Raw genomic sequence first — 230,686 nt, forward strand, 5'->3', positions numbered from 1 at the left:
GTAGGCAAGTGCACCAATCCATATGATTCCGCCATAAATGTATGGATACGGCGGCATAATGCCTCTGAATTCAAAAATACCGAAAACGAAATTCCAAACCTGAACCAGAATGGCAATCACAATTAACAGACTGATAATTTTTTGCTGCTGAGGCGCAACAGCTTTTTTCCCCAGCTGATGGAGCATCCAGATAATAAAGAAAGAAAGCGTCAGCCCGCCAACCATTGTCGCGATGTATGCCGCATTGAATTGAGGGTAGATGAAGAGTCCTTCACGCTCAAAAACTGAACTGTTAGTGATATTAGTTTGGAAAACAAAAGTCAGTGGAATGGGAATGGCGGGAATATAAAGTACCCATGGATAAAGGAAAGACGGCATTTTTTCATTTACATGCGTGATTTTAATAATAAAATGCATGGATAAACACAGGATCAATAATCCCGCATTTCCAAAAACGTATGTGATTAATACGGGGCTGTAGGAGAGTTCAACCTGCTGACGCACGAATTCCGTTGTGAATAGGATACCGTAACAGGCGATATAGGCGCTTAATAATAAATGCTCAGTTCTTCTCCAGTTTCTCAACAATACGTCTGCTGCCATATAAAACATCATCAAAGCAGGAAGCAGGTAGAGAGCCATATAAATCAGCAATTCCCTCATCACATCACACCCCTTGTGTGAAATAGGGCTAAGTGCCCTTTTTATACATATAAGTATCTCATAATCATCTGCATTCAGCACGTAAATGTTGTCTAAAAGTTTTTAAAAACTTGTCTATATGTGTTGGTTCATGAGATTTTATCTGATGTTCTGGATATACCCTTTAATGTTCAGTAAATAACAGTGAAGTTTCCGGAAATGATGCTGTTGGTTCATGAGATAGGGTATAAACACCTATATCCTTATCATAAAAAAAGCTGTCCAGATCCCTATCTGAACAGCGCTCAGTTTATAAGAGTATAAAGCCAATAATCCCGGCCATTATCACATAAAACATCATCGGCACGAGCGTCATCCGGATAATGGTACCTTCTTTACCGGTCAGATTGACAACAGATGCAGCAGCGACCACATTTAACACACAGATCATATTACCGGCATTCGCACCGAGTACCTGAAGGGCAAGTACAACCTGCGGATCAGCGCCAATCTGGTCAGCCACGCTGAATTGAAACAGTGAGAACATCATGCTGCTGAACGTTGCACTGCCTGAAATGAAAGAACCAAGTGCGCCGATTACTGGAGCAACGAGCGGCCAATTTGTACCTGCAGCCGCGGAGACGAAGTCCGCAAGCTCAAGCGGCATGCTGAGCAGGTCTGCGCTGTTCACCCCTGAATTAATAAAAATACGAACCATTGGCACAGCCGTACCAAGCGCAATGGCCGTGCCAACCATCGTTTTGGCAGATTGACCAAATACGGAAGCGACTTCTTTTGCACGGATATGATGAATGATCGCAGTCAATAGGACCGCCACTAAAAAGACAGTACCCGGCAGGTAAAACGGCTCGAAATAAGTGGTGATCCCGGTATCTAAAATATTGCTCCAGCCAACCTGGACCTCACGCAGCCATCCTTTTAGCGGAAGTGCATCGATACGGGTCAGTACGAGCAGTGAAGTGACGATCAGGTAAGGCAGCCATGCTTTCCAGAGCGGCATCGTGCCAGGTGTAACAGCTTCAGTTTTCACCTGATCTGCTGCACCGAAATCCCACGCTTTTTTCGGCAAAAGGAATCCTTTTTTAGCAGCGGGCACAACGATCATCAGTCCGACGAGTCCACCAATAATAGACGGGAATTCAGGTCCGAGAAGCGTCGCGACGGTGAAAGCGGGAACTGTAAATGCGAGCCCTGCAAAAATCGCAAACGGGGAGATCTGAAAGCCTTCTTTCCATGAGCGGTTTTCACCGAAAAAGCGGGTCAGCATTATGACGAGAATGAGCGGGATAAACGTTCCGATAAACAAATCAATAAAGACGGCTGTGCTGGCTACTTCCTGCAAATAAGGTCCAATCGCCGCGCCGCCAAGCTCTTCCTGAACAACCGGCGCAAGTGAGCTTCCTTCGTTCAGTCCCTGATTCACACCGACAATAATCGGCGTACCGACTGCCCCAAATGATACCGCAGAGCTGTCAGCAATCAGTGCGAGTGCAACCGCCGCTAAAGGAGGGAAGCCAAGCGCGACCAGAAGAGGTGCCGCAATTGCTGCAGGCGTTCCAAACCCCGCTGCTCCTTCGATAAATGAGCCAAACAGCCAGGCAATAATAATCAATTGAACGCGCCGGTCAGCTGTGATCTGCGTAAAACCATTACGGATCGAATCAAGCGCACCACTTTTTTTCAGCGTATTGAGCAGAAGAATGGCTCCAAATACAATCCAAAGAATCGATACAGCAATAATCAGTCCTTCAATGATCGCAGCAGAAATCTGTACAGCAGGCACCTGCCAGATGAAAAATGCAAGCAGCGCTGTGACGCCAAGACTAATCGGCATCGCTTTTGCAGCAGGTAATTTGAGAATAACGAGAAATAAAAACACGGCTAACACTGGGGTTAGTGCAGTCAGCATTTGCAAAAACGTCATCAGAATCATCCTTATCGGGTTGTTTGATACTTAGATTATAACAGGTTTTATGGGGGATGAATGATCCGCTTGTGAATTTTTTCACAAATGTTTTTGGAGGTTTGGCGGTGTGTGGTTCGGAGAATAAACGTGCATGTTCAGAGAATAACAGGGCATGTTCGGAGAATAACACGTATGGTTCATAGAAAAACGAGGCACGTTCAGAGAAAAAACACCAAGGTTCGTGGAATAGTGTAAAAAGACCTACACCCAAAACCACACTGCACACCAAAAAATCCGGAGGCATCACCCCCGGATTTCACTTCATCACATACAAAAACCGCTCCTTATTCCGCTCCACTGACTCAAACAAATCAACAACCGGCGCCGGATAATGCCGCCCGATCACAGCGCCAGCAGCCTGCTGTCCTTCATAGTTCATTTCATAAGGTGCAAATATTCTTGCCCCCGGCACCCTGCGTAGCTCCGGCAGCCACGTCCGCAAATACGCGCCATCCGGATCATAATCCCGCGCCTGCTTCACCACGTTGAACGCCCTGAACTGTACCGCATCATTTCCGACACCTGCCAGATACAGCCAATTCCCGTAATTACTGGACACGTCATAATCAATGAGCAGTGACTCAAACCAGGCAGCGCCAATCCGCCAGTCGAGCCCAAGGTTTTTTGTTAAAAAGCTCGCCACATTCTGCCGCGCGCGGTTCGACATAAACCCTGTCGCAGAAAGCTCCCGCATCGCAGCATCCACCAGCGGATATCCAGTCTTACCGTTCATCCAGGCTGACTCAAGCTGCTCGTCACGATCCCACGGCGGCGTCCGGTCACGCAAGCCGGATGCCGCAAACAAATCATCCCCGTAACGCCTGTGCACCAGGTGAAAATAATCACGCCACAGTAATTCAAAATACAGCCAGTACGTCGAACTGTTTTTCACCCGCTCATCCTCATAGCGCCGCACTTCATCCATCACCATTCGCGGCGACAAACACCCATGCGCGAGCCACGGGGAAAGCTTTGAAGAATCATTCTCTTCTAGCATACCGTTACGCGTTTCTTTATAAATGCGGAGCTGATCCGTGTCAAAAAAGTAGTGAGCCATGCGTTTCAGTCCTTCAGTCATCCCACCGCAGAAACGAAGTGGCTCGTCCAGCTCATCAAATCCGAGCGCTGATAAAGACGGAATTTCTCCTTCATCCACCTCCACACTTTTCGCGGCGGCTGAAGGCTTTGAAAGTGAAGGTCGCATCAGCAGCACATCATTCTTTTCAATACGCTTTCTGAACTGAGAAAAGGTATCCGGCACGCTGTAAGAGTCAAACGGTAAATCCACCGGGTCATACAGGTTGTGTCCGTGATCAATCGACACTTTTGCCTGAAGCGCCTGCCGTACCCGCTGCTCAACTGCTTTCTCCTCGCTCCCGATTTCCTCATGCAGATACAGACACTTCACGAAATACTGCTCGTTCAGCTCCGTAAAAACCTCCGCTGGATCCCCGGTGCGCACGAAAAGTGGGATGCTAAGCTCTTTCAATTCACTACGCAGATCCTCAACACTCTGCTTAATAAATGCAGCGCGGAACTTCTCCATTTTCTTAAATCCATAGTCAGTCTCCCGCATCATCTCCGGGTCAAACACATACACACCAACTACCGGTAGTCCGCTTGCCACTGCACGCCGGAGCGGCTGATGGTCAATCGTCCGCAGATCATTTCTGAACCAGACAGCTGCAATCTCCATTGGGTTCGCTCCTTTTGTAAATGTGTTAGGGATATTGTAAAAGAATAGGGGGGGTGGAAGAAAGTTTTGGTCGGCTTGGCGGAGGTGTTCGTAGAAAAAAGGTGAATGTTCAAAGAACTGACTGGGATGTTCAAAGAAAATAATGCTCTGTTCTTAGAATAAACATGGAGGTTCTTAGAAAAACAAACGTGGTTCGTAGAAAAGTGTAATTGGGCCTATGTATTTCAACTGAAATCTCCCATGCAAGTACACAAACAATCCTAGAAATCGCTATCCACCCCTCAAATCCACACAAAAAAGCCCGGGATCCCAAATCCCGGACTCATTGTCTATTCCACAATCTCAAACGTTCCTGACCCTTCCAGCGACTCCACCAGCCCCGAGCCAAACAGTCCGGCCGGCGTAAAGCTTCCTGATGGGAGATCGCGTCCGAGCATCCGTCGTACGACTTCGAGTGACCCAAGTGCAGTCAGCGTATAGGCATTCGTTGTTTTCAGCCGCACTGTGATTGTCCGGCCGTCAGCTGCTTTTGCTTCACCGGTAATGTAAGAAGGTGCGTTTTCGCGTGCACGTTCATCCGGTCCTTTGACGGAGCGGTCGACCCATTTCAACAGCTGCTTCTGGACAGGCTTTGTGCCGAGCACGGGTGCGAAAAGTGACATTACACGTGCGCCGCGGATCTGACGCTCAGGCAGCGGGATCCATGTTGTGATATTTGGAATCTTCGTCGTATAGTACGCCGTTGACACGTCGCCCCAGGGAATCGCGGTGACTGTCTGCTGACCTTTGCCAAAATCCATTGTCCGTTTTTTAGAACCCATTGGAAATGAAATAATCTTACCGTCTTTCCGCTCAGCGCTTCCCCCGGAAAGTCCTTCAATCATCGTTTTCGTTGTGCCTGGCGACATGCCTGCGAGGAAGGAAAATGCGAGTGACAGCTCAACAGCATTTGGCATCAGTTCCTTTAATTTGTGCGCCGTGCAGTCTGTCGGAATCACATCAAAACCAACGCCTGGACAGAGCACAATTCCTTTATCAGCAGCGCGCTTTGACATGTCAGGGTTATGAATTATTTCAAACACACCGATCTCACCGGTAATGTCGAGGTAGTGTGCACCTGCAGCAAGGCAGCCTTCAACCATTTGACGGCTTGTCTTTGAAAAAGGTCCGGCACAGTGGAGGACAAGTTCCATTCCTTCGAGTTTTTCAGCAACCGTTCCCGGATCATCAAGTGAGAATACGCTCAACTCCAGTCCAAGCTCACCCGCAAGCTTCCTGATCGCTTCTTCATTTCGTCCGGCAAGTACCGGAGTCATGCCGTCTTTTACTGCCTGGCGCGCAATGAGCTCGCCTGTATAACCGTTTGCTCCATAGATCATCCATTTTGACATCGTGGTCATCCTCTCAGCATCGTAATTGTTCATCAGTATAACAGTGTGAAGAAAAAATTTCCTTTTAAAAGAAGTCACAAAACTAGTTGAAATATGCAACTAAATCGCTTTTTACCATTGAAATGGCTTACAATAGAGGCACAACAAGTATTACTGGAGGTTCATATGATCAAAATAATGGCTGATTCGACATGCGATCTATCGAATGAAGTGCTTGAGAAATACGATATCAGTACGGCCCCACTGAAGATTAATATTGACGGCAAATCCTATAAAGATAAAGTTGAAATCAATCCGGAAACATTTTTTAACATGCTTGAGAATCTCTCAGATTTCCCTACCACCGGTGCGCCGAGTCCTGCTGAGTACCTGGCGATTATGGATGAAGCGGTTGAATCGGGCCACACACATATTCTGTGTATCTGTATGTCTAGCGGGACGAGCGGCTCGTATCAGTCTGCTGAAATTGCCAGAGATTACTTTTACGAGGAGCATCCGACTTCACCTGTGCATATTCAGATCATCGATTCTAAATGTATGAGTCACGGGAGCGGCTGGCTTCTAATTAAAAGTGCGCTGCTTCGTGAAAGAGGCGCCTCTTTTGAAGAAATCGTTGGCTTCAATGAACAATATAAAACAAATGTGAAGCACTTTTTGTCAGTTGATGACCTGAACCACCTGATTAAAAGCGGGCGGATCTCAAATGCGAGCGCAATGATCGGTAAACTGCTGATGCTGAAGCCTGTTATGACGATGAAGGACGGTAAAGGGTCTGTTGTCGCAAAAGAACGCGGTCGTAAAAAAGTGCTGAAGCATTACGTCGAGGAATTTAAAAAGCGTAACGACCCTGAGCAGACCGAATTTGTCATCATCGGCTACACAACAGATGCTTCCGTTGCAGAAAGCCTGAAGGTGAAAATGCAGGAAGAAACTGATTTTGCAGGAGACATCTACGTCATGCAAATGGGTGTCTCGGTTGGGACTCACGTTGGACCGGGCGGCATCTCCATGTTCTTTATGGAAAAGTAACAGTCAGAATGTTGGAAAAATATGAAACCTCCGGGCGTCTTTATTCGTAAAACGAAGTAGACGAACCCCCGGAGGTTATTTTTATGCTGAGTAAAATACGCAACTTAGATGCAGATACGGTTATGCCATATATCTCAACCACAGCCATTTTATTAATCTTAACCGCATTTTTCTTACCTGGCATCTTCGTCATGTTCATTCAGGATATGCTCTTCTACTCCCGCGACCACTGGTCATTCCTGCGCCCGTCAGAAGCGTATATGGGCTTTGGCGCAGCGATGATCTGGGTGGCAGTTGTGCTGCTGTCATTCCTGTTTACAAAAAGCTTTTCAGAGCGAAAGAATACGCCTTATAAACTCGCAGGCCTTCACGTTTTACTGATGGCGTTCGCACCTCTTTTGTTTGCATTATCCATTTACCACTACGCTTATTTAGACGAAAACGGTGTAACCGGTAATTCATTCTGGACATTTTCAGAAGAATATATCGCCTGGGATGAGGTGGAGGAAGTGACACGGCTTGTAGATGAAAGTAATTCAGCTGTTCTCTCCTATACATTTTCAGATGGCGAGAAGTCGATTACCGTTCCTTACAATTCACGCGAGTATGAAACAAGACGTGCGCTGCTGAGCGTGGTCCAGATGTATGAGTGGGAAGTGACGGATGTATTTGAGGATGCCGGGTCAGTGCCGATTACGTTTTGATGGTTGGTGGCGGGAGGGGGGTTCGACGTATGTCCCGGGTGTTTCGCGTTTTGTGAGTTAGGGTTCAGCGTTCAACCAGTGGTGTTCGCGCTTCAAACGCGCTGGTTCGACGTTCAACACGCCACGTTCGCCACTTTGGGTACAAATACCCATGGGGCCGAGCCCATCAAAAAAACGCCCGGGAACCACTCCCGGGGCGTCATCTATCTCAAATCTTATCCTTAAACAACTTCTTCACAGCCCGCACCACATACTTCTCCGGCCATTCCCCAAGCATGCCAAAAACCGCCGTTTCATGAAGTCCGAGCGTCCGTACCTTATTCGTCGGCTCCCCCATCAAGGTTTGCGCGAGTAAATGCAGCGTCAGCGTAAGCTCGGTTTCATCTAAAAAAGCCTCAACACGCTCAACCTCAGCACGCGTCATCTGATAGCCTTCCACCTCAACCATCACATCATCCGGCTTCGGCTGGTTCGCCTCAAGCAGTACTGTCCATTCAGCAATCAGCTCATCAAGCGCCGCCTCATACACCTCAAGCGTCTTCCATTGCTGCACCGCCTTCAGCACCTTCGTATCAGGCAGCATAACCTCAGACAAACTCATCAGCGTCGGCTCCACACGCTCCTCAGGTAGCCGGACCGCCTTCAGCTGCTCGTAGCACCCAACCACTTCAGGTGCCTCCAAACCGAGCTCATCTTTCAGTTCAATCAGCTGTTCAAGCTTCCCGCTAAAAGTCTCCAGCCGAAGCTTCACATCCTGCACATCACGCAGCGCCCCCACGACATTCATACTCTGCGCCGCAATCTCATTCAGTTGGCGTTCAATCGTTGCGATCCGCTTCACTGTGCGCTCCATAATCGGCTCTTCACGCAGCTCAATGCGTTCCTCGTTCACGTGATACTTCACGGCATACTCACACACCGGACACGTGCACACAAGCGCCTCGCCATCTACGGCAAGCTCTTTTTCATGCGTACACATCTCCCAGCGCCACTCAGCCGGAATATCACGGTAAGGACGCATCACAATCTCCACGCGGTGCCGCCAGTATGCGATGTCCTCAGGATATTTCAACACAGCTAAAAGAGAAGATCTGTTCATCTTCTCAACAGCTTCCACCACATGATTCTTTTCTTTTGCAAGCTTTATAAAAGGATGGCGGCTGTACGCATCATAGATCTGATCCAGCCAGTACTCACGCTTCATCCGGTGCAGCTTCGCACAGAACGCATAATCCTTCAGCACATACGACACATGATGGTGCAGTCCCTCAGCTGACAGCCGGCTATAGATCTTCCCGTAAAAATAACTCTCATCAATCGGCAAGCCTCTTTGCGCCGAATGCTCCTGCCATAAAAACATCTCAGGCCGCATCAGCTGCGGATACAGCTCCTCCTCACGCGTCACCGGAACCGGCATCCGCCAGCAGTCCGCATGCAAAAATTCCTTTATATCCTTAAGCTCTCTATAGGAAAACTGAGGCAGCGCACGATGAACCGCCTGCTGAAGACGGGACAGCACGGCACGCTCCTCCTTATGCCCAATCGAGCGGATATTCGCATACCTGCGCCCAACCGGCATAAACAATAATTTATCATAAGGTTCAATCTTAACCCCTGGCATCATAATAAAACACTCCTTACTTCTAACCCCTCAATTCATTATAAAGCCCATCAGGCCCTTACTCTAATTTGGATAGTCTCGGAAGTTCCAGCGCAGCCCATTCATGTTAAACTAATACCATCACAACACCCGGAGGACCATTATGAAAATACAAATCATCACAGTCGGCAAACTCAAAGAAAAATACCTCAAACAGGGTATCGCCGAATACACCAAACGCCTCGGCGCCTACTGTAACATCGAAGAAATCGAAGTCCCTGACGAAAAAGCACCAGAGAACCTGAGCGAAGCCGACATGCAAATCGTCAAGCAGAAAGAAGGCGAGCGCATTCTATCTAAAATTGCAGCCGACACTCACGTCATCACACTCGAAATCAACGGCAAACAGCTCACATCAGAGCAGCTGGCAAAAGAAATAGATAAGCTTGCGACCTATGGGAAAAGTAAAATTGCTTTTGTCATTGGGGGATCACTTGGATTAAGTGATGAAGTGTTGAAGAGAAGTGATTTTGGGCTGTCATTTTCGAAAATGACGTTTCCTCATCAGTTGATGAAGCTGGTTTTGGTGGAGCAGGTTTATCGGAGTTTCAGAATAAACAGGAATGAGCCTTATCATAAATAACAAGTTTAAATTTTAACAAAGTAACTTAGAAATGTATTGGAGGGATAAAATGAATGTTTATTTCAGTAATGTGTATGATCATTCTTCTATAAATAGCTTCAATGATTTGAAGAAAAAAGATTACTTCGATAACACTGTATTGTACCTAGATACAAATCTTTGTGTATACCTTCGAGATTTTTATGATACTCCATCTTTATTCCAAAGGTCTCACAATGAAAGGGTAGTTACAGAAGTGAAATCTTTTCTGAGAAATGTTATTGAAAATAATGTGAGAATAAATTATGAATTTGGAGTAGAAGAATCTTGTAGAAACAAACAAACTTTTCAGGTTAATTATGATAAAGCATTTCAAATGATTGATAGTCTTAAAAATGTCTTATCGATGAATTATTACCAGATTGTAGAACATAGTAAGCTAATAAAACCCAATAATCAAATAAAGGATATAAGTGAGTTGCAAACCTCTAAAATAGATAACCTTGAGGTCGATAGTTCTTTTAAGGATTTAGTAACGATTATGTATGCTTCACTATTAAAATTATATTTGATAGAAAAAAATTCGGTAAATCGTAAAAGGCACGAATTATTGATGCAGTATTTAAACTTTTTAGATAAAGAACTTGATATGTATAGTGCTTCATATATTTTATTAGGTCATTATTTTTTTAGTGAGACACCAAAAATGAAAAAAATGATACACCCAAAGAAAAAAGACATCTCCCACACTTTTCAAGCAATTTGGAATGCTTCCATCGATTTATGTTTAACAGTGTTAGTTCCAAGCAAAATAAATAATAGTAATGGTGTTCCGATATTTGTTACCGCAGATGAAAAATTACATAAAATTATTGATAGTTTAAAAATCAAAGCTATGTTTGATAATGGCAGTAATTATATGTACCCACCTGTGGTTGAGATTAACTTAGAAAAAGTAAAATGGAATGATCAAGAGTTGCAGATATTAAATGATTTTGAAAATGGAATTGCTAAAAGAAGGCAACAAGATATTATACTTATGGCTAAATATGAAAAATCATATAAAAGCAAGCTAATAGAAAATGCTAGAGTATTAATAATGGAGCTAGAGAAAGAGATTATTGAATTGTTATCAGGAAAATGATTTGATTCATCGTTCACATGATTTTTCGACTCCGTCTGATCATAAAATTATGAGGTGACATAATTTCACCTCACAAGATAATAATTCACTATCCCAATCTTCAAGCCGATTAGTAACCTCTGCAGTTTTAGAAAAGCCAAACACGTCACATAACTTTTCTGCACCGGGTTTGAGCAACGTCGGTTTAGAGAAGCCATTGATGAGGCCATAATCTACGCCTTTAACCATTACATCCTCAACAAAAGTGTTTAACTGTTCAATGCGCTTCTGTGACTCTGTTGAAGATGATGTGATATTCGGCAGTGACTTGATATCATCATTTGCACCATCTATGAAACGAACTATGTTGTCTTGAATTCTCTTCATGTCTTTTAACCTCCTTTCAATGGATTAATGTTTGTTAGTGAGTTTCGTTGCTAATGCGCTCATACCTTTTGCAGTGTATTGCATAGTAGATTTACTCATACGCTGCTGCAGATTGTTTCCTTTAGAAATCAGACTGTGAGACCAAACAACAGTGCTGGATAAAGCTCGGTGCGATCCCTTATTCAGCATATCTACCGCCTCATGCCATGCATCAACCCACTCGTCTCCTTTTATGGAAGTCACGTTTGCAGTACCCTTTAAGATTTCATGAACTCTTTTTGTGAGTCCGTGAGTGCTCTTTTCTTCACAAGCGTCTTCAACAACCGCTTTTAAATCGTAAATCCTCTTCCGTTTGTTTATTAACTGAGTTAGTAGCACATGGTCGTTCTTCTCAATGGTTAGCAGTATCTTGCTATCAACCTCATTCAACTGTTGCTGTAGTGATTCAATAAGTTCACGAATCTCCTTTTTAGATAAGTCTCTTCCATCTTCGATTCTTTTATTAAATGAGTTAAACATCTTCATTCTCCTCTCATATTTTCTTGCATGAAAACACGGTATCCCTTCAATGTAAGCTTTAAAGCCTTGTGACCCTCAAAATGGTTAGAAATAAGAAGTAACCCTTCATCTTCTAACCGTTGAAGATCCATTTTGTTTAAGCCGTACTTCTTTAAATCTTTAGCAAAAACCCATTTGTTTCGTTTTTAAGCCTCTACTAAAATCGTTACTAGTACTGAATTCATAATTGTCACCTCCTTTCAGTTGCGCTTCTCTCACCGCGCTAGTAATCTCTGTCAAACACAAAAAAGCCGTCATCTATCCGATTGGATTAATAACGACTTGTATAAAAGGGGTGGGGCATGAAACGGTGGGGTACCCCATTGCATTTATAAAACTGGGTACAGAGTAAAATTATATACAATTTTTTCTTGTATAATCTCGTGCTTTAAGTATTTTTAGTGACAAGTATTGTTATTATATAGATAATGCATTTGTAAATCGGAATATAAAAATTTCAATAAGTAGAATAGTGAACATTACATCTAATGGGGGTCTTACTTAATGTTAGAGGACAAATTTATATATCATTTAAGAACTGGGGATAATCTATTAAAAGGATTAAGTTTTAAGGATCAAAAGGGTAGAATAAAAAAAGTATTGAATGACTGTCTTATGAGTAAAAATTTAAATATCCTTATTGGTTCAGGTTGTTCTGTTCCTGCTGTTCCACTTATGGGTTCTACTTTCAAAAAAATTAAACAGGATTATCCTGATTTACAATTTGGAAATTATGATGGAGATTCTGCAGACATAGAGGGGTACTTAAATTGGTTAAATACAGGCATGAAATTTTTAGAAGATCTTCCAGGAGGTCTTGAAAGTTCAAAGGAATTAGAGGCGTATGAAGAATCATTTGAAACTACAAAAAGAAATTTATTAGCATCTATACCTAGAGATTACGAAGAAATTAATCAGAAGCAAGCGAATGTCAAAGAAAACTACATAAACTTTTATAATAAGATTCTGTCTACCAGGGGTATAAAAAATTACTCACCACCAAACATATTTACTACTAATTATGATTTGTTTAATGAAGTTGCATTTGAGGCGTTATCAATACACTATACAAATGGATTTAGAGGGAATGTTAACAAAGTATTCGACCCAACAGTATTTCAATTACGTCTAGTAGATGATCAACATCGATATAAAGAAAAATGGAGTGTTATAAGGAATTATATAAAGCTTTATAAGGTTCATGGTTCGATTGATTGGTACTTTAAAGGTGTGGACGTAGTACAAAAAAGCTCACGTGGAAGTATTGAGAATGTAGTAATTTATCCCACTATAAATAAGCACACAGAAACCCAACAAACTCCGTACTCCGAGTTATTCCGAGCATTAACGATTAGTTTGCAGAAACCAGATTCTACATTGCTAGTTTTAGGTTATGGTTTTCCAGACCATCATATTAATCAATTAATTTCACAAGCTTTATCTAATCAAGATTTCACTTTAATTATTTTTGGTAATAAAGAAGAGGATAACGCAGAAGAATTTTTATGTAGTCATCAACATAATAAAAATTTGCATTTTATAGGAGGTACAGTGGATAGTGAAGGCGATGGACACCACTTTTCGAATGTAATCGATTATATGATAGGTGAATTTAATGAATAAAAAATGGATTGGACATATTACTAAGGTTTTCTTTAATAAGATGGTTTTTGAAGTACCTGACCTTGAAAATTTACGTCATAATTATTTAGGTGATTTTTATATAGGTAGAGGGTTGAATGACTATATTACAATCTTTAACGAGATGGATAAGCGTTATATATTTCAGGTGATCGGATTATATGAAAATGAAAAACCTTACTTAGCAGAAGAAGAGTCAAAATTTAAAGAGAAAGCTTATTTTGAGGCAATACCAATTGGTGAAATAACAACTAATGGATTTGAATATGGACTTGCTTCCTTTCCGATGATAAATGAGGACGTATTTTTGACATCTACGGAGGACTTGGAGAAAATATTTCATTCAGATAGTGAAGCTCTAACTATAGCTTTAGGTGAGCTTTCAACCAATGATTACCTGCCAAAAATCAATATAAATAAATTATTAACAAATCATTTAAGTGTTTTAGGAAATACGGGTTCAGGAAAATCCACAACTATTAGAAAGCTTTTATCAGAGTTATTAGAACTAAGGGAAAGAGTAGTTGATATCAACCAAATGAATTTTTTAATATTTGATATACACAATGAATATCAAATATTTCCTAATGAATATTCGAATCAACTTTCAATAGATGAAATATCTATTCCTACTGAAACGATTACGACAGAAGACTGGATTAATCTCATTCAACCATCTTCAGCAGCTCAATTACCAATATTAATGAACGGCTTACGCATGGCTAGTTTATTGAAAGATGGTTCTTCACATAGTTCATGGATTAGAGCTTATAGTGCTCTTGAACTTTATAACAATCAACAAACAGATGCTGTAACCAAAAGAGCTAAAATTATAGGCTTATTAGAAAAAGTGCCATCTGAAGAGATAGCCAGAGCAATTTCGTCTTATAGTGCTCAATATGGAAATTTTTCGAATGAAGCAGAAAAACAGTTTAAGCAAAAAATTAGAGATTATGTATTACAATGCTCAGGATATCAATACGATGAATGCCAAGAACAATTAATTAGATTGTTAACTGAAGAAGAAGTTGAAATCCAATCAATTAATGATCTATGGATAGGTATTGAACTAGTAATTTTACTTGAAGAAGCAAAAGGAAATGCTCAAATTAGATCATATTGTTCTACATTGATAACTCGTATTGAGAATATTATCTACACTTACTCTAAAACCTTATTTGATCAATCTGATTCTAAAAAGCAAAAGTTTGAGGAATTCGTGGAGTTTAAAAAAGGATTTACAGTAATTGATTGTTCTACTATGGAGGATACAGATTTATTATTCTTTACTGGGTACATGCTTAAAGAAGTTTTTAATAGACAAAAATCAATTCGGAATGAAAAGTCTCATGTAGACAGCGTATTTCATTTTATTTTAGATGAAGCTCATCGGTATTTGTCCGAAGCTAATACTGAAGATTCTTTAAAATCTCTTAAAATCTTCGAGAGAATATCTAAAGAAGGTAGGAAGTTTGGATTGTTTTTAATTTTAGCAAGCCAACGTCCAGGTGAACTATCAAAAACTGTATTATCGCAATGTAATAACTTTATTCTTCATAGGATTCGAAATAATATAGATTTAGAACAAATGAGAAAGAGTATTCCATATATAAATGATATGCAGTTATTTAGATTATCTTATCTAAGAACAGGTACTGTATTGACTGTTGGAGAAGCTTTTTCTATTCCGATGGAACTTAATATACATGGTGAAACGTTTGGCGTTTATTCAGAAACTGTAGATCTAAATAAATTGTGGTCAAAACATTAAATTAATAAAATATTTGCTTTTTAGAAATATTTATATTTAAGAGTATAATAATAAAAAGAGGACAAAATATGACAAAAAAACTAAAGAACAGTAATCCTAATCATCTTTTTACCAAATCGTTGATTAATTATTTTGGTCATAAAAATGTTGCATTTGTTGAAGAGTACGATAATAAAAAAGTGAAACATATTTACTTTAGAATAAATAAAAAATCATACAGAAATGTAACATTTGTATTTGATTGTACTGATAAAAATATAAATGATCCTATCAATTTAGAGTTAATATACTTTTTTGCTGACTATGTAGATACTTATGAGGATTGGAGTTCTGATGAGATTAACTACGTTTTTGGAGGAATAATTAAACCAGTTCTTCCAAAACCCGATAAAAATTAATGAACTTATAACGTCGACTTATCTGTTATCGAGAAGTAACTATCGTTAACTTGAAGATCTAATGAATAATTAAGAAAAAGTAATACATAGTTTCTTAAAATATATTGTGATAAGCCTAGTATAACTTTTACTTAGCATAAACGGAACGTAAATACTCAAGTTAATTGAAGTATTAAATATAGAGAATATTATGGTACCCTATTAATAAAATAGATTAAATTGAGTAGGTATTATCAAAATTATTTTAATTAAAGGAGAATAAAATGCCATTAACTGAATATGAAAATTCTTGGTATATAAATAACATAAAGAATATCGATAAAAATAAAAATATAATAATAGACGAAAAAGGAAAGCTCATTAATTATTCGAACCGTCTAAGGTCTGATGAGAATTTATCAAAACCTCAAGATCCAGAAGAGTGCGTACATGCACTTGCTATAGCTATGCTATGTAGTGAAAAATACAAGTATAAAATAGAAAATTTATATCATGAACAGTATTTTGCACATGGAAGTTCCGGTTCTCTATCAGATGAGGTAGATCTTATGATTTATGATGAAGATAACCTTCCTTATGCTCTTTGGGAATTTAAATCTGCACAAGAGTTCAAGACTAAAGAAGATTCAACTATTAAGTATCAGTTATTCGGAACTGCTCCATTAACTAGCGGGCCAAAACTTTTAGTCTATGCAACGATTGAGCCTAAAGGAAATAATCCTGAAATTAATTTAAAGTGCATTGATTATACAAAATATAAATCATATGAAAGTTGGGTCGAAGACGGTAAACCGCATTCTACTGATTTCCCAGTAGACTATAGAGATATTGACTATAAACCAATTATAGCTGGCAGTGATAGAGATCTAAAATTGGACTGTACACAAGCCGACTTTAGAGCAGTGGCTGTAAGTTTCCATAATGAATTTTTCGGCGAACACCCAGACAATTCATTGTTTATAAATTTAGTTAAATGTCTTTTGGCAAAAATTTATGACGAAAGAACAATAAGAAGTGGGGAAAACTATAAGTTTCAAGTCCATTATCGAAATGGAAAACCAGAAAATGCAGAACAAGTATTTTATCAAGTTAATGAATTATATAAACAAGCATATTTAAGGTATATTGAACCAAGTGCGACTCTGGCTGATGAAATTGACCCAAAGGAATTTTCTAAAGAAAAAGTTAAATCTGTAGTAAAAACTTTAGAGGCAATGTCATTAACAAGGGGAGCAGCTCTTCATGGTGATATTATTGGTGCTTTTTTTGAGGAAATACTGAGAGTAGGATTTAAGCAAGATAAAGGTATGTATTTTACTCATTCAAACATTGTGAAATTTATGTTGAGAGCATTGGACTTAGAAGGTTTAACCAAAAGTACCTGGGAGAAAGCTACACATCCAGATCATAGGCTGCCATATATTATTGATCCAGCATGTGGTTCAGGTACATTTTTATTGCACGCTATGAATGTTATAACTAAGGCAATTAAAAATAATGAGGGTGATCTAGTCGATGATTTTGAGTCGAAACAATTTTATGATGCTAGGATGTCTGATGCGACACCAAACTATTGGGCAGAGAACTTCATATATGGTTTTGACCCTAAGTTCGTAATGGCTATAACAGCAAAAGTAAATATGGTTTTACATGGAGATGGGGCAGCGCATATTCTAAAAGAAGATGCTTTTTCAACTTTATCAAAATATACTGATCCCAAACTCCGTGCTGCTGGTGAAAATGTTAGAAGCATAAGTAAGGCTCGTTATAATTATGATATTAGCGAAACTTTTGATGTAGTAATTTCTAATCCGCCATTTGGCGTGTCATTATCTTCTGAAGTTATTAGAGGACTACATAAAGCATTTTATTTATCTGAATCAATGCCAAGTGAAGGTCTTTTCATAGAAAGATGTTTTCATTTATTAAAACCTAAAGGTAGATTAGGCCTTGTTTTGCCAGAGTCTATTTTTAATGCTGTAGATTTGTCTCCCGTAAGAATATTTTTGTATCGTATGTTTAATATTAAATCTATTGTTGCTTTACCTAGAAATGTTTTCATAGATACTCCAACCCTAACTAGTTTATTATTTGCCCAGAAAAAAAGCCCACAAGAAATTGAAGATTGGGATAAAGAGTGGGATGAACACCTGGAATTCGCACAGAATAAAATTAAGAGGGCAAAAACATTTATACAAAAAAATAATATTAAAAATTTTGCTAGTCCTAATGCGCTTATAGACGCAATTGTAGAAGAATTGAGTTTAATCATCGATCAAAAAGAATGGATTTTAAAAAAAGGTAAGAATGCGGAAGTAATTCCTTTTAAATATGAGGGTGATCTAAATTTTGAAAGTATCAGAGAATATTACAAGACCCTTTTAAATTCAAGTAGCATTGATAAGCACATAACTAGATATACATTTAGCAAAGTCGCTGAACGTTTTAATTATGAGTATCCAACTTTTTCTGTAGACGAAGTTGGTTATAAATTAAGTAAACGAAAAGAGAAAAGTAAGCCAAATCAACTGTGCACATTTAAAGGTGTGAGTAGTGGTGAAGTTATCAATAACTTACATTTATGTTCAGAAGAATATGAATTAATTATCAATAAAACGAATCCGACAACAGTTTTGGATTATCTTGTAAATGAAGTGGAGTGGGAATAGTGTTTGAAAGAGAAAACTACCCTATATTCAATAAAGGAAATTTAGTTAAAATTGCAACATCCCATTCTCTAAGGTGTGACTCAAAACAATTTGAACAACGGTTTGATGAACTAAATTCATTCCTTGAAGAAGAAGATTTTTTCTATTTAGGTGAGCTATTACCAAACCCAATTATAAAGGGTTCTCAACCAAAATACATCGAAGGATCCGAGGGAATCCCAGTAATAAATACGTTAACAATTCAAAAAATGGAAATAAATATTGAAAATTGTAGATATATTTCTGAAGAAGATTTTTATAATCTTTCGGATAATAGAAAAGTTAAAGAAAATGATGTATTACTCACTATGGATGGTGGTACTTCAATAGGAAAACCAGTGTTGTTTGAGCTAAATGGAGATTATACTGTCGATAGCCACGTAGCAATATTAAGACCGCATGGAATTTCTCCGAAAGCCTTAGTCTATTTATTAGCTTCTCCAGCTGGACAATTGCAATTTCAAAAAGCTGAATCAGGAGCAAGTGGACAGACTTCGGTTACTGAAGAGGATCTAAGGAGATTTAGATTCCCATCAAAAATGCTTGATAAAATTGACGATATTGTAAACGCGCTTGATAAAAAAAGGCTTCAAATTACAAGAATAAAAAACAGGTTAAATAAAAGAGAAAATAAAATTTGGGAGGAATTTACTATTAATGCTCTAAAAGGAGATTATTAAAACGATACTTATTCGTAAACTGTATAGTCATTAACATTAATGAAAAGTCCCTCTATTAATTTTTTGAGGGGCTTTTTTGACAAAAAAATTATATCACTACTGCAGGAATTATTTTTAATAGAATAATTCCTATTTAATATTTATGTGAAAATAATGTTCTAATTGAAACTTCTCAAACTGTTTATGACCTGTCTAATCCCTCTACTAAGATGATGTTTGGTTTTTAGAGTGTTATAGCTGAGGCTGAAATGGACAATATCAGAGATAGATTAGCTAGAGTTAAAATAGACAGTATAAATAAAAAAACATCCCCCATAGGGGGATCAATGGTATAGAACAATGGCATGGCGTGGACAGAAAATCCAGATAATAATTTTTATTCAAAGGTGCTTTTATATAGCTGTCTCCTGTCCACTAGCTGCTTGTCTAGAAGTATCAAACTGTTGTTGCAATAAAAGCAAGCTAGCTTCAAGGTAAGTACAAAGTTCCTTTGAAAATCTATTTAAATAACTTGCATAATCCGCTATTTCCTTATGAGTAATATTGGGAGTTTCATCCTGATGACTGATTTTGTTTCTTTGATTTGTAATATTATTTATTATGCCTCTTAAATCAATTATTTCTCCTCCACTAATCATAGAATCATTTTGATCAGTATAGAGTTTAATTGTTTCAAACACATTTTCAATTTCAATATTTTTAAATAATTTTTCCATTTCTTTAGAACCATGTTTACCATAATTGAATTTATTAGGAATATTTAAGGAATCAAAATTTTCAGCTTTACTTGACCAAAGCTTAGCAATTTCTTTAAACACTTCCATTCTTTGTTCTTCTTTATTTGGATGTTCAATTATATCCAATATTTCCTTAATTCTTGTAACAGAATGTTTCATTTTTAATTGGTCAGAAATCAATAGATTAGTGAGATTCATTAAATTTATTTCTTCTATATATTCTCTCACAACATCCTCCACAAACACTTCAAACTTAGCAGTCAAAAGTAATAATGCACTTTTGTTTAATGCTGCATATTCAAGAGGGTTTTTTTCGAAATCATTAGCAAATTTAATTAATAATCCTACCTCAGCCAATGCATTGTCAAAGTTATGAAAGCTACTTAAGTGGTTTTCCATATCTTAAACCATCATTAACTTTTCAAGGTCATTAATCCAACTTTTTAATCTTAACTCTAATACCTTAGTATCTGATGTTCCTTGAGTTACTGCTAAATTAAATTTAGAATCACTTATTAATTTTTGCTTATACAACTCTAATATATCTTCTTTTTTTGCTTTAATCTGGTCATATGTGTACTGTTCAAAGCTTAACATTATTACATCCATTATTGATTTGTTGATTTTAGTTTCAAATCCATCCTCATTTAATTTTCTAAATGCTTTATCACCAAATACCTCATAGACAGCATCTATTACAGAATCAAACTTATGATGCATATCTTTAATTTTATGTATTTCTAAATTTTGATTTTCTGCAAAGAATATATTTAAGTATGGCTTTATAGCACCTTTATAATTCTTAATAGTTTTCTGTTCTCCATCATAGTTTTCAGAAAAAGCAAGATATCTAAGTACCATTTCACAATCTACCATTCTTTTATGTGGTTTCTCTAATCCAAGAATATCTAAAAATTTTTTATTTTTAACAAACTGTTTTAAAGCATTATTCAAAGATCCTCTGTAAAGACAATTTCTGAGTTCTTGCTCATTTAATTTTACTGAGCCTGAATTTAACCTCATAAATATTTCATATTTTATTTCTTGATGAGAGTCATTAAAAATTAATATGACTCTTAAGTTTCCATTACTTAATACTCTTTTTGCTTTGGGGTTAAGACCCTCGTATTTAAGTCCATTTAACTCACTCAATACTCCAAGTCCACTTAATTTAAAGTTGTTCTCAAAGAATCTCTTTAGTGCAGTTAACCTTTGCAATCCATCTACAATATTCCAACTGCTATCTTTTTCTTCTGAGGCATAGATTACTGGTATTGGGATGTTCAACAAAATGGATTCAACAAGTAGAGAAGCTTTTTTGTTATCCCACACATAATTTCTTTGGTACTCAGGATTAAGTATTATATCCCCTTCTCTAACCATTCTCACTAAATCACTAACACTTTTGTCATATGCCTGTACTCTTAATTTTCTAAGCTCAGTAGGTATTTCGTTAACTTCCTCATCATCTTGTATTGTTATATCTAAAACTTTATCATCATAATCTTCTGAGTCATCAATATCTACACCATAATATAATGCGTCTTTCATAAATACACCTCATCCAACTAAATTATTTAAATTTGTTTATCTTAAGAATATTTTACCAAATAATAAGTAAATTATAAATGTATTTCTTCAAAGGTTGAATTTTTTGACATTCACTGTTACGTATCTGATCGAACAGGTGGTTGTGATTCGTGCGAAGGGTGAGGGTTTTGGGTCGTGAGAGAAGCCCCTGATTAAGAAACGTTATTTAGTGGATGACCGGGTGTACGGAGTGGTGCTTAATGTGGTTAGTTCGATGTATAATAAAGGGTCATTTTGAGAAGTTGAATCTATCTGGACCGAATAAGTTGGATTAGTGACTGGGGATCTACAATTCCTTTATTTCTTACTATAACGAATAAATTTAACCTCTTTCATCTTATATAAAAGTCTTAGTCCTCATTATTAGATACTACATTAACGGCTATTTTTATAATTAAACTCCAAATAATTGAGCCCAATAATAGATTTTGAACGTATATCCTACTAAGTAAAAAGTTTTTAAAGTTAAACTTAATAGGAGGATGGCTAATTAATATGAATAGCATAGTAAAGTTAATAGAATTTCTAAACAATAATACAGGGGCACTTACGGTCATTGTAAATATTACGCTGGTTATAGTCACGGTAATATACGTAGTTTTAACTGGACGTCTTTCAAGAACCTCAGATAAAACAATTGATCATACTCTTAATGAAGTTCACGAGAAAAGACAGCGAGAAGAAACTGTGAAGAAGAATTTGATATACCTCATCAACAGTGAAATCTATATGAATTCATTTATTTATGTTTTTTCTCAATATTACTTGCTTAATGCTAAAGAAATTAACCTAAAAGAGAAACTAAGGCACTATATCAGCAGCGGGGGAGCTACAATTGATAGGACTTCTAAAGGACATATAGTTGTTCATACTAAATTCGATACATGGAAAGAAATCAACGTGAAATGTGCAAAGTATTTTTCTAATAATCTAATGCAGGAATTAACTGGTTACTATACTGGGGTAGAACACGCTAAAATTTATTCAATTAATGGTATGCCTTCAGAGAATTTTGTAGAAGTGTGTAAAACTCAACTAGTATCAACTTTAAAGTGTATAGAGTTATTAAAAGAAGAAGATCCAAAATTAAGAACTAATTTAGAGTATGACATTGATGGAAAGCGATTAACAATAGATGAAAGTAAAGGGACTATAATTGAAATTAATAAAAATTAGATTCAAGCAAAATCAAAAATAAAATGTTTATAAGTAGTGATCAAGATTATTAATAAGAAATATATCCTTGTCACATGTCAGGCACAATTCTTACACAATTAATATGGCTCCTCACTCTATAAATTTTGCATTATGAAAAGAGTAAAAAATAAGCATGTAACCTCTTTTAAAAAGACTATTATCTCTATGATAGTCCCTTTTTATTTTTAAAAACCTACTACTTCAGACAGCAGTGTTTTCCAAATTATTGTATGATTGCCTATGATACATAGGAGTAGGGATAATATCTAAGTCGCTACTTGTTAATAGAAAGACTGATGTGCTGTTGAAAGAAATGTTGAATTAATTAGGTGAATTCTGGATTTCAATAGTAGAACCATATTTGGAGGAAAAATATTGAATACTAAATTAAGAGAAAAGTTCCTAAATATAATGAATAACTATCCAAATGCTAGAACTCAAAGCTTTGGAGGGCACCACCTAGGTACATTTGTAAGAAATGAAGTGACTAGAGAGCTAAAAAAGCTACCATTTCTAAGTGATCAATATGTAGTAACTGGATCTGTTGGTCAAGGTAACTGGGCAGGTGTACCTTGGATTGCCTTAATGAATAATCAGATTACCACGAGTACTCAACGAGGCTATTACATTGTTTATCTTTTTAGTGAGGATATGCAGGAGCTATATTTGACATTAGCACAAGGTGTGACAGAGACGTCAAGGGAAGAGATGCTAAGAATAAAAAATTCAATTAGAAGTGAACTTGACATAGATGCCAGATTTCATAAAGATGATGATATTTATCTTGGGCCATCACATCGTGCAAGAGGTTATGCTGCTTCAACAGCTCTATATGTGAAATATAGGCTTGAAAATTTCCCGTCAGAAGACCAGATTGTAGAAGACCTAGAAAAAATAGTGGGCTATTATGAAGACTTTATTAGTCAAAATGAAGGGAATGAATCTAAATCCCATGAACCGCCTATAGTTGTGGCGGATCCATCGGCAGATTATATGAGTAATAAAACAGTTATAGATCATATATATCAGTACATAAAAAATAAAGGGTTTTTTTACGAAAGGGAAGAAATTAAAAACCTTTTTCTATCTATCAAAACAAAGCCGTTCGTAATCATCTCCGGCATTTCTGGTACAGGGAAAACGATGGTGATTAAGTGGTTTGCAGAAAGTCTAGGTGCTACAAAGGAAAATGGACAGTTTGAGTTAATTCCTGTACGACCGGATTGGAGCGATAGCTCGGATTTAATTGGCTATACAGATATTAAAGGTGATTTTATAGAAGGTCCTTTGACGAAGGTTATGCAAAAGGCGTTAGATAACCCCCAAAAGCCATATTTTGTTTTATTAGATGAAATGAATCTTGCCCGAGTGGAGTATTATTTTAGTGACCTTCTGAGTGTCATGGAAAGTAGAGACTGGAAGAATAATGAGATTGTAACCTCTGAAATTCTAGATGAATCGATGACGGGACGTTCAATTGCCTTTCCTGAAAATATGTACATCATTGGAACTGTTAACATGGATGAAACCACACATCCCTTTAGCAAAAAGGTATTAGATCGCGCGAATACAATTGAATTTAATAGAGTAAAGCTAGATTATTTCGACTTTCTTCAAGAGACAAATGAAGCTTTGGCGTCAAAACAAATTAACAATGATATCCTCCGCTCCGATTATTTGTACTTAAAGGATCTTACGGAAAAACATATGGACCTGATTAAAGAAGTTTCTTATACATTAGTTGGTATCAACGAAGCGTTAAAGCCTCTAGGTGCACAGGTAGGCTATCGCGTTCGTGATGAAATTTGTATGTATCTTTCTTATAACAGAGAGGGAGAAATGTTTTCATATGAAGCTGCATTAGATTACTGTATTGTACAAAAGATTTTACCTAGAATATCTGGTAGTGATAGCAGAGTAGATCAGACACTAAAGGAATTATTTAAGCTCATTACTAATCAGGAGCTACGTGAAGATCAAGAGGATTATACAGATTATATAAAGGTTTCGAAATACCCTCGAAGCACTGAAAAGCTTTTAGAGATGTATAGGAGGTTATCGCACGATGGCTTCACCTCTTTCTGGATTAGCTAAAGGAGACGTCGAATTAGTTAAAATTGAGACTAGTGACTTTTCCTTTGTGATAAAAGGAAAGCCTTATCATGAGAAGTATGCAGGGCTTCAACAGTATCGCACGATGGATTTCCATGATGAAATGCAATTCAGGGTTGTGGGTGACCATGCTGAGATAAAGGTATTTGACGTAGAAGCGTTAGAACTCGTCGATCTTCAAACCCATCGACCGATCTTCTTCGAAAACGGTATATATACTGTAATGGTCTCTCCAAAAACAGATAAGGAATTAACGTTTTATCATGAGCACCCGATTTTCAGGAATGCAATTGACCGCATAGCGCTTGGTGAATCATATGTACTGTTAGGAAACCTCCACTTTCAGAATGAAATCGGTTATTCTACCTTTGTAATTAAAGAAGGAAAACGTACTTTACTCGAGGTCACGATCGAGATTTTCCCTACTAAGCTTAATTATAAAGAAGATTACCAGAAGATTTTGGATGAGGTAAATGATGAAATTTACAATCTAGCTTTTCATTTTTTAAAGAAAACCTATTTAAGTGCGCAAACAAAGCTAGAAGGGTCGCCTTCTCCTACTGAATTTTTTCGTCTTATCACATTTTACTTTGAAACGTTCATAAAGGCGATCGAGCAAATAGAGCGTCAGCCTCATCACAAGCTAGTAAAAACGCATGAAATGGTAAGAGGTGATCGTATCAAATCTCTTGATGGAAGAGGGCGGAACTATTTAAAGAAGAATAGTCACCTTTTTCAAGAGGTAGACAGCGGTATACCAATTAGTCATAGACAATACATGCCAATTAAAGGGATAAACACCAATAAGCAAATCACCTTTCACACCAATGAAAATCGTTTTACTAAATGGATGATCACCCGCCTTGCTAGTAAGCTTGAAGATTTACTTAACAGGATCCAGAATAATCGCTGGTTAAAAGTTGATCAAGACGTGGAGTTGTTACGTTCTATTGAAGGTATGAAACGTACGCTAACAAGAAAACTCAACACGCCTTTTTATAGAGAGCTCGCACTCCCAGATCGAACAGTCCAGAGTCTAGTGATGCAGTTAGCGCCTGGTTATCGCGATGCCTACCAAATATACTTAACCGTCTCAAAAGGACTAGCACTACAAAACAGTATGTACAAAATGTCTGTCAAAGACATAGCAACCCTATACGAATATTGGACCTATCTGAAACTTGGACAAATTCTAAACAAAAATTATGAAATGATTAGCCAGGATATTATTAAGGTTAATCGCAAAGGTCTGCACGTAAATATGGATGCTAATCATCACGCAACACGTGTTTACAGGCATCCTGTTACGAAAGAAAAGATCACCCTTAAGTATCAGAAATACGAAGGCAATCTCCCCACGATCGCTCAAGTACCAGATACAATGCTAAGTATCGAGAAAAAAGGGGAAAGCTATACCTTCAACTATGTCTTTGATGCAAAATACAGAATAGATTTCGCGCTCGATGGTAGTTACTATAGCAATAAATACAACTTACCAGGCCCAATGGAAGAAGATATCAATACGATGCATCGTTATCGTGACTCCATTGTTTCCGAACAAAATGGACCTTATGAACGCACAGCGGTTGGTGCCTATGTATTGTTCCCGTGGAACGAAGAACAACTCTATCAGGAGCACCATTTCTACAAAAGCATAGGGAAGGTCAATATTGGAGCACTACCCTTCCTGCCCAATGCCACAGACCTAGTGGAACGCTTTATTGAAAACCTGATCGACAAGAGTCCTGAAGAAATCCAAAGCGAAGGCATCCTCCCAAGGGGTTCACTGCAAACGTGGCAGAAGAGCATGGAGGAGAAGGTGCTAGTAGGGGTGATCTCATCGGAGGACCGATATAGAGAAAGTATAGGGTCGGCTCATTACCAGATTCCAGTCACTATCTTAAAAAGAGGATGGCAGGAAGCGCAGTACGTGGCCCTCTACCTCACAAAGGAAGTTGAAATAGACAACGGGGTTGTCTGTTATGGAAAAATAAAAGATGTTGAGGTGAAAGGAGACAGGGTGACATTTAAAGTCGATTACTGGAAACATTTAAACACTGTTATTGCGCCGGTCGGCTATGGTATTGCTCAATATATGGTGACTACTCTGAGAAGTCTAGAAAACTCAACTGAGCTACCAGAGCTGTTTATGAAATCTGAAGATGAAAAGGTTGTTTGGCAAATGTTAAAGAGGGTGTCGGATCAGATAAATATAGGCTTGGATAACCAGAGGATGGATGAGGCTGAGCGGGTAGTGAAGTATGATATTAAGGGTACAACAGTTATTTTTAACAGAGAATTAGAGACTTTAGAGATTATGAAGGAAGATACAGTTCAAAGAATAAGTTTTAATGAGTTTAGGAGGGACCGAGTGAGAGTATTTCGGAAGCTAGTCGACTGATTAATAGGGAATAAAGCACTTTAGTGTAAATATTCATAAATGTTTAGCGGACAGTGATCAACCCCCATGTTCCCGCTTCTCGCACATAAACAACTGAGAGGTAGGAATTTGATTAAGCAATCATTTATTTATGCATTTACACACTCATCAAGTTCTATTGCCGTGCTGCTGTTATGGGTTGCTGCAGGTACAGCGGTTTATGTGATGCCTGCATTGCTACTTGTGATTATTGTGCCGGTGAGTATGGCGATATTTAAGTTTTATTTGAAGCTCGGAGATTCACTTCTGCAATAAGCGGAGTGGTTCAGGGCTTTTTATTTATTATGAGCGAAGTCTGTGTCTGTCCCAGCCTACATGAGTTATGGAGCCGTAGCATACATTTATGGAGCCTAACTTTTTTCAACACAAATAATATGATAGGGAGTGGTTTGGACTGGAATGCTCATTGTGGTAGGGCATAATACTGTAAAGGAGCATGCTATGTATAATTATTACGCCAGGACGAATATGAACCCTCCGAATGTAGTGTCGTTTGCACGGGGAGATGTAACTGGGGACAGAGTACCTGATCATGTCTATTTAACCGGCATAATGACGCCAGGTAGTCCATTTATTCAACAGATCACGCTGGTCGTTCAGGATGGAAGATCCGGCGTGTTAACAAGTGTCCCGCTTCGTGAAAATGCAGGCTACAATCCTGTTGTATTCCTGGGGGATTTTACTGGGAATGGAGTAGATGACATATTAATCAGTATTACGACAGGTGGTAGTAGTGGAATAATGTACCATTATATTTATTCCTTTGTAGATAATACTCCACAATTATTATTTGATTTTAATGTATATAATGAGCAGTATCAATATGAGGTTACTTATCAGGATGATTACAAAGTAGAAGTTGTCAGCATTATCAATAATTTAAAGTACATTATCGTTATCTCAACAAAAGGCAGCGAATATTTAAATGAAATATATGATGAAAATGGCAAACTGAAGAGTCCTATTACTGGATTTGTCAATCCTCTTAGCGGGTTATATCCTGTAGATTTTGATTCAAATAATCGGTATGAGCTATTGGCTTATCAGAAAATTGCCGGGAGATATAATGCTGATTCTTTAGGGTATGTTTTGAATACGTTAGCATGGTCGGATAACAGGTTTGTTTTGCAAAATCAGTATGTTGCTATTTTTGGATATTAGGATATTTAAGTTCTATTTAAAGCCCGGGAACCCACTTCCGCAATAAGCGGAGTGGTCCCGGGCTTTTTATTTGTATAAGCGAAGTCTGGGTCTGTCCCAGCCTGCATCTAATCTGACACTTTTTTGAAATGAATGGTATAATAAAGCTAATATTCTAAAGATTAGAAAAGCGAGTGGAACGTATGAAGATAACGCCTAACCATCATTTAATCAATGTGGAAGAACAGATCAATGAAGGATACAGAACGGAACCCGAAAAAGCGGCAGAACAACATCTTTTTGATGCAGATGGACCTGTCATGATCGTTGGTGATACAGCGATCCCGTTTACGAAGCGGCATACGTGGCCGCTGGTTGTGGTGTTGGAGGATGTACTAAGCTGTGAGGAATGTGATCAGCTGATTCAATTATCGATGGATAGAATGAAGCGTTCGAAAATTAGTAGTGATCGTGTGGTCAATCAGATGAGAACAAGCAGCGGCATGTTCTTTGAGGAGTCAGAAAATGATCTGGTCAATACCATTGAAAAGCGTCTTGCGAAGATAATGAATATCCCTGTCGAACACGCAGAGGGATTGCAAATCCTGAAATATACGCCTGGGCAGGAGTACAAAGCGCACCATGATTACTTTCTGCCAACCAGTAAAGCAGCTTCAAATAATCGCATCAGCACAATGGTCGTTTATTTTAATGAGGTGGAAGAGGGAGGAGAAACCTACTTTCCTGCATTAAATATCTCTATCACGCCTCAAAAGGGCTCAGCCGTCTACTTCGAATACTTTTACAACGATGAAGAACTGAACAATCAAACGCTTCATGGTGGCGCACCTGTTATAAAAGGAGAAAAGTGGGTTGCAACACAGTGGATGAGGAGAAAAAGTGTACGATAACTGTATAATGAAAAATATTCCCTGTCCTATACACAATGTCCATACAACCCATTTATGTTAAATGATCTGAAAAAGTATATAAAACAGTGATAGATTGAAATTTCTGCTTCATCCGCTCACAGGATGCTCATATAAAATTTATTTAAAGCCCGGGAACCTATTTCCACATGAAGTGGAGTGGTCCCGGGCTTTTTAAGTTATTTGTGTTTCATCATCAGCTTTACAATCATCCCTCCACTAAAAACTGCTTCCCCTTCCCAAACACAGCCTTTATAGGTTTCCTCCTCGCAATCGCTTCAGCACTGCAAACCGCATCCACAAGCATAAAGGAAGCAGCATCACCATGCTTCGGCCATTGCTGCTGACCTTCTGATGATAAAGGATTGACCCCGCCAGTTGCATACTTCAATAACTGATTTAACCCGACTTCCCCGCTGATCCCGAAGCGTTCTCCGAGCGTGGCGAGCTTGTCGATTGTATTGCCGGTGCCAAAAGGTGACCAGTGATCTGTGATGCTGTCGTGGCCCACTGAGACTGGAATCCCTGTTTCCCATAAGGCCGGGATTGGAATCGTGGGACGGTTGATTGGGACGGTGGTCGTCACATCGATTTTTGCGTCGTTCAGGATGCCGGTCAGCTGCTGCAGCCGCTTCTCCTTCAGGTCGCCAAGCGCCAATGCGTGACTGATGGTGACGCGTCCCTCATAACTATTCTTTTTGACTAAGTCAGCGATTTGTTCCATTTCAAAAGCGCCGAGCGAATCGGGATCATGCAGGTGAATATCAATATCTTTCTGATAATCCAGTGCAATCGCAAACATCGTTTCAAGGGACTTATTAATATCGCGGTCCACTGTTGCAGGGTCCACGCCTCCTACATGAGTGGCGCCGTGTTCCATCGCCTGACGGACAAGAGACTCAGCGTTACTTCTTAAGAGCCCGTGCTGCGGGAAAGCGACAATTTCATATGTCAGGTAATCTTCATACGCTTTGAGTGCACGGACTGTGGCTTTTAGGTTTTCAATCCCTGTAACCGGATCAATATTGCAGTGCGTGCGGATATGGGTATGACCATTTTGCAAAAGCAGCTCAATCATCTTCTTCGCACGTTCCTCTGCTACAGGGAGCTGTTCCTTCAGGATGGTCTGTTCTTCTTCAATCCTCGTGAAGATGCCGTTAACAGCGGGCTCCACAGCTTTCCAGGGTCCTGAGTAATACGTCTTATCAATATGAATATGCATCTCCCGGAACGCAGGCAGCAACAGTGCCCCTTCTGCATCAATCACGGGAAGGTTGGTTTGAGCAGGGTAAGTGGATGTCACTTCAGTGATGGTCTCATGCTCAATTTTCAGATGTGCTGTTTCAGTAGTAGTTCTAGTCACTCGGCTCTCATGGTTAAATCCGGTCTCAATCGTTGCATTCACAATCCAATAAGCATTCATATTCTGCCTCCAGTACGCTCAACGTTTTCTATTATTGTAAAAGCTAGCTTGTGATAAATACAATATTCACTTGCGTAATGTTCCATTGTTTAAGGTGCTACAAGCCTTTCAGCTATGCTACTGCTCTATATCGTGATCATGAGTGCATTTGTCTCACCTAAAGCTGTGGAACCGCACGAATTTGTTGAGTTTCCACTCGCTGAAAGTGATAAACGGGCAACGCCGAAAATACTGGAAAACTGGCTTGTGTGGATCGGCATCGCATTCGTATTAATCATCATCGCATACGCAATCCCGATCGCCCAGATGATCCAGCATGCACCTCCAGGATCACGAGAATTTATTACATGGTAGGAGTTGAGTGAAATGGTTTTAACACTGATTTTCTTTTTCCAGGTCATCATTTTAACCACTGGTATGTATGTGGAATTATCAACAGAAGAGGAGTAAAGGAATCCCGCTGCTTTCAGTCAGGCAGCGGGATTTGCATATGGAGAAACTTACATCAAGTAATGGCAAATCAATCATATTTAATATCTGAAATAAGCCCGTGCGGCATATATATGTTAAGGGTTCTTGAACCGGGAATTTCTTCATTAATCTAAAACAAAAAGAATCACATATGTTAGCAATAAACTAAGAACGTTACAGAAGGAGGGGGTCTGTCTGGATCAATCATTACTCGATTCCCTGAGAAAAGGAGGATATATACTCTATGCAAGACACGGGGAAGCAACTGTGGGCAGTGATTTACCCGGTTTCAGCTTTCAAAGCTGTCTCACTCAGAGAAATCTTTCAGAAACCGGACGCTGGCAGGCTGTTTCCTATGGAGATATTCTTCGATCCTTACGCATACCGGTTCAATACCCTATTGTCTCAAGTCCATTTTGCAGGAACATTGAAACCGCACAGCTGGCATTCGGGACTGTAAGTGTGGGTGTTGATCCCTTTTTGTTTGAGGTGTATAGGTTGAGCGGAAATTTACCGGATGAAGAAAGAAATAGAATACTGAATGGTCTTCAGTCAAGGCTGAAGACAGCACCGGATCAGGGATGGAATCAGGTGATCATTGGTCATAGCTTTCCTGCACAAACAGGGTTAGGTGAGATACCAAATATGGGCACAGTGATTGTAAAACCCGGAGGTGCCGGCAATGGTTATCAGGTCGTCAGACGGTTATCTTTATCAGAATTACGTGCTATAGGAAATTAGCGTTTGTTAAAGTGCAATCACAATTCAATGTTTGATCACTGGAACATTCACATTCTTTTCATCCTTTAAAGAAACATGTAACTCAAGTTCCCGATTCATTGAAGCAAAAAAGACATCCCTTATATCAACAATGCCTTTCTCAGATAACTGATGTTGCAGCCAGGCTTCATTCAGATTAAAATCCTTCAAGACACTTGAGTAAATGGTTCCTTCTACAATCAAGGGAAAGGAAATAGCGGATGTTGTTTTTGCCATTTTCATATCTTCTAAAGTAACTGAATTTTTCTGTGGAATTTTTAAAACGCTCAAAGAACCATTCGCTTCGATAATGGCTGTTTCAACCTCACTAATATCAAAAATGCTTTTTTCCCTTAGCATTTGAAGGATATTATCAATCGAATAACGGATTTTCTTCATATTTTTATTAAGGAATTTGCCATTTTGAATAATCACAGTCGGTTCAAATGTCAGCAGTCTACCGATTTTCCGGTTAGAAATTTTCCACTTGGCAACAACCTTCTGGAGAATGCCGAGCGCAATGACTGCTGCTGCAGTCGGAAGGTGATCAATATTGGGGTCTGCAATATCGGCTCCAACAACTGCCCCCAGGGTGAGGATAATTAAAAAATCAAATATCGGTAATTCCCCGATTGCGCGTTTTCCCATGAATAGGGTGACAACGAGCAGGAGGGGTAAAATCGTAATGATCCTCCCAAAAACCAGCAGTATATCTTTTATAGATTCAAGCATTTTTACACCCCTATCACTAACTTCATAGAAATATGTATTAGCTCCAGTGTTTAATCCCCCGGATCATCTTTACTTTTATACCCCGTTAAAGTTGGCTGTTGATCTCCACTTCGGGCGGATGTTTGACTGGGCCGGGCGTTGAGCCCGCAGGCTTTGACGTGCCAGATCTCATCTGTCCCTTCCTGCTGTAGGAGTTAGGGCCCTACGCTCCAAACATCAGCTGTGCAAAGGCACCAATAGCATTTCACATAAATTACTTTAGAAAGTACAGTCCCATCTTTTACATGAACCAATCGGAAAATACATTTTTATCAAAAAACGCTCGTAATCATCAGTTCAAAGTGAGTTCGTAACGGCATAAAAAAGTGGGGAAACACCCCCCACTTTATACTCGCTTCAACAACGGCCGCTCCTGCACATACATCGCGAGATCCGGACTGCTCCCCTTCACAATCTCTTCCGCAATTAGCCTCGCCAATGCCTGCCCATACACCATTCCGTTATCTCCAAACGCAAAGACAAAATAGCATCCCGGGAATTCTTCATATTTCCCGACCACAGGCACGCCATCCACAATTCCACCATAAGATGAAGCCAGGTAATACTCAGGTTCAACATGAATATCAGGAAACAGCTTATTAAATTCCTCAATTAGCTGATATTTTTTATGAGTTAATTTACTATTTCTGTCTCTTTCTTCATCTGTATTTTCATCAAGCCCGCCGATAATCACCCGGTTATCTTTCGTTGTCCGGCAATATAAATACGGACGGGCAGTTTCCCAGAGAAGTGTCCGGTTGTACCATGCAGACAAGTCATCAACCGGGTTCGTGGTAATCGTGAATGTACTTTCAAAAGAAGCTTTCTTTTCTTTTTTGATATCCATGCCTTCATACCCTGCAGCGAAAATGACATGCCGGGCCTCTATCGAATAGCCTTTCTTTGTTGTGACAATCGTTGTCCCACGCTCCTGATCAAAGTGCTGTCCATTCATTTCAGTCTGTTCATATACACGTACACCTTGAGCGACCGCCTCTTCAAATAGCGCATGCGTATATTTGAAAGGATTTACTTCTCCATCATGATACGAATAAATCGCTGCTTCCCGGCTGAAAGGATACTTTGCTTCAATCTCATCTTTTTCTAAAAAGTCGACCTCACAATCATGCTGCTTTAAATAGTTATATTCCTTTTTCAGCTTGTCCACGTCTTCAGGGCAGCTGGCGGAATAGAGGGTGTCTCTTCTGTTGAATTCACAGTCGATTGAACTGCTTTTGGAAGCTCCTTCAATTTCATCAATCGCCTGCTTCAGTAGCTGCAAATGTCTTGCGACATAGTCTTCTCCAAATGTATTCACTAGACTGGTGAACATTTTTTCACCGGAGTATTGCAGAATCGCTGTATTTGTCACAGTACTTCCGCTCGCGATAGTCGATTTTTCGATGACCACTGCATTTAAGTCATGGTCAGCAAGATAATAAGCACACTGAGCACCTGAGCTCCCACCACCGATAATCAATACATCACAGGACAGGTCTGTTTCTAATGGCGGATAGGACGGTGCATCAGGAAAAGTGGTTGGCCAGTAATAGGTGCCGGTTTGACGTTTCATTTGGATCCTCCCCAAAAAGTAAATGAGATAAAATTACTATGTCCAGATTTAGGCTGTATATGCTGAATATTTATATAAGAAGGGAAGAATTAGGAGTTTGATGAGTAGAATTTTTAATAATAGAAATAGAGTATTTATATAAAATGGTATAATGTGGTTTAAAGTTCATTTAGAGAGCTTAAAAAACTCAACTTATGGCTAGCCCTCTCTCAAATGCTGCTAAATGGTTGATGGAGGCATTCCGCAGCTGCATAAAGACGATCCTTAGATCATTCGGGATGTTCAGTGATAAGAACCTGTCGTACATCGCTATATTTTCTATTTCTCCTTGAACGCCTTCTGCATATGCGGTCTTCAGCCTTTCGGGAGTTGAAATGAAATTCTGGGATTCATCCATTGGCAACGGTACCTGATATCGCTCGAAAAGTGGCAGCAGTGCCATGATATGTCTCATTTCTGCAGCTCTGATCTGGACAAACGTTCTAATCTCACCAAAGTTTGCGATCACGTTATTGTATCTTCCCTGCGCTAAATACTCATCTTGAAGGGCATAGGTTAACATTTGAGGTAAGGACAATGAAGGCGTGTTTAAAGCGCCTTTAGCGCCATAGTTTTCGATTTGTCTATGCATAGGAGTCACCTTTTTCTGTATCGGTAAATGTGACAGTATTCATGTGAAAATGGATATTACATAATTGATCTGAATACATGATTGTCCTCCTTCTTTTCACTTCAAATTATTTTATGCATACTAATCAATCGGGTGCGCAAAGCTGGACTGCCGTGTAAGATGGGAAGTAGCGATTAAAGGATAATTAATTGAGAGGTGAATCAAATGGAAACCATATATTTCGCAGGCGGCTGTCTCTGGGGCGTTCAGGCATTTATCAAAACTTTACCAGGTGTGACATTTACAGAAGCGGGCAGAGCGAATGGATCGAGCAGCACTCTTGATGGGGATTACGACGGATTTGCGGAATGCGTGAAGACCGAGTTTGATCCTAATGTCGTGACGATGGATCAGCTGATGGCTTATTTCTTTGAGATTATTGATCCTTACAGTGTGAACAAGCAGGGAATTGATGCCGGGGAGAAGTATCGAACGGGCGTATATAGCGAAGATCCTCAGCATTTAGAGGAGGCGCGGGCGTTTATTCAGAAGAGAAGTGATGCCGAACGTATTGTGGTTGAAGTATTGCCGCTTGTGAATTATGTGCGGAGTGCAGAGGAGCATCAGGACCGGCTGGATAAGTGTCCGGATGATTATTGCCATATTTCAGAGGAGCTGTTGAATAAATATCAGGAAAAGTAAAAGGGGGAAAGCCGATGAACGGTCTTAAATGGCTAAGCATGGCTGCATTTTTGCTCGGTATCATTTTTATGACATACAGCTGGACGCAGACCTGGGATTTTCAGGCGTCTTTTGAAGAATACGGGACAGTGCTCATTCAAAGGACTGTCAGATCAAGTGTGTTTCTGGTTGGAGGGGTAATTTTATTAGTGATGGGTATGTCGTTACATATGGTAAAAGCTTATTTCCATAAGGTTGAGAATGATTTATATGAGATGGAGCGGCGAAGTAAGTGAGCCTGTTTTAAATATAGGGTTTGTAATAGCCCAATGTTGTTTTTGCACCGCAGATGATTGGAGCGGAAGGGGGCGACTCCTGTGGCAGGAAGGGACAGATGAGACAGTCACGGCGAAGCACAGCCACGGAAAGCGTCCCCCTGAAGCGGAAATCATCTGCCAACTTGAAGAGAGCTTAAATATAATGAAATGAGGAATCCTTTATGAAGCAACGAAGCTTAGGAAATACAGGGATCCAGGTGTCAGAGGTCGGGTTTGGCGCATGGCAGCTAGGTAATGAGAAAGACTGGGGCAGGATGGCAGATCGTGAAGCAATTGATTTGGTGAGTGAGGCGATGGATGCCGGATGTAACTTTTTTGATACGGCTCCTAACTATGGAGCTGGCAAAAGTGAAGAGCTTCTTGGACAAGCTTTTAAAGGTAAAAGAGATCAGGTGGTCATCAGCAGTAAATGTGGCCACCTTTCGAATGGGGAACAAAGCTTTGAACCTGAAAAATTGATCGAATCAGTGGAAGGCAGCCTGCGACGGTTGCAGACTGATTATCTCGATAGTCTGCTTCTTCATAATCCGCCTTTTTCAAGTTTGAATGGCAACAGCCCGCAGTTTGAAGTGCTTGAAAATTTAAAAGAACAGGGAAAAATCAGGGCGTATGGCGCTTCGGTTGATAGTGGGAAAGAGATGGATGAACTGTTACATAAAACGGATAGTCAGGTCATTGAAGTGATGTTCAATATTTTTCATCAGGAACCTGCAGCCGCAATACAGTCAGCTGAGCGTCAGGGAGTAGGCGTGATTACTAAGGTGCCGCTGGATTCAGGTTGGCTGACTGGAAAGTACGATATCAACAGTCGATTCAACGGGATCAGAAGCAGGTGGAGTATTGATGACATTGAACAAAGAGGCAGGTTAGTAGAAAAAGTCCGTCGTATTTTGGGAAATGATGTGCCTATGTCGCAGGCAGCATTGCAGTTTATTCTTTCTTATTCCGAAGTGTCTACGATGATCCCGGGTGCAAAAGATATTCAGCAGTTTAACCAGAATCGTGCAGCAGCTGAAGGCAGTTTATCTCCGGAAATGATCAGTGAGTTGAAGAATTTATGGAGAGAAGAAATAAAGGATATCACTCTGCCCTGGTAGCTATATTAGTTGTATAAAACCTGAAACCGCCTTATGCTGAATGATAGAAGGTGTCTTTACGACATCTCTATGATAAAGGAGGATGCTCAATGTTCAAAAAGATCATAAAAGGCATTTCCAAAGAATTGAAGAAGCGTGGCAGCAGCAGTGGCAGAAGAAAGCATTACCGTCGCGGTTCAAGCAGCGGGAAGAGGCGCGGATATCGTGGCGGAAGCAGTAGTGACCGCCGGGGACGCAACCCGTATGGGGGCTCAGGCCGTTACAAAAACAAAAGACATTATTCCAGCAGCTGATTGCAATGAAAATCGAAAAGACGCCGCTGAACCGGACAATGGTTCAGCGGCGTTTTTTAATGTGCGTGAAAGCTGCCAATCGCCTTCCTGATATCCGTGAGAATGTCTGCGCACTGCTGATAGGGCTTAGTAATACCAAGTAGCCGTTTGAGCAGCAGCGTTGTCTGCGGTTTGAGATGAAGCTCTTCTGTCCAGGATCTTCCCTTTTTGATATCCCCGTCATAAGAAGAGTACAGGAGAAATAACAGGAAGTCTCCCAGATCAAAGAAATCATCCTGGGCGAGCTGTTCCCGCTGCGTTTTTAATCCGCTTTCTGCCCCCAGATTGCTTGCCAGACCAAAGTCGATCAGGTGAATCTTCCCATTGTGAAGAAGAACATTTGGAATTCTGATATCCCCGTGGAATACACCCTGGTCATGGATGTAGCAGACAATAAAAGTCAGCTGTTCAATGATTGGCAGACATTCCTTTTCTGTATACTGCTGTCCGGTTGCAAATAACGTATCCTCCACATTTTTTCCTTCAACAAAGGCCATCGAAAAGAACTGTTCACCCTCATATGAAAAGGTGTCGATCAGCGATGGAATCCCGGGGTGGTCCAGCAGCTTCAGAATTGCTGTCTCCTGAAGATAATTTTCAGCGTTTTCTTTTCTCTTACTTTTACGCATCTGCTTGACCACACATGTTTGACCGGTACTCAAATCCTGACATAAATAAATGATCCCGTAACTCCCGTTTTGCAGCACTTTTTCAATCTGATAGCGTCCATTGATAATTTCACCGGCAGGATATTCACGGTCCATGATCTTCTGACGTGCTTTTTTGATCATCCAGTGTACTGCTTCCATAGGCACCTCTGTGTTTTTGTTTGTCTTAATCATATCAGATGGTGTGAAAAGTGTTAAAACTCTTCACTGCTAAATAAACCAAGTTGTATAAATCATAAGGACTATGAAATTAAATGGATATAAATAGAGATAAATAATCATTTTTAACAGTTGTGTGAGGTGGTTGTGTTGTTGCTAAAGTGGTTCGGATAGGCAGCTCGACACTAGTGCCAGTAGGAGTGAGAACCATGTTGATTGCAGGCGCAAAGATTTGAAAATAAATTGATCAGCTATCATATTACTCATTCATTATTGTAAAAAAATGTTGTAATCAATCATCAGAAGTTTATAGTTATAATCAAATGTCCCACGTAGGACAAAAAAGACGATGCTTACAGAATCGTCTTTTTTAACAGCAGGAAATGAAAGCGCTCGCAGAAAAGAGAGTCAGTGATCATCTGAAGCATCAACTGGTTAACAGGTGATGCGATCAGTTCAGTCATAGGTCAGTATCTAAAATCAATGTTGTGAAAAGGAGGTTTGTCTGAAGAGAAAGATCCGCTTTTAGAAGCAGACGTTTGTCATGTGAAGGTTTACTGGTAAAAAAACAGACAGGAGATGAGTACATATTGAAAAAGGCGAAAAGAATGAAAATGCTGAGTCTCGTTTTAGTGACGAATATGCTGATGTTCACTTTTGCAGATGTGAATGTAAGCAGTGTGAAAGCAGAGGAAGCAGATCAGAGTGAGGCGGCTTCACAAACCATTACAACAATCGCTGCAGCCGGACCTACTTCACTTCAGGTAGGATTTGACGGGGGTGTCGGATTTGAATTTCCGAACTTTAATAATGGCGCCGGGTTTGACGCTGTAGAGGATGATGTTGATCTTCTTGTGAAGCAGGATGGCGAATGGGTTTCGATCGTCAACAATGCTGCGAGCGGATGGATCTATGATGTGAACTTCGGTAACTGGTGGGAAGGTCCAGGTGGTTACTGGTTCAACCCGGTAGAAGAAACGACACAGGTCAGAGTCGCTTCACAGACGAATCCTGATGTGTATGTTGAGTACACGTTAAATGTCACGCCGGCAGACACGCAGGTCATTACATCAATGGCGCCAGCAGGTCCGACGACATTTGATGTATCGCCTTCCGGTGGGACAGGGTTCGAATTCCCGAGGTTCAATAGTGGCGCAACATTTAACGATGTTCGGGATGATATCGCCCTTTTCGTAAAACAGGGTGATGAATGGGTTTCAATTGATAACAATGCAGACAGCGGCTGGATTTATGATAATAACTTCGGTAACTGGTGGGAAGGTCCGGGTGGATACTGGTTTGACCCGGTAGAAGAAACGACACAGGTGAGAGTGGCTTCGATTACGAATCCTGATGTGTATGTTGACTATACGTTGGTCGTTACACTTCCTGTGAGAAATTCTCACGTCATTTCAAACTTTGATGGCAACGCAACCTTTGAAGCGGATAAGAGCGGTGCAATCGGTATGCCGATCCCGAGAATTGACGGGGGTTACGCGACAAAGAGTGAAATTGATAACTTTGTCTACGAAGTAAAGGTAGATGGTGAGTGGGTCAACATTTTAGAATCCAACATAACTGGCTTCAGTTACTCGGCAAATGGTTACAATAACGCGTCATCTGCTACGCAGTGGGGATTCTGGACGGATTATATTTTCGGTCTATGGTTTCAGCCTTTACAGGAAGATGTAGCGCTTAGAATCGGTTACCCACTGGACGGTGAAAAAGGCGGCGACATTGGTAACAACTATGTTGAGTATCAATTGATCGGCAACCCGGATGCTTTTCGCCCGGATGATGTCGTGGGTGAAGATATTGAGCTTGGTACATCTGAAGATTCAGCGATTGAAGGATGGGAATTAGTCTTTAATGATGAGTTCGATGGGTCAGAACTTGATGAAAGTAAGTGGAATTATGACACTGGCTACTATTTAAATGACGACCCGGGTACATGGGGCTGGGGTAATAACGAGCTTCAGCATTATACGGACAGTGAAGATAATATATTTGTAGAAGATGGTAAGTTAAATATCACGGCACTTGACGATCCGGCATCATTCGAGCAGGATCCGGACCGTGTGGCACCTTATTCATCAGGAAAAATCACGACGCAGGATAAATTCAAATTTACTTACGGACGAGTGGACTTCAGTGCGAAGCTTCCTGCAGTATCAGGCGCTTGGCCGGCACTTTGGATGATGCCAAATGATGAAGTGTATGGAAGTTGGGCATCTTCTGGTGAGATTGATGTCATGGAAGCAAGAGGACGTGTACCTGGCACAACAAGCGGTGCGATCCACTTTGGCGGTGAATGGCCTTCTAATACGTACCTTTCAGGTGAACAGCACTTTGAAGAGGGGGGCAGAATTGATACAGATTTCCACACGTACAGTGTGGTTTGGGAAGAAGATTCAATTAACTGGTATGTAGACGGACAGTTCTTTTACAGAGTAACAAAAGAGCAGTGGTTCTCAGCAGCAGTCCAGGACAATCCAAATGCACCATTTGACCAGGATTTCTATCTGATCATGAACCTTGCAATGGGCGGCTGGTTTGACGGCGGCGTTGAGCCTGATGTTGATGATTTCCCTGTTTCAATGGAAGTGGATTATGTCCGCGTATATAAAGACCTTGAACCAGAAGAAGAGGAAATCCCTGAGGTTCCGGTTACAGGCGTAACACTGAACAAATCTGAAGTTGAATTAACAAAAGAAGGCCAGACAACAAGACTTTCAGCAGCAGTTGCTCCGGCAAATGCAACAAACAAGAAGGTGTCATGGTCTACAAGCGATGAAAGTGTTGCAAAAGTAAGCGCAACAGGCGTTGTGACAGCAGTCGCAAACGGAATGACTGAGATTACAGTCACAACAGAAGACGGCGCACAAACAGCTAAAGCAACTGTCACTGTCGATATTATTCCGCAAATGACGCAGGAGCAGTTGTTCCCGCTAAAGAACGGTTCATTCAGCGATGGGCTTACTGAATGGTCAGCGTGGAGCTGGAATAACGAAAACTTTATTAATGAAGTAGAAGTGGAAAATGGTAAAGCACAAATCAGCGTTCCTGCATTTGATGCAGAAGGCACGGGTGCTGAAAAGTGGGCTGTCCAGTTCAAGCAGACAGACCTTCAGCTTTACGCAGATAAAGAATACCTGGTTTCATTTGATGCGAGCTCAACAATACCACGCGATTTGGAATTAGTCTTGCAAAACAATGATTTTGAGCGCGTGTTTGAAAAGGAAATCTCATTAACTGAGGAAACTGAACGATTCACGTATTCATTTACAGTAACAGAAGAAGAGGCAGTTGAACTGAACTTCCTTTTAGGTAAATATGCTGAAACGGATGCGCATAGCGTAACGATTGATAATGTCGTGCTTGAAATGAAGAACCCGGGTGTGAATCAGGTGAAGAATCCTTCATTCGCAGATGGAAACACATCGTGGGATCTATGGTCTGATACAGGTGCAACGTCAACGATCACAGACGGTCAGAACCAGTTGACGATTCCATCGATCGGCAATGAGTTCTGGAGCATTCAATTCAGTCAGACTGGACAATTACTGGAGAAATCAAAATCATACCGTCTAGTATTTGATATGGCTTCATCAACGCCTAGAAAAATTGATGCGATTTTAGAAAATGCAGGCTTTGACAAGCATATCTGGGAAACGGTTGAGATCAATGAAGAATTAAAAACATATGCAATTGAATTTACCTATGAAAAGGACACGGATGCTGCGAAGCTTCTATTCGCTTTAGGTAGGGTTGAAGGACAGGAAGCAATTGGCGAACACACAGTCACAATCGATAACGTCCATCTGTATGAAATACCAGCTTTACCAGCAGAAGGTCCTGAAAATCCGGAAGAACCATCACCGGAAAGAGAAGGATACGGCGTTGGGACAATCAAGGAAAATTCAGTTGAGTTTTATGTGAACGATGCGCCATGGGCGATCCTTCATTATATTAAGAATGGCACAACGCAGCAGAACATCATGATGAATAAAGCTGGGGAGAACTACAATGTCTTTACGTTAGATGTGAATGAAGGCGATGAGATTAAATACGGATTCACTTATGGACTGGCTGAAGGCGGGCAGGATGAATATGCTGAGCAAACGTATATTCATGAGTTTTCAACAGCGCCTGAAGCACCAACAGCTAACGAGGTATCTGACCAGTCGACAGAAGTAACTGGTGAAGCAGCGGCCGGAACAGTTGTAACAGTGTCGAATGAGACAGAATCATTTACTGGAACAGCTGATGCTGACGGTGCGTATTCAGTGTCAATTCCAAAGCAGGAAGCAGGAACTGTACTTACAGTGACGGCAACTGATGCAGATGGAAATGTCAGTGAAGCACTCAGCATTACAGTCACTGATAAAACAGCACCTGAAGCGCCAACGGCAAATGAAGTATCAGATCAGTCGACAGAAGTAACGGGTGAAGCAGAAGCCGGTTCAACTGTCACGATCTCAAATGGAACAGACACATTTACAGCAACAGCAGATGAGAACGGTGAATTCGCTGTTGAAATTCCAACGCAGGAAGCAGGTACCGTGCTTGTGATTACAGCAACGGATGAAGCTGGAAATGTGAGTGACGAGTTAAGTGTGACTGTAACAAGCACGTTTACAGTAGAAGAAGTAACGGTTCAGTCTAAAGAAGTAACTGGCCAGACAGAAGCCGGAGCAGTTGTCACTGTGAATCTGAATGGTAAAAATAATAAGCGTACTGTAACGGCAAATGAAGACGGTGAATTTACAGTCAAGATTCCTAAGCAACACGCAGGTACAATCCTTACCATTACAGCAGAAGATGCGGATGGCAATGTGATTGACACTAAGACAGTAAGTGTTAATGATGGTAAAGCACCTTCCGCACCAAACGTACAGAAAAATGTAAAGATTTCCTCTACATCTGTCTCAGGTAAAACAGAGGCGAATGCTGAAGTGACGGTGAAAGCTGGCGAAGAAGTCATCGGAACTGCCAAGGCAGATGATAAAGGAAAGTTTGAAGTGACAATTGAGAAGCAAAAGCAATCAACTGTTCTTAGCATCACTGCGACAGATGCAGAAGGCAAGACCAGTAAAGCAGCAAAGGTAACAGTTAAGAAGTAAGCAGCGCAACCCCCTTTCCGGGAATGGAGAGGGGGTTGTTTTTATGTGCAGGGGCTTACTCTATGGGATTTTACAGGGGTACAATAAACAGAGCCAGCTGTCCTCAACCGCATTTATGCGTCTACTGACAACGAATTCTGACCTTTTTCTAGCTCCCCGCTTTCCCCCCACGCCTGTAAAAGCCTTTTATCAAGCTTTCCCACGGCCGTCTTTGGCAGTTCCGGTAAGATATAAATCTGTGACGGACACTTGTACTTAGTCAGGTGAGCCTGGCAGTGCGTACGAATTTGGCTGATAGTTAAGTGAAGATCAGACAAAGTGACGAATGCTACCGGCACTTCTCCCCATTGGTCGTCGGGGCAGCTGACAACAGCCTGATCGCGAATCCCCGGAAGCATGTTAATGACGGTTTCAATTTCCTGGGGATAGATGTTTTCCCCTCCGGAGATAATCATTTCTTTTATGCGTCCTTTGATGGTATAGTTCCCCTTGTTATCAAGCTCTGCAAGGTCACCTGTCTTGAACCAGCCATTGTGAAAGGCGGATTTGGTTTCGCCTGGAAGCCGCCAGTAACCGGAGAAGAGGTGAGGGCCTTTGATCCGGATTTCACCTGGTGTGTGCGATGCCTGGATTTCATTATTTTCTTCATCAAATAGTCTGATTTCTGCATAGATCATCGGTTTTCCGACGGAGCCTTTATAACGCTGAGCGTAATCAAGCGGCATCATAAAGTTGTTCGGTCCGGCTTCTGATAATCCATATCCCTGCTTAAAGGGCAGCTTGTGCTGTTCGAAGTATTGATAGATCGACATTGGACAAGGTGCACCTCCTGAGAGAAATGTTTTCATGGAAGGGAAAGCCCGATTCCCGAGTTTACCGGTATTGATCATCATTTGATACATCGTTGGAACAAAAAGAGCGATCGTAATTCTGAAGTGATTCAGTTCGTTCACCACTTTTTCAGGCTGAAATTTGTTGCCAATGACTACCTGGCCGCCTGCCATCAAAATCGGAATGGCGAGTGCGTTCAGTCCTCCTGTATGAAAAAGAGGCATATAGGTTAGGGTCCGGTCGTCTTCAGTCAGTCCCCATGAGACGATCGTATTAATCGCATTCCATTCAATGGCGCGATTTGAAAGCATGACGCCTTTTGGCGCGCCGGTGGTACCGCCTGTATAGATCATAACTGAGGTGGCTTCAGTCTCTGCTTCACAGGTCACGATTGTTTTATCCAGATTTTCCTGCAGGGCGTCAGTAAGCAGGACCACATTGCCTGTGCTTTGCTCTGCGCGGCTTTTCATTTCTTCATCTGTGACGACAAGGGCAGGCCCGGCATCTTGGAGTATCGCTTTTATTTCAGCCGGATGCAGCCGGGTGTTAAGTGGCGTAAAGATCAATCCCATATAGCTGCAGGCAAAAAGCAGCGGAAAGATCTCGATGGTGTTGGCACCGAGAAATGCGATTCTTTCTCCCTTATTCATTTCGAAACGGGAGAGATAGGCCTGCCAAAAGCCGATCTGTTTGCCGAGCTCTTTATAAGTCCAGGTATCCTGCGTGTCAGCGTCCACGAGCGCAGAAGCCTCTGGTGTCATACTGATGCGTTTTTGAAGCCAATGAGTAGTTGCGCTCATGAGAGTCATCCTTTCTACATCATTATGCCGCCATCTACATGCAGCACGTGTCCATGTACATAATCTGCCTCATTGGAAGCGAGAAACAAATAGGCATTTGCGATATCGCGTGGTTCAGCGAGGCGCTGAAGTGCGACGACGGATGTCATCTGATCAATTATTTTTTCAGGCATTTTTGCTACCATGGGTGTTGCAGTGAATCCTGGTGCAACGGCGTTGACCTGAATGCCTTTGCGGCCAAGCTCTTTTGCCCATGATTTTGTCATGCCGATTACTGCAGCTTTAGACGCAGCATAATTGGTCTGCCCGACATTTCCGTAGACGCCGCTCACAGAAGACGTATTAATAATTTTTCCAAAGCCCTGTTCAATCAGGTGGGGAAGGGCTGCGTGTGTCATATGAAAAACACCTTTTACATTAATGTCCATAACCTGATCAAACTGATCCTCAGACATTTTGGCAAACATGGCATCAAGTGTAATGCCGGCATTATTGACGAGTATGTCAAGACGGCCGAATTTTTCGAGCGTAAAGGCTACAGCTGCTTTTGCCTGTGCTTCCTTTGACACATCTGTCTGGCAGAAGGCCACCCTATCTTGATGATCTGTAAGTTCCCCGGTCAGCAGCTCACCCTGTTCCTGATTATAATCAGCTATCACCACGCGGGCTCCTTCTTCAAGGAAGCGTTCAGTGGCGGCTTTCCCGATGCCGCTTGCTCCGCCTGTGATGATGGCTACTTTATCCTGAAGACGCATCATCTCTCCTCCTTTATAAATTCATCTATTACGCGCACAAGTTCATCAAGCTGATCCACAAGCGGTGAATGACCGGCATCAGTGAGCTGAACATGCCTCGCGTGCCCTTTTAAATCAGTGATTAATTCATCCGTCATTTGTTGCGGGACGATCATATCCCGGTCTCCGCTGATCACAAGCACCGGTGCTTTGATTGATTCAATAGCGCCTGTTCCTTTTGCTGCTTCATTGGAAACTGTGCTGATGTTAAATGTATTAAGTGCCGTATAGACGTCTGCAAGATTCCGCTGGGTGAGCATGTCATCAACGTAAGCTTCATATCTCTCGTCATCCGGCTTTTTATGCGTATAGATGCCTGCATTCCATACAGCTTTCAGGCCTTCACGATCTTTATTGTCATACAGCCCCTGAATATGCTGAGTGCGGAGCGGGTCCTGTTCAATTTCCTCCTTTGTCGTCAGCCGCCTTACCTTTGTTAAATCATCAGGGTCCAGGTACTGCACGAAAGGATATCCTCTTGAGGAAGCGGATGCGAGAAGGATGAGTGCCGCAACCGCTTCCGGGTGATCAATGGTATATTGCATCACAACTGCACCGCCAAGTGACCAGCCGGCGAGGTGGAAGTGTGTCAGTCCAATTTGGTCGATCCACGCTGCAAGATCCTCAGAAAAGCTTTTGATAGAGGTGATGGGCTCATTGTAGCTCGAGCCCCCGAACCCGCGAAGATCGGGGGCATAAATCGTATAGTCTGAGGGGAGGGCTTCGATGAGAAGATCCCAGTGCATGGATGATGTCATATTGCCGTGTACGAGTACAATCACTTCTTCGCCGCCGGGACGCATGCGGTAGGTGATGTTTTCGCCGTTTTTAAGGTGTACAGTTTTCAATGTCATTCGGTTTCCCTCCATTTAATCACCTGCGCTCCCCAGGCGTAGCCGATTCCGGCGCTGACCAGAACGACGACTGAACCGGGATTGATTTTCTTTTCTTCAAGCGCGAGCTCTAACGAAATAATCTGGTCAAACTGACCGATATGGCCGTAATCTGATAAATAAATTGATTGATCATCATGCAATCCGAGCTGCTGTAATACATATTGATGGGCAGAGCGCTTCATATGAAGAATGCTCAGGTAGTCGATATCCGCCTGAGTATAGCCGCTTTTTTCAAGTGCATCACGGATGACAAACAGGAAGTTTTGCATGGATTTTGCTTCAAGGCGCGCTTTCATACCCTGTGGATCAGGCACATCAAGTTTATAACGGTTTGCGGCCAGATCGTCAGCTGTAAGCGGTGCTTTTGTTCCGCCGACAGGGACAATGACATCCTCAGAAAAGGAGCCGTCAGTGACGATTGAATTGCCGAGCAGCTCGTTATCTGCCATTTCCCTTGATAGCACGAGGGCACCGCCTCCTGATGCAAGGTTGAACATAAAGCGTGTGCGCTCATTTTGATAGTCAATAAAATCCTCATTACGATATCCGCCGGCAAGTAACACGTAGCGGACTGACGGATCTGCTGTCATCATATCTTTTGCAAGCTTCATCGCCATCATGGCGGTACCGCAGCGGAGTGCGGCATCGAATCCCCAGGCACGTGTGGCACCAAGCCGCTGCTGCATATAGATGGCGGCTGTCCAGAGCGGGTATTCCTTATGCTCCTCACCGATATAAATGATCAGATCCAGCTGTTTGGCACTGATACCGGCATGTTTAAGCGCACGCTCGGCGGCATGTATGCCCATTTCAACAGTGTGGTCATCAGGACCTGCAACCGGCTTTTTTGTAATGCCCATTTTTTCGCGGATCACCGTCTCCGGAAGACCTGACAGCTCAGACAGCTGGCCAGCGGTCATATAGTGATCCGGAAGATAGCTTCCGATCCCTGCGATGCCGGTCATGATTTCACCACACTCTTTTTCATCGGACCTGCGACTTTTACCTTTTTGCCTGTAAGCCTTGCATAGATACTCTGAATACCGCCGACAATGCCACGCGGGAAGAAGATCACAGCCACAATATAGAGAATGCCAAACAAAATGATCCAGCGTTCAAAAATTGGATAATCACGCGCAAGTCCTGACAGATAATGCTGGGCAAGTTCGATCACCCCTGCACCGAGAATTGGACCGACCAGTGTGCCAACGCCACCGATAATCGTCATTAAAAGGGCATCCAGTGTAATGTCCATCGTCATGACGCTCGTGTTAACAAAACGGAGTGAAACCGCATAAAGTGAACCGGCAAGTGATGCGAAGACACCTGCGACAACAGACGCAATGACTTTATAATGAAGCGTTTTAAAGCCAAGAGAGGCTGTACGGTTTTCATTTTCTCTGACTGAAATCAGCACATGACCCATTGGAGACGAAACAAAGCGCTTTAAAAAAATAAATACGGCAATCAGACAGCCGAGTGACAGCAGATAAAAGACTAACCGGTCCTGAAAGATTTCAGGTGCACGGAAGGTGAAGCCGTCATTTCCAAACGTCAGTGAACGCCATTTTTCGGCTGCTACGAGAAACAGACCGGATAAGGCGAGCGTCAGCATGGCAAAGTAATGGCTTTTTAACCGCAGTGTTAAAATGCCGACAAAGAAGCTCACAACCGCTGCAAGAATGAACCCTATTGCAATGGAAAGGACAAAAAAGAGTAATGTGGGTCCGAATGTATCCAATACAATCCCTGTGCTGTATGCGCCGATTCCGAAGAACATCGCATGCCCAAATGACACAATACCGGTATAGCCGAGCAGCAGGTCATAGCTCATCGCAAGGATCGCAAAAATGAAAATCTGAGTCAGCAGGATTGTCCAGGTCCTGGAATCTGATACGAACGGAAAAATCAGCAGTGCGAGTGCAATAATCAAATAGATGCTTTTATTCAATGATAATACCTTAGACATACTTTCACCCCTTTGCCGCAAATAAGCCCTGCGGTCTGAAAATCAGTACGAGTGCCATCAGGATCATGTTAACGGCGAGAGATAAAGCGGGAACATAATAGGCCATAAAGCTTCCGGCCAGGCCGACCAGAATCGCAGCCATCAGCGAGCCGGGCAGTGAGCCCATTCCGCCTATCACTACAACGATAAAAGCCAGTATGCCGAACTCAAGGCCCATCTCTGCATAGACCACACCGGAATAAGGTGCCATCAGTGCGCCGCCAAGTGCCGCAAGGGCTGCTCCTGCAATAAAGGTAAACAGAAACACCTGCTTAATATTGTTCCCGAGCGCCTGAACCATCTCTTTATTCAACACACCAGCCCGGACAATTAAGCCGATCTTTGTACGCTTCAGAATGAACTGAATGATGCCAAATACAACAAATCCAATTAAGATAATAAACATCCGGTATTTAATCAGAATGACATCGCCAACCTCCCAGCTGCCAGCCAGATAAGGAGGCACCTTAGCCGCAAGCTGGTTAGGCCCAAATACGACTTTAATCATCTCTGTCAGCACCAGCATAAAGCCGAGTGTGATCAGAATCTGCTGAACGTGATTGCCGTAAACAGGTGTAATAATCAGCTTTTCTGTGACGAATCCGAGTATAACGCCGGTTACAACCGCGCCGAGAATTGCGAGGATAAAGCTGCCTGTTGTGGCGTACATCCACACTGCTGCGAATGCGCCCCATACAAACAGTCCACCATGCGCAAAGTTCAGCACACTCATCAGCCCGAAAATCAGTGTAAGCCCGGCTGCGAGTAAAAAGATCAGCATACCTGTTGCCAGGCCGTTAATAAGTAAATTAATGAGCAATTCCATCGTTTTCCCTCCTTAACCAATCCCGAGGTATTTGCGTTTCATTTCTTCATTTTCGACCAGATAGCCCATTTCACCGGTGTGGACTGTGCGGCCATCATCAATCAGCGTAAAGGTATCGCCAACCAGGGAAGCCATCCGGAAGTTCTGTTCTACAAGAACGATCGTCGACTGTTTTTTCAGTTCGTGGATCGCTTCGATTACTTTCCCGATAACCACTGGCGCAAGCCCCTTGGATGGTTCATCAATGAGCAGCAGGCGGCTGTCCTGTACGAATGCTCTGGCCATAGACAGCATCTGCTTTTGTCCGCCTGACAGGTTGCCACCGTCTTTTTTCCAGAACTTTTTCAGGTCGGGAAACAGCTTCAGGACGTAATCAACCCTCTCAGCTGTAGCCTCTGACTGATCACGCATGGCGACGCGGATATTTTCCTCCACTGTCAGTGTGGCGAAAATGCCCTGATCCTCAGGTACATAGCCGAGGCCGCTCTGAGCAATTTTGTGTGTAGGCAGCTTTTCAATCGGATTTCCCTCAAATAAAATAGATCCGCTTTTTGACGGATGAAGACCCATAATGGTTTTCAGCGTTGTCGTCTTACCGGCCCCGTTACGTCCAAGCAGTACGCTGACCTGGCCTTTGGGTGCAGTGAAATTCACGCCCTGTAAAATGTGATATTCGCCTATATAGGTATGCACGTCACGCATTTCTAACAGATCTGTCATCCTCATACCCTCCCAAATAAGCTTGCTGCACGGTTTCGTTTTGCATAATGTCCTCAGGTGAACCGTCTGCCAGCAGCTGCCCGTTGAAAAGCACCATAATGGAGTCAGAAAGGTCAAGAATCATATCCATCTTATGTTCAATCAGCAGAATGGTTTTGTCGCCCTGTTCCTTAATAGAGCGGATCACATTTAAAATCGCAGGCACTTCCTCGAGTGACATGCCGGCAGTCGGTTCATCCAGGAGCAGAACCTCCGTATCCAGCGCCAGGAGCATGGCAATCTCAAGCTTCCGTTTCTCTCCGTGGGAAAGCTGGGAAGCGATCATCTGAGCCTTGTTATCAAGTAATACCTGCTTCAATAATTCGTGTGCTTCCTCTGTCAGCCGGTGATAGGAGCGAGCGCTTTTCCAAAAGGTGTAGCGCACCTTTTCCCGCGACTGAACCGCGAGTCTGACATTTTCAAATACAGTCAGGCTCGGAAATACATTCGTAATCTGAAAGGACCGGCCGATCCCGATGCGTGTTCTGTCTACGGCACTGACGCCGTTCAGGGATTTCCCTTTATAAAAAACTTCACCCGCTGTAGGCTTCAGTTCACCGCTTAACAGGTTAAAGAATGTCGTTTTCCCGGCGCCGTTTGGGCCAATAACTGATTTGAATTGTTTTTCAGGCAATGAAAAGGTGACATCATCCACTGCTGTATGTCCGCCGAACTGAATTGTCAGGTTTTTCGTTTCCAGTAAAGCCATTTGTTTTCCTCCTTTTCTGTCCATATGCCGAAAGACGAAAATCATGTTCTTTCGGCATATGGACAGACGACTGTTGTCGTCTGCCCTCAAGCTTTATTCCGGGTTGTTCATAATTGGCGGCTCTGTATCTTCAGGTGACAGCTCTTCAACCAAAACCGGCACAGGATATGGCACGCCTTCCTGTTCTTCAAGCGTGATCGAATACATTGGCTGAAGCGCCTGGTGATCTTCAGGACGGAATGTCATCGTGCCTTTAGGCGTTTCAAATGACATGCCTTCCATGATCCCGATCAGTTCATCAGCATCCACAGAGCCTTCAGATTTCTCCAGTGCTTCCACAATCGCAATGGCAGCAGTCATCCCACCCGGTGTGAACAAATCAGGTACTTCACCGTCATAACGGGCTTTATGCTCTTCAACAAGCCAATCATTAATTTCATTATCCGGCAGCGTATGGTAATACACGCTGAACCCTTCCATTCCAACGAGCGGTTCCATAATGCTAAGAGCCGGAATATCAGGGGCACCGGTTGAAATCTTAATCCCTTTTTCCTGAAGCTTCATATCAGCAATCTGGTTCCATGGAGAGTTTGCTCCCGCCCAGACGATGAATAGATAATCCGGATCTGCTTCAATGACCTTTTGTAGATTTGAGGTGAAATCAGTGGCTGCAGGGTCAGCGAATTCTTCCAGTACAATTTCAGCACCAAGGTTTTCTGCGGCTTCTTTAAATGCTGCTACGCCGTCCCAGCCGAATGAATAGTCAGGTGCAAAAGTGGCAATCTTTACACCTTCACCGGCAATGGCAGCGGCACCTGCTACTGCATCCTGGGAAGAGTTACGCGCTGTGCGGAAAATGTATTTATTAAATTCTGAGCCAGTAATACTGTCAGCAACAGCCGGTTCAACGAGCATGATCTTTTCATATTCCTCAGCGAGTGGAAGTACAGCAAGTGTATCCCCTGAGCTTGAGGAACCGACAAGGAAATCAACGTCATCTTCTTCCAGTAATTTAGTGGCTTTTTGAACCGCAACCTCCGGCTTTGTTTCTGTGTCTTCAAATACAACTTCAATCTTTTTGCCCGCGACTTCCATTGTTCCGTCAGTAGCATATTCAAGACCAAGCTCAAACCCGCGCTGCGTCTGCTTTCCATAAGACTCAAGCGCCCCTGTTAATGAAGCCAGTACACCGACCTTGACTGTGTCTTCGTCTCCCGCATTACCATCAGCCTGACTTCCGCAGCCAGCCAGCAGCAAAGCAGAGGACAGTACAAGCGTGGAACCCCATTTTCTAATCATCGTATTTCCCCTTCCTGTATTCTTTTGAAAGCGTTTTCTTTCTTCTTTGCAAGTGTATGCGGCAGGAGTTACAAATGAGTTACAACATAAAAACGCCTCTGAAGCAAACGTTCAGAGACGAATCAGATCATACATATTTTCAGTCGTTTCCATTGGCGGTACACCAAGCTCCTCACGAAGAATACGTTCACAGGAGGAATAGAGCTCCATTGCACGCCGGCGATTTTTCTTTTGATAATAAGCGAACATCAGCAGGCGGTAGGCTTCTTCCCAGGTGAGATCCTCAGCAAGAATTTTCTCAGCCCAGTAAATGACTTTATTATAATCCTGCAAGCGTGTATACAGTTGGGCGATCCGCTCCATTACCTCTAAGTAGCTCTGATGAAAAAGCTCCTGTTCGCGTCGGATCAATTTGCTGTCGGGCACGCGCTCACCAAACAGCTCCCCCTGGTAATAGCTGATACCCTTTTTCAAATAACGCAGCTGAAGCCTGGGGTCCTTTATCTCTGACGATTCTTCAATCTCAGCCTGCCACTGTTCCGTATCAATCTGGATCCTGGTCTCGGGTCGTATCCTGTAAAGCAGTCCCTTGCGTTCGATAAAATAGGACTCTCTCCTGGCTTCCCGCTCCGGTTCTATCGCCTTCAGCATCGCATTATAAGTTACTTTGAAATCACGTTCTGCCTGCTCGGGTCCGACTTCAGGCCATAATTCATCGTAAATCTCCTGCTTATTCAGATAACGATTCCGATTGAGCACAAATAGCGCAAACAGCTCCTTTGCCTTCTCCCGTCGCCATTCTTTTTCATGTATGGTGGTCTGTCCTCTTGTCACATGGAATGCACCGAGCAGCCTGACATGCAGCGTGTAGGAAGGTGGCCGTATTTCCTCTGCCAGCCCGAGCCGTTTATAAACCTTTTGCCTTTTTTCCTGTGTCAGCTTTTTAGCTGCCTCGTACCAGAAAGGGAGTGCCTGTGCCGGGTCGACCGGTCCAAACAGTGAATGTTGCTTGAACAGAAAATCAAACGACTCAGTGAGAAAAAGGTCTGTCAGTTTTTCGAGCTCATTTATATTAAAGGTACCGCTTTGTTTAAAATGTTGAGCCTGAAGATAATAGCGTGTAACGAACTCACCAAACCGGTCACCACACCGGATGAAGCTCTCAAGCGCTTCCCGAAAATCATGAATCGCCTCTTCTGTGCGGTTTTGATGGCACCTTACATGGCCTCTGCCAACCAGCAGATAAGCAGACAGCCAGTTATCCTGAACCTTCTCTGTTTCACGAATCGCGGCATCATAGGCTTCGGCAGACTGCTCTGTAAGTCCCTGCATAGCAAGCACAGTTGCAAGGCCCATCAGCGGTTCTGCCTTTGCACGATTTAAATCGTACAGCGTCAGCAATTCAATCGACTTCCGATAACAGCTGTGCGCCTCATCAAGCTCCCGCACAGGAGAAATCAGATGCGCATGACCTTTCCGGACATAGCCGACCGCTTCAATATAGATGGACTTCTCATCACGCCCATGTTCAACACCGCGTTCTGCGAGTGTCAGTGCTTCCTCTGCCTGTCCAAGCATTGAACTGATAAATGACGCAAGAATTGTCCCTTCGCGAAACATTTCCGGCAGCGCAGCCGTTTGCTGCTTCTTACTCAGAACCGTCGCGCGTGCTTCCTGAAGACGGCCTCTCCTAAGATGCAGACGCACATCAGTATTATGAGCTGGAAGGTCTTCAATCCGCATATTAAAACGCTGCATCAGATGCTCAGCTTCCTCTGCCTGTCCCAGATTGACCAGATTTTCAATCCGAAGACATTTCCACTCTTCAATCATCGCAGGATCAAAGTCTGAAACTGAACCGGCAAGCCTCAGGGCACTGTCTAGGTAAGGCTCGGCATAGAGCGGCTGGATCGTATCAATATAAATAGATGCGATCCCAATCATACATTTGGCTTCTGTATAAATATCCTTTTTCTCCCCGGATCGTTCAGCACATTCAAGGTAAGCGGATTTTGCCTTTTCATAATAGGCTTTATAGCGGTGAACTTCTCCTTCAAGGTGGTACAGCGGATAATGAATGTCCTTCAGCGTGGCTGGAATCTGATGAAGCAGATCCTCAAGATAATCGAATTGTCCGCGCGCAATCAATTGCGGACCAAACTCACTTACCTGTTCAGCCATTTGCTGCTGATTATTCACAATCCGGTAATGGTTCATCGCCTGAATCACATTGTTATGATCCGCATAATATTCTGCAAGCTGCTGGTGCTGCTGAAGCCAGGATTCCGGCATTTCCGTCTGGAAGGTATCCTGTAAAAACTGGTGAAAGAGTGCATGGAACCGGTAATGCGATGCCCCGATCTGATGCACAAACATGTGAGCATACATCAGCTCCTTTAGTAAGCGCTTTCCTTTTTCGCCATAAAAATGATCAATCGCCTGCAGATCAAACGACTCCATCAGACTGAGCCGGTAAAGCATATGCTGCTCCTCAGAAGAACGCTTGCCAACAACCTCCTGTGCCAAAAATTGAAAAAGCTCATCAGTCGGGAGGTCCGGAAAGGAAAAATGAGACTCGCCTGACCCAGCAAGATAACTGCCGATCAGCTGAACTGCAATCGCCCAGCCCTCGGTTACACGATAAATATCTGCGATCGTATCATCAGTCAGCTGAAGCCGATATGTATCCTCATAAAAATATCTGATTTCATCAGCTTTAAACTGAAGATCATCAGAAGAAATTTCCACCAGCTGTCCTGAGCTGCGCAGCTTTAAAAGGTTAGACCAGCGCGGCTTCTGACGGCTGCAGAGTACAATATGCACCGTATCCGGCAGCAGCGCGATCACTTTCTCCATGAAAAAATTAATGCTGAACACATGATCAATCGTATGATAGTCATCTATCACAATCACAAACTCTTCATCAATCGGCGATAAAGCTTCAATAAACGAAGTCACCCAACCCTGCAGATCTGAAGGTTTAGGGTAGTGAAGAAGCGTGCGCTTTTCTCTGAAATCACTATCAACACCAGGCAAAACCCGCTCAATACTTGCCATTAAGTAAAGCAGAAACGGCTGAATATCATCATCTTCCTCCTGAGCTGTATACCAGCTGTAAAGCTTCTTTTCATCCTGAAGCACATGTGAAAGCAAAGAAGTCTTACCATAGCCTGCCCCGCTGTGAATGAGCGTCAAAGGAGACTGGTAAAGCTGCTTTAACTTCACACTGACCGCCGCACGTCTTAAATAACGCGCATACGCAGTCGGTGCTTTAATCTTTGATTCAAGAATCGGTGTATTCATTCAATCACCTCCAGTACTCTAACAAACTGATCACAAACCAGCGAAATAGAAATTGTTCACTTATTTACTATTTTTAGTATATCAAAACAAATTGGATAGGGGGTATAGGTGTAGTGAACTAAAGGGGACGAATCTTGCTGCTCTATACTGGGGTCTTGCATCTATTAAACCACCAACTTCATTCATACTAATATATGTCGTCTGTGTCAGAGATAGTTTTAATTTTTAGTGACCAATTCGCAATAGAGGGGGGAGAGGGCTCTTGCTTCTGTATTAAACATTACTTTTACACAATTTCTAATCATGATATAAAGAAGTTAAATTGTTGGGCATGGAACATTTTTTCATCTCAAACGTACATTTGTTAAACCACCTTTGAGTAGTGGGCAAATGAATAAAGATAACTTTAAATGTAAGATGTCTTTGAAATGAAAATTGAGAATACGAACAGGTTTTAAATCATTTTAACAGGAGGTGTGTTGATATGGACTTACTGCTATGGTTTACGATTGTTTTTGTTGTGATTGGATTTATTGTGCTGATAGTACTTAGTAAATCAATGAAAGACCGTGTGAAGTTTTTGAAAAGTAACCCTGATGGTGAAGGTAGTGAAAAGGAAGCTAAAACGGTCATCCGGTTTATCTGGACAGCGGTTGCATTCGGTGTGGTTAGTATGGCGCTTGTTGTGACGTGGTTTTCAGGGAATGCTTAAAAGTCAGGCAGCGGGTGTTACAAATTAGAAAATGCTTTAGGGAATTAACGATTAAAACTTTTAGGGAGTCTACTTATGTTCGTTTTCAATATCCTCGTATCTATTGTCGGAATGACCATATTAATAGGAATATCAGGTTTTATGATCATCAAAATCCTCCAAAGTAAAAAGAATATCTACTCGTGGATGATTTTATTTTCCCTCATTTTTTTCCTTATTCTTGTCCTGGATCAGGCAACGAAATTTTTCATTTTTCATAAGTAAGCCTATCCAAAATATCTCAAATGTAACGAGTCAGATTCACTTTTTTGCAACAAAAAAACCGCAGAAAACGCTCTGCGGTTTAAGCCTATGAATGCTTCCTGATCTTATTATGATGCCTGCCAATCGGCACTACAAAAGGGGAGCCTGAAATCGGATCCTTCATGACTGAGCATTTCAGGCCGAAAATTTCTTCAATCAGCGGGCTTGTAATGATACTTGACGGATCACCTTCTGCGATCAGTTTTCCTTTACGCAGGGCAAAGATATGATCTGCATAGCGGGCTGATAGATTGATATCATGCAGTACCATTACGATCGTTGTTCCGTGCTTACGGTTCAAATCTGTTAACAGATCCAGGATTTCAACCTGGTAGGTGATGTCGAGGTAGGTGGTTGGTTCGTCAAGGAAGAGAATATCCGTCTGCTGCGCAAGTGCCATCGCGATCCAGACACGCTGTCTCTGACCGCCTGACAGCTCATCAATATGACGGTCGGCGAATTCTGTGATATTCATCATATCCATTGCATCGCTCACAGCCTCATAATCCTTTTGGCTCCAGCCTTTCATAAATGACTGGTGCGGGAAGCGGCCCCGTCCGACTAGATCGGTCACAGTAATGCCTTCAGGTACAATCGGTGTCTGAGGCAGCAGTCCAAGCACGCGTGCCAGTTTCTTTGGCGGAATCTTCTGGATCGGTGTTCCGCCGATTGTGACTTCACCGGCTGTCGGTTTGATCAGTCTGGCCATGGTTTTCAAAAGGGTAGACTTTCCGCAGCCATTGGCACCAATGATGATGCTGATTTCGTTACTCGGAATCGTGACATCAATGTTATGAAGAATAGGTGTTTCATCATATCCGGCAATCAGGCTGTCAGCTCGGAAAGTATGTGTCTGTTTCATTATAAATCTCCTTTTTGATTCATTCTGATCAGCAGGTAAATCAGGTAAGGTGCACCAAGTATACCTGTGATGACGCCTACAGGATACCGTGCAGTAAAGGCGAACTGACCGATCAGATCAGATGCCAGCACCAGAATAATCCCGACAAGGCCTGCTGGAATCGTTCCTGAGAATCCTGCACCGACAAGTCTTTTAGCGATCGGTCCGGATAAAAACGCGATAAAGGCAATTGGACCAGTAGCAGCTGTCGCTAAAGCAATAATCATGACAGAACTGACAACGAGTAAAAACCTCGTCTGACTCGTATTAATGCCCAGTGACGTTGCAGCCTGTTCACCAAGCTCGAGCATATCAAGCCGTCTGCCGAGAGCGAGAATGATCGGTGAAAAGATAAGAACTGTCACAATCAACGGGTACAAACCTTCTGTTGTTGCACCGTTCAGACTTCCTGTTAACCATCTCATCGCAGTCGGAATATCATTCTCCTGTCCGATCAGCAGCAGGTAGGAGACGACTGCATTGAGCATCGCCTGAATCCCGATTCCAACGAGAATTAATCTCCCAATAGAAAATGACGTGCTTTTAGAAAGCGTGAAAATCACCAGTACCGTGACCAGTCCGCCAATAATGGACGATACAGATACAAATGTACTGCTCGCCTGCAGCACGATGATACTGAATACAGCAGCAGCGCTTGAGCCTGCAGTAATGCCGATGACATTTGGATTCGCAAGCGGGTTCCTCAGCATCGTCTGGAACACGTGACCGGCAACACCGAACGCAAATCCTGCAAATGCGCCTGCAATCATTCTCGGCAAACGGATGGTGCCAACTGCAAAGGACGCACCGCTGACTTCTTCACCCATCAGCACGCCGATGACGTCTCTTACCGGGTAGATTGTATTGCCAAGCATCAGCATGGTGCAGCTGAGTGCAAATGCAAGAACAGCAAGGATCGTCGTTACAGTTAAAAATCTGCGTCTTCTTTTTATTCTTCCTGACTTTATAGGATAAATCAGTTCGTTCATCATAATGCACGCATTTTCGCTTTCATTGTAATTAAAATTAATACAGGTGCTCCGACAAATGCTGTAACGACCCCAACTTCAAGCTCACCTGGACTTCCAAGCACGCGTCCGGCAACATCAGAAATGCTTAAAATAATCGCACCTGAGATGGCAGACATCGGAATCATAAAGCGCAGGTCCGGTCCGATCATCAGACGGATCAGATGAGGAGCGAGGAGACCGATAAATCCAATCGGTCCGGCAAGTGCGGTTGTCACACCGCATAACATGACGCCGCCAAGCGCAGCGATCACTCTGAGCGTCCCTGTCTTCACGCCAAGACCTTTGGCTGCTTCATCACCTAAGGCAAGCGCATTCAGCGCAGGTGCTGTGACGACAGCAATAATCAGACCAATGACAAGAAAAGGAATAAAAATTTTCACTGAATCCCATGTGCCGGCACCGACACTGCCTACCTGCCAGAATCTGAACTGGTCCATTACGCTCGAACGGGGGATCATGACGGCCATCACAAGTGATGATAATGCAGCACTTGTTGCAGCACCCGCTAAAACGAGCTTAAGGGGCGTGGCACCGCCACGACCCATTGCACCAATTCCGTATACAAAAATAGCAGTCAGTATGGCACCTGCAAGGGCAAACACAATAAACTGCGCTGAACTGTTAATGTTGAAAAAGGCAATCCCGCAAACGACAAACAGTGCAGCCCCGGTATTGACACCGAGTATACTCGGGTCAGCAATCGGGTTCCGGGTCACTGATTGTAATAAGGCCCCGGATACCCCAAGTGCTGCGCCGCACATGAAGCCGAATATGGTTCTTGCAATTCTCTGCCGTACAACATTTGCCTCGTGGGTCTGAACATCAGCATTGAACAGACCTGAAATGATATCGTTCATTGCCAGTGCCCGTGACCCGAATGCAAGAGAAGCAAATATACATACCGCTAACAGTACAACAGATATCACCAGCAGCTTGATAAAGTTTTTGGGCAGATGCCACTGCTTCTGTGCTGTAACGGAAAGTTGATTCATCTTATTGCTCTAGCTTGCTTACAGCTTCTGACATAAGTGTGAGGTACTCATCAATCGTATACTCAATTGACAGTGTACTTGGTGTCCCTGATGCTGCAAGCGGTGTGTTATCCCCGATGATCACAACAGATCCTCTTTCGATTGCCGGAACCTGACCAAGAATCGGGTCATTCTGTAATGCTTCCAATGTATTCTCATCACCGTATGAAACAAGGACATCAGCATCATTCAGCATATCAGCGTTTTCCGTACTCGCTTCGATGTAAAATGCATTTGGATCAGTGAATTCATCTAACAGGCTATCCGGATATTCCATGCCGATCTCTCCAAGGAAAGCACCACGCGGGTCTTCAGGTGAATAAACAAAGAATGATGAAAGGTCAGCAGCGTTAACACTTAAGAATGCAGCCGTTTTTCCTTCGAATTCAGGGTATTCTGCCACTTTATCAGCAATCAGCTGCTCAGTATCAGCAATCAGCTGTTCGCCTTCTTCTGCCATACCCATTGCCATTGAGTTATATGTAACCTGGTCGCGCCATGAAGAAACCCAAGGTGCTTCCTGATAAGCGACAACTGGTGCAATCTGGCTTAGCGTATCGTACTCTTCCTGCGTCAGTCCTGAGTATGCTGCAAGAATCACATCAGGGTTTACATCTGCTACTGCTTCAAAGTCAATGCCATCAGTATCCTGGAAAAGAACTGGCTCTTCTCCATCGAGCTCTTCAATTGCTTCAGCAGTCCAAGGAAGGATTCCGCTGTCATCCTGCACGCCGTAGTTTGCAGCTGATAATCCAACTGGCATCACGCCAAGTGCAAGTGGTACATCATGATTTGACCACGCAATGGCTGCAACACGTTCAGGTTTTTCTTCAATTGTTGTTTCCCCGAGCGCATGTTCAATTACGATTGGATATTCAGTTGAAGATGCGTCAGTATCAGTTGTTTCAGTGCTTTCTGTATTCGTATCTTCCGTTGTTCCTGTTTCTTCTTCAGAAGATGAATCATCTGAACACCCAGCCAGTGCAAACATCAGCAGTGCTGACATTGATAATGTAAATAGTGGAGACTTTCCTTTAAACGTCATAATATCTTTTCCTACCTTCTTTTAAGTTAATTGATAACAATTATCATTATCATCACTTTAGACTGTATTTTGTAATCTGTCAAATATATTTTTGAAATGGTTGCAATATTTTAAGAAGTCTGGGACAGACCCAAACTTCTTAAAGAGAGGTATGAAAAACCCTCTCTGAAACATTCATGTACTAGTCACATAATCCATTTCCCCTCATACCTATAAGTACCAGACCTTTTCTAAAGAAGGAGCATGTAACGATGGGTATCTCAACAGGGGAGCAGTACATTAACCGGATCAATCAATTGAAAACGGATATATTGCTGGATGGAAACCGCATAACCGGAAAAATTTCAGATCATCCGGCATTTAAAGGCGTGATAAAGAGCCAGGCGAAGCTGTATGATCTTCAGCATCAGCCTGAATTAAAAGAGCTAATGACGTTTGTCTCCGGAACATCAGGAAACCGTATAGGGACTTCTTTTCTAGAGCCGAAAACAAAAGAGGATTTAGAGAAAAGAAGACGCATGGTTCAGACATGGGCGAAGAGTAATGCCGGCATGATGGGCAGATCCCCGGATTATATGAATACGATTCTGATGGTGTTAAATGCATCAGCTGAGCTTTTTGCTGCTGAGGATGAAAAGTGTGTGGAAAATATAAAGAACTACTATGAATATATAAAAGAGAAGGATTTATCTTTAACCCACGTATTTGTCAGCCCGCAAAAAGACCGCTCAAAAAAAGAAGGCAGTGAAGATATTGCAGCGCGAATGGTGAAGAAAACGAAAGACGGGATTATCATTAATGGTTCACGGATTCTGGCAACCCAGTCAGGCATGACGGATGAAATTCTTGTCTATCCTGTACCTTCTAATATAAATGACGAAGCTTTTAACTACGCCTTTGCGATTCCCTGTGACACACCTGGACTAACGTTCATCTGTCGTGAATCCTTTGCTTATAAGGACGCTCATTATGATCATCCGCTCGGCTCCAGATTTGATGAAATGGACGCGATTGTCCTTTTTGACAATGTGCTTGTTCCATGGGACCGGGTGTTTTTGCATGGCAGTTCAATTGTCAAAAGTCTGTTATACAGCAGGAGTCATATGTTTGAACATACTGCACATCAGGTTGTATCAAAAAATGTGATTAAAACAGAATTTATAATGGGAACCGTTCAATTGATCATTGATAGCATCAATATCAGTGAATACCAGCATATACGCGAGAAGTTTTCTGAAGTGGCAATTGCGCTTGAAGCGATGAAGGGCTTTTTATATGAGGCAGAGAGAAATGCAAAACTCAATCAGTGGGGCACAATGACGCCGGACCCGAATCCATTACTTGCGGCAGTGAATTACTATCCAAGGATCTATCCGCGCTTTATCGAAATCATTCAGCTGATCAGCGCGAGTGGACTTGTTGCGATTCCGACTGAAAAGGACTTCGGAACAGATCGTAAGGATGTATTAAATCATCATTTACAGTCTGCCAATCAGGATGGCTTTGAGAGGGTGAAATTATTCCGTTTAGCATGGGATGTGTCGATGAGTGCCTTTGGTTCCAGGCAGAAGTTATATGAAAGATTCTTTTTCGGTGACCCTGTCCGGCTGGCAGATCAGTTGTATGGCAACTATGACAGAAAAGGTTCAGTTGAGATGGTGAAGGATTTTCTTGGGGGGACCTAAATGGAGTTCATTAAAAAAAGAGAAAAGCCAAATCAGCTTTTCTCTCACAGCGTGAAGGCTGGGACAGGCCCAGCCTTCGCTCATACTTATTTAGAAACCGAAAAACCCTGCTCTTCCTGCACGCCATTTTCTGCTCTAAATTCATTCAGCAAATCACGCACTTCATCAGTCGTTTCCGTCTCCATCAGACGATTTCTCAGCTCACTTGCACCACGGAATCCGCGTACATAGATTTTGAAAAAGCGGCGGAGCGGTTTGAATGGACGCGGCTCGAGTTCTTCTGAATACTTGTCATGCAGATCCAGCTGCAGACGAAGGAGGTCGAGCAGTTCTTCACTCGTGTGCTCTTTCTTTTCCTTTTCAAATGCGAACGGGTTATGGAAAATGCCCCGCCCAATCATGACACCGTCAATCCCATACTTTTCAGCAAGCTCAAGGCCCATCTGACGGTCCTCGATATCGCCATTAATTGTAAGAAGTGTATCCGGTGCAATCTCATCGCGAAGCTTTTTGATCTCAGGGATCAGCTCCCAGTGAGCAGGCACGCTACTCATCTCTTTTTTCGTACGCAGGTGGATCGACAGGTTGGCAATATCCTGTTGAAGAATATGCTTCAGCCAGTCATGCCACTCATCCAGATTCGTGTAGCCAAGACGCGTCTTCACGCTGACAGGGAGTCCTCCTGCTTTTGCTGCCTGGATAATCTCAGCCGCAGTCTCAGGATGTCGGATCAGCCCTGATCCTTTTCCGTTCGCTGCAACGTTCTGCACAGGACAGCCCATATTAATATCCACACCGCGATAGCCCATTTCAGCCATCCCAATACTCATCTGACGGAAATATTCAGGCTTGTCTCCCCAAATATGCGCAACAATCGGCTGCTCATCTTCTGTAAAAGTCAGTCGCCCTTTGACGCTGTCTTTACCTCTTGGGTGACAATAGCTTTCCGAATTCGTAAACTCAGTAAAAAACACATCAGGTCGCGCTGCTTCACTCACAACATGACGAAACACGACATCAGTTACCGCTTCCATCGGCGCAAGCACAAAAAACGGCCGCGGCAACTCCTGCCAGAAATTATCTTTCATATCTATCTGAACCCTTTCTATAGAGGAAACATGTTCCCAAAAATATTATATAAAATCATCAATGACTGGTTTCACTTGATTTTGGTCTGTATATACTTTAATAGGATTTTGGGGAAAGTGCAAGGGGAGGAGGTTCACATAGTAAAGGAAATGTTGGAACCGTGCTCTTTATTGTATAATGGTAAAAAATGTTTGGGAGAGAAGTGACATGACAAATCCTTTCATATTAACGTGGGATTCTTTCAGTGAGTGCCGGGATACGATCAAGCATATCCTGTGGATGTATCATGATATGACCAAAATGTATGGCGGTTTTGGTCACAACATTGACTTTGAACCAATTGATTATAAGCGCTTTCTATTCACAGAAATAGGTGAAGGGAGCATCTTTCTTCATGGAAAAGAGGCGGAAATCCTGAGACAGGGGGCACTTGTAGCACTTGGCTGTGATGTTGATAATCTGCTTGATGAGGCACAGAGACATCCTGGAGTTTACAGTTTCATTACAAATGTCTTATCCAACCCTTCTTTGAAAGGCAGGTCTTTTGAAAAAGAAGTACTTACAGCGATGAAAAAGGCACTGGACGAAGAACCGGATGTTGCATGGGAATCACTGGAGTACGGTTCTAAATTAGAAGCTAAGCTTGCTGAAGTGTATGAAAGGTATGTGATGGGTTATTACAGGAGGATGCTGGATGAGAGTGAGCGGGGGAAGCGGTCGTGGGGGAAGTAAGGCGTGTACATGGTGGGGACGGAGGTTAGAGTGTCATGAGATGACACTCTAACCTCCGTCCCGGCAGTGCATATTCAGTTAAATCCCCTTAAAAGTCCCCATGGCCTTCTCAATATAATCGCCAAAACCAAGCTTCACCTCAAGCCCTTGCTCCTGCAGCTGCTGCCAAATTGCGCGATCAACCGAAAAAGGTGCTGTTTGCTGAAGTGTTGCCCATTCTTCAGCGCTCAATGTTGCCGTGTAACGTTTCTCATTTTGTAATACCACGATTCGGTAATCATCAGACGTATTTACAAGCAACTCATAATCCGGATTCCACTGTTTTAACTGTTTTTCCATCGTCGTTGTCACATGATTAAAGAAAGCGTCATTCGGCATTGCTTTTGAAGCATAACCCCTCAACATTCCTGAAGCATTCATCTTCATCTCTCCTTCAAATTTTTTAAATAAGAATCAAGAGAAACGAAAAAGTCCCTGCTGCATTGAATACAACAGGGACCACGGTCCGTTCGTTATCATCCAAAGCCTGAGCTTTGCTGGTTGAAGCACCTTACCTTGTGGGGCAGGTTGCTGTGAAGTCGTTGAGCCAGTACTCTCGTTCACTCTTGATAACCTTATTTAATTGATTGTATTATACCATTTTGTGGTGAATTGTCTTTAGACGGTTATCACCATCACACCACCACAATGCGAAACCTCATAAAACTCACATGCACACACGCCATCCAATGCAGTGTTCAACTCGTCAGCGACAAAATAAAACTCATCGTCATCCCAGGATTTAAGATGCGTTTCACGACACGCTTCCAACTGCTCTCTTTTTCCAAAAGCAATATCACCAATCAGCAGCTGACCTCCTGTTTTTAAATGAGATAACAGTTCACGGATAAATACGATCTTTTCTTCATCATTCAGATGATGCAGCGCATACGTGCTGACAATAAAATCGTATTTTTTCTCCTGAAGTGCAGCGGGAAGTCCGTTTACAATATCCCACTCCATCAGATTTGCTGCAGGCATCTTCACCTCCGCGATTGAAATCATTTGAGCTGAAAAATCAACGCCATCGATTAGGTGTCCGTTTTCATAAAGTTTATTCGTTAAAACGCCTGTGCCAAATCCAATATCAAGCACGTCAGTATCTTTCTTTTCCATTACTATATTGAAAATCTGATTCAGTATTTCTTTATAACCGGCAAAAGGATATAAGTTGTTTTCTTCACTCACCTTTACCGATTCATCGTAATTGTCTGCCCATAAATCAAATCCAGTATTATTTAGCAAAAATGCTCCTCCTGTATGTTACAAAATGACGGGTATACATAAGAATTTTCCGTCTTAACGTCCGATAACCTCTGCTTCAGCGTTTTTCATATGTAACCACACCTTCCAGTTATTTGTATTAATTATAGCATGTGCACTGTGGGGACGGAGGATAAAATGTCATGAGATGACACTTTAACCTCCGTCCCCACAGTGTACACTCCATAAAAAACACGCCCCATCAATCAGGACGTGCGTTTCCCCCCGCAAGCCTGCTCATCACAAAAAGCACCGCAGCAATCAACACGATACTGAAAACAATCGCAAGTGGATTTCCTTCTCCAAACATTACTGTTAACACAACATCAAACGAAGGAACACCCATTGCAGCAAGCGGTGGAAGGATCAAAGTAGCAGTCAGGATACCTCCAACAAAATACAATATGTTTTTCTTTTTGGTACTCAACGAACCGCCTCCTTACAATTATGATATCATAAAATAAGGAAATAACTATTTTTTCTGATATTTCATTGGAGTTGAAGATGAATGACGAACATTTATTTAGTCCGGCATGCCCATTCTGTTTATACAACGGATGAACACAGCCGCCCTTTATCTGAAAAAGGCCTTGGCGATGCTGCTGAAGTAACAAAAATATTAAAGTCAGAGAATATACATGTCGTCATATCAAGTCCATATAAACGTGCGATACAGACGGTTGAAGGAATTGCTGCATACATAGAAAAAGAAGTTGAGATCGTGGAGGATTTCAGGGAACGGGCATTGACTGATGAACCTGCAGAAGATTTTACAAAAGCCATTACACGAGTCTGGGAGGATTTCAACTTCTCTTGGGATGGCGGAGAATCTAATGTAGCTGCTCAGGAAAGAGGTGTTCAGGCGCTATTTGATGTTCTTGAGCGATTTGAGGGACAGAACATTGTAATCGGGGCACATGGAAACATCATGGTATTGATCATGAATTACTTTGATCAGGTGTATGATTTCGCATTCTGGAAGGAGCTTGCAATGCCGGATATTCATAAACTGAGCTTTGAAGAGAGAGCGTTGAAGTGGGTTGAGCGGATAGGAGGATTCGAATGAATATCAGAATTGAGCCATTACAAGCGTCAGATGATGAAAATCTGTTGGCATTTGAAACTGAAAATCGATCGTACTTCACCAGCATGATACCGGATCGCGGAGATGACTACTATTTGCCGGAGATATTTGCTCAAAGACATCAGGCATTATTGGATGAACAGGCAGAAGGACTATCATATTTCTATCTGATTAAAGATGAAGCAGACCGGATTATTGGCAGGGTGAATGTGACTGATATTAATCAATCTGAGCAATCCGGCAGTATTGGATACAGAGTTGGTGAGTCATTTACGGGAAGGGGAATTGCCAAAAGAGCTTTACGGCTATTAATCATTGAAGTTCAAAAGAAAGGTATTAAAAAACTGACTGCTCAAACGACACGGAATCATATTGCGTCTCAGAAAGTCCTTTTAAAAAATAGCTTTAAGACAGTTGAAGGTGAAGACGAGGAAGTTTTTCTGAATGATCAGAAACTGCAGCTGATTAGTTTCGTATGGAATAGCACAAACCATGAAAAGTAGTAATTACATAACAGTTTGAACCCTCATTTTTCAATTGTTCCACGTGAAACAAAGCTAAGCGTATAAAACATTTATTGTTCAAATAAGGAGGCGGGTTTATTGAAGACTTGAAGTCGAGATAACTGCAAGTTTGAAACAAAAACAGGAAGTCATCGCTAATGTCACTTGGAGGTGCTGTATGATTCACAGAAAATTATTTTGGTTAGGCTTCTTAATGTTTTTATCTGGTGGTCTAGCTTTAGCTATTATGGAAAATGAATTAAATGGTAGTAATATTTTTTCTTATATTATTGCTACTATTGGGTTGCTTCTTACGGGTGTATCTAAAATAGTAGGAAGTAAATACTCATCCAAGTAGTTAATAATGAATTACAGTATTGAAGAATTGGATGCCATTTCTTAACAAGAGCAGTCGCTTATTTCGCTAAAGGGGCAGTTTTCTTTAATAGAAATAGTAATTAGAAAAGACGTTGAATTTTTCCTTATTAGGAGGTGTAGTAGTGGAGAGAATCTGTTCTAAATGTGAGTCAGTTATGGTTGAGGCTAGGTTAGATAGTCATCCAATTAGAGTTTATAAAGCAGATGTAAAACCCAACGCAAAAACATTGAGTAACATAAACCCCTGTTATGTTTGTTCAAATTGTGGTTTTCTTGATTTTTATGTAGATGAACCAGAAAAATTCAGGTAAAGCTAATCACCTAAAAGTGTAACTACTTTTATGAAGTATTGTACTTAAAGTAATGGGTGTATTAGTTAAAGAAGCAATAAACAATATTGAGTTTTAATAAAGCCAAGCGTTTGAAGACTGGCTGAATTTGAAGGAGTAATTAAATGACAGCAAATAATTTTGAAGAATACGATGATCCAATCCTTTATGATAAAGAAAATGGAAGCTATATTTCTGAGGTACCATTTTTATTTAAATGGGCATCAGTAAAGCCCGGACCTATCATTGACCTGGCCTGTGGCACTGGCAGAGTAACAATTCCTTTGGCAGAAAAGGGTTTGCAGGTTACAGGAGTGGATGTACATAAAGGTATGCTGAATGAAGCGCGTAAGAAATCAGCTTCTGCCGGTTTTAAGGTGGAGTGGCTTGAACAGGATGCTACAAAACTAAGCCTGGGTATGAAGAGTTCATTGATCTATTCAGTCGGAAACTCTTTTCAGCATTTCCTGACCAATGAAGAGCAGGACGGATTACTTTCTTCTGTGAACAGGCATTTAGAAGACGAAGGTATATTTATTTTCAATACCAGATTTCCTAGTGCTGAAGAGTTGCTGCAGCCTGCGACAGAGGAATATTGGAGGAGCTACAAAGACGGCGAACATAAAGTGGACGTATCGACGATTAGCCACTATGATGCGCTTCAGCAAATCCAGCATTACACCACGATCAGAAAATATAAAAATACCCATGATGAGATGGTTGATGAAAAGCGAACCAACATCAGTTTGAGATATGTATTTCCGAAAGAAATGGAAAGGCTGCTGGATTCACATGGTCTTGAAATCGTACATATTTATCAGGACTGGAAAGAGACGCCGCTGACGAATGAGAGTGATGAGATGGTTTATGTATGCAGGAAAATAAGTTAAAAATTTTACTAGATGCTTAAAAGTGACTGCATGCGTGCGCAGTCACTTTTAATGTTTTAGTTGATTTTCTGAATCATCTCAACCCTGTTCCCAAAAGGGTCCCGGAACTCAAAGCGCTCAAATCCCGGTATAGGAATCCCCTCGAGAATCTCAATTCCCTCTTCTTCAAGAATGCGTCTCCAGTAGCTCAGGTCCGTTACTTCATAAGCAAGATGCGCTTTAGTTGCAGTTCGATCAAAACCCTCTTCCGTTCCGACATGAACCTCAGTGTTTCCAGCTTTCAGCCAGAAACCACCACGTCCTTTTAGCGATACAGGCTTTTCTTTTTCAACAAATCCAAGAATCTCACAGTAAAATTTTCTCCCTTGCTCTTCAGTCCCTTTTGGAATTGTGATTTGTGCATGGTGTAAGCCAACAATCATGTATGTCGCCTCCTGTTGTAAAAAATATGTATAGATAGATTATCTCCTTCATTTACAGGAAAAGAAAGGAATTTCCTTCATTTAAATAGAAGTGAAGCTATGGAGGTGTATCAATGAATCATATTGAAGTGATTAATATGGTGCCGAAATTTCTGCGTTTTTATGAAGAAGCAAGTAAGACTGGGATAGATGCTGATGTAAGGTGGAGGCTCTGGCAGGAGCATTACAACTTTGCAGCTGTTCCTCCTGGCGAAGAGGGTCAGAAGATGGCGAGGGAGCTGCTTGATCAGGCCTTTTCAAAGTATGCTGAACATGTTCAAGACTTAAAAGACTGGAACCCTGAGACAAGTAAACTGGAACGCACACTAAAAGCTATAAAAGAAATAATGGGATATCATCAGCCTGTAAATCTTACAGTTATTTATTTTGTCGGCGGATTTGAGAAAAACCCTTTTGTTGCGCCATATGGTGAAGGGGTGGCTGTGTGTCTGCCGGTTGAAGGTGGGGAATCGGATATCTTTCTTGCTCATGAACTGACTCATATCGTTCATGCGCAGACAGCCGGTTTAACGCCATCATGGGAGCGCACAATCGGTTCCACGGTAATGCAGGAGGGACTTGCTACGCGTATAAGTGAATATTATGTACCCGGAGAACCTGAGGGAAAGTATATTGAGCATCAGGACGGCTGGCTTGAAGCCTGCAGAGAAAGACATTCAGACATATTAAATGGCATCATTCCTTTCCTTGACGACCAGTCAGCAGACACGGTTTCGAGGTTTATATTCGGTACTGGCACAACCGGTCTCCGGAGGGAAGCGTATTATGCAGGCTGGGACATCGTCGGGAAACTTTTAGAGCACGGCGTTACGTTTGAAGAACTGGCACATATAGCAGAAGAGAAAATTCCGGTTTATATCAAGTGTGTAATTTCTGATTGATAACGTGGAACTCAGATCTTCTTGAAAGGAGCACGCCATGACAACGAACTATACCTATATTAAAAAGCTGAAAAATATGCATTTTAAAGGTCTGTATTCAGAACGACTGCTGGTTTACAAAACGCATAAAGGTGAGTTTCAAATGCATTTGTCTACATCACTTCTCGGTTTCAGACCCAAAGAAGAAAATGCTGCGGAAAAATTCTGGCATATGAAATGGAACGAACTTCTTCCCTCTGGTCATGATGTACTGTTGATCCGTGAACAAAATACGCCTGAACCGCTTCAGTATGAGGAAATCAATTCACCGTATCAGACATATGTGGTTTCAGCATCAAACTATTCAACAGCATTTAACACGATCAATAACGCTTGGGCTTACGGCTATCCGGAGGAAGAAGATATTCAGCTGCATACAGTCATTCTGGAGCTTGAGGAATCATTTATGAATATTAGCGCAACCCCTGGAGGAGTGACAATCACATTGACAGAAGAATTTCCAGCGCCGAGTGAATATGATGTCATTCTTGCATCAACTGAAAACAGAAAGGAATTAAACAGGGATGAAGGTTCGTAAGTGCGAGAGTAAGCTTACACTCAGAGATCTGTCATTAAATGATGTTGAAGCGGTTCTTGAATGGAGCCGTGACCTCACTTTTTGTCAGGCAAACGGATGGCCGATTGAGAGAAATCCAGAAGAGCTTCGGCACTGGTGGATCAGCAATGTCAATCAGCCGCCAGAAAACTTCGTCCGATTAGGTATCGTGTTAGATGGTGAATTAATCGGTTATGCAGACTTAGCATCGATCAGTGAGCAGTCGGCTGAGATTGGTATTGCGATAGGAAAAAGTGGATTGTGGGGGAATGGGATTGGCGCTCAGGCGGCAGTTCTTATGATGAAATATGGTGTAGAGGAGTTGAACCTGACCGTATTTTACGCAGAAACACACGAAGCTAATATCCGGTCGCGGAGAATGCTTGAAAAATTAGGCTTTCAAGAAGTCAGCAGGGTCGGGTTAGAAGAATATGAGGGTAAGAGAAGCCGGTTAATACAATATGATCTGCATAAGTAGTGGTGAATGGGAATGAGAAGGTATTTAACGATGCTGAAATGGCATGAATATATGCACTGTGGGGACGGAGGTTAAAGTGTCATTTCATGACACTTTAACCTCCGTCCCCACAGTGCTCATGTCACATTAATTCAAAACAAACTTCTCTACCAAACGATTCAATGAAGAAGCCATTTCCTGAAGCTCTTTGTTCTTATCCTGAAGTAGCAGGATCGTTGCATTCTGCTGCTGGGAAGAGGCTGAAATTTCTTCAATGGTTGCTACGCCTTCTTCTGAAATCGCTGCGATCTCGTGAATTGATTCTACAGAGCGGTTGGATGTGCGTGTGACTTCGTCAATTCCATCTACAATCGAATCTACTTGTTTTGACAGTTCATTAACAGAATCAAATATCTGGTTAAATAACTCACCACTGCTTTGAATCAAGCTGACCCCTTTGTTGATCTCTAAAAGATCCTGGGTGTTTGATTTCATCATCATGTCGCATTGTCCCGTCAGTTCCTTCAAGGTAGCTGAGATTGTCACAACAGTATCTTCTGTTTGACTCGATAACTTCTGAACCTCCTGTGCAACAACAGAAAACCCTTTTCCGGCTTCTCCTGCTCTGGCTGCTTCGATTGACGCATTTAATGATAATAAGTTCGTTTGATCGGCCACAGCTTTAATGAGTTTAATATCTTCATTGATATGACCAATGTTCTTACCTAAATGGCTGATTCTTTCCTGACTGATATCACCGTTTTTTTGTATTTGTGTGATTTGAGCTGTGATTTCCTGAACTTGAACGACACCTTTTTCAGCAATGCCACCTGCATTTTTTGTAATATGATCGATCTCTTTTGCCTGGTGATTCACTTCCTGAATTTTATCAGACATAACCGTAAATCCTGTTGCAATGTTTTCAATGTGTGAAGATCTGGTTTCTGATGCTTTTGCTTCTTCGCTCGTTCCTACAGCGATCTGAGTAGAGGCTTCTGAGAGTTCATCAAACGATTTCACTAACTCCTCGCTTGTGTGATTTACCTGACCGGAGTTCACTTTTACACTTTGAATAACCGTGAAAAGACTGCTTCTCATTTCTTCAAAGCTCTTCGCAAGCAGTCCGATTTCGTCCTGACGATTTACCTTGATTTCTTCTGTTAAATCACCGTGACTGATTTTATTAACAGATGAAAGGAGAAGCTTGATCGGTTTCGTTAAGCGCTGACCGAATAAATAAGCAAATGCTGCTCCTACTATGATGGAGATCACTAAAAAGATGATTTGAAAGAGAACGATCTGCTGTTGCAAATCCTCTACAAATTGTGTGCTCATATCCACACCGATCATTGCATCTGTGTCAGGCAATGGAATAAAGTAAGATTTATGACTGCCCCATTCGTCTTCGTAAATCTCTGTAGAGACCACTCTGTTTTCTGTCAGTGATTCTTCCTGCTCTGCGGTTAAAGGAGATTCAATCATCGTTTCTTCACTTCCATTTAAAGCAACGATGTAATCTGTGTTATTCTGTCTTGTTAACACGTACACGTATTCAATTCCTTCTTTTCCATCCATAAATGAGGTTAGAAATTGAACTAAGCTTTGACCTGCTTCTTCTGAATTATTCATTGTTTCTGACACTGCGTCTTGGTCAATCGACTCTGCCAGGTCATCACCATGGATTTGTAAAATTTGTTCGAATTGAGGAAGTACATGGTCCTCGATGATATAGTCTGTTAAATATTTCACGAAACCGAACATGAGTAAGGCTAATAGAACAAACGGAATAATAAACATGATGAAAAGCTGGGAACGCAATGATTTTTTTGGATTAAATTTATTCATTATAATTTAATTGTCTCCTTCAGTGGCTTTAATTGAATGTATTGTGATAAGTCGATATTAAGCAGTCGCTTTATTTCCGTCATAGACTCTGTTTTAAAGAAAATCACTGCAAAGGTACGATCATTTGCTGCATTGATTTCCCGGTACTCCAAAATATGACTGAACTCTTCTTTTAACCTTGTATGGTCGATCATTTGAATGAGCTCTTTTTTGATTTGTAAAGGAATTTCGGCACAAAAAAAGCCGTAAATAAACGGATCATGTTGATTCATGATTGTTTCCCACTGCGGTTCTTCATCTAAAAAGTAAGCTTCAGCACCATTTACACCAAAAGCGTAATGGCTTAAATCTGTCGTGCCGGCGCCTGCAAATCGCAAGGGGTTTAACTCAATTGGAATGATTCCGTGTTGACTAAGCCTTACCTCGATATGAAATGGATAATTTTTTACTTGCAGCTGGTCATTTAAACCATACAGGTAGCTCAGGATCTGGTCTTTAACTTCTTCAATGACCATAGAAGATGTAAAATAAATACGGTCGGATGTATCGTGTTCACTTGTGAAAATCCGCTTAAGAACATTGAGAATAACGGGCTTTCCGTGTTCATTCATGTAACAGTCAACGGCATACTCCTCACCGTCAATCCACTGTTCAATGATGATCTCTTCTCCATCAATCACAGAGTCTGCGTATACCCCTTTTGTTAACAGCAGATCTGCCTGCAGGCTTATGACAGCGCTCTCCCATTCTTCTTCCTGTTTCACAATGTACACGCCAACACTGGAATATCCCTTATTCGGTTTAATCACCACAGGGTATGGTACCGTCTCCTTATCCATTTGCAACAGGTTTTCAAGAGTCACCAGTGAAAAATAATACGCTGGATTTACAGATGAAATCAGTTTTCGAAAGGCTGCTTTATTTTTCACTATTTTTGATGAAACCGTATGTGCATGGGTACGATTACTTTTATCCAAAATAGATAGACAGCTTTCAGAGTTTGTTAGCAGCTTTGCTTGTGGCGGTAACACCAAATCGCGTTGATCGTTGTGATAATAGATTGGTATGCTGTGTTTTAATGCACTTTGAATGAGAAGAGGTGAGATAATATGGTTATCTACGATTAACATTCAGTACACCTCCTCGGTTGATTTATGTGATACTAAAGTACTTTATTTTAAGTATTTAATGGGATTTTTAATATTTTAAAATAATGATGTCTAGGCACATAGAAATGATTATACCATTAAAATTTCATAATAAAAGGGTTAAATGAGAAAAAAGTCCTTTATAAAAATGGTTCTTTAAAACTATAATATTATTTAGATAAATCAGAAAAAACAATATATGTATTCGTTGCTGAATGAAATCAAAAAAACCCCGATTCTTTTAAAAGAACCGGGGTTTATCTATGGTGTGATTGAAACGAGATGTATCATCGATTTTCTTCACTTCTTCTTATTTATTTAAATTGTACTGGTATCAATGACAAAACGGTATTTTACATCGGAATCCAACACACGTTTATACGCCTCATCAATTTCATCAGCAGAGATCACTTCAATGCTCGGTGTAATATCATGCTCTGCACAGAAATCAAGCATTTCCTGTGTTTCACGAATGCCGCCAATCATTGATCCCGCAAATGAACGTCTTTGAGGAATGAGTGAAAATGCATGGACCTCAAGCGGTTCAGCAGGTGCTCCGACATTTACGAGCGTGCCGTTCAATGTAAGCAGTGAAAGGTACGCATTCATATCGAGTTTCGCGCTGACTGTATTAATAATCAGGTCGAATGTGCCTGCGAGCTCTTCAAATGTCTGATCATCACTTGTCGCGTAGTAGCTGCTTGCACCAAATGCCAAACCATCTTCTTTTTTATTCAGCGTACGGGAAAGGACAGTCACTTCAGCACCCATCGCATGAGCAATTTTAACTGCCATATGACCAAGTCCGCCCATACCGACAACGGCCACTTTTTTACCAGGTCCTGCATGCCAGTGGTTCAGCGGAGAAAAGGTTGTAATGCCTGCACAAAGCAGGGGTGCAGCTTTATCAAGTTCAATATTATCAGGAATTCGGAGAACAAAATCCTCAACGACTACGATATGTGTGGAATATCCGCCCTGTGTTGTTTCCCCGTATTTATCTACGCCTGCATAGGTCGGAACGTTCCCTTTCAGACAGTATTGCTCCTCGCCAGCCTGACAATTTTCACATTTACCGCAAGAGTCAACCATACAGCCGACACCTACGCGGTCCCCGACTTTATATTTTGTCACGTTTTCACCAACATCAGTGACAACGCCTGCAATTTCATGACCAGGCACAAGAGGATATTTTACTTCGCCCCAATCGCCGTGGGCAGTGTGAAGATCTGAGTGACAAATACCTGCAAATTTAATCTCAATCAATACATCATTTGTATCCAGTTCACGTCGCGTAATTTCAGCTTCACGAAACGACTTATCTGGACCATCAACAGCTCTGGCTTTAGCAGTTACCATATATAAAACCTCCAGTAGATTATTTAAAACAGGTGGCAGGCGCTTTTATTTTTGCAAACCATCTTAATCTATATAGTTCACACTCAGTCAAAAATTAAACATTTATTATACGAAACTCATACATTAGTGTGCTGATCATGAAAAATTTTCAAGGAGTCTGTTGCACACAGAAACAAACCATTTTTCAACGCGCCTCACCTCCTAACCTCCTTCTCTTGACTTCCAAACCGTTCCGTACTAACATAAGCAACGAAAACTCCATAGACATTAAAGACTTTCTAGGGTTCCGTCATTATTGGGTCTGGTCCGAGAGAAAGAGCAGGGAGCAATCCTTGTACACGGAGGGAAAAAAGCCCGGGAGATATCACTTACGAGTGTTATGTCCCGGGTTTTTTTATTTTTCAGAGAGAAGGAGCGATTTTATGTGGTGGTTTGTCGTAGCAGTTGCGGCATTGTTTGAAATCGGCTGGGCAACCGGCTTGAAATATGCGAATGATGGGCTGACGTGGACGTTGACAGTGGGAGCGATTGTGGTCAGTTTTGTTGGGTTACTGATGGCTTCAACACGCCTTCCGACTGCAACGGTCTATGCCGTGTTCGTTGGACTTGGTACATTAGGTACTGTCATCGTTGATATGATCTTTTTTGATGCCGCGGTCAGCACAGGCGTAATCTTCTTTGTGATCATGCTGCTTGTTGGTGTCGTTGGCTTGAAATTTGTCACGGATGAAAAAGGGAAGGAGGCGCAGGAATCATGAGTTGGATTGCATTAATTGTTGCGGGATTTTGTGAAGTACTCGGTGTAAATGGCATGCAGCGAATTGCAACAGGCAAAAAATTAAGTGGATTTACATTTCTGATCGGTGGATTTCTGGCAAGCCTTACCCTTCTTTCAATTGCCATGACGACCATTCCGCTTGGCGTCGCTTATGCAGTATGGACAGGTATGGGCACAATCGGCGGCGTGGTTGTGGGGATGGTTTTCTACGGAGATCCTGCAGATCGCAAACGTATTTTCTTTTTGACGCTGATTGTGGTGGCTGTTGTTGGGTTGAGGGTTGTGACGAATTAAATGATGTGCACAGTGGGGACGGAGTTAAGTGATCCACTTTTAGAATGATTCTAAAATTGCATCAGCAACCTTCGAACTCCAATATGCCGACTTCAAAAAACATCAACAACATATTACTCAAAAATTTATTTCTCCGCATCCTGTGCAGGTTACACAGGGTGCGGATTTTTTGCGTAAAAGAGTCAGTAACATTCGTCCCCAGTGGTCCAAATTTTTATCAATCCCATCTTGTGTTTCGTTTTAAAATGTGTAAATATATGTACATAACAGATGTAAAGACACCTGTTAATATAGGAGGTCTTCACGATGGAAATAGAAGATGTTCTGATTATCGGAAGCGGTGTCGCGGCATTGCAGCTCGCTTCTAAGTTAGGTACGGATTTTAATGTGAAAGTCCTCACAAAATCGACTGTGAGGCACGGTAATTCTTTGTTAGCACAAGGAGGGGTTGCTGCTGCGGTCGGATTAAATGATGGTCCTGAAAAGCATGTGGCCGATACGCTAGAGGCGGGCAGGTTTCACAATGATGAAAGTGTAGTACGTGAAATTGTCCATGATGGGCCGGGGTTGATTAATACCTTCTTTGAGATCTTTGATAAAAATCAAGAGGGACGTCTGCAGCTCGGTTTAGAAGGTGCGCACAGTGAGCCCCGGATCATTCACAGCGGCGGTGATACAACTGGAAAGAATATGATGGAGCATCTGATTGGACGAATGCCGCGCAATGTCCAAGTGGAAGAGGATATGTTTACCTATGAGCTCATTATGGATCAAAGTCAGAATCGCTGTATTGGTGTAAAGTCAAAGGATCAGCAAGGCGTCCTTCACTGCTTTTACGGGCGTCATATCGTGCTGGCAACGGGCGGCTGCGGACAGCTGTATTCTTTTACATCTAATGCTCAGACAGCGACAGGAGACGGAATTGCGATGGCCTATTTAGCAGGAGCTGAAGTGGCAGATATGGAATTCATCCAATTTCATCCGACACTTTTACATATTAATGGCGCAACAAAGGGACTGATATCTGAAGCTGTTCGGGGAGAAGGCGCTGTCCTTGTGACTGAGGATGGAAAACCGGTTATGGAGAATGTTCACGAGTTAAAGGATCTTGCACCACGCCATATCGTGTCCCAGAAAATTTTTGATTGTCTTAAAAGCGGACAGAGGGTTTTTCTCGATATCAGTGGGATCAGCCAGTTTAGTCAGCGTTTCCCATCCATTACGGCAATGTGTGAGCAAAATGGTGTTCGCCTCTCGGAAGGTAGAATTCCAGTTGCACCAGGCAGCCACTTTTTAATGGGCGGCATCAAAACAGATCTTACCGGACGGACGTCGATTGACGGGCTTTATGCAATTGGGGAGGTGGCATGCACAGGCTTCCACGGTGCAAATCGCCTGGCGAGTAATTCGTTACTTGAAGGGCTTTATCAGGGGAAACGTCTTGCGCACTGGATCCGTGCTAATAAAGGAACGGACCCGTTGGCACAGTGGTCAGTGATGGATCCAATTAATCTACATAAGAAAGTAAAGTTTCCGGAGGTTCAAATGCTGAAGGAGCGGATGATGACACATGTTGGTATAGTCCGGTCAAAAGCGCTTCTGGAAGAGCAGAAACAGTGGCTGGATCAGTTCCGGATGAATGAAATCAGAGGTCTCGATACCTATTCAGTACGGGAGCTGACAACCATATTTATGGGCATCACAGCTTCTCTGATGACAGAAGCAGCATTAAATAGAACGGAAAGCCGCGGCGGCCACTTCAGAAGTGATTTTCCTTTTGAAGATGATCAGAAGTGGTCTGAAAAAACCATCATTCACAAGTACAAAGGGGAAGTGGGAGAGACACATGAACACGTTAAAGCTTCGCTCGTGCATTGAGCAATTTTTGATTGAAGACATAGGCGAACAGGATGTTACGACAGATTTGATTTTTTCAGATGACACTAATGGAGAAATTGTGTTTATTGCAAAAGAGGACGGTGTTTTCTGCGGGCAGGACGTCATCCGGACGGGATTTCCCCTATTAGATCCTAATACAGACATCAGTCTTTTTGTAAAAGACGGTGATTCAATTGAAGCGGGACAGCGGCTGGGCGTGGTCTCGGGCCAGATCTCGGCGCTGCTGAAAGGGGAAAGAGTCGTCCTGAATCTCGTGCAGCGAATGAGCGGGATTGCGACGCTGACGCGAAATGCAGTGGAGACGCTTGGCAGCACTGATACGAGAATCTGTGATACGAGAAAAACAACACCTGGTCTTCGAATGTTTGAAAAATACGCGGTGCGCTGCGGCGGCGGTTATAATCACCGCTACGGTTTGTATGACGGGGTCATGGTGAAGGATAATCATATTGCTTTCGCGGGCTCTATCAGTAAGGCGGTAGAGGTAATCCGTGAACGCCTCGGTCACATGGTGAAAATTGAAGTGGAAACTGAAACGAAGGAACAGGTTAGTGAAGCAGTTGAAGCAGGTGCAGATGTGATTATGTTTGATAATCGTACGCCAGAAGAGATCAGTCAGCTGAAAATGCTTGTCCCTGACCATATCATCACAGAAGCGTCAGGAGGCATCACGCTTGATAACCTGGCAGACTACCAGAACTGCGGCGTGCATTACATTTCGCTTGGATTTTTGACCCATTCTTATAAAGCACTTGATATCAGTGTAAAAGTATCAGCTGACGCAGGTGCGCTTTCCCATCATTTATCACAGAAAGGAACATTGATATGATAACGACTGACACAAAAAACCGTCTGATTGAAGACATTCAAGTATGGAAGGAAAAGCGTAATGCCATTATCCTCGCCCATAATTATGAAATTCCGGAAGTACAGGATATTGCAGACGTGCTAGGTGATTCACTGATGCTTGCGCGTGCTGCAGCAGAGACAACTGCGGATGTGATTGTATTTTGCGGCGTCCACTTTATGGCTGAAACGGCTGCGATCCTGAACCCGGAAAAGACGGTGCTGCTGCCGGATCTTGAAGCGGGCTGCTCACTCGCGGATTCTATTACAGCGGATCAGCTTCGCGAATGGAAAGCGGAACACCCTGAAGCCGTTGTCGTGGCGTACGTGAACACAACAGCGGAAGTAAAAGCGTTAAGCGATTACTGCTGCACGTCTTCAAACGCAGTAGACATCGTCAATTCAATTCCGGCAGAACGGGAGATTCTATTTTTACCTGATATGTTTCTAGGTTCATTTGTACAAAAGGAAACAGGCCGTGACAACATGCATATCTGGATGGGTGAATGCCATGTACACGCAGGTATCCAGCCTGATCAGGTTGACAACGTGATGACGAAACACCCGGATGCTGACCTGCTGGTTCACCCTGAATGCGGCTGCTCCACATCCAGCATGTACCTGATGTCAGAAGGGGTCCTGCCAAAAGAAAAAACGCATATCCTCTCAACAGGGAATATGCTGAAACACTCAAAAAACGCACAGGCAACTGAATTCGTCATCGCAACAGAAGTCGGTATCATCCATCAGATGCAAAAGCAAAACCCGGATAAAACCTTCATTGCCGCGAATGAGCAGGCGATCTGTCCATTCATGAAAATGATCACGCTTGAAAAAGTGCTGGCGGCATTAAAGGAAAATCGACACATCATTACTGTAGAAAAAGAAACTGCAGATCAGGCTAAGCTGGCGATTGAGCGGATGATTTCGATCGGTTAGGTTGTCGGGGTGAGTCTTTGTGACCGGCACAGGGGGGACGGAGTTAAGTGTGCTAATTTTAGAATGATTCTATTTTTGGCACGGTAAACTCCGTCCCCAGTGTGTCGCCTAAATCATCAGCATTTCCCACCCTTAACCTCCAGCTTACAAGCCAATTCATCTAACATCTCTTTATATCGCGCATATTCTTCTTCATCGAGGCCGAGTACTTCGGTAATTTTCGCCGGGATTTCTTTTGCTTGCTGTTGGAGTTGCTGTCCGCTTTCTGTCAGCTTAATGACGAGCTGGCGTTCATCTTCAGGATTACGTGTTTTTTCGATGTAGCCTGTGCTGATCAGTTTGTTGACCAGCGGTGTGAGTGTGCCTGAGTCGAGCTGCAGACGTTCACCGATAGATTTTAGCGTGACAAAGTCCTTTTCCCACAGCACAAGCATGACCAGATATTGCGGGTAGGTCAGGTTCAGCGGTGCCAAAAGCGGGCGATAGCGCTTAATGATTTCTTTTGATATAGCATAAAAAGGAAAGCATAATTGACTGGATAAATGTAATGGATTCAAAAAAATCTCCTCCTGAGAGAATCATATGATTTGCAAAAATATTTAAATTGTATAAAATTAAATTGTGCACAACTTAAATATATCACATTTAACAGGAGGAATCATTCATGAAAAAGCTATTTACATCAACAGCAACAGCAATCGGCGGACGTGAAGGACGCGTAACATCAGAAAGCGGCTCATTCGATCTTGGACTTGCAATGCCAATGCCAGGTGCAGACACTGCAGGAAAAAGTAATCCTGAAGAACTTTTCGCAGCAGGATACGCAGCATGCTTCGATTCAGCTATGAACATCGTTGCATCACAAAAAGGCATCAAGCACGACGGTTCTGAAATCAAAGCAGACGTATCACTAAACAAAGGTGACACAGGCTATGAGCTTTCAGTTGAAATGGACGTCCTGATCAAAGGCGTAGACGAAGAAACAGCCCGCCAGCTAGTAGAAGAAGGCCACCAGGTATGCCCTTACTCAAACGCAACGCGTGGAAATATTGATGTAAGTTTTAATGTGCGTACTGCTTAATAGAATTGAGACCCCGAAGATGCATGACATCTTCGGGTTTTTTTGTTGTGAGGCATGTGCACTTTGGGGACGGAGGTTAGAATGTCATGAAATGTACAGAGGGGGGACAGAGTTCAGCCTGGGCTCCTCGAAAAAGCCCGGCTGGTCAGCTGACTAAGCCGGGCTTTTTGTATGAATATTGAGTAGGACTATTTACACTATTCTTTGAAGGTTGGAAGATAAACGGCGAACCACCCAGGTTGTTCTTCGAAGGTGGCCAGCAATTCTCCGAACCAGACCGGTTTTTCTCTGAACATCAAGAAATATTCCACTCATCCACCATGACACTTTAACCTCCGTCCCCAACATGCACATAGACTCCCTTCATTACTAAGCAACCATTGTCCCATTTTACACTTTATTACGAAATAACTTGTTTTATTACTAACTAATATGTAATAATAAAATAAATTCGAAATGGATACGCTTTCAATTATGAGAATTTTCTCTTTTAAAACATAAAATGACGTAATAAAAAGGTGTGAATGAAATGTTGGACAATACGCAAATGTTAAAGAAAAGCAGCAGTCAGTCAATAGATTATCCCCGTCCGCAGTTTAAGCGGAGTGAATGGATCGACTTAAACGGTTCATGGAAGTTTCAATTCGATGATGACGATATGGGAGAAAAAAATGGATGGTTCAAAGGTGACATTTTACAAGAAAACATCCAGGTTCCTTACGCTTATCAGAGTAAACTTTCCGGAGTGAACGATCAGAGTGACCACAATGTTGTCTGGTATGAGAAGTCGTTTGAGTGGAAGGTAACGGATAAAGAAGCGTACCTCCACTTTGAGGCAGTCGATTATTATTCAAAAGTATGGGTGAACGGACAGTTTGCCGGAGAGCACGAGGGAGGGCATACGCCCTTCAGTTTTTTGATCGGCTCAATGCTTCAAGAGGGAGAAAATACGATCGTCATAAGAGTGATGGATGATCACAGTGTGGAACAGCCACTTGGAAAGCAGTCCTGGAAATCAGAAAACTTTCTTTGCTGGTATACGAAAACAACAGGTATTTGGCAATCTGTCTGGCTGGAAGAGGTTTCACAAACGCACATTGAAGAGATCAAAATGACGCCGAAAATTGAAAACGCTTCACTTGAAGTGGTGGCAAATATATCAGCGCATGAAAATCCGGTGTATTTGGAAGCGGAAGTTTACTTTAAAGACGAGTGGATTCACGCTTCAGGTGTTTGGATTAAAGCGAATGCAAAATCTGCTGAGTTAACGCTTGATGTTCAGTCGGATGAGGCGGACTTCAGGGTTTTCTACTGGTCACCGGACCGGCCGGATCTTTATGATATTCGTTTTACATTAAAAGATCGTAAGCATGTATACGATGAGGTTGAGAGTTATTTTGGAATGAGAAGTATTGAAGTGAAGGGTGATCGGATTTTGTTAAATCGCGAAACCTTTTATCAGAAGCTGATACTGGATCAGGGATACTATCAGGATTCACTCATGACAGCGACTTATGATCAGATGGAAAGCGATTTGAAGAAAGTAAAAGAGATGGGATTTAACGGTGTGAGACGTCACCAGACAATTGCGGATCGTCGTTATATGTATTTATGTGACCAGTTGGGCCTGGTCATGTGGGCTGAAATGCCGAGCAGCTTTCATTTTTCAAATACCGCCATGATACGCACGATGAATGAAGCGAGACAATTGGTCAACAAACATTTTAATCATCCTTCCGTCATTATTTACACGTTAATGAATGAATCCTGGGGTGTGAACGAAATTTTTCACAGGAAAGATCAGCAAAATTTTGTAAACGCTTTATATTTTCAGACGAAAGCACTCGATCCGACCAGATTAGTAGTGGGGAACGATGGATGGGAGCATACGCTTACAGATCTTTTAACTGTACATGATTACAATTCAGACGATGTTTCAATGAAAAATAATTATAGATGTAAAGATGATTTTGTGAATGGCAGTCCATCCATGACAAGCCTGAAACAGAATTATGCGCAAGGTTATCAATACCAGGGTGAGCCGGTACTGGTGAGTGAATATGGAGGTATTGCATATGGATCTCAAAGTAAAAATGACTGGGGTTACGGCTCAAGACCCGAATCGTCAGAAGAAGTGCTTTTACGACTGAAACAGCTGACGACCGTGATTACAGAAACTGCATTCATTCAGGGGTATTGTTATACGCAATTGACAGACGTGGAGCAGGAAGTCAACGGATTGCTGGATCACAATCACGAATACAAGTTCGATCCAAAGAAAATTAAAGAAATTGTTTCTCAGAAGTCCAGTGGCTTTTTGTTTGAATAACAATGGGGAGGTAGGCAGCAATGGAAACGATAAAACCTGCAGTACAGAAGGAAATAAATAAGAATGAATTGATTAAAAACAAAGAAATTGCCTCTTATTTCGGTTATGGATTTGGTCAGTGTATTAGCTTTGGATTGGTAGGTTCATATATTTTATTCTTCTATACTGACATTCTCGGTATTTCAGCGGCTGCAGCAAGTATTATTTTTCTGGTTGCACGTACATGGGATGCAATTAATGATCCAATGATGGCTTCTATTATGGATACGAAGCACTCGAAACACGGGAAATTCCGTCCTTATTTAAAATATATGCCATTCTTTATAGCGGCAATTACAATCCTGTGTTTTCTTCCGCTAACCGGTCTGAGTGATACGTCCAAGATTATTTTCGCAGGAAGTACGTATATTTTATGGGGCATGATTTATACTGTTTCGGACGTTCCGTACTGGTCTCTTTCGACGGTGATGAGTCAGGATACGCAACAGCGGACAAAGCTGATTACCTTTGCAAATATGGGCGTATTTGCCGGCATTGGTTTATCACCGGTTTTGTTCATTCCGCTGACTGAATTGCTGGGACAGGGTGACCAGGGACGGGGGTACTTCTTAGCCACAGTTGTGTTGATGGTAATTGCAGTGCCAATTATGTTAAATGGGTTTAAGAATACGAAAGAAAGAGTAGAACCGCCTAAAACGAAAGTGAAAATATCAGATGCATTCAGAGCGATTAAAGCAAATAAGCCTATGTTTGCCATACTGGTTGTATTCTTCTGTAACGTATTTATGAATATTACGCAGGCGTTAAATGTTTTCTTTTTTACTTATAATATGGGAAATGCGTCACTCATGTCGATATTCGGTATTATCAGTCTCGCAAGTTGTATTGGATTCTTTGTTATTCCAAAGCTTACACGCAGATTTAAGAAGAAGCATCTATTGATGGCGATCGTTGCTGCAGACATCCTGATCAGATTTGTATGGTTCTCTGTGGGCTACTCGAGCGTGGCAGTAACATTCACGTTTATTACGATTACGATGATTTTGTATACAGCTACCGGTCCACTAATTTCATCTATGCTGGCTGAAACGATTGAATATACAGAATTGAAAACAGGTAAGCGAAGTGAAGCCATTACTTTTTCCGGGCAAACCTTTACTGGTAAATTGTCCATTGCAATTGCAGGGGGTCTGACTGGGGTGATTTTGACAATCATTAACTACGCTCCAAATCAGGCTCAGACGACAAGTACGATGGACGCATTATTTTTTGTCATCGTTTTATTACCGGCACTCGGTTCACTGATTCGTCTGATTGTGATGTACTTTTATTCATATACAGAGGATGAGTATAATCAGATTGTCATAAAGCTTGAAGAACGTAAGCTAAAGGAAAACGCAGCACATTAATTTATTACGCCCCCATTCCATACAGGATGGGGGTTTTCATATAGAAAGCATAGCCACTCTGCTATAATAAAGGAATATCAGAAGGATGTTCAGGTGGTGGAAAAGTGAAAAGTTTACAATTAACATTTGATAATATGCTGTCAATCAGTAAAGCGTTAGCGAATCAAACGCGGGTGGAAATATTAAAAATCTTAAGCGAAAAACCACACAATGTGAATGAACTCAAAACAAAATTAAATTTACCATTTTCAACAACAGCCTCTCATGTAAATAAACTCGAAGAAGTCGGTTTGATTGTGACAGAACTTGTGCCGGGAAGAGGGACTCAGAAAATAAGTGCGATTAATTATGATCAAATCGTGATGGACCTGTTCTGGGATCACTCAACTGCAGAACAGCAGGAAATCAACTTTGAGATGCCAATCGGCGATTACCTGGATTGCTATGTAGTACCCAATTGCGGGCTGGTAGCTGAAGATGGATATATCGGCGCACAGGACGATCCAAGGTCTTTTTATGAACCTGATAGAAAAAAAGCACAACTGCTTTTTTTCAGGGACGGGTATGTGGAATATCGTTTTCCAAACCGCCTGCCTGATGGATCTCAGGCGAGTGAAATTGAATTCAGTGCCGAAGTTTGCTCGGAAGCGCCCAATTATAAACTAGACTGGCCGTCAGATATCACGGTCTGGGTCAATGAAAAAGAAATCGGGACATGGACCTCTCCAAGTGATTTTGGTGGAGAAAGAGGCCTCCAGACGCCTGAATGGTGGCGCACAAACTACACGCAATACGGCCTGCTGAAACAATGGAAAATCACTAAAGAAGGCTGCTTTATAGACAACATACAAGTAGAAACTGACCTGACATTGACTGACCTGATGCTGGAAGACAAACCCTACATCTCATTCAAAATCGGACTCAAAGAAGATGCTGTCAACGTAGGCGGCATGAACCTATTTGGTCCTAAGTTTGGAAACCACGAACAGGGGATCAACATGCATATGAAATACCAAGAAAAGAAATAAGATTGGAATCCGGGGATGCGGTGCATTTTCGGGTTTTTTTGGGTGTGAGGCATGTGCACTTTGGGGACGGAGGTTAGAATGTCATGAAATGTACAGAGGGGGACAGAGTTCTGGCCGCTTGCGGTTGGTCAGCTGGGCAGCCGCGCTGTTGCATAAATAATGAGTAGAACTATTTACACTATTCTTCGAAGGTTGGAAGATAAACGGCGAACCACCCGGATCATTCTTCGAAGATGGCGTTCTATTCTCCGAACCAGACCGGTTTTTCTCCGAACATCAGCAAATATTTCACGAATCCACCGTGATTCCGACCCCACTGTGCCACTAAAAAAAGCGGCTGGTGACGTACACCAGCCGCTTTTTTCACTTATCCACCCTGAACAGTTCCCCATTCATGCATGGCTTCTAGTATTGGTTTTAAGGTAAGTCCTCGTTCTGAGATAGAATACTCTACTTTTGGCGGCATTTCATTATACTGCGTCCTAATGATCAGCCCTTCCTGTTCCAGTTCTTTTAGCTGCTGGCTGAGCATTTTGTGTGTGATTCCGGGGAGGAGTCTTCTCAGCTCGTTGTAGCGCTGTGTTCCATCAAATGTGATATGCCAGAGAATGACGAGCTTCCATTTCCCGCCGACTTTATTTAACGTATATTCAATTGAGCATTTCAGCTTGCCGTTGTCATCGACTTGAATCTCTTCAGTCATTGTAATCCCTCCAATACTACCTTTTTGGGTAGTATCTTCCCAAAAAGTGCATTCTATTGTTTAGAAGAATACCCATTTATAATAGGGGTGTCAATCCAATAGAGGAGGTATTGTTAATATGACAACTTATCCAAGAAATTTTTCTCATATCGGACTTTCAGTTCCGGATTTAGATGCAGCAGTGAAATTTTATACAGAGGTGTTTGGATGGTACACGATGATGGAACCGTCCCCTGTCTATAACGATGACACACCAATCGGGCAAATGTGCCGTGACGTATTCGGAAACGACTGGGAGGAATTTCGTATTGCTCATCTTTCAACAGGTGATAAAATAGGGATCGAATTGTTCGAATTCCCTCAAAATGAGCAGCCGGATAACAACTTTGAATACTGGAAAACAGGTATTTTCCACTTCTGTATCCAGGACCCCGACATTGAAGGACTTGTGGAGAAAATCATTGCGCACGGCGGTAAACAGCGCATGCCAATCCGTGAATACTATCCGGATGATAAGCCATATAAAATGGTATATGTAGAAGATCCGTTCGGCAATATTTTTGAGATTTATACGCATAGTTATGAGATGACTTATTCGGCGGGTGCTTATTAAATCGTTGGAAACTATAAGAAAAGCGGCTGGCTTGTGCGCCTGCCGCTTTTTGCATTTATATGAGGTAGGTCAAATGGCATGAAGTGTCGAAGGTGGGCGGCTGAGCGTCGAACGGCTTGGGCTTTCCGTCGAACACCACATGTTTTCCCTCGAACATATTGCAGCATTCTACGAACCTTCACGAACCACCCAAACTCAATAAACCTTATCCCCATTAAAAATCGAATTCTTCACCACAACATAATCCACATGCTTAATGGATTCAAGAGAGTTCCCGCCTGCATAGGAAATGGCGGACTGCAGATCCTGTTCCATTTCTGTCAGTGTGTCCTGCAGGGAGCCTTTGTGCTCGACGAACATTTTTTTGCCTTCGACGTTTTTCTTTTCGCCTTTTTGAAATTCAGAAGCTGAGCCGAAGTATTCTTTGACGCGCTTGCCTTCAATTTCAGTTGTTTCACCTGGTGACTCATCGTGTCCTGCAAATAGTGAACCGATCATGACCATAGACGCGCCGAATCGTACTGATTTTGCGATATCACCGTGTGTGCGAATGCCGCCGTCTGCGATGATGGGCTTACTTGCGGCTTTTGCGCACCAGCGAAGCGCAGCGAGCTGCCAGCCGCCTGTGCCGAAGCCGGTTTTGATCTTAGTGATACACACTTTACCAGGTCCAATGCCCACTTTTGTTGCGTCCGCACCGGCATGCTCAAGCTCTCTGACTGCTTCAGGTGTACCAACATTTCCTGCGATCACGAAGCTTTCAGGTAAATGCGTTTTAATATGCTGAATCATCCGGATCACTGCATTGGAATGACCGTGGGCAATATCAATCGTGATATAGTCAGGCACAAGCTTTTCAGCTGCCAATTCTTCGATAAATCCGTATTCCTCTTCCTTTACGCCAACACTGATCGAAGCAATGAAGCCTTTTGCATGCATATCTTTGATAAATGCAATACGCGTTTCGGGCTCAAAGCGGTGCATGATATAGAAGTAACCGTTTTCAGCTAAATACGCAGCAATCTTTTCATCTATAATTGTCTGCATATTCGCAGGTACAACAGGTAATTTAAATGTATGCGTGCCAAATTTCACAGAAGTATCACACTCAGAACGACTATCTACCACACATTTTGCGGGAATTAATTGAATATCCTCGTAATCAAATACATTATCCATATGAAACACTCCTAAAAGCGAATATTTTAATTAATTTATTATAAAATTGTTCGTACATTTAGTAATTTACCGTGTTTTGGATGAGATGTCAATTTAGTCGCGAAACAATTGATTGAATAAGCGGCGCGTTATTCGCCACTCATCATTTTCATTGGTCCGTTTAAGTTGATTTTGACAACCAGCAGAGCCATTTCTTCAGGCGGTATTTTTCTTCCGTTAGCAAGCCAGTGCTGCAACATACCAACGATGGCACTTGTGACGTAGGCCATGACATAGTCAACATGAAAAGACACAGGTTCTTCTGCAGGGTGGCTGAGTCTCTCCATGTTTTTTTGAATGAGTCCTTTCAGTCGATTATGAAACGATGGGTCCACCGTATTGACTAGCAGCATATAAAATAAGTCAGCTTCCTGATCCAGATAATGAAAAAGTTCTGTTGCGAATATTTTCAATGTATCCGGTTTTTCTGTCAGAACATTGATCTTCTCTGTCATTCTGGTCGTGACAATCATCCATAAATGATCCAGCAGCTCCTGCTGTATTTTTTCAAGCAGGTCAAACTTGTCTGTGTAATGAAGGTAAAAAGTGCCCCGGTTGATTTCAGCTTCATCACAAATATCACTGACGCTGATCCGCGCAAATGTTTTTTTATCTACAAGTCTGAGTAGTGCATGCCGGATGGCTTTTTTCGTTTTCTTCACACGTAAATCCTGCTTCATCGTTTTCCCCCTCTGAAAAAGTATAACGATAATAGACAATCAGCCTGCAATTGTTAATTAATCAACAAATACATAGAAAATAACGATTGTAATATCTCCTCAATTTAATATGATTATAATCAACACAGTGTTCATTAAGCAATGATTTGTCTAATAGAAAGGAGCATTTATATGCATGCAGTGGAGGTATCAGGCATATCGAAATCTTTTGGGAAAACAGAGGTTTTAAAAGATATTTCTTTTTCGGTCAGTAAGGGAGAAATTGTCGGGCTCATCGGGCCATCAGGTTCAGGGAAAACGACCGTGGTCAAAACGATTATTGGCATGGAGAAAGCGGATGAAGGCAAGGTGACCGTTCAGAATCAACGCATGCCAAACCGCCTGTTGTTAAATCAGATTGGCTATATGGCCCAGTCTGACGCGCTGTATATGGAGCTGAGTGCTGAGCAGCAGCTGGTTTTCTTTTCAAAGCTGTATGGCGTACCTAAAAACAAAAGGAAGCAGCGTATCAGTGAATGTATGGGTCTTGTTGATTTAGAAAAGGACTTATCAAAAAAGGTGATGATTTATTCTGGTGGAATGAAAAGGCGGTTATCTTTAGCGCTGGCTCTGCTGCATGAGCCGGACATTCTTGTATTGGATGAACCGACAGTTGGAATTGATCCAAGACTGAGAAAACAGATCTGGGAGAAGCTTCAGTTACTGAAGGAGCAGGGTGGCTCTATTCTGGTAACGACACATGTAATGGATGAAGCAGAACGCTGTGACAGGCTGGTACTTTTACTCGAAGGCTCAGTTTTAGCAGTCGGAACGCCTCAGGAGCTGAAAAATCAATTTAACACAGATTCGATTGAATCAATCTTTCTATTAAAGAAAGCTGGTGAATCAGCATGAGGATGCTTGCAGTAGCTGAACGGATTATTCAGCAGATTTTTAAAGACCGCAGAACACTCGCGTTAATGCTTGTTGCACCATTACTGATTCTGACACTTGTTTATTTCCTCTTTCAGACTGATCAGGAGAGCATTGCACGCATTGGTGAAACAGGCTTAACGGATCCGATGGGTGATCAGCTTGAAGAGGCGGATGTTGATCTTGTCTCTGTAGAACCGAATGAATCCTTAAAAGAACTTTTGCTTAATGAAGATCTGGATGCTTATTTTCTTTTGGAGGATGACCTGCTTCAAGTCACTTACAATGCGAGTTCTACTACCACGATTGGCAGTGTAAAGGCACAGATTGCCGGACTTCGCCAGCAGCATTTCGCTTTGCAGGTAGAGGAAGTAATGATGAAGGCAGCTGAAAGCGGGCTGATTCAGCCGGATGAAGCGCCAGGGTTTCTCAATATAGAGGAAACATACGAGTTTGGATCAGACGAAACAACATTTTTTGATACAATCAGTCCATTTTTAATCGGGTTCTTCGTTTTCTTTTTTGTATTTCTGATTTCCGGGATTTCGCTTTTGCGTGAAAGGACAACGGGCACGCTTGACCGGTTGCTTGCAACACCTGTGAAGCGTTCTGATATTGTATTTGGCTATCTGATTGGGTATGGCATATTTGCTGTCATTCAGACCATCATTGTCGTCTTTTACAGTACGTATATTCTGGACATTCAGATTGCAGGAAGCATTTGGTATGTGCTGCTGATTAACAGTCTGATTGCTTTTGTAGCGCTGGCGTTTGGACTGTTACTATCCACTTTTGCCAATTCTGAGCTTCAGATGGTTCAGTTCATTCCGATTGTCGTCATTCCGCAGATCTTTTTCGCCGGCCTCCTACCAGTAGACTCACTGCAGGAATGGCTTCAGGTAATTGCGAAAATCATGCCGCTTTATTATGGTGGTGATGCTTTAAAAGCTGTGATGATCTTCGGTCGGGGGATAGATGACATTCTGCTTGATCTTTTCATTCTGTTCGGCATTGCGATTGTGTTTACATTCATAAACATTCAAGCATTAAAAAAATACAGAAAGATATAACTTTAACACAAGAATGTCTTTGCCATTATAAACTGATGGAGACACTTTTTTGTATTCAAAAAAAGTGGGGATGGAGGTCTCGCTACTAATTTATCTTCGTAGCGTGATCTCCATCCCCATTTTATAAAATCAAACTGCTATGCCCTTTGTCTTCTCGTCATCACATCAAAAATAACCGCCAGTGCGAGAACACCGCCCCGAATCATATATTGCGATGCGATTCCGACGCCTAGCAAGTTCATCCCGTTAACGAGTGTCGCCATTACAACTGCACCAATGACGGCACCTGTTACTTTACCGACACCACCGGCTGCTGAAACACCACCTACAAAAGCAGCTGCGATAGCATCCAGCTCAAAAAGTGTACCGGCTGTTGTGGTGGCAGACTGCAGGCGGGAAGTAAACAGAATACCTGATAGAGCGGACAGCATTCCCATTGAGCCAAAAACAATGAACGTAATTTTGCTGACATTGATACCTGAAAGATGGGCTGCTTCAGGATTACTGCCGACTGCATAAATGTGACGCCCAAGGACTGTTTTTGTTGTGATGAAATGATACACCACTAAAACAATTAAAATAATAATCATCGTCCATGAGAATCCGTTATAACCTGCGAGAATCCATGTTACGTAACCAATTAAAGAAGATACAAGTACAAGTTGAATGATAAAAAGCGGATTGGAAACTACGTCAAAGCTGTATTTGATTTTGTTTTTTCGGTTTTTTATCATTGAATAAATATAATAAAGAATGGCAGCTGCACCAATCATTAATGACAGCAGGTGGAGGCCGCCGACTTGTGAAATGGAGGGAATATAGCCATTCCCAATCGCATTAAACGCCTCATTATTTACATTAATCGTTCCGGATCTTTCAGTTGCCTGCAGTAAGGCTCCCCGGTAAATAAGCCAACCGGCAAGTGTAGCTACAAAGGCTGGTATACCAACTTTTGCAACAAGAAACCCTGTTACTGAACCAGCTAGCATTCCCAAAATCAAAATAATCGGGATGACCAGAAAAACCGGCAGATTAAACTGTACCAGTAATATCGCAGCGATTGCGCCGAGAAATCCTGCAAGAAATCCAATTGATAAATCAATATGTCTGATGACAATGACCAACATGACCCCAACAGCTAAAACAGCAATATAGCCTGAAGAATCTATTAAGTTACTTATATTTCTTGATGACATAAAAAGGCCATCTGTTAAAATTGTAAAGATTAACATGATGACGAGAAGGGCAATATACATGCCATAATCCCGGATATTATGTTTTAGTAATGCTTTTGCCTCTTTAAGTAATTTCATCTTCTTCACTCCTATTGTGTTGCAAGTTCCATGATCTTTTCCTGACTTGCTTCATTTGAAGACAGTTCTCCTTTAATCTCACCTTTGGCCATGACATAGACCCGATCACTCATACCAAGTACTTCACCAAGCTCTGATGAAATCATGATAATACTCATGCCGCTTTCAATTAACTTATTCATGACTGTGTAAATCTCAAGTTTTGCACCTACATCAATGCCGCGCGTAGGTTCATCCAGAATCAGGAGTTTTGGTCCAACAAAAAGCCACTTTCCAATTGATACTTTTTGCTGATTTCCACCGCTCAGGTTACCGACCTTTTGTTCGATGGAAGGTGTTTTAATGCCGAGTGATTTTCTATATTCTTCAGCAGTACGGATTTCTTCGTTGTCGTTGACGACCCCGTATGCCGACAGATCTTTCAGATTTGAGATCGAAATATTATTTTTAATGTCCTGCAGTAAAAATAATCCGTCTCCTTTTCGATCTTCAGTTACGTATGCGATACCGGATTTAATGGCATCACTCGTATGCTTTAATTGGATGGGCTGACCGTCTACAAACAACTCACCTGACGTTTTATATTTTTTTGAATTACCAAAAATACTGAGAGCCAGTTCAGTTCTTCCGGCACCCATTAACCCGGCTATCCCAACGATTTCTCCATAATTCACATGAAGATCAATGTGTTCTGCTACATTTCTCCCGAGGTGCCCGTCATAAGCTGACCAGTTCTTTAATTCGAGCAGTCTGTGGTCAGTTACTGGATGATTTCTCTTTGGGTAAATATCTTCGATTTCACGGCCGACCATGTTTTTAATAATAGCTGCTTCTGTAATCTCTCCACGCGTTGCATCCAGCGTACAAATGGTTTCACCATCCCGCAGTACAGTCGCTTTATCTGCAATAGCAATTACCTCGTTAAGCTTATGAGAAATCATAATAGAAGTAATTCCTTGTTTTTTCAGCTCTTTTAACAGGTTTAACAGGTTCGCGCTGTCTGTATCATTCAACGCGGCAGTGGGTTCATCAAGAATTAGAAGTTTTACCCGTTTACTCAGCGCTTTTGCAATTTCAACTAATTGCTGTTTGCCGACCCCGATTTCTTTTATTAATGTTTCGGGATTAATGTGAAGGTTTACTTTTTCCAAAAGTTCCTTAGATTTTGTGATGGCTTCATTCCAGTTCAGCACGCCTTTGCGCTGCAGTTCGTTACCGATAAAAATATTTTCATAGATAGAAAGGTCGGGAAATAATGCTAACTCCTGATAAATGATGACAATGCCGATATCAACGCTGTCACTGATCTTATTGAATTGTTGAACTTGTCCATCAAAATAAATATCTCCTGAATACTCTCCATAAGGGTAAACACCACTTAAAACTTTCATCAGTGTGGATTTACCTGCTCCGTTCTCGCCTACCAGACAATGAATTTCTCCTCTTTCAACTTGGAAATTAACATTAGAGAGCGCCTTTACGCCGGTAAACTCTTTGGATATGCCTTTCATCTCTAGAATTGTATCGTTCATTTTATGCCTCCTAAGCACTTGTCTTTAATTAAAATACAGAGCAATCGTGCCAGGGGAGGTATGCTGACACGATTACTCTTGTAATCAAAACGGTTATTCTAACCCCTCGAATTCACTTGCTTCATAGTATTCTGAGTCGATTAATTCTGCTTGTACATTATCCTGGTCAACGACGATTACGTCTGTCTGCTTTGCATTTACTTCAATACTGTTATTGTCATAAGTAGCAGTTGTTTCAGGATCATTGCCGTCCAACACGTCAACTGCCATGCCCATAGCATCTTCTACAAGTGTGCGCACATCTTTGAAAACGGTCATAGATTGCTTGCCGTCAATGATGTATTGGATAGAAGCTTTTTCAGCATCCTGACCTGTGATCGTGTAATTCGTAATCGCGCCATCAGTAGCGAAAACGTCAGCGATTGAACGGGCAGTTCCATCATTTGGTGCAAGAATAGAAACATCACCCTTCATATCAGCACCTGCGGAAGTTAAGTGTGTTTCAGCTTTGTTCTTCGCTTCACTTGGATCCCAGTTTGTTGTTACCTGTCCAAGGATGCTTCCAAGCTCATCACGGCTTAACTCGGCTTTATCTTTTAATGCTTCAGCTTCACTGGAGTTCGCAATCACGAATGTGCCGTCAGCAATTTTCGGCTGAAGTACATTCCATGCACCTTCAAAGAATAGGAATGCATTGTTATCAGATGCAGCACCAGCATACAGGTAGAGCGGGATGCCTGAACCTTCGGCCTGATCTACTAAATACTGTCCCTGTGCTTCTCCAACGGCTACGCTGTCGAACGTAACATAGTAGTCTACTGCTTCTGTATCAGTGATCAGGCGGTCATAAGATATAACCGTAATACCTTCCTCTTGAGCAGCTTCTACTGCAGATCCTGCCGCTGTTCCATCATGCGGAGCGATGATTAAGACATCCATTCCTTTACTGATTAATGTTTCAACGTTTTCTTTTTCTTTTGCTGAAGATCCCTGACTGAATAAAATTTCAGTTGTGTAATCTGAATCTGCCAGTGCATCCTCGAATCTTGTTTCATCCTGAACCCATCTCGGCTCATCTTTAGTAGGTAAAACAATTCCTACATCGAGACCGCTTCCGGATCCGGAACCCCCTTCACTGCCGCATCCTGCCAAACCGAATGTTAAGACTGCAGCTGAAAGTAATCCCAGTGCCTTTGATTTTTTCCCCATTGTTGTAAGACCCCTTTCAAAATGTGTTTTGTTCTTTACAAGATAAATGTAGCATCGGAAACACAATTGAAAACGCTTTCTTATAGCAGTAAATTATCATCATGCTGTATTTTATTAATATTCAGATAAATCAGCGATCAAAATAAAAAGCTGCGATCCAATTGGACCGCAGCTGATTACTTTATTGGTTATAGACGTCATCCTCCTGATGGAATCCGTCTGCAATGACTGTTTCTCTGATATTCGTCTGGTCGACAGGAACCGGAGGCAGCAGGATAGAGGGGACATTGATTTTCCCGTTATTAATCGTCCGGTCTTCCTGTATGTCTTCTCCTAATGCGAGCTTAATCGCCAGTTCCACTGCGCGTTCTGATAGATCATTAATACTTTTGTACATTGTCAGATTTTGTGTTCCCGCTACAATTCTTTGAACACCTGCCAAATCTGCATCTTGCCCGGCTACAGGAATACTTCCCGCGAGGTTGTAAGCTTCAAGTGCTTCTATCGCAGCACCCGCCGTCGCGTCATTTCCTGCAATGACCGCATTAATTTTCTGATGATTTACTTCAAGTGCTGTTTCCATGTTCTTTTTTGCCACGTCTGGAATCCAGTCTTTTGTCCACTGGTCGAAGACAACTGTGATATCACCTTTTTCAATGTAAGGTTTTAAAACTTTAAAAACACCCTGCTTCATCAGGTGAGCATTGTAATCAGTATCTGCTCCTCCAAGGTAGACATAATTTCCTTTTGGCACCATTTCAGTCATAGCAGTCGCCTGCAGGATGCCTACTTGTTCATTATCATAGGATAAATATAAGTCCACTTCCGCATTCCTTACGAGCCGGTCGTATGACAATACTTTAATGCCTGCATCATGGGCTCTTTCCACAATGGCTGCCATGGATTCTGCGTTGTGAGGAACGACAACCAGTACATCAATACCTTCACTGATCATTTTTTCTGTCTGCCAGATTTGTTTGACGTCATCCCCATTTGCAACCGTGACTTCGACTTCTACGCCTGCAGCTTTGGCAGTTTTTAAAAATAGATCACGATCCTTGAACCATCGGTCTTCCTGAAGCGTATCCATTGAGAAGCCGATTTTGATATCTTTCGGACTCTTTTGTTCAACCGCTTCCGGCGCCGGTTCAACTTCTGTGGCTTTATCTTCAGTTGAGCAGGCAACCAGCAGAATGGTCATGATACAGGTCAACATAAGTGTTAAGTGTTTTTTCACAAACTTACATCCCTTCATGATCAGTCATTACGTGATAAATGTTTTACTTCGGTAAGCTGTAGGAGAGAGATGAAAAGCTTTTTTAAATACCTTACTGAAATAATTCGGATCGTGATAGCCTATTTCTATCGCAATTTCCTTCATACTTTTCTCAGAGTCTCGCATTAATTTCTTTGCTTTCTCAAGCCGGCAATCAGTCAGAAAGCTGATGTAATTAATGCCTAGCTTTTCTTTAAAAAGCTTACTGACATAAATTGGACTCAGTCCTGCTTCTTTACTGATAATTTCTAAAGATAAATCTTCATGAGCATGTTCGATAATATAATGCTTAATTTGTTCTATCATGTCCCCATCTGTATTTTGGTTATGTTTTTGATGTGCAAATTTCATCCGGTCGAGCATATAACCAGTTTCAGCCCTCAGCTGCTTATATCCATTTACCTGCACAGAATATACAGGAAATTCAACCTCTACACCCATATCTGACAGGACAGATGATATGAGCCAGAGGATTTCAGCTAAGTTTTTTTGTGTCTGAATCACGTCTTTATTTTCTCTTTCGAATTGATCAGTCCTGTCTTTAACCTCTTGAATTAATTCCTCCCACTTGTTTTGACGGAGGAGTTCATAAAATTTCTGTTCATATGCCTTATAAGACTGTGAGTAAAAATCTAGTGTTAACATCGGCATATCTGAATAAAACTGATATTTAACAGGCTGCTGGTAGTTCCTTGTTGCAATAAGAGATTCCTGATAAGACTGTTTAATCCGGTCAATTGGTTCATACACATCACCAATTCCGATAAACCAACCATCCTGATCCATTTTTCTCAGTGATAGAATTTGCTTAGCCATTGTAATGGCCTGATGACGGAAGGACTCTCCACTGTTACGAAAGACAATAATCGGAACCTGTCTGCCATTCATTGCACCTGTCCAGCCGCTTCCGGTTCTTCTGACCACGTCTTTTACAGCGGAGTATGAGCTTTTCGCATCTTCAGGAATGAGGAGGTTCATCACAAATTTATCCCTCGTGATTGGAATATTTAGCAGATCAACAAGCTGGTTTAAGTGAACTTCATGGACATGATCAAACAGCAGCTGTGTCACGACATCCGTTTCAAAAACTGCCATTGCTTTCTCAATGGTGCTTCGATAGCGTTTACTTTCTTCTGTGGATTTTTTTTCTGCATATATTTTATTCAGTACACCTTCTGCCGTTTTGATGATTTCACTTACTTTACTCGGCTTTAGGATATAATCGTGTACACCGAGTTTCATTGCCTGCTGTGCATATTCAAACTTGGCATAAGCAGTTACAAGAATGAACTTTGTGTCTGGGTAGGTCTGATGCAACTGCTCAATGGCTTCAAGTCCTGAAATGCCGGGCATTTGAATATCCATAAAAACCAGGTCCGGCTTAAAGTGACTACACATTTCAATCGCGATTCTGCCATTTCTCGCTTGCTTAATATCGAGTTCAAGATGTCTTTTCAGAATAATTTCGAGCCCATCACGTTCCATCTGTTCATCATCCACTATAAGAACTTTGATCATAACCCATCTCACTCCTTTCTTTTAAAATAAACAGGGATATCTTTGTCCCTTTTCCTGAGATACTCTGTATATCCACCACATGATCACTTGAATTGAATAGCTTTAATCGCTGGACTACATTTTTAAAGCCGATGCCTGTCCCTTTTTCACTGTTTACCGCACGCGCACTCATTAAAGCGTCTATTTTTTCTTCAGTCATACCTGGACCATCGTCTTCAACTTCTATTACAACATGGTTCAGTGCATTCTTTATCCTAAACATAATGGTTCCGCCATCCTCGCTTGGTTCTACTGCATGTATAATCGCATTTTCAACAATTGGCTGAAGAGTCAGACCGGGTATCTGAACATCGAGACACGCCTCATCAATTTCAGTCACAAACGTCAGCCGATCAGTATATCTTGCTTTTTGAATCTGGATGTATTGGTTTAGAACATACAGTTCTTCATGTAAAGCAGTCGGTTTGTCCATGTGCCTCAAGTTATAACGCATCAGATCTGCAATACTGACTAACAGATCACTGGTTTCTTCAGACCCTTCAAGATAAGCCTTTTTTGAGAGTGTATTAAGCGTGTTAAACAAAAAGTGGGGATTAATCTGACTCTGCAGGCTGAGCAGCTGACTTTCCTTCAGCAGATATTTACTTTCCTGGAGCTCAGCTTCAAGCTTTGCTTTTTGTGTTGTTTCTATAAACAAATTGTTAATATTAATTCGCATTTGCTCGAACGTTTTGGCTAAAATCGCTGTTTCATCTTTTGAGTCTGCTTCAATTTCTCTGTCGAATTGACCTTTTGACAGTCGCTTTGCTGATTCTGTCAACTTCTCGAGCGGTTTCGTAATACGCAGTGAAAACCAGTAAGTGAAAAATAGTAGCATTAATATAATTGTAACTAGAAGCCATACACCAAGCTCTGTCAGTTTTTCAGAGCGCTCGATCATTTCTCTGTAAAAGATGTCATAGGTCCTTAATTCTTTATCAATAACAGAGAGCCTCATCTCTGATACATAATCAGCAATATGGATTGCTTCATTCAGTGCTGCTTTGGCAGTATCAGTTTCATCTGATATTTGAAAATTCACTGAGCGCTCAGTCATTTCAATTAAACTTGCTGTAAGATTTGTATAATTGGTCAGCTCAGATTCATTGTCCGTGTTCCTAAATGCAGTGACCTGATCATATAACTGACCCACCCTGTTTTTACGGCGTTCAATCGTTCTGAAGTTTGCATCAGAAGGGTCGAGCAGATAGGCATTCAGTGACGTGACCATTTCCTGACTGACCATATTCAGCTCATTTATAATCAGATATCGTTCAAGAATCTGATTATACTGATCCTGCATTTTCTGATTGTAGTAGGTGAGAGAAATCCAAATAATGACCATAATGATCAATACAACGATTGCCAGCAGCCATATTTTCTTTTGTAAATGTTTCATTGGCCGCTCAAATCCTTCACAATCTGAATGTCAGTAAAATAACCTTCAATATCAAGCGGCAGGCTGTCTTTTTGCAGCCACTCTGACATTAGTTCCACACTTAACCGGCCCATTTCTTTAGGAGACTGTTCCACTATGCCATCGATTTTTCCATCCTCAAGCAGCGCATAAGCTCCGCGTTCCTCATCAAATGTGTATATGTAATAAGGCTCTACCTTCCTTCTTGTTTCAATCTCTTTAACAAGCTCTTCTGTATAAGAGGCGTTCACCGCAACAAATGATGCCGCCTGAGGAAAATGATTGAGCAGGTCGTTCACAGAAGAAAGCCCCTGGTCACTTTCTGCGCCAATCTTTGCTTCTATCACACTGATGTCTGGATAATCAGCCAGATAATGTTCAATACCTTCGAGACGCTGACGCTGAAAATACGCCTGTTCACTATCAATCATCAGAATGACTTCACCAGCCTTACCCATATCTTTGAGTAGTTGTTCGGCAAGCAGTTCACCAGCTTCAAACTGGTCAGACCCAACATAGGTCTTACGAAGACTTTCTTCTTTCGGTACATCATGAGCAACAGTCAGAACAGGAATCCCATATGAAGCCGCTTTCAATTTTGTCAATTCTTTAAATTTTTCATGGTCGAGCCCCTGCACAATAATTCCGTCTACCTTTGAATAAATCGCAATTTCAATTTTTCTAAGAAAATCATCCGTATTATTGCCGTAGATGCCGCTCACATCCAGGTCAATGTCCATCTCCACTGCTTTTTCTTCAGCACCAGACGTTACACCTCTCCAAAAAGGGTGGTCTATTTCATTCATAATCAGCACAATGCGCGGCACACCTTCATCCTGTTCGCTGGAATTCGGTAAGTCCCAGTCTGTATAAAAGACAGCCGCAGCTGCCTGAAATGTAAAATAGAATAGAAAAATACCGACAACCGCAACCATAAGTGTAAAAAGCTTTCGCATAACAGGAAAGCATCTCCTTTTTAAAGTGAATTAATATTCAGTAAATTATAACAAAAGCCTGATGGTGAGTATATGTCTGTTTTTCCTGCAGAATTTGGATTTGAACACTCATTAATGGATGAAGTCTGTTATGGTACAGTCGAACGAGAGACTTACTGAGGAAAGTGAAGCGTGTGTATTCCTGTGGTGGCGTAACATCTGTCTGGAAAAAGACAGACGCTATTTTTTATTGTCAAAACAGTTTTCGCATATAAATACAGCTTCATTTCGTAAATATGCTTTGATCTCTGTGAATCCTTTTCTTTTTGGATAACGGAGCTTTGCATAGACCTGTTCATTCTTTTCAATTTCCTTGTCGCAATTTATACACTTTGGGGGATCCCATAACATTTCTAAACCCTCCTGTTCTTTCCGTTTTTTGTAAGGTAAAATAAGTGTAGCTTAAACTCAGCTATCTTACAATTCATTGGGGAACAGGGAGGGGAAATGAAGATGATTCAACAAATAGGACAAATTGGTGTGCCAGTCAAAGATGTGAAGCGTGCAACATTATTCTACCGTGAAAGGCTCGGACTGCAGCAATTGTTTGAAACTGAAAACATGGCATTTTTTGAGTGCGAAGGAATTCGTATCATGTTAACGCTTCCTGAAAATGAAGCTTTTGATCATCCTGGCTCTGTTATCTATTTTAATGTGCCGGATATTGAAGAAGCCTATCAGCAATTCGAAGACAAGGGTGTTTCATTTCTTGATCAGCCGCATGTGGTGGCAAAGATGGAACAAACAGAGACGTGGATGACGTTTTTTAATGATACTGAGGGAAATACGCACGCATTGATGAGTGAAGTGCGGGTGTAAGAAAGTTATAAAATCTGCACACTATTATAAAAAAGAACTTCCCGTGCATCACTTATAGCATGATGCGCGGGAAGCGAGTGTTAAAATGAGTAAGATTCCCCGTCCTCAGGAACATGCAACTGTCCTGCAAAACTTTTTTCCTCAGCAAAAACCCTCAGATCCTCACGTGATAACGCCCAATGGTTGACCGCTTCCATATGAACTGCCATAATTTCAGCTTTTGGCGCAGCTTTAGCAGTTTCATATACATCTTCTTTTCCCATCACGAGTGAACCGCCTTCAAGGAATTGATTATCACCGGCATTTACCACGATGATATCTGGCTCATGCTGGCTGATTTCATTTTCAACACCTTCATACCAGACCGTATCACCGGCCACATATAGTGTTTTTTCATTTTCGTGTTTAAAAACGACACCTGAAACGAGTCCAAGTATCTTCAGGATTTCGCCTCTTCCGTGCTCGCCGGCCGTTTTGATCAGCTCAGTTCCTTTAAAAACAGTTTTCTCTGTCAGTACTTCAACATTTTCAAAACCGTCTTCCATTACTTTCATTGCATCTTCATCATTTTGAACAAATATCTTGATGTCTTTAGGTAATGCTTCTTTTGCCGCATCATCGTAGTGATCAAGGTGCAGGTGTGTTAAAATCACCGCATTCACATCCTGAATCAATTCATTTAATGACACCGGCAATTCAACAAGCGGATTGTTCTGATCCTGCCTCGCCGCGTTTTGAAGGGGTGGATAAGCACCCTTTTCAGCTAGAAACGGATCAACGAGAAACTTTTGACCTGCATAGTGGACAACGAGTGTAGCATTTCGGATTAATTGTATTTTCATTACGAATCAGCTCCTGTTTTTTAAAAGGTTATCTTTATGACTTGAAACAAAAGATTACCGGTGCTGATCAATTAAAATCGGATTGCCATCCGGATCTTCAAGCGTAATACTCGCGGGTCCGGAACCGGTTTCATCTGCTTCGCTTATTAACGGAACACCAGCAGCTTTCAGTTTTTGCTGAAGCTCACGCACATCTGTAAATGATTCAATTTCCTGCGCATCCTGATCCCATCCAGGATTAAATGTTAATAGGTTTTTTTCGAACATTCCCTGAAACAATCCAATCACTGTTTCTCCATTCTTTAAAATCAGCCAGTTCTGATCAATATCGCCGCCAAATGTTTCAAAGCCTAACTTTTCGTAAAAGGCTTTTGAGACATGAATATCTTTTACATTTAAACTGATTGAAAAAGCGCCTAGTTTCATATGATTGCCTCCAATTCATTTTGGGTTTAGATTCTACTTTAGTAATTCAACTTTGGCCTTGAGGAATCCTGCATGAATTCTGGCATAATAAGATTAGCATCATGAACGGAAAATGAGATCATGCTGAGTGCAAATTCAAGCGATCGCTTCACCCCTTATAAAATGAAAAGGACTGATCTAAATGGCGATCAACGTTAGACAATGCCCTTCATGCAGAGCAAAGAAAACAATTAATATTTCGTACGGTGAGCCGACATATGAAACTGTTCTGAAGGCTGATGAGGGTTTAATTAAGCTGGGAGGATGCGTTGTTTTACCTGACGCTCCCGTTTATCACTGTAAAAAGTGTGGTCACGAATGGACAAAAGAGCAGGCGATAGAGGCTTCATATAAACGGATTAAAGGGTTAAAAGCTTCTGTTGGTGGCTTCTTTGATGGTTTTTATGAAGTCGAAATTGACTTTGATTCCTACAAAGTCATTTGGAAGCATTCAGGGTCTGGGCAAGAGGAAGTAGTCGAGAAGAGCATCAGTAAGGCTGAATTAAGCGACCTCATCGAAAAATTGAAAATGACAGCCTTGCTCAACTGGCGGGCAAATTATGCGATGCCTGGAGTGCTTGATGGCACGAGCTGGGGCGTGGAGGTAGTCAGGGAAGGCAGGAATATTCACAAGTCTGGCAGTAACCTGTTTCCGGATGAATGGGAGGCGTTTTGTGAAGTGATGAGGGTTATTTCAAATCGGAATTTTTCGTAAATATTTTTAGGACAGCGTTCACAATAGGTTGTGCAAACTCCGTCACGGGTGTCCGGAATGAGAGTTAAATTTTATAAAATGGAAATAATTTCTCCTCTTGACACGCTTCTTAACCCATTATAGAATACGTGTAACCGGTTACATAAGATCCTTAAAAAAGTAACCGGTTTTCTAAAACTAAAATATGTAACCGATTACATTAATTGCAAGGTGTGGTGAAATGGCAACGATTAAGCAGGTAGCTCAGCATGCAGGTGTATCAGTGGCGACCGTTTCAAGAGTGTTGAATGATAAGGGATATGTGCATGAAGACACGCGTAAGTCTGTATTGAAGGCAATTGAAGAACTTCAATATAATCCGAACAGTGTGGCAAGGAGTCTTTTCAAGAAATCTTCCAATACGATTGGACTTTTGATTCCGGATATTACTAACCCTTTCTTTCCTCAGCTGGTCAGGGCGGTTGAAGATGTGATGTATCCAAAAGGGTATACAACCATCCTATTTAACAGCGATGAAAATATTCAGCATGAGCTTGATTATCTGAAAGGGATGACGTCAAAGTACATTGATGGTGTCATCGTTGTTTCTAACACACTTAAGTGGGAGCACCTTGAACGGCTTACTACGCCAGTCATCGCACTTGATCGCCATATAGATGACAGAATCGCTTCTGTCACGATTGATAACTATGAAAGTAGTTTGAAAGCACTTGAATTTCTGGTTGAAAGAGGCTGCAAGAGAATCGCTCATCTGGCAGGTCCTTCACATGTATTTACTTCAAATGAGAGGCTCAGAGCATATAAAGACTTTACCAGGAAAAATGGTCTTGAAGAAATCATTCAGGAAGGGTCTTATGAGCTTCAAAGCGGGATGCTGAATACGATGCAGTTGTTAACTAAATACCAACATATAGATGCAATATTTGCAGGTAACGATGTCATGGCAATTGGTGCTTTAAAGGCCGCTGCCAAGCTTGGAATAGACGTACCAAAAGAGCTTTCAGTGATGGGCTTTGACGGTGTGGAATGGGGTACAGCTGTTACACCGGAGCTTACAACGATGCAGCAGCCGATTTATCAGATAGGTAAGAAAGCAGCTGAGATGCTGCTGAAGCGGCTTGAAAATCCAGGACTTGCGCCGGAGCATGTCAGGCTGAATGCAGAACTTACAGTCAGACAGTCAACGAAATAAGGAGTGATCGCATGATTACAGTAGCAGGCAGTTTGAATATAGACCTTGTCACTGAAGCAGAGAGATTTCCTCTTCCGGGAGAGACCATTTTAGGTACCGGTTTCTCCACCGTTTTTGGTGGGAAAGGGGCAAACCAGGCAGTTGCAGCAGCAAGGCTTGGAGGAAAAGTGAAAATGGTCGGTAAGGTTGGAAATGACCTTTATGGCGAGAGTTATCTTGAGCATTTAAAGAAGGAAGCAGTTGATGTGTCCAATGTGAAACCGGTTACACATTTGCCGACTGGGACCGCATCAATTGTTGTGGCTGAACAGGATAATCAGATTATTGTTGTTGCAGGGGCAAATGGAAACGTTGATCGCGCTTATATGAAAGAAACGCTCGACCAAATGAAAAAAGGTGTCCTGCTCGTTCAGCTGGAGATTCCGGATGAAGCGGTTGAAGAAGCAATGCAGGCAGCGAAAGCAAATGGAAGTATCGTGATTTTAAATCCTGCACCTTTCAAGCCGCTCCCTGCTGAGTGGTGGGAGCTGGCAGACTATGTGACGCCGAACGAACATGAGGCGGCTGCACTTAAGAAGGACAGCACCTTTAATGAAGCCTACAGAGAAAAACTGATCGTGACACGGGGAAGTGAAGGGGCAAGCTTTTTCGAAAATGGTGAGGAAGTTCTCGTACCGGCGCCAAAGGTAACACCGATTGATACGACAGGAGCAGGCGATACGTTTAACGGAGCGCTCGCAGCCTTTCTGGATCAGGGGTTTGAGTTAAGAACGGCTGTTGAAAAAGCTGTTAAAGCAGCCAGCATGTCGATTACAGCACTTGGCGCACAAAGCGCAATGCCCACTCTTCAACAGCTTGAAGGAGGAGAAGGTCATGCGTAAAAGCCATTTTTTAAACAGTGAAATTACGAAGGTGTTCGCTGACCTTGGTCACACCGATACAGTTGTCATTGCAGACTGCGGGCTTCCGATTCCGGATCATGTGAAAAAAATTGATCTGTCCCTCACGCTTGGCATTCCGGACATAGAAACAGTTTTAAAAGCGGTTATCAACGAGATGGAAGTAGAGTCAGTAACAGTTGCAGAAGAAGCAGACACACAAAATCAAACGTTCAGCAGTCTGGTGACTGAACAATTCAATTTAATTGAGAAAGTGTCACATGAACAATTCAAGCAGCAGACATCTACAGCCAAAGCAGTCATCCGGACAGGAGAACATACGCCATATGCAAACATTATACTGCACGCGGGGGTGATCTTTTGAGTAAGCCAATCATTGAAATGACGGACATTCACAAATCTTTTGGACAGGTTCAGGTGCTCACCGGCGTATCCTTCGACTTAAAGCCTGGCGAGATTCATGCACTGATGGGTGAAAATGGGGCCGGGAAGTCAACGCTGATGAAAATCCTCACTGGCATACATGCAAAGGACCAGGGAGAAATCATCTATAAAGGTAAGACAACCACATTTAAAAGCCCAAAAGAAGCTGAAAAAGCCGGTATCAGTGTGATTCATCAGGAGCTGAATATCATTCCTGAGCTGACAGTTGCCGAAAACTTCTTCTTAGGAAAAGAAAAAACGGCCGGTAAGACAGGCATTCTAAAAAATAAAGAAATGAACGAAGAAGCAAAAGCGTGGCTGATGGAGCTTGGCATCAAGCTGGATCCGAAAAAGTCTGCTGCTGAATGCTCCGTCGGACAGCAGCAGATGATCGAAATTGCCAGAGCGGTTTCTGCTAACAGTGAAGTACTGATTATGGATGAGCCCACAGCGGCACTGACGAAAAAGGAAATTGATGTACTGTTCAATGTAATGAATGGGCTGAAAAAGAAAAATGTAGCGATCGTTTATATTTCTCACCGGATGGAAGAGATCTTCAGTATGTGCGACCGGATTACTGTACTGAGAGATGGTGCTTCAGTTGGTACAAGAGTGATCAAAGAAACCAACTTTCAGGAAGTTGTAAAAATGATGGTTGGACGCGAGCTTGGTGAACAGTTTCCTGAAAGAAAGGTGACACCGGGCAAAGTGAGGCTGACGGTTGAAAAACTGTCTTCATCCACTGGAGTAAAATCCGCATCATTTGATTTAAAAGAAGGAGAGATTCTTGGCGTTGCCGGACTGATGGGCGCAGGCAGAACAGAGCTGATGAGAGCGCTGTTCGGGGCAGATAAAAGTTCAGGTGTGATTCAGATTGAAGGGAAAACACTCAAAAAGCCAACACCCAAAAAGTCGATTCGAGCAGGGATGGCATTTGTCACTGAAGACAGAAAAGGAGAAGGGCTGATCCTGAACCAGACAGTCAGAGAAAATCTTTCAACTGCTCAGTTCAACAACATTTCTAAATGGAGCCTGATGAACTCAAAAAAAGAACAGGCAACAGCTGTTGAACTGATCGAACGGCTGAGAATCAAGACATCAGGGCCGGAGCAGGAAGCGAAGTCGCTCAGTGGAGGGAATCAACAGAAGATCGTCATTGGGAAATGGCTTGCGACAAATCCTTCCGTACTGATTCTTGATGAACCGACAAGGGGCGTTGATGTCGGGGCGAAGAAAGAGATTTATCAAATTATGAATGATCTGACTGCAAGAGGTGTGTCCATCATTATGGTGTCATCAGAGCTTCCTGAAATCCTCGGTATGTCAGACCGGATCCTCGTGATGCATGAAGGTAAAGTGACTGCCATCATGAACCGGGCTGATGCGGATCAGGAGAAAATTATGACAGCAGCAACAGGAGGAGAGTAAATTGAAAAACTCAGGTATTATCCAAAAAATCGGTCCTTTCCTTGGATTGTTACTAATCGTTGTCGTGCTATCTATTGTGAGTCCGAATTTTCTTGATCTCAATAACATCCTGAATATTTTACGACAGGTATCGATTAACGCATTAATTGCATTTGGTATGACATTCGTTATTTTAACAGGCGGAATTGATCTGTCAGTCGGCTCAATGCTGGCACTTGGTGCAGCACTGACTGCTGGTGCAATGACATCAGGGTTCGATCCGATTCTGGCAATTTTAATTGGTTTACTGATTGGTGCAGCAATGGGGGCGTTCAACGGCCTCATTATTACGAAAGGTAAGGTTGCACCGTTTATTGCGACACTGGCGACGATGACGATTTACCGTGGTTTGACACTGGTGTATACAGAAGGTCGTCCTGTAACGGGACTTTCAGATGCATTTTCTTTTCAGATGATTGGTAAAGGATATATCTTAGGCATTCCATTCCCGGTCGTTACAATGTTTTTAGCATTCGGTGTATTGTGGTTCATCCTGAAGAAGACGACGTTTGGACGTGGTGTCTATTCAGTCGGTGGTAATGAAGAGGCTTCGAGACTTGCCGGGTTAAATGTGGATCGAATTAAAATTGGTGTCTACACATTAACAGGTATGCTGAGTGTGCTTGCAGGAATTATCCTCACATCACGTCTGAACTCAGCTCAGCCAACTGCCGGTACTGCATATGAGCTTGATGCGATCGCAGCCGTTGTATTAGGCGGCACAAGCCTGACAGGCGGACGCGGATGGATTGTTGGAACGTTAATCGGTGCGCTTATTATTGGAGTGCTGAATAACGGATTAAATTTAATGAACGTATCTTCTTTTTATCAACAGGTGGTAAAAGGCGGCGTGATTCTGCTGGCAGTTCTGCTGGATCGGAAGAAAGCTGCTTAATTATAAAAACTAATTTAAAAGGAGTGTTCGAAAATGAAGAAAAGATTATTTTTAACGTTGATGCTGATGATGTCACTGGTTTTAGCTGCATGTTCTCTAGATTCTCCAGGATCTGAAAGTGAAGAGTCAGGTAGTGATGAAGGTAACGGCGGCAGTGAAGAGGCTGGCACAATTGGTTTCTCTATTTCCACTCTAAATAACCCGTTCTTTGTGACATTGGCAGAAGGTGCTGAGGCGCAGGCTGAAGAAGCTGGTATGGATATTACAGTGGTCGATGCCCAGGATGACCCTGCAAAACAGATCAGTGATATTGAAGATTTGATTCAACAGGGAGTAGACTTAATTCTTGTGAACCCAACTGATTCTGCAGCAATTGCTTCTGCAATCGAATCAGCAAACAGCTCAGATATTCCGGTTATTACAGTAGATAGAAGTGCTGAAGGCGGAGAAGTTGTCACACATATCGCATCTGATAACGTTGAAGGCGGACGTCTTGCCGGCGACTTTATTATTGAAGAGCTTGGTGGATCAGGCAATGTTGTAGAACTTGAAGGGATTTCAGGATCTTCAGCAGCTCGTGAGCGTGGAGAAGGATTCAATGAAGTGATTAGTGAAAGTGATATTGAAGTAGTCGCGAACCAGACAGCAAACTTTGACCGTGCAGAAGGACTTTCTGTAATGGAAAACATCATTCAGAGCGGTGCAGAATTTGATGCAGTATTTGCCCACAATGATGAAATGGCACTTGGTGCTGTAGAAGCACTTGAAGCAGCAGGTATGTCAGATGTGATGGTTGTCGGCTTTGACGCAACGAATGATGCAGTAGCAGCAGTAGAAGAAGGAACAATGGCAGCAACAGTAGCGCAGAAACCGGATGAAATCGGTGTAAGTGCGATTGATACAGCACAGGCTGTGCTTGATGGCGAATCAGTGGAAGAGTTTGTTCCGGTTGAGCTTGAGCTTGTGACACAGTAATATTTTGGCCCCTTACATCTTTTTGGGTGTGAGGGGTTTTTGCGATACAGTTGGGCGGAGGTTACTTTGATCAATGTGGTTATTTTTTCAGTATTCATTGATTAATCTCAGAATTAGCTATTGTATTTCTCTACCTAATGGCTATAATAGGTAAAAACAAACGTCAATGACAAAGAGAGTAGCTTGCTGTGAATGTGAAGCGAGCCGGGGGTGGTGGGAGCCCGGTTGTGAAGCAGGGAGTGAAGCGCACTTTGGAGATGCAGGTCTGAAACATGAGTAGGAACTGCCGGGGAGAACCCCGTTATCAATTTTGAGTGGTTGTGAAAACAATGAGAGTGGTACCGCGGACGAATCTGACGCCCGTCTCTTTTCCTGTATGGAGAAGAGACGGGCGTTTTTTATTTTGAGGAGGGATTTGATGGAATATCAATTATTATTTGCAGAAGTGTTGTACAAGGAATTGAAGGATGAGCTGGATCTGGAAAAGATCTTCAAGCTGATTGAAAAACCAAAACATAGTGAGATGGGTGATTTTGCATTTCCATGTTTTGAGCTGGCTAAGATTTTTCGGAAGGCACCTAACCAGATTGCACTTGAACTGGCTGAACAGCTTGAAATGCCGCCTCTTTTTGAAAAAGTGCAAGCGGTCAGTGGTTATGTGAATGTCTTTTTAGCTCAGGAGGAAGTGTCGGCTTCAGTGGTTGCAGATGTGATTCAAAGCAAAGCGCATTACGGCAAGCAGGATCATGGTAACGGAGAAGTCATCACAATCGATTTCTCCTCACCAAATATCGCAAAGCCTTTTTCCATGGGGCACCTGCGTTCGACTGTCATTGGACATTCACTTGCGCGGATTTCTGAAAAAAACGGCTTTGAGGTTGTACGGATTAATCATCTTGGGGACTGGGGTACACAATTTGGGAAGCTGATTGCGGCTTACAAGCTTTGGGGAGATGAAGAGAAGATCCGTGAAAACCCGATTAAGGAGCTGCTGACACTTTATGTGAAATTTCATGATGAAGCGGAGCATGATGAGTCTCTGATTGATGAGGGGCGGCTGTGGTTTAAGCGGCTTGAAGACGGCGATCAGGAAGCGCGCGATTTATGGGAATGGTTCAGGGATGAGTCGCTTAAAAAGTTTAACAGTATTTATGAGCTGCTAGGCGTCTCGTTTGATTCAACGCAGGGGGAAGCATTTTATAATGACAAAATGGAGCGGGTTGTTCAACTGCTTGAGAAGAAACAGCTTCTGAAGGAATCTGATGGTGCGCTTGTGGTGGAGACGGTTGAAGGGATGCCGCCATGTCTGATTAAAAAGAAGGATGGCACGACACTTTATGCGACACGTGATCTGGCAGCGGCGCTCTACCGTCACGAGACTTACGGGTCTGAGCGGTCACTATATGTCGTCGGCAATGAGCAGACGCTGCATTTTAAACAGCTGTTTGATGTGCTTGAAAAGATGGGCTATGAATGGAGCCGGGGGCTGAAGCATGTTCCGTTTGGCATGATGCTGAAGGATGGCAGGAAGATGTCTACGCGAAAGGGGAAAGTTGTGCTGCTTGAGGAAGTACTGAAGGAAGCAGTGAGTCTGGCGCGGCAAAATATAGCGGATAAGAATCCATCTCTTGCTGAAAAGGAGCAGGTTGCTTATCAAGTGGGAACAGGCGCTGTGATTTTTCATGATTTAAAAAATCATCGTTTAAATGATGTGGAGTTCTCGCTTGATACAATGCTGAAATTTGAAGGAGAGACGGGGCCTTATGTCCAATATACGCATGCCCGGGCATCCTCTATTTTGAGAAAAGGATCGTATCACGAGAATGTTGATCAATTGTCGTTTTCTGATGTTCAATCGTGGCCTGTGGTCAAGTCTCTGATGGATTTCCCGGATGCAGTTAAGCGTGCTTTTGAAGGGAACGATCCTTCTCAGGTAGCCAAATATGTACTTGATCTGGCAAAAACGTTTAATCAGTATTACGGTAACGTGCGGATTCTGGATGCTGTCGAAGGAAGACAGACAAAACTGTCTCTTGTGCACGCTGTTCAGGTTGTGTTGAAGGAAGGTTTGCATTTGCTTGGGGTTGAGGCGCCTGAGGAGATGTAGACGAAAGTAAGGACGGAGCCAACCAGGTTCCGTCCCCACACTTACTCTTCCGTCTCAATTACATCGTTAAACAAATTCTCTCCACCTGTCTGAACAATCTTATGACGGTCGGTGTCTTTTACAAAAATACTTTTATATTGAACTTCACCACCATCTTCTTTCAAAAGAATCACACGTTCCTCCGGATCATCCTTGTCAATTTCGGTCTCAAAGCTTTCTACGTCTACATGTCTATCCAGATTCTCGAACTCAGGAAAAGCATCCAGATTCCCCTCACCGACGGTTGCGTTACAGCCTGCTAACACTACTAAGCTGGACATGACTGCCAACATCATTTTTCTCATTGTAGCCCTCCTCTTTTAACCTTCTTACTGTGTGTATTTCTCATTTGATAAAAGGTTAAACTTGGAAAAAGGCAAGAATTTATAAGAAAGTATGATTGCTTATCGTGTGTAAGTATAATAGTCCTGAGCATGATAAGCCTCAAACCCGCACGATTCATAAAGCTTCAATGGTCCTCTGTTCTCGACTTCTACCTCAAGATGAACTTCACGTCCATGCCCCTGCAGCTGATGAAGCACGCTCAAAAGTGCATTCCTGCCAATCCCTTTTCCTCTTAATTCTTCAGATACAACAAACCCGTAAATCCAATACTGATTGTTCATCAAGTGAACTCTAAGCTTACCGGCAGATTGATCTTCCCAATTAATGATATAAGAAGTTGTCGTTTCGTCTTCAGCTTCTGCATCAAAAAACTGCTCTACTTCTTCACGTGGGATTGAAAACCCGGCAGCGTCCAGGTCAATCTGGAATGCCCGGTCCGCTGGCTTTGCTTTGCGCAGAGTGAGCTCTTCAGAAGGGGCAGGCACATCATTGTGATTCCATTTCATCTGGTATTCCGTCATTTTGTAGATAGCACCAGTCTTTTGAATAAACGTTTTTCCTGAACTTGATGAGGCGGGTGAATTCATTAAAACAGTCTGGTATCCTGCTTCATTCATGAACACGAGCGCTTCTTTAAAAAGTGCTGTGAAAATCCCCTGCCTTCTGAAATCAGGGTGAACCATCCCGCAAACTTCGGCAGTGGCACCAAAATCGTATACGCCAAGGTAGCCGATCAGCTGGTCATCTTTAATATGTTGAAAAATCTTTACACCATGTCCGCTTTCAATCGTATTTTCATTGAGCTTTAGCTGGACCTGGTCGTATTGCTCACATAATTTTTTGAGGGCAGTGATTTTTTTAAGTGTTTCTGACATTAGATCACTTCTTTTCTTTAGTAGGTATTGTATCAATTTATTTTATAATAATTTCATTATTGGTGGTGTGTTTTTGTAAAGATAATCGAATTAATGCTAAAATAAGGTAATACATGATCGATGCTGAAGGAGAGGTTCCAATGAAACTGGCAGAAGCACTGATTACGCGTGCAGATTATCAAAAGCGAATTGAGCAATTAAGACACCGTCTTGTTCAAAATGCAAGAGTTCAGGAGGGTGAGGAGCCGAATGAAGATCCGAAAGAGCTGCAAAAAGAGCTTGAGCAGATTCTAAGTCAGCTGAAAACGCTGATACAGGACATCAACCGGACCAATCTAAAGACACCCTTTGACGATAAACGTTCACTGGCGGATGTGTTAACAGAGCGTGAGCTAATTGGTCAGGAGCGTCGTATTTACAGTGAGCTTGCTGAGCAGGCTGCGGTGCGTCATGACCGGTATTCACGTACTGAGATCAAATCTGTATCCACGGTTAATGTGAAAGAAACCCAGAAGCGGGTAGATGAACTTTCTCAGCAATACAGACAGCTTGATACAAAAATTCAGGAATTAAACTGGCTGACAAACGTAATCGAATAGCGTAAGCAGGTAGCGATTGAAAAGGCGAGTACCAACCCACCAATGGGGAAATTGGAAGCTATTATAATGGTACGGGTTCAGGGGCAGCCCTAATGGTTCGAGTCCTGACTTACAAGTTAAGCCCAGTACAAATCACATGATGACATTTCACATGTTACAAATAACTACCAGGTACTGATTTTCATATCGTGAGGGTGGGTATGGGGCATTAAACTTCCGGCATAAGTCGGGAGTTTTTTTATGTTAAAAAGACTTTTTTTAGCGCTTGGCACATATCTGCCCATCAGTTATGATTAGAAAGTATGATCGTTTGCTGAAAAATCAAACAATTCACACTGGGGGTATAGGGATGGGAAGACTTGTACATTTTGAAATTCACGTTGAGGACATGGAAAGAGCGAAGAAGTTTTACGGAGAAGTTTTTGGCTGGACGTATCAGGACTGGAGTGAGTTTGCGGGCATGCCTTACTTTGGCGCTGTCACTGGCGATGATAGTGAACCGGGGGTAAATGGTGCACTCATGCAGCGGCAGGGTCCTGCACCGGAACCAACTCAACCGGTAAACGGATTTTCGTGCACAATGGGCGTAGCGGATTTTGATACCACAGAGCAAAAAATACTTGATAACGGCGGCACAGTCGCTCTTGCTAAGCACGCCCTTCCGGGAATGGCCTGGCAGGGTTATTATAAAGATACTGAAGGCAATATTTTTGGTGTTCACCAGCCTGACGAGCAGGCGAAATAAAATGAGGGGACTGTCTTTGAGCAATCAAAGATGGTCCCTGATTTATTTTAATAAACAGTAATTTTGAGTATGAGTATAGATGAGAAAAAGTTTTCGTGTTACCACCTGTTTATTTTTCCATATTTTTATATAATTAAGTGTATGTCATATAATCCTGAGAGGTAATATCAATGAGAAAAGCTTATATACTTTATGAATTATTTATGTTTCTACTCGTTCTCATTTCGATATTTTTGATATTCAATGGTGAAGAGTCATACATATTTTACGACCGAATTATTTGGGTTGTTTTCGTGATCGATTATTTCTTTAAATTTTTTCGTTCGAAAAATAAATGGCATTACGTTAAAAAACATCCATTAGAATTGATAGCGATTATCCCTTTTGATGCTTTGTTTAAAGCGGCAAGAATAGTAAGGATCTTTCGTATAATAAGGCTTTTGAGTATTGGTGCCCATTTCTTTAAACCATTCTATGGATTATTAAAGACTAATGGTTTGGACCGCGTAATAATAATGGCAATCGTTTTGTTATTTATCATTCCAATTCCAATTATTATTTTTGAGCCATCAATCAACACTTTCCAGGACGCACTTTGGTGGGCGATCGTTACAACTACTACAGTAGGTTATGGGGACATTTCTCCTGAAACCCCAATCGGCAGACTTTTAGCTGTTGTTTTAATGTTGACTGGTATAGGTATTATAGGAGCTTTAACTTCTTCAATCACAAGTTATTTTTCTAGCGAAAACAATTCCAATAAACCAACTGAAGACAGAGTTTTTGAGATTATAAAGTTAATTGAAGAGACAGATGATTTAAAAGAAGAAGATGCAGAGTTGATCAGAAACCATTTGGAAAGAAAAAGAATTAGATATGCTGTTAACCAAAAAACTTAACCTTAAGCAGGTTAAGTTTTTATTACTTAGTGTTAAGAATATCCTTTCAGTATAAACATGCTAGATGATGCCTAAATTTCATCATTATCATTAAATTTAGAGACCGTACAGAAGTGTAAAAGGTTCAAAGGAATTGGGCCTGGTCCATCACACCATTAACTCCCAGTCCATACCTGATATAATGGACACAATGATTTCGCCAGCAAAGGAGCCAACACATGAAAAGTCTAATTTCCTATTTCAAACAAAGAAAATTCCGCAACGACTTTATCAACACTTTATATGAATTTCACGGATTATTACTTGCAAATATAAATGAAAAAAAGATTAAAAAAGCGCAGAAGCAGAAACAGCCGATTGAGCCGCATTTTTTGACGATGATCAGGGCCGCGCGGATTGTATCAAAGGTGCAGAAAATTTCCGGATCAAGGGATGGAGCAGAGCTGCTTGCAAATCTGCTGTATTCTGAAACGATTCTGATGAGGCAGGTGCTAAAGGCTAAAAAGGATGGGCTTTCGATCAGGAATGAAACAATTCAGGAGTCGATTGAGGAAATTGCTATTGGATTTGAGAAAACCGTTGATCATTTCTATGAGCTTCGAACTGAGGGCATGAGAGAGGAAATGATGATCAGCAGGGAACTGAGGGCGCAGAGGGAACGAATGACAGCGCATAAAAGAATTGATCATAAATGAAGGGTGTAAGGTCTGCAACCGGCCTTCCACCCTTTGTTATTTCGTAAAACTAAACCAGTTGTTTTTTCATAATGAGGTCAAACTGCTCCTCATCCCCCATGAAAAATGAGTGGACGCCTGTTTCCAAAAATCCCATTCTTCTATAAAAAAAGATGGCTCCTTCATTTTTCTCCCAGACACCGAGCCAGATCATTGTTTTCTCATGATCCTTAGCGGTTTTTATCGCATGATTCAGCAGGTATTTACCCAGTCCGTTTTTTTGCCAGTCTTTACGGATATAAATCCTTTCAATTTCAAGCGATTCAGGTCCCATTTCTTCAGACTGTGCATCTTCAATATTTACCTTCAAATAGCCGGCAATCTCCCCATCTGCATATATAAAGAATAAGGTAGAAAGAGGGTTGTTCAATTCACCTTCTAACTGTTCCAGGGTAAATGCTTTATCCAGATAGGCTTTCATGTTTTCAGGACTGTTTTGATCTTTAAAAGTATCATTAAATGTTTCATAGCTGACTGTCTTTAGTGTTGAGAGATCTTTAAGAGTGCAGGCTTTAATTTGTAAGTCCATTGATCTTCACTCCTTTACAGTTAATACACACGTTTATGACCTTTTTTAACTGACTCCCAGTCTTTTTCAATATTATTTCTTACTTTTTCCAGCGCTACAGCAAGTATCTCAGCCTCTTGATCAGAGAGTCCCTGTAATGCAATCTGATTCGAGTATTCATGTTCTTTTATAATAAAAGGATAAATCTCTGATCCTTTGTCAGTCGGGAAAATCCGTCTGATTTTTTTATTATCCGGGTCAGCTTCTTTTACAATAAAATTATTCTTCTCAAGCTTTTCAACTGCACGTGCGGCAGAAGTGCGATCAACCTTAATCATCTCAGCTAATTTTTCCTGAATGATGCCTGGATTCTCACATATGCGTACAAGGTATAAATATTGACCTTTTGTTAAATCATGTGCTTTGAACTCAATATTACTAATTGAATCCAGTGCTCTGGCAATCATACCGATCTCCCTCAGAATATCTTTCATTTTTCGCTCCTTTTCTTTTTGTTGTAAATGCAATATAATCTCATAAAACTAATCTATCATATTTTGTTGTAATTGCAACAAAAATTTAAAGGAGTGAAGGAATGATTCATCATGTAGAACTCTATGTATCTGATTTGAAAAAATCCATCGACTTTTGGGGCTGGCTGCTTGAGGAGCTGGGCTATGAACCGTTTCAAAAGTGGGAGAGCGGTAGGAGCTGGAAGTACGACAGGACGTATCTGGTGTTTGTGCAGACGGAAGAAGCATATCTGGACGTTCCTTATCACCGGAAACGAACAGGATTAAATCACCTGGCGTTTCACGCAGATTCCCGTAACCAGGTGGATGAGCTGACTGAGAAATTAAGGAGTAAAGGCGTGCCGATATTATATGAAGACCGGCATCCTTTTGCGGGCGGGGAGGACTATTACGCGGTATTTGTAGAAGATCCTGACCGGATGAAGGTTGAGATCGTGGCACCTTAATTTATATGAATGATTAGAGCCCCTGTTCTTTTTGGACAGGGGCTTTCAGAATGTTTAATTGAATACCTCTTAAAGCCACTCAAGCACACGCTTAATCTTTATATCCCAGTAAGCCCAATTGTGATCCCCGAACTCCTCTTCATACGTCAAATCCAAACCGTATTCTTCAGCAATCTTTTTAAAGCGAAGATTATCCTCATAAAGAAAATCTTCTGTCCCGCAGGCCTGAAACAGTCTTGGCAGCTGATCCTCTGACGTTTTGACTAAATGCAACAAATCATTCTCTGTCCCATCAAGCTCTGGATGATCACCAAAAGCATTGTCGAATTTCCTGTCTTGCCGCACGCGGTCGGCCATATCAAGCGCACCTGAAAGAGAAGCTGCCGCTGCAAACTTCTCAGGCTTCAGCAGTGCAAGCTTAAATGCACCATATCCACCCATTGAGAGCCCTGCTGCAAATGTGTCTTCTCTTTTAGTGGAAACAGGAAACGTCGCTTCAATAAAAGCAGGCAGCTCTTCACTGATATATGTCCAGTAATCGTGACCATGCTTCATATTTGTATAAGCGCTAAGGTCTGCACTCGGCATCACTACAACAATTCCCTTTTCATTGGCATATCTTTCAATCGACGACCAGCGCATCCAGCAGGAATAATCATCTGAAGCACCGTGCAGCAGATAAAGCACCGGAAATTTCCGACTGCCATATGAATATGTATGTTCCTCTGATAACGCTTTCTGGTCAACGCTGATTGGCAGGACAACGTTCAAAGCTGTCTGAATGCCAAGTGCCGTAGAAGAAAGGTTGATTTCAAATAAAGGCATATAAATCGCTCCAGTCTGTTTAAATGTATAAAGCTATTTCTTAACCGGATACTTGATTCCGTTTTTCTTAATCTTTTCCCTTATAATCTCCTCAACGTCCAGCTCCAGCACGCTGCTCAGGGTAAGCGCATAGATCATCACGTCTGCAATCTCATCTTTTATATTGTCGATGTTTTGCTCAATCGCCTGCTCACTGCTTTTCCACTGAAAGTCCTCTAACAGTTCAGAAGCCTCGATTGACAAAGAGATGGCTAAGTCCTTGGGGTTGTGGGCTGCACCCCAATTTCTTTCTTCACGGAAGTCATTGATAGATTGAATGATTTCATCAATTTGATTCACTTTTGTCAGTCCTTTTGTTTTCTTTTCATACTATCATATAGGCGTGTGAATAGGAGATTTAACCAGTTGAACTGAAAAAAGCGCATGTCTCCATACGCCTTTCAAGTACTCTCTTTATTTAATATTAAAATACTCCTTCAAAAACAAAAACAATCCTTCTTCCTTATAGCTATGATCTGTCACTTCATCCACTGCGCTTTTCACCAGTCCTTCTGCATTTTTCATCGCAACTGAATGTCCCGCAAGCTCAAGCATCGGCAGGTCGTTCTCACCGTCACCAATCGCCATCAGTTCAGAAGGGGAAAAGCCATATTCTTTAAGCAGGCTGCTTACGCCGGTTGCTTTTGAAATACCGTGCTTCATGATTTCCACGTTATGCATAGAGGATGAGGAGGTTGAAAACTGATATTCTGACGTTTTCTGTTGAAGATTTTCTTTCCAGGATTCAATTTCATGTATGCTCATGCTGAAAAAATAGATTTTCACGTTTCCGTCATAGCGAGGCTCTGACGTCCAGTGAATCAACTGATTTACTGCTTCTTTTCTTGAATGAAGCTCATTTTCCATTAAGCTCTCAGGTTTGTTTGTATCCAGCATTTTCTTAAAGTATGCCTGATCTTCTTTAAGTGCAAAACGCTCTCCGTGCAAGGGGTGTGCTTCGTAATAGATTCCTTTATCACGTGCATCCTCAATTGTGCTTTGCACGAGTTCAGGATTAAGCGTATATTCTTCTAAAGTGTTGTTCTCTATATAACTTCCCATCCCGTTAGCCGACACAATCCCATCCGGTATCAGCCCGGCCGGCAGCACGTCTTGGATCTCCTGTTTTGTTCTGCCTGATGCGATGAATACGCGTATTTCTTCCTTTTGCTGGAGATGCTGAAGGAGTGTTACTAAGTTCTTTGCAACTTCATTTTCCTCATTTAACAATGTGCCGTCCATATCGAGTGCAATTGCTTTTGGTCTCATTGTAAAAGCCTCCTTTGTTGATGAAACGATCGCTTGATTAGTTTAAGTATAATGTCGTGATGAAAAGTGTTCAAAGAAATGATGAGCCCAATTTGTGTAGAAAGCGGATACAGCATTTGGGCTTGAATCTTGTTGTGACAATGATGTAAGCGCTTTATAATAAAATTAAGAAACGGAGGGACTTCCTTTGCTGGATCAGAAATCTTATGAGTTTCTTGAAAGACTTACACAATATCAGCAGATTACGAAGCCTGAGATGATGATGGAGCTGAATTTAACGGAGCGACAGTTTGATTATTTAGTAGAGAAGGCCAACAGTACGCTCAGTATGATGAAGCTGCCGACAGTCAAAATGAATAACCAAGTGTTAATCGTTGATGACACAGTCAAACAATTTATTAAAAATGAAGCGTCCCTGACAGTGAAGGAGAATGACCTGATCGTTTCTGAAGAAGATCGTCCATTTATGATTTATCTGTACACGTTCATTAAGCAGGAAGTGATCTCAAGCTACCATTATCAGCTTTTGTTAAACGTCAGTAAAAATACAGCGCTGACAGATGTGAAGAAGACAAGAGAAATGAGTGGGAAATGGAATGTTCAGCTTGAATATCAAAGGATGAATGGATACTTCATTAAGGGAAGTGAAATGGATCAACGCAGATTTGCGATTTACTGCATTAACACGTTACTCTCAAAGCCGCTCGGGAAAGAAATCCTGATCACGACACTAAAAGGATGGGATAGAGATCACGATTTGCTTGAGACTCAAAATGAAGTAGAAACATTCCTGCAAAGTAATCCCATTCAGCTTGTAAAAAGCAGAAAAGTAGAGATGATGTACCACCTCATTTTTATCAAAGTACGAAATGAGATTGAAAGTCTTCATTTTGAAGATGATGAGAGAGCGCTGTTGGAAGAGCAGGAAATATTGCCATATGCAGCTGGTCTGGCAGAAGTATTGTTTCCAGGCCATGCTGAAAATGAAAAGTATTTTATTGCGATTCAATTGCTCACTTGCCAGGAGGAATTAAATCCTCAGTATCATTTGCCACTTCTAAAGCTTGCTGAAGAAATTATTGATGAGTTCGAGAGAAATACACTTTTACCGATTCGGCATAAAGCGTACCTGGTGAAAAGCTTATTTAATCATCTCGTTCCCACTTATTTTCGTATTACGTTCAGCATTCCATTAATTAATCCGATGACGGAAAAAATTAAAGAAGACTATTACGAGCTATTTCAATTTGTTGAGAGATCACTCCATCCGCTTGAGGTGTGGACAGGCAAGAGGATCAGTGAATCAGAAATTGGTTATTTTACACTTCACTTTGGTGGATACCTTGAGAAATATAATGAAGGAGAAACTGAGCGGGTCAGGGCATTAATCGTTTGTTCAAACGGAGTCAGTTCCTCGGTGATGCTTAAATCTCAGTTGAGTGAACTTTTCCCTGGCATTGATTTTTCAAGTATCTATACATCGGATTATATAGAAAATATTTCTCCTGCCAGCTATGATCTTATTTTTTCGACTGTACCTGTTAGTTCAGCAAATCCTGTATATCAGGTAAAACCTTTACTATCGATTGTTGAGAAAACGCATCTCATTCATGCTGTATCATCAGCATTTCCGCAACTGAGTGAAAACAGTATATCAGTTGAGCAGATTATGGAGATTGTCAGAAGAAATACAGATATAAAAAACGAAAAAAAACTCATTTCAGAATTAGTAGAACTCATGTATATGAAAAACACAGACAAAAGGTGGGAAAAACCTATGCTTTCAGAATTATTAACTGAAAATAATATTCACTTTACAGACGAACCGATTGATTGGAGAACAGCTATTAAAAAGGCTGCAGAACCATTAGTGGAAACAGATGCAGTAGAGCCGAGGTATGTTGATGCAATGATCGGTAATGTAGAGAAATCAGGTGCCTACATTCATATCGGAAAGGGGATTGCGATTCCACATGCAAGACCTGATGCCGGTGTTAACAAGGTAGGAATGTCTTTCTTAAGAACGAGAGAGCCTGTACGTTTGCTTGATCAGGAAGAACATCAGATTGATATATTCGTTTGTCTTGCAGCAATTGACAATGAAGCACATTTAAAAGCGTTAGCTCATTTAACAAAGCTTCTCGGAAACAATGAAACACTTCAGGCGATTAAGGATGCTGATTCTGCGGAAAAGGTAATCAATATTATTAAAGAGGGGGAAGAATAAAATGAAAATTTTAGCGGTATGCAGTTCAGGACTTGGTACAAGCTTCATGGTGGAAATGAATATTAATCAGGTGTTAGGTGAGCTTGGTGTCACAGGAGTAGAAGTATCTCATTCTGATTTAAGTTCAGCATCACCCGGAGATGCTGATGTCTATTTCTTGGCGAAAGATATTGCTGAGGGTGGCGCGCACCTTGGAGAAGTGATTGTTCTCGATAACATTATTGATATGGATGAACTGAGAGAAAAGGTACGTAAGATGGCCGAAGAGAGAGACTTAATATAGAGACAGATTAAAACGAGAGGGTGAAAGCGAATGAATGGTGTATTGACGACCTTAGTGGATATTCTTAGTCAACCGGCAATTCTTGTTGCGATGATCGCCTTAATCGGTTTAATTGCGCAGAGAAAAAATCTGTCTGACACAATGAAAGGTACAACAAAAACGTTCGTCGGATTCCTTGTCATTGCAGCAGGTGCAGGAATACTTGAAGTCTCCCTGATACCTTTTGGGACCATGTTTCAGGAAGCTTTCAATGTAGCTGGAGTTGTACCAAACAACGAGGCAATTGTTGCGCTGGCGTTAAATGAGTATGGCTCGAGTACAGCGCTCATTATGTTTTTCGGAATGATTGTAAATGTGATCATCGCCCGTTTCACCCGGTTTAAATATATTTTCTTAACCGGTCACCATGCACTGTATATGGCATGTATGCTTGCAGTGATTATGGCTGTGGCTGGCTTCACAACGATTCCGCAAATTGCAGCAGGTGCTATTGCATTAGGAATCATTATGACACTGTCTCCAGCTATTGTTCAGCCGTTTATGCGAAAGCTGACAGGTAACGATAACGTGGCATTAGGTCATTTCAGTGCAGTTGGTTATGCTTTAAGCGGTCTAGTGGGTAAAGCAGTCGGTGGAAAAGAACCGACATCAACTGAGGAGATTAATTTTCCAAAAGGACTTGGCTTCCTGCGCGATAGTACAGTGAGTATTGCGCTGACAATGGTCGTGATGTACTTCGTTGTCGCGATTGCAGCAGGACCGACTTTTATCGAAGCAGAGCTAAGTGACGGAACAAACTTCCTTGTCTTCTCTTTAATCCAGGCTGGTAACTTTGCAGCAGGTGTATTCGTCATCTTAGCGGGTGTACGTCTTGTGCTGGCAGAAATTGTCCCTGCATTCAAGGGAATCTCAACGAAGCTTGTGCCGAACGCAAAGCCTGCGCTTGATGTACCGATTGTCTTCACATTCGCACCAAACGCAGTATTGATCGGATTCTTCTCAAGCTTTGCCGGTGGATTATTCAGTATGATCTTCATGGCGCTTGCAGGCAGTACCATCATTCTGCCGGGCGTTGTACCGCACTTCTTCACAGGTGCTGCAGCCGGGGTGTTCGGAAATGCAACAGGAGGCGTTAAAGGAGCGGTTGCCGGTTCCTTTGTAAACGGGATCATTATCTCATTCCTGCCAGTCTTCCTGCTGCCGGTACTCGGAGACCTTGGATTTGCCAACACAACATTCTCTGATGCAGACTTTGGTGTAAGTGGTATCTTCTTCGGTTCACTTGCTAACTTTGCCGGACCAATTGCAATCGTAATCAGTCTGATCGTGATTCTGGTGCTGATGGCAATTCCGTTCAAAAAGAAAGAGAAAACAGCTTAATTAATTATAAAACCGGCTGACGGGGTTCATTTCGAATCCCGTCAGCCGGTTTTTAGTTATTTTACATCGATCTCCTTAATGACTCTCGCAGGATTGCCACCGACCACAACATTAGCCGGTACATCCTTTGTCACGATAGCACCGGAAGCAATGACGGCGTTATTTCCAACTGTAATCCCGGGATTAATGACAGCATTGCCACCAATCCAGACATTATCCCCAAACGTAATTGGCTTTGCGAATTCTTTGCCCGAATTACGTTCAGTCGGATCAAGCGGGTGGGTAGCCGTATAAATTTGTACACCGGGTGCCAGCATACAATTATCACCGAATCTGACCTCGCATACATCCAAAATCGTACAGTCAAAGTTCGCGAAGAAATTTTCTCCTACGTGCGTATTGTAGCCATAATCAAACCGGATATTTGGCTCCATGTAGACATTATCTCCGGTAGAGCCAAGCAATTTTTTCAGCATCTCCACCCGTCTTTCAACTTCAGTTTCCAGTGTTCCATTAAAAACTCTGACCTTTCGGCGTGCTTCTTCACGCTCCCACAGCAATGTTGAATCAGTCGGATCATACATCTCTCCTGCAAGCATTTTTTCTTTTTCGGTTTTCATGTGGTTCCCCTTTTCCGGATGGATTTTGTTATTAGCTTCTCATTTTTAGGGTGGGATGGCTAGTGTGTGCACTGTGGGGACGGAGGTTAAAGTGTCATCTCATGACACTTTAACCTCCGTCCCCACAGTGCACATTAAAGGTTAATATTTCGTTTTACTAAATAAAAAGGTATAATATACCTTAACCAGTACAAAGGAGGAGTTAACATGCAGCAGCTTTTAGAACAATTAACTGCCTTGCACGGACCATGCGGCCATGAGCAGCCGGTCAGTAAATGGGTAAGAGACACGGTGAAACCTTTAGTGGATGAGGTAAAGGTGGATTCACTGGGAAATGTGTTTGCGACGAAAAAGGGGAATCAGCCCGGTCCTGTGATGGTCATGACTGCGCATATGGATGAAGTCGGTTTTATCGTGAAAAAAATTGAGGAAAACGGTCTGCTTCCATTTGAAAAGCTGGGTGGAAATGATGACCGTCTGCTTTTAACGCAAAAGGTTCAGCTCCGTACGAAAAATGGACTTCTGACTGGCGTGATTGGCAGCATTTCTGCTCACTACGCTAAGTTCGATGATCCAGGGAAGGTACGCAATCACCGTCAGCTGTACATAGATATTGGTGCGAAAAATAAAGCACATGCAATTGAACTTGGTGTGGAAATAGGGACACCGGTTACCTGGAAGCCCGATATGGAGTATTTGGGGAATGAAACAACAGGCCGTTTTGTCGGAAAGGGCTTTGATGATCGGGCAGGATGTGCGGTGTTAATCCAAACGCTTCAAGAGCTAAACGATCATGATTTTGCGGGAACCTTAACGGCTATTTTTACCGTGCAGGAAGAGGTTGGTCTTCGTGGAGCGCAAGTAGCTGCACGCCAGGTGAACGCAGATGTTGCGATTGCCCTTGATACAACAGCGGTCAGCGATACACCTGAAGAAACGATGGATGCCTCACTTGCGATTGGTGCCGGAACAGGGATTAAAGTGCTCGATTTCAGTTTGATCTCACACCCTGCTGTAAAAGAGAAGCTGATCCAACTCGCAAATCACAAAAAGATTTCTTATCAGCTTGAGATATTTCCCGGGATCGGTACAGATGGAGGGGCAATGAGCCTTGCCAATCACGGCATTCCAACAGGCGTTCTGTCTATTCCTTCGCGTTATGCGCACTCACCGGTTGAAGTGATTGATATGGAGGATTTAACTGCAACGAAGGAGCTGCTGAAGGCATTTATTTTGGATTTGAGTGAAGAGAGCACGTTTGATTTTATTGATTGATTAATGGTTTTTATTAGGCAGCACACTGGGGACGGAGGTTAAAGTGCCATATCATAGCACTTTAACCTCCGTCCCCAGCGTGTACATATACGCAAGTATTTCAACGTATTTTAAAGAAAAACTGAACTGAACATACGCTCAGTGTTATTAATCTCAGATGTTCATACGAAAATGATGGAATATCGAAATTTACTGAAAATTCTCTTTAAGGTATAATTTTATTATTCCTAGAAAAAATTATCACTATTTTAAGATAATAGTTATGTGAAAAGGAGTGGTTGGTTGGAAACCGATATCAATAATCATATTAAAAAACCATCATTTATGTATGCGCTACTCATGCTGGCAGCTGCCGTGGCAGTTGTTTCAGTAGGAATTCTTGTATTTGATGCACCTATTCAAATTCTGATGTTTATCAGTATACTTGTGGTCATGCCATTTATGCTGAAGCTTGGCTTTACATATAAGCAAATTGAAGAGTCGATGTTTGAGTCGATGGGGAAAGCGCTTCAGCCTGTGCTGATTCTATTAACCGTCGGAATTTTAATTGGTGCATGGATTGCCTCCGGTACTGTACCAACGCTGATCTATTTCGGTGTTGAAGCTATTTCGCCACAATATTTTCTGGTAACTACATTATTGTTTTGTTCGCTCGTGGCAGTGGCCACCGGCACGTCGTGGGGTACGATTGGTACTGCGGGAATTGCGATGATGGGTGTAGGAACAGCGCTTGGTATTCCGGCTGGCATTACAGCTGGTGCGATCGTCAGTGGTGCGTATTTCGGGGATAAAATGTCACCGCTATCAGATACAACAAACCTTGCTCCCGCTGTAACCGGTGGAGATCTGTTTTCTCACATCAGACACATGCTATGGACGACCGTTCCTGCATATTTGATTACAGCAATTATTTTTACGGTTATTGGGCTTCAGTATAACGGTTCTGTAAATGCTGATTCAGTTGCTCGAATGACGACTTACCTAAACGAAAACTTCAGTCTTGGTCTTGTGCCAATGATTCCAGTAGTCGTTTTGATTACATTATTAATGATGAAAAAACCTGCAATCCCATCCATATTTATTGGTGCAGCAACAGGTGGTGTAGTTGCTATTTTTGCACAGGGCTTCACTTTTGGTGAAACAGTAGGTATTTTTTATAATGGATACACGGTAGAGTCAGGCATAGAGATTGTAGACAGCCTGTTAATTCGTGGTGGACTTGTCAGTATGCTGGCACTTGTTGCACTATTCCTTTTTGCGCTCGGTCTGGGTGGTATGCTCGCAGAAGCAGGCGTGTTAGAAGCAATGATTGCATCATTTGCAAACAATATTAAACACACGGGTGTCCTTGTTGCGGTTACGAGTGTGGTCAGTTACTTCACGCTGGCAATTGGCGGATCAGTCTACTTCTCAACAGTAATGGGCGGTACGCTGATGCAGCCAATATTCGAACGTCTGAATCTCAAACCTGAGAACCTGTCCCGCGTACTCGAAGACACCGGTACACAAAGTGCCGCACTACTCCCATGGACAGGAAGTGGACTTTACACCGCAGGAGCTCTAGGTGTAGCAACGGTCGCATACCTGCCATTCTGTTTCCTGGCATTCATAACACCAATCGTGTCAATCTTTTATGGCATAACAGGATTAACGATGACAGAGTATGAGAACGATGATGAAAAACTCGAAAATGCTAAAACTGCATAATCTAATAAAGTGAGAACCGTCCTTTTTTTGAAGGGCGGTTTTTTTCGGCGCACTGGGGTCAGAGTTTAATGGTTTATTTTTGTCATGATTCTAAATGTGGAACATTCAACTTCGACCCCGCTGAGCCTCTGCCAAAACACCCCCGCACATCCACAGCACCTCCAGCCATCTCACTTTCATCCAACCCCTTTTATAATAAAGTCAAAACTTCAATACGAGAGGACGAGGAACATGCTGGTGTATGATAACAGGTTGTCGGGTGTTCGGGTGCATGCGTTTTCGACTGGTCAGGTTGCTGTGAAGAAGCCGTATCGTCAGTGGAGAGGGGTGGAGGCGCTGCGGATTCCTGCGCTTGTTGCTTCTCCTTCGTGGACGGATTGGCTGCCGGTTTGGAGTTATCTCGTGGAACTGCCTGATATGAAGGTGCTGATTGATACTGGTGAGACGCCGCGTGTGAATGAGGATGACTGGTTCAAGGATCATACGAAAAATGAGTGGCTGTTAAAAAGGCTGATACGATTTAATATTGAACCCTCACAGGGCATTGGTGCTCAGCTTCAGCGGGCAGGAATTGACCCGACAGAGATTGATTATACAATTTTGACGCATTCTCATACTGATCACGCGGGAGGTCTCAGTGATCTGCCGGGTACACAGGTCATTATGTCGAGAAAAGAATTTGATCAGTCACAGCGTTTCTTGCTTGGAGCTGTATCAGAAAAGTGGCCGTCACGTATTGAGTTCAAACTGACAGACTTTCCTGATTCAGACGCTTTATTCAAAGGGGCAGATCATTCGATGCACCCTCAGCTTTCTCTTGTATCAACGCCTGGACATACAGATGGACATTTATCTGTGATTCTTCGTGATGGCGATCTGTCACTATTCTTCGCAGGTGATGTGACATTCAACCAATCACAGTTAGCTGGTAAACGAATTCCTGGTATCTCTGCATCGTTTGAGCACGCTTATGCAACAATGGGCGCAATTCGCTCATATGCACTTTATCATCCAACCATTTATTTGCCATCACATGACCCGGATATTGTTACGAGGCTCGATCAGCGTAAAACACTGACAAGAAGCGAAGTCGTTACGTATACCGGGCAAAGGCCCGTTTAATATAGATGAGACCATGTGTAAGTTGCATGGTCTTTTTGTATGAAACCGCATTGTATTTTTCTTTCTATAAGTAAAATTAATCAAAAAGAATAAAAATTATCGATTTTACTTATAAAAAAACTCCTTTTACAATTAATACGAGAGGAGTGATCGGTATGGAATTACTATTCATCTTTTTCACGGGTATTGTCGCGACAACGCTTGGCACGCTTGCAGGTGGTGGCGGTCTTATAAGTCTGCCGGTCATGCTTTTACTCGGCTTGCCGGTACATAGTGCGATCGGGGCAAATAAGGTATCAAATACGGTCAGCTCATTCTCAGCATTTTTCTATTTATTGCGTCACAAAAGCATTAATTTTAAAGAATCACTCTGGATCATTCCTTTTAGTTTAGCGGGGGGTATAACGGGAGGGCTCATTGCGTCTGCACTTCCTGCCGAAAACCTGACAATTGCGGCTGTGGTCCTGTTAATATTTGCCCTGGCTACTTCATTTTTAAATAAAAGCAGTTTCGATCATAATCAACCCCTGAAGAAAAGCGGTTTTGGTGCCGCAGGGCTTTATGGAATCGGTATGTATGACGGTTTGTTTGGACCGGGACAGGGCACGCTAATGCTGTATTTGTTCAGCTGGCTGAAGGTTTCTTATATAAAAGCGGTCGGGCTCGTGCGGCTGGCTACATTCTCAAGCTGCTTCGGGGCTGCAGTCACTTATATTGCAGCCGGTCATATTATCTGGTCCCTCACGCTGGCTTTACTGACGGGCTCGGTTCTCGGGGCACAAGCAGGTGTCAGGCTTGCACAGAAGATGAAGACGTCGCAGGTTAAACCGCTGCTGAGAATTGTTACTGCAATCCTGATCATCCAGCTGATTATCGAGCAACTCTGACGCTATGAAGTCAGAATATTTTGATATAATAGAAGGTAGAAATCATATTTTAAAGGAGGAATTCTCTATGAACATGTTACCCCGCCCACCCAGTTAAACAGTAGCACGTGACCCGCCGGATTGCCTTTCTCATTATTTAAAGAGAGGGGCGACTGAGCGATGAACGCAAAACGGAATATAAAGGTCTTATATGTGATCAGTTTTTTCTTTTCATTAATCCCTGCATATGTGATTGAACGATTGTTCTGGGAAATGCGCGGGATGTCAGTGCTGGATGTTGTACTGACAGAAATGATTTTTGGTGCAGTAATGCTGTTGATGGAAGTTCCGTCAGGCGTTTTGGCTGATCGGATCGGAAGAAAACCGTTAATAGTTACAGGTGTTTTATTCGAAGCGCTGATGTTTGCCATCCTGTTAACAGCTGATTCATTCTGGCAATTCGGGCTGGCGATTGCTTTTGCTGTAGCGGGAGCCGCTTTTCTGAGTGGTGCTGAAAATGCATTGTTATATGATTCCCTGGCTGTCCTTAGTAAAGAAGGAAGCTTTGATTGGCACTTAGGCAGGCTGCAGACAGTCAAAATGATCTCATTATTCATTGCTGCGATATCAGGGAGCTTTTTAGCTGTGCATGTTCCGTTTGAAATCAACTACTGGCTTTCACTGACCAATACGATGGCTGCTTTTATCCTGACATTTTTATTAAAAGGTGTGGACAGGCCGGCTGGTGAAATGGAGTACTCAATGTCTGTTCAGGTCACTGAAGCACTCAGTTTTTTTAAGAAACAGCCAGCTTTAGTGTACATTCTCTTTATAGGCATTGCGGTTGGACTTGCTGCAGGATTTGTTGAAGAATTTTGGCAACTATACCTTGTAGATGCAAAAATCAAGATTTCATTTTTCGGATTATTTTACGGGGTCATCCTGGTGGTTCAAATTCCAGGTGCGCTGGCCGCTCATTCTTTGAGAAAAAGGTTTAAGCGTGAAAGCCTTCTCACGGGAGTCATTCTTTCTGGTGCAGCAGCTCTGATCATTTCTTCAATTCAGGTAAATTGGATTGGTGCGGCAGCCATTATTCTCTTTTTGCTTGCTGCCGGCATGACAGAGCCACTGATCTTAGGGGCACTTCACGAAAAAGCAGACAGCCGAATCAGAGCAACCCTTGAATCCTTTCAATCATTGGTTTTTAATGCAGTACTAATTGGAGCGGGAACGGGCTTTGGTTATATTGCGACTACATTCACTCTTGCAACAGGCTTTATGTTTCTTGCGGTTTTCAGTGTGGTTCCGTTGGTGGTCAGACCGTTCATTAAATTGAATCGTTAATTGAGAAAGCAGTCTTCGGGCTGCTTTTTTTAATGTGCACAGTGGGGACGGAGGTTAAAGTGTCATGGGATGACACTTTAACCTCCGTCCCCACTGTGTTGGTAAGAGTAATTGAAATTAATTCTCAATTACCTATTGATAATCGTTTTCATTTATAATACAATCATATTGCAAATGAAAATCATTATCATTAAAAGGAGATTACGAGGATGAATAAAAAATTATTACTTTTTATCGTTGCATGTCTGGTTTCTGCGCTTGTGCTTGCAGCTTGCGGCGGCAGTGAGGAAGAATCTACAGATGCGACTGAATCAAATAGCGGGTCTTCTGCAGAGGAAACCGAGTCTGCTGAAGACGGCACAATTGAAGTAGAACACGCAATGGGAACGACTACTTTAGAAGAAAAGCCTGAACGTGTTGTATCACTTTATCAGGGAGCGACTGATACTGTGCTTGAATTTGATGTAACACCGGTTGGCGTAGTTGAGTCATGGGTAGAGGTGCCGATGTATGATTACATAAAAGATGATCTGCAGGAAGTTACTTATGTGGGCCAGGAAACACAGCCTAATCTTGAAGAGATTGCGGCTTTAGATCCTGATGTGATTTTTGCTTCTCAGATTCGTCATGAAGAGATTTATGAGCAGCTTTCTGAAATTGCACCAACGATTGTAAATGAGACGATTTATGATTTTAAAGAAACAACAAACCTGATTGGTCAGGCACTTGGTGAAGAAGAGAAAGCTGAAACACTTATAGCTGACTGGGAAAGCCGTATTGCTGACTTCAAGGAAAAGATTGTTTCTAATGAAAACTGGCCGATGAGTGCTGCGGTACTGAATTACCGTGCAGACCACGCCCGCATTTATGTAACAGGATTTGCAGGTTCTATTCTGCAGGAAGCTGGTTTTGAAGAGCCAATCGAGCTTCAGGGTCAAAATGAAGAGATTGTGATGTTAAATGACAAAGAAGCGATTCCCCAAATGAACGCGGATGTATTCTTCCAGTTCATGGAGGATACGCCTGATGTTCAAAAGAATTTTGAAGAATGGACTGCTCACCCGCTTTACGAGAACCTTGAAGCTGTTCAGAACGATAACGTATTTACAGTAGATGAGGTTGCGTGGAATATGGCGGGCGGTTTGCAGGCTGCGAACCTGATGCTTGATGATATGTACGAATATTTTGAGCTTGAACAATAAGATTTGAGCAGGGGGGAGGCATATTGCGTCCCCTTTTTCTCATGAAAGAAGAGGCGTTATGATGTTACGTTCACCTATGTTAAAACTCATTGGTCTGATCAGCTTAATCGCGGCTGTAATTTTTCTGTTTCTGACGAGTCTGGCAGTTGGACAGACATCCATTCCTCTGTCTGAAACGTGGGAAGCGATCATTAGCTATGACCCTAATAATACAAACCATCTCATTATCGGTACTTCGCGTCTTTCAAGGGGGCTTATTTCTTTAGTCATTGGGATGAACCTTGCACTCGCGGGGGTTTTTGTGCAGGCGTTGACGAGAAATCCGTTGGCTGCACCTGATCTTTTAGGCATCAATGCAGGTGCGATTTTCTTTATCGTCTTTGCGATTACATGGCTAGAGGTGTCTTCACTTTCAGGTTATATGTGGTTTGCGTTTCTCGGTGCTGCGATTGCAGGGGGAACTGTCTTTTTCCTTGGAAGTCTCGGGCGTGATGGTTTAACACCCATTAAAGTGATCCTTGCTGGTGTTGCCTTATCTGCTTTGTTTGTCTCGTTCACGCAGGGGATGCTTGTCCTTGATGAACAGTCGATTCAAACCGTTCTTTTCTGGATCTCGGGATCGGTTGCAGGCCGTGATCTCGAAATGCTGATGTCCGTACTGCCGTTTCTGCTTAGTGCGCTGGTTATCAGCCTCTTTATGGCACGTCCAATGGGTGTTTTCTCGTCAGGTGATGATGTGGCAAAAGGACTTGGACAAAAGGTTTGGCTGACGAAACTTGTGATGGGCATGCTGGTCATTGTGCTTGCGGGCGGATCTGTTGCTGTTGTCGGCTCGGTCGGTTTTATCGGTCTGATCGTTCCTCATATGGCGAAAAGTCTGGTAGGCAATGATTACGGGTGGATCTTACCCTATAGCGGTCTTTTGGGTGCAGCAGTCTTACTGGCAGCAGATATTATTGCCCGGGTAATCATCGCACCTCAGGAAGTCCCAATTGGTGTGATGACAGCATTCATTGGCGGGCCATTCTTTATTTACCTTGCTAAAAAAGGAGTGTCGAAAAGATGAAGCAATGGACATTCCGTCTGTTCAACGACCGTATTTCCATCCAGCTTTCAGCACGCTGGCTGGTCATTACAGGTATCTGGCTATTTGCTGTAGCAGCAGTCTTTTTATTAAGCCTGTCATCAGGAAGTAACTGGATTCCGCTCACAGAAGTGTTTATGCAGATCACCGGCCGGATTGACCAGCATTCGTTTGTCGTGGAAACACTCCGCTTACCGCGTGCATTAATGGCAATTTTAGTCGGAGCTGCACTTGGTGTGGCAGGGCTGATTCTCCAAAGTCTGGTGAGAAATCCGCTTGCTTCACCTGACATTATCGGGATTACAAGCGGTGCCTCCCTTGGTGCTGTTACGTTTATTTCTTTTGGTGCAGGCGTGATCAGTATGCAGTATCTGCCGCTTTCAGCAATTGCAGGGGGGCTGCTGGCTGCGTTGTTGATTTATTTAATTTCATGGAATAAAGGCGTAACCCCGATCAGACTTGTATTGATAGGTGTTGGGTTATCAGCAATGATGAAAGCATGTGTGACTTTCATGCTTGTTATGAGTGAAACGGCAACCACCACAAAGTCTTACATATGGCTGACGGGTAGTATCTATGCTGCCTCCTGGAGTGATGTCACATCTATGATCTGGTGGCTGCTCATTCCAATCCCATTTTTGCTGGTGTTTGGCAGAGGGTTGAATGTGACAGAGCTAGGTGAGGATTTTTCAGTCAGTGTGGGAATCCGTGTGCAGCTCCAGCAGTTTATCTTTCTCATGTGCAGCGTCATGCTCGCAGGAACCGCAGCTGCTTATGCTGGCGGAATTGAGTTTGTCGGACTGATGGCGCCTCATATCGCAAGACGTCTTGTGCACCGCTCATTCCCCGGGCTGGCGGTTCTGACGGCGCTGATTGGCGCATTTCTCGTGCTCATCGCGGATCTTGTGGCACGGACTGTGTTCCTGCCGCTTGATATTCCTGCGGGTGTATTTACAGCAGCTATTGGCGCACCGTTCTTCCTGTATCTGCTGTTTCGCTATCGGAACCAGTGATGTGATGACTATACGTTTTTAAAAGGAGACTGATCATGAACTTAGAACAATATCGGATTGAAAAGCAACACGGCAGAGAAGGTGTTCCGATTAAACAGCTCGAGAATCCGGATGTGATCGCAGAAGTTGTCGGCCGCTACGCCCGTGTCAGCGATATAAAACTTGAATCAACCGCAGCTTCTCTCGTGATGAAAAGGTATGCCGTCATGACTGCCGCAGCAGCGCTTGAATACTATGGACTCTGTAAAGGGAAAGAAAACTGGCTCAAAGATGCAGCGTTTCACTTTGATCACTTTGTCTTACTGGAAGGTGACCAGGTTCATAACATGGATCAGGACTGGAAAACACTTGTATTTGCTGAACACCTGACACCTATGGTTCAGCAATTTTCTAAAGTGTGTAAAATCCCCCAAAAGATCTTATGGGAAAATATTGCTGTGCGTATGCAATCTGTATTCCGTAAGAAAGCTGACGAATACCCTCAAGACCAGCTGCAAACTTTATTTAACGAAATGACTGATCCAAATGCTGCATGGACTGGAGTTGAAAAAAATCCTTTTACAAAATACCTTCAGCGGCCGGAAAGCTGGGATGTCATTCCTGTAAGAGAAACATGCTGCAGGCTGTATCAGATTAAGGAAGGTCAGGAGCAGCCGTATTGCGGGAATTGTCCGTTAAGGTGAATGAAGTGAATGATGTGCATGGTGGGGACGGAGGTTAAAGTGTCATGGGATGACACTTTAACCTCCGTCCCCACTGTGTACATGAACTTCATCCCTTCCTAATCTTTGATATAATAGCCTAAAATCCTGCATTTAGGTCAGGGAGGTATATCATGTTCGAAAATATCAAGAAAAGCATGGAAGACCAGCGTTTCCGGTCAACGTTTGTCCAGACACTGCAGACTTTTGAAAAGTCGTTAAGGAATGGTGTCGGGGAAACGAAAGTAAAAAAGATTATAAAGAAGAAAATCAGTCCTGATGCGATGACGGGCATGATTGTCCGTACGATCGAGATGGCAGCAGAGATTAAAGGGATGTCTGTAAATAAAGATTCAATTGAGACGTATGCCAACCTTTTATACGCTGAAACCATTTTAATGCAAAAAGTAAACAAAGCATCTCAGCAGGACAAGATTCCAATTACACACCCGACTTTGATACAAGCCATTGATGAAGTAAACAGAGGGTTTGAGAAAGCGATGGGTCAGTATCTTAAGCTGAAAACATCTGATGTGCAGGATGAGCTGGTGATTACGCGTGAGCTGAGAGGTCAGCGGGAGAAGTTGAAGAAGGAAATAGAGCGGCAAAGAGATGCAGGAGGTAATCGGTTAGAATGAGTTTTGCAGCTGAAGGGAATGTGCATCTTGGGGACGGAGGTTAGAGTGCTATGGAATGGCACTCTAACCTCCGTCCCCAAAGTGTTACCAGCAAATAAAGATTTGAAACAATCCCCCGTAATGATACAATATTAATATGTAGAAATAGTTCGAAAAAGGGCATTTTCGCTTTTAATTCAAATCTTAGTATACAAAAGGACGGTAAAAATGAGTAACAAACATATTAAATCAGACGTTATTTTAATTGGCGCCGGTATTATGAGTGCGACTTTGGGGTCTTTGCTGAAGGAACTGGCACCGGACTGGAATATTAAAGCTTTTGAACGCCTTGGCAGTGCTGGTGAAGAAAGTTCAAATGAATGGAATAATGCTGGAACAGGGCATTCTTCTTTATGTGAGCTGAACTATACGAATGAATTGCCGGACGGTACGATTGATGTTACAAAAGCGAATAAGGTAAATGAAGAATTCCAGATCTCTAAGCAGTTCTGGGCACATTTGGTGAACAGCGGACTGATTAGGAATCCGAAAGAGTTTATTATGGGACTTCCTCACATGAGCCTGGTTCATGGCGAGAAAGACGTTACTTTTTTAAAAAACAGATATAAAGCGCTTTCAGAAAATCCGTTGTTTGAGGGTATGGAATTTTCGGATGACCCTGAAAAGTTAAAAGAGTGGATTCCGCTCATCATGGAAAATCGTCAGGTCAATCAGCCGATTGCGGCAACGAAAATTGATGCAGGCACTGACGTGAATTTTGGGGCATTAACGCGTAAGTTGTTCGCTCATTTAGCAGAAGAAGGCGTTTCAGTAAACTACAAGCATCAGGTAGATGATATGAAACGCACGGAAGACGGTGGATGGGAGCTGAAAATCCGTGACCTTGAAAACGATCGTCTGGAATACCATCAGGCGAAGTTTGTCTTCATCGGCGCAGGCGGGGGAAGCATTCACCTTCTTCAGAAATCAGGCATCCCTGAAAGTAAGAATGTTGGCGGCTTCCCGGTGAGTGGTCTGTTTATGGTCTGTAAAAAGCCTGAAATCGTTGAAAAGCATCATGCGAAAGTATACGGAAAAGCACCGGTTGGCGCACCGCCAATGTCAGTGCCGCACCTTGATACCCGTCTGATTGAAGGAGAAGAGTCATTGTTTTTTGGACCATTCGCAGGATTTTCTCCAAAGTTCCTGAAAACAGGATCTAATATGGATCTGATTACTTCTGTGAAAAAGGACAACCTCACTACAATGGTCGCAGCCGGTATGAAAAATATGCCTCTGACAAAGTACCTGATTGAGCAGGTACTGCAGTCAAAAGAGAAGCGTATGGAAGCGCTGCGGGAATTCGTTCCAAATGCAAAAAGTGAAGATTGGGAGCTTGTTGTGGCTGGTCAGCGTGTTCAGGTAATTAAAGATACTGAAGAAGTTGGTAAAGGAACGCTGCAGTTTGGTACAGAAGTCATCAGCGGCGCAAACGGAACCATTGCCGCACTTCTTGGTGCTTCACCTGGTGCTTCAACTTCAGTACCTGTCATGCTTGATGTTCTGGATCGCTGCTTCCCTGATAAAATGAAGGAGTGGGAGCCGAAAATTAAGGAAATGATTCCTTCTTACGGTAAACATCTGCTTGACCACCCGGACTTAATAAAAGAAATTAATGAAACAACTTCAAATGCACTTGGTCTGACAAATGCTGATGCAGCACTTGCAGAAGATCCGATAAAAGCTGAAACAAGAGTTTAACTTTCAAAGCCCCGCTGACAAATGTGTCAGCGGGGCTTTTTTGGACAGGACGGTTCATGTTTCGGAGAACAGTCAAGGTGCTTCTCAGAATAAATGTATATGTTCTTAGAAAAAATTTGTGGGTTCTCAGAAAAAAGATCATGTTCACAGAAACTCATGGATACTTCGCAGAAAAGTGTAAAACGACCTGCTCATCAATTAGAAAAAAACTGCCTGAAGCAGCGGAATGCTTCAGGCAGAAATCAAATTACTTTTTATTCACTGAAGCATCATAGATCGTATCAATCGCATCTTTCAGCCCTGCATCAAACTGTTGCTGCGTCTGCCCGTGTCGCAGATCAGAAGCGAGCGCGCGGGAGAAGCTGGCAATCAGTCCTTCATTCTCTTTCAACTTTTCATTCGCTTCATCACGTGAATAACCGCCCGATAGTGCCACGACACGTACAACGCGCGGATGTTCAACCAGCTTTTTGAAGAAGTTAGCTTTTGTCGGAATTGACAGCTTCAGCATTACATTTTGATCTTCAGATAAATGGTTCAGATGCTTAAGAATCTCATCGTGCATAATCGCTTCACATTGTTCTTTGTCTTTACTGTGTATGTTTACTTCCGGTTCAATGATTGGGACAAGTCCCGCATCAATAATCTGTTTGCCGACTTCAAACTGCTGATCAATCACTTCTGTTATGCCGCTTTCGTTAGGTTCGTTAATGACAGAGCGCATTTTTGTACCAAAAATATTTCTTTCACTGGCTCTGCGAAGTGTTTCATCCAGTTCAGGATTTGGCTTCATGAGCTGGACACCATCTTTTTCATCAGCCAGTCCTTTATCAACTTTTAAAAATGGCACGACGCCTTTTTCTTCCCAAAGGTAGTCACCAGTATATTTTCCTTCAATTTCACGGTCCATTGTCTGTTCAAATAGAATGGCACCGAGTATTTTTTCTGATGTAAAGGCAGGGGAAGTAATGATTCGTGTGCGCATTTCATGGACCATGTCGAACATTTCATCTTCATTTGAATAAGCACTTTCTTCTACACCGTAAGCTTTCAGCGCCTTAGGCGTGCTGCCCCCGCTTTGATCGAGTGCTGCGATAAAACCATTTCCGTTCTTGACCTTGTCAAATTGCTCTTGATTCATTTCCTTCACTCCTTTGATATGTAATTTTTAGCTCCACCTATACTCTTCCCTTTTGAACTGACTATCTAACATGTAATGTGAGAAATATTTTATAGGATTCTTTGAAAAAACCAGAGACATAGTGGAAGTCTCTGGTCTTGTAAAAGTATTAATATTCTTCATATTCCCGCGGATCCTGGTCTGCCATTCTTCCGTTTTCGCGTGTCAGGCCATTAATTTTCTGCATTTCTTCCTCTGACAGTTCGAAATTAAATATGTTCAGGTTCTCTCGTTGACGGTGTGTGTTTGATGATCTTGGAAGTGAAATTGTATCCAGCTGAAAGATCCATCTCAGGATAACCTGACCGACTGATTGATTGTGCTGATTTGCAATGTTCTGCAGTGTTTCGTCATCAAGTACACTGCCTGCGCGTTCAAGTGGGCTCCATGCCTGGGTGATGATGTCGTGCGCTTGATTATATGCACGCTGTTCCTCTTGAGAAAAATAAGGGTGCAGCTCTATCTGGTTAATAACGGGCTTTACGCCAGTTTCTTCTTCTAGGCGCTCAAGGTGCTCCGGCATAAAATTACATACACCGATTGAGCGGATCCAGCCGTTCTTCTGTGCCTGAATCAGTGCTTTCCAGGCTTCCACATATTGATCCTGCTTCGGATTTGGCCAGTGCAGTAAATAGAGGTCCCAGTAATTCAGGTTTGCTCTGTACAGGGATTCCTGAATCATTTCAAGGGCACGGTCGTAATCATAATATTGTGCACGCAGCTTAGACGTTAAAAATAAATCTTCTCTGGCAATCCCTGCCCGTTTCACTGCTTCGCCAAGTGTTCCCTCATTATCATATCGAATCGCCGAATCGAACAGGCGATATCCATTTTTGATGGCAGCGCTGATCGATTCCACGCCCTGTTCTCCTTTTAAAGTATAAGTACCAAGGCCGGTAGCGGGAATGTTATATCCATCGTGCATCTTCCATTCAGGTATATTTGTCATCATAATCTCCTTCACAACAATTTTCTTTGGGTTTTCCCTTTAGAAATAACTGTAAACCTGAAAGCGGCACAAGACTAACTGTATTTATAGATGAAAGCCTTTAAAAAATAAAAGCTTTTATATTAACTTTTATACATATATAATGATAAATAGGTCTTTAGTTTATAATTCTAAAGTAACGAGAACAGACGGAGAGTATATAAATTAATAAAGGAGCTTAATTAATGAATGCATTGAAACCTGCGAATGAAACAAGCATAAATAAATTGGAAGCGTTTTTACAAGTGATTCCAACGATTCATGCGATGCTGCCGGATATTGGAATTGGATTAGTCGATACGGAAAAATGGCTTACTTATTATCCGGGAACCAAGATCGATATTGGTGCGAGAGCCGGCCGGAAAATCGATCCCGGTGAACCGCTTGCCGAATGTATTCGTGAACAGAAAGAAATTAAACAGGAAGTGCCCGAAGAATTTTTCGGCATTTCATTTACAGGACTTGCGGCGCCAATCATGGAAGGTGATGAAATTGTCGGTGCCATCGCTATTCAGATTCAGGAACAAAACGAAAAAGCGTTAAGAAGTATTTCTGATCAAATCTTTGAGTCAATTAATCATGCGAATGAGCGTATTACGTCTATTCACAGCGGATCAGAGGGGCTGGCTGCATATAGCTCATCTTTATTACAGCAGTCAACTGAAGCATCAGATGCGATGAAAAATACAGATGATGTAATCAATGTGATTAAAAAAATCGCGAGTCAGACGAATATTCTTGGCCTAAATGCTTCAATTGAAGCTGCCAGAGCCGGTGAACATGGCAGAGGGTTTAATATCGTAGCCAAAGAAATTCGCAAGCTATCAAATGATACGCTTGAGTCCACACAACAGATCAGTTCAACGCTGAAAAAAATGCAGACGTCGATTCATGAGATTCAGTCTATGGTTGAAAATGTAGTGACTGTTGGACGTGAACAAGCTTCTGCCACTGAAGAGGTTTCATCATTTATTGATGAGATTGAAGAAATGAGTATCAAACTGAAGAAGTATGCATCTGAATTATAATAATGTTACTGAAAAGCTTCCGACTCTTTAGGGGGCTTTTTTTTTTCAAATGTATGTTCGGTGTATATTTATACAATAATAATCGAAATATTTTAAAAATAATAGCGTTATGAATTGAGCGCTTGTATAATAGAGAGGGGATATAGAAGAAATACTATCGGAGAAGATATTATTTCGAAAAAAGATTAGAGTAGGTGCTTTGCGACTATTAGGACGGGAGATGTTACGGGATGAAAAAATTAACGACGATGTTGTTTTCACTTGTTTTACTATTAAGTATGGCAACACCCGCTTTTGCGTCAGGAGATTCATCGATTTCTGAAGCAGTAGATAAAGTTGATCAGGCGAATGAGGAGATTTATTCTGAAATTGATCATGGGGTAGCTGAAACTGATGCTTTGAAAGAAAAATATTTTAATGAAATTAACAAGATTGAAGAAGTTTCACATATTTTAAAGTTAAAGCAGGAAAAGACTGCAATTTTGGTTGCACTTGAACCATCTGGACAGGAAGATGAAGCATTAAATGCTGCACTAGCTGATAAAGAAGCGGAACTAGAGGCAGCACACGCAGCATTATTATCAAATGCAGAGGAATTGAAACAGCAGGCAGAGCGTTTTGCTGAAAATGCAGGGAAAGACGACGGGAATGGTCAGGCAGTTCTTCAGGGGAAATCTGACGAAGCTCAAGCAGCTTATGACCGTATTCAAACATATTTCTCATTAACTAATACTTATGAAGCTGAACGTGACGCGATCATTCAATATGTATATGAAGTAACATTAGCGCTTACTGATCAGGGAATCCAGGAAGCAGCTGAGCTTGGACTGCTTGCAGAATGCAGTTGGGTACATGTGCGCTTCGGTGATACGAGAGAGTGGATTGATCCGATTGAGATTGTTGGCGGCGTTAAATAATATTATATAAATAGAACGAGTTCATCGGAACTCGTTCTATTTAAATGTAAGGAGGTTAGGTTCCATCATGAAGGGATTTAGCATCAACAAGGCAGGCCATTCTCTTGAACAGGTGAATAATGACATTACGAAAATCGATTTACTTGTTAATAGTTCAGGGATGGAGATTATGCATCAGTTTATTGATAAAGATAAAATGTTTTATATTTATCCGAGTGCTCATCCAGGCGTGATGGAGTTTTATTATATTTTATCTGGTAAAATCAGATGTGAAGATTACGATGGGGAAAAAATTGAAGTTGGATCCGGTGATTATATTTGTTCCCAGGGTCTTGAGGAAGCAATACATTTTAAAACCCTCGAGGAAGTAACGTTACTAATAATTTCGAATGAAGAATCATTTTTTCATATCAGTGAGAAGTTAAACTCATTAAGAAATGTAACGGACACCGTTGAGGCTAAGGATCGCTATACTGCTAAACATAGTCAGAGAGTGGCAGAATATTCAGTAGGCATCGCAAGGAAACTGAAATTGAACACTGACCATTTAAAAATGCTAACACGGGCAGCTTTTTTACACGATATTGGAAAAATCAACGTTCCTGAAGAAATCCTGAATAAACCAGGAAAATTAACTGACGAAGAATATGAAATTATGAAAAGACACCCTGTTGATGGGGCTGAGATGGTTGAGCAGACTTATTATAAAGACTTGGCACCTATCATTCACCAGCATCATGAACGGATCAATGGCTCCGGATATCCGGATGGGCTTAAAGGTGACGAGATTCTGATCGAGGCGAAAATCATTGCGGTCAGTGATACGTTTGATGCGCTGACGGAAGACAGAGTTTACCGGAAAGCGTGGACACCTCAGAGTGCGCTTGAGGAAATTAAGGCGCATAAGGGTGACTTATATGACGAAACAGTTGTTGATTTGTTTGAGCAGGTTCTGCGTGAAGAAGGAAAAATAGATTGACACTGCAACTTGGATCACGTAAAGTAAACGTTGCGATGAGTTGCTTTGCATAAGTCGTTCGGATGTTATCACGTTGTGGAGCGTGGTCCGGCGCCGCAAATTTGAGGAACCCCCTGGTCTTAGGATCAGGGGGTTTTATTTATATTTCGGGAGGAAAGACGAGCATGCATTTAAAAACTGTACCGTTTGAACAGCGGAATGATTATATAGATTGGCTGCTTTTAGCAGACGACAGCAAAAATGCCGTACTCTCCTATTTAGAAGACGGTGATCTTTATGCAGTACATACTCAGGGAATGATTGTTGGCGTAGTGCTGTTGATTCTGCTTAGTAAAAGTACAGTGGAATTGAAAAATATCGCAGTAGCTGCAGATTTTCGCGGGAAAGGCATTGGCAAAGCAGTGATAGAGGAAGTTGTTCAGATGAATGCAGAAAAAGGTTTTACGAGTATGGTCGTGGGAACGGCTAATTCGAGCATTGAAAATCTGGTGTTTTATCAAAAAGCAGGTTTTCGGATGATGTCTATTAAAAAAGACTTCTTTGCAGACTATGAACCACCAGTTTACGAGAATGGTATTCGCGCATTTGATATGGTGATGTTTGAGAGAAAACTATAAAGGATTTATTACAAAAAAACCGGCGGGGAGCGATCCCCGGCCGGTCTTAAGAACCCTTCAGTGCCTCTTTTTTCTGTAAAGCCCGTTTGCGGTTTCGCTTCATGGCTTTTGTGATGTATCCACCTTTAAAGTTACGCGGTTCATACGAAACGATAAAGGCATTTGGTTCATGGAGGCTGACAATTTGAATAAATTCCCGCTCGCGATCCCGTCGTGCTGTGCAGTCAAGGCGGTAGCGGCGCGCTTCATTCATTCCCTCCACTTCAGAGGTTGAAACACTGAATCCTTCGTTACGTAGGTTCTGGATCAATTCTTCATTTTTAGTCGTGATATTTACTTCTATTGAGACGAAACCGATTGCCAGACGCTGCTCAAGAAGCTGGCCAAGATAAACCCCGAGACCGAAACCAAGTGCATAGGCAACCATATTCAAATAGTTTGATAGATCGCTAAAAACAATTCCAAGGGCAATGACGTAAATGAAACCTTCCAGCGTACCAAGAGCTGAAGCTTTACCTTTCATTCCTTTTACCATCATGATTGTACGAAGGGTCAGAACAGGGACAAAAATTAACTGTGCAACAAAAATGATTAAAGCTTGGATCACACGTGACACCTTCTTCCTAAAACTTTCCGTTAAGTGTAACAAGCGATGCTTCTTGAGAGCAAGTGACACAATTATGACAGTGAAAGTTTTTGAAAGAGTATACGCTCCATATTTTCCGGGAAGTCCTCTATACTGGAGAAAGAATAGATTAAGAGGAGGCGTCGAAGAATGAGTAAATTCATGAAAAGAGCAGTAGAGCTTGCAGCTGATAATGTCCGGGAAGGAGGACATCCTTTTGGGGCAGTGATTGTGAAGGATGATCAGATTGTAGCGGAAGGTGTGAATGAGTTACATATTCACTTCGATGTGAGCGGTCACGCAGAATTGCTGGCGATACGCCGCCTTCAGGAGGAAATTCAATCTCATGACCTTGCGGAATATACAATGTACGCGAGCGGAGAGCCTTGCCCAATGTGTTTTACAGCGATGGCTTTCGCAGGCATGAAGGAAGTCTATTATTGTGCTTCACTTGAAGATGCGATAGATGCTGGTCTTGGTAAATCTGCTGAGGTCTACGAAGATTTGAAGAAGCCTAATCAGGATCGCACGCTTAGTATGACTCGGCTAAACTTAGAATCCGGTCAGGAAAATCCCATGCAAATGTGGAAAGAAAAACAATAGTTTATCAACGTGTTTCCCTTAAAAGGGTATAGGAATTTTTAAAAAGATATTGTTTCTGCGAATGTGAAGCTCAGTCGGATGGCTGAGCTTTTTATATATTTCCGAACAGTAAATATAGTCCTGTGAAAACTAAGATGATATACGTGACAAAGCGAAACTGCTGCTGATTAATGATATGGTATAGCTTTTGTCCGGCCCACAGTCCTGCAAAAACAAGTGGTAGTCCGTAAAGGCTGAGAATCCATGTTTCAGTTGTTGTGCCGACAGTTGCAATTTGGACAGCAAGACTGATGCTATAGATTAAGAGATAAAAAGCGAGTGTGGTACTACGGAGTTTCGCTTTATCCGTGTCTGTTCCTGATAAATAGAGTAAAAGTGGCGGTCCAGGCATGCCGATACTACTTGTGAGCGCACCGGACATGCCACCGGCTGTAATATCTCTTTTAGCTGTCCGGGTAATTCTTAGACGGATTACTAACATGAAAGTCAGGGAGAGTACAAGCAGTCCTATACCGATTTTGAGGCTATCCATATCGATAAAAAGGAGCACCAGTATCCCTATAGGAAGTCCGGCTATACTTCCAAGAGAAAAACGTTTTAGTAAGTTGTGGTCAATGTCTCTATGCACCGCTCTGATCATCGCAAGGGAAATCACAATCGATAAAATTAAGTTAATCCGAATTGCTTCTATCGGGTTAAACAGCAGGAGCAGAAATGGTGTGGCCATAATAGAAAATCCGAATCCGGTGCTTGTCTGCAGGATTGAAGCAAATAAAATAATGAAAACAAATAATACAATATCCATATCTGACCCTTTCTATTAGATGTCCTTTGACTATAACTTATCAATCTTTCAGACCTAAAGAAAGCACCCTCATTGATAAGAGGGTGCTACGTTTATAGTAAGGTTATTTAACAGCCGGCTTTCCAAACTTCCCGGCCTGAAAGTCGCGCATGGCTTCACGAATCTCTTCCGCGTTGCTCATTACAAATGGCCCGTGGGCAACGTATTCTTCTTTAATAGGTACGCCTGAATACAGCAACAGACGTGCGCGTGTTTTTGCACGGATTGTTAATTCACTTTCAGCGTCAGTTCCGTCCTCTTTATAAGTCAGCAAGCCGACATCCGTTTTCGCTAGCGAAACAGCCGATTCTCCTGCTTCAATTTCGCCCGCAGTCACATAAAAGAATCCGTTATGATTTTCAGGAATGATATGCTTGTATTCCGCACCTTCCTTCAGGCGGATTTCTGTCATCGTAATCGGTACGAGGCTCTCCATTGGGCCTTTCACACCGGCAACTTCCCCTGAGTAAACTCGTACACTGCCACCTTCAACTTCAGTAACAGGTGCGTCTTCTATATATACATTCTGATAGGAGGTCGTAGTCGTGCGTAATGCATGAGGAAGATTGAGCCATAGCTGGAACGTGTGAATCAGATCATCATCAACCGCTTCCTCACCGTGACGGGCAGCCCAGCCGGCGTTCATATACTGAACGTCTCCCGCATCAAGCACAGAGTGCCCACCGTGATTATCAATATGCTCCAGTCGTCCATCCACTACATACGTAATGGTCTGGAATCCGCGGTGCGGGTGGTCTGAAAATGTACCGCGCTTAAACCAGTCATCGGCCATCAGTATAAATGGATCGAACTCTTTCATACGCTCGGGTGGAAGAATCCAGCCCTGCTGTACATGAGGGTATCCATTTTGATTATAAGAAACTCTCCAATGATCTTTTATATCTCTTTTAAAGCGATTTTCTTCAGTCATTTGAATCACTCCTTCACCTATTACTGAACCATATTTCACCCCTGAAAACCAATCATCCATTCGGCTGAAGTTTTTTCGCTAAATGGTAAATGATGATAAATCTGGTTTTGCAGATACGCGATCGGGTACTGTAAAAACAACGCATGAAAGAGGTGAAGAGGATGAGTGATCAAAAACAGCATGTATGGTCCGGTATCCTGTTTGGAATCGGGCTGATGGTTGTCATAGATGAAGTGATATTTCACCAGCTGCTGCAGTGGCACCATTTATATGATCAGTCCACTACCAGCGTCGGCATTATAGCAGACGGTCTGTTAACGTCTTTTGGTTTTTTTGCAGCGGTTTTCGGATTGTTTATGTTTGCGGATTTAAGAAAGAAATCTGCCACGAGATGGAAGAGGTGGATCGGCAGTGTGTGTCTTGGTGCCGGAGGGTTTCAGCTGTTTGACGGAATTATCAGTCATAAGCTGCTGCAAATTCATCAGATTCGCTATGGTGTAGACATCTTGCCGTACGATATTGCCTGGAATCTCTTTGCGCTTGCCCTGATTATTGTGGGTGCAGTAATTGTGAAGAGAACCCCTTTCAATAGGGAGGCGTGATAGGTGGATCATATGCATCATGAGGTTTCTCTCCCGGGAACAGGTTTTGAAGTCACCGTTATATTGATTGGTTTGACATTACTGATCACTTATTTTGCTGCGTACCGAAAACACACGCACTGGCCTGTATACCGACTGTTGCTGTGGGGTGCCGGTGTCTTACTTGCTGTGGTCAGTCTGGCAGGACCGTTAGCCGGGAGTGCTCACGGGGACTTTACTTTACATATGGTTGTGCACTTGTTTCTGGGTATGCTCGCGCCTTTATTGTTCGTGCTTTCGAAGCCGATTGAATTAATATTAAAAACGCTTCCTGTTCTGAAAGCCAGAAAATTATCTGCTTTTATGAAGAACAGCCGTTATCTTCATGTGCTTCATATCCCGGCAACCGGAGCAATATTAAATATTGGTGGATTATTTCTGCTTTACATGACAGGTTTGTTTAACCAGATGCATTCATCACTGGTCATTTTTATCCTCGTCCACCTGCACGTTTTTCTCGCAGGATACTTGTTTACGCATGTCATATTGGAAATGGATTTTACCGTGCGCCGCTATTCATTTTACCATCGTGCAACGGTGCTGGTTCTTGCGTTGGCAGGTCACAAGATCCTTTCAAAAATGATTTATGCCACTCCGCCTGAAGGAGTCAGCCGGGCAGCGGGGGAAAGCGGTGCTGAGCTGATGTATTATGGCGGAGATCTCATCGATGTGGCATTGATTGTTCTGATCTGTTACCAGTGGTATCTCCACCGTCAAAGGAAATATGCAATTCAACCCGAGCCCTTAAATGTGATATGAGGGCCAAGAGGGTTCATTTGAAACGAAAAAAGACTGCTTAGGAAGGCTTCACAGCACCCGGCAGTCCTTTTTTCATTGATCTCCATACGTTTCACTATACGCCTGCTCCCCAAACGAATCAGGGAAGCCGTCAAAGATGACTTCCCCGTCTTTTAGCGCGATCACGCGATCTGCATACTTTTTAGCAAGCTGAAGGTCATGCACGTTGATAATCGTCAGCAGTCCAAGGTTATCATGCATATTGCGAATCAGTGTGAAAATCTGGTTAGCTGTTCCGGGATCCAGAGAGGCAACCGGTTCATCACCAAGCAGGACTGAAGGCTGTTGCACCAGTGCCCTTGCAATGCCGACGCGCTGCTTTTGACCTCCCGAAAGCAGTTCGACACGACGGTTTTCAAACCCCGTTAACCCAACATTTTTAATCGCAGCAGAAGCAGCACTTTTTTCTTCATTCGTAAAAAGACCGGTCAGATTTCTAAAAGAAGAGCGTCTGCCGAATAAGCCTGTCAGCACGTTCTGCATTACAGACAACCGCGGTATCAGGTTAAAATGTTGAAAAATCATACCAGTGTGCTGGCGGATCTGACGAAGTTCGGGTTCACTCATAGAAGTAAGTGTCTGTTTCTCCACTTTTACTTCTCCTTCAGTAGGCACCTGCAATCCGTTCAAACAGCGGATAAATGTTGATTTTCCAGCACCACTTTTACCAAGCACGCAGACAAACTCCCCTTTATTAAATGTCAGGTTGAGTGCGTGAAGCGCTTTTGAGTCAGATTCAGGATAGGTTACTGAAACATTATTTAATTCAATCATCTTCAGTCCCCCTTAAATCACACGGTTTCTAATATAGCTTGTAAGGAAATCGATCACGATGACCATCACCATAATAATCAGTACATCAAGTGCAACTGCACTGTACTGAAACGTTTTAAAATCATTGAACAATCGCTGGCCAATACCGCCCCCGCCAATGAATCCAAGTATGAGAGAGGTCCGGATTGCCACTTCGAACCGGTAGAAAAAGTGTGACAGTACATTCGGCCAGATCTGCGGCAAAATACTGAACAGATGTGCGATCCAGCGCTTGGCACCAACTGCGCGCATCGCTTCCTGAGGTCCTGGGTCAGCAGCTTCAATCAGTTCTGAAATCAGTTTTCCAAGCACACCAATATTATGAATCATAATGGCGATGACGGCTGGAAACGGACCTAGTCCAAGCATAGTCAGTAAAATCAGTCCGATGACGATTTCAGGGACTGAGCGTATAAAGCTCAGTCCTGTTCTTAATAGATAGAAAAAGCCTATAGGTGCTGTATTTTTTGCGGCTAAAAAGCTGACGGGAAGAGCAATAATCAATGCCAGAAAGCTTCCGAGAAACGCCATGGCAAGCGTTTCTCCCGCATCCTCAAGCATCAGCGGCAGCTTTGAGGTATCCATTGGAAACCATTGTCCCAAAAATTCAATCATATTGCCGAAGTCGCGAAACTTTGAAAGGTCGAACTCTGTTGCCCGCATACTGACAAAAATAAAAGCGGCTAAAATAACGGCAATGACAAGGTGCTTTTTCTTAAACCACAAAGAAATCATCTCTATTCATCAGATAAAATGCCTTGTTTTTCTGCGGCTTCTAAAATGCTGTTATAGTCCTCCGGTGTCGCTTCCGTAAACCCGGATGCTCCGAACGCGTCCAGAATTTCAGTATCTTCAATTGCAAGAAATGCTTCTTTTAAATTGGCAATCGTTTCATCATCAGTTCCTGCAGTCACTGCCCAAGGGTATTGGAAAAGCGGATCTGAAGTCCAGATTACTTTAAGCTGACTATCATCAATCTTGCCGGACTCAATCAGCTGGTTGTAAATCGCACTGTCAATTGCACCAGCATCAACCTGTCCATTTTGCACAGCAAGCGCTGTCGCGTCGTGAGAGCCGGTAAACCTGACAGAGTTAAATTCATAATTGTCTTCTGATTCGTATACACCGCGGTCCTGAAGTTCAATTGTAGGGATAAGAGAACCTGATGTAGAGTTCGGATCGCCAAAAGCGAAGTCAATTTCAGATGGATCGCTCAAAAGGTCTTCGATTGACTCAAACTGCTCATCATTGTGTGTAATGATATATGAATGATAAAACGGTTCACCATTTACCAACTGGGTAATAATCGCCTTGGCGTCACTTCTTTCCTGCGCAATGACATAGGTAAGCGGCCCGAGATATGCCATGTCAATCTGGTCAAAATTCATGGCTTCAACGACACCGTTATAATCAGGATAAACATCAATTTCAGTTTCACGGCCAAGTGCTTCTGTAAGCACGCCCTGTAGCTTATCCATTGCGCCTTCCATTTCACCTTCCGTCTGGGCTGGAATGACACCGATTGTAAATGTCTCTTCATCAGATTCTGGTTGGTCTGCGTCCTCGTTTTCTTCAGCATTCCCACATGCAGCGAGTACTAGCGCAGTTGAAAGCGCAGCGGCTGATAACGTAAATTTTTTCATTTTAATGTTCCTCTTTTCGTTAAAATTTTGCACAATAATTAAATTCTATTCTTATTTTGGGGAGGTGTAAAGAATTTGTAGGAAGGCAGATGTCGGGGGTTGGTAGAATAGACGGTCATGTTCACTGAATAAGTGGGGATGTTCTGAGAACAACGTATAGTATTCTCAGAAAAATCCTGGACGTTCCAAGAAAAAACGCGATGGTTCATAGAAAAGTGTCATTAGACCCAGACGCCATTACGCAGTTCTCATCCATCCACCAGATCCTGCTCGTCAAAAAACAGCTGGCCGGGACCAGCTGTTCATGATAAAAAGCCTGCTGCCATACTGCCTATAAGCAGTATCAAAAACAAAACAGCACCCGCCGCATCAGCGCGACTAACAGAGATTTTCCGGTAGAAATCCCGTTTACCCTCACCTGTAAAGCCGCGTGCTTCCATGGCGAAAGCGGTCCGCTCAGCTTTTCGCACCGCACCTGCGAGCATTGGAATTAAGACGTGCCGCATTGCCAGCACTCTTTTAACGGGAGGTTTAGGCACTTCAACGCCACGCAGTTGCTGAGCCTGCTGAATTTGAAAGAACTCGTCTTTTAACACTGGAAGAAACTGATAGCCCACGAGAATGCTGTAGGCTATTTTGGGTGAGAGCTTCAGCTGCTGCATCAGGCTCATAATGAAATCGACCGGTTTTGTCGTGAAAACGAACAGCAGCGATAGGCTGGAAAAAGCGAGTACCCGGAAGCTGAGAGACAGCGCGGTGCCGATCGTGCTGTCTTCATTGCCGAAAACGAGCGTGGTCCAGAAATAGCCGATTGCTCCGAGTAAAAACGGCAGCATCATCAGGCTCCACGTTTTCCAAGCAATTTTTGCAAAAGCAATCTGCATGAAAATCACGCCTGTAAAAAATACGAGTGGTGTCCATGGGTTAAAAAAGAATGCCATCGCAATCATCGACACGGTGATGAATACGAATTTAACCGAAGGATTCATGCGGTGAAGCAAAGCGTACACCTCCTGACGGTGCACATAACCGGTGAGCATTCAACAGCTGTGCATTTTGCCAGACTGCTGATGGTTTGAATTGACCGCTTAACTGCCCATTTTTTAGTAGCAATAGTGTCTCAGCAGTCCGGTGTGCGAAATTCATATCATGAGTCACAATTAAAAATGTCACACCTTCGTTTGCCCGAGCTTTAATCAGGTTTTCCAGCTCAGTCAAAGCAGCTGCATCCTGACCGGCAGTCGGTTCATCCATGACAATTACCGGACGTCCGTCACACAACATGGCCCCGATTGCCACCCGTCTTTTTTGCCCGTGGCTGACGGCGAAGGGGTGTGCTTCACTCACAGGTTTTAAATATAAGCGTTCAATCATCTCGTCTACCTGATCTCCACCGCCAAAAGCGAGCTCATCGCGTACACTCTTCGTTAAAAATAAAAACTCAGGAGACTGGGGAACATAGCCGATCCGTTTCGGTTCAACGCTCCCACCAGTAGACTTCAGTCCGCATAATGCTTTTAATAATGTAGATTTCCCGCTGCCGTTTGGACCTGCCAGCACAGCGATTTCACCCTGATGAAGTGAAAACGAAATAGGTGACAGAATGGGCGAAACAGCTAAAGCTTTAGCAGACAGCGCAATTTTCCCGGCGTGAACCGGCTCGCGTTTTACAATACGGCTGCTTACTTTTGCAGGAGCCATCTGCCATTCCCGATCGAAAAATCCGTCCCATAGTTCAACCTGATGATCGATTGCAATCACAGTCAAATCCCGGGTTTGATGCAATTCGCGTAGCCATGCCACGAATTCTTTTGCTGTGACAGGGTCTAAATGGGTGAGCGGTTCATCAAGCAACAGCACCTCAGGCTCAAGAACCCATGCACATGCAGTGGCCACACGCTGTTTTTGACCGCCAGAGAGTGTCTGTATCACTGAATGTCTGAAGTCTTCCAGTCCTGTTTCCTGAAGGACCCTCGTGATGCGCTCATCGATTTTTCCGACAGGAACTTTGACGTTTTCAAGTGTAAACGCCAGTTCTTCCTCTACAGTCTGCATGCAAAACTGGCTGTCAGGGTCCTGAAACACAGTCGCAATTCGCTGATTGATTTCGCCCGGTGCGTATTCAGCGGCCGCTTTTTTAAACAGCTCAACCTTACCCGAAACGATCCCGTCACAGTTTTCAGGATACAGCCTGTTTAACAAATAGAGCAGTGATGATTTCCCGCAGCCGCTCGGACCGGTGATCACGATCCGCTCGCCTGCTGAGACGTTCAAATCAACTTTTTCAAAAACTGGCAGTTCATCTTCAGGGAATCTGAACGAAACTTTTTCTAAAGAAATGACATTATGCATGCGCATCACGCTTTGTAATCGCGTAGCCTCTCAGTGAACCGGTTGCAAGAAGGGCATCAACAAGATACTTCCCACCGATACCTGCAATGATCGCGCCACTCATCACGCGGATCACGAACATGAGCAGCACATACTCAGTACTGAGCGCGGCGAAACCGCCTAACAAGTAGCCATAGACAAAGCTGAACACTGCAGCGCCAGCGCCAGCCAACATATAGATTCCCACGTTAAAATGACGATATCTTGTCGCTGCAAACACAGCTTCAGCACCCAGACCCTGAATGACACCGGCTAAAATCAGGCGGGGGCCGACTGCATTTCCCAGCATCACTTCAATCGCAGCCGCCATCGTTTCAGGAATCACTGCAGCGCCCGGTTTTCTAAGTATCGCCATAACGATGATTGACACGATAAACCAGATGCCGAATATCCATTCATAGGCAATCGGTCCAATGAGCGATGCCCAGATATTTCCGACATGCAAAAACAGCAAATAAATGATGCCAAACACTACAGCGAAAAGTGACATTAAGACAACTTCTTTCAACTTCCAGCTTTTAAGCATGATGATTACCTTTATGAGATGGACTGTTGATGCTCATCGACATCGTCATCACTAAGTGACGGTGCTCGTCATTGCGGGCCTTGCCAAACGTTTCTTCATAAAAGCCAAACACGTCATGAATATCTCCGTGAATCCCGCTCGCATAATGCATTGAATCATTGAATACACCGCGCTCTTTCGCACGGTCCACTTCACGGTAGATGACGCTCATGTAATCCGGATTATTCATCGGGTACAAGGCGAACTGTGAAGAAACGTATTGTTTTGTCTCATCATGATTATGCACTTCAGGCGCCACTTCCATATAAGAATCCCCTGCAGTGTCACCGGGACATCCGGCTGAAAAAGTTGCATTGATTGCAACGTGTTCACCTGTTTTTGCAGCATGCAGTGTAATTGCCTTGATCACGTTAAACACGTGCTGTTCCTGACCCCTAATGACAGTTGATACGTCATCTGTATGCTTCCAGACGCCTGTCAGATCCGTTGCCTCCAACGCGCCTTTAATCACCGAAATAAAATCTCCAGTCATTGGGTGCAGTGAAAAACGGCACCCCACAATTTTGCTTGTTCCACATTCCATTTGTAATTCCTCCCAGAGCAGTTTTTGCACAAAAAAGACCACATCCGCGAAAGATGTAGCCACTGCTCCTAGTATAAAAGAGAAGTCACTACACTTCCTCACGCAGGTATTATCCTGATCGAGTCATAAGGGATCGGAGCCATGGCTCACATCTCAGCTAAATCGCACCCCTAGTGCAGATAACGGTATGTAGTTTTTGTATGCACGACAACTATATCACCAGAGAATGGAATGTGCAACACTCTATTAATCTAGTTATAACCATTATTTTGAATTTTATTAAAAAAACTCTGTTGAGTTGGCTGTTGGTTTCTGCTTCAGGCGGATGCTTTCCGCGGCCGGGCGCAGGAGTCGCCGCCTTCCACTACGCTCAATGCTGAGCATCAGATATAAGTATTTTTATCACATAGCGCGTATACATTTAACATGACTCATGAGAAATCATCTGGGTTCAAAAATCAACACGCCAATAATGGCGATGACTAGGCTTAACACAACTGAATAAAACCAGTGGCGGCCCTGTGTGGTGTGATTCAATATATTCATCAGTGCACTAATGCAGAACGTAACAAAAAACACAAAAAGGATCAGAATGATGGTCATCATATGAGGCATCTCCTTTAACTGTTTTTAAACACACCGTTTCCACCGATTTCTTTCAGCTGACGGATCGTTTTCGGACCAACGCCATGCAGTGCAAGAAGCTCTTTTTCAGTATACTTGCGGATGTCAGTCATTGTCCTGATTCCTTCCGTTGCGAATGCGCGCTGAGCGGGTCTGCTCAAGTTGGATGGCAGATTGACGTTCATGTTCACCTCTCCTTTTAAAACAGCATGGTTGTCAGTTCTTCAAGGCGCTGGTCTGTGCTGCGCGTGATTTTCAGGGAATGGCCTGGCTTGGTATGCGCGCTGCCCCGTACAGTCAACGTTCTTTTACGATCAGTCATTTCAATTGTCAGCCATTTTCGTCCCGTTTCTGAGGTCTTAATACATTCTGATACTTCGCTTTCAGTCAGGATCATAATTTCAGTGTTCTGAAGATCTTCTTCACCGCAAATGAATGCAAACAGGTAACGATTGTGATTTGGGCTATTGAGCGTCTTTTCCATTTCCGTATCGTAAAAGGAGAAGGTCCAGATACGTGCTTCCTTTTTAGGGCGAGGTGTAAAAGAGTATTTTGCATAAATAAGATAGCTGTCGACATCGTTTTTAAGCGCGTAGATTCTCCGGTCTTGCCCGCCTTCTTTTATAACTGGTGAAAACCCCCGGTTAACCAGCTGCGACAACAGCGCGCCGAAGTAAAAATCCACTTTTGGGATACTCATATCAGTCCCACTCCTTTCTTTAAGGCTATGTTAAAGTTGGCTGTTGATTTGCGTTTCAGGCGGATGCTTTCCGCGGCTGTGCTTCGCCGTGATCGTCTCAACTGTCCCTTCCTGCCGCAGGAGTCACCGCCTTACACTCCAGTCAACATCAGTGCATAAAAAACAATGATATTTAACAAAGCTTTCCTTATAAGTATGTACATATTATTATGAAGCACTTTTAGAATAAATTAAATTGTAAACACCTGACCAATCATAATTCTTGCATTCGCCTGTAAATCGTTAGATGCTATGAATATGAAAAATGCACCAGAGGAGGTTCAATACATTGTCTATTAAAGAGTTAAAAGGGATCCATCACGTTACTGCGATCACAAGCAGTGCAGAAAAGAACTATGAATTTTTTACTTATGTACTTGGCATGAGGCTTGTGAAAAAGACAGTGAATCAGGATGATATTCAGACCTATCATCTGTTTTTCGCGGATGACACCGGCAGTCCGGGTACTGATATGACGTTTTTCGATTTTCCGGGTATTCCAAAAGGGAGCCATGGCACGAATGAGATTTCTAAAACTTCATTCCGTGTTCCGGACGATGCCGCGATTGAGTACTGGGAAAAGCGGTTTGACCGTCTGAACATCAAGCATAAAGGGATTCAGGAGCAGTTTGGCAAAAAGACGATTTCTTTTGTGGATTTTGATGATCAGCAGTATCAGCTGATTTCAGACGAAAATAATCAGGGTGTAGAACCAGGTACACCGTGGCAAAATGGTCCTGTTCCGCTTGAATATGCAATCACTGGTCTTGGACCGTTATTTGTCCGCATTGACCGTTTCGATTATTTTAAAGAAATGCTTGAAAAAGTGCTGCTTTTCAAAGAAACTGCGCAGGAAAAATCATTTCACTTATTTGAAGTGGGTGAAGGTGGTAACGGTGCGAGCGTGATTGTGGAACACAACACATTTTTGCCACAGGCTCAGCAGGGCTTTGGAACCGTTCACCACGCAGCATTCAGACTTGAAGACCGCGAAATGCTTGATCAGTGGGATGAGCGTATGAAGAGCTTCGGTATCCCGACTTCCGGGTTTGTTGACCGTTTCTTCTTCAAGTCACTTTATTCAAGAGTTGCGCCACAGATTTTGTTTGAATTCGCGACGGACGGCCCCGGCTTTATGGGAGATGAACCATATGAGACGCTGGGTGAAAAGCTGTCACTGCCGCCATTTCTTGAGCCGAAACGAGAAGAAATCGAGAAAATGGTTCGCCCGATTGATACGGTTAGAAGTACGAAGAAAATCGAAAAAGAATAGCTTAATGAAAGCCGGACATCGCCTGAGATGCCCGGCTTTTTTTATGCAGTTGGGAAATTGTCTTTTAGTTTCTTGAGCGCATCAAGAGGATGTGGTGCAGTAACTTTGCTGTTGGACAGGACATCAGAAATGCCTGATTGCTACCGCTCAGGCCTGTGATTGCTACCGCTCAGGCCTGTGATTGCTACAAGTTCCCAGATGTATCGCTACCGGAATCGCACAGATTGCTAAGAATCCGAAACTCATTGCGACAACCTGACTTCCGCGGCCGTTTTGTTCAATGTATGACTCCTGTTACGCGAACACACACTATCAACAGGAAACGATTTGACCATACAGGATTTCTAAAGTGGCCAGGTTTCGGGGTTTTCAGGTGAACCTTGTAAAGGAGAGAGTTCGATGAGGTATACACTATCCATGATTTTTATTGTTGTACTGCTTCTTTTCATGCCTTATGACGGATTTGCCGTACAGTTTAAAACGCCTGGACAATCGCTTGTTCCCGGAACGATCAGCATTGGGAAGCACCCATCTTACATAGATCCTGATAAGCCGGCAATTGTTTTTGTGCAGGGACTGACAAACAATTCGACTGTATGGTACGTGGGAAACGATATGTATGACCGTGCTTTACAGGCTGGTTACCAGACAGCTTTTGTAGAGTTGAATGATTCTGGAGGTACCCCGAAGAGTTATTGGGAGAATGGTGCCATGCTTGCAGAACAGCTTGAAGAGATTTCTGCTCATTTTGGCGGTAAAAAGCTCGTCATTGTGGCTTTTAGTAAAGGAGGCGTTGATACACAGGTCGCGCTCATTCATGAAAACAAATATCCTCTGGTCTCCAACGTCATTACGCTCAGTTCTCCTCATTATGGAAGTGAGCTTGCTGATCTTGCGAATAGTATGTCACTCGGATGGCTGACCGGTTTGATCGGAAGAAATAGTGAAGGTACAAAAAGTCTTCAGACAGGGGTGATGAATTACTTCCGCTCTATCACAGACAATCGTTATGAAGCTTCGCAAAACCGTTATTTTACGCTTTCAGGAACGCGTAACGCTCCGATTTCAAGCAGTTACTGGTTTGGCAGCAACTTTATTTCAGGACCGAATGATGGTGTCGTTTCAGTCGCAAGCTCACAGCTGCCATACAGCACAACCCTTGCCATTGGGGACTGGAATCACAGTGAAATCAATAAGGGCTACAATACATTTTCTATTTTCCAGCCTTATTTAACAACACAGAAAGCTGCTGTTTCCTCTGGCGTAATGGAACCGCGGAGAGTTAAAAGTAAACCGCTTGATTCACTTGTTAGAGGCGGAAAGCAAAAAGGTAAAGCATCAGAGAGCTTCTATGTGGAACGGGAAGCGGAGCACCTTGTGATCAACTGGATGAGCGCAACGCCGCATGATAGGGTGACGATAAAATCTCCGGACGGATCTGACCGGGAATATCGGGTAACAGCAGTAGAAGATCACACGTTGTTTTTTGAAGGGGCGTATCACCACACGATCGACATCAGTGAACCTGCAGCAGGGAAATGGACTGCGGAAACCGTTACGGACGAAGAATCTGCCTATGCACTGATGGTGACGTTTGATTCATCGTTAAATGAACAGCTCGTACTTGAGGATGTCGACAATAAAAAGAATTGGATGCTCAACACAAATTTTGAGGTCAGATCAAAAGCCAAACGACATGCCGACATTGATATGTCCACGGAAATCAGTTTTACACCTGGCGATGGAAGAGAAGACCAGCGTCAGGGGCAGCAGCGCAATTTTAAACAGAGTGGAAAAGCTGTGAATCTTCCTTCAGAAGAGGGAACCTATCATATGACAGTAGAGGTGGAAGGGACAACGCCTTCAGGTCAGAAGTTCCAGCGCACGGTGGTGGAAACCATATTTATAGATGATGAAGGGATGGCGTACTAAGGCAAACGGTACGTCATGAAGACCAGCAGGCTCGTGATCACGAAATAAATCATTGAAAATACAGGCATCACGAATTGCCACTCCTGTATAGGGAGGCCGCACAGCGCAGGGTTTAAGAGGACTTCTCCAAGCATCACTCCCATTGCACTCCCTAGACTTCCATTCATTGCGCCTGAAACTGAGGCAGAAGTGTGCCCGGATAACGTGCCACACACATACCCTGACAGCGTTGAGATCCCAAAAACGATCCACAGCAGCTCTTCTTTAAAAATGAGCGCGCCTGATAGTGACAAGGTTAAACCTGCTCCTCCCGCAATGGCTGCAATGACGGTATTTGCATAGCGTTCTGTTAAGGTGAATCTCTTTTTAAATAATAGAACAGTATGAAAGACCAAGAGTAAAATCGCAGACAGAAAGATGATTTCAGGCACAAAGTTCACATCCTTTAAGATTTCGGCACAGCCGTTAAAGCCAGGAAGGCCATAAAAATAAATGCAATCTCCAGTATGACTGTCAGCATTGAAAACCCTGCAGCAGCCCCAATCATTGGCCCCATTAACCCCATCATAAAACCATTCGCCAGACCGGTCAGTGCCGTCTGACTATCATAAAAAAGTCCTGTAACAACCCCTGTGACAGCTCCCGCAACAGCAGAAATCATCGTAATAAATACAAAGTAAAACGGAAAATAATCGATCAGGATGATGCCTGTCAGCAGCCCCGTAAAAGCCCCTGTCATCATGGCAATGTTCATGCCAAGATGAAAACCTGTTTGGTCCCGCAACGTAAAAAACCGTTTTAAACAGACTGCGGTAATCACAATATGCAGATAAAGCATGAATACCATCAGCATGTGCCCCCTTCGAAAGCATCTTTTATTGTATGGCCTGCTCCGTTTACTCGTGATACCCACTCCAATGATCCTGACTGTGCATAAAATAATAGTAAATTGTATAGAAAGGAGGATCACAGTGTATTCAGATCTGGATGTTGAGAACTGGATCGCAGCAGCCCCTTCAAAAAAAAAAGAATCCTATCCTTCGCCCCCGGGGAACGGGACTTCAGAAGAAATTCTGCTTCAAAAGCGCTATCTGGCATTAGCTAATGTGTTTTTGCAGCTAAAATACAATGCTGAAAAAGGAAAAATTTTATTGCTTCAGGCTTTTTTAAATGAAAAGCGGAATCAGGCTGTAGAAGTGATCTACAAAAATGATCAAACCGGTAAAGGCAGAGTGCAGGATATCGGCAGAGACCATGTGATTTTGACAAGCTATTTCACAAAGGCCTGGATTCCTTACAGCGGGATTTCAGAGGTGAAGGTACCTTATGGATCTCCTGAATTCGCAAGTACTCACCAATACGTCTTTTTCGATAATGACCTGAGGAGAAAGCTGTTGAGGGATTTTGGTGCGACCGTATCAAAGCGATCTAAACTGAAGGGCTTATTCTTCCGGGAAACGTTGAAAACAAGTCTCCAGCGATGGAAAGGCAACAGATTTAAAGTGGAGATGCAAAACGGTCTGATTTACTCGGGTAAACTGGTCAGATCAGAAGAAGAACGCTTAGTATTAACAGTAAAAAAAGAAGAAAAAGTAATTAATTACCACGAAATTAAAATAATAAAGAAGTTTCTTTTTAGCTGATGTTTTTCAAATAGAACTGATGCTGACTTAGTGAATAAAATGAACGGTCAATAAAAGAAAGGGAGAATCATATGGCATTATCAAATGAAAAATGGGCAGAAGAGCTCGGAATGCTGATCGGTGAATCTATTCTTGTCGTGACAAGATCAGATCAGCTTAATTTATTCGGTCAGACATTCAGGCCAATCTTTGCCGGGACATTGCGTGAAGTCGGGGAAGGGCACCTGACACTTGATCCGGTCACGATTAAAATGGTCACAGCACCATTCTTTCAATTTCCTGTACCGCTCAATATTCCACTGGAAAATATCGCTCACTTTACACGTCATTTTGCCCCGGATAAAGTATTTCCACTTACGTAAAAGGAGGATTCAGCAGTGAAAGCTTTATCGTCTAATGAAAGACATGAAGAGGGACTGATTCAATTTGTTTCAGAACATGCTGGTGCAAAAATGCTTGCTATGACCTCATCATTTCCATACTTTTTTATTGGCAGAATTATTAAGGTAATGGATGATTATGTGATTTTGAGTGTGGAAACGACGAATGTAGCAGAGCTTGAAAATCGTGAATGGCATCTTCATATTCATGATATTGAAGTTTTTTATATTGAAAGAGACGGTTGGCCGGCGATTCCCGACTTAAAGGAAACGGGTGGTGACGGGTGAAGCGCTTCTTTCACATTGTAGCCATTCCAATCAGAATTGTATTGAATCAATTCGGGGATCACAATCCAAATGGCATGATGTATGTATTAAAAGAAAATGAGAGAAAAGTAAAACGACTTGTGAAGAAAAATCCGTTCACACCTGTAGAGCTTGTTCAGCCGCTAATCATCAGAGCAAATGCCGGTGATGACATTGAGATTCTGTTTGAAAATAAGCTGCCTTTTCCAGCCGGTATTCATATGGAGGAAGCAGATTATGATGTCATGGATTCAGATGGTGCAGAAGTGGGGTTCAATCATTCCTCACTTGTCAAAAAAGGTAAAAAAACGACGTACCATTTCAAGGTGAATCGCCCGGGTACTTATCCATTTTCAGACCTGGGAAACCCTTCGAGCACTGAAAAAGGATCGAATGGAAATGGGTTATTTGGTGCCCTTTTTGTGCAGAAGAGGGGTTCGTGGTGGACACATCCAGAGACAGGGGGACCCATTACAAGCGGCCCGTTTGCAGACATTCATCATCCGTTTCTGCCTTCATTTCGTGAGTATGCGTGGCTGTTTCATGATGAAATGGAAACTGATGATTTAACAGGAAATAAACCAATCAATTTGATGACCAATGAACAAAGCGAGTCCACTCATGCGGTGAATTACCGCTATGAGCCGCTTGGCAATCGCAAGAAGCTCGTTGATGAAGGCGTAGTATGTCCGGAGTGTGACGGGGAAGAGGTTCACCATGATTCATGGGTGTTCGGTGACCCGGCAACGCCAATTTTAAGAGGGTATAAAGGTGATCCGGCAGTTGTCCGTCTTGTGCACAGCGGAGTGAAAGAAACGCATGTATTTCACTATCACGTCCATCAATGGCTGAAAGATCCCTCCAATGCAGATGCTGAAATTATTGACGCACAGAGTATCAGCCCGCAATCCTGGTACGATATTGAACCGCTTTACGGGCTAGGAAGCATGCAGGGGTCCATTGGAGATGCGATTGTTCACTGTCACCTGTATCCTCATTTTGAAGCGGGTATGTGGGGGATGAACCGGATATTTGATACGCTTCAGGACGGGACTCAGTACTATCCGGACGGGACGCGGATTAAAGCGCTGCAGCCGCTTCCTGACCGGCCGAAACCTCCAAAACCGACTAAGGATAAGCCGGGATTTCCAAACTTTATTCCAGGTAAGCCGGGCTTCAAAGCACCCCGTCCACCACTTGGAATTGAAGGAGGAAGAGGACTGACCCAGCTCGAAAAGAATGCAGCCATTGAGAATCCGCGACCTGGTGCCGTCTTTGCGGATCCATGCGGGTTCAATCCGGAAGCACCGATTGTCGAATACAGGGTTTCTGCGATTGAGCTGCCGATCATTTATAACAGACAGGGCTGGCATGATCCGAAGGGGAGAATTTTTGTCCTTGATGAAGACCTGGAAGCTGTTCTAAGTGGTGAAAAAGAACCTGAACCGCTTGTCATTCATACGCCTGCAGGCACCTGTGTAAGAATTGCTTTTACAAACCTTCTCCCTGAAATTGCTGGTGGAGATGTGTTTCAGATGTTTACACGGACGTATGAAGCGGGTTTTCATATCCACTTTATGAAGTTCGATGGTCTTGTCAATGACGGGGCAAACGTAGGCTGGAATTATGATTCAAGTGTGCTGACAGGGCAGACAATCCATTACGAATATTATGCGGATGTGGAGTTGAAAGCATGGTTTTATCATGACCATTTGTTTGCTGCCCATTATCAACAGCACGGTGTGTTCGGATCGGGCGTCATCCATCCGCGCTTTACAACGTTTCTTGATTCCAAAACCGGAGAGCCTGTAGTAGAAGGAACTGAGATAACGGCGGTTCACCCGCTGATTCCAGATTACCGGGATCTTTCTCTATTCGTACAGGACTTCACCCTTTTATATAATCGTGATGGCAAGCCAATTCAGCCACCTGATTATCCGGGCTCGCAGGATGATCCAGGTGTATTTGGAGTCAATTATAAATGCGAACCGCTGCAGTTTCGTTTGAAAGGACCAGGTGACCCTGCGTATTCCTTCAGCTCATATGTCAATGGAGATCCAATCACTCCTGTTTTTAAATGTTACAAAGGTGATCCGCTCAGAATCAGACTGATCCAGGGTGCGCAGGAAGAGTCGCACAGCTTTCACGTTCATGGGATGCGCTGGAAAGCAGAGCGTCCTGATGTGGAGACAAGATTTGAATCGCAAAAGCATATTGGTATCTCAGAATCATTTACACTTGAGACCCTCGCTACGCATGCAGGAGATTATTTATGGACATTTGCGACTGAAGAAGATTTATGGAATGGGCTGTGGGGACTGATTCGCGCATTCGATGAACCGGTTGAAGGGCTGATTCAGTTAACTGATCAAAAGCAGCGTCACCCTGTACCTTTGCTGTTACCTGAACCTGATGGAATTCCACCTGTTAAAGCAGCGGAAATCGATCGTCCTGCATCTGCGGAAGCACCGTTGAGACGTTTTGATATCACTGCTTTCCATGTGCCATTAAACTACAGTAAATATGGTGAGCACGATCCTTACGGCATCGTTTTCGCACATAAAGAGGATATAGACGCTATTTTAAACGGTCTAAAAGCACCGGAACCGCTTATTCTTCGCGTAAATGCAGGAGAAGAAGTGGAAATTCATTTAACGAACGCACTCACACCTGGTCACTTTCCGTTTGAAGATGGGGTGTGGCCTTATCCGGAAGTGAAAGAGCAGGCTTTTTACCCGCCATCCTTAAGAATTTCGCTTCATCCACAGCTGGTGCTGGCTGATGTAAAAACGTCATCAGGTGAGACTGCAGGTTTTAACTTTGACCAGTCAGCAGGTCCTGGTGAAACGATCGCGTATCGCTGGTATATCGATCACGCCTTTGGTGCGAGTGGACTGTGGGATATGACAGATATCAGAAATCACCGGTCACTCGGCACGTTTGGCATTTTAATCGCAGAGCCCAGAGGGTCAGAAATGCTTGATCCCGTTTATCTGACCGAAGAAAACAAAGCATCTTCCATTGTGTTAAAACATCCGTTTTTACCAGAGACGAGAGAGTATGTCCTCGTGATGCATGACGGTGTGAGGCTGGAAGACAAAAAAGGAAATCTGATCATAGACCCGGCTGACGGTATTCTGGGTGAGACTGAAGAAGAGGATTTGTTTGATACGTATGACCAGGGATCTAGGGGCTTTAATTACCGGACGGAGCGGTTGATCAGAAGACTTGAGAGGCATGAAGAAACTGCCTGGCTGTTCAGCTCAAAAGCCCATGGTGACCCATCTACTCCGGTGTTTGAAGCGTATCCGGGTGATCCTGTCACCATCAGGCTTGTTAATCCATCAGAACGCAGGCGGGCCCACACTTTCCGTTTGCACGGACACTACTGGAACGCTGACGCAATGGACCTGACGTCAGAGGTGAAATCATTTGACGGGCCAATCATTACAGGTCATACAGCAGACTTGAAGCTTCACTATGGTGCCGGTGGCTGGTACGGATTATCAGGCGACTATCTCTATCGTTCCGGAAATATCCGCTGGGATATAGAGCTCGGTATGTGGGGGATTTTGAGAGTTTATAAGCGGATGCAGAAACATTTACCACCTCTTGAAATGAAAAAAGCTGATCCAAAGTGAAAGCGTTGAATACGGGACTTTTTATCATCCTGTTGGTTGGTGGTGTGTGGGGTGTCTGGTATTTGCAGACCTCACTCCCAGTCCTTAAAACGATTGAGCCGTTTCAGCTGACTTCCGCTTTAACTGGGGAACGTTATACTTCAGATAACGACCGGATAAAAGTTGTCGCATTTTTTTATACTGCCTGCCCTGATGTCTGTCCATTCACGATGCGTGATTTAAAAGAGGTATATGGCGAGCTGGAGGCAGAGGGTGTGTTTGAAGATAAAGTAGAATTCATTTCTATTACACTGGACCCTGAGGCAGATACGAGTAAACGGATTGAGCGGTATGCAGGTTCTTTTGATGCCGATGTGTTGAGCTGGCGCTGGCTGAGGGGGACAGAAGAGGAGACGCTTGAGATCGCTAAGCAGTTTCAGATGCAGCGAGTGAAGCTGGCTGATCAGACGATTGCACACAGCACGACACTCTATCTGGTAGACGACCGTCATCAGATACGCGGCACTTACGCAATGGCAACTTATCAGGATAGAGTGAACAGGGAAGAACTGATGAGGGACGTTTTATTGCTGGTTGAAAAGTAATATAAAAGAAGCTGGGACATAACTGTTCTAGCTTCTTTTCAGTAACCGGCTCACCGCGTACTCTGACTGATGCTGTCGAGTAGATGATTCGATTTTTGCAGGCGGTGCGGTGATCCAATGATAATGATACGACAGTCCTCCGGGAGCGGGCTGCACATGTTTTAAAAACTAACCTAACAAAAAGCGCACTTGTCTAAAAGTGCGCTTTTTACAGTATTAAGCCATCACTGCGTCACACAAGCTCTGCTTTACGTGACTCACCTGCAGCAAGCCCTGCTTTGTTCAGGAAGTTCCATGGCTGGTTGAAGTGCGGCTGGAAGAAGAAGTCGACAAAACCGAGCTCATCAATTGTCATGCCTGTTTGGATACAGACGCTGAGTGTATTGATTGATTGTGTGACATCTGCTTTTGAAAGTACCTGTGCGCCGATGATTTTGCGGCTGTCAGGCAGGTAGCTGACTTTTAACATCACATCTTCAGCGGTCGGCATGAATTCAGGTCGGTGCTTTTCATTGATTGTGATACTTTTCACATGAACATCCGCAGCTTGTGCACTAGTTTCAGTTAAGCCGGTTGATGCCATATTCAGGTCATAGATGTGGAGCCCTGAAGTTCCCTGTGTACCAACGTTTTTCATGACTGGATCAATTAAGTTGCGTGCAACGAGCGTGCCCATTCTGACTGCGTTTGTTGCGAGCGGGATATAAGCAGCTTTTCCAGTAGGGTTATACTTCACTGCACAACAGTCCCCTGCAGCCAGAATATCGGGATCGCTTGTGCGCATATAATCATCCACTGTAATTGCCCCGTTTGGCAGCATTTCTACTTTTCCTTTTAAAAGCTCTGTGTTTGGACGGAAGCCGACGCACATAATGACAAGGTCAGTCTCAACGCGACCCGCATTTGTTACGACTGCTTCAACAGATGTTTCACCTTCAAAACGTGTCACGGTTTCATCAAGACGAAGCTCTACGCCGCGGTCAATGAATGCCTGTTCTACCTGGTCTGTAAATTCCTGATCAAGATATTTATTCAGAATGCGATCTACACCATCGATCAGCGTTACATTTTTACCAGCCTGCTGAAATGCTTCTACAAGCTCAACACCGATATAACCTGCACCAACGACTGTTACATGTTTTACGTCGCGTGATTTTTCGATAATTGTATTCGCCTGCTTAAAGTTCTTTGCTAATAGAATGTTATCGAGCTTAATGCCATCAATTGGCGGAACGATTGGCCATGAGCCTGTAGACATCACAAGCTTGTCATAGCTGTCATTCACTTCTTCACCAGTTACAAGGTTCAATGCTTTGATCTGCTTACGGGCAGTATCAATTTTCTGCACGGCATGCTGCATTTTCATCGTAACACCAAGACTTTTCAACTGTTCAGGTGAGCTGTAGAAAAGTCCCTGCGGATCTTCAACGACCCCACCTACATATAATGCTAAACCACATGAAAGAAAGGACACATTATCGTTTTTCTCATAGACTGTAATGTCTGCTTCAGGATACATATTGGCCATATTCGTTACAGCTGCTGTTCCAGCGTGAGTACTTCCGATGACTGCGATTTTCATTGATGACTCCTCCTAATAATAGTTTGTGAAATTATTCACAATTAGTGATTAATTTAAGTATATGACGGTTTGATTTGAAATGCAAGCTTTTTGTTCAGTGTTTCACAAAGTGTTTTTTGAGTACTCATTTTCAAATGATTTGCACACTGCTAAAGGATGACCCTCAAGCTAACTGTTTCACATTTGATGCTCAAGGTGATATTATTCAACTAATTAGTTGAATAGATTGGAGCTTAAACAAATGAACAGTGGAGAATTCAAAGACAATGTCTATGGTGAAGTAGCGAAGATCGGGAAAATGATGTCCAGTCCCAAAAGAATAGAGATGCTTGATTTACTGACTCAGAGCCCTAAAACTGTAGAAAATTTGGCCGGAGAAGCCAGAATGAGTGTGGCAAATGCGTCAAAGCACTTGCAGGCGCTTCTGGATACCAGACTGGTTAAATTTAAAAAACAAGGGAACTATGTCATTTATGAAATTGCGGATGAAGAGATCAGGTCATTGATTTTATCTTTAAGGTTTGCAGCTGAAGCGCGATTTGAAGAGGTCAGTCAGTGGAAGAATCAAGTGATCAATATAAGTGAACCTTCCCGGAATCTCGATGAAGTTTTAGAGAGTGCCAGATCCGGAGAAGCAACATTATTAGATGTCAGAAATAGCGAAGAATATGCATATGGGCATTTGCCACATGCGATGTCAAAACCGATAGATGAATTGCGGCAAGGCAGCAATATTCAATACGACAATGAAGTCATTGTATATTGCAGAGGTCCGTATTGCACTTACGCAGCTGAGGCAGTAGAGATCCTGAAAAAACAGGGGTGCCGTGCTTACTTACTTGATGCCGGAGTGAATGAGTGGAAATGGCAGGAACGACTTAAATATGACAGTCGTTAATGGAATTAAAGAGAACAAACAGCAGTTTATTCTGCTGGCTGTCATAAACCTGTTTGTCGGTTCAATGGTAGGCATTGAAAGAACAGTTCTTCCATCACTTGCTGAAGAACAATTCGGCATCACTTCAACGAGTGCTGCTTTGTCGTTTATCGTAAGCTTTGGTTTCTCCAAAGCTATTGTGAATTATTTTGCCGGTTCAGCAGCTGATCGGTTTGGCAGGCGACAGGTTCTGATTGCCGGCTGGAGTCTCGGTTTGTTCGTTCCGATACTCATTTTAACTGCCGATGCCTGGTGGATGATTGTTGTTGCTAATGTGCTGCTCGGTGCCAATCAGGGTCTTGCCTGGTCTATGACCTTAAATATGAAAATGGATCTTGCTGGCGATACACAGCGGGGATTGGCTGCCGGTGTCAATGAATTTGCGGGTTATATCGGAGTGGCCTTGCTGGCAGCGATTACCGGCTTCATGGCTTCATCCTATCAGCCATTCGTGGTTGGAATCGGGATTGCAGTAATTGGTCTATTATTGTCATTGAAAGTAAAAGATACGTCACAGCATCTTGCAGTGCAGAATAAATTCGGTGCTGGAATGTCTTCTGTTGAGGCATTCAAACTGACAACGTGGCAGCATAAGCCTTTGTCAGCCATCAGCTTTGCAGGTCTTGCAACCAATCTGAAAGACGGGATGGCGTGGGGACTGTTCCCTCTGTACTTCGCGAGTGCCGGCGTATCCGTTGGCGGGATTGGATTTTTAGTTGCAGTATACCCGGCAGCATGGGGATTTTTTCAGCTGTTTACGGGTGCATTAAGTGACAAAATTGGCAGGCGGATACTCATTGCAGCCGGTATGGTTACACAAGCGGGTGCGCTTTGGTTACTGCTTTCTTCACATCACTTTGTGATGTGGACGATCAGCGCCATTCTTCTTGGGGTTGGCACCGCAATGGTCTATCCGGTGCTGCAGGCAGCTGTTTCAGATTATGCAGATCCATCATGGCGTGCGTCTTCTATGGGTGTTTACCGCTTTTGGAGAGACAGCGGATACGCATTTGGTGCGCTTTTAGCAGGCTTTACAGCTGACTTGTTTGGACTGGGTGCTGCGATTGGAGTTGTAGCCATTTTGCCATTCGCAGCGGGAATCGTGACTTTTGCCGTGCTGAAGAAATAAGTGATGATGATAAAAAAGCACTTCCTGCACCTGTTGCGTGAAGTGCTTTTCTGTTGTCCAGCTCCGGACCGCAGGGGCTGGTGCGTTTCCCTCAGCTCATTTCGATAAGTCATCATCGGCTCACTGCGTTCACCGTGATTCCTTTATCTTAATCGCTTCGGTCCACCGCATACGCCCCTAAGCGCTCGCCTCCGCTTTTCTTTGTTTCACGTGGAACATCCATTAACCGTTATTGTTTCTGAGCAATCATCTGTATCACGTGCGAAAGTCCGTTATGGAGTTTTCCTTCTTTCCGTACAACTTCTCCGGTGAAAAAGTGGATGATTTTCCAGTCTTCAAAGGTTTTTAGCATGTCTGCCGCGTCATAAAGAAATTCTTCTTTTGGCGGACCACCGGATTTGTATGGGAGCTGGTGTTTTGAATAAACTTCGCTGATGTAATAACCACCTGGCCTAATCGCGTTCCTGATCCCCCTAAGCATAGAAGTTCGTCCTGCAGGGTCAACATGTCCAAATACATTTACGACTGTATCAAAGGCTTCTGAAGGCCATTGTGCTGCAGTGAGGTCGGTAAGTGCTGTGTGTACATACACACCTTTTTCAGCTGCGAGCGCCTGTGTTTTCTTTAATCCTTCCTCAGCGTAATCCCACACTGTGACATCCAGACCTTTCCCGGCAAGATACACTGCGTTTCTGCCTTCGCCTTCAGCCACCGCCAGACATCTGCCCTTCTTCAGGTTCAGCTTACTCTGAGCCTGTACAATAAATTCATTCGGTTCCTTCCCGTAAATATACGTTTCACTTTGAAATCTTCTGTCCCATGGATTCATCTGAACACTCCTTTATATAGTTATAATGGTTTCAGGAGGCAATCTGGTATGTAAGCGGTTATAATGAATCTACATTTAATATACAGGAGGGGTTCGCTTGAAGAAAACATGGTGGAAAGAAGCAGTTGTTTACCAGGTATACTGGCGCAGCTTTTATGACAGCAATGGAGACGGATATGGAGACCTCAGAGGTGTGCTGGAGAAGCTGGACTACATAAAAAATCTTGGCGTTGATGTGATCTGGCTCAATCCATTTTACAAATCACCCGACCGTGATAATGGCTATGATATTTCAGACTATGAATCTGTGATGGAGAAAGCGGGTGATATGGAGACGTTTAAAGAACTTCTTCATGCCATTCATGATAAAGGAATGAAAGTGATCATGGACCTTGTAGTCAATCATACGTCAGATCAGCATCCATGGTTCCTGGATTCAAAATCCTCTAAAGATCATCCTAAGCGAGACTGGTACATCTGGCGTGAGGGGAAAAAAGACGGTCCTCCGAATAACTGGCGTTCATACTTTGAGCCTTCTACGTGGACGAAGGGTGATCAGACAGGTGAATATTACTTCCATTCATTTGCGAAAGAACAGCCTGATCTGAACTGGGAGAATGAAGAGGTAAGGCAGGAAATATACAGAATGATGCGCTCATGGCTTGATCTTGGCATTGATGGGTTCAGAATGGATGTGATTAATCTGCTTGCAAAAGAGGATGGTTTCCCGGATGCTGCAAATCCTGATCACATCAGTTATCTGGCTGATAACCCGGGTATTCATGAGTATCTTCAGGAGATGAATCGGGAAGTGTTGACCCATTACGATGTGATGACAGTCGGAGAAATTCCGTTTGTTAATCCTGAGACCGGACTCCTGTACGTGCACGAAGACCGTAACGAGTTAGATACGCTTTTTCACTTCCAGGTAGCCGATGAAATGCCTGTCATGGATCTGCCTAAATATAAAGAGATTCAGGAGAATTGGTACAAAGGGGTTCATGAAAAAGGGTGGAATTCACAGTTTTTAAATAATCACGACCATACCCGGCAAGTGACCCGGTACGGGAACGACGGTGAATTCCGTGTTGAATCAGCCAAACTGCTTGGTATTATGCTTCATACGCTGCCGGGAATGCCTTACGTTTATCAAGGTGAAGAAATTGGCATGACGGGCGTACGTTTTGATTCGATTGACGATTACAATGATATTGCGATGAAGAATAAGTATAAAGAAGAGGTAGGGAAAGGGAGAGATCCTGAAGAGGTGTTCGAAGATCTGCTGCTGTTAAGCCGTGATAACTCACGTACGCCAATGCAGTGGAACGACCAGGAGAACGCCGGCTTCACTAATGGGGAACCTTGGATTAAAATAAATCCTAATTATCATGAAATCAATGTTGAAAAAGCGCTTGAGGATCAAAGCTCGGTTTTTTACACCTACCAAAATCTGATTGAGCTCCGTAAAGAACATCCTGTTATGGTATATGGAAATTACGAGGATCTGTCTAAAGGAAAAGAGCCGCTTTATATGTATAAGAGGACCCATCAGGATGTAACGTGGCTGGTTGTGTTAAACCACTCAGATGAAAACCTTTCTGCAGAAAGCCCACATACGTTTTCAGACACAGCTGCCCGGCTGGTGATCGGTAACTATAAAGTTGATGCTGAAGCCAGATCTGTACTGCCTCAGAAGCTGGAGTTAAAGCCTTATGAAGCACGTGTTTACGAGTTAAAAACTGTAGATTAAAAAAGAGGCTGAGACAAAACAAACTCTTTTGTTAAGTTAAACAATATTTATATTAAAATCTAAGTGTAGCGGAGCGTAAGGCGGTGACTCCAGCGCGAGAAGACGGACAGGTGAGACCCCGCAGGCGCGAAGCGATGAGGAGGCTCACCGCCGGCCGCGCGGAAAGCGTCCGCCTGAAGCGCAGCGAAACGAGTAAGAGGATGAGACAGCTTATGTCCCATCCTATTTTTAAAGAGTGATTATGATTGCCTGCTATACAGTTCCAGTTCAGTTTCAACCCATTTTGTATAATCCTTCAACATTTGAATCTGATGGTCATTAAATGTCCGTGGAAGGTAGTCTGTAATACAGAGTGTACCTATGATCTCTCCTTGTGAAGAAATTGGAATGCCTGCATAAAATTGAAGACCGCTCATTTTAAAGAATGCCTGTATTGTTTCCTCTGGATGAGCTGCCAGGCTTTCAATAATCAGGGGTTCTTTCTGCTGGATCACATAATCACACAGTGTCTGTTCTCGTGGAGCTTCACGTGTAGTCTGAACAGGTTCCGGAAGCCCGATGCATGATTTGAACCATTGTCTCTGGTCATCAATAATAGAAATAAAACAGATGGGCACATGAAAATTTTCTTTAATGATTCTGGTAATACGGTCGAAACGTTCTTCTGCAGGGGTATCCAGAATATTAAGCCTTTCGATTTCCTTTAGACGCTTGTCTTCGCTCGAGATGTCCTGGCTGACCGCAACTTCCAAAACTGTCTGTTCCTGCTCTGCAATATAATTAAAAAAATGATCCAGTGCGCTTTGGATTTTTTCAACCGGGAGCGGCCTGCTGAAATAATACCCTTGGATTTCATGACAGCCCAGACTGGTTAAAATATCAAATTGTTCTTTTGTTTCAACACCTTCAGCAGTCACATGAAGATTTAGTTTCTTAGCCAGCTGAATAATAAAATGTACGATACTGATGTCCTTTTCACTATCCAGCTGATCGATTTGTGAAATAAAGGATCTATCAATTTTAATCCCATCAAGAGAGAAGTTCCGTAAGTAATTCAAGGATGAATAACTGACGCCGAAGTCATCAATCACTACACGGAACCCGAGTTCTTTCAGGTGATTGACAATTTCAATTCCTTTGATTGGATCTTTCATTAACATATTTTCTGTGATTTCAATTTCAATTTTCGAGGGATCAGTCTGATAGGCCTCTATGACGTCAATAAAAAGACGATTGATCAGGTCTGCTTCAAATAAAACGGCAGACAGATTGATAGATGTTCTGGCTGAAGCACAAAGCTCAGGATATTTTTTTAAGTCCTGACAAACTTTACGAACAACTGTCTTTGTAACATCCTGGATCAGCGTCGTTTTTTCCGCCACCGGAATGAATTTAAGTGGAGAAACGGTCCCCAGTACAGGGCTGAACCAACGTACGAGTGCCTCATAATGAACCTCATTCGTTTGAGTATTTAACTTTGGCTGATAATACACTGTCAGTTCATCTTCTTCAAGCGCTTTATGAAGCTCAGCTTCCATAATGACTTCATCTATATGTTCCTGAAGCTGGTTTTCTTTCTTGAAAAGACGGATCGAGTTTCTGCCTTCTCTCTTTGCATCAATCATTGCTGCACAGGCATTTGTTATTAATGAATTCGGGTGTCCCGGACTGACGCAAATGCCAATGCAACCGGTAACCGGAATTGAAACACCGTTCACTTTGTAGGAAAACGCTGATAAAGCTGATAAGATATTTTCAGCCAGCGCCCTTACTTCATCCTCAGAATAATCAGTGATGGATATGATGAATTCATCTCCGTCAATTCGACCTAAAATAGACTCAGGCGGCAGGGTGTCAGCTGTTTTTTTAGCAATCTTTTTGAGTAGTTCATTTGTTGTTTCGATTCCAAGCCACTCATTGATTAACTTAAATCGATCAATATTTAAATACAGAATAGAAATGCTTTTGTTTTCAATTTTTGAAAGCTCTGATTTAACTTGAAGCAGGCTTGGGAGCCCTGTTAAATAATCGATGTTTTCTATAGAAGCCAGCAGTTTGGCGGAGGTTGAGTCTGAAAGATCATTTGTTAATCCTATAATATACTTCACGTGCCCATGTTCATCAGTAATAGGCATAAGGGCTGAAGCGGCATACTCCGTGATATTAGAGAGTTTGTTCATTTGATCGGAATAGAAGATAGGTTGACCTGTAGAGGCGGCTGCATCATATTGGCTGATCAACGGAGCCGAAATTTTTTCATCGTAAATATCGTGAAGGTAGCGTCCCTTCCAATCTTCAGGAAGTGACGCCAGTCTTACGGCTTCTGTTGTGACGTCCATATATTTATATCCCTGTGAGTCAACTTCCATCAGGAAAACCATTTTATAAAGACCTGTGAAAAAGTCAAAAAGGTACTGGGGATCCGCTTTCAAGTGATTCATGACTTCTCCTCCTCTTAACACGCAACCATTTATATAAGTAAATAATAATTATTTCTATCATAAAGCGAATAGGGAGTTATGTCACGTTTATATTAGCTAAAAGGTGTATAAAGTTTCATTTTAGGTCACTGTAAAAACACCTTTTTGTCCCGTGGAGAGCATTTGAAGTGTTTGTTAAAATATTTGAAGAACAATGTAAGATGGGAGTGAGAGTATGAGGGATAAAAACCTTAAACAAATGGAATTTGAAATAGCAGATTCCAAAGGGACCTCCTATAGAACGATTGTTAATTTTGAAGAAATGAATACCCGCAGGACAGGGATGTTAAATTATAGAAAAATCGATTTCAAACCGGTTTCTATGAGTGAAATAGAAAGAGACAAGCTCAAGAAAAAACTTTCATATTTGAAAATAGAAACGTTGCAGCATCATAAGAGTCTACAAGAAGAAAAGCCAGATCTTTTTTGGCAAGTAGTTATTACAACTGATGATGATGTGGTAAGGGAGATTGGTGCAGGACAGCTTCCTGAGGAATGGGAGAATTTGTTCAGACTGCTTCCTTAAAGCAGTCTGAAGCTGTTTATTGTTTATTTGCGTATGCTGATACTGTATGTGCGAGGTCATCATTGCCAAACACCTGCAATACATTGATCAGCGTACCTGAATCAATTGTCATTTCAAAAGCTTCTTTCTCTTCAGTCAGCTCTTTAAGCAGCTTGTTAGGTGGCTGGGAAGGATAAGCTTCATGATAGATTTTTTCAGGGTTCAAGTCCCGTTCATGACACCATTGTATGAAGATACGTACCATGATCTGCTCGTCTTCCTGATACTTTTGAATAATATAAGCTTCGATTTCTTTTTGATCCATGGGTCAGGCTCCTTTGGACTTTTCTTTAGTTTAATTGAAGAGACGCCAGACATAAAGTAAGAGGCAACTGAAAAAGTCTCTAAAAGTGGCGGGTTCATTTACGCTCCAGGCGTAGGCTTTCCGGACGTGGACCGTTTTTTGGTCCCATCAGGCCTCCTCGTCTTCGACTGCGGGGTCTCTGCTGACAGGCTAATCGTCCCGGAGTCCACGCCTTCCGCTGCAATGAACCTAGGTTACAATAAAACTTTTTACAGCTAAAAGGAAGATGACGCTTAAGAAAAAGAGCGTTTTCTTCCTTTCTTTTGCTTATCATTAACCATTCTACATTTTTTAGTAGCTTAATAAAGTAATGGAAGGTTTTTTACTTAAGAGTGACGAATGGTTGAAGGAGGAGGGATGACAAATGTCTATAAACGTATATATGGTTTTTGACGGAGATGCTAAAGATGCAATTAAATTCTATGAGGAAGTCTTTGAAACTGACGAAGCGGAAGTGATGACATTTGGTGAAGCGCCGCCACACCCTGAGTACACATTGCCTGAAGAGGCAAAGCAAAGGGTCATGCACGCCAGGTTGAATATTAATGGCAGCAATGTCATGTTTTCTGATACTTTCCCGGGATCGGATCTGCGTAAAGGTGATAATATTACCCTTGCTGTTGTGTTAGATGACGCGGAGAAACTGAAAACTCAATTTAACAAATTAAGTGAAGGTGGAACTGTTCAAATGGAACTTCAGGAAACATTCTGGAGTAAGCTGTATGGACAGTTAATCGACCGCTTTGGTATCTCTTGGCAGTTCAACCTGGGAGAATAGAACGAATGTGCCCGAAGTGGTTTTAACTATCAAATACAGGGGTAAATTATCCTTGTGACCACGTAAAACAACGGTGGAGTTGCGGAGAATTGAACCGCTATTTTGCTGCATTGTAGTGACTGCCGGGAAGACAGCGGCTTTCTTAAAGAAAAGGATCCAACTACCCGAATTGGCGATTAAGACAGCTAATATTCTTCCCCATATAAAGTTAATTGCGGACATCTCTGACTGAAGTCAGGGATTTTTTCGCGTTTATAGCGTGATGACGAGGTAAAATCCCAATGCCGCAAAGAGTGTGCCGCCGATCAATGTGATGAGCAAATAAAAAGCGGCCATTATGCGCTTTTGGTCATCAAAGAGCCTGACTGCTTCAGTTTGCATTGTTGAAAAAGTAGTGAAAGCGCCTAAAAACCCGATTGCTAAAAGAACGTTTACGGATGATGAAACTTCCATCGCAATCGTGATTCCGAGAAAAAAAGATCCTGTCAGATTAACAAAAAGTGTCCCGGCAGGAATATATGAATGTTTTTGGTTGCCATATGACGATAAAAGATAACGAACTGCAGCACCGAAAAAGCCGCCAAGTCCGAGCAATAATAGATTCATTTTAAACCCCTCACTTTTCTGCCAGTAAAAATGCCGATATAAGCCAGGGTGAATCCGAAAATTAAGCTTGATAGGAAGTATAAAATTGCAGATAAATAGTACCCTGCCTGCAGGAAAGTAAAGAGTTCCGCGCTTACTGCTGAAAGTGTCGTGAATGAACCGATCAGCCCGGTTGTCAATGCTAACCTGATGTGTGGATTCAGTTTGAGTGGGATTGTAGAAAGAAAGCCCAATAAAAATGACCCAAGTAAATTAACAAGCAGCGTTGAATACGGAAAGCTGCTTTGAATAGTCAGGTTAACAGTATAGCGAAGTAAAACTCCTATTGATCCGCCAAGTCCAACCCAGAGAGCATTCATTTCTCATCACCTGCCAAAAACGTTTAATCAATCATCCAAACCTGCCCTGATTACTGGCGGCTTGAGGTATAGCGGAATGAATCTGCAGCTGCTTTCACTTTCTCATAAGCTTCTTCCATTGATTCAGCCTTAATAAATTGGTGATTTCCGTCCTGCGAGCTGATTGAATGCTCATATCGCGGATCGTAATAATGCACGAGCAAAAGGCGCACAGCTTCTGCAAAGTCGCCTTTTGTCAAAAGATCACGTATTTCCCGGGAAATTGGCGTATGAATTCTCCGTTCGATTTTTTCGAATGCTTCCATAAATTGTTCTGGCATTTGTTCAGGCTGATAATCCTGCATGATGTTTTGTACACGGACTTCAGCTGGAAGGTCCAGAAACAGCTGAGGTGCTTTCTCTTTTTTCTCATGAAGAAACTCAGGCATATGGACGCGTCCGATTCTTCTGCTTTCACCCTCAATGAAAATGTAGGGAGATTCTTTCAATTTCCTGAGTTCCGTAATGAGCAGAGAGTCGAATTTCTTTTGATTGCTTGGCTCCAGTCCAATCTGGCCGAAAATAGATCCGCGATGGCCAGCCATTTTTTCAAGATCCATAATCGGGTAGCCATGATCTTTTAACTGGTTAAGAATTAACGTCTTACCGGAGCCGGTATAGCCGTTTAACACAAGCAGTTGCGGCTTAAATTCATATGCTTCAAGAGATTGTACAACCCATTGTCTGTAAGTCCGGATTCCCCCAGTGAGACGATTCACATCCACACCCATCAATTCCGTAGTTGTAGCGGCAGTTTTACTTCTCATACCGCCGCGCCAACAGAAAACTGATACGGGAGAACCTAATTCTCTAAATTGCTTAACGAATTCCGGCAATTTAGCAGAGAATATTTCAAGTCCGCGTTCTTTTGCCGCTTCCTGACCTACTTGCTTATAAATTGTGCCGATTTCTGCACGCTCTTCATTATTAAAAACCGGTATATTCACACTGCCGGGTATGGAACCTTCTTCAAATTCTCCCTGGGACCTCACGTCTACCAGAACCCGCTCACTATTTTCGTGTGCTTCCATTAAATCATTTAAAGTGATTTCTCTAGTCAAAACTGTTCACCTTCCAACTTATAAATGAACCAGGATCTTCCCTGGGTGATCACTGACAACTTCTCCAATAACATGTGCATCAACACCGTTACCCTGTAGTTCTTTTAGCAGTTTATCTGCTTCAGCCTCATTGATTGAAATTAAAAGTCCGCCTGATGTTACTGCATCACATAAAATATAGCGGTCCAGCTGGTCCATATCATCAGGATAGATCACATTTCCTTCTAAATGAGCATAGTTATTTTTAGTTCCTCCGGGAATGGTGCCACCCTCGGCTAATTCACGAACGCGAGGTAAGACCGGTACATTTTTTTTGTTAATACGGATACCGGCCTGGCTGCCTGCTGCCATCTCGGAAGCATGACCGAGCAGCCCGAATCCTGTCACATCTGTCGCGGCATGCACATCGAATTCTGCCATTGTTTCTGCCGCTTTCTTATTCAAAGTGGCCATCACCTTTGTGACATTCTTCGTCTCTTCTTCACTTAATAAACCGTTTTTGAGTGCAGTCGTGGAAATACCCACACCAATCGGTTTTGTCAAAATCAGCTTATCACCGGGCTTTGCGCCGGCATTTGCTCTGACTTTATCCGGATGAACAGTTCCTGTGACGGCAAGTCCGAATTTTGGTTCCTGATCATCGATTGAATGCCCGCCGACAAGCGTAACGCCTGCTTCTTTTAATTTATCAGCCGCTCCGCGAAGAATGTCTGTCAAAATGCTTTTATCCAGTGTTGAAATTGGAAAAGCTACAATATTTAATGCTGTCAGTGGAGTGCCGCCCATTGCATACACATCACTGATCGCATTTGCTGCGGCAATCTGTCCGAAATCGTAAGGATCATCAACGATCGGTGTGAAGAAATCAAGTGTTTGTACAAGCGCAGTTTCATCATTGATTTTGTAGACGCCTGCATCATCACTCGTATCAAGTCCAACCAGTAAATTTGGGTTCGCATCCGCCAGTGGAAGGTTTTTTAATACCTGTGAGAGGTCAGCGGGACCAATCTTACAACCGCAGCCTCCTTTAGAAGAAAGTGAAGTTAGTTTTACTGTGTTTGTCATGTGTATCAACCTTTCAAATCTAGTCATTACCTTTAAGTTTAGCACAAAACGTGAAATTTCAGTCTGTGTAAGATTCAGTTGAAAACAATTCATTTGCATAGGTAAATAAAATATGTTTTAATTTAAAACGTAACGGTTACGATTTATTTAAGGGAGGTAATATTAATATGAAACAAAACATTCACCCGGACTACCGTAAAGTAGTGTTCATGGATACAAACAATGGTTTTAAATTTTTGACTGGTTCGACTAAGTCCTCTAATGAAACAATTGAGTGGGAAGATGGAAATACCTATCCTCTATTAAAAGTGGAGGTAAGTTCTGACACACATCCATTTTACACTGGCAGACAGAAGTTCGCTGATAAAGATGGACGTGCTGAAAGATTCAAGAAGAAATACAATATGCAATAAGCATTAACCGCCACACCGAAACCCCGGTGTGGCGGTTTTTTTATTCATTTACGAATATGTTTCGTAAATATTTAAGTAAAACAATAAAAAACTGATTATTAACTATTGACAGCGCTTTATTTTGAGTATAGAATCCAAATTAACGAAACATTTTACTTTAATCTAAATTAATAACGAAATATATTCGTAAGTTTAAGGATGGTGGATATGAGAAAATTTCCGGAGCATTTTGTATGGGGTACTGCTACTTCCTCATTTCAAATAGAAGGTGGAAGAGAAACAAGAGGAGAATCAATCTGGGATCAATTTTGTAAAAATCCCGGTAAGGTAATGAATGGGGATCACGGAGAGGTTGCATGTGATCATGTTAACCGCTATAAAGATGACGTTCAGCTAATGAAAGACCTGAATGTTCCGTGGTACCGCTTTTCAATCTCATGGTCAAGAATTTTTCCGAATGGCGACCGTGTTGTAAATGAAGAAGGACTTAAATTCTACGAAGATCTCTTGACGGAACTTGAAAATCGTAATATTAAACCGGCTGTCACACTTTATCACTGGGATCTTCCGCAGGCGCTTCAGGATAAAGGCGGATGGATGAACCGTGACATCGTCGATGAATTTGTACATTATTGCGATGTAATTTTTGACCGCTTTGGTGACAGAGTATCGAACTGGATTACACACAATGAGCCATGGGTTGTGAGCTGGCTTGGTTACGGTTCGGGTGAACATGCACCAGGATACCGTGATATACCGGCATTTTTGAAAGCTGCGCACCACGTGCTGTTGTCACATGGAATGGTTGTTAACCGTTTTAGAGAAAGAAAGCTTCAGGGGGAAATTGGTATTACATTGAACCTGAATTCTTCTTACGCATTTGAAGAAAGCGCTTCATCTAAAGAAGCAGCTGTCAGATGGGACGGTTTCCTGAATCGCTGGTTCCTTGATCCTGTCTTTAAAGGCCAGTATCCGGCTGACATGGTTCAGCACTATGGTGTCTATACCGATTTTTCTTTTGTGAAAAATGGTGATTTGGAAACCATTTCAGCAGCGGTTGACTTCCTGGGTATTAATTATTATTCGATTTCTTATTTAACTCACAAATCTGGTGACTGGCTTGATGCCGGACATGAGAGCGGCGGTCACAGGCGTACTGCAATGGGCTGGGAAGTTCACGCAAAAGGATTATCCGATCTGCTTATCAGATTAAAAGAAGATTATGAGAATCCGGTTATTTATGTCACTGAAAACGGAGCCGCTTATGATGATGAAGTAACAAATGGAGAAGTTCAGGATCCGGAGCGCGTTCAATATTTAGAGGAGCACCTTGATGCATGTCTTGATGCGATTGACGCAGGAGTGGATTTGAAGGGATACTTCGCATGGAGCTTCCTGGATAACTTTGAATGGGCATTCGGCTACAGCAAGCGCTTTGGTCTTGTATATGTGGATTTTGAAACACAGCAAAGAATTCCAAAAGAAAGCGCTAAATGGTTCCAACAGGTTATTTTGAACAATGGGTTAAAGATTCAACAACAATATAATTAAGGGGATGAAGGAATGAAAAAGGTACTAAAAGCAGGACTTGTAGCTGGGGGAGTTTTAGCGTTATTGGCTGGATGTTCAGGTGATGAAGGGGAAAATGGAAATTCAGGCGACGGTGGCAGCGGTGGCGGTAACGGCACAATCGATATGTGGGTATTTGGTACAACTGGCTATGAAAAACTGGCAGATGCATACATGGAAGAAAATCCTGATGTAGAAATCAATATCCAGACAACTGAGATGGGCGATCACCACAACAACTTATTTACTGCTCTTTCTGCAGGACAGGGTGCACCGGATATTGCGATGATCGAGGTTGGGGAGATCGAGCGTTACCGTGAAGCGCAGGACCGTTTTGTTAACTTATATGACCTTGGTGCTGAAGATGCTCAGGGCAATTATCTTGACTGGGTATGGAACGTTGGTGGAAGTGCTGACGGTGAATTCCAATTCGGACTTCCGACAGATATCGGACCAACTGCAATGTACTATCGTAAAGATGTAGTAGAAGAAGCAGGTTACCCAACTGATCCGGCAGAACTTGCTGCTGAAGTGGACACTTGGGATAAATACGCAACATTTGCAAAAGAGATTGTTGATGCAACAGGCAAACCGGTTGTAGATAACGCAGAGCTTATCTTTAATGCAAAGCGTGACCAGGCAACTGAGCACTATTTTAACCGTGAAAATGAGTTAATCGTTGAAGAAAATGCTGAAATTCGTGAAGCTTACGACTACACTGTAGACCTGATTCAGGCAGATGCAGTTGGGAACATGCCGCTTTGGACACCGGAATGGGGCCAGGGTATGGCTGAAGGATCTTACGCAACACTTCTAGGACCAGCTTGGATGCAAGGTGTAGTAAAAGGTAACGCGCCGGATTCTGAAGACTGGATGATCACAACAATGCCTGAAGGTGCTGGAAACTGGGGCGGATCTTACCTGACAATCTCTGAAGAATCAGAAATGCAGGAAGAGGCGTATGCATTCATCGAGTGGTTGGTTTCTCCTGAAAACCAGCTTGAATCATTTAAAGACATGGGACTATTCCCTTCAACACCGTCAGTATATGAAGAAGAAGAGTTTGTAAACTACACTGATGAGTACTTCGGCGGTATTAATACAGCGGCAGTATTTGCTGAAGCTGCTGAACAAGTTAATGACGTTTATAAAGGACGTAACTACCTGCTTGTCCAGGGTGAAATCATGACAGCGCTTGATAACGTATTAAGCAGCGGTGGAGATCCTGACCAGGAGTGGGAAGATGCAATGGAAAGAATTGAACAGCGTCTTGAGCGTGAGTAAATAAGATTCATCAAGGGTGAGGTCCGCTTTAGCCGGTTCCTTGCCCTTTTTAATAAAAGGAGATGACCTTGTAAATGGTATCAAATACCGAGAAACATAATGGACGAAAATCAAGGCGATCTTTGAGTCAGGATAAACGAAACAGTATTGCAGGCTATTTATTTATATCACCATTCTTTATTCTTTTTGCGATCTTTGGCCTGTTCCCGATGCTGTTCAGTTTTTATCTAGCTTTCTTTAAATGGAACGGACTTGGAGAAATGACGTATAACGGGTTCAATAACTTTACAATCATTTTTAATGATCCTGTTTTCTGGAAATCAATTTATAACACTGTTGTAATTGGTCTGATGGGTACTGTCCCACAGCTGATTGTAGCGTTCCTGTTGGCTTATGCACTGAACTCTCAAGTGCTTCGCTTCCGTAATACATTCCGTGTAGCGATTTTCATGCCGTATGTAACATCAATTGTTGCCGTGGCAATTCTGTTCAGTATTATCTTTAACAATCAATCTTTCGGATTAGTAAACAGCTTCCTTGGTCTGTTCGGTGTAGACCCGATTGTCTTCACACAGTCCGAATGGGGCGCAAAAATTGCGATTGCAGCCATGATTTTCTGGCGCTGGGTCGGCTATAACACGATCATTTTCCTTGCAGGGATGCAGAGTATTTCAAATGATTTATATGAAGCTGCAAAAATTGATGGTGCGACACTTTCGCAGCAGTTGCGTTATATCACACTGCCGATGTTGAAGCCATTTGTATTATTCACAGTATTTATGGGAACGATCGGTTCACTGCAAATCTTCACTGAACCATTGATCTTCTTCAATGGAAACCTTCGAGTGGAAGGTATCACTGTCGTTGCATACCTGTATCGTGATGCTTTTGAAAGCAATTTCTTTGGAACAGCTTCTGCGACAGCAATCGTACTGTTTGCCATCATTATGGTGTTCTCAGTACTAAATCTTTTAATTACTAACCGGCTTGGCCGCGGGAAAGCGAGGAAGGCATAAATGAAAGACACAACAGTTAACCAACCTAAAAAGGATTCAAAAAGATTTATCCTTTACGGCTTACTGATTTTTGCCGGTCTCGTATCACTATTCCCGTTCTACTGGATGTTCGTGATGGCGACTCAGCCAAACCACGTGATCAATCAGACGCCACCGGCACTTCTGCCAGGTCCTGAGCTTGTAACAAACTTCACAAATGTACTCGGACAGATTGATTTCTTTGGCGCTATGTTGAATTCACTGATTGTATCAGTGGCCGTTACTGCAGGCAGTCTTTTCTTATGTTCGTTAGCGGGCTTTGCATTTGCGAAGCTGAAGTTCAAAGGACGCGACGTACTGTTTGTGCTGATTCTGATTACAATGATGATTCCGCCTCAGCTTGGATTAATTCCAACCTACTATATTATCAGTCAGCTTGGCTGGTTGAGTGACTTGAAGGCGATCATCGTGCCGGGTCTGATCAATGCGTTCGGGATCTTCTGGATGCGTCAGTATATTAAAGAAGCTGTACCTGATGAGCTGATTGAAGCGGCACGTATTGATGGATGCTCGATTTTCAGAATTTACTGGAACATTGTGACACCAGCAATCCTGCCTGCATTTGCAACACTTGGCATCATTGTGTTCATGAACGTGTGGAATGATTTCCTATGGCCGTTAGTCGTTCTTCAGGATCAGTCGAGCCATACTTTACAGGTAGCGCTTCGTGCGCTAAATGATTCCTACAGTCGTGATTATGGTATGATATTGTCAGGTACATTCTGGGCAACAGTACCATTAATCATTGTCTTCCTGCTATTCAATAAAGCCTTTATCAGCAGCCTTACACAAGGAGCGGTGAAGAGTTGAATGGGCTGAGGACAGGGGAGTCTAGAAAAATGAAGGTCACCATAAAAGATATCGCCAAATTAGCCGGCGTCTCTCAGGCGACGGTTTCAAAGATAATCAATAACTACGACGATGTCGGGCAGGAGACGAGAAAACGCGTCATTGAAATTATGGAGCGTGAAGGGTATCGTCCATCCCAGTCGAGAATGATCAATGATAAGAAAACCAATGTGGTCGGCGTTGTATTCGCCGGCCGGGTAAATGCTGATTTGACTCACCCGGTGTTCGTTGAAGTACTGAACGAATTTAAGAAAACAATTGGTCTGTTAGGTTATGACCTTATCCTGTTTTCTAATGAACAGTTCTTTGAAGTGCGGGAAAACTATCTCGCCCGCTGTCAGCACTTTGAAGTGGACGGGTGTCTCATTATTGCGGGAGATCAAGTGGAATCTTCCGTCTATGAACTGGATCAGAGCCCGATCCCTTGTGTTGGCATTGATATCGAGCTGACAGGCCCTTTCTCAAGTTATGTCATGAGTGACAGTAACAGTATCGCCGCGAAGGTAGTCGAACATTTCTATCTGAACGGTCACCGGAAAATTGGTTATATTGGCGGAACGAATGGATCCCTTGTTGCAGATTCCAGATTAAAAGCATTTAAAAAGACCCTGCAGTATTACGGCCTTCCTATAAAGGAAAACTGTTTTTATCAAGGGGACTTCTTTGAAAATAGCGGCTATCAGGGAATGAATCATCTGCTTGATCAGGAAGATGCGCCGACGGCAGTATTTGCGAGTGCTGATCTAATGGCCATTGGCGCAATGAAAGCTGCAAAGGAACGTGGTCTTCATATACCTGATGATGTATCGATTATCGGCTGTGACGATATTCTTCCAGCCAGATATGTTGAACCACCGTTGACTACTGTCAGACAGGATAAAGTAAAGATGGGTAAAATGGCAGCGCACATTTTACTTGATCTGATTAAGAATCATATTGAGTCAAGCACTGTAGCTGTTGAACCTGAACTGATTATCAGACATTCGTCAGGTGCTGCGCTTCGAAGCCAGACATAAAAAACTGCCAGCTGCACATATGCTGGCAGTTTTATTTATGTCCGGTAACGCAGCAATCTTGCGCCACTAATCGAGTTATGTAAATATAATGAGTGAAAAACAAATACGAAGCTGTCATTGGACTGGAGGGATGGAGAGCAAATGGGCGATAAGATATTTCTCATTCATGGATTCAACAAGGAAGCTTCAGATATGTATCCGCTCGAGCGCTGCCTCAGTCAAATGGGGTATGACTGTATTACCCTTTCATTTCAACTGCGGTATCATCCGTTCGATGGAGCTGCAGAAGTGCTTTCAAAACTGTTAAAAGATAAAGTAATGAGCGGCGAAAAAGTGTATTTAATCGGACATAGCACCGGCGGGATCGTGATTCGGAAAGTGCTTTCAGATCTGCAATGTGCTGAGAAAGTAGCGCGGGCTGTACTGATTGCAACGCCAAATCAGGGAAGCGGCTTAGCAGGTACTGCACACATCATTCGCCCATTCACCTCTATATACAAAACCCTGCTTTCCATTACCCCAACGTTTATTAAACAATATTCATTTGTAACATCCAATGTAGAAATTGGGGCGATTGCCGGAGATCACGCCGGTCTTTTGCTTGGGAAAATGCTTAGACAGAGAAATGACGGAAGAGTTGAAACGTCTTCAGCCTGGATGCCCGGTCTGAAAGACTTTATTATTCTTCCCTACCATCATAAACGGATCCATCATCAACCGGAGACTGCCAGGCTGATACACCGTTTTCTTCAAACCGGCAGTTTTAATCAGCATATTTAAAAGTGGTTTGGTGTCTGATATTTCAGGAATTCTGATATAGTTAAGAAAAAGAGTTGCGGGGCTGATGACATGGAAGAACACATAATCATAGAACGCCTTCAGGCACATGAACCCATTATTCTTGGTGAAGAGGCAGTGCGCCATTACTCCATTTTGATTCCTTTTATTAAAAAGGAAGACGGGTTGCATCTGTTATTTGAAGTGCGTTCACTGACAATGCGGAGACAGCCTGGAGAGATATGTTTTCCGGGTGGCAGAGTAGACCGGGAAGACGATAGTGCAAAAGGTGCGGCGGTACGTGAAGCCCGGGAAGAACTGGGGTTATGTGACGCGTCTATTAACCGTGTCTATTCCTTTGGAAAGCTTCTATCACCTTTTGGTATGACGATCAGCACGTACGCCGGATTTCTGGATCAGGAATCTGAAATTGAACCGAATCCGGCAGAGGTAGAGGAAGTATTTACTGTGCCGCTGTCCTTTTTCCTGAATGAAACCCCTGATGAACATATTATTCGCGTTGAAGTAAAGCCCGAAGACGGTTTTCCATATGAACTGATTGCGAATGGACGTGAATATCAGTGGCAGTCCAGACAGTACACAGAATACTTTTATCACTATGAGGGTCGGGTGATCTGGGGGCTGACAGCAAGAGTGCTGAAAGAGTTTGTGGATAAGGTTTTAAAAGATGACTAAGAGGTTCTGTCAGGCAGTTTTTAAGCTGTCGGGCAGAGCTTTTTTGTGGGTGATTCGTCCTGAAGTGTCGGAGATGTGAAGATATGCGTGGGACATTAAGGTTTTTAGCTTGAAGTGTACTTATTTTTGCGCGAACTATCGACGATATTCAACGAACATTGCCGGATTATAACCTGAGCGGCGGTGAAGGCATCAAAAAAACACTTTTTTCTGAATTTTTTCACTTTAGCACTTTCAATCGGTAAAACTTCTGTGTAAAATGGTTCAAATAAAGAGACTGAAAAGGAGTTTTGCGAGATGAAGACACAAACTTTAGAAATTGTTAAAAGCCAGCAGCTGAAAGAGAAGCCATCTGCAGCGGTTCCTTTTGGCACAACGTTCACAGATCATATGTTTTTAATGGAGTATGAAGAAGGCAAAGGATGGCACGATGCAAGGATTACTCCCTATTCACCGATTACACTTGATCCCGCAGCAATGATTTTTCATTATGGACAGACGATTTTTGAAGGGTTGAAAGCTTATCGTACAAAGGACAATCGTATTCTTTTATTCCGACCGGAAAAGAATTTCGAGCGCCTGAACCTTTCAGGGGAACGTTTAAGTATTCCGCCTGTCGATGAAAAGCAGGTGCTGGAATACTTGAAAAGGCTCATTGAATTTGAAAAAGACTGGGTTCCGGAAGCGCCAGGGACATCACTCTACATTCGACCTTTTATCATCGCCACTGAGCCAAATCTTGCGGTAAGTCCATCGAAGACCTATCGCATGATGATTCTGCTATCTCCTGTTGGACCGTACTTTCCGGGTGGGCTGAAGCCTGTGACGATTCACGTTGAACAAGAGTTTACACGTGCAGTAAAAGGCGGGACTGGAATGGCGAAAACGGCAGGGAATTACTCTTCGGGCTATCAGGCGCAGGCAGGCGCAAAAAAGACTGGAAATGCTGATGTGCTTTGGCTTGATGGCATTGAAAAGCGCTACATTGAAGAAGTAGGGAGTATGAACATCTTTTTTAAGATCAATGGTGAAGTTGTCACCCCTGCGCTGAGTGGCAGTATTTTAAAAGGTGTAACGCGTATGTCAATCCTGGAAGTGCTGAAAAGCTGGGATGTACCAGTGACGGAAAGGCGCATTGCGATTGATGAGTTATATGAGCTTTATGAACAGGGACTTGTCGAAGAAGCGTTTGGAACAGGAACTGCAGCGGTTATTTCACCAGTCGGCGAGTTGAACTGGGGAGATAAAAAAATGGTGTTTAATCACCACGACATCGGAGAGCTGTCACAAAAGCTGTATGACACAATCACCGGTGTACAGACAGGAAGACGTCCCGATGATTTCAATTGGACGGTTGAAATAGAATAACGATCTTTCCTGCAACGCCCTTCCTGATGTAAAATAACACTCAGGGAGGGCGTTAGTTATGGTATATGTAGCGTTGATCATGACGCTGATGATGCTTGCGTTAATTATTGTAGTCGTCATGAATAACAATAAAAAGATACATCAGGATGTAGCGGGCAGACTGAGCAACGATAAAAAGCTTGAACAACAGGTGGTTAACCTGATTCGCAGCGGCCAGGACCAGGAAATCATTGTACGGTTTGTCAGGGATGAAACAGGACTGAATCAGGTAGAAGCTCAAAGCTATATCCGCAAGTTGCAAACTGAACGCAGCCTGTAGTTGGTTTAAGTGTCAGTGAACTGGGAAAAGACGAACAAATTTGAAAAAATGAGTGGTACGATGACCCAATCACTTGAGCCCGGCAGAAATTATACTGGCGAAGAACTGCAAGAGATTATTGTTAATGAAGATATCCTGCTTTTATATCCAATGAAGACCAACTTTTTACTGAGCCGGCACGGGAATACAGAGTCGTTTCCTGGTATGAAGGTTTTCATAGTAAGGGATCATCCTATCAGTCGAAGCGCACCTTTATTGTAGAGAAGGTTTAATTACAACCCGTCTTTTTTAAAACCTAAGGCACGAATTGAATTTAATCTTTTAACAAGCCTTCAGGGAGTGTCACTTGAAAAGTCTAAGGTGGAAACATCATAATAGAGATTGAACCGGATCTATTAACAGATCTGGTTTTTTCATGGTGCAAATCAGTCAGAAAGACTATATGATGTTTTTAACCATATATATTAACATGACGCAACAACAACTGGGAGGGATCCAAGTGGAAGAACTGGCGGAAGTCCAGTATTTAATAGAGGAGTCAGGATGGCTTGGACCTGCATTATTTGTGTTGCTTCACTTAATCAGACCACTGCTGTTTTTACCGGTCATTTTAGTGTGTGTGGCAGGCGGGCTGTTGTTCGGTTTTGTTGAAGGAGCAATTTTATCGTTTATTGGCCTTACTTTAATGAGCTTTGTATCTTATGTGTTAATCTATCGTTTTCCTTCGTTTAAACAAAAGCTTTCCAGGTTAAAAGGCAAAATGCTGCCTGATCGTCAGTTATCAGTGGCACAAATTATGGTGCTTCGCATTATGCCGTTTGTGCATTTTCACCTGCTGTCATTTTATTTAATGGAAATGACGGAGACCAGAAAAGAATATATGATGTATTCCACGATCGGTGTCATTGCGCCGGCAGTGATTTACACTGCTTTTGGCGGTGCCATACATGAACTGCCATGGTATGGAACAGCAGTATTGTTTATTTTGCTGCTTCTCGTATATAAAGTAATTGGGAAAATGAATGACGATAAAACAGATACGATATCCTGATCAGCAGCACATCACAAATGGGTGTGCTGCTGACGTGTTTTCATGTACCCAGACCGGCTGTTTATCACTCGCAATATAATGCCATACCGCAAGAGCAGCACCGCAGGAATCAATTGCGTGAGTCGTGTCAGCGAGGGTATCAGTTCCATGTAACCCCTGACCGATAAGCCAGCCATAAACTTCTGCTCTCATATCATCATCCTTTTTGTAATGCAGCGCTGGAAAGGGGTCCGTCATTCTCAGGCCAATCGCCGCACCGGGATGAACTTCTACTATTTTTACATGTTGGCTCAGGTTTTGAAGCATCCTGGACAATTGGATTCCCCGCAGCGTGATATATACCATTCTTGTCATTGTAGGAGTCATAATCGAGCTTCCGTTCAACCCGCCTTCTTTCATCACTTTTCTGAGCGCCTTATCCTGAGGGCGATCCCCGCCGCCATCCTGGTAAGATAAAGGGGCGTCAATACCAAGGATAACCTTTCCCTCAGCCAGGCATTCTTCAACAAGATTAAGAATATCCAGATCTGAAGCCCCTTCAACGGATCTTTTTAAAAATAGCTGGTCATTTTTTATGTAAAAAGCGGAGGCCACTGTATCCTTGTGATTAGCAGGTCCGGATAAATCTATTCCGATAATAATCATATATTTCTCCTTTCAATAGGGGAGATGTATTTTCTCCATCATATCAGTTCTGAAGAGGAGAGATGATTCATGGTGTGCAGATCAGGACATTTGTCCTTTAGTCTTTCTGCTATAATTTGATAGAAGAACAATAAGTAGCATCACGTCGAAAAAGGTCATTTTAACTGCAATATCGGTAGAGATCTCCTGTGAAAAGGAGTAACATAGAAAACATTAAGTTCGGAGCTTTGCCCATGGGCAAAGCTCTTATTATTGAAAACCTGTAGGTGACATGATGAAAATATGGTATTTAATCATTGCATTATTTCTAGTATCTATTAATCTTCGACCCGCGATTACCTCAGTGGCACCTCTTTTGGAGACGATTCAACAGGATCTTGGTATGAGCGGGACAACGGCAGGTCTGTTAACGACGCTGCCTGTATTATGTATGGGTATTTTTGCACCGCTTGCGACTAAAATCAGTGAGCGTGTCGGTCTTGAGCGCGGAATCTTTTATTCACTCATGCTGATTACATTTGCAACCGCATTAAGAGGTTTTTTTGGCACAGTCCCTCTGTTAATTGTCACAGCATTTTTAGCAGGAGTAGGCATCGGGATCGCAGGACCGCTTGTGTCAGGCTTTATCAAACAGTACTTTCCGACAAAGCCTGGAGTAGTGGGGGTTTATACGGTATCAATGGCAATCGGGGCAGGAAGCGCGACCGGGATTTCAGCACCGGTCTACGAAGCAGTCGGCAGCTGGAAGCCGGCACTGGCAATCTGGGCCATACTCGGTGTTGCTGCGATGTTTGTATGGATCCGCTTTCCGGGTAAAAAGAAGGCTGAAATATTATCTGAAAAAACGGCTTTGCCGTGGACGAGCGGCAGGGCATGGCTGATCCTGATCTTTTTCGGGTTAATGTCGAGCATTTTCTACTCAGTGACTGCATGGGGAGCTCCTATTATTCAAAGTATGGGCTACGGCTCTGTCGCTGCCGGATCTATGCTGACTGCGTTCGTCTTAATACAGATTCCGTCTTCTTTTATCATCCCAAGTCTTGTAGCGAAATATGGCTATGTCTTTCCAACATTGATTGGATGTACGATTGTAGAGCTTGGTGGAATACTTTTATTGATTTCAGGTGGTCATCCGCTGTTGGCAATGCTGCTAATAGGGCTTGGGGCAGGAGGTTTATTTCCGCTGGCACTCATGCTTCCGATTATCGAAACCAATACTTATCAGCAGGCAAGCGCATGGGCAGCAATGTCTCAGGGTGGAGGGTATGTGATTTCAGCGATGGGGCCAATGGGGGTTGGTGCCGTTTACGACTATACGGGTAGTTATACCGCCGCTTTATATGGCATGGTTACAATCATCGTCATCATGGGTGTGATACAAATATTACTTTGGACAACAGCCCGGCAAACAACACTGAAACGATAAAGAAAGCACCCGGAATTGATTTAATCGGGTGCTTTCTCACGGTTGATCACCATTCATGCTGACTCATATTATTCAATGAGATACGTTATTTGTTTCAGTTAAGGAAAAACCGATTACGGCCATTGCCTGCTCCAAACTTCTTACCGTTTCAATGTTAAGGCCGGTCAGTTGGGCGTTTCTCAGATCCTGTTTTGCAATTTCAGGTGTAATTCCTGTTATGAGTGGTCTTACGCCCATTACTCTGAGTGCTTGTGCCAGATCGGAAATTACATGTGGAAGGTGGTCATTTAAAATAATGAGCCCCGACAAATCTACGATAAACGTATGTACCTGATTAACTGCGCAATACTGAAGTACATGGTTTAATATCACTTCAGAGCGGCTGCTGTCTACTATACCTTGTACTGACAAAATTGAAACCCCTGTAGTGATAGGTATGATCGGAACATTCAAATAAGCCATATTATAGCTCATTTGATCAAATTCAATCATATGAGACAGAATGCCTGAAAGTGACTGCAGATACTCGATGTCCTGACCAGAGAAGGATTTTTCATTCCTGTCCATCACGCATAAAGTACCAAAGACGCCTCCTTCTCTATCCCTCAATGTAACACCAAGAAAACCTTTCACACCGAGTTGATCTGTTACTTCCAATTGACTTGTAATCAACTCTTTCGTCAAGTCAGGCGTAGTCATCGCATTGTCTTCATTGGATATGATCAGCCTGCAATAGGTGCCGCCATACTCTACAGAATATCCTTCAGGTATAATTTCTTCTTTATCATTAAAAGAACTTAATACCGTCATTTCATTATTGCCTCTTCGTGTGATATACGCAGTGTTAACGTTCAACCTTTCGCTAATGATGCGAAAAAGTGTTTGTGATCCCTCATAAAGCGATGTGTATTGAGCATTATTTAAATTATATTCGTCTGACATTATTTGCCTCCTTACTGAAAATATTGACGCACTTTGCTGAACTTTCGTAGTTGCGAATTGTCAGAATTCTTCTTAAAGCATGTTTATAAATGCTGAAAAAGCTCAAACTGACAGTCTGTATAAAGATCCGTGTATAATTGTGACAGTTGGGTAATTTAATCATACAGGAAAAATCAGCAAAATAAACCATTTCTATTTGTCAAAATGCGAGGAGAATGATTCATGAGGAATTATATTAATATTGTTTCAAATGATGAGCTGGATCACATCATGAATGAAAAGTTAAGTGTAGTGTATATTTCAAGGAATGGCTGCAGTGTCTGCCACGCACTGCTTCCAAAAATCCAGCATGTTATGGAGAATTATCCAGCTGTTGTTTTTGGTCATATCCTGGCAGATGATTATGAAGAAGTGGCAGGAAAGCTGACGATTTTTACAGTTCCGGTCATTCTGGTTTTTTCTGAAGGTAAAGAACTTTTTAGAGATGCGCGTTTTATCAGAGTCGAAGAATTCAGGGAAACGCTGGATAAAATGACAGCACTACTATAAAACTGATCAGGCAGGCTAACAGGCTTGCTTTTTTCGTTTTATTTTATTATGATTATCACATTATAATAATTATAAATAAGAAGTTGTACTTGTTGAAAGAATGTCTATTCAAATTCAGTTGTTCCAGAACGTGAAGGGATGGATCAGTAAAGCGAAATTCTCCCGGGAGCAGCGATCTTAATGAAGTATTAAATACGAGAAAAGGAAGTAAATAAGATGACAAAAGACACTCAGGCCGCAATTCAGTTCAGTCATGTTGATTATCAATCTGACGGTACAGAAATTTTACATAATATCACCGGCTGGTTCCCTAAAAAGCGGATTACTACACTTGTAGGCCCTTCCGGTGCAGGTAAAACAACGCTTTTCAGACTATGCAACGGACTGATCTCTCCTGACTCAGGTGAGATCTATATTGACGATAAGAAAATCTCTTCATATGAACCCGTGGAGCTTAGAAGAAAGGTTGGTATCGCTCTTCAAAGCGCAAAGATGGTACCAGGCACAGTCAGAAAAAATCTTGCTCTGTCATTTGAGCTTCAGGGGAAAGAAATGCCCATTGATACAGCGGAAGAAATGATCAGACTCGTCGGGCTTGATGAAAGTTTTCTCGATCGCAATGCCAAGGATCTGTCAGGCGGACAGCGTCAGAAAGTATCAATTGCACGCACATTGGTGATGAAGCCTGAAATCCTTCTTTTAGATGAAATTACTTCATCACTCGATCGTGTTTCACAACAGGAAATTGAAGAGTTAATCGTCAAAATCAATGAAACGTATGGCACAACCATCATGTGGATTACGCATAACCTTCGTCAGGCACTGTCGATTGGGGAATATACGTGGGTGATGATGGATGGAGAGCTCGTTGAAACAGGCGAGAGCAGCCTGTTAAAAGAACCTCAGAATGCCAGAGTACAGACCTTTGTAAAGGGGGAATCGGAATGAGTTTTCTCCTGCTTGGATTATCACTAATTTTTGTTTTGATACCACTCATTTTATCCAAGACGTTGAATCTTGGGCTTGAAAAGGATGCTTTTGTAGCAACAATACGGGCAATTATTCAGCTTCTTGCTGTTGGTTATATTCTACAGTTCGTTTTCGATGCAGAGAACTTTTTCTATATCTTTTTAATGGTCATTTTAATTATTGGAGCTGCTGTTCAAAATGCACGTAAAAAAGGTGTATCGATCAGGGGCATTACGTGGAAGCTGGTTGTTACTTTTGTCTTTATAGAAGTGCTGACACAAGGCATTCTTCTGGGTCTGAATATTACCCCGGCAACTGCACAGTACATTATTCCAATCAGTGGGATGGTCATCGGTAATTCAATGGTATTATCAATTTTATTTCTGAACAGGTTTACATCTGAAATAGAGACGAGAGAAGATGAAACGGAATTGATTCTATCCCTCGGTGGTACACCAAAACAGGCGATTCACCGTCCATTAATCTCTTCAATTCAGGCAAGTACGATCCCGACAATTGAAAGTCAGAAAACAATTGGACTTGTACAGCTGCCGGGGATGATGAGCGGGCAGATCATTGCAGGAGCGGATCCGCTGCAGGCAGTTATGTTCCAGCTGCTTATTATTTTCTTACTGTTGACGACAGCTGTTGTCACAAGTGCAATGCTGGGCTTTCTGTCTTATCCGACATTATTCAATGAACGGATGCAGCTCCTTAAGCCTGAAAAGAAATAAGTACTTTTTTACAGCAAATTAAATTTGCGTAGACTGTTTTCAAATAAAGTCGTATAATTTTAAAAACTGAATCTGATAAGGGCAAACTTCTCCGAAAGGGAAGGACGCAAAGCCGTGAGCCTGTGTGTACATCATATGGTTGTCTGGCTGCCGGGTTCTCATTCTATGGGGCTCAGACCTTATGGAATGGAGGACAACGTGAAAAAGACCATTTTTTCTGCACTAATACTGGTGATTGGAATGATGTGCAGCATGGCAATACCTGCAAAAGCGGACACAATCGAAAAGGCGACCTGGCTGTGGAATCCGTGGTCACTCGTTGATGGCAGCCAGGAAACGCTGGATTTTTTAATTGATAAACAGGTGACGAAAGTATATGTCCAAATTGACCGTGATCTATCCGCAGACGTCTATAGATCATTTATCACAGGGGCGAGTGAGCGCAACATTGAAGTATACGCGCTGGATGGAGCACCGGATTGGGCAGCACCCAAAGGATACCTTCAGCTCAGGCAGTTACTCGGCTGGGTGGAACACTATCAGGCGTCTTCTCCCGGGGAGTCTGCTTTTAAGGGTATTCACCTTGATGTTGAGCCTTATCTTTACAGCGGATGGAATTCAAAACGGGCAACTGTGATCAAAGCTTATCAATCACTGATCACTGAAGCCTCAGTGAAAACGACGCAATTGAATATCCGTCTTGAAGCAGATCTGCCTTTTTGGTTCGATGAGATCAAGTATAAAAATACGTACGGGAACGGACTGCTGTCTGACTGGGTACAAAAACAGACAGATGGTATCACAATCATGGCGTATCGTGACACAGCAGCATCTATTACTGCCTTTTCTTTGCATGAATTAGCTGTGGGTGATCAACTTGCCAAGCCTGTGACAATCGGTGTTGAGACCGGTGACACAGATGAAGGTGATTATCTTACATTTCATCAGGAAGGCGAAGCTGTTATGAACAGTGAACTGGAAAAGGTTTATCAGCAAGTGAAAAGTTACAGCAGTTTCAGAGGATTTGCCATTCATCATACGGAAAGCTGGAAGGCACTTCATCCTTAACGACAAAAAAGAACTTTCCTACAAATATAGGAAAGTTCTTTTTTGTCGCTAAAAGAGTTGTATAATAGGGAAAAAAGAACGAAGAAAAAAATACGAACATTTACATAGGATGTGGGCGGATGAGTAAGAAATACCAGGACATGTTAAATCAGAGAATTGAACAGACAGTAATGGAGTGGAGTGCAAAAGATGCTGTCACTGAAGATGAATGTTACCGTTTTTTTCACGGGTTAAAAGGAACGGCTGGAACAATCGGCCTGACCGCATTATCTGAACAGGCGGACAATGCGCTTTCAGTACTTAAAGAAGACGGAAAGCGTGTCTTTACAACCAATGAGTGGAGACAGTTTTTCACACCTTCGCAAGCAGATGTTTTCATGCAGGAAGCTGCCGCTATTGACCAGCTGGAAGAATTGCAGGATGAAATGGAAGTGCACTTTTCAGAAATCCCTTTTATTTTGATTATTGAACGGGATGTGGAGTTTATCAAGAGGATGAAAAGTTTTCTGGAGGAGCAGGAATTTCAGGTGATTACAGCGATGACGCTAGGAAAAGGTCTGGAGCACTACTACGACCTTTCTCCGGATTTACTGATGGTAGATTTAGATTTATTATCTGAAGGCGAAGACGGACTGATCAGTGAAATGATGAAAAAGGCGAGGAAAGACCTTACACCTATCACTTTAGTGAGCAGTGAGCTGACAGATGAAAAGAGGATTGCTGCATACGAAACAGGTATGCTTGACGTTATTGGCAAACCGATCAACGAAAATATAATTATCCCATTTTTGAAAAACAGACTTTATCAGAGAAACATGATACTTGGACAAATCAGAAATGACTTTTTAACAGGTGCTCTAAAAAGAGACTGCCTTGATAAAGAAATTTTAAATGTGACGAAAAAGCTTGTTGAAGGAGAAATGGAATCTGCAGTTTTTGCAATGATTGACCTCGATCATTTTAAAAATGTTAATGACTCTTATGGACATCCTGCAGGAGACGAAGTATTAAAAGCCTTCGCGAAAATTATTACGGAGATGAAAGATCCGTCAGACAAGCTGATCCGTTTCGGTGGTGAAGAGTTTTCAGTTGTCATTCCGAATGCGACATATGAAGAAGCAGAAGTAAAAATACAGACATGGCGGAATGCTTTTAACGCACACATATTCACTTCAGGTGAACAGGAATTTAACGTGCGATTTTCAGCGGGGCTGTTGGAATGGCATGGTATTATGCACACCAAAGAAATACTTGAATCTGCGGATAAGGCTTTATATTACGCCAAAGAAAAGGGACGGAATTGTACAGTCCGTTATACAGAAGTTATCCGTCTGCAGCTTGCAGAAGAACAAATGGTCCTGATCATTGTTGATGATGATGAATTAGTAAGAGAAATGTTAAAGGATCATTTTGAAAGACGTGGAAAAGTTGGTGGCCGTTCTGTGAAAGTTCAGGCTTATGCGAATGGAGTAGATTTCCTTCAGGGTGAATGGTACGAGGCAGGAAGAAAATATATGATTCTACTGGATGGAATGATGCCAAAAATGGATGGGATCGAAGTGCTGTCAAAACTGAGAGAAGCATACGGCACGAAAAATATATTGGTTTCGATGCTGACTGCCAGACAAGGGGATCAGGAAGTTGAAAGAGCACTTGGACTCGGTGCGGATGATTATATGGTAAAACCTTTTAATGTCAGGGAGGTTGCATCAAGAATTGACAGGATGATGGAAAGGATGTTCAGCTGATGATAACAGTTGTTTTTTGGATTTCAGGTGTATTTTTGCTGCTGCAGGTCGTTCTGTTAACATATTTATCGTTTTCGAAGCAAAAAGTGATCCGAAAAGACAATGAAGTTGAGCAGGTTTATCATCGGGTTTTGAATCCTTATCTGGCTTATCTTTCAGGTGAGGGTGATCAAGAACCTGATTTGCCATCCAATGAGGAAACCCGTATCAGCGTAATTGAAAAACTTCTTTCGGGTTACGTTTCGAATATCAAGAGTACGGGTGATGAAAAGCGTTTGAAGCATACTGCAGAAAAACATCTCTCTGAATATTACCGGGACATATTGAATAAGGGGAGCTGGGCTGAGCGGGTAAATGCCCTTTATTATATTGAAGATTTCCGTATGGATCTTCTTCAGTCTGAAGTGAAGCGTCACTTTCATTCATTGAAGGAAAGAGATGAAGAGTACCGCCAATCACTAAGGGTTCTCGCAAGCTTTGGGGAAAAAGCGCTTATCCAATTGTTGAAAAGTGATGATACTTTTTCAACGGGATTTATTAAGGAGCTGTTAAGAAGACTTCCTGCTGACTTGCTGGAAGAGCTTAAAAAAGAAAAAGACATTCCTGTTTTCTTTCAAATTGGGATGATTTCATACTTTGGTGAGACTGGATATTATGAACATCTTCCATATGTTGAACATCATATTACACATAGTGAAAAAGAAGTTCGATTGAAAGCACTCGCTGCATTGTGCCAGTATCGATATATTTCATCAGCGGATAAACTTGCGCCATTTCTAACTTCTGAACTGTGGGAGGAAAGAATGTACGGTGCGCGGCTGTCGGGTATCTTGCAGTTAACACGTTACTCAACGACTTTGATGAAGCTTGCTGGTGATTCGAAATGGTGGGTGCGTTTTGCGGCGTGTGAAGCGCTGAAGCAGATGCCGGATGGTGAAATTCTGCTGACATTTGCTGCTGAAGGCCATGAGGATCTCTATGCTAGAGACATGGCCAGGCAGCTTCAAACTTTGAAGACAGGAGTGAGCAGATAGTGGAATGGCTGAGCTGGATCGTGAATACGGTCGCTATTATCATCATCATTTACATGGCTTCTGTCTCTCTTTTATATATTGGCATGTTCCTGGTTGCCGGCCCTCGTATTAGAAAGGAAAGGCAGCTGAATCGGGAGGCTCATATTGAAGAGATTTCTATGAACAAAGATACCTTTCCGATTTCCGTGCTGGTTCCGGCTTACAATGAAGAAGTAGGTGTTGTCAGCACTGCAAGATCTATGCTTGCACTTAATTATCCGCAGTTTGAAGTGATTGTGGTTGATGATGGCTCTTCCGATCAGACCAGTGAGCGGGTCATTGCAGAATTCAGAATGAAGGAAATTGATCTGGCAGTCCGCCGTTATTTTGATACACAGCCGGTTGAACGTGCCTATCAGTCCACGTTGTTCCCCAATCTTTTTCTCATTCAGAAGCAAAATGGGGGAAAAGCAGATGCGTTGAATGCAGGTATCAACTTTTCTAAATATCCTTATTTTGCTGCAATTGACGGAGATTCTTTATTAGACCGGGACGCGTTGTTAAAAACAATGAAACCGATTATTGATTCAAATGGAAAAGTGACTGCAACCGGAGGAACAGTAAGGATTGCGAATGGTTCAAGAATTGTCAGAAGCGAAGTGGAAAACATTGCTTTGCCTAAAACGCCAATTGTTCTTATGCAAATCATTGAATATTTCCGTGCGTTTTTAATCGGGCGCCTTGGACTCAGCAGAATGAATATGCTGCTCATTGTGTCCGGAGCGTTTGGTGTTTTTGAAAAAAGCCGTGTCATTAAAGCGGGTGGCTATAAAGTCAATACTGTCGGTGAAGACATGGAGCTCATTGTCAGAATGCATAAATCAATCAAGGATGAAAAGTCCGATCAGCGGATTGAATATATTCAGGACCCTGTATGCTGGACGGAAGCACCGTCAACTGTCGCTTCTCTCAGGTCACAGAGAAGAAGGTGGCAGAGAGGGCTGGCGGAGACGCTTTGGACACACAAATCCATGCTGTTAAATCCAAAATACAAAGGAATCGGCTTATTTGCACTGCCATACTACTTATTTGTAGAGCTGCTAAGTGCAATTTTCGAGTTGCTTGGCTATATTATTATTGTTGCAGGTCTTTTGTTTGCATTCATTTCCTGGGAAATTACTCTGGTAATGTTTATGGCTACCGTTCTTTATGGTTCACTCATTTCAAGCTTAGCTGTGCTGCTTGAGGAGTGGACGTATCATAAGTATCCTGATGTCAAAAGTCTGTTGAAGTTATTCTTATGGTCGCTGTCAGAAGCATTCTGGTATCGCCCGTTAACAGTCCTGTGGCGCTGCGAAGGGCTTATTTCAGCCATTCGTCAAAAAGGATCATGGGGTAATATGCAGCGAAAAGGAATTTCTGAGGAAGAAGCAGCTTAAAGACAAATAAAAAACCTGAAGCCGCGGCTTCAGGTTTTTTATTATTCAATTGTACCGAACAATTCCTGCAGCACATCATAAGAGGTTTTTAACCTTTCTTCATACATTGGAAGGTCCCATCTCTCCCACGTGTAAGGTTCAAAAGGTGTTTGTTCAATGATTGTTTCATTTTGGTTGTTAAATACGGCAGTTGAAATCCCGATCTCATCAATGATCATAGATGCAGAGATGCCATCTTCCTGCAGATTGCCAATGAATTCATGCTGACTCGGGTCACGTGCATTCAGCAGCATCCATGGAATTCTTATTTCAAGCATGCCATCTTCAGTATAGTAATAGTCAGCTAAAGAATCATAACTTTTATGATCAGGATCACCAATACCGTATGTCAGCGTGCCTGTTTCGTAGCTTTCAAAAGGCATTACTTCACTGGTGTCCGGTCTCGTGAATTCCCGGTTTAGTGCCAGTCTGATTGGATGAAATTCATCCATATCTTCATTCGCAGGAATCATCTCGAGTCTTTGTGCGTAATCGAAGTAGAATGAATCATAATCTCCTGCTACTTCCAATTTCCCTTCTTCACCATTTATTCTGGCTCTGAAGTCTGCTTTTCCCTGTTCAGTCTCAATTCCTTCATCAGGACGGATGCTGAAGTAAAAGTCCAGTGATTGTTCGCGCCAGAAGTCTTCTGTCATATCTGAAAATGTCAGCTGCAGATAAAGATATCGCTCATCATGCAATGCATCCAATTGCTTTATTGTCCCATCATATTCGCCAAGAGTTGTGGTTTCTTCGTCTTTTACACCATTTATCCTTCCAAGGTGTCTGTCAAAGCTGAGGAGGCCAAACTGCTGTTCATTTGTCTGCGCATTTGACCAGAAAGGGCGTCTGTCCGGATTATCGTAATCCATCGTGTTCCACGTACGTTTGAACCATTCATCCTGCCATGTGAATACGAGTCCGCCGAGCATATCAAGGTGCATTATATCTTCATACAAACTGACCAGAATTTCGCCTTGCTCTCTTTCTTCAATGAAGCCCTGGTTCCAGCCAAAAGGATTTTTATGTGTCATACCTCTTGAAGCTGGAATACCAAACTCAGAGATTAAGATTGGCAGGCCGTGACTTTCCTTCAAATCATTTAAATATCCTGCATAGTTATTTCGTTCTCCTCTATGATCGATATATTCAGTGTATCTCTCATCCAGGTTCAAAAAGTCAGGATAATAGGGATACACATGATAAGAGGCGAACATGCCTGCTTCCTGAACTTCACCTTTGACAGAGAGATGATTCGGGTCCACGGTTGCCATATCTTCTTCTTCGGAAGGCTCAGCTGGCTGGTCGATGTTGTCTGTCGTGACCCAGTTCGTAAAGCTTAGTGGGCGCATACTCTGATATTGTTCAATTTCATAATCTATGAGGAATTCAAATTGCTGTGCCAACCATATTTCCATAGGATCAGCATCCTCAGTTGAGATATAGTTCCCTGAGAATTCCTCCATATCAGGATAAAGAGTCTTCATATTGTCGACCATGACTGGATCCCACTCAATCCCGATCATCCATCCAATGACATATGGAGAGACGTCACTCGTATATGTCCCATGTGCATGTCCAGGCTCAGGTTCAATCACACCTTTTCCATGAATAGCATCCGCAATATGAGTCATTTCTTTCTGAAACATTTCTGTACTTTCACTGTTAAATGCGTCGAGTGTTTCTGTAAGCTTTTCTTCCTCAGCCCACACCCCGTGAATCAGGTAGACCGGATACTCCGCAGTTGCATTATGATTGGCAAGCGCATCATAAAAAGCAGGAGGATGAAGGGTGTATACCCTTACTGTATTGGCATTCATTTCACTGATCATCTCGAACCAGCGCGAATATTCCTCCTCAGTAATCGCAGCTTCGCCTGGAAACGTACCCGGTTTCGCCATCCCCATATTTACACCTTTCACGTTGAAAGACTTCCATTCTTCGTCCTGATAAATCTCATATTGCTGACCATTAATCCTTGCAGGGTATTGTATATCTTCATGAACAGCCTGAGGAGGTAAGGCAGCAGGCTTGTTGATTAAATAAAACATGCCTGAAATACCTATGATTAAAACAAGAGAAACGAGCAGAATTATTTTCTTCAAATGTCAATCTCCATTCTATTCAATGTTCATTTAATCATAGGATGAAAGGCATGTTTTCACAAGTGACAAGTGAGTGTATCTCGTTCTCGATGTGCTTTTAACCACTTAAATCGCGTGACTGATAAAATTTCAATCCAGCAACAATGAGGACTGCAGCAATTACAGTCAGGATAAGGAGTGATAAATAACTGATTTCCTCACCAGGGATTTGCGGCACATGTCCAAAAGGTGACAGTTTGCCTGGCCATTCAGGAAGCTGCAGGAGTCCTCCGAGATAAACGACAAGAAAAGAGTAAATTAAATATCCCCACGCAATGCCTGTAATGCCTGGTTTTAATCCTGTAAATAAAGCACCAAGTCCAATCATGACCCAGATTGCAGGAAGGTAAACAACCCCTGACAAGGCGACTGTACTGAATGACATCGGGTCATCCATTACAGGCACGGAAGCTCCCCACAGACTCACAGTGGCAATCACCATCATGAATGAGCCAAAAATCGCCGCGACAGCGATGTAACTCATAAAAACTTTTTGTCTGGAAACCGCACGGGCATATAAATTTTCAGTGCGGTTTTTGTTCTCTTCTGATTTTAACTTAAAGAAAAACATAAGAGCCGGTATCGCAGCCATCATAGACATAATTGCCATGAGCATTGATACAAATTGCTCTGTCAGTGTGAGTCCGCTTGCAGGATCAACCATATTGCTGAGCATATCATTACTCGCAAAAAAGGATTCTAAATCACCGAGAACGGAGCCGTAAGATGCGCCGATCGCCATCAATGCGAACCCCCATACAATGATACTTGTACGTAAAAGTCTGAAGGCGAGCCCAAGTGGACTGAGCAGACTTTGGGGAGCGTAGCGTCTCCCAGGCTTAGTCGGCAGCATTCCGGTTCCTAAATCTCTTTTAAAAAGCAGACTGAAAGCAGCTGCGGTTAAAATGATGCTGCCAAAAATAAGCAATAACAACGGAGTGACAAAATTGTTTACATATACTTCAGTTTTTAATGTCCAGCCAAGGGGTGAAAACCATGACAAGCTTTCATTACTAACATCTCCAACCGCTCTTACGATGTAAGAAAGGCCGAGGATCAAAAATGCAAACCCTGTTGTTCCGCGGCTGCTTTCTGCCAATTGGGCGAATAAAGCAGTCATGCCGGCAAAGAATAAACCGGTCCCTCCGACTGCAGCTCCGTATAAAAATGAAGCGCTTGTATCTAGTCCTAGGACACTTAATCCGGTTCCTAAAGCAATGGCTAATAAAAATTGAGAAAAACCAATCACAATTAATACTGAAGTTAATGGTGCAAGGCGGCCCACAGGAAGTGAGCCAATCATTTCTGAACGTCCATCTTCCTCGTCGCCTCTTGTATGGCGAGCTGTAAGTAAAATCGTCATGACTGCTGCAAGAATAGCTGTGAACAGCAGCATCTGATGTGCCATCATGGCACCTGTTGTATAATGATCCAACCCGTATCCCGGTCCAACCATTGCTGTCATGGCAGGGTTTTTCATTGTTTCTGCAATTGCCAGACGCTCAATTTCGGAAGGGTAGAGATCTTCAAAAGCCCAGCCTGTCAGCAGCGTCAATACTGTAATGGAAAATATCCATATGAGAATTCTGAACAAATCAGTCCGCAAATAAAACTTAACGAGTGATCCGGTTTGATGGAAAGGTTTGTGACTCATCGGCTATCACTTCCTGTCCCCTCATAATGACGCATGAACAAATCCTCAAGCGTAGGAGGGGTGCTTTCAAGTCTAATGATGCCGAGCGTGCTCACTTTTTTGATCACTTCATTAAGCGCTTCAGTATCTACCTGAAGAGAAGTTCCCTTTTCAGTTTCTTTTACTTCATGTACACCATGGATTCCTCTGATCCCATTTAAAGGCTCAATGGTTTCTACAATCAAATTAGTACGGGTCAGGTGACGCATATCATCCAGAGATCCTGATTCAATGATCTCTCCTTGTCTGATAATTGCAACTCTGTCACACAACCGTTCAACCTCAGAGAGAATATGACTGGATAGCAGGACACTTTTCCCTTCCGCTTTGGCTTTCAGCACACATTCCTGAAATACCCGCTCCATCAAGGGGTCAAGGCCAGAGGTAGGTTCGTCCAATATAAATAATTCCGCATCTGAAGCGAAAGCTGCAACAAGTGCTACCTTCTGTCGATTACCTTTAGAATAGGTCCGGCATTTTTTGGTTGGGTCAAGCTGAAACTTTTCAATCAGCTCCTGTTTGTTTTGTGGGTTATAACTGCCCCGCAATTTCAAAAATAAATCAATGACTTCTCCGCCTGTCAGGTTCGGCCACAAATTCGCATCTCCCGGCACATACGCAATTCTTTTATGAATCTCTACTGATTCTTTCCAAACATCCAATCCGAAAATTGAAGCACTACCGGAAGTAGGTTTCAAGATACCAAGCAGTATGCGGATCGTAGTAGATTTCCCTGCTCCATTCGGTCCGATAAATCCAAAAATTTCACCTTTTTTAATGGAAAGACTGACATCGTTCAAAGCCTGAAACTTGCCAAATCGTTTTGATAAATGGTCAATGTGAAGAATGGTCATGATAGACCCTCCTTAATAAGTATTGGTAAAGCTGTCTAGCTTCAGCCGGCAGGGACTAGTGCGCTTCCCTTAGCTCATTTCGATAAGTCATCATCGGTTCGCTAGGCTCACCGTGATTCCTTTATCTCAATCACTTCGGTCCACCGCATACGTCCCTGAACGCCTGCTTCTGCTTTTCTTTTTAAAAGTTTTAAACTATATCTGTTTATATATTTCATAATATACCTGTTTTTTATGAATTACAATACTTTATGAACCGAAATGTTTGTTAAATTTCATAACTTTGTTTACACTGACAGTAAGAGATTCATTTAACGGAGAGGTGACAGCATGAATGGATTCGAGCGCAGGCGCGAATTGAAAAAGCATCATATTTTACAGGCCGCCATGGAGCTTTTCAGTGAATCAGGTATTCAGAAAGTTTCTATTGCTGATATTGCGAAAAAAGCACAGGTTTCTCAGGTGACGATCTATAATTATTTTGAAAGTAAACATAATCTGATCCATGAAGTATTTATCTTTTATGTGGACCAGGCGTCTAACCAGTTTGAAGAAATCGTACACAGTGATCTTGCGTTTCCTGACAAAGTGAAAGGCATCATTTTTAATAAAAAGCAGGTGTCCACAAATATTCATCCCGAGTTTTATCAGTATTTGATGAAAGAATATACAGAAGAAGGTAATTATATTGAAAAGATTTATTCTGAAAAAGCGCTGCCTTACTTTATTCAGCTGTTTGATGAAGGGAAAAAAGAAGGATATGTAGATCAGAATCTTTCTAATGAAGCCATTATGTTTTATATTCAAATGCTGAAGGATTATATTCAGCGTGAAGATGTTTATGAACGAATTCTTCCGCTGACAGAGGATATTACGAATATCTTTTTCTATGGCGTGTTAGGAAAGAAATAAGCCCCGGCATGCGCCGGGGCTTGTCTTATAGAATCGCTTCCGCTAAAATGCGGTCAAGCTTTCTGATATCAACTTTTTTGTTCACATTTAACTTGAAGCGTCCTGAACGGGTCCACAGCTCGAGTTCTGCATTCATATCGAATGTACCACCGTTTTCAGAAGAGTACATATCAATTGATTTGAATGGGATCGTATAAATTTCGATTTTCTTTCCAGTAATACCCTGATTGTCGGCAATAAGAAGGCGCTTGTTTGTGATGACTGCTGTATCACGCACGGTTTTGTATGCTACTCTTGCCTCTTCGCCTTCAATAAGCATAGCTTCCAGGTCAGCCGGGACCGGAATTTCCTCTATAAAAGTCCAATTCATGATTGCTGTTAAATCTGCCATCGTGTTCAACCTCCTTCAAGTCTAATTCTCTACCATTTTAAGTCCTTCGCTTCTTAGTAATAAGACTCAACAAGTTGTATGCTTCTCTTACTTTAAATAATAGAATCATGCCAAAATAGACAACGCCCGCAACGATGATTGTCAATAAAATACCGGTTGTGTGACCGAGGTTATTGAAGAGATATCGGTTCATCAGGTACGCAACCGCGCCCATGATCAGAGAGGCAGTCAGGATCTTCACACTTGAGCGAACTGCCTCATAAGTAAAGAGAGATCCCGTATGTTTTCTTAGCTGTCTGTATAGAAGGAAAGTGGTGATAAATGCTGCAATACTGGTTGCAAGTGCCAATCCGTTGATTCCCATAAAATACGATAAAATAAAATTGAGTATAATGTTGATAACAACTGCAATGGCGGCATTGACAGCAGGTGTTTTTGTATCCTGCATCGCGTAAAATGCGCGGGATAAAATCTCCCGGAAACCATAACCAATTAACCCTGCTGCATAAAAGAAAAAAGCGCCTGAAGTCATACTGACAGCTTCCGCATCAAACGCGCCACGACCAAACAGCAGCACAACGATCGGTTCAGCAAAAAGAAAAGCACCAATTGTAGCTGGAATCACAAACAGTCCAACTCCGTTCAAACCACTGATGACTGACTCTTTGAACCGGACGTGATCATTGCCTGCAGCCATTTTAGAAATAGAAGGATACATGACTGTAGCGATTGAAACAACAAAAACGCCAAGTATGAAAGCGTTCAATGTGTTGGCGTAATACAGGGCAGAAACACCGCCCTCAGTGATATATGATGCCAGCGAACGGTCGACAAGCTTGTTAATTTGGGAAACGGCTGTACCGAGCATAATGGGAAGTGCAAGAATAGTCATTTGTTTCAAATGCGGATCGCGGACTTTAAAAACAGGTTGCCAGCGAAACCCTTTTTTAAAGGCAAAGTATACAATGATGACTGCCTGCAAAAATAAAGCAAACAGATTACCGGCAGCGAGCAGAACAATGTAGCCCGTTTCGTGACTGACGATAATCGAAAGAATTAATACTGCATTCATGGGAAGGCCGATCAGAGTCGGGACGATAAAAAGTTTTCTCACATTTAAAAATGCCGACAGCAGCCTGATAATTGAGGTGAAATAGATGCCTGCAATTGTGATTCTTGTAAACCACACTGCAATTTCCAGCGTTTCTCCATCAAAGCCGGCTGCGAATACTTTTACGAGCGCTTCGGTAAACACCAGTCCCAGCAGTACGAGAAATGTAGAAATAACGAGCAGCAGATTCATTACGTGATTTGTAAATCGACTTGAAGCAGCAGTGCCTTCATTTTTTTCAATCCTTGTAAACAGGGGAATGTAGCCGGTTGAGATGGCTTTTGCTAACAGCCCGAATATCACAGTGGGAATTAAGATCGCGATTAAATAGGCATCACTTATTCCTGAAACCCCATAGTAATAGGATAAAAGAATATCACGTAAAAACCCGATGACTTTTGAACCCATGGTCAGCAGCATGACAAACAAAACTGTTTTTTTCATCCCGTTATTCCTTTACAAACATCGGAAGACGATAACGCATCATTTTCACATTCCAGACGGGTGAAGCTTTTAAAGGCTCATTGTAAACGTTGTGTTGAATGAATAGGTAAGGGAAATTCACATTCGCCCCTAAACTCATTACCTGGCTCCCGCAAAATCTGGGATTAAGGTCCGTCAGTTTAAAGCCATCCTCCGTGTCCATAAATTGAAGGTTAAAGAAACCGTTTTTAATTAAGCTTTCTCCAATTTTCTTAGCAGCCTTCATCAGTTCGGGCTTATAGAGTACCTTTCCTTCGAGGACAATGCCATTTGAGACCCCTGTTCGCTCACGTGGAATCTCTACGACCGTCTTACCGCCTGCCACGTAAACATCCACACTGAATTCAGCGCCGGAAAAATAAGGCATTGCAATCCTGCGCGTTTTCTCATCCATTTCAACATAATCATCATATGAAACGACTTTGGATTCACCCTTTTTCAGTGCGCTCATAAAGCCTTCGCGGTTTGTTACGATTCTCAATCCCATGGCGCCGTAACCACGCACTTCCTTTACAACTACCCGTTCTGCATGCTGAAAGTTATTTTTCATGATAGAGGAGAATTCTTTGTTGGAGCTGAAGCCTTTATAAAAAGGAATATATTCATCCAGGTGGAGAAGGTTCATTCGTTTGTAAAGTCCTTCTTTATCAAGGAGATCCTGAAAATAATCACTCTCTGGTATAGCTACTGGTATATTCAGCTCTGATGTGAGCATATCTGCAAGGTCCAGTTCTTCGTGCAGAGAAGGGAAAATAGCGTCTACTTCTTCTTGTTCTATAATCTCTTTTAAATCTTTAATATAGTTTTCCGGAGAAGTATACCTTGAAATCTCGTAGGTTTTATCGCAAAACTGGTTACCTGTTGTAATCTTTCGTCTGTCCGCGCCAATGATTCTGACATCATCTAAACTCTGGAGAGAGTAAAGAATACCCTGCGCTGTCGGACCCCCGATACCGGTTACTAACACGGTTGAAATGTTCATATAGGGCCTCCTTCTTCGTTGTTAATAACCCTATTATCTCAGATTCAAAGTTTTAAAACTATGAAAACGATATTTTTTAATCAAAATCTAATCATATTCTCATAGACCCCCATAAGCTGGAAACCATTATCGAAACCGTATATATGAAAAGGAAAAATACTTTCATTATGAAAAGGGAGGTATTACATAAGTAAAAAGACATGGTTTTGTATGCGCTTACAAGTACTTTAATATTAATTGTTTGTAAAAATTCAAAATATTGTGGAGAAACCCAGAGTTTTCTTTTAGTATTAAATTTGCACGAATACATAAATAGGAGGTAATTCGTTTTATGCAGCTTTATAAGAAGCATTTTTCGGTTTTTGTAGCTTTAATCATGGTACTGAGTCTGTTGACACCATTTTCATCCGTGTCAAAAGCGGCAGAAAGCTTTACAGAGACGTTTGATAATTGGACTCAAACAGGATCATCTTATCTAGATGGTTCGTTTGAAGGAAATAATGGCGTAACCTGGGATTATACGGGAGGACGGGCATCAACTTCGATTGATGGAAAAGGAATGATGTTCCGTGATGCTGGGAGTGTTTTAACTTCATCTGAGATCGATGGAGGAATATCAACTCTTTCCTTAGATTTAAAATCAGACTTTACCACAAAAGGTGTCCGACAATTAGAAGTTTTTATTAACGGTGAGTTGATTGGTACAACACCGGAAGCACCACTAGAAGGAGAAAAGGTTAGTTTTTCTACAGAAGGTATTGATGTTGAGGGACCATTTACACTAGAACTTTTAAAAGTTGGTTCTGATAAACAGTTGACTGTCGACAACATCACATGGACTTCCTACGAAGATCCGACAAAAGTATCTTCTGTACAGTCAAGCGTTCCTGCAGGCCAGGTGGCTGAAGGAACAGAAGTAGCATTTTCTACTTCAACAGCTGATGCAGAGATCTTTGTTTCTCAAAATGGCGGTGAGTATGAAGCATACGCAGCTCCATTTACTTTAACTGAGGATACAACGTTTGATGTCTATGCTTCTGCAGATGGACTGGATGACAGTGATGTCAGAACGTATGAGTATTCAGTTGTGACAGAAGAAAGTATTGCAGACGTTAGAAATCAGGAAACAGGTTCAATTGTGTCAACAACTGGTACAGTAAGTGCTGTATTTAACCAGGGTGGCGCAAACAACATTTACATGCAGAATGATGGTGTTGGAATTGTTGTAAGATCAGCTGCGGATGTAGTACCTGGGGATATCATTTCTGTATATGGTGAGCTTCAGGATTACAATGGGCTGGCACAAATCGCAGCTGAAGCTGGGGATGTAATTGTAACTGGTCAGGAAGAAGCTCCTGCACCTAAGCAAATCCCTGAAACAGGTCTTAGCGAGGAACTTGAAGGTACACTTGTATCTGTTTCGAATGTGAATATCGCTTCATTTGGCAGCGGTAATTATTACGGCACAGATGAAAATGGAAATGACATTTTGATTCGTCCTGCAACGAGCATGGACATTCAGACAGGCCGTACGTATGAAGTTGTAAATGGTGTTGTTGGAGAATATAACGGAACATATCAAATTGTTCCACGTTCAGTAGATGATATTATTTTTGATACAAATCAGGTACGCCCGGTGAAAGCTAATCCGGCCGGCGGATTTGTTGAAGAAGGCGGTACAGTTGAACTTTCATCTGAAACAGAGGACGCAGCAATCTACTACACAACAGACGGCTCAGTGCCGACTGAGGACAGCACACTCTACGAGGGTGGTGTAACGATCACTGAAAACACTGACCTTAGAGCAGTTGCTGTAAAAGAAGGTATGACAACAAGTGATGTTGCTGAATTCAGTTATGTGATTCAGACAGATGATATCGAGATTCACGATATTCAGGCTGCAGAGCATTTCTCACCTTATGAAGGGTTATCTGTACCTGATGTAGAGGGTGTTGTAACGTATGTAGTGAGTGGCAGCAGCTTCTATATGCAGTCATTGACAGCGGATGAAGATCCTCGTACATCAGAAGGGATACTCGTTTATCAGCCAAGCCATGGTCTGGCAAAAGGGGATCATGTAGAAGTAAGTGGAACAGTGCTTGAATACTACGTTGAAGGCTATGCAGAAAGAGCTGAAACAGATCTTCCTGTGACACAGATTGAATCAACAAATATTAACGAAATCGCTTCAGACCTCGAACTTCCGGAACCAATTGTGATTGGTGGAGAGAATGGTCTTGAAGTACCGACTGAAGTGATTGATAACGACAGCTTTGGTGTATTCGATCCAGAAGAAGACGGCATTGATTTTTACGAAAGTATTGAAGGTATGCTTGTGGAAGTTGCAGGCGGAACAGCGAGCGGACCTCAGAAGTACGGTGAAATCGCTGTGATTCCGAATAAAGGTGATGAAGTTTATACGCAGGCTGGCGGTGCAATTGTGAAGCCTGGTGACTTTAATCCTGAGCGCGTATTTATCGATGTAGATGATGAGAACTTTGTTGTGAAAACAGGGGACGAGTTATCAACTTCAGCAATTGGCGTCATGAGTTATGGTTTTGGAAAATATAAAGTACTTGCTGGAAAAGGCCAAAAACCTGAATTTACAGATGGCGGACTAGAGTCTGAATCAACAACAATTGAATATAAAGAAGATGAGCTGACAGTTGCTTCTTATAACATTGAGAACTTTTCAGCAAACGCTTCAAATACAAGTGATGAGAAAGCACAGCGTATTGCTGATTCATTTGTAAATGATCTCGGTTCACCGGATATCATTGCACTGACAGAAGTTCAGGATACAAATGGTCCTACAGACGATGGTACAGTTTCAGGTGAGGGAAGCTATCAGCGCCTGATCAATGACATCGTCGCGCTTGGCGGTCCTGAATATGCTTATACAGAAGTAGCTCCAGAAGATAAGCAGGACGGTGGACAGCCTGGTGGAAATATTCGGAACGGTTTCCTTTACAACCCTGAGCGAGTACAGATGACTGACGGAGAAGCTGGCGGAGCAAATGATGCAATTGACGTCGTGGACGGCGAACTGACGCTGAACCCTGGACGTATTGCACCTTCAGAATTCCCGAACACTCGTAAGCCGGTAGTAGCAGAGTTCGAATTTAACGGTGAAGAAGTGATTGTAGTAGGGACACACCTGAACTCTAAAGGTGGAGACCAGCCGTTATTTGGACAGAATCAGCCACCGTTCCTTGGCAGTGAAGCTGAGCGTGTGGAACTTGCAGGAATCATCAACAGCTTTGTACAGGACGTACAGGCACAGACACCTGATGCAAATATTATGGTTGTCGGTGACATGAACGATTTTGAATTCTCTGAGCCGCTTGAAGCATTAAAAGGTGAAGAGCTGACAAATCTGATTGATACAGTGGAAAAAGAAGAGCGTTATACGTACAACTACGAAGGAAATGCACAGGTACTTGACCACATCCTTGTGAGCAATAATCTGGCAGACCGCACAGTGTTTGATATTGTTCATATCAACTCTGACTTTATGGAAGTACACGGACGTGCATCTGACCATGATCCACTTTTGGCTCAGGTAAACCTTACGGGTGAGGCAGAAGAAGAGCCACAGCCTGAAGAAAAAGTGATCAACCTTGCAGACTTCAAACAAAAGAAAGTAAATATCTTTGAAGACAATGTCCGCATTGTTGCAGAAGAAGGTACAAAAGTTGAGAAAGTCATGGTACGCGGTTCTAATGTAAGCTTTGAAGGTGAAGCATTAGCTGACATTGAAGTGACGCTTCATGCAAAAGAAGCTGGTGCTGAGTATGACTTTGAAGGCAATGAAGTTAAATCGGTGATTGTTCAGCATAAAAATGTTGAAACGATCAACGGAGCAGAAAACATCCAGAAGCTTAAACTTCGCGGAACAGCGAAACATGCAGGCGTGGCATTGTATGATGTAGATGGAAATGAAATTGAGATTGAAGATGAAAAGCCTGGTAAGGGCAAAGGCAAGGGTAAAGATAAAGGAAAAGGTAAACACAAAGGAAATAAAGCCGCATAATAACCAAAAGCCTTGAGACCGTTTTATACGGTTTCAAGGCTTTTTTGTTTGTGAATTTCCCGGGCAATAAGTTCATAAGACCTCTTCTTATCCTCATGGGAATAGATATTCGTAATCAGCAAAAAGTCGTCGGTCTGATAACGTTCACTCAGCTCTTCCAGTGAAGCTTTTACTATTTCTGGCGTTCCGACAATCATTCTTCTGCGGTTATGACGGATTTTCTCAACGTCAGCGGAAGAAAGGTCACTTTTTTTCAATTGATCAGGAGAATGAACCTGAGAATCACCTTTTTCGATACCGAGCAGCCACATGTCCTGCGTAAGCGCAAGATGTTCCGCTTCTTTCTGTGTTTCAGCACAAACCACAAATACACTTACATTTACAGTTGGACTAGAAAACTGTCCGGGTTTAAAGTGTTCTCGGTATATGCGGAGTGTTTCCTCCCACTTATCCGGATTAATAAAATGACCAAATGTCAGTCCCATCCCGCGCTCAGCCGCAAGTTTTGCACTCCGGGGAGAGAGGCCTAGCACCCAGACAGGAGGGGCACTGCCGGTTCTCGGTGTAACCTTCACCATTCTATATTCATGCTGCTTGGGGAGCTCGTTGTGCATAAATCCGTAAAGCTCATCAAGATGTCTTGGAAAAGCACCCATCATACTTTCGCGGCTATCGGTTAATGCAGCACGTGTCCGCTCGGTGCCCCCTGGGGATCTGCCCACGCCAAGGTCAACACGCCCCGGAAATAGAGCTTCCATCGTCTTAAAAGTTTCAGCAACCTTCAAAGGACTATACTGAGGCAGTAATACACCTCCTGAACCCACCTTAATTGATTCAGTGGCTGAGGCAATCCGGGTCATCAGAATTTCAGGGGCTGCGCTTAACAGTCCATTCGTATTATGATGTTCGGCCAGCCAGTAGCGTTTATATCCAAGCTGTTCAGCAAATTTTGCAAGTTCAACCGTGTCATTCAGGACATCAGAGGGTTCTGTCCCCTGAGGCATTGGAACCTGATCTAAGATACCAATTTTCATGACTGAGTCCTCCTCATCATTCAATGACTCAATTATGACATGATCCTCTTGTGATCTGCATTAGGTTTGCTCAGTTGCTATAGCTGCAGCTGAATCAGCTTGGCGATTTCTGCAGCTCTTTTAGTGGTAAGCGTTCTTGCATGCGTCAGCGCATACTCAAGCGTGCACGGACTATGAGTGATTGAAAAGCTTGCAGCAAATAGACTAATCAGCTCTTCAGCTTCATGATCCAGGCTGCCGGATATCAAGATAACAGGTTTTTGGTAGGCATCTGCAAGTTCAGCTACATAATGAGCGACTTTCCCGTACATTGTCTGTTCATCACTTTTCCCTTCCCCCGTCAGAATAAGATCAGCTTCCCGCACTGCATCTTGAAGTCCTATCTCCTCTCCAATCAGTTTTGCTCCCTGTGCGAACTGACCGCCGGCAGCAAGCAGCGCAAACCCCATTCCGCCTGCAGCGCCTGCACTAGGTGCGTCGATCAGTTCTGCAGCAGTGAGCGCTGCAAACTGAGCAATCCATTGATCATATACAGCAATATCTTCTGAACGTACGCCTTTTTGTGGACCGAAAATCGCTGTAGCGCCTTCTTCTCCGGTTAAAGGATTATTGACATCAGAAGCGATCATCAGTTTGACTTCGTGTAATCTTGGATCGAGTGTAGTAAGGTCAACACGCTGAATAAAAGGGAGCCGTCCCAGCGTAACACCACCTTCAAACTCCTCAGTATAGGTATATCTTGCACCCAGCGCTTCAAGCAGGCCTGCTCCACCATCATTCACAGCGCTTCCGCCAAGGCCGATCAGCACCTTCTTACAGCCCTGATCCAATGCATAACGAATCATCTGGCCAACCCCATATGAAGTGGATTGAATTGGGATCAGTTCCTCCGGCGTGAAATCCGTCAGCCCTACAGCGTGCGCTGATTCAATATAAGCAGTCTCTCCATCTATACAGATCTTAGCTTTTTTATCATTTCCATAAGTATTTCTTACTGACACTTCCAGAGGGGAGGTGCCCTTTTTGAATAAAAACGATTCGAGCATGCCTTCCCCGCCATCTGCCATAGGTATCAATGTGTATTCAGCTTCAGGGAACACGTGTAGAAAGCCTGTTTTCATTGCCTGTGCTGCCTCTGCAGCACTCAGGCTGCCCTTGAATGAATCAGGTGCTATAACGATCTTCAATGTCATCATCTCCTATTAAATACTGTTTGCTTCATTGTAGCAGTTGTCTGAAGTGTATTTAAAAGAAATTTCTGATTATGATCAATTTACCCTTGATAAGTTTAGAGATTTATGATTTGTTTTTGATATTCCCTTGCAATTTAGGGTCAATCCATCGTACAATGAAGAATGAATGTAATTTTCGAAATGAGGGTTATGATGAAAACTTCCATTTATGGATTAACGTTGGAGCAACTTGTTGCCTGGCTTATGGAACATGGTCAAAAGAAATTTCGTGCAGAACAGATTTGGGACTGGCTTTATCGTAAGAGAGTCACAACTTTTGAAGATATGAAAAATGTCAGTAAAGAATGCCGTGAATTACTTGAAGAAAACTTTGTCATTGAGACGCTGGATCTTCAGATTCGTCAGGATTCACAGGACGGCACTGTGAAATTTTTATTTAAGCTGCATGATGGAAATCTGATTGAAACAGTACTGATGAGACAGAAATACGGTCAATCAGTATGTGTGACAACACAGGTAGGGTGTAATATCGGCTGTACATTCTGTGCCAGCGGTCTCTTGAAGAAGAGCCGTGATCTGAGCAGCGGAGAAGTGGTTGAGCAGATCATGCGCGTCCAGAAGTATATGGATGAAAAAGATGAGGGAGACCGGGTCAGCCATATCGTTGTTATGGGAATCGGAGAGCCATTCGATAATTATGACAACCTGATGAGCTTTATTCGAGTTGTGAACTCAGCTAAAGGTCTTGGGATCGGCGCGCGTCATATTACCGTTTCAACAAGCGGACTTGCTAATCGCATTTATGACTTCGCGGATGAAGACCTGCAGGTAAATCTTGCGCTATCTCTACACGCACCAAATGATGAGCTGCGTACGCGCATCATGAAGATTAACCGTGCATACCCAATCGAACCGCTGATGAAAGCGATCGATTATTATCTTGAAAAAACAAATCGTCGTATCACATTCGAGTATATTCTACTTGATGATGTGAATGATCACGTTGAAGAAGCGCAACAGCTTGCGAAAATGCTTTACAACAAGCGTCATTTGGCATATGTAAACCTGATTCCTTACAATCCGGTTGATGAGCATATTCAATATGAACGAAGCAAGCAGGATAACATTATGAAGTTTTACGATACGCTGAAAAAAGGTGGCATCAACTGTGTTGTACGTCAGGAACACGGTACAGATATTGATGCAGCATGCGGACAGCTGCGTAGTAAACAGATCAAAAAGTCAGTCGTATAATCGTAAGTCCGGGAAATCGTTCCCGGGCTTTTTTGTGATTAAAATACTCTTTTTCATTTCTATTGAAATATAGCGCTTCCATGTATTATAATTAAATTGTGACAATTGGCCTATTAGGAGGGAACGGGTATGGAGGCATTATTATTGTCGGCGTCCTATATTTTTGTGGCTTTTATAGCTAATACGTTACGTTTTTACGTAAACGGATACATAAACAGATTAATATTTGTGATGTCGACAGTGCTTCTCGTTCTTTTTGAACAATGGTTTGCTGCAACGTCACACACATCCTGGCTGCTGCTATTTGTCATTGCTGCCTCAGTAGTCAGCTTTCATTTTAGCGGGGGCATGATTGCAGCCGCATTAGCATCTCTTTATTTATGGGGAATGACGGGAATGTTGGAATTGAGTATTTATGCTGCGTATTTTCTGTTTGCAGGAAGCATTTATGCTGTTAGGTATTATGTTAGAAAAATTCGTCAGCAGCGTGACCACTGGCTTGAAATACTGACAATTAACTCAAAGCAGCTCAACGTAACAAAAGATGTCAGTCAAGCAATGCAGCAGACTTTTAATACGAAAAGACTCCTTGAGACCATTCTCACTTCGATGACAGCCGGTCATGGGCTAGGTTATAACCGGGCAATGATTTTTTTACTGGAAGAAGATAGAACTAAGCTAAAAGGAATTATGGCAACAGGCCCAGTGAGAGCAGAAGAAGGTTTTGAGATATGGGAGAATATTACTGTGAATCGCTATGGTTTAGCTGATTTGATAAATAAAAAAGAAGAAGAAAAATCGGATCAACAATTAAATGAAATTGTTCAGAACATGGAAATCCCTCTGGAACAGCAAAGCTTCCTCAAAAATGTGATGGAGTCAGGCAGTCCAATTCTGGTGAAAAAAATAAACGAAGACGATGAACTGATGAAACATTTTCACAGTACATTAAATCTGAAGGAATTCGCAGTAATCCCTATGCTCCATCAGGGAGTGAAATCGGGTGTTGTGATGATAGATAATGTTGTCAATCAAAAGCCGCTCAGCATGCATGACGTAGATATTATTACACCTCTTGCAACTCAGGCGGCAATTGCGCTTCAGCAGGCCAGTCAATACGAAACAATTGAACGTATGGCTTTGAAGGACGGTCTGACAAACCTGTATAATCAGCGCGCATTCCAGCAGTCATTATCTGAAGAGTTTTGTAAACGGGCTTTTTCCATCATTCTTTTAGATATTGATTTCTTCAAAAATTATAATGACACCAATGGTCATATGCTTGGAAATGAAGTGCTGGTCCAGCTTGCAGCAGTTATTACAAACAGTTTGCGTGGCGACGACCTGGCTTACCGGTTTGGAGGTGAGGAATTTGTGATTTTACTGCCAAATACTGAAAAAGACAAAGCGTTAATGGTTGCTGAAAGAATACGCAGAAGAGTAGAAGAAACAGAATTTCCAAAAGGTGAACTTCAGCCGGGAGGGAAACTGACCATCAGTTTGGGTGTGTCAGAGTCGGATGGCTCACTCGATCCTTTTGATGCAGTGGAATATGCAGATCAGGCGCTTTATGAAGCAAAAGAAAACGGAAAAAACTGTGTAGCAGTGAAGCAGGGAGCGTAGAAAAATGGGATATGCATTGTTATTAATCAATATTATTGTTTTTACAACTACGTTCCTAATGACTACACGCCCACTCTATCTGCGCTCTTTAAAAGTAAAAGCTTTAAAAATAGCAAAACAACAGGGATTATCCCTTGAAGATCTCGTATATTCTTATGAACAAATGGTTTTCTTCACTGCACTTCCAAGCCATTTGCCACAGTTGAGAAGGGCGGAAGAGAAGGATATTTCTCTTAAGCTTGAATACCACTCCATGTTTTTCCCGCGTCTGAAAGGGGTTAAGGTAATCGTGATAAAAGGGAGCAACCCGTTTGATTTAGCGTACCTGCCAATAAAAGACTTCAGGCTTCCGGTATTGGACCGCCTTTCTTCAGAATCTAACCTCACAGAAAAGGAATACATGACAATCAGTTCTTACATCGCAAGTCATCCCCGAACTCTTCATGAAATAAAAGATGAGGTATTCAGGAAAATGCAGTTTGAAGAGACAAAGCTGGCAGAGTAGAAGGTAAATATAATGCATGCTGTGCGGAAAACAACAGCCAACTTTAATAGAACTAAAGTAAAAGAAAGAGGCAGACTATGCTGAATGATCACAACCTATCCATCAAAACGTCAAGTCTGCTCGAAACAGTCAGTTCATCGATTCATCATAATCGTTATGAAGCGACACCCTACGAAGGACTTGAAGCATTAAGTGAAGCTTACTCTTTAAAAGGTCGAATGGGTCTGGTTGATTACGGGTGTGGAAAAGGACGGGTCTCATTTTATTTTCATCACCTTTTTGGACTGAATGTTACAGGGGTTGAGATGAACCCCAGACTTTATCAGGCTGCAATGGAAAATCAGGCTGCTTATCTGGCAAAAAGGAAGCTGAAAAAAGGAAGTATTCAGTTTGAGCATGCCTACGCGGAAAAATATGAAGTACAGGCTGATCAGGACGTTTTTTATTTCTTTAATCCGTTTTCTGTTCAGCTTTTTACAGCTGTCATCAACCTGATTTCAGTGTCATTAGAAAAATATCCAAGAAACGCAACAATTATTTTGTACTATCCGACTGTGGAGTATATTCATCAGTTAGAAGAAAACACAGGTTTTGAGCTTGTGGAACAAGTTCCGGTGCCGGGTCTTGTTGAGAATAATCACAATGAGCGGTTTTTGATTTTTGAATATAGCGTATGAAAAAAGCAGGCGGCAGCCTGCTTTTTAAAATGGATTCGTCGCCCAGATCGCTGATGTTTTGATAAATGACCGCTGCTCTAATTTCAACAGGCTGACAATATATTCTGCAAGATCTTCAGCCTGTGTGAATTTATCAGGATTGCGCTCACCGTCTTCTCCACGCGTAAGATCTGTTTCAACTAAGCTTGGTGTGATTGTTGACACCCGGATATTATGTGGCCGGACTTCCTGCATTAACGACTCAGTAAGTCCGTTGACAGCGAATTTAGAGGCGCTGTACGCACTTGATCCTTTCGTGCCTTTTAATCCTGACATTGAAGAAATGTTAATAATATCACCTGTTTGACGTTCAATCATACCCGGCAGCACGGCTTTTGTTGTATGAACGATGCCCATTACGTTCGTTTGAAGTACGTTGTTCCAGTCTTCCGTCGTCAGCTCCAAAAACTCACCGTATGCGCCTACACCTGCATTATTGACTAATATATCGACATGACCGAGCTTGTCAGTCAGTTCCTTGACCGCACGCTGAATGTCGTCTTCATAGCTGACGTCAGCTGCAGCTGTCACAACAGTAACCCCATACTCATCTAATTTATTTTTAATGCTTTGCAGGTTTTCTTTGGATCGTCCGACGATGCCGATGTCAACACCTTCTTTGGCAAGTTCAATGGCTGTTGCGGCACCTATTCCTCGGCTCCCACCGGTAATAATCGCTTTTTTCCCTTTTAAATTTTGCATCATCAACACCCTTTCGATTAATCTTCTCTTTGTACTATTCACTTTATAAGGCCGGAAGAAACATGCATGAAAATCAGAATCTATGTATACTAAGTTTTGAGGTGAAAACATGAAAAAGTTGTTAATCGGTTTACTCATCTTCGTCGTGTTCATTGGCGGAGGGTTATATGCTGTTTATTATTTTGGTACGGAAATGGCGGCTGATCAGGTTGTCGAGTCCGTTACAGAAGACATGGAAACAACCGGCGAAATGGATCGGGTCAGGACATATATCGAATCAGATCCTGTTTTAAGCGGCTACATTGAAGAAGCGAAGGCTGCCAAGGATGATGAGGACCTTGCTTTTACAACAAGGGCTGAAGCGACCCGTGTCATGGTTCAGAAAGTCGGTATTGGTGAGCTTCAGCAAATACAGGCTGATGCAGAATCAGGAAATCTTTCTGAACAGGAAGTGATTCAAAAGCTTGAGCAATCTTTAACTGAAGAAGAATTAAAAGCATTGAAGGTTCTGGCTTACAAAGAAATATACGGAGAATAATCAGAAAGCCTTTCAAGGCCGGAACATGTGCGTCCGGTTACTTGAAAGGCTTTAATTTTATTTTCTGTCCCCGCCGAGAAGATCAAAGAGGCCGCCTGCCGCGCTGCCTTCACCTTTCGAACCGCCGTTACGCGGCATTGCTGAAAATACACGGCTTGCCAGGCGACTGAATGGAAGTGACTGCACCCATACTGTGCCTGGTCCACGCAGTGTCGCAAGGAATAGTCCTTCTCCTCCAAACATCGCAGTTTTAATACCGCCGACCATTTCGATGTTGTAGTCAACACTCCCTGTCATAGCGACGAGACAGCCGGTATCAAGACGGAGCACTTCTCCTGGTGCCAGCTCTTTCTTATGGATTGTACCTCCTGCGTGTACAAATGCCATGCCGTCTCCTTCGAGCTTCTGCATAATAAATCCCTCACCGCCAAAGAACCCTGTCCCAATTTTGCGCTGGAACTCAATGCCGATTGACACCCCTTTAGCAGCAGCTAAAAAAGCATCTTTCTGACAGATCAGTTTCCCGTCAATTGTACTGAGGTCGAGCGGAATAATTTTTCCCGGATAAGGGGAGGCAAAGCTGACGTGCTTTTTTCCGCTTCCTTCGTTTGTGAAGGCAGTCATGAATAAGCTTTCGCCAGTCAACACACGTTTCCCCGCACCAAGCAACTTGCCCATTAAACCGCCTGAGGATTCGGCACCATCTCCAAAAATGGTTTCCATTTTGATTGCATCATCCATCATCATCAGACTGCCTGCTTCAGCAATGACCGTTTCCTGCGGGTCGAGCTCCACTTCTACAAACTGCATGTCGTCACCATAAAGCTTGAAATCAATTTCATGATTATTCATACTGCCTTCACTCCTTTTCATTATTTCTTCCATCATAACCTATTTTACTGAAAAATCTGAACAGGTTTTTGTTAAACTAGAAAGGGAAGAATACAACATACAGTAAGTTGAAAGGGGTTTGAATGAAAAATTATTTAATTTGGCTTATCGTATTTCTAGTGTTGATGACAGTAGGCGCTTATTTACTGGTCAGATTTACTTTCATGGAGTGGCAGTTCACAGGGCTTGTGTTTATAGTAGCCGCATTTTTTTTCAGTTCCTCCGGCGGTCTTTCTTCTAATATAGGAGAAGCGCATGCAGTAACTGAGAGTAATGGGCATTATAATCCGCGTTTTGAAAAAGCGACGGTATTTTTTACTCCATCAATTGCAGCTGCAGTCGTTCTGTTGATTGCAAGCTTAGTTATTCCGTTATTTTAAATGGCTGAGGGTGATAATGATGAAATCCATTCATCAGATTATGCAGCTGATCGGGCGTTTAGACGCCCATGTTGCAGATGATTTTGAAGGGCAGGATCTGGATTTTAAACAGTGGAGCAATAAGACAGAAGATAATGTGCGTAAAATGGTTGAATATGCAATCTGTATGGCGAATGGCGGTGGAGGCAGTGTCGTGTTTGGTGTTGCGGACCGGGTAAAAGGGCACGCCAAAAACATTTTGGGTGTTCCGGATGATCTTGATGTAGAATCATTCTACAACCGGATCTATCAGGAAACAGTTCCGCCATTGTCTGCTGAGTTCGATCTTGTTGAGCTTGATTACGGTACAGGAAAGCTGTTAATTATGTCTGTGGAAGGAAAAGGCGGGCCTTATTCATTTTTAGATGGAAAGTCTGTCGTGCGTAAAGGTAAGGAATGTTTAACGATTGAAGACAAATCATAATGTTGAAAGGAGTTTTTATGATGAAGGCTGTTTATCACGAAGGACCTAAAGGAATGACAGGACTTACATACGGAGAATTGGCCCAGACAGAGGTCAAGGCAGGTGAAGTGCGGATCAGCTTGAAAGCTGCAGGTCTGAATCACCGTGATTTGTTTGTTCTGACGCGTCATTCGGAAGACGATCCGGCACTTGTTGTCGGCTCAGACGGGGCAGGCATTGTGGATGAGGTTGGAGAAGGCGTAACAAATGTGAAAAAAGGTGATGAAGTCATCGTAAATCCTGGAATTAACTGGAAGCACAATACAGATGCCCCACCACCTGAATTTGATATTGTCGGCCTGCCTGGTCATGGTACTTTTGCAGAAAGTATTGTACTTCCTGCAGAAAATGCAGTAAAGAAGCCCGTTCATCTAAGTTGGGACGAAGCGGGAGTCGTTGCGCTTGCAGGGCTTACTGCCTACCGCGCATTGTTCACCCGTGGTCAGGTGAAAGAAGGACAGAAGGTACTGATTCCCGGTATTGGCAGTGGCGTCGCAACTTTTCTACTGCAATTTGCGAAAGCAGCAGGCGCAACAGTGTATGTGACATCGCGTTCAGAAGAAAAGCGTCAGAAAGCACTGGAGCTTGGAGCGGATTATGCTTTAGACAGTGAAGGAGACTGGGAAGATGCGCTTGAAGGGACGAAAATGGACCTCGTGATCGAATGTGTAGGTGCAGCGACTTTCAACAAGTCTCTAAAACAGTTGAGAAAAGGCGGCACAATCGTGACATTCGGTGCTTCAGCCGGAGATGAAGTGACCATAAATTTGCGCGATTTGTTTTACGGCCAGCAAAACCTATTAGGTTCAACTATGGGAAGCGCTGAAGAATTGGATGAAATGATTTCATTCATCGAGAAACATCAAATTCGTCCCGTTATGGATCAGGTATATGACTTAAAAGATTACAAGGCTGCATTTGAACGTATCGAAAAAGCTGAGCAGCTTGGGAAGATTGGGTTTAGCATAAGCAAGTAATAGGTTGATCAAACTGTCTGAAAAGCTAAAGCAGGTGTTTATCGTGATTGAACACCTGCCTTTGCTGATTAGGGCAGTTTTTTAATTGGACGAGCTATTGTGGTGATTTACCAAATTCTTTGGTCAGCCTGACTGTATATTTCCTATCCAAAGAGATCGGTTTTAAGTACATACTCTGCAATTCTGATAGAAAAAATTGAACTTTTCAGTCTACTGTCTTCCGTGTATGATAATCAAAAGTTAAATAAAGTTCGGAGGGATAAGATGGATACTGAAAAACAATTGCGAAGCTTAATTAATTCTGTTCAAGTAATGACCTCTACGCTTAATTTAGACGAAGTGCTCGATCAGCTTATAAAAGAAGTTTTGAACGTCATTGATGGATCAAATGCGAGTGTCCTTTTTTTGTTTGATGAAAAGATAGGAAAACTTTACGCAAAAGCAGCAGCGGGTTTTGATATGAAGTACCTGAAGCATGCGCTGCTTGAGCCAGGTGAAGGAATGAGCGGAAAAACGTTTGTGTCTCAACAGGGCAGAATATTTTCAACGCATGATGATACGTTAAAAGGGATGACGGATATCAACGAAGAGACGAAAGGGTACTACTCAAAAGCGCGCGGTGATATGGAATATCCGGCGAGTGCAATTTGTGTGCCACTGATGACAAAAAAAGGCTGTATTGGCGTGTTAACGGTTGATATTTATGAAGAAAATGTTGTGTTTACCGACCAGGACTTAAAGCTGCTCGAAACATTTGCAGTACAGGCTGTGATTGCTATTGAAAATGCTACGCTATTTTCAAAAAATGAGCGGACGCAGAGGGTGCATGAAACGCTGAGCAGAGTTTCGCTCTCGCAGGGAGGACTTGAAGAAATCACGAAAACACTTGCTTCACTGGTCAATGCTGAAGTGATTGTTTTTAATGAATTTTTTGATTTGCTGGAAGTCTCAAGTGAAAATGCTTCTGCGCGGGGAAGGCTGTTAATTCAGCAATACCCGCATGTGCTGACTAATGCGATGGCAAAGGAGAAAGGATCAGTCTCCGCCATTAACGATCATCATATTCAAGAAAGAATCTACTTCTTTCCGGTGCGTACCGATCAAAGGGCGATGGGATTAATCAGTATTTATTTAGCTGAACGTGATGTGCTGGATCCACTGGATCAGTTTGCAATTGAACAGGCTTCGATGATCTTCGCACTTGAAATGAACAGGCGGGATAAGAGCTCATATGATGCACTCACATACTCGGGATATGTTTTGGATCAGCTTTTGTATGGAAAGCTGGATGAACTGACTGTGAATGAAATTGCACGGGCGACTTCCGGTGCAGTGGAGGGTCGCCAATTTATTCTTGTACAGCTGACAATTGAAGAAGCGCTCCTTTCCCTGAGGGAGATTTCCGTGAAAAAAGAAACACTATTAAGAATGATTAGGAGGAAGTTAGTCCAGTTTCCTTATAAAGCATTCATTCTTGATCAGAATTTGGATGTGATTTTTATGTTCACATATCCCGAATACATAGAAGAAGCTTCAGCCTATGAGCGAATCAGAATTTTATTTGCCCAGCTGGTTGAAGAAGTGAGGCAGGCAGCAGGACTTTCCGTTTTAATAGGAATCGGAAGAACTGTAAATCAGCTTGAAGAAGTAAAAGTGTCTGCTAATGATGCCTCGAAATGTGTAGATTACTTGCTTACAAAAAATAAGAACAGCTCGCTTCTTGCCTATTTTGAGCTCGGTTTTCAACGGCTCTTTTTAAAGACAGAAGTACGGGAGCTTGAAGCGTACGTTGAAGATACCATTGGAAAGCTCAAAGAATTTGACAATGCTCATAATGGCAGTCTGATGATTACGCTAAGTGTATATCTCGAGCTTAATCAAAATATGAGACAAACCGCTGAAGCGTTATTTATTCACGTAAACACAGTAAAATACCGTTTGAAATGTATAAAAGAAGTATTGGATATTGAAGCGATTCAGGGAAAAGAGGCCTTTGAACTGCAACTGGCCGTAAATATTGACAGCTTTCTGGAAAAATAAGCGTTTGCTTATCGGTTACAAACAAAATAAAACAATAATCTTTGTCTGTAATAGACATTATAAAATAGTCTGACTTATCTTATAATTTCAACTATTACAAAGATAAAGAGGTGATCAAGTGGCGATGCAGGCAACAACCAGTTTTTCAAAATTATTGTTATCCAGGCTGCTTCATCAATATCCTGCAGCACTCGATCGGGATGGTGTTTCTGGGAAAAGAGTTGCTCAGAGACTTGCTGAATTATCAAGAATCGGATTAACAAAAGAGCAGGGAAGTAACCGAATGTCATTTTCCGATGAAGAGCGTGCTGCGAAGGAATTAGTTAAGGTATGGATGAAAGAAGCGGGATTATCCATTTACGAAGATGGTGCCGGAAATGTGTTTGGCACATTTCAAGGGAATGATCAGAGTCAATCGGTCATGTCAGGTTCTCATTTAGACAGTGTCCCAAATGGCGGGCATTTTGATGGTCCGCTTGGTGTGCTGGCTTCTTTGGAGGTTGCGCAAGCATGGCGGGAAACAGGTTATATCCCTGAGACAAACTATGAAGTAGTCATTTTTACTGATGAAGAAGGCGCGAGATTTAATGGCGGTCTTACTGGAAGCAGAGCGATGGCCGGGGAAGTTGATATGTCTAAGCAGGTGAAACTGACGGATTATAACGGCACCTTCTTTGAGAAAGTGCTCGAACAGCATGGTCTTTCGCTCAAGAACTTTAGTGAGTCGAAGCGTTCACTCGATAAAATAAAGGCCTATGTTGAAGTTCATATTGAACAGGGCAAGCAGCTTGAGCAAAGAAACCTTTCAACGGGTGTTGTAACAGGTATTGCTGGTCCATCCTGGCTTACTATTACATTCGATGGGGATGCAGGTCATGCCGGAAATACCCCGATGGTTGGCAGGAAAGACCCTCTCGTTGCAGCTGGAGAGTTTGTATACAGGTTGAAAGATATTCCCGGACAAGTAAGCAGCTCAGGTGTCGCTACAGTAGGTAAGCTGGAGGTTTCACCAAATGGTGTAAATGTAATACCGGGACAAGTGAAACTGACGGCAGATATCAGGGATATTGATGAGGGCTTAAAGGACCAAATTGTAGAAAAGACAAGAGCGTTAATAAACGAAATTGAAAAAAAGCACGAGGTAAAAATAGACGTACAGGAAACATTGAAAGTCACACCAGTAAAACTTTCAACAACAATGCAGAAGCTTGCAGCTGAAAGTACAGCACACGTCACTGGTGAAAAAGCGTTTCATTTACCAAGCGGGGCAGGACATGACGCGATGGTAATGGGGCGGTATGTGCCAACTGCAATGCTTTTTACAAACAGCAAAGACGGCGTCAGTCACAATCCGAAAGAATGGTCGTCACTCGAACACTGTGTAGAAACGATTCACGTGTTAAAACATTTGCTCGAAAAAATTGATCAAACAGATAGGAGTGAGCTTATATGAAAAAGGTTAAGTGGGCTGGAGTTACGATGATGCTTGGAGGTGCACTTGTTCTAACTGCTTGCGGCAGTGAGGACAGTGGCGGAGACAGCGGGTCAGGTGAGGCTGAATACCAGTGGAAGCTTGGCTGGAATTCTGGTGAAGAAGGAGATTCGAAGGGTGAAGCGGCTATTGCGTTCAAAGAATATGTCGAAGCAGAGTCAGATGGCCGTATTGAAATTGAGTTCTTCCCAAACGAAACATATGCTTCATCTCCTGAAATGATTGAAGCTGTACAGGTTGGGGCTCTGGAAATGGCGATTCCGGGGGCGAACGAACTTGCTAATGTCGTGCCTGAATACGCAGCGCTCTCCCTTCCGTTTATCGTTGAAACGCCAGAGGAAGCTCACGCGGTTCTGGATAGCGAGATTGGTACAGAGTTGAGAGAAAAAGCAAATGATCAAGGCTTTGTAGCACTGACAGATACAGAACTTGGCTTTACTCACATTACAAATGATGTCCGTCCAATCAACGAACCTTCAGACCTTGAGGGACTGAGTATGCGTTCCCCGAATGATGTGAGCTTAATTGAAACATTTAAAGCTTTTGGTTCTTCAGTATCTACAATGGCTTATACAGAACTTTACAGCGGGCTTTCCCAGGGTGTCATTGATGGTCAGTTTAATCCTCTGTTGAACATTTTTGATCAGAATATGCATGAAGTACAGGATTATCTTGCAATGACAAACTTCACATATTACTACTGTTATATGATTTTGAATCAGGAGGAATTTAACAGTTTGGATGAAGACCTTCAGCAGATAGTCATGGAAGGTGCTGAAAAAGCGCGCGATGCCTCACGCGATATCGTCGCTGAAAGTGAGCAGGAATATTTCGAACGTGCACAGGAAGAATTTGTTGAAGTAACTGAACCGGATTTGGCGGCGTTCCAGGAAGCTGCTCAACCGGTATATAAAGAAGTAGAAGACGTGATGGGTCCTGAGATCATTCAGGATATCCAGGAGTTTCTTGAAGAATACCGTCAATAGAGCCGATGCGGGGCAGTGAAACAGGCCCCGCTTTTTTGAAAAAGGAGGCAGGGCGATGTCAGCTGTTCATAAAAAAACATGGATTGACCGGGTTGTCGACGTGCTGGATCTTGTTGCTTCAATCATGATGGTCATTTTGACGGTTGTTGTGTTTGGAGAAGTTTTGAGCCGCTACGTGTTCGATTTACCGCTTGTCTTTTCAAATGAATTAACGCTTTTACTATTCCCCTGGGTCATTTTTGTTGCGGCAATCGCCGTTACAAAAAATGAAGGGCATTTATCAATTAATTTTTTCAGAAGCCTGATGCCAAAAGCGGTTCAAAGGTGGATGTTTGCTTTTTCAAAACTGGTCATGCTGTTTTTTTCAGTGTATATGGCTTTTTCCGCCTACAGAATGGGAGAAAATACAGCAAGTCAGGTCATGCCAGTTTTAAGAATTTCAAAAACGTGGCTGATCACATCAGTCAGTGTATCATTTGCAGTTATTTCACTTATTCTGATTTATCAATTCATTATGATTGTTCTTGGTAAGCTCGAAGTTCCAGATGAGGAGGAGATGCTCGATGATCTGGATCATGGTCATTAGTTTTTTTCTGCTAATTGTGTTTGGAGTGCCAATCGCTTTTGCAATGGGTGCTTCAGCATTGATGTATATTCTTGTAGCGGGTATTCCGCTTGAAATGTTCTCTCAGCGTTTCTTTTCTAATACGCAATCATTCGCATTTCTTGCCATTCCATTTTTCATTCTTGCCGGAAACCTGATGATTCACGGGAAAATTGCGCAGAGGATTATTAATGTAGCTGATTCAATGGTGAGACAGCTGCCAGGTGGTCTTGGGTGCGTATCAGTCGTGACCAGTATGGGGATGGCGGGTGTGTCGGGTTCATCAGTCGCCGATGCTGCATCTACAGGGAGTGTACTGATACCTGAAATGAAAAAAAGAGGGTACAGTGCATCCTTTGCGGCTTCTATCAACGCTTCGAGTTCCGTGGTAGGCATTATTATACCGCCGAGCAGCACAATGATCATCATTGCTTGGCTTGCCAATTTGTCCATTGCGGAAATGTTTATCGCGGGTATTATCCCCGGCATTCTCGTTGGTATTATTTATTTAATTACAACAGTAATTCTATCTGTAAAGAGGGGTTATCCAAGCGAAGAAAAGCCTACTATCAAAGAATTTTTATTTCATATCCGTAAGGCGTCATGGGCACTGCTTTTACCTGTGATTTTGTTGGGTTCTATCGTACTTGGTATTGCAACAGCTACTGAAGCGGCTGCAATCTCAGTTGTATATGCGTTGCTTGTGGGCTTATTTGTGTATAGGAGCCTTAATTGGAAGAATATTTACCAGTCGTTGAAAGAAACTGTTCACGGCACAAGTGTTGTAATGGTTACAGTTTGTACGTCAATGATCTTTACTTGGGTACTGATATCTGAAGGTATTCCACGTTTGATTTCTGATGCGCTGTATAGCTTTGGTCTTCCGGGTTGGGCGTTAATCCTTGTGTTGATTGCGATCATGCTTGTTGCAGGAATGATTATGGAACTTGTGCCGAACTTGTTTTTGTTTATTCCAATCTTCTTTCCTATTGCTGCAGAGATCGGTATGGACCCTATTCAATTTTCAATCGTTATGCTGGTTTCGCTGGCGCTTGGTATGTTTACGCCACCAGTTGGTGCTACTCTCTTTATTTCATGCTATATCGCAAAAGTCGGTATAGAGAAGACGATTAAAGATATCCTGCCTTACTTTGTGTCAGGCATAATTGTTGTTTTACTTCTTGCGTATATTCCGATTTTGACCCTGGGACTTCCATCGATATTTGAATAGGGGGGGAATAAAATGAGTCAAGTTCATTTAGGCATTTGGAAAGACTGGCGTCTTCACGTCATTGTATTTTTGATTGTAGTATTTGCTGAGTTTATAGGGACCCACCAGTTTTCAGTTGGTCCTGGGGTTGTCCTGCTTTTACCGATGCTTTATGCACTATTAATCGGTCTGGGACTTTATTTTACACCCGCAGTAAAAGAAAAACAGTCTAAAAATGCTGAGCCGTTAATTGTCCTTGGGGTTACACTTCTGATCGCTAAAATTGGCGTCGTGATTGGACCGTCTCTTCCTCAAATCATTGAAGCAGGTCCTGCACTTTTATTGCAGGAATTCGGTAACTTGGGAACGATCCTTTTGGCACTGCCACTTGCCGTGCTTCTTGGTCTTAAGCGTGAAAGCATTGGGATGACTCATTCTGTTGCAAGAGAGCCGAACGTCGGACTCATCATGGATAAGTATGGTTTTAACTCTCCGGAAGGTAGAGGAGTAATGGCAATCTATATTTTTGGTACAGTATTTGGTGCGGTTTTTATGGGATTAATTGCGGGTTTTCTGGCAACACTAACGCCTCTTCACCCGTTGTCTTTTGCCATGGCATCAGGAATTGGTAGTGGGAGCATGATGGCGGCCGCAAGTGGCTCGCTGATTGGCGCATTTCCTGAATTCGAAAACGACATCATTGCTTTTGCAGGTGCAAGTAACCTCCTTTCCTTATCAACAGGGCTTTATATGAGCATGCTGATTGGTCTTCCGCTGACAGAAAAAATGTACCAGGTCATGACAAGAAACAAAGAAGGAAAGGGGCAGTCCTAATGTTAAAAAATATTCAGGAGTGGGTAATCCTGTTAAGCATTTTTGCAGTTGTATCTTTAGCAGCTAATTGGATTGGTTATGACGTTATGCCCCTTTCTGCACTGCCCGGTATGGTTATCCTGGTCATTATCTGTCTCCTGGGACTGATTATTCAAAAAGCACTACCTTATAAAATTCCAAGTGTCGCATATATCGCTATTATTGGGATTGTGGTTTCGATGCCCTGGATGCCGGGTTCAGATATCATTGTTGAATGGACCACTGAAGTTCAGTTGCTCGCACTAACAACACCAATCCTGGCATATGCGGGAATTGCAATCGGACGCTCTTGGACTGATTTTGTAAAACTTGGCTGGCGAACGATTGTAGTTGCAGTATTTGTATTGCTTGGTACATTTATAGGTTCAGCTCTGATCGCAGAAGTCGTTCTGCGCTTTCAGGGGATTATTTAAAGAGATAGAGAGTTTGAGAGGGTTTTAACGTATAGATAAAGATACCCCTTCAGCCCGGGCGCTGCAGGGGTTAAAATATGCCGTTTATAGACTCATACCCCCCACACCTTCATTGGAATATGATACAATAGTGATATAAATAGAAAATTCAGATTTATTATATGAGAGGGGAAGTTATAATGATTAGGAAATGGAAACGAAGGCGACTTACCTTCATTACCTTCCTGGGTGCCTGTTTAATTTTACTGGTGGGGTATATTAGTCAGCCAATCAAAGATGTAGATGTAGAAGGAATGATCTCTGTTGCGCATAGAGGAGCCGCGAGTTATGCGCCTGAAAATACACACGCAGCATTTCAAAAAGGAATAGAACTCGGCGCGGATTTTATAGAGGCGGATGTCCATTTGTCAAAAGACGGGGAATTAATCATTATGCATGATGAAACAGTAGACCGAACCACAAATGGCAGCGGATTAATCAAAAATATGACGCTCGAAGAATTGAAAATGCTTGAAGCAGGATCACATTTCCATCCTGACTACCATGGAGAACCGGTCATTACACTGAATGAACTCCTTGAATCATTCTTTGGTCAGGTTGGGCTCCTAATTGAAATCAAGCATCCGGCGTTATATCCGGGTATTGAAGAGAAAGTAGTGGAAGTATTGTCGCAATATCCCGCAACTGACAGTGTCATCGTACAGTCTTTTGATATTGACTCAATGAAGCGCATCCATGAACTGGACCCGGATCTCCAAATCGCAGTCCTCATGAAAGCCTCTTTCGTACCAGTATCATTATGGCAGCTAGACGAACTAACCTCCTTCGCAACCTACATTAATTTCAATATTTCTGCAGTAGCTAAAAGAACAGTAGACGAGATCCACAAACGTGGCGGGAAAGTCCTTGTCTGGTCAAAAAAAGATAAAAGACTGATTCAAAAAGCCGTATCTTATGATGTGGATGGCATCATCACAGACTTCTCAAGATGGCCGGTTGAAGAAGATATCCAGGCAGTAAATGAATAAAGAAAAGCGCAGGTAAGCGTTTAGGGGCGTATGCGGTGGACTGAAGCGATTAAGATAAAGGAAACACAGTGAACGGAGTGAACTGATGTTGACTTATCGAAATGAGCTGAGGGAAGCGCACTAGCCCCTGCTTGCTGGAGCTGGACATAAAAGAAAAACGCACCAGCCCCTACTTGCTAGAGCTGGACAGTAAAAAAAGCTGAGGAGAGCCCTCAGCTTTTTAAATTACTTTTTCAATGTCACCCTTCATTTCATCAGGCTCTACTGCAGGCTCATAGCGATCAACGACGTGGCCTTCACGGTTAATTAGAAACTTTGTAAAGTTCCACTTAATCTCGCCGCCTTTTTCATCTTTAAGAAAGTTAAATAGATTCTCAGCTTCTTCTCCATTCACTTTCACCTTTGCCATTAGCGGAAAAGTGACGCCATAGTTCACTTCACAAAACTCTGTCGTTTCTTCAATGTTTTCAAACTCCTGATTGGCAAATTGATCACATGGAAATCCAAGCACGACGAGGCCGTCCTCATGATATTCTTTATAGAGTTCCTGAAGTCCTTTGAACTGAGGTGTGTAGCCACACTTGCTTGCTGTATTCACAATCAACATGGGTTTGTCTCTGAAAGTATCCAGCGATATCACATCACCATTGGTCATACGGACTGTATAATCATAAACTTTGCTCATATGTATAACCTCCTTTAAGTTCTTCATTTCCTTTAGCATAGCAAAATAAATTTTTGAACGCACACATCTTTCCTTTTGATCGGATTCGAATAACATAAACATCCATTTAGTTACCACTATCAGGAAGATATATTTGGGGTTATCATTCCCTCGAATGTTTTTTTATAAAAAAAGAACTTTTTTTTGAACTTTTCTTCATATATAAAGTAAACACAAGTATAGCAAGGGATAGGACAACACATTGTATAGTGAAAACCTCTTTATGATAGCGTTTTCATTCATTTTTCTTCATAAAAATACAATAAAATTCGTTATCAGAATTTTATGTGAATGTTATTTTCATGATATACTAGTTCGAAAATGAAAGTACTATGGGCAAATTGCCTCTCTTCACCTCGGATGAAGAACGACTTTCACACTTTTAAAAGAGAGGGGACGTTTAGATGAAAAAGACTGGTTATCCAGATCCGCAGGGTTTATATAGCCCGGAACTCGAACATGAAGCATGCGGTATTGGTATGATTGCCAATATTAATGGGGAAAAAACGCATAATATCGTTCAGAATGCTGTTAATATTCTATGTAACCTCGAACACCGTGGAGGTCAGTCAGCTGATACAAGCACCGGTGACGGAGCCGGAATCCTGACACAGATCCCGCACCGCTTTTTTCAAAAACAATGTGAAAAAGAAAATATCATTCTCCC

At 42.5% G+C, this 230,686-nt stretch carries 226 protein-coding genes, 4 riboswitches and 1 other annotated feature (2 of these 231 only partly in view); of the genes, 130 read left to right on the forward strand and 96 right to left on the reverse strand.

What is annotated here, in order from left to right; all coding sequences use genetic code 11:
- The 4 genes from E2626_RS07800 to E2626_RS07815 all read right to left on the reverse strand — a co-directional run.
- A protein-coding gene (locus E2626_RS07800) for a sensor domain-containing diguanylate cyclase (RefSeq protein ID WP_134381188.1) crosses the window boundary here: on the reverse strand, positions 1-663 show its 5' end (the start). Its footprint begins 912 nt before the window's first position; 663 of the gene's 1,575 nt are visible here — the first part of the coding sequence; it begins with the start codon at positions 661-663; the stop codon falls past the left edge of the window.
- 289 nt (positions 664-952) lie between these two features.
- Positions 953-2,587 carry an L-lactate permease gene (locus E2626_RS07805; protein WP_134381189.1) on the reverse strand — a complete coding sequence of 545 codons (1,635 nt, stop codon included), beginning with the start codon at positions 2,585-2,587 and terminating at the stop codon, positions 953-955.
- 298 nt (positions 2,588-2,885) lie between these two features.
- Positions 2,886-4,325: a DASH family cryptochrome gene (locus tag E2626_RS07810; protein ID WP_134381190.1), complete on the reverse strand. Its 1,440-nt coding sequence runs from the start codon at positions 4,323-4,325 to the stop codon at positions 2,886-2,888.
- A gap of 329 nt (positions 4,326-4,654) precedes the next feature.
- Positions 4,655-5,716, reverse strand: a complete 1,062-nt coding sequence (locus E2626_RS07815; RefSeq protein ID WP_134381492.1) for a saccharopine dehydrogenase family protein — start codon at positions 5,714-5,716, stop codon at positions 4,655-4,657.
- Between the two features lie 165 nt (positions 5,717-5,881).
- On the opposite strand from E2626_RS07815, the gene E2626_RS07820 reads away from it, so the two are divergent.
- Entirely contained in the window at positions 5,882-6,745 is an 864-nt protein-coding gene (locus E2626_RS07820; RefSeq protein ID WP_134381191.1) for a DegV family protein, read from the forward strand.
- An 83-nt stretch (positions 6,746-6,828) separates the two neighbouring features.
- Positions 6,829-7,449, forward strand: coding sequence for a hypothetical protein (locus tag E2626_RS07825; protein ID WP_134381192.1), 621 nt, complete (start codon positions 6,829-6,831; stop codon positions 7,447-7,449).
- A 208-nt stretch (positions 7,450-7,657) separates the two neighbouring features.
- Here E2626_RS07825 and E2626_RS07830 read toward each other — a convergent pair whose 3' ends face one another.
- Complete coding sequence (locus E2626_RS07830; RefSeq protein ID WP_134381193.1) at positions 7,658-9,073, reverse strand: RQC-minor-2 family DNA-binding protein; 1,416 nt, start codon at positions 9,071-9,073, stop codon at positions 7,658-7,660.
- Positions 9,074-9,212: 139 nt separating this feature from the next.
- Between E2626_RS07830 and rlmH the strand changes: the two genes are divergently transcribed.
- Positions 9,213-9,692, forward strand: a complete 480-nt coding sequence (gene rlmH / locus E2626_RS07835; protein ID WP_134381194.1) for a 23S rRNA (pseudouridine(1915)-N(3))-methyltransferase RlmH — start codon at positions 9,213-9,215, stop codon at positions 9,690-9,692.
- A gap of 49 nt (positions 9,693-9,741) precedes the next feature.
- Positions 9,742-10,815 (forward strand): hypothetical protein, encoded by a 1,074-nt coding sequence (locus tag E2626_RS07840; RefSeq protein WP_134381195.1) that lies wholly within the window; start codon positions 9,742-9,744, stop codon positions 10,813-10,815.
- A 39-nt stretch (positions 10,816-10,854) separates the two neighbouring features.
- Here the strand turns inward: E2626_RS07840 and E2626_RS07845 are convergent, their stop codons facing one another.
- Together E2626_RS07845 and E2626_RS07850 are read right to left on the reverse strand one after the other, a co-directional pair.
- Entirely contained in the window at positions 10,855-11,181 is a 327-nt protein-coding gene (locus E2626_RS07845) for a hypothetical protein (protein WP_134381196.1), read from the reverse strand.
- 24 nt (positions 11,182-11,205) lie between these two features.
- Positions 11,206-11,700 (reverse strand): hypothetical protein, encoded by a 495-nt coding sequence (locus tag E2626_RS07850; RefSeq protein WP_134381197.1) that lies wholly within the window; start codon positions 11,698-11,700, stop codon positions 11,206-11,208.
- A 543-nt stretch (positions 11,701-12,243) separates the two neighbouring features.
- Between E2626_RS07850 and E2626_RS07855 the strand changes: the two genes are divergently transcribed.
- From E2626_RS07855 to E2626_RS07875, 5 genes are all read left to right on the forward strand, one after another.
- Positions 12,244-13,362, forward strand: a complete 1,119-nt coding sequence (locus E2626_RS07855; RefSeq protein WP_134381198.1) for an SIR2 family protein — start codon at positions 12,244-12,246, stop codon at positions 13,360-13,362.
- Positions 13,355-15,151, forward strand: a complete 1,797-nt coding sequence (locus tag E2626_RS07860) for an ATP-binding protein (RefSeq protein WP_134381199.1) — start codon at positions 13,355-13,357, stop codon at positions 15,149-15,151. Before E2626_RS07855 ends, E2626_RS07860 begins: the two co-directional genes overlap by 8 nt.
- Positions 15,152-15,219: 68 nt before the next feature.
- Positions 15,220-15,549: a hypothetical protein gene (locus tag E2626_RS07865; protein ID WP_134381200.1), complete on the forward strand. Its 330-nt coding sequence runs from the start codon at positions 15,220-15,222 to the stop codon at positions 15,547-15,549.
- A gap of 263 nt (positions 15,550-15,812) precedes the next feature.
- Entirely contained in the window at positions 15,813-18,218 is a 2,406-nt protein-coding gene (locus E2626_RS07870; RefSeq protein WP_208528131.1) for an HsdM family class I SAM-dependent methyltransferase, read from the forward strand.
- Positions 18,218-18,937 carry a restriction endonuclease subunit S gene (locus E2626_RS07875; protein WP_166786771.1) on the forward strand — a complete coding sequence of 240 codons (720 nt, stop codon included), beginning with the start codon at positions 18,218-18,220 and terminating at the stop codon, positions 18,935-18,937. The genes E2626_RS07870 and E2626_RS07875 overlap by 1 nt, the downstream gene beginning before the upstream one ends.
- Before the next feature lie 392 nt (positions 18,938-19,329).
- Here the strand turns inward: E2626_RS07875 and E2626_RS07880 are convergent, their stop codons facing one another.
- Both E2626_RS07880 and E2626_RS07885 read right to left on the reverse strand, forming a co-directional pair.
- The gene (locus E2626_RS07880) at positions 19,330-20,073 is read right to left on the reverse strand and encodes an MAE_28990/MAE_18760 family HEPN-like nuclease (protein WP_134381202.1); all 744 of its coding nucleotides are present in this window, start codon (positions 20,071-20,073) and stop codon (positions 19,330-19,332) included.
- A 3-nt stretch (positions 20,074-20,076) separates the two neighbouring features.
- Entirely contained in the window at positions 20,077-21,225 is a 1,149-nt protein-coding gene (locus tag E2626_RS07885) for a DUF262 domain-containing protein (protein ID WP_134381203.1), read from the reverse strand.
- Positions 21,226-21,759: 534 nt separating this feature from the next.
- On the opposite strand from E2626_RS07885, the gene E2626_RS07890 reads away from it, so the two are divergent.
- The 6 genes from E2626_RS07890 (at position 21,760) to E2626_RS07915 (ending at position 29,064) form a co-directional block, all read left to right on the forward strand.
- The gene (locus E2626_RS07890) at positions 21,760-22,440 is read left to right on the forward strand and encodes a hypothetical protein (protein ID WP_134381204.1); all 681 of its coding nucleotides are present in this window, start codon (positions 21,760-21,762) and stop codon (positions 22,438-22,440) included.
- Positions 22,441-22,836: 396 nt separating this feature from the next.
- The gene (locus tag E2626_RS07895) at positions 22,837-24,555 is read left to right on the forward strand and encodes an MrcB family domain-containing protein (RefSeq protein ID WP_134381205.1); all 1,719 of its coding nucleotides are present in this window, start codon (positions 22,837-22,839) and stop codon (positions 24,553-24,555) included.
- The gene (locus E2626_RS07900) at positions 24,527-26,974 is read left to right on the forward strand and encodes a restriction endonuclease-like protein (RefSeq protein WP_134381206.1); all 2,448 of its coding nucleotides are present in this window, start codon (positions 24,527-24,529) and stop codon (positions 26,972-26,974) included. The genes E2626_RS07895 and E2626_RS07900 overlap by 29 nt, the downstream gene beginning before the upstream one ends.
- A 108-nt stretch (positions 26,975-27,082) precedes the next feature.
- Entirely contained in the window at positions 27,083-27,268 is a 186-nt protein-coding gene (locus E2626_RS07905) for a hypothetical protein (protein WP_134381207.1), read from the forward strand.
- A gap of 186 nt (positions 27,269-27,454) precedes the next feature.
- Positions 27,455-28,174 (forward strand): VCBS repeat-containing protein, encoded by a 720-nt coding sequence (locus E2626_RS07910; RefSeq protein ID WP_134381208.1) that lies wholly within the window; start codon positions 27,455-27,457, stop codon positions 28,172-28,174.
- A 299-nt stretch (positions 28,175-28,473) separates the two neighbouring features.
- Positions 28,474-29,064: a 2OG-Fe(II) oxygenase gene (locus tag E2626_RS07915; protein ID WP_134381494.1), complete on the forward strand. Its 591-nt coding sequence runs from the start codon at positions 28,474-28,476 to the stop codon at positions 29,062-29,064.
- Positions 29,065-29,290: 226 nt separating this feature from the next.
- On the opposite strand, the gene E2626_RS07920 is transcribed toward E2626_RS07915, so the two are convergent.
- A complete protein-coding gene (locus E2626_RS07920) occupies positions 29,291-30,505 on the reverse strand; it encodes an amidohydrolase (RefSeq protein WP_134381209.1) in 1,215 nt (404 codons plus the stop codon).
- 114 nt (positions 30,506-30,619) lie between these two features.
- Here E2626_RS07920 and E2626_RS07925 point away from each other — a divergent pair, with 114 nt between their 5' ends.
- Together E2626_RS07925 and E2626_RS07930 are read left to right on the forward strand one after the other, a co-directional pair.
- Positions 30,620-30,859, forward strand: coding sequence for a hypothetical protein (locus E2626_RS07925; protein WP_424955125.1), 240 nt, complete (start codon positions 30,620-30,622; stop codon positions 30,857-30,859).
- A 384-nt stretch (positions 30,860-31,243) separates the two neighbouring features.
- Positions 31,244-31,717 carry a histidine phosphatase family protein gene (locus tag E2626_RS07930; protein ID WP_424955126.1) on the forward strand — a complete coding sequence of 158 codons (474 nt, stop codon included), beginning with the start codon at positions 31,244-31,246 and terminating at the stop codon, positions 31,715-31,717.
- Between the two features lie 24 nt (positions 31,718-31,741).
- Here the strand turns inward: E2626_RS07930 and E2626_RS07935 are convergent, their stop codons facing one another.
- The 3 genes from E2626_RS07935 to E2626_RS07945 all read right to left on the reverse strand — a co-directional run bounded on the left by E2626_RS07935 (position 31,742) and on the right by E2626_RS07945 (position 34,710).
- Positions 31,742-32,467 carry a DUF421 domain-containing protein gene (locus E2626_RS07935; protein WP_134381211.1) on the reverse strand — a complete coding sequence of 242 codons (726 nt, stop codon included), beginning with the start codon at positions 32,465-32,467 and terminating at the stop codon, positions 31,742-31,744.
- A gap of 385 nt (positions 32,468-32,852) precedes the next feature.
- Positions 32,853-34,079 (reverse strand): NAD(P)/FAD-dependent oxidoreductase, encoded by a 1,227-nt coding sequence (locus E2626_RS07940; protein ID WP_134381212.1) that lies wholly within the window; start codon positions 34,077-34,079, stop codon positions 32,853-32,855.
- Positions 34,080-34,266: 187 nt separating this feature from the next.
- Positions 34,267-34,710 (reverse strand): ferritin-like domain-containing protein, encoded by a 444-nt coding sequence (locus tag E2626_RS07945; RefSeq protein ID WP_134381213.1) that lies wholly within the window; start codon positions 34,708-34,710, stop codon positions 34,267-34,269.
- A 204-nt stretch (positions 34,711-34,914) separates the two neighbouring features.
- Here E2626_RS07945 and E2626_RS07950 point away from each other — a divergent pair, with 204 nt between their 5' ends.
- The 4 genes from E2626_RS07950 to E2626_RS07965 all read left to right on the forward strand — a co-directional run bounded on the left by E2626_RS07950 (position 34,915) and on the right by E2626_RS07965 (position 37,098).
- Positions 34,915-35,391: a peptide-methionine (S)-S-oxide reductase gene (locus tag E2626_RS07950; protein WP_134381214.1), complete on the forward strand. Its 477-nt coding sequence runs from the start codon at positions 34,915-34,917 to the stop codon at positions 35,389-35,391.
- Positions 35,392-35,405: 14 nt separating this feature from the next.
- Positions 35,406-35,666, forward strand: a complete 261-nt coding sequence (locus E2626_RS07955) for a hypothetical protein (RefSeq protein ID WP_134381215.1) — start codon at positions 35,406-35,408, stop codon at positions 35,664-35,666.
- Between the two features lie 203 nt (positions 35,667-35,869).
- On the forward strand, positions 35,870-36,805 hold the full coding sequence (locus tag E2626_RS07960; protein ID WP_134381216.1) for an aldo/keto reductase: 936 nt from the start codon (positions 35,870-35,872) through the stop codon (positions 36,803-36,805).
- Positions 36,806-36,894: 89 nt separating this feature from the next.
- A complete protein-coding gene (locus E2626_RS07965; protein WP_134381217.1) occupies positions 36,895-37,098 on the forward strand; it encodes a hypothetical protein in 204 nt (67 codons plus the stop codon).
- A 56-nt stretch (positions 37,099-37,154) separates the two neighbouring features.
- Here the strand turns inward: E2626_RS07965 and E2626_RS07970 are convergent, their stop codons facing one another.
- Positions 37,155-37,946: a serine/threonine protein kinase gene (locus E2626_RS07970; protein ID WP_166786772.1), complete on the reverse strand. Its 792-nt coding sequence runs from the start codon at positions 37,944-37,946 to the stop codon at positions 37,155-37,157.
- 608 nt (positions 37,947-38,554) lie between these two features.
- Here E2626_RS07970 and E2626_RS07975 point away from each other — a divergent pair.
- On the forward strand, positions 38,555-43,087 hold the full coding sequence (locus tag E2626_RS07975; protein ID WP_134381219.1) for an Ig-like domain-containing protein: 4,533 nt from the start codon (positions 38,555-38,557) through the stop codon (positions 43,085-43,087).
- 113 nt (positions 43,088-43,200) lie between these two features.
- On the opposite strand, the gene E2626_RS07980 is transcribed toward E2626_RS07975, so the two are convergent.
- The 10 genes from E2626_RS07980 to E2626_RS08025 all read right to left on the reverse strand — a co-directional run bounded on the left by E2626_RS07980 (position 43,201) and on the right by E2626_RS08025 (position 55,312).
- A complete protein-coding gene (locus E2626_RS07980; protein WP_166786773.1) occupies positions 43,201-44,718 on the reverse strand; it encodes a class I adenylate-forming enzyme family protein in 1,518 nt (505 codons plus the stop codon).
- A 14-nt stretch (positions 44,719-44,732) separates the two neighbouring features.
- Positions 44,733-45,473, reverse strand: coding sequence for a 3-oxoacyl-ACP reductase FabG (gene fabG / locus E2626_RS07985; RefSeq protein WP_134381221.1), 741 nt, complete (start codon positions 45,471-45,473; stop codon positions 44,733-44,735).
- Entirely contained in the window at positions 45,473-46,366 is an 894-nt protein-coding gene (phaZ, locus tag E2626_RS07990) for an intracellular short-chain-length polyhydroxyalkanoate depolymerase (protein ID WP_134381222.1), read from the reverse strand. Before phaZ ends, fabG begins: the two co-directional genes overlap by 1 nt.
- Entirely contained in the window at positions 46,363-47,373 is a 1,011-nt protein-coding gene (locus E2626_RS07995; protein WP_134381223.1) for a 3-oxoacyl-ACP synthase, read from the reverse strand. Before E2626_RS07995 ends, phaZ begins: the two co-directional genes overlap by 4 nt.
- Positions 47,370-48,377, reverse strand: a complete 1,008-nt coding sequence (locus E2626_RS08000) for a branched-chain amino acid ABC transporter permease (protein ID WP_134381224.1) — start codon at positions 48,375-48,377, stop codon at positions 47,370-47,372. The genes E2626_RS07995 and E2626_RS08000 overlap by 4 nt, the downstream gene beginning before the upstream one ends.
- Before the next feature lie 4 nt (positions 48,378-48,381).
- On the reverse strand, positions 48,382-49,242 hold the full coding sequence (locus E2626_RS08005) for a branched-chain amino acid ABC transporter permease (RefSeq protein ID WP_134381225.1): 861 nt from the start codon (positions 49,240-49,242) through the stop codon (positions 48,382-48,384).
- Between the two features lie 12 nt (positions 49,243-49,254).
- Positions 49,255-49,962, reverse strand: coding sequence for an ABC transporter ATP-binding protein (locus E2626_RS08010; RefSeq protein WP_134381226.1), 708 nt, complete (start codon positions 49,960-49,962; stop codon positions 49,255-49,257).
- Positions 49,937-50,710, reverse strand: a complete 774-nt coding sequence (locus E2626_RS08015) for an ABC transporter ATP-binding protein (protein ID WP_134381227.1) — start codon at positions 50,708-50,710, stop codon at positions 49,937-49,939. The genes E2626_RS08010 and E2626_RS08015 overlap by 26 nt, the downstream gene beginning before the upstream one ends.
- A 93-nt stretch (positions 50,711-50,803) precedes the next feature.
- The gene (locus E2626_RS08020; protein ID WP_134381228.1) at positions 50,804-52,009 is read right to left on the reverse strand and encodes a substrate-binding domain-containing protein; all 1,206 of its coding nucleotides are present in this window, start codon (positions 52,007-52,009) and stop codon (positions 50,804-50,806) included.
- Between the two features lie 111 nt (positions 52,010-52,120).
- Positions 52,121-55,312 (reverse strand): BTAD domain-containing putative transcriptional regulator, encoded by a 3,192-nt coding sequence (locus tag E2626_RS08025; RefSeq protein ID WP_134381229.1) that lies wholly within the window; start codon positions 55,310-55,312, stop codon positions 52,121-52,123.
- A gap of 484 nt (positions 55,313-55,796) precedes the next feature.
- On the opposite strand from E2626_RS08025, the gene E2626_RS08030 reads away from it, so the two are divergent.
- The gene (locus E2626_RS08030; protein WP_134381230.1) at positions 55,797-56,024 is read left to right on the forward strand and encodes a hypothetical protein; all 228 of its coding nucleotides are present in this window, start codon (positions 55,797-55,799) and stop codon (positions 56,022-56,024) included.
- Positions 56,025-56,373: 349 nt separating this feature from the next.
- Here E2626_RS08030 and E2626_RS08035 read toward each other — a convergent pair whose 3' ends face one another.
- The 4 genes from E2626_RS08035 to E2626_RS08050 are packed head-to-tail and all read right to left on the reverse strand — an operon-like array spanning position 56,374 to position 60,335.
- Positions 56,374-57,189, reverse strand: a complete 816-nt coding sequence (locus E2626_RS08035) for an ABC transporter ATP-binding protein (protein ID WP_134381231.1) — start codon at positions 57,187-57,189, stop codon at positions 56,374-56,376.
- On the reverse strand, positions 57,189-58,220 hold the full coding sequence (locus E2626_RS08040; protein WP_134381232.1) for a FecCD family ABC transporter permease: 1,032 nt from the start codon (positions 58,218-58,220) through the stop codon (positions 57,189-57,191). The genes E2626_RS08035 and E2626_RS08040 overlap by 1 nt, the downstream gene beginning before the upstream one ends.
- Complete coding sequence (locus E2626_RS08045; RefSeq protein WP_208528132.1) at positions 58,217-59,251, reverse strand: FecCD family ABC transporter permease; 1,035 nt, start codon at positions 59,249-59,251, stop codon at positions 58,217-58,219. Before E2626_RS08045 ends, E2626_RS08040 begins: the two co-directional genes overlap by 4 nt.
- 1 nt (position 59,252) lies before the next feature.
- Positions 59,253-60,335 (reverse strand): iron-siderophore ABC transporter substrate-binding protein, encoded by a 1,083-nt coding sequence (locus E2626_RS08050; RefSeq protein WP_134381233.1) that lies wholly within the window; start codon positions 60,333-60,335, stop codon positions 59,253-59,255.
- A gap of 251 nt (positions 60,336-60,586) precedes the next feature.
- On the opposite strand from E2626_RS08050, the gene hpaB reads away from it, so the two are divergent.
- Complete coding sequence (gene hpaB / locus E2626_RS08055) at positions 60,587-62,020, forward strand: 4-hydroxyphenylacetate 3-monooxygenase, oxygenase component (RefSeq protein WP_134381234.1); 1,434 nt, start codon at positions 60,587-60,589, stop codon at positions 62,018-62,020.
- A gap of 86 nt (positions 62,021-62,106) precedes the next feature.
- Here the strand turns inward: hpaB and E2626_RS08060 are convergent, their stop codons facing one another.
- Complete coding sequence (locus E2626_RS08060) at positions 62,107-63,108, reverse strand: tRNA dihydrouridine synthase (protein ID WP_134381235.1); 1,002 nt, start codon at positions 63,106-63,108, stop codon at positions 62,107-62,109.
- Positions 63,109-63,316: 208 nt separating this feature from the next.
- Between E2626_RS08060 and E2626_RS08065 the strand changes: the two genes are divergently transcribed.
- Entirely contained in the window at positions 63,317-63,841 is a 525-nt protein-coding gene (locus E2626_RS08065) for a hypothetical protein (protein ID WP_134381236.1), read from the forward strand.
- Between the two features lie 78 nt (positions 63,842-63,919).
- Here E2626_RS08065 and E2626_RS08070 read toward each other — a convergent pair whose 3' ends face one another.
- From E2626_RS08070 to E2626_RS08080, 3 genes are all read right to left on the reverse strand, one after another.
- Positions 63,920-64,261, reverse strand: coding sequence for a hypothetical protein (locus E2626_RS08070; protein WP_134381237.1), 342 nt, complete (start codon positions 64,259-64,261; stop codon positions 63,920-63,922).
- A gap of 89 nt (positions 64,262-64,350) precedes the next feature.
- A riboswitch (SAM riboswitch) is annotated at positions 64,351-64,456 on the reverse strand.
- Between the two features lie 42 nt (positions 64,457-64,498).
- Complete coding sequence (locus tag E2626_RS08075) at positions 64,499-65,125, reverse strand: class I SAM-dependent methyltransferase (RefSeq protein WP_134381238.1); 627 nt, start codon at positions 65,123-65,125, stop codon at positions 64,499-64,501.
- A gap of 220 nt (positions 65,126-65,345) precedes the next feature.
- A complete protein-coding gene (locus E2626_RS08080) occupies positions 65,346-65,570 on the reverse strand; it encodes a hypothetical protein (protein ID WP_134381239.1) in 225 nt (74 codons plus the stop codon).
- A gap of 81 nt (positions 65,571-65,651) precedes the next feature.
- On the opposite strand from E2626_RS08080, the gene E2626_RS08085 reads away from it, so the two are divergent.
- The 4 genes from E2626_RS08085 to E2626_RS08100 all read left to right on the forward strand — a co-directional run bounded on the left by E2626_RS08085 (position 65,652) and on the right by E2626_RS08100 (position 68,327).
- Positions 65,652-66,209, forward strand: coding sequence for a histidine phosphatase family protein (locus tag E2626_RS08085; RefSeq protein ID WP_134381240.1), 558 nt, complete (start codon positions 65,652-65,654; stop codon positions 66,207-66,209).
- Positions 66,206-66,730 carry a GNAT family N-acetyltransferase gene (locus E2626_RS08090; RefSeq protein WP_134381241.1) on the forward strand — a complete coding sequence of 175 codons (525 nt, stop codon included), beginning with the start codon at positions 66,206-66,208 and terminating at the stop codon, positions 66,728-66,730. Before E2626_RS08085 ends, E2626_RS08090 begins: the two co-directional genes overlap by 4 nt.
- Before the next feature lie 178 nt (positions 66,731-66,908).
- Positions 66,909-67,088: a hypothetical protein gene (locus E2626_RS08095; protein WP_134381242.1), complete on the forward strand. Its 180-nt coding sequence runs from the start codon at positions 66,909-66,911 to the stop codon at positions 67,086-67,088.
- 474 nt (positions 67,089-67,562) lie between these two features.
- A complete protein-coding gene (locus tag E2626_RS08100) occupies positions 67,563-68,327 on the forward strand; it encodes a class I SAM-dependent methyltransferase (protein ID WP_134381243.1) in 765 nt (254 codons plus the stop codon).
- A gap of 56 nt (positions 68,328-68,383) precedes the next feature.
- Here E2626_RS08100 and E2626_RS08105 read toward each other — a convergent pair whose 3' ends face one another.
- Positions 68,384-68,749: a VOC family protein gene (locus E2626_RS08105; RefSeq protein WP_134381244.1), complete on the reverse strand. Its 366-nt coding sequence runs from the start codon at positions 68,747-68,749 to the stop codon at positions 68,384-68,386.
- Positions 68,750-68,862: 113 nt separating this feature from the next.
- Between E2626_RS08105 and E2626_RS08110 the strand changes: the two genes are divergently transcribed.
- Genes E2626_RS08110 through E2626_RS08120 form a run of 3 tightly spaced genes read left to right on the forward strand, consistent with a single transcriptional unit; the run spans position 68,863 to position 70,763 of the window.
- Positions 68,863-69,690 (forward strand): DUF2268 domain-containing putative Zn-dependent protease, encoded by an 828-nt coding sequence (locus E2626_RS08110; RefSeq protein WP_134381245.1) that lies wholly within the window; start codon positions 68,863-68,865, stop codon positions 69,688-69,690.
- Between the two features lie 37 nt (positions 69,691-69,727).
- Positions 69,728-70,267, forward strand: a complete 540-nt coding sequence (locus tag E2626_RS08115) for a hypothetical protein (protein ID WP_134381246.1) — start codon at positions 69,728-69,730, stop codon at positions 70,265-70,267.
- Positions 70,254-70,763, forward strand: a complete 510-nt coding sequence (locus E2626_RS08120; protein WP_134381247.1) for a GNAT family N-acetyltransferase — start codon at positions 70,254-70,256, stop codon at positions 70,761-70,763. Before E2626_RS08115 ends, E2626_RS08120 begins: the two co-directional genes overlap by 14 nt.
- Before the next feature lie 126 nt (positions 70,764-70,889).
- Here the strand turns inward: E2626_RS08120 and E2626_RS08125 are convergent, their stop codons facing one another.
- The 3 genes from E2626_RS08125 to E2626_RS08135 form a co-directional block, all read right to left on the reverse strand.
- Positions 70,890-72,587 (reverse strand): methyl-accepting chemotaxis protein, encoded by a 1,698-nt coding sequence (locus E2626_RS08125; RefSeq protein ID WP_134381248.1) that lies wholly within the window; start codon positions 72,585-72,587, stop codon positions 70,890-70,892.
- The gene (locus E2626_RS08130) at positions 72,587-73,717 is read right to left on the reverse strand and encodes an ATP-grasp domain-containing protein (protein ID WP_134381249.1); all 1,131 of its coding nucleotides are present in this window, start codon (positions 73,715-73,717) and stop codon (positions 72,587-72,589) included. Before E2626_RS08130 ends, E2626_RS08125 begins: the two co-directional genes overlap by 1 nt.
- Positions 73,718-74,053: 336 nt before the next feature.
- Positions 74,054-75,094: an NAD(P)-dependent alcohol dehydrogenase gene (locus E2626_RS08135; RefSeq protein ID WP_134381250.1), complete on the reverse strand. Its 1,041-nt coding sequence runs from the start codon at positions 75,092-75,094 to the stop codon at positions 74,054-74,056.
- A gap of 267 nt (positions 75,095-75,361) precedes the next feature.
- Positions 75,362-75,457: riboswitch (guanidine-I (ykkC/yxkD leader) on the forward strand.
- A 59-nt stretch (positions 75,458-75,516) separates the two neighbouring features.
- Between E2626_RS08135 and E2626_RS08140 the strand changes: the two genes are divergently transcribed.
- The 5 genes from E2626_RS08140 to nadA all read left to right on the forward strand — a co-directional run bounded on the left by E2626_RS08140 (position 75,517) and on the right by nadA (position 79,850).
- Positions 75,517-75,852 carry a DMT family transporter gene (locus tag E2626_RS08140; protein ID WP_134381251.1) on the forward strand — a complete coding sequence of 112 codons (336 nt, stop codon included), beginning with the start codon at positions 75,517-75,519 and terminating at the stop codon, positions 75,850-75,852.
- A complete protein-coding gene (locus tag E2626_RS08145; protein ID WP_134381252.1) occupies positions 75,849-76,166 on the forward strand; it encodes a DMT family transporter in 318 nt (105 codons plus the stop codon). Before E2626_RS08140 ends, E2626_RS08145 begins: the two co-directional genes overlap by 4 nt.
- 306 nt (positions 76,167-76,472) lie before the next feature.
- Entirely contained in the window at positions 76,473-78,044 is a 1,572-nt protein-coding gene (gene nadB, locus E2626_RS08150) for an L-aspartate oxidase (protein WP_134381253.1), read from the forward strand.
- The gene (gene nadC / locus E2626_RS08155; RefSeq protein WP_134381254.1) at positions 78,013-78,894 is read left to right on the forward strand and encodes a carboxylating nicotinate-nucleotide diphosphorylase; all 882 of its coding nucleotides are present in this window, start codon (positions 78,013-78,015) and stop codon (positions 78,892-78,894) included. The genes nadB and nadC overlap by 32 nt, the downstream gene beginning before the upstream one ends.
- On the forward strand, positions 78,891-79,850 hold the full coding sequence (gene nadA, locus E2626_RS08160; RefSeq protein ID WP_134381255.1) for a quinolinate synthase NadA: 960 nt from the start codon (positions 78,891-78,893) through the stop codon (positions 79,848-79,850). The genes nadC and nadA overlap by 4 nt, the downstream gene beginning before the upstream one ends.
- 116 nt (positions 79,851-79,966) lie before the next feature.
- Here nadA and E2626_RS08165 read toward each other — a convergent pair whose 3' ends face one another.
- Positions 79,967-80,407 (reverse strand): MarR family winged helix-turn-helix transcriptional regulator, encoded by a 441-nt coding sequence (locus tag E2626_RS08165; RefSeq protein ID WP_134381256.1) that lies wholly within the window; start codon positions 80,405-80,407, stop codon positions 79,967-79,969.
- A 107-nt stretch (positions 80,408-80,514) separates the two neighbouring features.
- Between E2626_RS08165 and E2626_RS08170 the strand changes: the two genes are divergently transcribed.
- The 4 genes from E2626_RS08170 (at position 80,515) to E2626_RS08185 (ending at position 85,697) form a co-directional block, all read left to right on the forward strand.
- Positions 80,515-80,931, forward strand: a complete 417-nt coding sequence (locus E2626_RS08170) for an organic hydroperoxide resistance protein (RefSeq protein WP_134381257.1) — start codon at positions 80,515-80,517, stop codon at positions 80,929-80,931.
- 529 nt (positions 80,932-81,460) lie between these two features.
- Positions 81,461-83,260 carry a glycoside hydrolase family 2 protein gene (locus E2626_RS08175; RefSeq protein WP_134381258.1) on the forward strand — a complete coding sequence of 600 codons (1,800 nt, stop codon included), beginning with the start codon at positions 81,461-81,463 and terminating at the stop codon, positions 83,258-83,260.
- Between the two features lie 20 nt (positions 83,261-83,280).
- Entirely contained in the window at positions 83,281-84,669 is a 1,389-nt protein-coding gene (locus E2626_RS08180; RefSeq protein ID WP_134381259.1) for an MFS transporter, read from the forward strand.
- A gap of 104 nt (positions 84,670-84,773) precedes the next feature.
- Positions 84,774-85,697: an ArsR/SmtB family transcription factor gene (locus E2626_RS08185; protein WP_134381260.1), complete on the forward strand. Its 924-nt coding sequence runs from the start codon at positions 84,774-84,776 to the stop codon at positions 85,695-85,697.
- Positions 85,698-85,938: 241 nt separating this feature from the next.
- Here E2626_RS08185 and E2626_RS17470 read toward each other — a convergent pair whose 3' ends face one another.
- Both E2626_RS17470 and E2626_RS08190 read right to left on the reverse strand, forming a co-directional pair.
- Positions 85,939-86,064: a hypothetical protein gene (locus tag E2626_RS17470; RefSeq protein ID WP_279587260.1), complete on the reverse strand. Its 126-nt coding sequence runs from the start codon at positions 86,062-86,064 to the stop codon at positions 85,939-85,941.
- Positions 86,065-86,400 (reverse strand): winged helix-turn-helix transcriptional regulator, encoded by a 336-nt coding sequence (locus E2626_RS08190; protein WP_134381261.1) that lies wholly within the window; start codon positions 86,398-86,400, stop codon positions 86,065-86,067. It abuts the gene before it with no gap.
- Positions 86,401-86,518: 118 nt separating this feature from the next.
- On the opposite strand from E2626_RS08190, the gene E2626_RS08195 reads away from it, so the two are divergent.
- Positions 86,519-87,013 (forward strand): lactoylglutathione lyase family protein, encoded by a 495-nt coding sequence (locus E2626_RS08195; RefSeq protein ID WP_134381262.1) that lies wholly within the window; start codon positions 86,519-86,521, stop codon positions 87,011-87,013.
- A gap of 195 nt (positions 87,014-87,208) precedes the next feature.
- Here E2626_RS08195 and guaC read toward each other — a convergent pair whose 3' ends face one another.
- Together guaC and E2626_RS08205 are read right to left on the reverse strand one after the other, a co-directional pair.
- Complete coding sequence (gene guaC / locus E2626_RS08200; protein WP_134381263.1) at positions 87,209-88,192, reverse strand: GMP reductase; 984 nt, start codon at positions 88,190-88,192, stop codon at positions 87,209-87,211.
- 128 nt (positions 88,193-88,320) lie between these two features.
- Positions 88,321-88,911: a TetR/AcrR family transcriptional regulator gene (locus E2626_RS08205; protein WP_134381264.1), complete on the reverse strand. Its 591-nt coding sequence runs from the start codon at positions 88,909-88,911 to the stop codon at positions 88,321-88,323.
- Between the two features lie 171 nt (positions 88,912-89,082).
- On the opposite strand from E2626_RS08205, the gene E2626_RS08210 reads away from it, so the two are divergent.
- Positions 89,083-89,805, forward strand: a complete 723-nt coding sequence (locus tag E2626_RS08210) for an ABC transporter ATP-binding protein (protein WP_134381265.1) — start codon at positions 89,083-89,085, stop codon at positions 89,803-89,805.
- Entirely contained in the window at positions 89,802-90,893 is a 1,092-nt protein-coding gene (locus E2626_RS08215) for an ABC transporter permease (protein ID WP_134381266.1), read from the forward strand. The genes E2626_RS08210 and E2626_RS08215 overlap by 4 nt, the downstream gene beginning before the upstream one ends.
- A gap of 137 nt (positions 90,894-91,030) precedes the next feature.
- Here the strand turns inward: E2626_RS08215 and E2626_RS08220 are convergent, their stop codons facing one another.
- The 7 genes from E2626_RS08220 to E2626_RS08250 form a co-directional block, all read right to left on the reverse strand.
- Positions 91,031-92,206 carry a sugar ABC transporter permease gene (locus tag E2626_RS08220; protein WP_134381267.1) on the reverse strand — a complete coding sequence of 392 codons (1,176 nt, stop codon included), beginning with the start codon at positions 92,204-92,206 and terminating at the stop codon, positions 91,031-91,033.
- Positions 92,207-92,217: 11 nt separating this feature from the next.
- Complete coding sequence (locus E2626_RS08225) at positions 92,218-93,738, reverse strand: sugar ABC transporter ATP-binding protein (protein WP_134381268.1); 1,521 nt, start codon at positions 93,736-93,738, stop codon at positions 92,218-92,220.
- 93 nt (positions 93,739-93,831) lie between these two features.
- Complete coding sequence (locus E2626_RS08230; RefSeq protein ID WP_134381269.1) at positions 93,832-94,947, reverse strand: sugar ABC transporter substrate-binding protein; 1,116 nt, start codon at positions 94,945-94,947, stop codon at positions 93,832-93,834.
- 181 nt (positions 94,948-95,128) lie between these two features.
- Complete coding sequence (locus E2626_RS08235) at positions 95,129-96,184, reverse strand: sugar ABC transporter substrate-binding protein (RefSeq protein ID WP_244094276.1); 1,056 nt, start codon at positions 96,182-96,184, stop codon at positions 95,129-95,131.
- A gap of 27 nt (positions 96,185-96,211) precedes the next feature.
- Positions 96,212-97,741 carry a response regulator gene (locus tag E2626_RS08240; protein WP_134381271.1) on the reverse strand — a complete coding sequence of 510 codons (1,530 nt, stop codon included), beginning with the start codon at positions 97,739-97,741 and terminating at the stop codon, positions 96,212-96,214.
- Complete coding sequence (locus E2626_RS08245; RefSeq protein WP_134381272.1) at positions 97,716-99,179, reverse strand: sensor histidine kinase; 1,464 nt, start codon at positions 99,177-99,179, stop codon at positions 97,716-97,718. Before E2626_RS08245 ends, E2626_RS08240 begins: the two co-directional genes overlap by 26 nt.
- Entirely contained in the window at positions 99,176-100,153 is a 978-nt protein-coding gene (locus E2626_RS08250) for a sugar ABC transporter substrate-binding protein (protein ID WP_134381273.1), read from the reverse strand. Before E2626_RS08250 ends, E2626_RS08245 begins: the two co-directional genes overlap by 4 nt.
- A gap of 492 nt (positions 100,154-100,645) precedes the next feature.
- On the opposite strand from E2626_RS08250, the gene E2626_RS08260 reads away from it, so the two are divergent.
- Positions 100,646-101,011, forward strand: a complete 366-nt coding sequence (locus E2626_RS08260) for a VOC family protein (protein ID WP_134381275.1) — start codon at positions 100,646-100,648, stop codon at positions 101,009-101,011.
- 80 nt (positions 101,012-101,091) lie between these two features.
- On the opposite strand, the gene E2626_RS08265 is transcribed toward E2626_RS08260, so the two are convergent.
- Positions 101,092-101,853: an MBL fold metallo-hydrolase gene (locus E2626_RS08265; RefSeq protein ID WP_134381276.1), complete on the reverse strand. Its 762-nt coding sequence runs from the start codon at positions 101,851-101,853 to the stop codon at positions 101,092-101,094.
- 54 nt (positions 101,854-101,907) lie between these two features.
- Entirely contained in the window at positions 101,908-102,279 is a 372-nt protein-coding gene (locus E2626_RS08270; RefSeq protein ID WP_134381277.1) for a VOC family protein, read from the reverse strand.
- A gap of 181 nt (positions 102,280-102,460) precedes the next feature.
- Here E2626_RS08270 and E2626_RS08275 point away from each other — a divergent pair, with 181 nt between their 5' ends.
- The 8 genes from E2626_RS08275 (at position 102,461) to argS (ending at position 110,991) form a co-directional block, all read left to right on the forward strand.
- A complete protein-coding gene (locus tag E2626_RS08275) occupies positions 102,461-103,033 on the forward strand; it encodes a hypothetical protein (RefSeq protein ID WP_134381278.1) in 573 nt (190 codons plus the stop codon).
- A 220-nt stretch (positions 103,034-103,253) separates the two neighbouring features.
- Positions 103,254-104,225 carry a LacI family DNA-binding transcriptional regulator gene (locus E2626_RS08280; protein WP_134381279.1) on the forward strand — a complete coding sequence of 324 codons (972 nt, stop codon included), beginning with the start codon at positions 103,254-103,256 and terminating at the stop codon, positions 104,223-104,225.
- Between the two features lie 11 nt (positions 104,226-104,236).
- Positions 104,237-105,106, forward strand: coding sequence for a ribokinase (gene rbsK, locus E2626_RS08285; RefSeq protein ID WP_134381280.1), 870 nt, complete (start codon positions 104,237-104,239; stop codon positions 105,104-105,106).
- Complete coding sequence (gene rbsD / locus E2626_RS08290; RefSeq protein WP_134381281.1) at positions 105,099-105,488, forward strand: D-ribose pyranase; 390 nt, start codon at positions 105,099-105,101, stop codon at positions 105,486-105,488. The genes rbsK and rbsD overlap by 8 nt, the downstream gene beginning before the upstream one ends.
- A 17-nt stretch (positions 105,489-105,505) precedes the next feature.
- Positions 105,506-106,975 (forward strand): sugar ABC transporter ATP-binding protein, encoded by a 1,470-nt coding sequence (locus E2626_RS08295; RefSeq protein ID WP_134381496.1) that lies wholly within the window; start codon positions 105,506-105,508, stop codon positions 106,973-106,975.
- A 1-nt stretch (position 106,976) separates the two neighbouring features.
- Positions 106,977-107,909: an ABC transporter permease subunit gene (locus E2626_RS08300; RefSeq protein ID WP_134381282.1), complete on the forward strand. Its 933-nt coding sequence runs from the start codon at positions 106,977-106,979 to the stop codon at positions 107,907-107,909.
- Positions 107,910-107,942: 33 nt separating this feature from the next.
- Positions 107,943-108,884 carry a ribose ABC transporter substrate-binding protein RbsB gene (gene rbsB / locus E2626_RS08305; protein ID WP_134381283.1) on the forward strand — a complete coding sequence of 314 codons (942 nt, stop codon included), beginning with the start codon at positions 107,943-107,945 and terminating at the stop codon, positions 108,882-108,884.
- A 157-nt stretch (positions 108,885-109,041) separates the two neighbouring features.
- Positions 109,042-109,255 (forward strand) — a binding site (T-box leader).
- A gap of 47 nt (positions 109,256-109,302) precedes the next feature.
- Positions 109,303-110,991: an arginine--tRNA ligase gene (gene argS, locus E2626_RS08310; protein WP_134381284.1), complete on the forward strand. Its 1,689-nt coding sequence runs from the start codon at positions 109,303-109,305 to the stop codon at positions 110,989-110,991.
- Positions 110,992-111,032: 41 nt separating this feature from the next.
- Here the strand turns inward: argS and E2626_RS08315 are convergent, their stop codons facing one another.
- Together E2626_RS08315 and E2626_RS08320 are read right to left on the reverse strand one after the other, a co-directional pair.
- Complete coding sequence (locus E2626_RS08315; RefSeq protein ID WP_134381285.1) at positions 111,033-111,335, reverse strand: hypothetical protein; 303 nt, start codon at positions 111,333-111,335, stop codon at positions 111,033-111,035.
- A 99-nt stretch (positions 111,336-111,434) separates the two neighbouring features.
- Positions 111,435-112,250: a GNAT family N-acetyltransferase gene (locus E2626_RS08320; RefSeq protein ID WP_134381286.1), complete on the reverse strand. Its 816-nt coding sequence runs from the start codon at positions 112,248-112,250 to the stop codon at positions 111,435-111,437.
- A gap of 140 nt (positions 112,251-112,390) precedes the next feature.
- Here E2626_RS08320 and E2626_RS08325 point away from each other — a divergent pair, with 140 nt between their 5' ends.
- From E2626_RS08325 to E2626_RS08340, 4 genes are all read left to right on the forward strand, one after another.
- Positions 112,391-112,849, forward strand: coding sequence for a DIP1984 family protein (locus E2626_RS08325; protein WP_134381287.1), 459 nt, complete (start codon positions 112,391-112,393; stop codon positions 112,847-112,849).
- A 349-nt stretch (positions 112,850-113,198) separates the two neighbouring features.
- A complete protein-coding gene (locus tag E2626_RS08330; protein WP_134381288.1) occupies positions 113,199-113,594 on the forward strand; it encodes a VOC family protein in 396 nt (131 codons plus the stop codon).
- A gap of 170 nt (positions 113,595-113,764) precedes the next feature.
- A complete protein-coding gene (locus tag E2626_RS08335; RefSeq protein WP_134381289.1) occupies positions 113,765-114,493 on the forward strand; it encodes a potassium channel family protein in 729 nt (242 codons plus the stop codon).
- Positions 114,494-114,711: 218 nt separating this feature from the next.
- The gene (locus E2626_RS08340) at positions 114,712-115,188 is read left to right on the forward strand and encodes a hypothetical protein (protein WP_134381290.1); all 477 of its coding nucleotides are present in this window, start codon (positions 114,712-114,714) and stop codon (positions 115,186-115,188) included.
- Positions 115,189-115,237: 49 nt separating this feature from the next.
- On the opposite strand, the gene paiA is transcribed toward E2626_RS08340, so the two are convergent.
- A complete protein-coding gene (gene paiA / locus E2626_RS08345; RefSeq protein ID WP_134381291.1) occupies positions 115,238-115,756 on the reverse strand; it encodes a spermidine/spermine N(1)-acetyltransferase in 519 nt (172 codons plus the stop codon).
- A gap of 20 nt (positions 115,757-115,776) precedes the next feature.
- Positions 115,777-116,229, reverse strand: a complete 453-nt coding sequence (locus E2626_RS08350; protein ID WP_134381292.1) for a MarR family winged helix-turn-helix transcriptional regulator — start codon at positions 116,227-116,229, stop codon at positions 115,777-115,779.
- A 101-nt stretch (positions 116,230-116,330) separates the two neighbouring features.
- On the opposite strand from E2626_RS08350, the gene E2626_RS08355 reads away from it, so the two are divergent.
- Positions 116,331-116,714 carry a VOC family protein gene (locus tag E2626_RS08355; RefSeq protein ID WP_134381293.1) on the forward strand — a complete coding sequence of 128 codons (384 nt, stop codon included), beginning with the start codon at positions 116,331-116,333 and terminating at the stop codon, positions 116,712-116,714.
- Between the two features lie 69 nt (positions 116,715-116,783).
- Here the strand turns inward: E2626_RS08355 and E2626_RS08360 are convergent, their stop codons facing one another.
- From E2626_RS08360 to E2626_RS08370, 3 genes are all read right to left on the reverse strand, one after another.
- Entirely contained in the window at positions 116,784-117,539 is a 756-nt protein-coding gene (locus E2626_RS08360; protein WP_134381294.1) for an alpha/beta hydrolase, read from the reverse strand.
- Between the two features lie 33 nt (positions 117,540-117,572).
- Positions 117,573-117,878 (reverse strand): nucleotide pyrophosphohydrolase, encoded by a 306-nt coding sequence (locus tag E2626_RS08365; RefSeq protein WP_134381295.1) that lies wholly within the window; start codon positions 117,876-117,878, stop codon positions 117,573-117,575.
- A 114-nt stretch (positions 117,879-117,992) separates the two neighbouring features.
- On the reverse strand, positions 117,993-118,847 hold the full coding sequence (locus E2626_RS08370) for an HAD family hydrolase (protein ID WP_134381296.1): 855 nt from the start codon (positions 118,845-118,847) through the stop codon (positions 117,993-117,995).
- 187 nt (positions 118,848-119,034) lie between these two features.
- Between E2626_RS08370 and E2626_RS08375 the strand changes: the two genes are divergently transcribed.
- Genes E2626_RS08375 through E2626_RS08385 form a run of 3 tightly spaced genes read left to right on the forward strand, consistent with a single transcriptional unit; the run spans position 119,035 to position 122,737 of the window.
- Entirely contained in the window at positions 119,035-121,074 is a 2,040-nt protein-coding gene (locus E2626_RS08375; protein ID WP_134381297.1) for a BglG family transcription antiterminator, read from the forward strand.
- A 1-nt stretch (position 121,075) separates the two neighbouring features.
- On the forward strand, positions 121,076-121,357 hold the full coding sequence (locus E2626_RS08380; protein WP_134381298.1) for a PTS sugar transporter subunit IIB: 282 nt from the start codon (positions 121,076-121,078) through the stop codon (positions 121,355-121,357).
- A 30-nt stretch (positions 121,358-121,387) separates the two neighbouring features.
- Positions 121,388-122,737: a PTS ascorbate transporter subunit IIC gene (locus E2626_RS08385; RefSeq protein WP_134381299.1), complete on the forward strand. Its 1,350-nt coding sequence runs from the start codon at positions 121,388-121,390 to the stop codon at positions 122,735-122,737.
- 56 nt (positions 122,738-122,793) lie between these two features.
- On the opposite strand, the gene E2626_RS08390 is transcribed toward E2626_RS08385, so the two are convergent.
- On the reverse strand, positions 122,794-123,357 hold the full coding sequence (locus E2626_RS08390; RefSeq protein ID WP_134381300.1) for a sugar O-acetyltransferase: 564 nt from the start codon (positions 123,355-123,357) through the stop codon (positions 122,794-122,796).
- A gap of 207 nt (positions 123,358-123,564) precedes the next feature.
- Between E2626_RS08390 and E2626_RS08395 the strand changes: the two genes are divergently transcribed.
- The 11 genes from E2626_RS08395 (at position 123,565) to mqo (ending at position 136,049) form a co-directional block, all read left to right on the forward strand.
- Positions 123,565-124,632 carry a M42 family metallopeptidase gene (locus E2626_RS08395; RefSeq protein ID WP_134381301.1) on the forward strand — a complete coding sequence of 356 codons (1,068 nt, stop codon included), beginning with the start codon at positions 123,565-123,567 and terminating at the stop codon, positions 124,630-124,632.
- A 282-nt stretch (positions 124,633-124,914) separates the two neighbouring features.
- Positions 124,915-126,339: a Na+/H+ antiporter NhaC gene (nhaC, locus tag E2626_RS08400; protein ID WP_244094278.1), complete on the forward strand. Its 1,425-nt coding sequence runs from the start codon at positions 124,915-124,917 to the stop codon at positions 126,337-126,339.
- Positions 126,340-126,570: 231 nt separating this feature from the next.
- Entirely contained in the window at positions 126,571-127,461 is an 891-nt protein-coding gene (locus E2626_RS08405) for an N-acyl homoserine lactonase family protein (RefSeq protein ID WP_166786774.1), read from the forward strand.
- Positions 127,462-127,616: 155 nt separating this feature from the next.
- Complete coding sequence (locus tag E2626_RS08410; RefSeq protein WP_134381303.1) at positions 127,617-128,348, forward strand: sulfite exporter TauE/SafE family protein; 732 nt, start codon at positions 127,617-127,619, stop codon at positions 128,346-128,348.
- Between the two features lie 159 nt (positions 128,349-128,507).
- A complete protein-coding gene (locus E2626_RS08415) occupies positions 128,508-129,671 on the forward strand; it encodes an MFS transporter (RefSeq protein WP_134381304.1) in 1,164 nt (387 codons plus the stop codon).
- Between the two features lie 209 nt (positions 129,672-129,880).
- Positions 129,881-130,873 (forward strand): ABC transporter substrate-binding protein, encoded by a 993-nt coding sequence (locus E2626_RS08420; protein WP_134381305.1) that lies wholly within the window; start codon positions 129,881-129,883, stop codon positions 130,871-130,873.
- A gap of 61 nt (positions 130,874-130,934) precedes the next feature.
- Positions 130,935-131,939 carry a FecCD family ABC transporter permease gene (locus E2626_RS08425; RefSeq protein ID WP_244094279.1) on the forward strand — a complete coding sequence of 335 codons (1,005 nt, stop codon included), beginning with the start codon at positions 130,935-130,937 and terminating at the stop codon, positions 131,937-131,939.
- Positions 131,936-132,970: a FecCD family ABC transporter permease gene (locus E2626_RS08430; protein ID WP_134381307.1), complete on the forward strand. Its 1,035-nt coding sequence runs from the start codon at positions 131,936-131,938 to the stop codon at positions 132,968-132,970. Before E2626_RS08425 ends, E2626_RS08430 begins: the two co-directional genes overlap by 4 nt.
- 35 nt (positions 132,971-133,005) lie before the next feature.
- Positions 133,006-133,653 carry an IucA/IucC family C-terminal-domain containing protein gene (locus tag E2626_RS08435; RefSeq protein ID WP_134381308.1) on the forward strand — a complete coding sequence of 216 codons (648 nt, stop codon included), beginning with the start codon at positions 133,006-133,008 and terminating at the stop codon, positions 133,651-133,653.
- Positions 133,654-133,805: 152 nt separating this feature from the next.
- The gene (locus tag E2626_RS08440; RefSeq protein ID WP_134381309.1) at positions 133,806-134,309 is read left to right on the forward strand and encodes a hypothetical protein; all 504 of its coding nucleotides are present in this window, start codon (positions 133,806-133,808) and stop codon (positions 134,307-134,309) included.
- A gap of 207 nt (positions 134,310-134,516) precedes the next feature.
- The gene (gene mqo, locus E2626_RS08445) at positions 134,517-136,049 is read left to right on the forward strand and encodes a malate dehydrogenase (quinone) (RefSeq protein WP_134381310.1); all 1,533 of its coding nucleotides are present in this window, start codon (positions 134,517-134,519) and stop codon (positions 136,047-136,049) included.
- Positions 136,050-136,296: 247 nt separating this feature from the next.
- Here mqo and E2626_RS08450 read toward each other — a convergent pair whose 3' ends face one another.
- Positions 136,297-137,190 (reverse strand): fructose bisphosphate aldolase, encoded by an 894-nt coding sequence (locus E2626_RS08450; RefSeq protein ID WP_134381311.1) that lies wholly within the window; start codon positions 137,188-137,190, stop codon positions 136,297-136,299.
- A gap of 148 nt (positions 137,191-137,338) precedes the next feature.
- A complete protein-coding gene (locus E2626_RS08455) occupies positions 137,339-138,181 on the reverse strand; it encodes an aldo/keto reductase (protein WP_134381312.1) in 843 nt (280 codons plus the stop codon).
- Between the two features lie 221 nt (positions 138,182-138,402).
- Here E2626_RS08455 and E2626_RS17475 point away from each other — a divergent pair, with 221 nt between their 5' ends.
- From E2626_RS17475 to E2626_RS08475, 4 genes are all read left to right on the forward strand, one after another.
- Positions 138,403-139,245: a methyl-accepting chemotaxis protein gene (locus E2626_RS17475; protein WP_134381313.1), complete on the forward strand. Its 843-nt coding sequence runs from the start codon at positions 138,403-138,405 to the stop codon at positions 139,243-139,245.
- A 230-nt stretch (positions 139,246-139,475) separates the two neighbouring features.
- Positions 139,476-140,162, forward strand: a complete 687-nt coding sequence (locus E2626_RS08465) for a hypothetical protein (protein WP_134381314.1) — start codon at positions 139,476-139,478, stop codon at positions 140,160-140,162.
- Positions 140,163-140,229: 67 nt separating this feature from the next.
- On the forward strand, positions 140,230-141,141 hold the full coding sequence (locus E2626_RS08470) for an HD domain-containing phosphohydrolase (protein WP_134381315.1): 912 nt from the start codon (positions 140,230-140,232) through the stop codon (positions 141,139-141,141).
- 164 nt (positions 141,142-141,305) lie between these two features.
- A complete protein-coding gene (locus E2626_RS08475) occupies positions 141,306-141,758 on the forward strand; it encodes a GNAT family N-acetyltransferase (protein WP_134381316.1) in 453 nt (150 codons plus the stop codon).
- A 46-nt stretch (positions 141,759-141,804) separates the two neighbouring features.
- On the opposite strand, the gene E2626_RS08480 is transcribed toward E2626_RS08475, so the two are convergent.
- Complete coding sequence (locus E2626_RS08480; RefSeq protein ID WP_134381317.1) at positions 141,805-142,365, reverse strand: DUF2179 domain-containing protein; 561 nt, start codon at positions 142,363-142,365, stop codon at positions 141,805-141,807.
- 168 nt (positions 142,366-142,533) lie between these two features.
- Between E2626_RS08480 and E2626_RS08485 the strand changes: the two genes are divergently transcribed.
- Entirely contained in the window at positions 142,534-142,986 is a 453-nt protein-coding gene (locus E2626_RS08485; RefSeq protein WP_134381318.1) for a nucleoside deaminase, read from the forward strand.
- A gap of 91 nt (positions 142,987-143,077) precedes the next feature.
- Here E2626_RS08485 and E2626_RS08490 read toward each other — a convergent pair whose 3' ends face one another.
- Both E2626_RS08490 and E2626_RS08495 read right to left on the reverse strand, forming a co-directional pair.
- Positions 143,078-143,791: a sulfite exporter TauE/SafE family protein gene (locus tag E2626_RS08490; protein ID WP_134381319.1), complete on the reverse strand. Its 714-nt coding sequence runs from the start codon at positions 143,789-143,791 to the stop codon at positions 143,078-143,080.
- 103 nt (positions 143,792-143,894) lie between these two features.
- Positions 143,895-144,761, reverse strand: coding sequence for a pirin family protein (locus E2626_RS08495; protein ID WP_134381498.1), 867 nt, complete (start codon positions 144,759-144,761; stop codon positions 143,895-143,897).
- A gap of 161 nt (positions 144,762-144,922) precedes the next feature.
- Between E2626_RS08495 and E2626_RS08500 the strand changes: the two genes are divergently transcribed.
- Positions 144,923-145,363 carry a DUF2243 domain-containing protein gene (locus E2626_RS08500; protein ID WP_244094280.1) on the forward strand — a complete coding sequence of 147 codons (441 nt, stop codon included), beginning with the start codon at positions 144,923-144,925 and terminating at the stop codon, positions 145,361-145,363.
- Between the two features lie 12 nt (positions 145,364-145,375).
- Positions 145,376-146,161, forward strand: coding sequence for a cytochrome c oxidase assembly protein (locus E2626_RS08505; protein WP_134381499.1), 786 nt, complete (start codon positions 145,376-145,378; stop codon positions 146,159-146,161).
- A 72-nt stretch (positions 146,162-146,233) separates the two neighbouring features.
- Here E2626_RS08505 and phnC read toward each other — a convergent pair whose 3' ends face one another.
- From phnC to E2626_RS08550, 10 genes are all read right to left on the reverse strand, one after another.
- Positions 146,234-146,974 (reverse strand): phosphonate ABC transporter ATP-binding protein, encoded by a 741-nt coding sequence (gene phnC / locus E2626_RS08510; protein WP_134381321.1) that lies wholly within the window; start codon positions 146,972-146,974, stop codon positions 146,234-146,236.
- A gap of 12 nt (positions 146,975-146,986) precedes the next feature.
- On the reverse strand, positions 146,987-147,739 hold the full coding sequence (phnE, locus tag E2626_RS08515; protein WP_244094281.1) for a phosphonate ABC transporter, permease protein PhnE: 753 nt from the start codon (positions 147,737-147,739) through the stop codon (positions 146,987-146,989).
- Positions 147,740-147,750: 11 nt separating this feature from the next.
- Positions 147,751-148,656, reverse strand: coding sequence for a phosphate/phosphite/phosphonate ABC transporter substrate-binding protein (gene phnD / locus E2626_RS08520; protein WP_134381323.1), 906 nt, complete (start codon positions 148,654-148,656; stop codon positions 147,751-147,753).
- A 302-nt stretch (positions 148,657-148,958) separates the two neighbouring features.
- A complete protein-coding gene (locus E2626_RS08525; RefSeq protein WP_134381501.1) occupies positions 148,959-149,666 on the reverse strand; it encodes an energy-coupling factor transporter transmembrane component T family protein in 708 nt (235 codons plus the stop codon).
- Positions 149,629-151,008: an ABC transporter ATP-binding protein gene (locus tag E2626_RS08530; RefSeq protein ID WP_134381500.1), complete on the reverse strand. Its 1,380-nt coding sequence runs from the start codon at positions 151,006-151,008 to the stop codon at positions 149,629-149,631. The genes E2626_RS08525 and E2626_RS08530 overlap by 38 nt, the downstream gene beginning before the upstream one ends.
- A complete protein-coding gene (locus E2626_RS08535) occupies positions 151,001-151,573 on the reverse strand; it encodes an ECF transporter S component (RefSeq protein ID WP_134381324.1) in 573 nt (190 codons plus the stop codon). Before E2626_RS08535 ends, E2626_RS08530 begins: the two co-directional genes overlap by 8 nt.
- Entirely contained in the window at positions 151,566-152,156 is a 591-nt protein-coding gene (locus E2626_RS08540) for a YkoF family thiamine/hydroxymethylpyrimidine-binding protein (protein WP_134381325.1), read from the reverse strand. Before E2626_RS08540 ends, E2626_RS08535 begins: the two co-directional genes overlap by 8 nt.
- 78 nt (positions 152,157-152,234) lie before the next feature.
- Positions 152,235-152,338, reverse strand: a riboswitch (TPP riboswitch).
- Positions 152,339-152,597: 259 nt separating this feature from the next.
- A complete protein-coding gene (locus tag E2626_RS17195; protein WP_166786775.1) occupies positions 152,598-152,762 on the reverse strand; it encodes a hypothetical protein in 165 nt (54 codons plus the stop codon).
- A 14-nt stretch (positions 152,763-152,776) separates the two neighbouring features.
- On the reverse strand, positions 152,777-152,965 hold the full coding sequence (locus E2626_RS08545) for a helix-hairpin-helix domain-containing protein (RefSeq protein ID WP_134381326.1): 189 nt from the start codon (positions 152,963-152,965) through the stop codon (positions 152,777-152,779).
- 14 nt (positions 152,966-152,979) lie between these two features.
- A complete protein-coding gene (locus E2626_RS08550) occupies positions 152,980-153,480 on the reverse strand; it encodes a hypothetical protein (RefSeq protein WP_134381327.1) in 501 nt (166 codons plus the stop codon).
- A gap of 334 nt (positions 153,481-153,814) precedes the next feature.
- Between E2626_RS08550 and E2626_RS08555 the strand changes: the two genes are divergently transcribed.
- The gene (locus E2626_RS08555) at positions 153,815-154,792 is read left to right on the forward strand and encodes a ring-cleaving dioxygenase (RefSeq protein WP_134381502.1); all 978 of its coding nucleotides are present in this window, start codon (positions 153,815-153,817) and stop codon (positions 154,790-154,792) included.
- A gap of 399 nt (positions 154,793-155,191) precedes the next feature.
- On the forward strand, positions 155,192-156,724 hold the full coding sequence (locus tag E2626_RS08560) for an esterase/lipase family protein (protein ID WP_134381328.1): 1,533 nt from the start codon (positions 155,192-155,194) through the stop codon (positions 156,722-156,724).
- On the opposite strand, the gene E2626_RS08565 is transcribed toward E2626_RS08560, so the two are convergent.
- Together E2626_RS08565 and E2626_RS08570 are read right to left on the reverse strand one after the other, a co-directional pair.
- Complete coding sequence (locus tag E2626_RS08565; protein WP_134381329.1) at positions 156,721-157,155, reverse strand: hypothetical protein; 435 nt, start codon at positions 157,153-157,155, stop codon at positions 156,721-156,723. The two genes, E2626_RS08560 and E2626_RS08565, sit on opposite strands and share 4 nt — an antisense overlap.
- A gap of 14 nt (positions 157,156-157,169) precedes the next feature.
- Entirely contained in the window at positions 157,170-157,577 is a 408-nt protein-coding gene (locus E2626_RS08570; RefSeq protein WP_166786776.1) for a hypothetical protein, read from the reverse strand.
- Positions 157,578-157,695: 118 nt separating this feature from the next.
- On the opposite strand from E2626_RS08570, the gene E2626_RS08575 reads away from it, so the two are divergent.
- The 5 genes from E2626_RS08575 (at position 157,696) to E2626_RS08595 (ending at position 163,278) form a co-directional block, all read left to right on the forward strand.
- Positions 157,696-158,367 (forward strand): hypothetical protein, encoded by a 672-nt coding sequence (locus E2626_RS08575; RefSeq protein ID WP_134381331.1) that lies wholly within the window; start codon positions 157,696-157,698, stop codon positions 158,365-158,367.
- A gap of 71 nt (positions 158,368-158,438) precedes the next feature.
- Positions 158,439-158,729, forward strand: a complete 291-nt coding sequence (locus tag E2626_RS08580; RefSeq protein ID WP_134381332.1) for a hypothetical protein — start codon at positions 158,439-158,441, stop codon at positions 158,727-158,729.
- A 15-nt stretch (positions 158,730-158,744) separates the two neighbouring features.
- Positions 158,745-159,035 carry a hypothetical protein gene (locus E2626_RS08585; RefSeq protein WP_134381333.1) on the forward strand — a complete coding sequence of 97 codons (291 nt, stop codon included), beginning with the start codon at positions 158,745-158,747 and terminating at the stop codon, positions 159,033-159,035.
- Positions 159,032-162,694 carry a multicopper oxidase domain-containing protein gene (locus E2626_RS08590; RefSeq protein WP_134381334.1) on the forward strand — a complete coding sequence of 1,221 codons (3,663 nt, stop codon included), beginning with the start codon at positions 159,032-159,034 and terminating at the stop codon, positions 162,692-162,694. The genes E2626_RS08585 and E2626_RS08590 overlap by 4 nt, the downstream gene beginning before the upstream one ends.
- Before the next feature lie 5 nt (positions 162,695-162,699).
- Positions 162,700-163,278, forward strand: coding sequence for an SCO family protein (locus E2626_RS08595; protein WP_166786777.1), 579 nt, complete (start codon positions 162,700-162,702; stop codon positions 163,276-163,278).
- Between the two features lie 232 nt (positions 163,279-163,510).
- Here E2626_RS08595 and E2626_RS08600 read toward each other — a convergent pair whose 3' ends face one another.
- Positions 163,511-164,860 carry an FAD-dependent oxidoreductase gene (locus E2626_RS08600; RefSeq protein WP_134381336.1) on the reverse strand — a complete coding sequence of 450 codons (1,350 nt, stop codon included), beginning with the start codon at positions 164,858-164,860 and terminating at the stop codon, positions 163,511-163,513.
- A 241-nt stretch (positions 164,861-165,101) separates the two neighbouring features.
- Here E2626_RS08600 and E2626_RS08605 point away from each other — a divergent pair, with 241 nt between their 5' ends.
- Together E2626_RS08605 and E2626_RS08610 are read left to right on the forward strand one after the other, a co-directional pair.
- Positions 165,102-165,758 (forward strand): ArsR/SmtB family transcription factor, encoded by a 657-nt coding sequence (locus E2626_RS08605; RefSeq protein WP_134381337.1) that lies wholly within the window; start codon positions 165,102-165,104, stop codon positions 165,756-165,758.
- On the forward strand, positions 165,745-166,926 hold the full coding sequence (locus E2626_RS08610) for an MFS transporter (RefSeq protein WP_134381338.1): 1,182 nt from the start codon (positions 165,745-165,747) through the stop codon (positions 166,924-166,926). The genes E2626_RS08605 and E2626_RS08610 overlap by 14 nt, the downstream gene beginning before the upstream one ends.
- 229 nt (positions 166,927-167,155) lie before the next feature.
- On the opposite strand, the gene E2626_RS08615 is transcribed toward E2626_RS08610, so the two are convergent.
- Entirely contained in the window at positions 167,156-167,755 is a 600-nt protein-coding gene (locus E2626_RS08615) for a class I SAM-dependent methyltransferase (protein WP_134381339.1), read from the reverse strand.
- Between the two features lie 97 nt (positions 167,756-167,852).
- Between E2626_RS08615 and E2626_RS08620 the strand changes: the two genes are divergently transcribed.
- Positions 167,853-169,505, forward strand: a complete 1,653-nt coding sequence (locus E2626_RS08620; protein WP_134381340.1) for a glycoside hydrolase family 13 protein — start codon at positions 167,853-167,855, stop codon at positions 169,503-169,505.
- A gap of 239 nt (positions 169,506-169,744) precedes the next feature.
- Here E2626_RS08620 and E2626_RS08625 read toward each other — a convergent pair whose 3' ends face one another.
- On the reverse strand, positions 169,745-171,946 hold the full coding sequence (locus E2626_RS08625) for an EAL domain-containing protein (protein ID WP_134381341.1): 2,202 nt from the start codon (positions 171,944-171,946) through the stop codon (positions 169,745-169,747).
- Between the two features lie 214 nt (positions 171,947-172,160).
- On the opposite strand from E2626_RS08625, the gene E2626_RS08630 reads away from it, so the two are divergent.
- Positions 172,161-172,511: a hypothetical protein gene (locus tag E2626_RS08630; protein WP_134381342.1), complete on the forward strand. Its 351-nt coding sequence runs from the start codon at positions 172,161-172,163 to the stop codon at positions 172,509-172,511.
- Positions 172,512-172,527: 16 nt separating this feature from the next.
- Here the strand turns inward: E2626_RS08630 and E2626_RS08635 are convergent, their stop codons facing one another.
- Positions 172,528-172,815: a hypothetical protein gene (locus E2626_RS08635; protein WP_134381343.1), complete on the reverse strand. Its 288-nt coding sequence runs from the start codon at positions 172,813-172,815 to the stop codon at positions 172,528-172,530.
- 403 nt (positions 172,816-173,218) lie between these two features.
- On the opposite strand from E2626_RS08635, the gene E2626_RS08640 reads away from it, so the two are divergent.
- Positions 173,219-173,632: a VOC family protein gene (locus tag E2626_RS08640; RefSeq protein WP_134381344.1), complete on the forward strand. Its 414-nt coding sequence runs from the start codon at positions 173,219-173,221 to the stop codon at positions 173,630-173,632.
- A gap of 252 nt (positions 173,633-173,884) precedes the next feature.
- Here the strand turns inward: E2626_RS08640 and crcB are convergent, their stop codons facing one another.
- From crcB to selD, 4 genes are read right to left on the reverse strand one after another with little or no spacing between them, the layout of a single operon-like run.
- A complete protein-coding gene (gene crcB / locus E2626_RS08645; protein ID WP_134381345.1) occupies positions 173,885-174,238 on the reverse strand; it encodes a fluoride efflux transporter CrcB in 354 nt (117 codons plus the stop codon).
- The gene (locus E2626_RS08650; protein WP_134381346.1) at positions 174,235-174,597 is read right to left on the reverse strand and encodes a fluoride efflux transporter FluC; all 363 of its coding nucleotides are present in this window, start codon (positions 174,595-174,597) and stop codon (positions 174,235-174,237) included. The genes crcB and E2626_RS08650 overlap by 4 nt, the downstream gene beginning before the upstream one ends.
- A gap of 50 nt (positions 174,598-174,647) precedes the next feature.
- Positions 174,648-175,697, reverse strand: a complete 1,050-nt coding sequence (gene mnmH, locus E2626_RS08655; protein ID WP_134381347.1) for a tRNA 2-selenouridine(34) synthase MnmH — start codon at positions 175,695-175,697, stop codon at positions 174,648-174,650.
- An 18-nt stretch (positions 175,698-175,715) separates the two neighbouring features.
- Complete coding sequence (selD, locus tag E2626_RS08660; protein WP_134381348.1) at positions 175,716-176,762, reverse strand: selenide, water dikinase SelD; 1,047 nt, start codon at positions 176,760-176,762, stop codon at positions 175,716-175,718.
- Between the two features lie 167 nt (positions 176,763-176,929).
- Between selD and E2626_RS08665 the strand changes: the two genes are divergently transcribed.
- From E2626_RS08665 to E2626_RS08720, 12 genes are all read left to right on the forward strand, one after another.
- Complete coding sequence (locus E2626_RS08665; protein WP_134381349.1) at positions 176,930-177,175, forward strand: type B 50S ribosomal protein L31; 246 nt, start codon at positions 176,930-176,932, stop codon at positions 177,173-177,175.
- A 207-nt stretch (positions 177,176-177,382) separates the two neighbouring features.
- A complete protein-coding gene (locus E2626_RS08670; RefSeq protein ID WP_134381350.1) occupies positions 177,383-178,726 on the forward strand; it encodes a GH1 family beta-glucosidase in 1,344 nt (447 codons plus the stop codon).
- A 12-nt stretch (positions 178,727-178,738) separates the two neighbouring features.
- Positions 178,739-180,028, forward strand: coding sequence for an ABC transporter substrate-binding protein (locus E2626_RS08675; protein ID WP_134381351.1), 1,290 nt, complete (start codon positions 178,739-178,741; stop codon positions 180,026-180,028).
- Between the two features lie 74 nt (positions 180,029-180,102).
- On the forward strand, positions 180,103-181,044 hold the full coding sequence (locus tag E2626_RS08680) for a carbohydrate ABC transporter permease (RefSeq protein ID WP_134381352.1): 942 nt from the start codon (positions 180,103-180,105) through the stop codon (positions 181,042-181,044).
- Complete coding sequence (locus tag E2626_RS08685) at positions 181,045-181,893, forward strand: carbohydrate ABC transporter permease (protein ID WP_134381353.1); 849 nt, start codon at positions 181,045-181,047, stop codon at positions 181,891-181,893.
- A gap of 29 nt (positions 181,894-181,922) precedes the next feature.
- Positions 181,923-182,948: a LacI family DNA-binding transcriptional regulator gene (locus tag E2626_RS08690; RefSeq protein WP_134381354.1), complete on the forward strand. Its 1,026-nt coding sequence runs from the start codon at positions 181,923-181,925 to the stop codon at positions 182,946-182,948.
- Positions 182,949-183,089: 141 nt separating this feature from the next.
- The gene (locus E2626_RS08695) at positions 183,090-183,728 is read left to right on the forward strand and encodes an esterase/lipase family protein (RefSeq protein WP_134381355.1); all 639 of its coding nucleotides are present in this window, start codon (positions 183,090-183,092) and stop codon (positions 183,726-183,728) included.
- A 69-nt stretch (positions 183,729-183,797) separates the two neighbouring features.
- Positions 183,798-184,421: an NUDIX hydrolase gene (locus tag E2626_RS08700; protein WP_134381356.1), complete on the forward strand. Its 624-nt coding sequence runs from the start codon at positions 183,798-183,800 to the stop codon at positions 184,419-184,421.
- A gap of 297 nt (positions 184,422-184,718) precedes the next feature.
- Positions 184,719-185,789, forward strand: a complete 1,071-nt coding sequence (locus tag E2626_RS08705; RefSeq protein ID WP_134381357.1) for a branched-chain amino acid aminotransferase — start codon at positions 184,719-184,721, stop codon at positions 185,787-185,789.
- A gap of 58 nt (positions 185,790-185,847) precedes the next feature.
- On the forward strand, positions 185,848-186,108 hold the full coding sequence (locus E2626_RS08710; protein ID WP_134381358.1) for a hypothetical protein: 261 nt from the start codon (positions 185,848-185,850) through the stop codon (positions 186,106-186,108).
- A 15-nt stretch (positions 186,109-186,123) separates the two neighbouring features.
- On the forward strand, positions 186,124-186,369 hold the full coding sequence (locus E2626_RS08715) for a hypothetical protein (RefSeq protein ID WP_134381359.1): 246 nt from the start codon (positions 186,124-186,126) through the stop codon (positions 186,367-186,369).
- 238 nt (positions 186,370-186,607) lie between these two features.
- Complete coding sequence (locus tag E2626_RS08720) at positions 186,608-187,159, forward strand: TVP38/TMEM64 family protein (protein WP_244094282.1); 552 nt, start codon at positions 186,608-186,610, stop codon at positions 187,157-187,159.
- Here E2626_RS08720 and E2626_RS08725 read toward each other — a convergent pair whose 3' ends face one another.
- Positions 187,160-187,804 (reverse strand): DUF429 domain-containing protein, encoded by a 645-nt coding sequence (locus E2626_RS08725; RefSeq protein WP_134381361.1) that lies wholly within the window; start codon positions 187,802-187,804, stop codon positions 187,160-187,162.
- A 274-nt stretch (positions 187,805-188,078) separates the two neighbouring features.
- Between E2626_RS08725 and E2626_RS08730 the strand changes: the two genes are divergently transcribed.
- Complete coding sequence (locus tag E2626_RS08730) at positions 188,079-189,230, forward strand: MFS transporter (protein WP_134381362.1); 1,152 nt, start codon at positions 188,079-188,081, stop codon at positions 189,228-189,230.
- A gap of 72 nt (positions 189,231-189,302) precedes the next feature.
- Here E2626_RS08730 and E2626_RS08735 read toward each other — a convergent pair whose 3' ends face one another.
- Positions 189,303-190,172 (reverse strand): GAF domain-containing protein, encoded by an 870-nt coding sequence (locus tag E2626_RS08735; protein ID WP_134381363.1) that lies wholly within the window; start codon positions 190,170-190,172, stop codon positions 189,303-189,305.
- A 222-nt stretch (positions 190,173-190,394) separates the two neighbouring features.
- On the opposite strand from E2626_RS08735, the gene E2626_RS08740 reads away from it, so the two are divergent.
- From E2626_RS08740 to E2626_RS08770, 7 genes are all read left to right on the forward strand, one after another.
- Positions 190,395-190,721, forward strand: a complete 327-nt coding sequence (locus E2626_RS08740; RefSeq protein ID WP_244094283.1) for a thioredoxin family protein — start codon at positions 190,395-190,397, stop codon at positions 190,719-190,721.
- Positions 190,722-190,937: 216 nt separating this feature from the next.
- Positions 190,938-191,669, forward strand: coding sequence for an ABC transporter ATP-binding protein (locus tag E2626_RS08745; RefSeq protein ID WP_134381364.1), 732 nt, complete (start codon positions 190,938-190,940; stop codon positions 191,667-191,669).
- Positions 191,666-192,424 carry an ABC transporter permease gene (locus tag E2626_RS08750; protein ID WP_134381365.1) on the forward strand — a complete coding sequence of 253 codons (759 nt, stop codon included), beginning with the start codon at positions 191,666-191,668 and terminating at the stop codon, positions 192,422-192,424. Before E2626_RS08745 ends, E2626_RS08750 begins: the two co-directional genes overlap by 4 nt.
- Positions 192,425-192,494: 70 nt before the next feature.
- A riboswitch (cyclic di-GMP riboswitch) is annotated at positions 192,495-192,579 on the forward strand.
- A 43-nt stretch (positions 192,580-192,622) separates the two neighbouring features.
- The gene (locus tag E2626_RS08755; RefSeq protein WP_134381366.1) at positions 192,623-193,492 is read left to right on the forward strand and encodes an amidase; all 870 of its coding nucleotides are present in this window, start codon (positions 192,623-192,625) and stop codon (positions 193,490-193,492) included.
- Between the two features lie 119 nt (positions 193,493-193,611).
- Positions 193,612-195,240 carry a GGDEF domain-containing response regulator gene (locus E2626_RS08760; RefSeq protein WP_134381367.1) on the forward strand — a complete coding sequence of 543 codons (1,629 nt, stop codon included), beginning with the start codon at positions 193,612-193,614 and terminating at the stop codon, positions 195,238-195,240.
- Positions 195,240-196,274 carry a HEAT repeat domain-containing protein gene (locus E2626_RS08765; protein WP_134381368.1) on the forward strand — a complete coding sequence of 345 codons (1,035 nt, stop codon included), beginning with the start codon at positions 195,240-195,242 and terminating at the stop codon, positions 196,272-196,274. Before E2626_RS08760 ends, E2626_RS08765 begins: the two co-directional genes overlap by 1 nt.
- 53 nt (positions 196,275-196,327) lie before the next feature.
- Positions 196,328-197,692 carry a glycosyltransferase family 2 protein gene (locus tag E2626_RS08770; protein WP_134381504.1) on the forward strand — a complete coding sequence of 455 codons (1,365 nt, stop codon included), beginning with the start codon at positions 196,328-196,330 and terminating at the stop codon, positions 197,690-197,692.
- A gap of 41 nt (positions 197,693-197,733) precedes the next feature.
- On the opposite strand, the gene E2626_RS08775 is transcribed toward E2626_RS08770, so the two are convergent.
- The 3 genes from E2626_RS08775 to E2626_RS08785 form a co-directional block, all read right to left on the reverse strand.
- Entirely contained in the window at positions 197,734-199,836 is a 2,103-nt protein-coding gene (locus E2626_RS08775) for a hypothetical protein (RefSeq protein WP_134381369.1), read from the reverse strand.
- Between the two features lie 97 nt (positions 199,837-199,933).
- Positions 199,934-201,529 carry an ABC transporter permease gene (locus E2626_RS08780; RefSeq protein ID WP_134381370.1) on the reverse strand — a complete coding sequence of 532 codons (1,596 nt, stop codon included), beginning with the start codon at positions 201,527-201,529 and terminating at the stop codon, positions 199,934-199,936.
- Positions 201,526-202,422, reverse strand: a complete 897-nt coding sequence (locus E2626_RS08785; protein WP_134381371.1) for an ABC transporter ATP-binding protein — start codon at positions 202,420-202,422, stop codon at positions 201,526-201,528. Before E2626_RS08785 ends, E2626_RS08780 begins: the two co-directional genes overlap by 4 nt.
- Before the next feature lie 330 nt (positions 202,423-202,752).
- On the opposite strand from E2626_RS08785, the gene E2626_RS08790 reads away from it, so the two are divergent.
- On the forward strand, positions 202,753-203,334 hold the full coding sequence (locus E2626_RS08790) for a TetR/AcrR family transcriptional regulator (protein ID WP_134381372.1): 582 nt from the start codon (positions 202,753-202,755) through the stop codon (positions 203,332-203,334).
- Positions 203,335-203,359: 25 nt separating this feature from the next.
- On the opposite strand, the gene E2626_RS08795 is transcribed toward E2626_RS08790, so the two are convergent.
- The 3 genes from E2626_RS08795 to E2626_RS08805 are packed head-to-tail and all read right to left on the reverse strand — an operon-like array spanning position 203,360 to position 206,301.
- Positions 203,360-203,725, reverse strand: a complete 366-nt coding sequence (locus E2626_RS08795; RefSeq protein WP_134381373.1) for a PH domain-containing protein — start codon at positions 203,723-203,725, stop codon at positions 203,360-203,362.
- A 37-nt stretch (positions 203,726-203,762) separates the two neighbouring features.
- On the reverse strand, positions 203,763-205,280 hold the full coding sequence (murJ, locus tag E2626_RS08800; RefSeq protein ID WP_134381374.1) for a murein biosynthesis integral membrane protein MurJ: 1,518 nt from the start codon (positions 205,278-205,280) through the stop codon (positions 203,763-203,765).
- Between the two features lie 4 nt (positions 205,281-205,284).
- Positions 205,285-206,301, reverse strand: coding sequence for an ATP-grasp domain-containing protein (locus E2626_RS08805; RefSeq protein ID WP_134381375.1), 1,017 nt, complete (start codon positions 206,299-206,301; stop codon positions 205,285-205,287).
- A 331-nt stretch (positions 206,302-206,632) separates the two neighbouring features.
- Between E2626_RS08805 and E2626_RS08810 the strand changes: the two genes are divergently transcribed.
- On the forward strand, positions 206,633-210,334 hold the full coding sequence (locus tag E2626_RS08810; protein ID WP_134381376.1) for a chitobiase/beta-hexosaminidase C-terminal domain-containing protein: 3,702 nt from the start codon (positions 206,633-206,635) through the stop codon (positions 210,332-210,334).
- A gap of 23 nt (positions 210,335-210,357) precedes the next feature.
- Here the strand turns inward: E2626_RS08810 and E2626_RS08815 are convergent, their stop codons facing one another.
- Complete coding sequence (locus E2626_RS08815) at positions 210,358-211,368, reverse strand: LLM class flavin-dependent oxidoreductase (RefSeq protein WP_134381377.1); 1,011 nt, start codon at positions 211,366-211,368, stop codon at positions 210,358-210,360.
- A 77-nt stretch (positions 211,369-211,445) separates the two neighbouring features.
- Complete coding sequence (locus E2626_RS08820) at positions 211,446-212,555, reverse strand: glycerate kinase (protein ID WP_166786778.1); 1,110 nt, start codon at positions 212,553-212,555, stop codon at positions 211,446-211,448.
- A 195-nt stretch (positions 212,556-212,750) separates the two neighbouring features.
- On the opposite strand from E2626_RS08820, the gene rlmN reads away from it, so the two are divergent.
- The 4 genes from rlmN (at position 212,751) to E2626_RS08840 (ending at position 216,620) form a co-directional block, all read left to right on the forward strand.
- Complete coding sequence (gene rlmN, locus E2626_RS08825; RefSeq protein ID WP_134381505.1) at positions 212,751-213,815, forward strand: dual-specificity RNA methyltransferase RlmN; 1,065 nt, start codon at positions 212,751-212,753, stop codon at positions 213,813-213,815.
- A gap of 129 nt (positions 213,816-213,944) precedes the next feature.
- The gene (locus tag E2626_RS08830; RefSeq protein WP_134381379.1) at positions 213,945-215,438 is read left to right on the forward strand and encodes a GGDEF domain-containing protein; all 1,494 of its coding nucleotides are present in this window, start codon (positions 213,945-213,947) and stop codon (positions 215,436-215,438) included.
- Between the two features lie 4 nt (positions 215,439-215,442).
- A complete protein-coding gene (locus E2626_RS08835) occupies positions 215,443-215,943 on the forward strand; it encodes a hypothetical protein (RefSeq protein ID WP_134381380.1) in 501 nt (166 codons plus the stop codon).
- A gap of 77 nt (positions 215,944-216,020) precedes the next feature.
- Positions 216,021-216,620: a methyltransferase domain-containing protein gene (locus tag E2626_RS08840; protein ID WP_134381381.1), complete on the forward strand. Its 600-nt coding sequence runs from the start codon at positions 216,021-216,023 to the stop codon at positions 216,618-216,620.
- 24 nt (positions 216,621-216,644) lie between these two features.
- Here the strand turns inward: E2626_RS08840 and E2626_RS08845 are convergent, their stop codons facing one another.
- Positions 216,645-217,361, reverse strand: coding sequence for a 3-ketoacyl-ACP reductase (locus E2626_RS08845; RefSeq protein ID WP_134381382.1), 717 nt, complete (start codon positions 217,359-217,361; stop codon positions 216,645-216,647).
- A gap of 109 nt (positions 217,362-217,470) precedes the next feature.
- On the opposite strand from E2626_RS08845, the gene E2626_RS08850 reads away from it, so the two are divergent.
- The gene (locus tag E2626_RS08850) at positions 217,471-217,899 is read left to right on the forward strand and encodes a hypothetical protein (protein ID WP_134381383.1); all 429 of its coding nucleotides are present in this window, start codon (positions 217,471-217,473) and stop codon (positions 217,897-217,899) included.
- Positions 217,900-217,956: 57 nt separating this feature from the next.
- Here E2626_RS08850 and E2626_RS08855 read toward each other — a convergent pair whose 3' ends face one another.
- Positions 217,957-218,751, reverse strand: a complete 795-nt coding sequence (locus E2626_RS08855; RefSeq protein WP_134381384.1) for a TIGR00266 family protein — start codon at positions 218,749-218,751, stop codon at positions 217,957-217,959.
- Between the two features lie 122 nt (positions 218,752-218,873).
- On the opposite strand from E2626_RS08855, the gene E2626_RS08860 reads away from it, so the two are divergent.
- The 11 genes from E2626_RS08860 to E2626_RS08910 all read left to right on the forward strand — a co-directional run bounded on the left by E2626_RS08860 (position 218,874) and on the right by E2626_RS08910 (position 229,295).
- On the forward strand, positions 218,874-219,170 hold the full coding sequence (locus E2626_RS08860) for a hypothetical protein (RefSeq protein ID WP_134381385.1): 297 nt from the start codon (positions 218,874-218,876) through the stop codon (positions 219,168-219,170).
- A gap of 16 nt (positions 219,171-219,186) precedes the next feature.
- On the forward strand, positions 219,187-219,633 hold the full coding sequence (locus tag E2626_RS08865; protein WP_134381386.1) for an ATP-binding protein: 447 nt from the start codon (positions 219,187-219,189) through the stop codon (positions 219,631-219,633).
- A gap of 20 nt (positions 219,634-219,653) precedes the next feature.
- Positions 219,654-220,649, forward strand: coding sequence for a zinc-binding dehydrogenase (locus E2626_RS08870; protein ID WP_134381387.1), 996 nt, complete (start codon positions 219,654-219,656; stop codon positions 220,647-220,649).
- A 264-nt stretch (positions 220,650-220,913) separates the two neighbouring features.
- Positions 220,914-222,689: a helix-turn-helix domain-containing protein gene (locus tag E2626_RS08875; RefSeq protein WP_134381388.1), complete on the forward strand. Its 1,776-nt coding sequence runs from the start codon at positions 220,914-220,916 to the stop codon at positions 222,687-222,689.
- A 124-nt stretch (positions 222,690-222,813) separates the two neighbouring features.
- A complete protein-coding gene (locus E2626_RS08880; RefSeq protein WP_134381506.1) occupies positions 222,814-224,142 on the forward strand; it encodes a M20 family metallo-hydrolase in 1,329 nt (442 codons plus the stop codon).
- Positions 224,139-225,167, forward strand: a complete 1,029-nt coding sequence (locus E2626_RS08885) for a TRAP transporter substrate-binding protein (RefSeq protein ID WP_134381389.1) — start codon at positions 224,139-224,141, stop codon at positions 225,165-225,167. Before E2626_RS08880 ends, E2626_RS08885 begins: the two co-directional genes overlap by 4 nt.
- A 55-nt stretch (positions 225,168-225,222) precedes the next feature.
- Positions 225,223-225,753: a TRAP transporter small permease gene (locus tag E2626_RS08890; protein WP_134381390.1), complete on the forward strand. Its 531-nt coding sequence runs from the start codon at positions 225,223-225,225 to the stop codon at positions 225,751-225,753.
- Complete coding sequence (locus tag E2626_RS08895) at positions 225,731-227,002, forward strand: TRAP transporter large permease (protein ID WP_134381391.1); 1,272 nt, start codon at positions 225,731-225,733, stop codon at positions 227,000-227,002. Before E2626_RS08890 ends, E2626_RS08895 begins: the two co-directional genes overlap by 23 nt.
- A 12-nt stretch (positions 227,003-227,014) precedes the next feature.
- Positions 227,015-227,815 (forward strand): DUF3100 domain-containing protein, encoded by an 801-nt coding sequence (locus E2626_RS08900; protein WP_134381392.1) that lies wholly within the window; start codon positions 227,015-227,017, stop codon positions 227,813-227,815.
- Positions 227,815-228,267 (forward strand): hypothetical protein, encoded by a 453-nt coding sequence (locus tag E2626_RS08905; RefSeq protein WP_134381393.1) that lies wholly within the window; start codon positions 227,815-227,817, stop codon positions 228,265-228,267. The genes E2626_RS08900 and E2626_RS08905 overlap by 1 nt, the downstream gene beginning before the upstream one ends.
- Before the next feature lie 179 nt (positions 228,268-228,446).
- Entirely contained in the window at positions 228,447-229,295 is an 849-nt protein-coding gene (locus E2626_RS08910; protein WP_166786779.1) for a glycerophosphodiester phosphodiesterase, read from the forward strand.
- Between the two features lie 220 nt (positions 229,296-229,515).
- Here E2626_RS08910 and E2626_RS08915 read toward each other — a convergent pair whose 3' ends face one another.
- Entirely contained in the window at positions 229,516-229,980 is a 465-nt protein-coding gene (locus E2626_RS08915; RefSeq protein WP_134381395.1) for a glutathione peroxidase, read from the reverse strand.
- Positions 229,981-230,423: 443 nt separating this feature from the next.
- Here E2626_RS08915 and gltB point away from each other — a divergent pair, with 443 nt between their 5' ends.
- Positions 230,424-230,686 carry the 5' end (the start) of a glutamate synthase large subunit gene (gltB, locus tag E2626_RS08920; RefSeq protein ID WP_134381396.1) on the forward strand. 4,315 nt of this gene lie beyond the right edge of the window, so only the first 263 of its 4,578 coding nucleotides appear in the window; its start codon is at positions 230,424-230,426; the stop codon falls past the right edge of the window.

Source organism: Jeotgalibacillus salarius (assembly GCF_004405125.1).
GTDB classification, from domain to species: domain Bacteria; phylum Bacillota; class Bacilli; order Bacillales; family Jeotgalibacillaceae; genus Jeotgalibacillus; species Jeotgalibacillus salarius.

Coding starts and splice junctions, on each gene's coding strand:
- E2626_RS08350 (WP_134381292.1), bottom strand. CDS start 116,229: ATGAAAGATATTCTGAGGGAGATCGGTATGATTGCCAGAGCACTGGAT.
- E2626_RS08340 (WP_134381290.1), top strand. CDS start 114,712: ATGAAAAGTCTAATTTCCTATTTCAAACAAAGAAAATTCCGCAACGAC.
- E2626_RS08705 (WP_134381357.1), top strand. CDS start 184,719: ATGAAGACACAAACTTTAGAAATTGTTAAAAGCCAGCAGCTGAAAGAG.
- E2626_RS08090 (WP_134381241.1), top strand. CDS start 66,206: ATGAATATCAGAATTGAGCCATTACAAGCGTCAGATGATGAAAATCTG.
- E2626_RS08840 (WP_134381381.1), top strand. CDS start 216,021: ATGCTGAATGATCACAACCTATCCATCAAAACGTCAAGTCTGCTCGAA.
- E2626_RS08220 (WP_134381267.1), bottom strand. CDS start 92,206: ATGAAATTACTTAAAGAGGCAAAAGCATTACTAAAACATAATATCCGG.
- E2626_RS08130 (WP_134381249.1), bottom strand. CDS start 73,717: ATGTTAATCGTAGATAACCATATTATCTCACCTCTTCTCATTCAAAGT.
- E2626_RS08425 (WP_244094279.1), top strand. CDS start 130,935: ATGTTACGTTCACCTATGTTAAAACTCATTGGTCTGATCAGCTTAATC.
- E2626_RS08665 (WP_134381349.1), top strand. CDS start 176,930: ATGAAACAAAACATTCACCCGGACTACCGTAAAGTAGTGTTCATGGAT.
- E2626_RS08455 (WP_134381312.1), bottom strand. CDS start 138,181: ATGATGACAAATATACCTGAATGGAAGATGCACGATGGATATAACATT.
- E2626_RS08390 (WP_134381300.1), bottom strand. CDS start 123,357: ATGAAAACCGAAAAAGAAAAAATGCTTGCAGGAGAGATGTATGATCCG.
- E2626_RS08230 (WP_134381269.1), bottom strand. CDS start 94,947: ATGGGGAAAAAATCAAAGGCACTGGGATTACTTTCAGCTGCAGTCTTA.
- E2626_RS07865 (WP_134381200.1), top strand. CDS start 15,220: ATGACAAAAAAACTAAAGAACAGTAATCCTAATCATCTTTTTACCAAA.
- E2626_RS07935 (WP_134381211.1), bottom strand. CDS start 32,467: ATGCTTGAATCTATAAAAGATATACTGCTGGTTTTTGGGAGGATCATT.
- E2626_RS08885 (WP_134381389.1), top strand. CDS start 224,139: ATGAAAAAGGTTAAGTGGGCTGGAGTTACGATGATGCTTGGAGGTGCA.
- E2626_RS08895 (WP_134381391.1), top strand. CDS start 225,731: ATGATCTGGATCATGGTCATTAGTTTTTTTCTGCTAATTGTGTTTGGA.
- rlmH (WP_134381194.1), top strand. CDS start 9,213: ATGAAAATACAAATCATCACAGTCGGCAAACTCAAAGAAAAATACCTC.
- E2626_RS08795 (WP_134381373.1), bottom strand. CDS start 203,725: ATGGCAGATTTAACAGCAATCATGAATTGGACTTTTATAGAGGAAATT.
- argS (WP_134381284.1), top strand. CDS start 109,303: ATGGAATATCAATTATTATTTGCAGAAGTGTTGTACAAGGAATTGAAG.
- E2626_RS08060 (WP_134381235.1), bottom strand. CDS start 63,108: ATGAAAGATAATTTCTGGCAGGAGTTGCCGCGGCCGTTTTTTGTGCTT.
- E2626_RS07810 (WP_134381190.1), bottom strand. CDS start 4,325: ATGGAGATTGCAGCTGTCTGGTTCAGAAATGATCTGCGGACGATTGAC.
- E2626_RS08810 (WP_134381376.1), top strand. CDS start 206,633: ATGCAGCTTTATAAGAAGCATTTTTCGGTTTTTGTAGCTTTAATCATG.
- E2626_RS07825 (WP_134381192.1), top strand. CDS start 6,829: ATGCTGAGTAAAATACGCAACTTAGATGCAGATACGGTTATGCCATAT.
- E2626_RS17475 (WP_134381313.1), top strand. CDS start 138,403: ATGAATGCATTGAAACCTGCGAATGAAACAAGCATAAATAAATTGGAA.
- E2626_RS08865 (WP_134381386.1), top strand. CDS start 219,187: ATGATGAAATCCATTCATCAGATTATGCAGCTGATCGGGCGTTTAGAC.
- E2626_RS08395 (WP_134381301.1), top strand. CDS start 123,565: ATGCAGCAGCTTTTAGAACAATTAACTGCCTTGCACGGACCATGCGGC.
- E2626_RS08195 (WP_134381262.1), top strand. CDS start 86,519: ATGACAACTTATCCAAGAAATTTTTCTCATATCGGACTTTCAGTTCCG.
- E2626_RS08380 (WP_134381298.1), top strand. CDS start 121,076: ATGAAAATTTTAGCGGTATGCAGTTCAGGACTTGGTACAAGCTTCATG.
- E2626_RS08115 (WP_134381246.1), top strand. CDS start 69,728: ATGACAACGAACTATACCTATATTAAAAAGCTGAAAAATATGCATTTT.
- E2626_RS07805 (WP_134381189.1), bottom strand. CDS start 2,587: ATGACGTTTTTGCAAATGCTGACTGCACTAACCCCAGTGTTAGCCGTG.
- E2626_RS08145 (WP_134381252.1), top strand. CDS start 75,849: ATGAGTTGGATTGCATTAATTGTTGCGGGATTTTGTGAAGTACTCGGT.
- E2626_RS08295 (WP_134381496.1), top strand. CDS start 105,506: ATGACGGACATTCACAAATCTTTTGGACAGGTTCAGGTGCTCACCGGC.
- mqo (WP_134381310.1), top strand. CDS start 134,517: ATGAGTAACAAACATATTAAATCAGACGTTATTTTAATTGGCGCCGGT.
- E2626_RS08650 (WP_134381346.1), bottom strand. CDS start 174,597: ATGAATGCTCTCTGGGTTGGACTTGGCGGATCAATAGGAGTTTTACTT.
- E2626_RS08570 (WP_166786776.1), bottom strand. CDS start 157,577: ATGCTGATGGTATTCATGCTTTATCTGCATATTGTGATTACCGCAGTC.
- E2626_RS08040 (WP_134381232.1), bottom strand. CDS start 58,220: ATGATGAACGAACTGATTTATCCTATAAAGTCAGGAAGAATAAAAAGA.
- E2626_RS08270 (WP_134381277.1), bottom strand. CDS start 102,279: ATGAAACTAGGCGCTTTTTCAATCAGTTTAAATGTAAAAGATATTCAT.
- E2626_RS08670 (WP_134381350.1), top strand. CDS start 177,383: ATGAGAAAATTTCCGGAGCATTTTGTATGGGGTACTGCTACTTCCTCA.
- E2626_RS08045 (WP_208528132.1), bottom strand. CDS start 59,251: ATGAATCAACTTTCCGTTACAGCACAGAAGCAGTGGCATCTGCCCAAA.
- E2626_RS08450 (WP_134381311.1), bottom strand. CDS start 137,190: ATGAATCAAGAGCAATTTGACAAGGTCAAGAACGGAAATGGTTTTATC.
- E2626_RS08835 (WP_134381380.1), top strand. CDS start 215,443: ATGGGATATGCATTGTTATTAATCAATATTATTGTTTTTACAACTACG.
- E2626_RS08630 (WP_134381342.1), top strand. CDS start 172,161: ATGAGGGATAAAAACCTTAAACAAATGGAATTTGAAATAGCAGATTCC.
- E2626_RS08635 (WP_134381343.1), bottom strand. CDS start 172,815: ATGGATCAAAAAGAAATCGAAGCTTATATTATTCAAAAGTATCAGGAA.
- E2626_RS08120 (WP_134381247.1), top strand. CDS start 70,254: ATGAAGGTTCGTAAGTGCGAGAGTAAGCTTACACTCAGAGATCTGTCA.
- rbsB (WP_134381283.1), top strand. CDS start 107,943: ATGAAGAAAAGATTATTTTTAACGTTGATGCTGATGATGTCACTGGTT.
- E2626_RS08360 (WP_134381294.1), bottom strand. CDS start 117,539: ATGCCTTTATTTGAAATCAACCTTTCTTCTACGGCACTTGGCATTCAG.
- E2626_RS08875 (WP_134381388.1), top strand. CDS start 220,914: ATGGATACTGAAAAACAATTGCGAAGCTTAATTAATTCTGTTCAAGTA.
- E2626_RS08320 (WP_134381286.1), bottom strand. CDS start 112,250: ATGTCAGAAACACTTAAAAAAATCACTGCCCTCAAAAAATTATGTGAG.
- rbsD (WP_134381281.1), top strand. CDS start 105,099: ATGCGTAAAAGCCATTTTTTAAACAGTGAAATTACGAAGGTGTTCGCT.
- nadA (WP_134381255.1), top strand. CDS start 78,891: ATGATAACGACTGACACAAAAAACCGTCTGATTGAAGACATTCAAGTA.
- E2626_RS08325 (WP_134381287.1), top strand. CDS start 112,391: ATGAAACTGGCAGAAGCACTGATTACGCGTGCAGATTATCAAAAGCGA.
- E2626_RS08610 (WP_134381338.1), top strand. CDS start 165,745: ATGACAGTCGTTAATGGAATTAAAGAGAACAAACAGCAGTTTATTCTG.
- E2626_RS08540 (WP_134381325.1), bottom strand. CDS start 152,156: ATGGAATGTGGAACAAGCAAAATTGTGGGGTGCCGTTTTTCACTGCAC.
- E2626_RS08430 (WP_134381307.1), top strand. CDS start 131,936: ATGAAGCAATGGACATTCCGTCTGTTCAACGACCGTATTTCCATCCAG.
- E2626_RS08790 (WP_134381372.1), top strand. CDS start 202,753: ATGAATGGATTCGAGCGCAGGCGCGAATTGAAAAAGCATCATATTTTA.
- E2626_RS08275 (WP_134381278.1), top strand. CDS start 102,461: ATGGCGATCAACGTTAGACAATGCCCTTCATGCAGAGCAAAGAAAACA.
- E2626_RS08125 (WP_134381248.1), bottom strand. CDS start 72,587: ATGAATAAATTTAATCCAAAAAAATCATTGCGTTCCCAGCTTTTCATC.
- E2626_RS08100 (WP_134381243.1), top strand. CDS start 67,563: ATGACAGCAAATAATTTTGAAGAATACGATGATCCAATCCTTTATGAT.
- E2626_RS07995 (WP_134381223.1), bottom strand. CDS start 47,373: ATGACCGGCATCGCAGGGATCGGAAGCTATCTTCCGGATCACTATATG.
- E2626_RS08265 (WP_134381276.1), bottom strand. CDS start 101,853: ATGAAAATACAATTAATCCGAAATGCTACACTCGTTGTCCACTATGCA.
- E2626_RS08015 (WP_134381227.1), bottom strand. CDS start 50,710: ATGGCTTTACTGGAAACGAAAAACCTGACAATTCAGTTCGGCGGACAT.
- E2626_RS08025 (WP_134381229.1), bottom strand. CDS start 55,312: ATGAATACACCGATTCTTGAATCAAAGATTAAAGCACCGACTGCGTAT.
- E2626_RS08770 (WP_134381504.1), top strand. CDS start 196,328: ATGGCTTCTGTCTCTCTTTTATATATTGGCATGTTCCTGGTTGCCGGC.
- E2626_RS07965 (WP_134381217.1), top strand. CDS start 36,895: ATGTTCAAAAAGATCATAAAAGGCATTTCCAAAGAATTGAAGAAGCGT.
- E2626_RS08860 (WP_134381385.1), top strand. CDS start 218,874: ATGAAAAATTATTTAATTTGGCTTATCGTATTTCTAGTGTTGATGACA.
- E2626_RS07815 (WP_134381492.1), bottom strand. CDS start 5,716: ATGTCAAAATGGATGATCTATGGAGCAAACGGTTATACAGGCGAGCTC.
- E2626_RS08710 (WP_134381358.1), top strand. CDS start 185,848: ATGGTATATGTAGCGTTGATCATGACGCTGATGATGCTTGCGTTAATT.
- E2626_RS07920 (WP_134381209.1), bottom strand. CDS start 30,505: ATGAATGCTTATTGGATTGTGAATGCAACGATTGAGACCGGATTTAAC.
- E2626_RS08765 (WP_134381368.1), top strand. CDS start 195,240: ATGATAACAGTTGTTTTTTGGATTTCAGGTGTATTTTTGCTGCTGCAG.
- E2626_RS08505 (WP_134381499.1), top strand. CDS start 145,376: ATGCATCATGAGGTTTCTCTCCCGGGAACAGGTTTTGAAGTCACCGTT.
- E2626_RS08805 (WP_134381375.1), bottom strand. CDS start 206,301: ATGAACATTTCAACCGTGTTAGTAACCGGTATCGGGGGTCCGACAGCG.
- E2626_RS08095 (WP_134381242.1), top strand. CDS start 66,909: ATGATTCACAGAAAATTATTTTGGTTAGGCTTCTTAATGTTTTTATCT.
- E2626_RS08910 (WP_166786779.1), top strand. CDS start 228,447: ATGATTAGGAAATGGAAACGAAGGCGACTTACCTTCATTACCTTCCTG.
- E2626_RS08465 (WP_134381314.1), top strand. CDS start 139,476: ATGAAAAAATTAACGACGATGTTGTTTTCACTTGTTTTACTATTAAGT.
- E2626_RS08020 (WP_134381228.1), bottom strand. CDS start 52,009: ATGATTAGAAAATGGGGTTCCACGCTTGTACTGTCCTCTGCTTTGCTG.
- selD (WP_134381348.1), bottom strand. CDS start 176,762: ATGACAAACACAGTAAAACTAACTTCACTTTCTTCTAAAGGAGGCTGC.
- E2626_RS07940 (WP_134381212.1), bottom strand. CDS start 34,079: ATGAAACGTCAAACCGGCACCTATTACTGGCCAACCACTTTTCCTGAT.
- E2626_RS08830 (WP_134381379.1), top strand. CDS start 213,945: ATGGAGGCATTATTATTGTCGGCGTCCTATATTTTTGTGGCTTTTATA.
- E2626_RS08420 (WP_134381305.1), top strand. CDS start 129,881: ATGAATAAAAAATTATTACTTTTTATCGTTGCATGTCTGGTTTCTGCG.
- E2626_RS07960 (WP_134381216.1), top strand. CDS start 35,870: ATGAAGCAACGAAGCTTAGGAAATACAGGGATCCAGGTGTCAGAGGTC.
- E2626_RS08750 (WP_134381365.1), top strand. CDS start 191,666: ATGAGTTTTCTCCTGCTTGGATTATCACTAATTTTTGTTTTGATACCA.
- E2626_RS08470 (WP_134381315.1), top strand. CDS start 140,230: ATGAAGGGATTTAGCATCAACAAGGCAGGCCATTCTCTTGAACAGGTG.
- E2626_RS08035 (WP_134381231.1), bottom strand. CDS start 57,189: ATGAAACAGACACATACTTTCCGAGCTGACAGCCTGATTGCCGGATAT.
- E2626_RS08435 (WP_134381308.1), top strand. CDS start 133,006: ATGAACTTAGAACAATATCGGATTGAAAAGCAACACGGCAGAGAAGGT.
- E2626_RS08010 (WP_134381226.1), bottom strand. CDS start 49,962: ATGACAGATCTGTTAGAAATGCGTGACGTGCATACCTATATAGGCGAA.
- E2626_RS17195 (WP_166786775.1), bottom strand. CDS start 152,762: ATGATGACCATCATTCTGATCCTTTTTGTGTTTTTTGTTACGTTCTGC.
- E2626_RS08370 (WP_134381296.1), bottom strand. CDS start 118,847: ATGAGACCAAAAGCAATTGCACTCGATATGGACGGCACATTGTTAAAT.
- E2626_RS08685 (WP_134381353.1), top strand. CDS start 181,045: ATGAAAGACACAACAGTTAACCAACCTAAAAAGGATTCAAAAAGATTT.
- E2626_RS08760 (WP_134381367.1), top strand. CDS start 193,612: ATGAGTAAGAAATACCAGGACATGTTAAATCAGAGAATTGAACAGACA.
- E2626_RS08735 (WP_134381363.1), bottom strand. CDS start 190,172: ATGTCAGACGAATATAATTTAAATAATGCTCAATACACATCGCTTTAT.
- E2626_RS07845 (WP_134381196.1), bottom strand. CDS start 11,181: ATGAAGAGAATTCAAGACAACATAGTTCGTTTCATAGATGGTGCAAAT.
- E2626_RS08385 (WP_134381299.1), top strand. CDS start 121,388: ATGAATGGTGTATTGACGACCTTAGTGGATATTCTTAGTCAACCGGCA.
- E2626_RS08880 (WP_134381506.1), top strand. CDS start 222,814: ATGCAGGCAACAACCAGTTTTTCAAAATTATTGTTATCCAGGCTGCTT.
- E2626_RS08690 (WP_134381354.1), top strand. CDS start 181,923: ATGAAGGTCACCATAAAAGATATCGCCAAATTAGCCGGCGTCTCTCAG.
- E2626_RS08085 (WP_134381240.1), top strand. CDS start 65,652: ATGACGAACATTTATTTAGTCCGGCATGCCCATTCTGTTTATACAACG.
- E2626_RS08180 (WP_134381259.1), top strand. CDS start 83,281: ATGGAAACGATAAAACCTGCAGTACAGAAGGAAATAAATAAGAATGAA.
- rbsK (WP_134381280.1), top strand. CDS start 104,237: ATGATTACAGTAGCAGGCAGTTTGAATATAGACCTTGTCACTGAAGCA.
- E2626_RS08640 (WP_134381344.1), top strand. CDS start 173,219: ATGTCTATAAACGTATATATGGTTTTTGACGGAGATGCTAAAGATGCA.
- E2626_RS07910 (WP_134381208.1), top strand. CDS start 27,455: ATGTATAATTATTACGCCAGGACGAATATGAACCCTCCGAATGTAGTG.
- E2626_RS08725 (WP_134381361.1), bottom strand. CDS start 187,804: ATGATTATTATCGGAATAGATTTATCCGGACCTGCTAATCACAAGGAT.
- E2626_RS08730 (WP_134381362.1), top strand. CDS start 188,079: ATGAAAATATGGTATTTAATCATTGCATTATTTCTAGTATCTATTAAT.
- E2626_RS08355 (WP_134381293.1), top strand. CDS start 116,331: ATGATTCATCATGTAGAACTCTATGTATCTGATTTGAAAAAATCCATC.
- phnC (WP_134381321.1), bottom strand. CDS start 146,974: ATGATTGAATTAAATAATGTTTCAGTAACCTATCCTGAATCTGACTCA.
- E2626_RS08890 (WP_134381390.1), top strand. CDS start 225,223: ATGTCAGCTGTTCATAAAAAAACATGGATTGACCGGGTTGTCGACGTG.
- E2626_RS08140 (WP_134381251.1), top strand. CDS start 75,517: ATGTGGTGGTTTGTCGTAGCAGTTGCGGCATTGTTTGAAATCGGCTGG.
- E2626_RS08490 (WP_134381319.1), bottom strand. CDS start 143,791: ATGGATATTGTATTATTTGTTTTCATTATTTTATTTGCTTCAATCCTG.
- E2626_RS07890 (WP_134381204.1), top strand. CDS start 21,760: ATGAATAGCATAGTAAAGTTAATAGAATTTCTAAACAATAATACAGGG.
- E2626_RS07885 (WP_134381203.1), bottom strand. CDS start 21,225: ATGAAAGACGCATTATATTATGGTGTAGATATTGATGACTCAGAAGAT.
- E2626_RS07870 (WP_208528131.1), top strand. CDS start 15,813: ATGCCATTAACTGAATATGAAAATTCTTGGTATATAAATAACATAAAG.
- E2626_RS08785 (WP_134381371.1), bottom strand. CDS start 202,422: ATGACCATTCTTCACATTGACCATTTATCAAAACGATTTGGCAAGTTT.
- E2626_RS08475 (WP_134381316.1), top strand. CDS start 141,306: ATGCATTTAAAAACTGTACCGTTTGAACAGCGGAATGATTATATAGAT.
- E2626_RS07955 (WP_134381215.1), top strand. CDS start 35,406: ATGAACGGTCTTAAATGGCTAAGCATGGCTGCATTTTTGCTCGGTATC.
- E2626_RS08175 (WP_134381258.1), top strand. CDS start 81,461: ATGTTGGACAATACGCAAATGTTAAAGAAAAGCAGCAGTCAGTCAATA.
- hpaB (WP_134381234.1), top strand. CDS start 60,587: ATGGGTATCTCAACAGGGGAGCAGTACATTAACCGGATCAATCAATTG.
- E2626_RS07950 (WP_134381214.1), top strand. CDS start 34,915: ATGGAAACCATATATTTCGCAGGCGGCTGTCTCTGGGGCGTTCAGGCA.
- E2626_RS08740 (WP_244094283.1), top strand. CDS start 190,395: ATGAGGAATTATATTAATATTGTTTCAAATGATGAGCTGGATCACATC.
- rlmN (WP_134381505.1), top strand. CDS start 212,751: ATGATGAAAACTTCCATTTATGGATTAACGTTGGAGCAACTTGTTGCC.
- nadB (WP_134381253.1), top strand. CDS start 76,473: ATGGAAATAGAAGATGTTCTGATTATCGGAAGCGGTGTCGCGGCATTG.
- E2626_RS08105 (WP_134381244.1), bottom strand. CDS start 68,749: ATGATTGTTGGCTTACACCATGCACAAATCACAATTCCAAAAGGGACT.
- E2626_RS07860 (WP_134381199.1), top strand. CDS start 13,355: ATGAATAAAAAATGGATTGGACATATTACTAAGGTTTTCTTTAATAAG.
- E2626_RS08315 (WP_134381285.1), bottom strand. CDS start 111,335: ATGAGAAAAATGATGTTGGCAGTCATGTCCAGCTTAGTAGTGTTAGCA.
- E2626_RS08135 (WP_134381250.1), bottom strand. CDS start 75,094: ATGGTAACTGCTAAAGCCAGAGCTGTTGATGGTCCAGATAAGTCGTTT.
- E2626_RS08535 (WP_134381324.1), bottom strand. CDS start 151,573: ATGCTTAAAAGCTGGAAGTTGAAAGAAGTTGTCTTAATGTCACTTTTC.
- E2626_RS08675 (WP_134381351.1), top strand. CDS start 178,739: ATGAAAAAGGTACTAAAAGCAGGACTTGTAGCTGGGGGAGTTTTAGCG.
- E2626_RS08250 (WP_134381273.1), bottom strand. CDS start 100,153: ATGCGAAAGCTTTTTACACTTATGGTTGCGGTTGTCGGTATTTTTCTA.
- E2626_RS08845 (WP_134381382.1), bottom strand. CDS start 217,361: ATGCAAAATTTAAAAGGGAAAAAAGCGATTATTACCGGTGGGAGCCGA.
- E2626_RS08260 (WP_134381275.1), top strand. CDS start 100,646: ATGATTCAACAAATAGGACAAATTGGTGTGCCAGTCAAAGATGTGAAG.
- paiA (WP_134381291.1), bottom strand. CDS start 115,756: ATGGACTTACAAATTAAAGCCTGCACTCTTAAAGATCTCTCAACACTA.
- E2626_RS08680 (WP_134381352.1), top strand. CDS start 180,103: ATGGTATCAAATACCGAGAAACATAATGGACGAAAATCAAGGCGATCT.
- E2626_RS08030 (WP_134381230.1), top strand. CDS start 55,797: ATGGACTTACTGCTATGGTTTACGATTGTTTTTGTTGTGATTGGATTT.
- fabG (WP_134381221.1), bottom strand. CDS start 45,473: ATGCGTCTTCAGGATAAAGTAGCCATCATCACAGGCGGAGCAAGCGGC.
- E2626_RS07855 (WP_134381198.1), top strand. CDS start 12,244: ATGTTAGAGGACAAATTTATATATCATTTAAGAACTGGGGATAATCTA.
- E2626_RS08815 (WP_134381377.1), bottom strand. CDS start 211,368: ATGAAAATTGGTATCTTAGATCAGGTTCCAATGCCTCAGGGGACAGAA.
- E2626_RS08065 (WP_134381236.1), top strand. CDS start 63,317: ATGACAAATCCTTTCATATTAACGTGGGATTCTTTCAGTGAGTGCCGG.
- E2626_RS08005 (WP_134381225.1), bottom strand. CDS start 49,242: ATGGAATTGCTCATTAATTTACTTATTAACGGCCTGGCAACAGGTATG.
- E2626_RS08745 (WP_134381364.1), top strand. CDS start 190,938: ATGACAAAAGACACTCAGGCCGCAATTCAGTTCAGTCATGTTGATTAT.
- E2626_RS08500 (WP_244094280.1), top strand. CDS start 144,923: ATGAGTGATCAAAAACAGCATGTATGGTCCGGTATCCTGTTTGGAATC.
- E2626_RS08905 (WP_134381393.1), top strand. CDS start 227,815: ATGTTAAAAAATATTCAGGAGTGGGTAATCCTGTTAAGCATTTTTGCA.
- E2626_RS08280 (WP_134381279.1), top strand. CDS start 103,254: ATGGCAACGATTAAGCAGGTAGCTCAGCATGCAGGTGTATCAGTGGCG.
- E2626_RS08070 (WP_134381237.1), bottom strand. CDS start 64,261: ATGAATGCTTCAGGAATGTTGAGGGGTTATGCTTCAAAAGCAATGCCG.
- E2626_RS08225 (WP_134381268.1), bottom strand. CDS start 93,738: ATGAACGATACAATTCTAGAGATGAAAGGCATATCCAAAGAGTTTACC.
- E2626_RS08415 (WP_134381304.1), top strand. CDS start 128,508: ATGAACGCAAAACGGAATATAAAGGTCTTATATGTGATCAGTTTTTTC.
- E2626_RS07945 (WP_134381213.1), bottom strand. CDS start 34,710: ATGCATAGACAAATCGAAAACTATGGCGCTAAAGGCGCTTTAAACACG.
- E2626_RS07820 (WP_134381191.1), top strand. CDS start 5,882: ATGATCAAAATAATGGCTGATTCGACATGCGATCTATCGAATGAAGTG.
- E2626_RS08210 (WP_134381265.1), top strand. CDS start 89,083: ATGCATGCAGTGGAGGTATCAGGCATATCGAAATCTTTTGGGAAAACA.
- E2626_RS08245 (WP_134381272.1), bottom strand. CDS start 99,179: ATGAAACATTTACAAAAGAAAATATGGCTGCTGGCAATCGTTGTATTG.
- E2626_RS08615 (WP_134381339.1), bottom strand. CDS start 167,755: ATGAATCCATGGGACAGAAGATTTCAAAGTGAAACGTATATTTACGGG.
- E2626_RS07915 (WP_134381494.1), top strand. CDS start 28,474: ATGATCGTTGGTGATACAGCGATCCCGTTTACGAAGCGGCATACGTGG.
- E2626_RS08900 (WP_134381392.1), top strand. CDS start 227,015: ATGAGTCAAGTTCATTTAGGCATTTGGAAAGACTGGCGTCTTCACGTC.
- E2626_RS08700 (WP_134381356.1), top strand. CDS start 183,798: ATGGAAGAACACATAATCATAGAACGCCTTCAGGCACATGAACCCATT.
- phaZ (WP_134381222.1), bottom strand. CDS start 46,366: ATGACATTGAAAACTGTACACCTTAAAAACGGCGAAAACATCACCTAC.
- E2626_RS08855 (WP_134381384.1), bottom strand. CDS start 218,751: ATGAATAATCATGAAATTGATTTCAAGCTTTATGGTGACGACATGCAG.
- E2626_RS08870 (WP_134381387.1), top strand. CDS start 219,654: ATGAAGGCTGTTTATCACGAAGGACCTAAAGGAATGACAGGACTTACA.
- E2626_RS07830 (WP_134381193.1), bottom strand. CDS start 9,073: ATGATGCCAGGGGTTAAGATTGAACCTTATGATAAATTATTGTTTATG.
- E2626_RS08780 (WP_134381370.1), bottom strand. CDS start 201,529: ATGAGTCACAAACCTTTCCATCAAACCGGATCACTCGTTAAGTTTTAT.
- E2626_RS08110 (WP_134381245.1), top strand. CDS start 68,863: ATGAATCATATTGAAGTGATTAATATGGTGCCGAAATTTCTGCGTTTT.
- crcB (WP_134381345.1), bottom strand. CDS start 174,238: ATGAATCTATTATTGCTCGGACTTGGCGGCTTTTTCGGTGCTGCAGTT.
- E2626_RS08190 (WP_134381261.1), bottom strand. CDS start 86,400: ATGACTGAAGAGATTCAAGTCGATGACAACGGCAAGCTGAAATGCTCA.
- E2626_RS07850 (WP_134381197.1), bottom strand. CDS start 11,700: ATGTTTAACTCATTTAATAAAAGAATCGAAGATGGAAGAGACTTATCT.
- E2626_RS08330 (WP_134381288.1), top strand. CDS start 113,199: ATGGGAAGACTTGTACATTTTGAAATTCACGTTGAGGACATGGAAAGA.
- E2626_RS08405 (WP_166786774.1), top strand. CDS start 126,571: ATGCTGGTGTATGATAACAGGTTGTCGGGTGTTCGGGTGCATGCGTTT.
- E2626_RS08915 (WP_134381395.1), bottom strand. CDS start 229,980: ATGAGCAAAGTTTATGATTATACAGTCCGTATGACCAATGGTGATGTG.
- E2626_RS08495 (WP_134381498.1), bottom strand. CDS start 144,761: ATGACTGAAGAAAATCGCTTTAAAAGAGATATAAAAGATCATTGGAGA.
- E2626_RS08205 (WP_134381264.1), bottom strand. CDS start 88,911: ATGAAGCAGGATTTACGTGTGAAGAAAACGAAAAAAGCCATCCGGCAT.
- E2626_RS08000 (WP_134381224.1), bottom strand. CDS start 48,377: ATGTCTAAGGTATTATCATTGAATAAAAGCATCTATTTGATTATTGCA.
- E2626_RS08605 (WP_134381337.1), top strand. CDS start 165,102: ATGAACAGTGGAGAATTCAAAGACAATGTCTATGGTGAAGTAGCGAAG.
- E2626_RS08695 (WP_134381355.1), top strand. CDS start 183,090: ATGGGCGATAAGATATTTCTCATTCATGGATTCAACAAGGAAGCTTCA.
- E2626_RS07840 (WP_134381195.1), top strand. CDS start 9,742: ATGAATGTTTATTTCAGTAATGTGTATGATCATTCTTCTATAAATAGC.
- E2626_RS08600 (WP_134381336.1), bottom strand. CDS start 164,860: ATGAAAATCGCAGTCATCGGAAGTACTCACGCTGGAACAGCAGCTGTA.
- E2626_RS08560 (WP_134381328.1), top strand. CDS start 155,192: ATGAGGTATACACTATCCATGATTTTTATTGTTGTACTGCTTCTTTTC.
- E2626_RS08215 (WP_134381266.1), top strand. CDS start 89,802: ATGAGGATGCTTGCAGTAGCTGAACGGATTATTCAGCAGATTTTTAAA.
- E2626_RS08485 (WP_134381318.1), top strand. CDS start 142,534: ATGAGTAAATTCATGAAAAGAGCAGTAGAGCTTGCAGCTGATAATGTC.
- E2626_RS07925 (WP_424955125.1), top strand. CDS start 30,620: ATGCTACTGCTCTATATCGTGATCATGAGTGCATTTGTCTCACCTAAA.
- nadC (WP_134381254.1), top strand. CDS start 78,013: ATGAACACGTTAAAGCTTCGCTCGTGCATTGAGCAATTTTTGATTGAA.
- phnD (WP_134381323.1), bottom strand. CDS start 148,656: ATGAAAAAATTTACGTTATCAGCCGCTGCGCTTTCAACTGCGCTAGTA.
- E2626_RS08410 (WP_134381303.1), top strand. CDS start 127,617: ATGGAATTACTATTCATCTTTTTCACGGGTATTGTCGCGACAACGCTT.
- E2626_RS07880 (WP_134381202.1), bottom strand. CDS start 20,073: ATGGAAAACCACTTAAGTAGCTTTCATAACTTTGACAATGCATTGGCT.
- guaC (WP_134381263.1), bottom strand. CDS start 88,192: ATGGATAATGTATTTGATTACGAGGATATTCAATTAATTCCCGCAAAA.
- E2626_RS08545 (WP_134381326.1), bottom strand. CDS start 152,965: ATGAACGTCAATCTGCCATCCAACTTGAGCAGACCCGCTCAGCGCGCA.
- E2626_RS08530 (WP_134381500.1), bottom strand. CDS start 151,008: ATGCATAATGTCATTTCTTTAGAAAAAGTTTCGTTCAGATTCCCTGAA.
- E2626_RS08625 (WP_134381341.1), bottom strand. CDS start 171,946: ATGAATCACTTGAAAGCGGATCCCCAGTACCTTTTTGACTTTTTCACA.
- E2626_RS08050 (WP_134381233.1), bottom strand. CDS start 60,335: ATGACGTTTAAAGGAAAGTCTCCACTATTTACATTATCAATGTCAGCA.
- E2626_RS08850 (WP_134381383.1), top strand. CDS start 217,471: ATGAAAAAGTTGTTAATCGGTTTACTCATCTTCGTCGTGTTCATTGGC.
- E2626_RS07970 (WP_166786772.1), bottom strand. CDS start 37,946: ATGGAAGCAGTACACTGGATGATCAAAAAAGCACGTCAGAAGATCATG.
- E2626_RS08550 (WP_134381327.1), bottom strand. CDS start 153,480: ATGAGTATCCCAAAAGTGGATTTTTACTTCGGCGCGCTGTTGTCGCAG.
- E2626_RS07900 (WP_134381206.1), top strand. CDS start 24,527: ATGGCTTCACCTCTTTCTGGATTAGCTAAAGGAGACGTCGAATTAGTT.
- E2626_RS07980 (WP_166786773.1), bottom strand. CDS start 44,718: ATGAGCGCAACTACTCATTGGCTTCAAAAACGCATCAGTATGACACCA.
- E2626_RS08580 (WP_134381332.1), top strand. CDS start 158,439: ATGGCATTATCAAATGAAAAATGGGCAGAAGAGCTCGGAATGCTGATC.
- E2626_RS08335 (WP_134381289.1), top strand. CDS start 113,765: ATGAGAAAAGCTTATATACTTTATGAATTATTTATGTTTCTACTCGTT.
- E2626_RS08440 (WP_134381309.1), top strand. CDS start 133,806: ATGTTCGAAAATATCAAGAAAAGCATGGAAGACCAGCGTTTCCGGTCA.
- murJ (WP_134381374.1), bottom strand. CDS start 205,280: ATGAAAAAAACAGTTTTGTTTGTCATGCTGCTGACCATGGGTTCAAAA.
- E2626_RS08170 (WP_134381257.1), top strand. CDS start 80,515: ATGAAAAAGCTATTTACATCAACAGCAACAGCAATCGGCGGACGTGAA.
- E2626_RS08240 (WP_134381271.1), bottom strand. CDS start 97,741: ATGATCAAAGTTCTTATAGTGGATGATGAACAGATGGAACGTGATGGG.